213 protein-coding genes, 4 tRNA genes, 1 other RNA gene and 10 pseudogenes (1 of these 228 cut by a window edge) are annotated in these 230,686 nt (G+C 51.4%); 92 read left to right on the top strand and 136 right to left on the bottom strand.

The window, feature by feature from the left end; all coding sequences use genetic code 11:
* Together pyrD and pepN are read right to left on the bottom strand one after the other, a co-directional pair.
* A protein-coding gene (pyrD, locus tag ACLJRH_RS16090) for a quinone-dependent dihydroorotate dehydrogenase (RefSeq protein ID WP_000291723.1) crosses the window boundary here: on the bottom strand, window positions 1–719 show its 5' portion. The gene continues 292 nt to the left of window position 1, outside the view; only the first 719 of its 1,011 coding nucleotides appear in the window; the start codon lies at window positions 717–719; the stop codon falls past the left edge of the window.
* 207 nt (window positions 720–926) lie between these two features.
* A complete protein-coding gene (gene pepN / locus ACLJRH_RS16085) occupies window positions 927–3,539 on the bottom strand; it encodes an aminopeptidase N (RefSeq protein ID WP_023136396.1) in 2,613 nt (870 codons plus the stop codon).
* A 426-nt stretch (window positions 3,540–3,965) separates the two neighbouring features.
* Between pepN and ACLJRH_RS16080 the strand changes: the two genes are divergently transcribed.
* Both ACLJRH_RS16080 and ACLJRH_RS16075 read left to right on the top strand, forming a co-directional pair.
* Window positions 3,966–4,172, top strand: a complete 207-nt coding sequence (locus tag ACLJRH_RS16080) for a DinI-like family protein (RefSeq protein ID WP_000497440.1) — start codon at window positions 3,966–3,968, stop codon at window positions 4,170–4,172.
* Between the two features lie 475 nt (window positions 4,173–4,647).
* Complete coding sequence (locus tag ACLJRH_RS16075) at window positions 4,648–5,448, top strand: hypothetical protein (protein ID WP_001536069.1); 801 nt, start codon at window positions 4,648–4,650, stop codon at window positions 5,446–5,448.
* A gap of 28 nt (window positions 5,449–5,476) precedes the next feature.
* Here ACLJRH_RS16075 and ACLJRH_RS16070 read toward each other — a convergent pair.
* A pseudogene (locus tag ACLJRH_RS16070) lies at window positions 5,477–5,718 on the bottom strand (helix-turn-helix domain-containing protein); the annotation flags it as partial.
* 209 nt (window positions 5,719–5,927) lie between these two features.
* On the opposite strand from ACLJRH_RS16070, the gene sopE reads away from it, so the two are divergent.
* Complete coding sequence (sopE, locus tag ACLJRH_RS16065; RefSeq protein WP_000161704.1) at window positions 5,928–6,650, top strand: SPI-1 type III secretion system guanine nucleotide exchange factor SopE; 723 nt, start codon at window positions 5,928–5,930, stop codon at window positions 6,648–6,650.
* Between the two features lie 207 nt (window positions 6,651–6,857).
* Here the strand turns inward: sopE and ACLJRH_RS16060 are convergent, their stop codons facing one another.
* The 9 genes and pseudogenes from ACLJRH_RS16060 to ACLJRH_RS16020 form a co-directional block, all read right to left on the bottom strand.
* Window positions 6,858–7,433 (bottom strand): tail fiber assembly protein, encoded by a 576-nt coding sequence (locus tag ACLJRH_RS16060; protein ID WP_023223252.1) that lies wholly within the window; start codon window positions 7,431–7,433, stop codon window positions 6,858–6,860.
* Window positions 7,433–8,410 (bottom strand): annotated as a pseudogene (locus ACLJRH_RS16055) (phage tail protein); the annotation flags it as partial. The gene ACLJRH_RS16060 and the pseudogene ACLJRH_RS16055, both read right to left, overlap by 1 nt.
* Window positions 8,411–8,835: 425 nt before the next feature.
* Entirely contained in the window at window positions 8,836–9,516 is a 681-nt protein-coding gene (locus tag ACLJRH_RS16050) for a DUF2612 domain-containing protein (protein WP_023223254.1), read from the bottom strand.
* The gene (locus ACLJRH_RS16045; RefSeq protein ID WP_023223255.1) at window positions 9,513–10,712 is read right to left on the bottom strand and encodes a baseplate J/gp47 family protein; all 1,200 of its coding nucleotides are present in this window, start codon (window positions 10,710–10,712) and stop codon (window positions 9,513–9,515) included. The genes ACLJRH_RS16050 and ACLJRH_RS16045 overlap by 4 nt, the downstream gene beginning before the upstream one ends.
* Complete coding sequence (locus tag ACLJRH_RS16040; RefSeq protein WP_023223256.1) at window positions 10,713–11,066, bottom strand: hypothetical protein; 354 nt, start codon at window positions 11,064–11,066, stop codon at window positions 10,713–10,715. It lies immediately after the preceding gene.
* Window positions 11,066–11,821, bottom strand: coding sequence for a Gp138 family membrane-puncturing spike protein (locus ACLJRH_RS16035; protein WP_023223257.1), 756 nt, complete (start codon window positions 11,819–11,821; stop codon window positions 11,066–11,068). The genes ACLJRH_RS16040 and ACLJRH_RS16035 overlap by 1 nt, the downstream gene beginning before the upstream one ends.
* A 59-nt stretch (window positions 11,822–11,880) precedes the next feature.
* Window positions 11,881–12,054, bottom strand: a complete 174-nt coding sequence (locus ACLJRH_RS16030; RefSeq protein ID WP_023209959.1) for a hypothetical protein — start codon at window positions 12,052–12,054, stop codon at window positions 11,881–11,883.
* A gap of 539 nt (window positions 12,055–12,593) precedes the next feature.
* On the bottom strand, window positions 12,594–12,941 hold the full coding sequence (locus tag ACLJRH_RS16025) for a hypothetical protein (protein WP_023223259.1): 348 nt from the start codon (window positions 12,939–12,941) through the stop codon (window positions 12,594–12,596).
* Between the two features lie 2 nt (window positions 12,942–12,943).
* A pseudogene (locus tag ACLJRH_RS16020) lies at window positions 12,944–13,903 on the bottom strand (hypothetical protein); the annotation flags it as partial.
* On the opposite strand from ACLJRH_RS16020, the pseudogene ACLJRH_RS16015 reads away from it, so the two are divergent.
* The 9 genes and pseudogenes from ACLJRH_RS16015 to aspC form a co-directional block, all read left to right on the top strand.
* Window positions 13,887–14,636, top strand: a pseudogene (locus tag ACLJRH_RS16015) (PD-(D/E)XK nuclease-like domain-containing protein); the annotation flags it as partial. The pseudogenes ACLJRH_RS16020 and ACLJRH_RS16015 overlap by 17 nt on opposite strands.
* Window positions 14,599–15,756 (top strand): RecT family recombinase, encoded by a 1,158-nt coding sequence (locus tag ACLJRH_RS16010; protein WP_077911190.1) that lies wholly within the window; start codon window positions 14,599–14,601, stop codon window positions 15,754–15,756. The pseudogene ACLJRH_RS16015 and the gene ACLJRH_RS16010, both read left to right, overlap by 38 nt.
* A gap of 42 nt (window positions 15,757–15,798) precedes the next feature.
* A complete protein-coding gene (locus ACLJRH_RS16005) occupies window positions 15,799–16,038 on the top strand; it encodes a DUF4060 family protein (RefSeq protein WP_001237031.1) in 240 nt (79 codons plus the stop codon).
* 40 nt (window positions 16,039–16,078) lie between these two features.
* Window positions 16,079–16,327 (top strand): excisionase Xis, encoded by a 249-nt coding sequence (gene xis / locus ACLJRH_RS16000; protein WP_000065276.1) that lies wholly within the window; start codon window positions 16,079–16,081, stop codon window positions 16,325–16,327.
* Window positions 16,328–16,371: 44 nt separating this feature from the next.
* Window positions 16,372–17,664 carry a tyrosine-type recombinase/integrase gene (locus tag ACLJRH_RS15995; RefSeq protein ID WP_001262307.1) on the top strand — a complete coding sequence of 431 codons (1,293 nt, stop codon included), beginning with the start codon at window positions 16,372–16,374 and terminating at the stop codon, window positions 17,662–17,664.
* Between the two features lie 194 nt (window positions 17,665–17,858).
* The gene (gene pncB / locus ACLJRH_RS15990; RefSeq protein ID WP_000191405.1) at window positions 17,859–19,061 is read left to right on the top strand and encodes a nicotinate phosphoribosyltransferase; all 1,203 of its coding nucleotides are present in this window, start codon (window positions 17,859–17,861) and stop codon (window positions 19,059–19,061) included.
* A gap of 168 nt (window positions 19,062–19,229) precedes the next feature.
* A complete protein-coding gene (gene asnS, locus ACLJRH_RS15985) occupies window positions 19,230–20,630 on the top strand; it encodes an asparagine--tRNA ligase (RefSeq protein ID WP_000117870.1) in 1,401 nt (466 codons plus the stop codon).
* Window positions 20,631–21,236: 606 nt separating this feature from the next.
* Complete coding sequence (ompF, locus tag ACLJRH_RS15980) at window positions 21,237–22,334, top strand: porin OmpF (protein WP_001539614.1); 1,098 nt, start codon at window positions 21,237–21,239, stop codon at window positions 22,332–22,334.
* Between the two features lie 184 nt (window positions 22,335–22,518).
* The gene (gene aspC, locus ACLJRH_RS15975) at window positions 22,519–23,709 is read left to right on the top strand and encodes an aspartate transaminase (RefSeq protein WP_000462653.1); all 1,191 of its coding nucleotides are present in this window, start codon (window positions 22,519–22,521) and stop codon (window positions 23,707–23,709) included.
* 61 nt (window positions 23,710–23,770) lie between these two features.
* Here the strand turns inward: aspC and ACLJRH_RS15970 are convergent, their stop codons facing one another.
* From ACLJRH_RS15970 to cmoM, 7 genes are all read right to left on the bottom strand, one after another.
* Window positions 23,771–24,418 carry an MBL fold metallo-hydrolase gene (locus ACLJRH_RS15970; protein ID WP_001109471.1) on the bottom strand — a complete coding sequence of 216 codons (648 nt, stop codon included), beginning with the start codon at window positions 24,416–24,418 and terminating at the stop codon, window positions 23,771–23,773.
* 27 nt (window positions 24,419–24,445) lie between these two features.
* Window positions 24,446–24,994, bottom strand: coding sequence for a YcbK family protein (locus tag ACLJRH_RS15965; protein WP_000357052.1), 549 nt, complete (start codon window positions 24,992–24,994; stop codon window positions 24,446–24,448).
* Window positions 24,995–25,253: 259 nt separating this feature from the next.
* Window positions 25,254–27,101 carry a L,D-transpeptidase gene (ldtD, locus tag ACLJRH_RS15960; RefSeq protein ID WP_000925888.1) on the bottom strand — a complete coding sequence of 616 codons (1,848 nt, stop codon included), beginning with the start codon at window positions 27,099–27,101 and terminating at the stop codon, window positions 25,254–25,256.
* A 344-nt stretch (window positions 27,102–27,445) separates the two neighbouring features.
* On the bottom strand, window positions 27,446–31,912 hold the full coding sequence (gene mukB / locus ACLJRH_RS15955) for a chromosome partition protein MukB (protein ID WP_023136930.1): 4,467 nt from the start codon (window positions 31,910–31,912) through the stop codon (window positions 27,446–27,448).
* A complete protein-coding gene (gene mukE / locus ACLJRH_RS15950) occupies window positions 31,912–32,616 on the bottom strand; it encodes a chromosome partition protein MukE (RefSeq protein ID WP_000060027.1) in 705 nt (234 codons plus the stop codon). Before mukE ends, mukB begins: the two co-directional genes overlap by 1 nt.
* Window positions 32,597–33,919, bottom strand: coding sequence for a chromosome partition protein MukF (gene mukF, locus ACLJRH_RS15945; protein ID WP_001288828.1), 1,323 nt, complete (start codon window positions 33,917–33,919; stop codon window positions 32,597–32,599). Before mukF ends, mukE begins: the two co-directional genes overlap by 20 nt.
* Window positions 33,912–34,715 carry a tRNA uridine 5-oxyacetic acid(34) methyltransferase CmoM gene (gene cmoM / locus ACLJRH_RS15940; protein WP_001154025.1) on the bottom strand — a complete coding sequence of 268 codons (804 nt, stop codon included), beginning with the start codon at window positions 34,713–34,715 and terminating at the stop codon, window positions 33,912–33,914. The genes mukF and cmoM overlap by 8 nt, the downstream gene beginning before the upstream one ends.
* Before the next feature lie 135 nt (window positions 34,716–34,850).
* Here cmoM and elyC point away from each other — a divergent pair, with 135 nt between their 5' ends.
* Window positions 34,851–35,627, top strand: coding sequence for an envelope biogenesis factor ElyC (elyC, locus tag ACLJRH_RS15935; protein ID WP_000899550.1), 777 nt, complete (start codon window positions 34,851–34,853; stop codon window positions 35,625–35,627).
* On the opposite strand, the gene ACLJRH_RS15930 is transcribed toward elyC, so the two are convergent.
* From ACLJRH_RS15930 to ACLJRH_RS15865, 14 genes are all read right to left on the bottom strand, one after another.
* On the bottom strand, window positions 35,607–36,500 hold the full coding sequence (locus ACLJRH_RS15930; RefSeq protein ID WP_023136931.1) for a YcbJ family phosphotransferase: 894 nt from the start codon (window positions 36,498–36,500) through the stop codon (window positions 35,607–35,609). The two genes, elyC and ACLJRH_RS15930, sit on opposite strands and share 21 nt — an antisense overlap.
* 210 nt (window positions 36,501–36,710) lie before the next feature.
* Window positions 36,711–37,457, bottom strand: a complete 747-nt coding sequence (kdsB, locus tag ACLJRH_RS15925; RefSeq protein WP_000011576.1) for a 3-deoxy-manno-octulosonate cytidylyltransferase — start codon at window positions 37,455–37,457, stop codon at window positions 36,711–36,713.
* On the bottom strand, window positions 37,454–37,636 hold the full coding sequence (gene ycaR / locus ACLJRH_RS15920; RefSeq protein ID WP_000350056.1) for a protein YcaR: 183 nt from the start codon (window positions 37,634–37,636) through the stop codon (window positions 37,454–37,456). The genes kdsB and ycaR overlap by 4 nt, the downstream gene beginning before the upstream one ends.
* A 51-nt stretch (window positions 37,637–37,687) precedes the next feature.
* On the bottom strand, window positions 37,688–38,920 hold the full coding sequence (locus ACLJRH_RS15915) for a winged helix-turn-helix domain-containing protein (RefSeq protein ID WP_023136932.1): 1,233 nt from the start codon (window positions 38,918–38,920) through the stop codon (window positions 37,688–37,690).
* Window positions 38,921–38,963: 43 nt separating this feature from the next.
* On the bottom strand, window positions 38,964–39,941 hold the full coding sequence (gene lpxK, locus ACLJRH_RS15910) for a tetraacyldisaccharide 4'-kinase (protein ID WP_001528775.1): 978 nt from the start codon (window positions 39,939–39,941) through the stop codon (window positions 38,964–38,966).
* Window positions 39,938–41,686 carry a lipid A ABC transporter ATP-binding protein/permease MsbA gene (msbA, locus tag ACLJRH_RS15905; protein WP_000551246.1) on the bottom strand — a complete coding sequence of 583 codons (1,749 nt, stop codon included), beginning with the start codon at window positions 41,684–41,686 and terminating at the stop codon, window positions 39,938–39,940. Before msbA ends, lpxK begins: the two co-directional genes overlap by 4 nt.
* Window positions 41,687–41,722: 36 nt before the next feature.
* The gene (locus ACLJRH_RS15900) at window positions 41,723–43,987 is read right to left on the bottom strand and encodes a ComEC family protein (protein ID WP_023136933.1); all 2,265 of its coding nucleotides are present in this window, start codon (window positions 43,985–43,987) and stop codon (window positions 41,723–41,725) included.
* 229 nt (window positions 43,988–44,216) lie between these two features.
* Window positions 44,217–44,501, bottom strand: a complete 285-nt coding sequence (gene ihfB, locus ACLJRH_RS15895; RefSeq protein ID WP_000167332.1) for an integration host factor subunit beta — start codon at window positions 44,499–44,501, stop codon at window positions 44,217–44,219.
* A 155-nt stretch (window positions 44,502–44,656) separates the two neighbouring features.
* Window positions 44,657–46,330 (bottom strand): 30S ribosomal protein S1, encoded by a 1,674-nt coding sequence (gene rpsA, locus ACLJRH_RS15890; protein WP_000140324.1) that lies wholly within the window; start codon window positions 46,328–46,330, stop codon window positions 44,657–44,659.
* 113 nt (window positions 46,331–46,443) lie between these two features.
* A complete protein-coding gene (gene cmk / locus ACLJRH_RS15885) occupies window positions 46,444–47,127 on the bottom strand; it encodes a (d)CMP kinase (protein WP_000125007.1) in 684 nt (227 codons plus the stop codon).
* Window positions 47,128–47,299: 172 nt separating this feature from the next.
* Entirely contained in the window at window positions 47,300–48,061 is a 762-nt protein-coding gene (locus ACLJRH_RS15880) for a M48 family metallopeptidase (RefSeq protein ID WP_000792308.1), read from the bottom strand.
* 143 nt (window positions 48,062–48,204) lie between these two features.
* Window positions 48,205–49,488: a 3-phosphoshikimate 1-carboxyvinyltransferase gene (aroA, locus tag ACLJRH_RS15875; RefSeq protein WP_023136934.1), complete on the bottom strand. Its 1,284-nt coding sequence runs from the start codon at window positions 49,486–49,488 to the stop codon at window positions 48,205–48,207.
* Window positions 49,489–49,558: 70 nt separating this feature from the next.
* The gene (gene serC, locus ACLJRH_RS15870) at window positions 49,559–50,647 is read right to left on the bottom strand and encodes a 3-phosphoserine/phosphohydroxythreonine transaminase (protein WP_001604263.1); all 1,089 of its coding nucleotides are present in this window, start codon (window positions 50,645–50,647) and stop codon (window positions 49,559–49,561) included.
* A gap of 185 nt (window positions 50,648–50,832) precedes the next feature.
* On the bottom strand, window positions 50,833–51,525 hold the full coding sequence (locus ACLJRH_RS15865) for a DUF421 domain-containing protein (protein ID WP_000642868.1): 693 nt from the start codon (window positions 51,523–51,525) through the stop codon (window positions 50,833–50,835).
* A gap of 136 nt (window positions 51,526–51,661) precedes the next feature.
* On the opposite strand from ACLJRH_RS15865, the gene ycaO reads away from it, so the two are divergent.
* The 3 genes from ycaO to pflB all read left to right on the top strand — a co-directional run bounded on the left by ycaO (window position 51,662) and on the right by pflB (window position 57,026).
* A complete protein-coding gene (gene ycaO / locus ACLJRH_RS15860) occupies window positions 51,662–53,422 on the top strand; it encodes a 30S ribosomal protein S12 methylthiotransferase accessory factor YcaO (protein ID WP_023136935.1) in 1,761 nt (586 codons plus the stop codon).
* 404 nt (window positions 53,423–53,826) lie between these two features.
* Window positions 53,827–54,684 carry a formate transporter FocA gene (gene focA, locus ACLJRH_RS15855; RefSeq protein WP_000642539.1) on the top strand — a complete coding sequence of 286 codons (858 nt, stop codon included), beginning with the start codon at window positions 53,827–53,829 and terminating at the stop codon, window positions 54,682–54,684.
* A 59-nt stretch (window positions 54,685–54,743) separates the two neighbouring features.
* On the top strand, window positions 54,744–57,026 hold the full coding sequence (gene pflB, locus ACLJRH_RS15850) for a formate C-acetyltransferase (RefSeq protein ID WP_001292803.1): 2,283 nt from the start codon (window positions 54,744–54,746) through the stop codon (window positions 57,024–57,026).
* 71 nt (window positions 57,027–57,097) lie between these two features.
* Here pflB and sopD2 read toward each other — a convergent pair whose 3' ends face one another.
* A complete protein-coding gene (gene sopD2 / locus ACLJRH_RS15845; protein WP_001145572.1) occupies window positions 57,098–58,057 on the bottom strand; it encodes a type III secretion system effector SopD2 in 960 nt (319 codons plus the stop codon).
* 130 nt (window positions 58,058–58,187) lie between these two features.
* Here sopD2 and ACLJRH_RS15840 point away from each other — a divergent pair.
* Both ACLJRH_RS15840 and pflA read left to right on the top strand, forming a co-directional pair.
* Window positions 58,188–58,514, top strand: a pseudogene (locus tag ACLJRH_RS15840) (cytoplasmic protein).
* Between the two features lie 118 nt (window positions 58,515–58,632).
* Entirely contained in the window at window positions 58,633–59,430 is a 798-nt protein-coding gene (pflA, locus tag ACLJRH_RS15835; RefSeq protein ID WP_000067928.1) for a pyruvate formate lyase 1-activating protein, read from the top strand.
* A 291-nt stretch (window positions 59,431–59,721) separates the two neighbouring features.
* Here pflA and ACLJRH_RS15830 read toward each other — a convergent pair whose 3' ends face one another.
* The 10 genes from ACLJRH_RS15830 to lrp all read right to left on the bottom strand — a co-directional run bounded on the left by ACLJRH_RS15830 (window position 59,722) and on the right by lrp (window position 75,310).
* Window positions 59,722–61,143 (bottom strand): APC family permease, encoded by a 1,422-nt coding sequence (locus tag ACLJRH_RS15830; RefSeq protein WP_001134264.1) that lies wholly within the window; start codon window positions 61,141–61,143, stop codon window positions 59,722–59,724.
* A gap of 217 nt (window positions 61,144–61,360) precedes the next feature.
* Window positions 61,361–62,509: an MFS transporter gene (locus tag ACLJRH_RS15825; protein WP_000109271.1), complete on the bottom strand. Its 1,149-nt coding sequence runs from the start codon at window positions 62,507–62,509 to the stop codon at window positions 61,361–61,363.
* 349 nt (window positions 62,510–62,858) lie between these two features.
* Window positions 62,859–63,722 carry a dimethyl sulfoxide reductase anchor subunit family protein gene (locus ACLJRH_RS15820; RefSeq protein ID WP_000534679.1) on the bottom strand — a complete coding sequence of 288 codons (864 nt, stop codon included), beginning with the start codon at window positions 63,720–63,722 and terminating at the stop codon, window positions 62,859–62,861.
* Window position 63,723: 1 nt separating this feature from the next.
* Window positions 63,724–64,341, bottom strand: a complete 618-nt coding sequence (gene dmsB / locus ACLJRH_RS15815; RefSeq protein ID WP_000213069.1) for a dimethylsulfoxide reductase iron-sulfur subunit DmsB — start codon at window positions 64,339–64,341, stop codon at window positions 63,724–63,726.
* Window positions 64,342–64,351: 10 nt separating this feature from the next.
* Window positions 64,352–66,796 carry a dimethylsulfoxide reductase subunit A gene (dmsA, locus tag ACLJRH_RS15810; protein ID WP_000850250.1) on the bottom strand — a complete coding sequence of 815 codons (2,445 nt, stop codon included), beginning with the start codon at window positions 66,794–66,796 and terminating at the stop codon, window positions 64,352–64,354.
* A gap of 237 nt (window positions 66,797–67,033) precedes the next feature.
* Complete coding sequence (gene serS / locus ACLJRH_RS15805; RefSeq protein WP_000886699.1) at window positions 67,034–68,326, bottom strand: serine--tRNA ligase; 1,293 nt, start codon at window positions 68,324–68,326, stop codon at window positions 67,034–67,036.
* A gap of 258 nt (window positions 68,327–68,584) precedes the next feature.
* Window positions 68,585–69,928 carry a replication-associated recombination protein RarA gene (gene rarA / locus ACLJRH_RS15800; RefSeq protein WP_000067787.1) on the bottom strand — a complete coding sequence of 448 codons (1,344 nt, stop codon included), beginning with the start codon at window positions 69,926–69,928 and terminating at the stop codon, window positions 68,585–68,587.
* A 9-nt stretch (window positions 69,929–69,937) separates the two neighbouring features.
* A complete protein-coding gene (gene lolA, locus ACLJRH_RS15795) occupies window positions 69,938–70,549 on the bottom strand; it encodes an outer membrane lipoprotein chaperone LolA (RefSeq protein ID WP_001519746.1) in 612 nt (203 codons plus the stop codon).
* Window positions 70,550–70,691: 142 nt separating this feature from the next.
* Window positions 70,692–74,681 carry a DNA translocase FtsK gene (gene ftsK, locus ACLJRH_RS15790; RefSeq protein ID WP_023892274.1) on the bottom strand — a complete coding sequence of 1,330 codons (3,990 nt, stop codon included), beginning with the start codon at window positions 74,679–74,681 and terminating at the stop codon, window positions 70,692–70,694.
* Between the two features lie 134 nt (window positions 74,682–74,815).
* Complete coding sequence (gene lrp / locus ACLJRH_RS15785; RefSeq protein ID WP_000228469.1) at window positions 74,816–75,310, bottom strand: leucine-responsive transcriptional regulator Lrp; 495 nt, start codon at window positions 75,308–75,310, stop codon at window positions 74,816–74,818.
* A gap of 546 nt (window positions 75,311–75,856) precedes the next feature.
* Here lrp and trxB point away from each other — a divergent pair.
* The 5 genes from trxB to infA all read left to right on the top strand — a co-directional run bounded on the left by trxB (window position 75,857) and on the right by infA (window position 81,707).
* On the top strand, window positions 75,857–76,825 hold the full coding sequence (gene trxB / locus ACLJRH_RS15780; RefSeq protein WP_000537406.1) for a thioredoxin-disulfide reductase: 969 nt from the start codon (window positions 75,857–75,859) through the stop codon (window positions 76,823–76,825).
* Between the two features lie 114 nt (window positions 76,826–76,939).
* Entirely contained in the window at window positions 76,940–78,706 is a 1,767-nt protein-coding gene (gene cydD / locus ACLJRH_RS15775; RefSeq protein ID WP_001044531.1) for a heme ABC transporter permease/ATP-binding protein CydD, read from the top strand.
* Window positions 78,707–80,428 (top strand): heme ABC transporter ATP-binding protein/permease CydC, encoded by a 1,722-nt coding sequence (gene cydC / locus ACLJRH_RS15770; RefSeq protein ID WP_023136921.1) that lies wholly within the window; start codon window positions 78,707–78,709, stop codon window positions 80,426–80,428.
* A 44-nt stretch (window positions 80,429–80,472) separates the two neighbouring features.
* Complete coding sequence (aat, locus tag ACLJRH_RS15765; protein WP_001643604.1) at window positions 80,473–81,177, top strand: leucyl/phenylalanyl-tRNA--protein transferase; 705 nt, start codon at window positions 80,473–80,475, stop codon at window positions 81,175–81,177.
* Window positions 81,178–81,488: 311 nt separating this feature from the next.
* Entirely contained in the window at window positions 81,489–81,707 is a 219-nt protein-coding gene (infA, locus tag ACLJRH_RS15760; RefSeq protein ID WP_001040187.1) for a translation initiation factor IF-1, read from the top strand.
* Between the two features lie 90 nt (window positions 81,708–81,797).
* Here infA and ACLJRH_RS15755 read toward each other — a convergent pair whose 3' ends face one another.
* Window positions 81,798–82,709, bottom strand: a complete 912-nt coding sequence (locus ACLJRH_RS15755) for a LysR family transcriptional regulator (RefSeq protein WP_000597928.1) — start codon at window positions 82,707–82,709, stop codon at window positions 81,798–81,800.
* A gap of 108 nt (window positions 82,710–82,817) precedes the next feature.
* Between ACLJRH_RS15755 and ACLJRH_RS15750 the strand changes: the two genes are divergently transcribed.
* From ACLJRH_RS15750 to ACLJRH_RS15735, 4 genes are all read left to right on the top strand, one after another.
* Window positions 82,818–83,678 carry a pirin family protein gene (locus ACLJRH_RS15750; RefSeq protein ID WP_000809969.1) on the top strand — a complete coding sequence of 287 codons (861 nt, stop codon included), beginning with the start codon at window positions 82,818–82,820 and terminating at the stop codon, window positions 83,676–83,678.
* 19 nt (window positions 83,679–83,697) lie between these two features.
* Complete coding sequence (locus ACLJRH_RS15745) at window positions 83,698–84,375, top strand: hydrolase (RefSeq protein ID WP_000097893.1); 678 nt, start codon at window positions 83,698–83,700, stop codon at window positions 84,373–84,375.
* Window positions 84,376–84,523: 148 nt separating this feature from the next.
* Window positions 84,524–84,611 (top strand) — tRNA-Ser (locus ACLJRH_RS15740).
* 48 nt (window positions 84,612–84,659) lie between these two features.
* Window positions 84,660–84,795, top strand: a non-coding RNA gene (locus tag ACLJRH_RS15735) — RtT sRNA.
* A 189-nt stretch (window positions 84,796–84,984) separates the two neighbouring features.
* Here the strand turns inward: ACLJRH_RS15735 and clpA are convergent.
* From clpA to ACLJRH_RS15720, 3 genes are all read right to left on the bottom strand, one after another.
* A complete protein-coding gene (gene clpA / locus ACLJRH_RS15730; protein WP_000934064.1) occupies window positions 84,985–87,261 on the bottom strand; it encodes an ATP-dependent Clp protease ATP-binding subunit ClpA in 2,277 nt (758 codons plus the stop codon).
* A 30-nt stretch (window positions 87,262–87,291) separates the two neighbouring features.
* Window positions 87,292–87,612 (bottom strand): ATP-dependent Clp protease adapter ClpS, encoded by a 321-nt coding sequence (gene clpS, locus ACLJRH_RS15725; protein ID WP_000520789.1) that lies wholly within the window; start codon window positions 87,610–87,612, stop codon window positions 87,292–87,294.
* A 95-nt stretch (window positions 87,613–87,707) separates the two neighbouring features.
* Window positions 87,708–87,785: a hypothetical protein gene (locus ACLJRH_RS15720; protein WP_212742690.1), complete on the bottom strand. Its 78-nt coding sequence runs from the start codon at window positions 87,783–87,785 to the stop codon at window positions 87,708–87,710.
* Between the two features lie 150 nt (window positions 87,786–87,935).
* On the opposite strand from ACLJRH_RS15720, the gene cspD reads away from it, so the two are divergent.
* Complete coding sequence (cspD, locus tag ACLJRH_RS15715; protein WP_000447499.1) at window positions 87,936–88,157, top strand: cold shock-like protein CspD; 222 nt, start codon at window positions 87,936–87,938, stop codon at window positions 88,155–88,157.
* A 129-nt stretch (window positions 88,158–88,286) separates the two neighbouring features.
* Here cspD and macB read toward each other — a convergent pair whose 3' ends face one another.
* The gene (gene macB / locus ACLJRH_RS15710; RefSeq protein ID WP_000125898.1) at window positions 88,287–90,233 is read right to left on the bottom strand and encodes a macrolide ABC transporter ATP-binding protein/permease MacB; all 1,947 of its coding nucleotides are present in this window, start codon (window positions 90,231–90,233) and stop codon (window positions 88,287–88,289) included.
* The gene (gene macA / locus ACLJRH_RS15705; protein ID WP_023136812.1) at window positions 90,230–91,348 is read right to left on the bottom strand and encodes a macrolide transporter subunit MacA; all 1,119 of its coding nucleotides are present in this window, start codon (window positions 91,346–91,348) and stop codon (window positions 90,230–90,232) included. The genes macB and macA overlap by 4 nt, the downstream gene beginning before the upstream one ends.
* A gap of 145 nt (window positions 91,349–91,493) precedes the next feature.
* On the opposite strand from macA, the gene ACLJRH_RS15700 reads away from it, so the two are divergent.
* Window positions 91,494–92,444 (top strand): VirK/YbjX family protein, encoded by a 951-nt coding sequence (locus ACLJRH_RS15700; RefSeq protein WP_001542594.1) that lies wholly within the window; start codon window positions 91,494–91,496, stop codon window positions 92,442–92,444.
* Here the strand turns inward: ACLJRH_RS15700 and ACLJRH_RS15695 are convergent.
* The gene (locus ACLJRH_RS15695) at window positions 92,441–94,099 is read right to left on the bottom strand and encodes an ATP-dependent endonuclease (protein WP_000599770.1); all 1,659 of its coding nucleotides are present in this window, start codon (window positions 94,097–94,099) and stop codon (window positions 92,441–92,443) included. The two genes, ACLJRH_RS15700 and ACLJRH_RS15695, sit on opposite strands and share 4 nt — an antisense overlap.
* A gap of 200 nt (window positions 94,100–94,299) precedes the next feature.
* On the opposite strand from ACLJRH_RS15695, the gene ACLJRH_RS15690 reads away from it, so the two are divergent.
* The 7 genes from ACLJRH_RS15690 (at window position 94,300) to ACLJRH_RS15660 (ending at window position 103,444) form a co-directional block, all read left to right on the top strand.
* Window positions 94,300–95,199: a lysine exporter LysO family protein gene (locus ACLJRH_RS15690; RefSeq protein ID WP_000491118.1), complete on the top strand. Its 900-nt coding sequence runs from the start codon at window positions 94,300–94,302 to the stop codon at window positions 95,197–95,199.
* A 143-nt stretch (window positions 95,200–95,342) separates the two neighbouring features.
* Window positions 95,343–96,995 carry a hydroxylamine reductase gene (hcp, locus tag ACLJRH_RS15685; protein WP_000458780.1) on the top strand — a complete coding sequence of 551 codons (1,653 nt, stop codon included), beginning with the start codon at window positions 95,343–95,345 and terminating at the stop codon, window positions 96,993–96,995.
* A gap of 11 nt (window positions 96,996–97,006) precedes the next feature.
* Window positions 97,007–97,975: an NADH oxidoreductase gene (gene hcr, locus ACLJRH_RS15680; protein ID WP_000178698.1), complete on the top strand. Its 969-nt coding sequence runs from the start codon at window positions 97,007–97,009 to the stop codon at window positions 97,973–97,975.
* Between the two features lie 157 nt (window positions 97,976–98,132).
* A complete protein-coding gene (poxB, locus tag ACLJRH_RS15675) occupies window positions 98,133–99,851 on the top strand; it encodes a ubiquinone-dependent pyruvate dehydrogenase (RefSeq protein ID WP_023215071.1) in 1,719 nt (572 codons plus the stop codon).
* 38 nt (window positions 99,852–99,889) lie between these two features.
* A complete protein-coding gene (gene ltaE, locus ACLJRH_RS15670; RefSeq protein ID WP_000566346.1) occupies window positions 99,890–100,891 on the top strand; it encodes a low-specificity L-threonine aldolase in 1,002 nt (333 codons plus the stop codon).
* Window positions 100,892–100,901: 10 nt separating this feature from the next.
* Window positions 100,902–102,335, top strand: a complete 1,434-nt coding sequence (locus ACLJRH_RS15665; protein WP_023223109.1) for an SDR family oxidoreductase — start codon at window positions 100,902–100,904, stop codon at window positions 102,333–102,335.
* A 95-nt stretch (window positions 102,336–102,430) separates the two neighbouring features.
* Window positions 102,431–103,444 (top strand): NAD-dependent epimerase/dehydratase family protein, encoded by a 1,014-nt coding sequence (locus ACLJRH_RS15660; RefSeq protein WP_023136809.1) that lies wholly within the window; start codon window positions 102,431–102,433, stop codon window positions 103,442–103,444.
* Here ACLJRH_RS15660 and ACLJRH_RS15655 read toward each other — a convergent pair.
* Both ACLJRH_RS15655 and ACLJRH_RS15650 read right to left on the bottom strand, forming a co-directional pair.
* The gene (locus ACLJRH_RS15655) at window positions 103,441–104,271 is read right to left on the bottom strand and encodes an N-acetylmuramoyl-L-alanine amidase (RefSeq protein ID WP_023136808.1); all 831 of its coding nucleotides are present in this window, start codon (window positions 104,269–104,271) and stop codon (window positions 103,441–103,443) included. The genes ACLJRH_RS15660 and ACLJRH_RS15655 overlap by 4 nt on opposite strands.
* Window positions 104,268–104,591 (bottom strand): heavy metal-binding domain-containing protein, encoded by a 324-nt coding sequence (locus tag ACLJRH_RS15650; RefSeq protein ID WP_001160725.1) that lies wholly within the window; start codon window positions 104,589–104,591, stop codon window positions 104,268–104,270. Before ACLJRH_RS15650 ends, ACLJRH_RS15655 begins: the two co-directional genes overlap by 4 nt.
* A gap of 127 nt (window positions 104,592–104,718) precedes the next feature.
* On the opposite strand from ACLJRH_RS15650, the gene ACLJRH_RS15645 reads away from it, so the two are divergent.
* The 6 genes from ACLJRH_RS15645 to artJ all read left to right on the top strand — a co-directional run bounded on the left by ACLJRH_RS15645 (window position 104,719) and on the right by artJ (window position 109,299).
* Window positions 104,719–105,234 carry a lipoprotein gene (locus ACLJRH_RS15645; RefSeq protein ID WP_001270726.1) on the top strand — a complete coding sequence of 172 codons (516 nt, stop codon included), beginning with the start codon at window positions 104,719–104,721 and terminating at the stop codon, window positions 105,232–105,234.
* A gap of 228 nt (window positions 105,235–105,462) precedes the next feature.
* On the top strand, window positions 105,463–106,191 hold the full coding sequence (artP, locus tag ACLJRH_RS15640) for an arginine ABC transporter ATP-binding protein ArtP (protein ID WP_000027186.1): 729 nt from the start codon (window positions 105,463–105,465) through the stop codon (window positions 106,189–106,191).
* Window positions 106,192–106,208: 17 nt separating this feature from the next.
* Window positions 106,209–106,940: an arginine ABC transporter substrate-binding protein ArtI gene (artI, locus tag ACLJRH_RS15635; RefSeq protein ID WP_000756586.1), complete on the top strand. Its 732-nt coding sequence runs from the start codon at window positions 106,209–106,211 to the stop codon at window positions 106,938–106,940.
* A 6-nt stretch (window positions 106,941–106,946) separates the two neighbouring features.
* The gene (artQ, locus tag ACLJRH_RS15630; RefSeq protein ID WP_001001677.1) at window positions 106,947–107,663 is read left to right on the top strand and encodes an arginine ABC transporter permease ArtQ; all 717 of its coding nucleotides are present in this window, start codon (window positions 106,947–106,949) and stop codon (window positions 107,661–107,663) included.
* Complete coding sequence (artM, locus tag ACLJRH_RS15625; RefSeq protein ID WP_000895393.1) at window positions 107,663–108,331, top strand: arginine ABC transporter permease ArtM; 669 nt, start codon at window positions 107,663–107,665, stop codon at window positions 108,329–108,331. The genes artQ and artM overlap by 1 nt, the downstream gene beginning before the upstream one ends.
* 236 nt (window positions 108,332–108,567) lie before the next feature.
* A complete protein-coding gene (gene artJ / locus ACLJRH_RS15620; RefSeq protein WP_000737537.1) occupies window positions 108,568–109,299 on the top strand; it encodes an arginine ABC transporter substrate-binding protein ArtJ in 732 nt (243 codons plus the stop codon).
* Window positions 109,300–109,505: 206 nt separating this feature from the next.
* Here the strand turns inward: artJ and ACLJRH_RS15615 are convergent, their stop codons facing one another.
* The 4 genes and pseudogenes from ACLJRH_RS15615 to ACLJRH_RS15600 all read right to left on the bottom strand — a co-directional run.
* Window positions 109,506–110,993, bottom strand: a complete 1,488-nt coding sequence (locus ACLJRH_RS15615; protein WP_000644018.1) for a sulfatase — start codon at window positions 110,991–110,993, stop codon at window positions 109,506–109,508.
* 9 nt (window positions 110,994–111,002) lie between these two features.
* Window positions 111,003–111,323 (bottom strand): PTS sugar transporter subunit IIB, encoded by a 321-nt coding sequence (locus ACLJRH_RS15610; protein ID WP_000655399.1) that lies wholly within the window; start codon window positions 111,321–111,323, stop codon window positions 111,003–111,005.
* Window positions 111,324–111,352: 29 nt separating this feature from the next.
* The gene (locus ACLJRH_RS15605; RefSeq protein ID WP_000399318.1) at window positions 111,353–112,696 is read right to left on the bottom strand and encodes a PTS sugar transporter subunit IIC; all 1,344 of its coding nucleotides are present in this window, start codon (window positions 112,694–112,696) and stop codon (window positions 111,353–111,355) included.
* 294 nt (window positions 112,697–112,990) lie between these two features.
* Window positions 112,991–113,596, bottom strand: a pseudogene (locus ACLJRH_RS15600) (methyltransferase domain-containing protein); the annotation flags it as partial.
* 489 nt (window positions 113,597–114,085) lie between these two features.
* Between ACLJRH_RS15600 and ACLJRH_RS15595 the strand changes: the two are divergent.
* The 3 genes from ACLJRH_RS15595 to ACLJRH_RS15585 are packed head-to-tail and all read left to right on the top strand — an operon-like array spanning window position 114,086 to window position 115,183.
* A complete protein-coding gene (locus tag ACLJRH_RS15595; RefSeq protein ID WP_410958061.1) occupies window positions 114,086–114,340 on the top strand; it encodes a type II toxin-antitoxin system HicA family toxin in 255 nt (84 codons plus the stop codon).
* Complete coding sequence (locus ACLJRH_RS15590) at window positions 114,327–114,791, top strand: type II toxin-antitoxin system HicB family antitoxin (RefSeq protein WP_410958060.1); 465 nt, start codon at window positions 114,327–114,329, stop codon at window positions 114,789–114,791. The genes ACLJRH_RS15595 and ACLJRH_RS15590 overlap by 14 nt, the downstream gene beginning before the upstream one ends.
* A complete protein-coding gene (locus ACLJRH_RS15585) occupies window positions 114,791–115,183 on the top strand; it encodes a hypothetical protein (RefSeq protein ID WP_410958059.1) in 393 nt (130 codons plus the stop codon). Before ACLJRH_RS15590 ends, ACLJRH_RS15585 begins: the two co-directional genes overlap by 1 nt.
* A gap of 181 nt (window positions 115,184–115,364) precedes the next feature.
* Here the strand turns inward: ACLJRH_RS15585 and ACLJRH_RS15580 are convergent, their stop codons facing one another.
* From ACLJRH_RS15580 to ACLJRH_RS15525, 12 genes and pseudogenes are all read right to left on the bottom strand, one after another.
* Window positions 115,365–123,908: an LPD38 domain-containing protein gene (locus ACLJRH_RS15580; protein WP_410958058.1), complete on the bottom strand. Its 8,544-nt coding sequence runs from the start codon at window positions 123,906–123,908 to the stop codon at window positions 115,365–115,367.
* A 75-nt stretch (window positions 123,909–123,983) separates the two neighbouring features.
* Complete coding sequence (locus ACLJRH_RS15575; protein WP_249025116.1) at window positions 123,984–125,303, bottom strand: hypothetical protein; 1,320 nt, start codon at window positions 125,301–125,303, stop codon at window positions 123,984–123,986.
* Between the two features lie 10 nt (window positions 125,304–125,313).
* Window positions 125,314–125,586, bottom strand: coding sequence for a glycine zipper domain-containing protein (locus ACLJRH_RS15570; RefSeq protein WP_080858572.1), 273 nt, complete (start codon window positions 125,584–125,586; stop codon window positions 125,314–125,316).
* A 1-nt stretch (window position 125,587) separates the two neighbouring features.
* Complete coding sequence (locus ACLJRH_RS15565) at window positions 125,588–125,992, bottom strand: hypothetical protein (RefSeq protein ID WP_410958057.1); 405 nt, start codon at window positions 125,990–125,992, stop codon at window positions 125,588–125,590.
* Window positions 125,993–126,004: 12 nt separating this feature from the next.
* The gene (locus ACLJRH_RS15560; RefSeq protein WP_410958056.1) at window positions 126,005–126,658 is read right to left on the bottom strand and encodes a hypothetical protein; all 654 of its coding nucleotides are present in this window, start codon (window positions 126,656–126,658) and stop codon (window positions 126,005–126,007) included.
* A 64-nt stretch (window positions 126,659–126,722) separates the two neighbouring features.
* On the bottom strand, window positions 126,723–127,010 hold the full coding sequence (locus ACLJRH_RS15555; protein WP_410958055.1) for a hypothetical protein: 288 nt from the start codon (window positions 127,008–127,010) through the stop codon (window positions 126,723–126,725).
* On the bottom strand, window positions 126,997–127,524 hold the full coding sequence (locus ACLJRH_RS15550; protein WP_410958054.1) for a hypothetical protein: 528 nt from the start codon (window positions 127,522–127,524) through the stop codon (window positions 126,997–126,999). The genes ACLJRH_RS15555 and ACLJRH_RS15550 overlap by 14 nt, the downstream gene beginning before the upstream one ends.
* 41 nt (window positions 127,525–127,565) lie before the next feature.
* The gene (locus tag ACLJRH_RS15545; RefSeq protein ID WP_410958053.1) at window positions 127,566–127,937 is read right to left on the bottom strand and encodes a hypothetical protein; all 372 of its coding nucleotides are present in this window, start codon (window positions 127,935–127,937) and stop codon (window positions 127,566–127,568) included.
* Window positions 127,938–127,939: 2 nt separating this feature from the next.
* Window positions 127,940–128,368, bottom strand: coding sequence for a phage tail tip protein (locus tag ACLJRH_RS15540; protein WP_410958072.1), 429 nt, complete (start codon window positions 128,366–128,368; stop codon window positions 127,940–127,942).
* 36 nt (window positions 128,369–128,404) lie between these two features.
* Window positions 128,405–129,439 (bottom strand): annotated as a pseudogene (locus ACLJRH_RS15535) (DUF1983 domain-containing protein); the annotation flags it as partial.
* The gene (locus tag ACLJRH_RS15530) at window positions 129,436–131,040 is read right to left on the bottom strand and encodes a hypothetical protein (protein ID WP_410958071.1); all 1,605 of its coding nucleotides are present in this window, start codon (window positions 131,038–131,040) and stop codon (window positions 129,436–129,438) included. The gene ACLJRH_RS15530 and the pseudogene ACLJRH_RS15535, both read right to left, overlap by 4 nt.
* 1,461 nt (window positions 131,041–132,501) lie before the next feature.
* Window positions 132,502–133,107 carry a DUF4376 domain-containing protein gene (locus tag ACLJRH_RS15525; protein ID WP_410958052.1) on the bottom strand — a complete coding sequence of 202 codons (606 nt, stop codon included), beginning with the start codon at window positions 133,105–133,107 and terminating at the stop codon, window positions 132,502–132,504.
* Between the two features lie 454 nt (window positions 133,108–133,561).
* Here ACLJRH_RS15525 and ACLJRH_RS15520 point away from each other — a divergent pair, with 454 nt between their 5' ends.
* Window positions 133,562–133,711 carry a hypothetical protein gene (locus ACLJRH_RS15520; RefSeq protein WP_410958051.1) on the top strand — a complete coding sequence of 50 codons (150 nt, stop codon included), beginning with the start codon at window positions 133,562–133,564 and terminating at the stop codon, window positions 133,709–133,711.
* 892 nt (window positions 133,712–134,603) lie between these two features.
* Here ACLJRH_RS15520 and ACLJRH_RS15515 read toward each other — a convergent pair.
* From ACLJRH_RS15515 to ACLJRH_RS15455, 13 genes are all read right to left on the bottom strand, one after another.
* Window positions 134,604–135,698 carry a hypothetical protein gene (locus ACLJRH_RS15515; RefSeq protein ID WP_410958050.1) on the bottom strand — a complete coding sequence of 365 codons (1,095 nt, stop codon included), beginning with the start codon at window positions 135,696–135,698 and terminating at the stop codon, window positions 134,604–134,606.
* A 1-nt stretch (window position 135,699) separates the two neighbouring features.
* Window positions 135,700–135,954 carry a hypothetical protein gene (locus ACLJRH_RS15510; RefSeq protein ID WP_410958049.1) on the bottom strand — a complete coding sequence of 85 codons (255 nt, stop codon included), beginning with the start codon at window positions 135,952–135,954 and terminating at the stop codon, window positions 135,700–135,702.
* 10 nt (window positions 135,955–135,964) lie between these two features.
* Window positions 135,965–137,728, bottom strand: coding sequence for a carboxypeptidase regulatory-like domain-containing protein (locus tag ACLJRH_RS15505; protein ID WP_410958048.1), 1,764 nt, complete (start codon window positions 137,726–137,728; stop codon window positions 135,965–135,967).
* Window positions 137,725–138,378 (bottom strand): DUF6682 family protein, encoded by a 654-nt coding sequence (locus ACLJRH_RS15500; RefSeq protein ID WP_410958070.1) that lies wholly within the window; start codon window positions 138,376–138,378, stop codon window positions 137,725–137,727. Before ACLJRH_RS15500 ends, ACLJRH_RS15505 begins: the two co-directional genes overlap by 4 nt.
* On the bottom strand, window positions 138,375–138,938 hold the full coding sequence (locus tag ACLJRH_RS15495) for a hypothetical protein (protein ID WP_410958047.1): 564 nt from the start codon (window positions 138,936–138,938) through the stop codon (window positions 138,375–138,377). Before ACLJRH_RS15495 ends, ACLJRH_RS15500 begins: the two co-directional genes overlap by 4 nt.
* Complete coding sequence (locus ACLJRH_RS15490; RefSeq protein ID WP_088760053.1) at window positions 138,922–139,374, bottom strand: hypothetical protein; 453 nt, start codon at window positions 139,372–139,374, stop codon at window positions 138,922–138,924. The genes ACLJRH_RS15495 and ACLJRH_RS15490 overlap by 17 nt, the downstream gene beginning before the upstream one ends.
* 57 nt (window positions 139,375–139,431) lie before the next feature.
* Entirely contained in the window at window positions 139,432–139,845 is a 414-nt protein-coding gene (locus ACLJRH_RS15485; RefSeq protein ID WP_088760054.1) for a hypothetical protein, read from the bottom strand.
* Window positions 139,846–139,909: 64 nt separating this feature from the next.
* A complete protein-coding gene (locus tag ACLJRH_RS15480) occupies window positions 139,910–141,124 on the bottom strand; it encodes a N4-gp56 family major capsid protein (protein WP_085425577.1) in 1,215 nt (404 codons plus the stop codon).
* Window positions 141,125–141,177: 53 nt separating this feature from the next.
* Window positions 141,178–142,167 (bottom strand): hypothetical protein, encoded by a 990-nt coding sequence (locus tag ACLJRH_RS15475; RefSeq protein WP_410958046.1) that lies wholly within the window; start codon window positions 142,165–142,167, stop codon window positions 141,178–141,180.
* 153 nt (window positions 142,168–142,320) lie between these two features.
* Window positions 142,321–144,468 carry a portal protein gene (locus tag ACLJRH_RS15470; RefSeq protein ID WP_410958045.1) on the bottom strand — a complete coding sequence of 716 codons (2,148 nt, stop codon included), beginning with the start codon at window positions 144,466–144,468 and terminating at the stop codon, window positions 142,321–142,323.
* Window positions 144,468–146,180 (bottom strand): terminase, encoded by a 1,713-nt coding sequence (locus ACLJRH_RS15465; protein WP_410958044.1) that lies wholly within the window; start codon window positions 146,178–146,180, stop codon window positions 144,468–144,470. Before ACLJRH_RS15465 ends, ACLJRH_RS15470 begins: the two co-directional genes overlap by 1 nt.
* Window positions 146,161–146,988 (bottom strand): terminase, encoded by an 828-nt coding sequence (locus ACLJRH_RS15460; protein WP_410958043.1) that lies wholly within the window; start codon window positions 146,986–146,988, stop codon window positions 146,161–146,163. Before ACLJRH_RS15460 ends, ACLJRH_RS15465 begins: the two co-directional genes overlap by 20 nt.
* A 473-nt stretch (window positions 146,989–147,461) precedes the next feature.
* On the bottom strand, window positions 147,462–147,917 hold the full coding sequence (locus ACLJRH_RS15455; protein ID WP_410958068.1) for a lysis protein: 456 nt from the start codon (window positions 147,915–147,917) through the stop codon (window positions 147,462–147,464).
* A 100-nt stretch (window positions 147,918–148,017) separates the two neighbouring features.
* Between ACLJRH_RS15455 and ACLJRH_RS15450 the strand changes: the two genes are divergently transcribed.
* Window positions 148,018–148,176 carry a phage holin gene (locus ACLJRH_RS15450; RefSeq protein ID WP_410958042.1) on the top strand — a complete coding sequence of 53 codons (159 nt, stop codon included), beginning with the start codon at window positions 148,018–148,020 and terminating at the stop codon, window positions 148,174–148,176.
* Here ACLJRH_RS15450 and ACLJRH_RS15445 read toward each other — a convergent pair.
* The 18 genes from ACLJRH_RS15445 to ACLJRH_RS15360 form a co-directional block, all read right to left on the bottom strand.
* Window positions 148,118–148,306: a hypothetical protein gene (locus ACLJRH_RS15445; RefSeq protein WP_410958073.1), complete on the bottom strand. Its 189-nt coding sequence runs from the start codon at window positions 148,304–148,306 to the stop codon at window positions 148,118–148,120. The genes ACLJRH_RS15450 and ACLJRH_RS15445 overlap by 59 nt on opposite strands.
* On the bottom strand, window positions 148,303–148,842 hold the full coding sequence (locus tag ACLJRH_RS15440) for a lysozyme (protein ID WP_410958041.1): 540 nt from the start codon (window positions 148,840–148,842) through the stop codon (window positions 148,303–148,305). The genes ACLJRH_RS15445 and ACLJRH_RS15440 overlap by 4 nt, the downstream gene beginning before the upstream one ends.
* A complete protein-coding gene (locus tag ACLJRH_RS15435; protein WP_410958040.1) occupies window positions 148,820–149,044 on the bottom strand; it encodes a phage holin in 225 nt (74 codons plus the stop codon). The genes ACLJRH_RS15440 and ACLJRH_RS15435 overlap by 23 nt, the downstream gene beginning before the upstream one ends.
* Before the next feature lie 706 nt (window positions 149,045–149,750).
* Window positions 149,751–149,825 (bottom strand) — tRNA-Asn (locus ACLJRH_RS15430).
* Window positions 149,826–149,847: 22 nt separating this feature from the next.
* Window positions 149,848–149,922, bottom strand: a tRNA-Gly gene (locus ACLJRH_RS15425).
* Between the two features lie 4 nt (window positions 149,923–149,926).
* Window positions 149,927–150,000, bottom strand: a tRNA-Arg gene (locus ACLJRH_RS15420).
* A gap of 173 nt (window positions 150,001–150,173) precedes the next feature.
* Window positions 150,174–150,368, bottom strand: a complete 195-nt coding sequence (locus tag ACLJRH_RS15415; protein WP_410958039.1) for a hypothetical protein — start codon at window positions 150,366–150,368, stop codon at window positions 150,174–150,176.
* A 1,296-nt stretch (window positions 150,369–151,664) separates the two neighbouring features.
* On the bottom strand, window positions 151,665–151,982 hold the full coding sequence (locus tag ACLJRH_RS15410; protein ID WP_410958038.1) for a hypothetical protein: 318 nt from the start codon (window positions 151,980–151,982) through the stop codon (window positions 151,665–151,667).
* 141 nt (window positions 151,983–152,123) lie between these two features.
* Complete coding sequence (locus ACLJRH_RS15405; RefSeq protein WP_410958037.1) at window positions 152,124–153,482, bottom strand: YadA-like family protein; 1,359 nt, start codon at window positions 153,480–153,482, stop codon at window positions 152,124–152,126.
* A gap of 325 nt (window positions 153,483–153,807) precedes the next feature.
* Window positions 153,808–154,212 (bottom strand): antiterminator Q family protein, encoded by a 405-nt coding sequence (locus ACLJRH_RS15400; RefSeq protein ID WP_410958067.1) that lies wholly within the window; start codon window positions 154,210–154,212, stop codon window positions 153,808–153,810.
* A gap of 3 nt (window positions 154,213–154,215) precedes the next feature.
* Window positions 154,216–154,815, bottom strand: coding sequence for a DUF1367 family protein (locus tag ACLJRH_RS15395; protein ID WP_410958066.1), 600 nt, complete (start codon window positions 154,813–154,815; stop codon window positions 154,216–154,218).
* A complete protein-coding gene (locus ACLJRH_RS15390) occupies window positions 154,812–154,967 on the bottom strand; it encodes a hypothetical protein (protein WP_410958036.1) in 156 nt (51 codons plus the stop codon). Before ACLJRH_RS15390 ends, ACLJRH_RS15395 begins: the two co-directional genes overlap by 4 nt.
* On the bottom strand, window positions 154,964–155,332 hold the full coding sequence (locus ACLJRH_RS15385) for a RusA family crossover junction endodeoxyribonuclease (RefSeq protein WP_410958035.1): 369 nt from the start codon (window positions 155,330–155,332) through the stop codon (window positions 154,964–154,966). The genes ACLJRH_RS15390 and ACLJRH_RS15385 overlap by 4 nt, the downstream gene beginning before the upstream one ends.
* 31 nt (window positions 155,333–155,363) lie before the next feature.
* Window positions 155,364–157,238, bottom strand: a complete 1,875-nt coding sequence (locus tag ACLJRH_RS15380; protein ID WP_410958034.1) for a toprim domain-containing protein — start codon at window positions 157,236–157,238, stop codon at window positions 155,364–155,366.
* A gap of 100 nt (window positions 157,239–157,338) precedes the next feature.
* Window positions 157,339–158,451 (bottom strand): hypothetical protein, encoded by a 1,113-nt coding sequence (locus ACLJRH_RS15375; protein WP_410958033.1) that lies wholly within the window; start codon window positions 158,449–158,451, stop codon window positions 157,339–157,341.
* A gap of 6 nt (window positions 158,452–158,457) precedes the next feature.
* Window positions 158,458–158,718, bottom strand: a complete 261-nt coding sequence (locus ACLJRH_RS15370) for a hypothetical protein (RefSeq protein ID WP_410958032.1) — start codon at window positions 158,716–158,718, stop codon at window positions 158,458–158,460.
* 198 nt (window positions 158,719–158,916) lie between these two features.
* A complete protein-coding gene (locus ACLJRH_RS15365) occupies window positions 158,917–159,336 on the bottom strand; it encodes a hypothetical protein (RefSeq protein ID WP_410958031.1) in 420 nt (139 codons plus the stop codon).
* On the bottom strand, window positions 159,333–159,887 hold the full coding sequence (locus ACLJRH_RS15360; RefSeq protein WP_410958065.1) for a Rha family transcriptional regulator: 555 nt from the start codon (window positions 159,885–159,887) through the stop codon (window positions 159,333–159,335). The genes ACLJRH_RS15365 and ACLJRH_RS15360 overlap by 4 nt, the downstream gene beginning before the upstream one ends.
* Window positions 159,888–160,032: 145 nt before the next feature.
* Here ACLJRH_RS15360 and ACLJRH_RS15355 point away from each other — a divergent pair, with 145 nt between their 5' ends.
* Window positions 160,033–160,452 (top strand): hypothetical protein, encoded by a 420-nt coding sequence (locus tag ACLJRH_RS15355; protein WP_410958030.1) that lies wholly within the window; start codon window positions 160,033–160,035, stop codon window positions 160,450–160,452.
* Window positions 160,453–160,713: 261 nt separating this feature from the next.
* Here the strand turns inward: ACLJRH_RS15355 and ACLJRH_RS15350 are convergent, their stop codons facing one another.
* Entirely contained in the window at window positions 160,714–160,884 is a 171-nt protein-coding gene (locus ACLJRH_RS15350) for a hypothetical protein (RefSeq protein ID WP_410958029.1), read from the bottom strand.
* Window positions 160,885–160,897: 13 nt separating this feature from the next.
* Window positions 160,898–161,104 carry a Cro/CI family transcriptional regulator gene (locus ACLJRH_RS15345; RefSeq protein ID WP_410958028.1) on the bottom strand — a complete coding sequence of 69 codons (207 nt, stop codon included), beginning with the start codon at window positions 161,102–161,104 and terminating at the stop codon, window positions 160,898–160,900.
* An 85-nt stretch (window positions 161,105–161,189) separates the two neighbouring features.
* On the opposite strand from ACLJRH_RS15345, the gene ACLJRH_RS15340 reads away from it, so the two are divergent.
* The 18 genes from ACLJRH_RS15340 (at window position 161,190) to ACLJRH_RS15255 (ending at window position 169,389) form a co-directional block, all read left to right on the top strand.
* A complete protein-coding gene (locus ACLJRH_RS15340; protein ID WP_410958027.1) occupies window positions 161,190–161,633 on the top strand; it encodes a helix-turn-helix domain-containing protein in 444 nt (147 codons plus the stop codon).
* A 98-nt stretch (window positions 161,634–161,731) separates the two neighbouring features.
* The gene (locus ACLJRH_RS15335) at window positions 161,732–162,475 is read left to right on the top strand and encodes a helix-turn-helix domain-containing protein (protein ID WP_410958026.1); all 744 of its coding nucleotides are present in this window, start codon (window positions 161,732–161,734) and stop codon (window positions 162,473–162,475) included.
* Window positions 162,476–162,507: 32 nt separating this feature from the next.
* Window positions 162,508–162,735 carry a hypothetical protein gene (locus ACLJRH_RS15330; protein WP_410958025.1) on the top strand — a complete coding sequence of 76 codons (228 nt, stop codon included), beginning with the start codon at window positions 162,508–162,510 and terminating at the stop codon, window positions 162,733–162,735.
* Window positions 162,728–163,078, top strand: coding sequence for a hypothetical protein (locus tag ACLJRH_RS15325; protein WP_410958024.1), 351 nt, complete (start codon window positions 162,728–162,730; stop codon window positions 163,076–163,078). The genes ACLJRH_RS15330 and ACLJRH_RS15325 overlap by 8 nt, the downstream gene beginning before the upstream one ends.
* Window positions 163,079–163,114: 36 nt before the next feature.
* A complete protein-coding gene (locus ACLJRH_RS15320) occupies window positions 163,115–163,315 on the top strand; it encodes a hypothetical protein (RefSeq protein ID WP_410958023.1) in 201 nt (66 codons plus the stop codon).
* Entirely contained in the window at window positions 163,312–163,710 is a 399-nt protein-coding gene (locus ACLJRH_RS15315) for a hypothetical protein (RefSeq protein ID WP_410958022.1), read from the top strand. The genes ACLJRH_RS15320 and ACLJRH_RS15315 overlap by 4 nt, the downstream gene beginning before the upstream one ends.
* Before the next feature lie 77 nt (window positions 163,711–163,787).
* Window positions 163,788–164,141: a hypothetical protein gene (locus ACLJRH_RS15310; protein WP_410958021.1), complete on the top strand. Its 354-nt coding sequence runs from the start codon at window positions 163,788–163,790 to the stop codon at window positions 164,139–164,141.
* Entirely contained in the window at window positions 164,131–164,508 is a 378-nt protein-coding gene (locus ACLJRH_RS15305) for a hypothetical protein (protein ID WP_410958020.1), read from the top strand. The genes ACLJRH_RS15310 and ACLJRH_RS15305 overlap by 11 nt, the downstream gene beginning before the upstream one ends.
* Before the next feature lie 11 nt (window positions 164,509–164,519).
* Window positions 164,520–164,738 carry a hypothetical protein gene (locus ACLJRH_RS15300; RefSeq protein WP_410958019.1) on the top strand — a complete coding sequence of 73 codons (219 nt, stop codon included), beginning with the start codon at window positions 164,520–164,522 and terminating at the stop codon, window positions 164,736–164,738.
* A 1-nt stretch (window position 164,739) separates the two neighbouring features.
* Window positions 164,740–165,603: an ORF6N domain-containing protein gene (locus ACLJRH_RS15295; RefSeq protein ID WP_410958018.1), complete on the top strand. Its 864-nt coding sequence runs from the start codon at window positions 164,740–164,742 to the stop codon at window positions 165,601–165,603.
* The gene (locus ACLJRH_RS15290; RefSeq protein WP_410958017.1) at window positions 165,603–166,193 is read left to right on the top strand and encodes a hypothetical protein; all 591 of its coding nucleotides are present in this window, start codon (window positions 165,603–165,605) and stop codon (window positions 166,191–166,193) included. The genes ACLJRH_RS15295 and ACLJRH_RS15290 overlap by 1 nt, the downstream gene beginning before the upstream one ends.
* A gap of 105 nt (window positions 166,194–166,298) precedes the next feature.
* The gene (locus tag ACLJRH_RS15285; RefSeq protein ID WP_410958016.1) at window positions 166,299–166,523 is read left to right on the top strand and encodes a hypothetical protein; all 225 of its coding nucleotides are present in this window, start codon (window positions 166,299–166,301) and stop codon (window positions 166,521–166,523) included.
* A complete protein-coding gene (locus ACLJRH_RS15280) occupies window positions 166,520–166,762 on the top strand; it encodes a MarR family transcriptional regulator (RefSeq protein WP_410958015.1) in 243 nt (80 codons plus the stop codon). Before ACLJRH_RS15285 ends, ACLJRH_RS15280 begins: the two co-directional genes overlap by 4 nt.
* Before the next feature lie 2 nt (window positions 166,763–166,764).
* Window positions 166,765–166,998: a hypothetical protein gene (locus ACLJRH_RS15275; protein ID WP_410958014.1), complete on the top strand. Its 234-nt coding sequence runs from the start codon at window positions 166,765–166,767 to the stop codon at window positions 166,996–166,998.
* Window positions 166,995–167,576: a DUF551 domain-containing protein gene (locus ACLJRH_RS15270; RefSeq protein ID WP_410958013.1), complete on the top strand. Its 582-nt coding sequence runs from the start codon at window positions 166,995–166,997 to the stop codon at window positions 167,574–167,576. The genes ACLJRH_RS15275 and ACLJRH_RS15270 overlap by 4 nt, the downstream gene beginning before the upstream one ends.
* Complete coding sequence (locus ACLJRH_RS15265; protein ID WP_410958012.1) at window positions 167,569–167,796, top strand: hypothetical protein; 228 nt, start codon at window positions 167,569–167,571, stop codon at window positions 167,794–167,796. Before ACLJRH_RS15270 ends, ACLJRH_RS15265 begins: the two co-directional genes overlap by 8 nt.
* A gap of 7 nt (window positions 167,797–167,803) precedes the next feature.
* Window positions 167,804–168,049: an excisionase family protein gene (gene xisR / locus ACLJRH_RS15260; RefSeq protein WP_410958011.1), complete on the top strand. Its 246-nt coding sequence runs from the start codon at window positions 167,804–167,806 to the stop codon at window positions 168,047–168,049.
* Between the two features lie 47 nt (window positions 168,050–168,096).
* Window positions 168,097–169,389, top strand: a complete 1,293-nt coding sequence (locus tag ACLJRH_RS15255) for a tyrosine-type recombinase/integrase (RefSeq protein ID WP_410958010.1) — start codon at window positions 168,097–168,099, stop codon at window positions 169,387–169,389.
* A gap of 26 nt (window positions 169,390–169,415) precedes the next feature.
* On the opposite strand, the pseudogene rumB reads toward ACLJRH_RS15255, so the two are convergent.
* From rumB to ACLJRH_RS15205, 10 genes and pseudogenes are all read right to left on the bottom strand, one after another.
* Window positions 169,416–169,967: pseudogene (gene rumB, locus ACLJRH_RS15250) on the bottom strand (23S rRNA (uracil(747)-C(5))-methyltransferase); the annotation flags it as partial.
* 42 nt (window positions 169,968–170,009) lie between these two features.
* Window positions 170,010–170,483, bottom strand: coding sequence for a YbjO family protein (locus tag ACLJRH_RS15245; RefSeq protein WP_000505788.1), 474 nt, complete (start codon window positions 170,481–170,483; stop codon window positions 170,010–170,012).
* A 73-nt stretch (window positions 170,484–170,556) separates the two neighbouring features.
* Window positions 170,557–171,402, bottom strand: coding sequence for a putrescine ABC transporter permease PotI (gene potI, locus ACLJRH_RS15240; RefSeq protein WP_001061629.1), 846 nt, complete (start codon window positions 171,400–171,402; stop codon window positions 170,557–170,559).
* The gene (gene potH / locus ACLJRH_RS15235) at window positions 171,399–172,352 is read right to left on the bottom strand and encodes a putrescine ABC transporter permease PotH (RefSeq protein WP_000105453.1); all 954 of its coding nucleotides are present in this window, start codon (window positions 172,350–172,352) and stop codon (window positions 171,399–171,401) included. The genes potI and potH overlap by 4 nt, the downstream gene beginning before the upstream one ends.
* A 9-nt stretch (window positions 172,353–172,361) precedes the next feature.
* Window positions 172,362–173,495 (bottom strand): putrescine ABC transporter ATP-binding subunit PotG, encoded by a 1,134-nt coding sequence (potG, locus tag ACLJRH_RS15230; RefSeq protein ID WP_001000698.1) that lies wholly within the window; start codon window positions 173,493–173,495, stop codon window positions 172,362–172,364.
* 87 nt (window positions 173,496–173,582) lie between these two features.
* Window positions 173,583–174,695: a spermidine/putrescine ABC transporter substrate-binding protein PotF gene (gene potF / locus ACLJRH_RS15225; protein ID WP_000125769.1), complete on the bottom strand. Its 1,113-nt coding sequence runs from the start codon at window positions 174,693–174,695 to the stop codon at window positions 173,583–173,585.
* 348 nt (window positions 174,696–175,043) lie between these two features.
* Window positions 175,044–175,520 (bottom strand): YbjN domain-containing protein, encoded by a 477-nt coding sequence (locus ACLJRH_RS15220; protein WP_000624810.1) that lies wholly within the window; start codon window positions 175,518–175,520, stop codon window positions 175,044–175,046.
* Between the two features lie 95 nt (window positions 175,521–175,615).
* Window positions 175,616–176,518 carry a 30S ribosomal protein S6--L-glutamate ligase gene (gene rimK, locus ACLJRH_RS15215; protein ID WP_000684366.1) on the bottom strand — a complete coding sequence of 301 codons (903 nt, stop codon included), beginning with the start codon at window positions 176,516–176,518 and terminating at the stop codon, window positions 175,616–175,618.
* A 57-nt stretch (window positions 176,519–176,575) separates the two neighbouring features.
* A complete protein-coding gene (nfsA, locus tag ACLJRH_RS15210) occupies window positions 176,576–177,298 on the bottom strand; it encodes a nitroreductase NfsA (RefSeq protein ID WP_000075300.1) in 723 nt (240 codons plus the stop codon).
* Entirely contained in the window at window positions 177,282–177,572 is a 291-nt protein-coding gene (locus ACLJRH_RS15205; RefSeq protein WP_001259131.1) for a YbjC family protein, read from the bottom strand. Before ACLJRH_RS15205 ends, nfsA begins: the two co-directional genes overlap by 17 nt.
* 169 nt (window positions 177,573–177,741) lie before the next feature.
* Here ACLJRH_RS15205 and ACLJRH_RS15200 point away from each other — a divergent pair, with 169 nt between their 5' ends.
* Window positions 177,742–178,005 carry a GrxA family glutaredoxin gene (locus tag ACLJRH_RS15200; protein WP_000495513.1) on the top strand — a complete coding sequence of 88 codons (264 nt, stop codon included), beginning with the start codon at window positions 177,742–177,744 and terminating at the stop codon, window positions 178,003–178,005.
* Between the two features lie 31 nt (window positions 178,006–178,036).
* On the opposite strand, the gene ACLJRH_RS15195 is transcribed toward ACLJRH_RS15200, so the two are convergent.
* On the bottom strand, window positions 178,037–178,414 hold the full coding sequence (locus ACLJRH_RS15195) for an inner membrane protein YbjM (RefSeq protein WP_000680850.1): 378 nt from the start codon (window positions 178,412–178,414) through the stop codon (window positions 178,037–178,039).
* A gap of 270 nt (window positions 178,415–178,684) precedes the next feature.
* Between ACLJRH_RS15195 and ACLJRH_RS15190 the strand changes: the two genes are divergently transcribed.
* Window positions 178,685–180,370, top strand: a complete 1,686-nt coding sequence (locus ACLJRH_RS15190; RefSeq protein WP_001024853.1) for an aspartate:alanine antiporter — start codon at window positions 178,685–178,687, stop codon at window positions 180,368–180,370.
* A gap of 116 nt (window positions 180,371–180,486) precedes the next feature.
* Here the strand turns inward: ACLJRH_RS15190 and ACLJRH_RS15185 are convergent, their stop codons facing one another.
* On the bottom strand, window positions 180,487–181,107 hold the full coding sequence (locus ACLJRH_RS15185) for a TetR/AcrR family transcriptional regulator (RefSeq protein WP_000661873.1): 621 nt from the start codon (window positions 181,105–181,107) through the stop codon (window positions 180,487–180,489).
* A 167-nt stretch (window positions 181,108–181,274) separates the two neighbouring features.
* Between ACLJRH_RS15185 and ACLJRH_RS15180 the strand changes: the two genes are divergently transcribed.
* Together ACLJRH_RS15180 and ACLJRH_RS15175 are read left to right on the top strand one after the other, a co-directional pair.
* Complete coding sequence (locus ACLJRH_RS15180) at window positions 181,275–182,486, top strand: MFS transporter (protein WP_000217430.1); 1,212 nt, start codon at window positions 181,275–181,277, stop codon at window positions 182,484–182,486.
* A complete protein-coding gene (locus ACLJRH_RS15175) occupies window positions 182,483–183,298 on the top strand; it encodes a Cof-type HAD-IIB family hydrolase (protein WP_000023542.1) in 816 nt (271 codons plus the stop codon). Before ACLJRH_RS15180 ends, ACLJRH_RS15175 begins: the two co-directional genes overlap by 4 nt.
* A gap of 53 nt (window positions 183,299–183,351) precedes the next feature.
* Here the strand turns inward: ACLJRH_RS15175 and ACLJRH_RS15170 are convergent, their stop codons facing one another.
* On the bottom strand, window positions 183,352–184,584 hold the full coding sequence (locus ACLJRH_RS15170; RefSeq protein WP_001181284.1) for an MFS transporter: 1,233 nt from the start codon (window positions 184,582–184,584) through the stop codon (window positions 183,352–183,354).
* Between the two features lie 312 nt (window positions 184,585–184,896).
* On the opposite strand from ACLJRH_RS15170, the gene ybjG reads away from it, so the two are divergent.
* Both ybjG and deoR read left to right on the top strand, forming a co-directional pair.
* Window positions 184,897–185,505: an undecaprenyl-diphosphate phosphatase gene (ybjG, locus tag ACLJRH_RS15165; RefSeq protein WP_001528832.1), complete on the top strand. Its 609-nt coding sequence runs from the start codon at window positions 184,897–184,899 to the stop codon at window positions 185,503–185,505.
* Window positions 185,506–185,576: 71 nt separating this feature from the next.
* Window positions 185,577–186,335, top strand: coding sequence for a DNA-binding transcriptional repressor DeoR (gene deoR / locus ACLJRH_RS15160; RefSeq protein ID WP_000450106.1), 759 nt, complete (start codon window positions 185,577–185,579; stop codon window positions 186,333–186,335).
* 44 nt (window positions 186,336–186,379) lie between these two features.
* Here the strand turns inward: deoR and dacC are convergent, their stop codons facing one another.
* Complete coding sequence (gene dacC, locus ACLJRH_RS15155; protein WP_000195710.1) at window positions 186,380–187,582, bottom strand: serine-type D-Ala-D-Ala carboxypeptidase; 1,203 nt, start codon at window positions 187,580–187,582, stop codon at window positions 186,380–186,382.
* Between the two features lie 243 nt (window positions 187,583–187,825).
* Between dacC and ACLJRH_RS15150 the strand changes: the two genes are divergently transcribed.
* Window positions 187,826–188,452, top strand: a complete 627-nt coding sequence (locus tag ACLJRH_RS15150; protein ID WP_023137172.1) for a glutathione S-transferase family protein — start codon at window positions 187,826–187,828, stop codon at window positions 188,450–188,452.
* Here the strand turns inward: ACLJRH_RS15150 and ACLJRH_RS15145 are convergent.
* Window positions 188,449–188,982, bottom strand: a pseudogene (locus ACLJRH_RS15145) (PQQ-dependent sugar dehydrogenase); the annotation flags it as partial. The gene ACLJRH_RS15150 and the pseudogene ACLJRH_RS15145 overlap by 4 nt on opposite strands.
* 493 nt (window positions 188,983–189,475) lie before the next feature.
* On the opposite strand from ACLJRH_RS15145, the gene ACLJRH_RS15140 reads away from it, so the two are divergent.
* Window positions 189,476–189,901: a GntP family permease gene (locus tag ACLJRH_RS15140; protein ID WP_000287110.1), complete on the top strand. Its 426-nt coding sequence runs from the start codon at window positions 189,476–189,478 to the stop codon at window positions 189,899–189,901.
* Between the two features lie 264 nt (window positions 189,902–190,165).
* Entirely contained in the window at window positions 190,166–191,056 is an 891-nt protein-coding gene (locus ACLJRH_RS15135; RefSeq protein ID WP_000545335.1) for a LysR family transcriptional regulator, read from the top strand.
* A gap of 5 nt (window positions 191,057–191,061) precedes the next feature.
* On the opposite strand, the gene ACLJRH_RS15130 is transcribed toward ACLJRH_RS15135, so the two are convergent.
* From ACLJRH_RS15130 to bssR, 8 genes and pseudogenes are all read right to left on the bottom strand, one after another.
* Window positions 191,062–192,747 (bottom strand): electron transfer flavoprotein-ubiquinone oxidoreductase, encoded by a 1,686-nt coding sequence (locus ACLJRH_RS15130; protein WP_001000306.1) that lies wholly within the window; start codon window positions 192,745–192,747, stop codon window positions 191,062–191,064.
* A 448-nt stretch (window positions 192,748–193,195) separates the two neighbouring features.
* Window positions 193,196–194,359 (bottom strand): acyl-CoA dehydrogenase family protein, encoded by a 1,164-nt coding sequence (locus ACLJRH_RS15125; protein WP_410958009.1) that lies wholly within the window; start codon window positions 194,357–194,359, stop codon window positions 193,196–193,198.
* A complete protein-coding gene (locus tag ACLJRH_RS15120) occupies window positions 194,356–194,619 on the bottom strand; it encodes a hypothetical protein (RefSeq protein ID WP_001528824.1) in 264 nt (87 codons plus the stop codon). Before ACLJRH_RS15120 ends, ACLJRH_RS15125 begins: the two co-directional genes overlap by 4 nt.
* Before the next feature lie 32 nt (window positions 194,620–194,651).
* Entirely contained in the window at window positions 194,652–195,605 is a 954-nt protein-coding gene (locus ACLJRH_RS15115) for an electron transfer flavoprotein subunit alpha/FixB family protein (protein ID WP_000157772.1), read from the bottom strand.
* 10 nt (window positions 195,606–195,615) lie between these two features.
* Window positions 195,616–196,365: an electron transfer flavoprotein subunit beta/FixA family protein gene (locus ACLJRH_RS15110; protein WP_001523061.1), complete on the bottom strand. Its 750-nt coding sequence runs from the start codon at window positions 196,363–196,365 to the stop codon at window positions 195,616–195,618.
* A 22-nt stretch (window positions 196,366–196,387) separates the two neighbouring features.
* Window positions 196,388–196,903 (bottom strand): CoA ester lyase, encoded by a 516-nt coding sequence (locus ACLJRH_RS15105; protein ID WP_023137170.1) that lies wholly within the window; start codon window positions 196,901–196,903, stop codon window positions 196,388–196,390.
* A 325-nt stretch (window positions 196,904–197,228) separates the two neighbouring features.
* Window positions 197,229–197,514, bottom strand: a pseudogene (locus ACLJRH_RS15100) (IS4 family transposase); the annotation flags it as partial.
* A 102-nt stretch (window positions 197,515–197,616) separates the two neighbouring features.
* A complete protein-coding gene (gene bssR, locus ACLJRH_RS15095; protein ID WP_000259651.1) occupies window positions 197,617–198,000 on the bottom strand; it encodes a biofilm formation regulator BssR in 384 nt (127 codons plus the stop codon).
* A gap of 230 nt (window positions 198,001–198,230) precedes the next feature.
* On the opposite strand from bssR, the gene rimO reads away from it, so the two are divergent.
* Complete coding sequence (rimO, locus tag ACLJRH_RS15090; protein WP_000073314.1) at window positions 198,231–199,556, top strand: 30S ribosomal protein S12 methylthiotransferase RimO; 1,326 nt, start codon at window positions 198,231–198,233, stop codon at window positions 199,554–199,556.
* Window positions 199,557–199,646: 90 nt separating this feature from the next.
* On the opposite strand, the gene gsiD is transcribed toward rimO, so the two are convergent.
* Genes gsiD through iaaA form a run of 5 tightly spaced genes read right to left on the bottom strand, consistent with a single transcriptional unit; the run spans window position 199,647 to window position 205,936 of the window.
* Window positions 199,647–200,558, bottom strand: coding sequence for a glutathione ABC transporter permease GsiD (gene gsiD / locus ACLJRH_RS15085; protein ID WP_001236024.1), 912 nt, complete (start codon window positions 200,556–200,558; stop codon window positions 199,647–199,649).
* 2 nt (window positions 200,559–200,560) lie between these two features.
* A complete protein-coding gene (gene gsiC / locus ACLJRH_RS15080; protein ID WP_000936066.1) occupies window positions 200,561–201,481 on the bottom strand; it encodes a glutathione ABC transporter permease GsiC in 921 nt (306 codons plus the stop codon).
* Between the two features lie 60 nt (window positions 201,482–201,541).
* A complete protein-coding gene (gene gsiB / locus ACLJRH_RS15075) occupies window positions 201,542–203,080 on the bottom strand; it encodes a glutathione ABC transporter substrate-binding protein GsiB (RefSeq protein ID WP_000191439.1) in 1,539 nt (512 codons plus the stop codon).
* Window positions 203,081–203,112: 32 nt separating this feature from the next.
* On the bottom strand, window positions 203,113–204,984 hold the full coding sequence (gsiA, locus tag ACLJRH_RS15070) for a glutathione ABC transporter ATP-binding protein GsiA (RefSeq protein WP_001120598.1): 1,872 nt from the start codon (window positions 204,982–204,984) through the stop codon (window positions 203,113–203,115).
* A 10-nt stretch (window positions 204,985–204,994) separates the two neighbouring features.
* The gene (iaaA, locus tag ACLJRH_RS15065) at window positions 204,995–205,936 is read right to left on the bottom strand and encodes a beta-aspartyl-peptidase (protein WP_001030503.1); all 942 of its coding nucleotides are present in this window, start codon (window positions 205,934–205,936) and stop codon (window positions 204,995–204,997) included.
* 203 nt (window positions 205,937–206,139) lie between these two features.
* Between iaaA and moeA the strand changes: the two genes are divergently transcribed.
* From moeA to ACLJRH_RS15045, 4 genes are all read left to right on the top strand, one after another.
* Complete coding sequence (gene moeA, locus ACLJRH_RS15060; RefSeq protein WP_000395792.1) at window positions 206,140–207,375, top strand: molybdopterin molybdotransferase MoeA; 1,236 nt, start codon at window positions 206,140–206,142, stop codon at window positions 207,373–207,375.
* Entirely contained in the window at window positions 207,375–208,124 is a 750-nt protein-coding gene (gene moeB, locus ACLJRH_RS15055; protein ID WP_000829283.1) for a molybdopterin-synthase adenylyltransferase MoeB, read from the top strand. The genes moeA and moeB overlap by 1 nt, the downstream gene beginning before the upstream one ends.
* Before the next feature lie 277 nt (window positions 208,125–208,401).
* Entirely contained in the window at window positions 208,402–209,301 is a 900-nt protein-coding gene (locus ACLJRH_RS15050; protein ID WP_000576947.1) for a glycyl-radical enzyme activating protein, read from the top strand.
* Window positions 209,302–209,306: 5 nt separating this feature from the next.
* Window positions 209,307–211,739 (top strand): glycyl radical protein, encoded by a 2,433-nt coding sequence (locus tag ACLJRH_RS15045; protein WP_023137169.1) that lies wholly within the window; start codon window positions 209,307–209,309, stop codon window positions 211,737–211,739.
* A 77-nt stretch (window positions 211,740–211,816) separates the two neighbouring features.
* Here the strand turns inward: ACLJRH_RS15045 and ACLJRH_RS15040 are convergent, their stop codons facing one another.
* Window positions 211,817–212,626: a Cof-type HAD-IIB family hydrolase gene (locus ACLJRH_RS15040; protein ID WP_000217910.1), complete on the bottom strand. Its 810-nt coding sequence runs from the start codon at window positions 212,624–212,626 to the stop codon at window positions 211,817–211,819.
* Window positions 212,627–212,887: 261 nt separating this feature from the next.
* Between ACLJRH_RS15040 and ACLJRH_RS15035 the strand changes: the two genes are divergently transcribed.
* Window positions 212,888–214,153 (top strand): DUF1479 domain-containing protein, encoded by a 1,266-nt coding sequence (locus ACLJRH_RS15035; RefSeq protein WP_000210949.1) that lies wholly within the window; start codon window positions 212,888–212,890, stop codon window positions 214,151–214,153.
* A 121-nt stretch (window positions 214,154–214,274) separates the two neighbouring features.
* Here the strand turns inward: ACLJRH_RS15035 and ACLJRH_RS15030 are convergent, their stop codons facing one another.
* Entirely contained in the window at window positions 214,275–215,870 is a 1,596-nt protein-coding gene (locus ACLJRH_RS15030; protein ID WP_000961434.1) for an ABC-F family ATPase, read from the bottom strand.
* A 218-nt stretch (window positions 215,871–216,088) separates the two neighbouring features.
* Here ACLJRH_RS15030 and ldtB point away from each other — a divergent pair, with 218 nt between their 5' ends.
* A complete protein-coding gene (gene ldtB / locus ACLJRH_RS15025) occupies window positions 216,089–217,009 on the top strand; it encodes a L,D-transpeptidase (protein ID WP_001056401.1) in 921 nt (306 codons plus the stop codon).
* A gap of 43 nt (window positions 217,010–217,052) precedes the next feature.
* On the opposite strand, the gene ACLJRH_RS15020 is transcribed toward ldtB, so the two are convergent.
* Together ACLJRH_RS15020 and mntR are read right to left on the bottom strand one after the other, a co-directional pair.
* Window positions 217,053–218,165, bottom strand: a complete 1,113-nt coding sequence (locus ACLJRH_RS15020) for an anion transporter (protein WP_001046525.1) — start codon at window positions 218,163–218,165, stop codon at window positions 217,053–217,055.
* Complete coding sequence (gene mntR, locus ACLJRH_RS15015) at window positions 218,162–218,635, bottom strand: manganese-binding transcriptional regulator MntR (RefSeq protein ID WP_000533542.1); 474 nt, start codon at window positions 218,633–218,635, stop codon at window positions 218,162–218,164. Before mntR ends, ACLJRH_RS15020 begins: the two co-directional genes overlap by 4 nt.
* Window positions 218,636–218,820: 185 nt before the next feature.
* Here mntR and mntS point away from each other — a divergent pair, with 185 nt between their 5' ends.
* Both mntS and ACLJRH_RS15005 read left to right on the top strand, forming a co-directional pair.
* Complete coding sequence (gene mntS, locus ACLJRH_RS15010; protein WP_001001755.1) at window positions 218,821–218,949, top strand: manganase accumulation protein MntS; 129 nt, start codon at window positions 218,821–218,823, stop codon at window positions 218,947–218,949.
* Window positions 218,950–219,213: 264 nt separating this feature from the next.
* Window positions 219,214–220,794 (top strand): phosphoethanolamine transferase, encoded by a 1,581-nt coding sequence (locus tag ACLJRH_RS15005; protein WP_023137168.1) that lies wholly within the window; start codon window positions 219,214–219,216, stop codon window positions 220,792–220,794.
* A 62-nt stretch (window positions 220,795–220,856) separates the two neighbouring features.
* Here ACLJRH_RS15005 and ompX read toward each other — a convergent pair whose 3' ends face one another.
* Window positions 220,857–221,372 carry an outer membrane protein OmpX gene (gene ompX / locus ACLJRH_RS15000; protein WP_000716763.1) on the bottom strand — a complete coding sequence of 172 codons (516 nt, stop codon included), beginning with the start codon at window positions 221,370–221,372 and terminating at the stop codon, window positions 220,857–220,859.
* Window positions 221,373–221,725: 353 nt separating this feature from the next.
* On the opposite strand from ompX, the gene rhtA reads away from it, so the two are divergent.
* The 6 genes from rhtA (at window position 221,726) to ybiO (ending at window position 228,507) form a co-directional block, all read left to right on the top strand.
* Window positions 221,726–222,613, top strand: coding sequence for a threonine/homoserine exporter RhtA (rhtA, locus tag ACLJRH_RS14995; RefSeq protein WP_001119555.1), 888 nt, complete (start codon window positions 221,726–221,728; stop codon window positions 222,611–222,613).
* 302 nt (window positions 222,614–222,915) lie between these two features.
* On the top strand, window positions 222,916–223,419 hold the full coding sequence (gene dps / locus ACLJRH_RS14990; RefSeq protein WP_000100805.1) for a DNA starvation/stationary phase protection protein Dps: 504 nt from the start codon (window positions 222,916–222,918) through the stop codon (window positions 223,417–223,419).
* Between the two features lie 476 nt (window positions 223,420–223,895).
* The gene (gene glnH, locus ACLJRH_RS14985) at window positions 223,896–224,642 is read left to right on the top strand and encodes a glutamine ABC transporter substrate-binding protein GlnH (protein ID WP_000838671.1); all 747 of its coding nucleotides are present in this window, start codon (window positions 223,896–223,898) and stop codon (window positions 224,640–224,642) included.
* A gap of 145 nt (window positions 224,643–224,787) precedes the next feature.
* Window positions 224,788–225,447, top strand: coding sequence for a glutamine ABC transporter permease GlnP (gene glnP, locus ACLJRH_RS14980; protein WP_001159076.1), 660 nt, complete (start codon window positions 224,788–224,790; stop codon window positions 225,445–225,447).
* On the top strand, window positions 225,444–226,166 hold the full coding sequence (glnQ, locus tag ACLJRH_RS14975; protein WP_023137167.1) for a glutamine ABC transporter ATP-binding protein GlnQ: 723 nt from the start codon (window positions 225,444–225,446) through the stop codon (window positions 226,164–226,166). Before glnP ends, glnQ begins: the two co-directional genes overlap by 4 nt.
* Window positions 226,167–226,284: 118 nt before the next feature.
* Window positions 226,285–228,507 carry a mechanosensitive channel protein gene (gene ybiO / locus ACLJRH_RS14970; protein ID WP_023137166.1) on the top strand — a complete coding sequence of 741 codons (2,223 nt, stop codon included), beginning with the start codon at window positions 226,285–226,287 and terminating at the stop codon, window positions 228,505–228,507.
* Here ybiO and rlmF read toward each other — a convergent pair.
* A complete protein-coding gene (gene rlmF, locus ACLJRH_RS14965; RefSeq protein ID WP_023137165.1) occupies window positions 228,504–229,430 on the bottom strand; it encodes a 23S rRNA (adenine(1618)-N(6))-methyltransferase RlmF in 927 nt (308 codons plus the stop codon). The genes ybiO and rlmF overlap by 4 nt on opposite strands.
* A gap of 204 nt (window positions 229,431–229,634) precedes the next feature.
* On the opposite strand from rlmF, the gene ACLJRH_RS14960 reads away from it, so the two are divergent.
* Complete coding sequence (locus tag ACLJRH_RS14960) at window positions 229,635–229,901, top strand: DksA/TraR family C4-type zinc finger protein (RefSeq protein WP_000146332.1); 267 nt, start codon at window positions 229,635–229,637, stop codon at window positions 229,899–229,901.
* A gap of 284 nt (window positions 229,902–230,185) precedes the next feature.
* Window positions 230,186–230,446 carry a DUF1471 family protein YbiJ gene (gene ybiJ / locus ACLJRH_RS14955; protein ID WP_000849089.1) on the top strand — a complete coding sequence of 87 codons (261 nt, stop codon included), beginning with the start codon at window positions 230,186–230,188 and terminating at the stop codon, window positions 230,444–230,446.
* The last annotated feature ends 240 nt before the right edge of the window (window positions 230,447–230,686 follow it).

Genomic DNA, 230,686 nt, shown 5'->3' with positions numbered 1-230,686 from the left:
TCAATATTATGACGAAGCAGGCTATCGGCAACCTGGATCAATTCTTCTTCACAAAGATCCGGCGCGATCTTTACTGCCACCGGCACATATTTATGATGGATCGCCTGAAGATCGTTTTGCTTATTTTTAATGGCAGTTAACAGATCGTCCAGCGCATCGCCATACTGGAGCGTACGTAGCCCTGGCGTATTCGGCGAAGAAATATTAATGGCGATATAACCCGCATAAGCATAGACTTTTTCCATACAAATCAGGTAGTCATCTTTGCCATTTTCGACAGGCGTATCTTTATTTTTACCGATGTTAATTCCCAGAATACCATCAAAATGGGCTTTTTTAACATTCTCGACCAGGTTATCGACGCCCAGATTATTAAAGCCCATCCGATTGATCAGACCTTCAGCATCCACCAGACGAAAAAGACGCGGCTTATCGTTACCCGGCTGTGGGCGCGGCGTCACGGTGCCGATTTCCAGGGAGCCAAACCCCATCGCGCCTAACGCGTCGATGCACTCCCCGTCTTTATCCAGACCGGCAGCCAGCCCCAGTGGATTTTTAAAGGTAAGTCCCATGCAGGTAACCGGCTTTGTCGGTACTTTCTGGCGCACCAGCGCTTCCAGCGGCGTACCTGTAATGCGGCGTAATTGTTGAAATGTAAATTCATGAGCGCGCTCTGGATCGAGCTGGAAAAGGGCTTTACGAACGAAGGGATAGTACATGAACTCTCCTGGATTCCCGGTGTGCAAACCGGGGGCGTATTATGGGCGATAACAAAGCAAAAGGGAATTGACCTACGGCAATAAATAGCAATCGTTTTCCTTCATTCTCACTTCACGTTTCGCCAGCGAGCGTCATCGTCCGGCAAAAAAATGCCCGGCAGCGCTAACGCTTACCGGGCATGTCTTACCTCTTTATAGCGGATACTGTCAGGCTAACGCTTTAGTTATCTTCTCGTACAGATCGCCGGAAAGATTCTCCAGCCCTTTTAACTGCTCCAGCGCCGCGCGCATTTTCTCCTGACGCTTATCATCATAACGTTTCAGACGAATCAGCGGTTCAATGAGGCGAGATGCTACCTGCGGGTTACGGCTATTCAGATCGGTCAGCATCTCGACCAGGAACTGGTATCCGCTACCGTCTTGCGCATGGAACGCCGCCGGGTTGCTGCCAGCAAACGCGCCAATTAATGAACGGATGCGGTTCGGGTTGCTCATACTGAAAGAACGGTGTTTGAGCAGGCCGCGTACGGTTTCCAGTACATTTTCCGCCGGGCTTGTGGATTGCAGGATAAACCATTTATCCATCACCAGGCCGTCCTGATGCCACTTATCGTCATACTCCTGCATCAGCGTATCGCGGCACGGCAACTGCGCCGCCACCGCAGCAGACAGGGCCGCCAGCGCATCGGTCATATTATTGGCGTCGCGATACTGTTTGCTGACCAGCGTATTAGCCAGCTCCGTCTCGCCGAACGCCAGGAAGCGCAGGCAAGCATTGCGCAGCGTGCGCTTACCGATATCGCCGTGATCAACACGATACTCATCCAGATGATTGGCGTTATAGATAGCCAGGAACTCATCCGCCAGTTCTGCCGCCAGCGTACGCGTTAGCGCTTCACGAACTTGCGCAATGGCGATCGGGTCGATGACCTCAAACAGCTCTGCAATTTCATTGGCCGAAGGCAGCGTTAAAATTTCTGCGGCCAACGCCGGATCGATTTTCTCATCCAACAGTACTGCGCGGAACGCATCAGCGACATGCACCGGAAGCGATAGCGGTTGCCCCTGCTGATGACGCGCCACATTCAGTTTAATGTATGTGGCCAGCAGGCTTTGCGCCGCATCCCAACGGGAGAAATCATTGCGCGCATGGCGCATCAGGAACGTCAACTGCTGATCGCTCCATTTATATTCCAGTTTCACCGGCGCTGAAAACTCGCACAGCAAGGCCGGAACAGGCTGAAAGTAGACATTATCGAAGGTAAATGTCTGCTCCGCCTGCGTGACGTTCAGCACGGCATTGACCGGATGACCGCCTTTTTGCAACGGAATGACGTTGCCTTCGTTATCGTACAGTTCAATGGCGAATGGAATATGCAGCGGCTGCTTCTCCGCCTGATCCGCCGTCGCCGGAGTGCGCTGGCTGATGGTCAACGTGTACTGCTCGGTTTCCGGATTATAATCATCTTTTACCGTTACAATCGGCGTGCCGGACTGACTGTACCAGCGGCGGAAATGGGACAAATCGACATTAGAAGCATCTTCCATCGCCTGTACGAAGTCATCACACGTCGCGGCGCTGCCGTCATGGCGCTCAAAATAAAGCTGCATCCCCTTCTGGAAATTTTCCTCACCCAGCAACGTGTGGATCATGCGAATGACTTCCGCACCCTTTTCATAAACGGTGAGGGTGTAGAAGTTATTCATTTCGATTACTTTATCCGGGCGGATAGGATGCGCCATCGGGCTGGCGTCTTCCGCGAATTGTAAACCGCGCATGGTACGCACGTTACTGATGCGGTTCACCGCGCGTGACCCCAAATCAGAGCTAAACTCCTGATCGCGGAACACGGTTAGCCCCTCTTTCAGGCTCAACTGGAACCAGTCGCGGCAGGTGACGCGGTTGCCGGTCCAGTTGTGGAAATACTCATGGCCTATCACGCGCTCAATATCGAGATAATCTTTATCCGTCGCGGTATCGGTTCGCGCCAGCACGTATTTGGAGTTAAAGATATTGAGACCTTTATTTTCCATCGCGCCCATATTAAAGAAATCCACCGCGACAATCATATAGATGTCGAGGTCATATTCGAGCCCAAAACGCGTTTCATCCCATTTCATGGAATTTTTCAGCGAAATCATTGCCCACGGCGCGCGATCCAGATTGCCGCGGTCAACGTACAGTTCTAACGCGACTTCACGCCCGGAGCGGGTGGTAAAGGTATCGCGCAGCACGTCAAAATCACCGGCCACCAGCGCAAACAGATAACACGGTTTCGGGAACGGATCTTGCCACTGAACCCAGTGACGGCCATTCTCCAGTTCACCCTGCGCAACACGGTTGCCATTGGAAAGCAGGAACGGATATTTGCTTTTATCGGCAATAATTTTGGTGGTAAATCGCGCCAGTACGTCCGGGCGGTCAAGATACCAGGTAATATGGCGGAAGCCTTCCGCTTCACACTGGGTACAGAGCGCATCGCCGGACTGGTACAATCCTTCCAGCGCCGTATTCGCCGCCGGACTTATCTCGTTGACAATGCGTAACGTAAAACGCTCTGGCAGGTCGCTGATGATAAGCGCGCCCTCTTCTTCTTTATATGCTGTCCACGGCGCATCGTTGACGTGGATAGATACCAGCGTTAAATCTTCCCCATCAAGGCGAAGAGGCGCATCAGGCGCGCCATGACGAACAGCCTGGCTTATTGCGGTGACCACGGTTTTTTCGGCATCGAGGTCAAAGGTCAAGTCAATATCAGTAATCTGGTAATCCGGCGCGCGATAGTCATAGCGGTATTTGGCTTGTGGCTGTTGTGTCATAAAAAACCTTTCGCATCTTTGTGTAGAGTGTCGACTCCAGTCTATTCCTGTTGCGCAAATCGCGCTACGCAGAATGTTCATCTTTTCAGGCACAAACGGCCTCTTTGCTACATTTTTATAATATGTACTCATAGTTTTTAAAATCGATAAAGATCGTCCAGGAGCGCTTTAAACAAGGGATGAGCGAGATCGAGATGAAGCTTGATTAACGAACTTTAACGAACTTCACAGACCACTTTTGCCCCATCCATGCCCCACACATAATTTTAGTCAACGCCAGACCCCATCAGCCCTGCAGGGAAAATCGATAACAAACACGCCCGCAGTATGTTCCCCAAAATTTAAAAACAAGTGGTTCATGCCTTGACAGACAAAACCGCCAAAGCAAAAATACTGTATATACAAACAGTTATTAGCGAAACACGTATGTTCGTAGAACTAGTTTATGACAAGCGTAATGTTGAAGGACTCGAAGGGGCCAGCGAGATCATTCTGGCCGAACTGACGAAGCAGGTGCACCAGATTTTCCCTGATGCCGAAGTGAGGGTGAAGCCGATGCAGGCAAACTGCTTGAATAGTGATGCCAACAAAAGCGATCACGAAAAGTTGAACAGATGCCTGGTTTCAGATTAAACACATTGATTAGCCATTCTTAACCAGTAGAATCCGCCGCGACTGGCAACCATTCAATATTCGCACTATCGAACGATCGCCAGTTTGCCGCAGGCCGTTCCTGCATACGACGTGGCTGCGGCACCGATCATACCGGGCAGTCGTCAAACCTCCAGGATCGCGCATCGTCAACGATGCAGGTGATCGTGAACAAGATATAGTTTTCCACAGTTCGTACAGGATAGGCCTCCTTATTGCTGCCTTCGCAGTGACAGTAACTGTCCCTGTGTTTTCACATCCTAACCTACCATGTCCCCGATAAGTTAAGTATATGAGCGTAGAGGAGCTTTTCGACCATGGGCACAACCTCTAAATCTGAAGGGAGTTCATCAATAGATACAATAATGAACGTTTCTTTAAAGATCTTTGTAGTCAGTCCCTGTTAGGTTGTCGTGACATAAGAATATCGCTTAATTTTGAATACAGGGAAATGTAATTGATTATAAATGTTGGACATGTAGCTACAGAAAAATTCGACACAACTGGAGTGAGCGCCTGTAACAACCAACAGAGTACTTCAGTTGATTTATCCTCCTGTATTATTAATGCTGCTTCAGAATGTACCGTTTTTGTCAGAACAATAATAAAGAAATCGGACAGTTATGATGCTATGCAAATTGACAGGCTTAAAATTGATACGCAGGAAAAATACGACGCTCTTAATTTACAAAGAGAACATCACAAGAAATTTCTGCAAACTATAAAAGCAAACTCTTTTGACAGAGCTATGGCTGAAAGACCAGAAAACCCAATATCTCTGAGTCTAATATATTCTTCCATTGATTCAATAAAATATAACACAGGGAACTGTGCTGATATGTCGCTAATTTTAGGTGCGATTATTGCAAAATATATACCACAAAGACTAACCGGAATAGGATTTTCGAAAAATAATGTATTTGATGCCAGAATAAGCACATCCCTTATGTATAATAGCGCGTCAGGAGGGAATCATGTGGTCGTTTTTTTGACTTTTACTGATTCAAAAGGAATATCGGAATATATACTTGACCCTTGGCTGGATGCGCGCATTTTCAAAAAGGAAGAGTCATATGAAATTTATAAAAACAATAGCAGTGAATATATCAATGAAAATCATTGCTTCGAAGCATACGATAAATACACTGCTATAATGAATAGCGCAGAATATATAGACGCCATAACAAAGACAATAAATCTTTTATATAGAGTTAATCTTGATGAAATTCAATTAACAAATCCATTTAAGTTTATATAATTAACTCTTATGGCTGATTAAAGGAGTGTTATTTTCCCATGAATGGCATCAAAGGCATGTTACTCGCCGGAAATTTTCTGTACAACGTCGAAACGCCAACATCATAAATAATCGCTACCTGCTGTCACGGTACTCCGGCCCTAATGAGGCGCCCGGCTGCGCCCATTGTTCCGTTGTTAGTTTCGGTCGTCGGCCACCAATTTGCCCCTGCTCCCTTGCCGCTGCCAGCCCGGCGCTGGTACGCTCAACGATCAGCTCACGCTCCATTTCAATGCCAGAACAGCAAGGCTCCTCCTGAGCGAAAAGGACATTTTTTGAAAGTTTCTGGAAAATAAAAATAGTACTATTTGAGCATTAATCAAATCAGCCGATTTTTTCTAATTCATCAATCAGATGGACATAGCATTTGCTATAAAAAATAAAAGTATTCCTGCTATCTATATATAAATGAGTTATGTACATATAAAAGGAGCATTACCGTGACAAAAATAACTTTATTTCCCCATAACTTTAGAATCCAAAAACAGGAAACCACACCACTAAAAGAAAAATCAACCGAGAAAAATTCTTTAGCAAAAAGTATTCTCGCAGTAAAAAATCACTTCATCAAATTAAATTCAAAATTATCGGAACGTTTTATTTCGCATAAGAACACTGAATCTTCTGCAACACACTTTCACCGAGGAAGCGCATCTGAGGGCCGGGCAGTGTTGACAAATAAAGTCGTTAAAAACTTTATGCTTCAAACGCTCCATGATATAGATATTAGAGGTAGCGCGAGTAAAGACCCCGCATACGCCAGCCAGACCCGTGAAGCTATACTATCGGCAGTTTACAGCAAGTATAAAGATCAGTATTGTAACTTGCTCATCAGCAAAGGAATCGACATAGCGCCTTTTCTTAAGGAAATTGGCGAGGCTGCGCAAAATGCAGGTCTGCCCGGAGCAACCAAGAATGACGTTTTTACGCCAAGCGGCGCAGGAGCCAATCCTTTTATAACTCCGTTGATTACATCAGCATACAGTAAGTATCCACATATGTTTACCAGTCAACATCAGAAGGCATCCTTTAACATCTATGCGGAGAAGATCATTATGACAGAAGTTGTACCGCTGTTTAATGAGTGTGCTATGCCGACTCCACAGCAATTCCAACAAATACTAGAAAACATTGCTAATAAATATATCCAAAACACTCCCTGAACACAGAAACACCAAAAAATATGCGAGCCTCTTCCTGATTAATATGAACCAATAGTATCCATAATTTTTCCCAGGAACTAACTCTGGAGCTAACTCTGGAGCTAAACCGTCATTTACCAGTGCTAAAATTATACACTCAACCATCAAAATAATAGCCATTGCTGCTATATAACATATAGCAGCAATCTCTACTACATAGCTATATTTTTATAACTGAGATGGTTTCTCCGGCCAGTCAGGATTTAAGGTATCCACCCGGTTTACCAGCACCCTGTATTTTTTCCATTCGTCGAGCTGCGCTTTCTCATCATCTGTTGCGAGTCCAAGATCAACCGCATCCTGAAGCGGCGCGATTTTTTCAGATGCCATTTGCAGGAGCCTGCTTTTGGTTTCTTCCGCCTGACGAAGCTGCGCTGCTTTTTCAGCCGCTTCATCCTTCACCCACGCCTTACCATCCCATTTCCGGTATTCACCTCCTGGTGAAACTGATGTGACATTTTCAGGCAGTGGGCCGGGAGCGGAGATATAAACCTGATTGCAGGTTGTTGTGTCGTAAACCGTCTCGCCGCGGTGATCCTCCTGCAGACTCCATGTTTGGGTTTCAGCGTCAAATACAGCAATATGACTGAAGGGAATATCAGGAGGGGCGATATCAGTACAGTTTGCCGGTAATCCAGTGTGCGGCGGGATATATGCATCACCTGCGCCAATAAATTCGTTTGTATCTGAACGAAGATTAAAAATTTTAATTGTCTGCGCCTGTTCGCTCATTTTAAAAGTCATTATGCCAGCCTCACTATGTAGTTAAATGCAATATTTTTAACCGTGGTTTCCGCATTACCGTCTGCGTCCACAATAACGACGTGTCCGTGTGGACCGATATACATGGTGTGCTCATGTCCTCCGATATAAACTGTATGTGCATGGTCGCCAGCGGCCTGTGTCCATGCACCACCTCCAGGCTGAAATGAGGTGTGATTGGAATCTCCCCAGTATGAATTGATATAACCGCCGAACTGGTGAGTATGATTGCCCGTGGTATTGGTCGATTTCGTGCCGTAATCAAAGGATGAGGTAGATTTTGTCCCTAAGTCAGTATCCTGCGCCCGCGCGGTGTGCGAGTGCGATTTATTGCCGTCCATTTCTTGCGACAATACGGCACGTCCACTGATGGGCTTACCCTTTATTGTCCAGCCTCTCATGTCAGGGATAACGCCGGACGGATACGCTATAGCCAGTAACGGGTAAGCAGATTTATCGAAGGACTGCCCATACATAAAAGCATAACCACCATCCGGGAGCATATCAGACGGCCATGCAATCGCCGCCCCTACTGGATACGAATCCGGTGGCGGATTTAGTGAGGTGTAGAACATCGCCCATTCTGACCACTCAGCGTCGGCGGTATCTCGATGGCTGCGAATATATGCGGGCGCAGGAGCACCATTAACCCCACTCCATCCGATTAATATCTCTCCATCACCGGTTCCGGTCAGACGCAAAATATTCCCGTATTGCGTTGGATAACCGTTATTGTAAACCTCGCCCATTATCAGGCCGCTATCGCTGCCCCTTGTCGTACCAGTCAGTGCCGGAAGCGCGCCGCGTGATGCCAGTCTGTTCGCTGCAACAGCCGTACCGTTGGCAGGAAGCGCTCCGATATTTTGTACAAACAGCGGCTTTTCCGGAATATCGCCACCGTTCTGGTCTTTTTGCATGGCACCAGCAGCTTGCTTTGCTGTTTCTCCCAAACCGAGGTATGTGAGAATATCCGCAATGCTGGCTTTTCCGATGATGTCGCGCCCAACAGAAGTAAGATCTGTCTGTCCGGCTGTATCATTCCCCGTAAAATACGGAAGTTTATCTGCACCAGTAGCCAGACCAGCGAGCGCCGTCAGCGTGGCATCAAGAGTCTGAAAATCCTTACCGAACGCAGCGTACATTTTGGCGATAAAGCCGCTCAGGTCACCATCATCGAGTACATCCTGCCCGCTCTTGCTGGCTGTGTACTGTGCCAGTGCTGCAGCGATGAAGCTCGCCTGACGCAGCGCTTTATTTACCTGTGCACTTGATGCCTTGCCCGCAGTAAAACCAGACAGGAGCGCCGGCAGCGCCTCCCAGTCAGGCTGCGATGTAACATTAGCACCCTTGCCCGTCGCAAACGGTTTAAAATCATTTTTAGCCATCAGAGTAATGTCCCCCATGAACCGGCATCAAACCCGCTGATATATTCGTTATCCATATCAAACCCAAAAAACCTGTTTCCTTCAGAAGGCGTTTCCACCGAAGGAATTTCAATACTTCCGCCCCATACACCAGCGGCCTTTACCGTCAGATACCCTTGTCGTATCGCAGCAATAAGTTCGAGAGAGACCGATGAAATATCTGTTTCAGGAAAAACCCAGATACCTATGGTCATATCCTGGTTATCGACGATCTGCATCTTCAGACCGGACCCGTCCAGTGCAGCGTCAAGAATGGGAGGCAGAGAGTCGTTTCTTCCGTCCCAGTTGTTAATTGCTATCTTTGTTTTTAGAACGATGCGATAGGTTTCATCGCTCAGCGAGGTATAACCCGAATCCGGATCATATGGCCCCTGCCAGACGCCCTGGTCATATCCGAGTCCGTCAGTGTCCCAGCTGAAATAGACACCGCTTATTGGCTGGCTTACAACCCGGCTTAACCCTATCCACTGGCCGAGAATATCGAGTTGTATTCCTGTCGCATGATCAATATCAAAAGCGTTTATTAGCCCATTTATTGCGGCTGAGGTTTCAGATAACGGCCTGGTCACTAAATCGATGTGTTCAACGAATTTAGGTTTTGTCGCATGATAGTTAGTAATTAAGTCCGTATATTTGCTCATGCTGCCACCGTAATAATAATATTTTCCGGCTTACAGGAGGCAGATTCGTCGTAAGCAATATTAATATTCGCCGCAGCAACAGCTTCCGGAGATTTGCCGATCAGTAGCTCCTGAATATCGTAATAGCGTGCATTTCCACCACTGACGACCCCAAGGTTAGCAGGAGAATAAATCCGGCTCAGCAGTACCTGATCACCAATCATCAGTCTGTTAATGTAATCCGCAACAGCCTGCTGAATCTGCACACCTATCTGAGAGGTGTACCCGGCAAAAACTGTTAAGGTGATTTTTCCGTAAACAGGGACATCAGTTGGTCGCGAAAAACTGATTATGTGAGGATTGCCATATTTATCCGGTACGGTTACGGATGTTTTTCCCCAGGTCCGGACCCCCTGCCCTTTATTTCCCCGGATGGTCCTGGCTATTTCGGTCACATCGCCACCATCAACAATGGCCGAGATGGAATGCGGAGGAAGCCCGTTACCGTCAGTCTTTCCTGTATCATTTTCATAGAGCTTGTGGCGCGTCACACCAGCAATATTAGCGATCGCCCCGTCCACACCTTCAAATGGTGTGATGGATGGTATCGCGACACTCTGCCCCTGCCTGATGCGCAGTTCTGCGTCCGTTTCTGCAGGTGCGCCAACGGTGGCCGCTGCCGGGTTGGTTACCGACGTCCAGCCACGGGTCGGTGTATTGATAGTGGTAATCGTCCCGGCAGGAGCTGCAACCGCTCCGCTTTTGGAACAGATTGCAGTTGCCGTCACGGTGCCATCAACACCAATCACCACTGAATCCGGAAAACGCCAGATCACGTTATTGGTGTCTTTCACGGTGCCGTTCGTAATGGTTGTTCCTGCGGTGCCAGTGAGCAGTAAATCCACGGTAGAGTTCGTTGCACCTTTGCGCGCGATACCGTTAATTTTTACGTTACTGGTCAGCGCTGCGCCGTAACCCGTAGCAGGTGAGAAGCAGTTATAGACGGAAATGGCTGTGTTATTGGCATCGTGAATAGCAAGCGCCACCAGCGCCACCATCTGGCCGTCTTTGCTGTCCGGCTCCAGATAAGCGTCACTACCATAAATCTGCTGGAAATAGCTCGTCAGGGTATCGAGTATCGTCTGGTAATCAGGCGCACTGATCCCCTCAGCGGTTACCGTTGCCGATAAGCCGAGTGTGTCCAAATTGAGGGCCATTTATGCCTCGCTGGTTACTGTCGTTGTTCCGTAGATAGTGTCGATTTCAGCGAAGAACTGGACGCGGCGCGTCGTCGTGTTCACTGTGGTATTGAAAGAGAGGATGGATTTCACGCCCCGCGTTTCGAGGATGCGCTTGCGGATCGCCAGATTGTAGGTTTCCGGCTTTTGCTTACCGAGCACAGACTGAATCCACGGTGTTCCCTCTGTCTTATCGAGGAACCACTGCCCGTACCACAATGCAAATCGTGTTTTTACCGCCTGCGCGACAGCTTCTGGCGAGTTAATCAGCCAGGTATCATCGCCACCACCAAAAGTGTAATCACCTTCGCCGTCTTCACGTCTGTACCGCATTAGTTAGGCGCTCCTGTATTACCACCGCCAGTCTGTACCCCGCCGTGGGTATGCGTCATCAGGCTCTTACCGCCAGCCGTTACATCGTTTGTCACCGTGACAGGACCGAGCATCGTTGCGCTACCGCCGCCCTCCCCCATCCCCTGCGACAGATTGCCGTTAATGGTTACGTCACCGTTTAGCGTAATGGTGGGTGATGTGATCGTGGTTCCGCCTTCTGCAGTAGCCGTCAGCGCGCCGGGGGTTTTTACAGTAACGTTATGGCCTGCGGCCACTTCCACAAAAGCAGCTCCATCATCGGTACGCAACTGCGCGGCGCTGGTGCTGATACCGCTTATTTTTTGCGCCTGCGACTGCGGCCCGACGATACAGAACGCATCCGATAAATCATGCCCCCGATCGTCGACAGGCTCCTGTACCCCGCCGTTCTGCCACCAGAAATCGATGCAGCGATCGGCAAAAATCACCAGGCATTCATCACCAGCTTTCACCGGGAAGGTTAGCGTGCAGCCTCCGCCGCGCGGAAATACCACCGGCACATCCACCAGCAGCGGGTAAGGATTTGTCATCCGGTTGCCGTCGTTATCGGTCTCAACCGAACGGATAGCAGGCTGCACAACCGCCGTAACCGCGTCAGGGTCGAAGGACTGAATAATGCCAGGTAACGCGACACGGATCTGGTTTTTAGTGGTTTCCCGCTCAGATTTGAATGTTTCGGCAAGGTCGCCGCTGCGAGTCTGGTCAGATACTGCCATTTGTTAGGCTCCAGAAAGCAAAAAACCCGCCGGGTGGCGGGTTTGTAGATTAGGTTTTACTACCGTTCTTTCTTTGGAAAGATATTCGGATTGCGATGAAAACTTTCTGTCATAACTTCCAGGTCCCCAAAAGGAACTCTCGCTATGATGTCTTGCTCATAGTTATTAAGGAAAGCTTCTTCAGCCTCTTGTGGTTTCGGTTGATGCTCATTTTCGTCTTCTGGATAGGACATTTTCAAACCTTATTTATCAACATGCACGTTACGGAAATAATAAAAAAAACAAACGACATTGCCATCCATCGAAACAACTCATTAACAAATGCTGATTTTTCTTTATGGATTTTCTCGATACTATCAATAGCCCTACGATACATTATCAAGTGAAATCTAACTGTATTATCACGATTCCCCTTCAGAAGAAAGTCATGTTGTTCAGCTGTACGATACACTGGCATTTTAGGAATATTTCTAAGCTCCCAAGATTTCCATAGATAATAAAAACAAACCACTAAACATACAAAGCATGAACACAAACACAATAGAGACAATCTTGCTGATAGGCTAGTCTTTAACTTTTGCCCCAACTCAAAGGACCCAAAAACGGCTAATAATGCAGAAATCTCAACACCGAGCACAGCAAGAAGAAAATTAGCTTTATCCTCCAACCGTCTGTACGTTGCCTTAACTTCTTCATACCTCTCTTTTGAGTACGACAAAATTGTATCTATTTCAAGGCCAACTGCTTCATTCCGTTGATTACACATACTTTACTAATCATCAACCTTCTTGCACGGGAATGAACCGATAATTCTCGGCGCGTCCATACTGTTCTGTAGCAGCTGGACGTTCAGGAATCGCGTTTCGGTACCCGGACGATGGATATACTCGAACCCATAATTATTGCCATCTTTGGCAGGCATCAGCCCCATTTTTATCTGCATGCCCGTACCGTCTTTACCCAACATTTTTACTTTTTGAGACGTCACTGTTTCGCCATTGATTTTAAACAATGAGTCCGGGATAGCATCCATACGGAAGCTGCCACATTGCATCGTTATGGTGTTTGCACTTGCGCCAAAAGACGCTAACGCCAGCAATGAAAATATCCATCGTTTCATTTCTATAACCCTCTCTGCAAAGCAGTGCTGGATGGCATATCCGCCGCGCCACGCGCTTCGCACATCATATCCATGTACCACGGCTGGCCCCTTGTGTCACCAGTATACATAATGCCTTTCACAACATAAACGCCATCCGTTGCAATGCTGGCCGTCATTTGTTTGGACACGGGCAGGGTAACGTTAGAGTTGCCATCTATTGTTTCGTCAAAGTAACGTCCCGCTGCTTTAGCGATATCGTCATTCGGTAAAGCTGTTTTATAGATAGAAGCCTGATCCAGTTGAATTAGCCCGTTAACCCGGATGTTCGGGTTAATCAGCGCGCGGACGTTAACGCCATTACCGATGGTCTGCTGAGGCATGCCGATCAGCCCGGTGGCGCTGTTGAGCACAATCGCGTCGTGCATGTATTCACCTTCGGGCAGCATATTAAGCTGACCATCCACGAACTGCCAGGTGGTGCCGCACTGAGCAGCAACGTTATCCATAAGATGCCGTGTCATGCCAAACAACACACGTCCCCGCGGGAAAACAGTCGGGGGGAATACCGGAGTGCGACCAACGGTCGCGCCTTTGGCTTCGAAGTCCTTCATCAACAGCCTGAACATATCTTCTGTCGTGTAACCCGCTGCCAGCGTCTGATTGGTAATGCTGGTGGCAAATGCCAGATCCGTATCGGCGGCCTGAATCAGGACGTAGGAGTCAATGGGACTGTCTTTTCCTGTGACCGAGTAACGAATCTCTCCGCTAAAAATCAGTCCGTAGTTACGCCCGTCGCTCTGGCCCACCGTGTCGGCGTCAACTTCCCGCACGGTCCCGACGTCACTAGCCGATACCTCCGGCGCGATACCGTCGTAACCGGCAATCAGCCGCACTTTCGAAAACTCCTGCCCGGTGATGCAGTTCACCGTATCTGCCGAGAGGTTGTAGATTTTGAATGTTCCCACCCGTGACGCGCTGCTGGAGCAACTGGCAATAATCAACCCTGACCTGGTCGCTCAGGAAGCGCAAAAATCGTCGCCGTTGAAAGTCTCTGGCACGAAGGCCGATCTGATTCAGGCCGTGAAATCAGTCAACCCGGCAGCGGTATTCGCCGACGAATTGCTGGATGCGTGGCGGGAGAACACCGAAGGGAAAGTGCTGGTCACCCGCCAACAGCTCAGCACCGCGCTGAACATTCAGAAAGCCCTGCTGGAGCACCCGACCGCCGGCAAATTGCTGACTCACCCAAGCCGCGCTGTCGAGGTTAGCTATTTTGGGATTGATGAGGAAACCGGGTTGGAAGTTCGGGTACGCCCTGACCTTGAGCTCGATATGGGCGGCCTGCGCATTGGCGCCGACCTGAAAACTATCAGCATGTGGAACATCAAGCAGGAAGGCCTGCGTGCGAAGTTGCACCGGGAAATCATCGATCGGGACTATCACCTGAGCGCGGCCATGTACTGCGAAACTGCGGCGCTGGACCAGTTTTTCTGGATTTTCGTCAACAAAGACGAGAACTACCACTGGGTCGCCATCATTGAGGCGTCTACCGAGTTGCTGGAACTTGGCATGCTGGAATACCGCAAAACAATGCGAGAGATAGCAAACGGCTTCGACACTGGTGAATGGTCAGCGCCTATCACAGAAGACTACACCGACGAACTGAACGATTTTGATGTGCGCCGCCTTGAAGCGTTGCGCGTACAGGCATAAGGGGAAAATCATGGAAAACACAAATATTGTTACCACTGAGCAGCAGGCACCAAACACCATTTCTGCCAGTAACGCAATTTTTAACGTTCAGGCACTGGGTCAGTTAACAGCTTTCGCTAACCTGATGGCAGACTCACAGGTGACGGTACCGGCACACCTTGCAGGGAAACCAGCCGACTGTATGGCTATCGTCATGCAGGCTATGCAATGGGGCATGAACCCTTACGCTGTGGCGCAGAAAACACACCTGGTTAACGGTGTTCTTGGTTACGAGGCACAACTGGTCAACGCAGTAATCGCAAGCTCCAGTGCCATTCATGGCCGTTTTCATTACCGCTATGGGGGTGACTGGGAGCGCTGCACCAGGACACAGGAAATCACACGCGATAAAAACGGTAAAAATGGGAAGTACACCGTCACTGAGCGCGTTCGTGGCTGGACAGATGAGGACGAGATCGGCCTGTTCGTTCAGGTTGGTGCCATTCTGCGAGGTGAATCTGAAATCACCTGGGGAGAACCTCTTTACCTCTCCGGCGTTGTTACCCGCAATTCTCCGCTATGGGTTTCAAACCCTAAACAGCAAATTGCCTATCTGGGCGTTAAATATTGGGCTCGCCTGTACTGCCCGGAAGTGATCCTCGGCGTGTACAGCCCTGATGAGGTTGAGCAACGAGAAGAACGCGAGATTAACCCTGCTCCAGTCCAGCGCATGAGCGTACAGGAAATCACCAGCGAGGTTAGCACCAGGACCAGCGCGCAGGAGTCGGCAGCTAACGTTGATGCTGTTGCCGACGATCTTCGCGAACGCATTGATACAGCAAGTTCCGTTGATCAGGCAAAAGCAATCCGTGCGGATATCGAATCACAGAAAGCGTTGCTGGGTACTGCGCTGTTCACCGAATTAAAAAACAAAGCAGTGAAGCGCTATTACCAGGTCGATGCACAGAACAAAATCGAGGCAGTGATCAACTCAATTCCAAACCCTGGCGAACCGGAAGCCGCAGAGATGTTTGCTAAAGCTGAAAGCACGCTTGGCGCTGCTAAACGTCATCTTGGCGACGAACTGCACGATAAGTACCGCGTCACCCTGGACGATATGAAACCGGAATACATCGGCTAATTGCATCGGGAGGGGTTACGCCCTCCCGCCTGAGGAGGTTTTATGCGCCTTATAAATCGCAGTAAGCAATCGCCATTGGGCCGTCGCGCATGTGATGTTGCACTGGCAGCGCATCATGAGAAGTTCGGCGATTACGGCAGACAAAAGCACGTTACCAATTACACCGTTGTAGTGGATGGCGTAAAGGTTCCTGTCGAAGTAGTTAACCGGGCCACCAGCTACGTAGCCACCGCAATGATCGGCGTCCGGAAACTTAGAAATCTGCCAGCACAGGCAAACTGAATATTAGCGATGGCCCGCTGCGGGGCCACTGGAGAAAACGATGAGCAACATTATCCAACTGACGCCAAACAAGTGGGTTAGCGAAAAAGTTCTGATTGCGGTTACCGGGCTTAAGCCCGGAACCATTACCCGCGCCAGAAAAGAATCCTGGATGCTGGGCCGCGAGTACCTGCACATTTCACCAGACGGAAATCCGAAGCCTTCGAGCGAATGCATATACAACAGAGAAGCCGTTGATCAGTGGATCGAGGCGCAGAAAAAAAATCAACCAGGTGCGAAGACAACATGAAAAGCAGTACACTCGTCAATGCTCCTGGACGTCAGGAGGGATTAATGGCTAATGCATCATACCCGACAGGCGTCGAAAACCACGGCGGTTCGCTCCGCATCTGGTTTCTGTATAAAGGTAAACGTGTCAGGGAAAACCTTGGTATCCCTGACACTGCAAAAAATCGCAAGATAGCTGGCGAACTGCGTTCTTCGGTTTGTTTTGCGATAAGGATGGGGAATTTTAACTATGTGGAAAAATTCCCAAACTCACCGAACCTTGCCCGGTTCGGTCAGGATAGAAAGGAAATTACTGTGCTGGAGCTTACCGAAAGATGGTCCGAGCTGAAGAGAATGGAGATCAGCTCTAATACCATGAGTAGGTACGAATCTATCATAAAAAACATGCTTCCACTCATCGGCGAAAACAAAATGGTTTCTGCGGTGACTACTGAGGATTTGCTGTATGTCAGGAAGGAGTTGCTGACGGGCTTTCAGGTAATGAAGAAGGATCACCGGACTCAGGTTAAAGGCCGGAAATCGTCCACAGTGAATAATTACATGATGCTGATGGCCGAGATCTTCCAGTTTGGAACAGATAACGGCTATGCAAAGGAAAACCCGTTTAGCGGAATTAACCGTCTCAAGAAAGCGAAAGGGGAACCAGATCCACTCACGACAGACGAGTTCATCAGGTTTATCCAGGCATGCGGACACCAGCAGATGAGAAATCTCTGGTCACTGGCAGTCTATACCGGAATGAGGCATGGGGAGTTGTGCGGTCTGGCCTGGGAAGATATCGATCTGCATGCCGGGACGATCATTGTGAAGCGCAACCTTACCCAGACGGATGAGTTCACCCTGCCAAAAACCGACGCAGGTACTGACAGGGTGATATATCTCATTCAACCAGCTATTGATGCCCTGAGGAATCAGGCCCAGTTGACACGCCTTGGCCGGCAGTTTGAGGTTGAAGTGAAGTTGCGGGAATATGGACAATCTGTCATTCAGCCCTGCACGTTCGTATTCAGCCCTCAATGCGTCAAACGTGGACCTCGCACAGGATATCACTACGCGGTTAATTCCATTAATAAAATTTGGGCCCCGATAATCAAGCGTGCCGGCATTCGTTACCGTAACGCGTATCAGTCACGACATACCTATGCATGCTGGTCATTATCAGCTGGTGCTAACCCAAACTTTATAGCAACGCAGATGGGGCATACCGATGCACAGATGGTTTACAAGGTGTATGGAAAGTGGATGTCAGAGAAGAGCGCAGAACAGGTTTCTCTGCTCAACCAGGCACTTTCCCGCTATGCCCCATCACTGCCCCAAAGCATGGTAGCAGCGCAGTAGAAATCCTTAAATTCAAGGGGTTAGCAGTCGCATCGCTACATTTTTATAACATGGGGCACGAAATGCGCTCGACCCTAAAGACAGCTTATGGTGTGATCGGGGTTCAATAAATCGCTAAACAAGGTATACTCCAGCGGTTTTCTTAGTTGTTTATTGTACTAAACGCTCCCGTGAGAGGACGCTACAGCGCACCTATGACACAATTCGCTTCTCCTGTTCTGCACTCGTTGCTGGATACAGATGCTTATAAGTTGCATATGCAGCAAGCCGTTTTTCACCACTACTATGATGTGCAGGTAGCGGCTGAGTTTCGTTGCCGTGGCGACGACCTGCTGGGTATTTATGCCGATGCTATTCGCGAGCAGGTGGACGCGATGCAGCACCTGCGCCTCCAGGAGGACGAGTTCCAGTGGCTCTCCGGCCTGCCCTTTTTTAAACCGGATTATCTGAACTGGTTACGCGAGTTTCGCTATAACCCAGCTCAAGTCTGTGTCACCAACGATAACGGCAAGCTGAATATTCGCTTAACCGGCCCGTGGCGTGAAGTCATTATGTGGGAAGTGCCGCTGCTGGCCGTGATCAGTGAACTGGTTCATCACTACCGCTCGCCAAACGCGGGCGTTGATCAGGCGCTCGACGCGCTGGAAAGTAAGCTGGTTGATTTCACTGCGTTAACCGCCAATCTCGATATGTCCCGCTTCCACCTGATGGACTTCGGCACCCGCCGCCGTTTCTCTCGTGAAGTGCAGCAGGCGATAGTTAAACGTCTCCAGCAGGAGTCATGGTTCGTCGGCACCAGCAACTATGATCTCGCGCGTCGCCTGGCGCTGACGCCGATGGGCACTCAGGCGCACGAATGGTTCCAGGCGCATCAACAAATCAGTCCGGACCTGGCGACCAGCCAGCGTGCCGCGTTGGCCGCCTGGCTTAACGAATATCCGGACCAGCTTGGTATCGCCTTGACAGATTGCATTACAATGGATGCGTTTTTACGCGATTTCGGCATTGAATTCGCCAGCCGTTATCAGGGGTTACGCCACGACTCAGGAGACCCTGTCGCATGGGGCGAAAAGGCGATTGCCCATTATGAAAAGCTGGGGATTGATCCGCTGACAAAAACGCTGGTCTTTTCAGATAACCTTGATCTGCAAAAGGCGGTCGAGCTCTATCGCCATTTCGCCTCTCGCGTGCAGTTAAGCTTCGGCATCGGTACCCGCCTGACCTGCGATATCCCTCAGGTAAAACCGCTCAATATCGTGATCAAGCTTGTGGAGTGTAACGGAAAGCCAGTGGCTAAACTTTCCGACAGCCCCGGTAAAACGATCTGTCATGATAAAGCGTTTGTGCGCGCGCTGCGTAAAGCCTTTGATCTCCCGCAGATCCGCAAAGCTAGTTAATTCTTTCCAGGGAGCCTGCCTGGGCTCCTTTTTCAGGTTTATTTCCGAAATCTTTCACTTCAGCTGCGATTTCTACTTGTCTGATTGCAGATGCCAGGTAACATAGGAATACCCCCATTTCGGGTGGACAAGTGTTTATTTTTTCCGACTATTAACAGAGAGAATATTATGAGCGTTGTGCCTGTAGCCGACGTACTCCAGGGCCGTGTAGCCGTTGACCAAGAAGTCACCGTGCGCGGATGGGTGCGTACCCGCCGAGATTCAAAAGCTGGCATCTCCTTCCTCGCCGTTTATGACGGCTCCTGCTTTGATCCTGTACAGGCTGTCATTAATAATTCTCTGCCCAATTATAATGAAGAAGTATTACACCTGACGACAGGCTGCTCCGTGGTAGTAACAGGTAAGGTTGTCGCGTCGCCGGGACAGGGGCAAAGTTTCGAAATCCAGGCTACAAAAGTAGAGGTCGCAGGCTGGGTGGAAGATCCGGATACCTACCCGATGGCGGCAAAACGCCATAGCATTGAGTATCTGCGTGAGGTCGCGCATCTGCGCCCGCGCACTAACCTGATTGGCGCGGTAGCGCGCGTCCGCCATACTCTGGCGCAGGCGCTGCATCGCTTCTTCGATGAGCAGGGTTTCTTTTGGGTCTCTACCCCGCTGATTACCGCTTCCGATACCGAAGGCGCTGGCGAAATGTTCCGCGTCTCAACGCTGGATCTGGAAAACCTGCCGCGTAACGACCAGGGCAGAGTAGATTTTGACAAAGACTTTTTTGGCAAAGAATCATTCCTGACCGTCTCCGGCCAGCTCAACGGTGAAACGTATGCCTGTGCGCTGTCCAAAATCTATACTTTTGGGCCGACCTTCCGCGCGGAAAATTCCAACACCAGCCGCCACCTGGCGGAGTTCTGGATGCTGGAGCCGGAAGTGGCGTTCGCCGATCTGGAAGACAACGCCCGTCTGGCGGAAGCCATGCTGAAATATGTCTTCAACGCGGTTCTGGAAGAGCGTGCGGATGACATGAAGTTCTTTGCCGAACGCGTGGATAAAGACGCTATCGCTCGTCTGGAGCGTTTTGTCTCCACCGACTTCGCTCAGGTGGATTACACCGATGCGGTCGCCATTCTGGAACGCTGTGGTAAGACATTTGAAAACCCGGTGTTCTGGGGCGTCGACCTCTCTTCCGAACACGAACGTTATCTGGCGGAAGAGCATTTCAAAGCGCCGGTAGTGGTGAAAAACTATCCGAAGGAAATTAAAGCGTTTTACATGCGCCTTAACGAAGATGGCAAAACCGTGGCGGCCATGGATGTGCTGGCGCCGGGAATCGGCGAAATCATCGGTGGTTCCCAGCGTGAAGAGCGTCTGGATGTGCTGGATGCCCGTATGGCCGAAATGGGGCTGAATAAAGAAGATTACTGGTGGTATCGCGACTTGCGTCGCTACGGTACTGTACCGCATTCCGGCTTTGGCCTGGGCTTTGAACGCCTTATCGCTTACGTCACGGGTGTGCAAAACGTGCGCGATGTTATTCCGTTCCCACGGACCCCACGCAACGCCAGCTTCTGATTTTTACGTCACACTCAAGGCCAGCTATGCTGGCCTTTTTTTTCGCCTGAATGTCAGCCTTATTATCAATAAGTAAATAAATTTAATTACAACCCTCTGAATTACCACATCTTGTTACTGTATATTTCACGAAAATATTTACACATAAAAATTAATCCTTAATTTTATTGCGGATTAGATTTTTCTGCTCTAATAGCACAATTTTTCACCATAATTTCAGACATCAAGACTTCTAAATGGCTATTTTTATGAAATGGCTCGTCTGCTGCTTTTTCAGGTACAACGGTTCTACAAGCCAATAATTACAATAAAATCATAGTGATAAAAGAAAAACGATCAAATCAAAGCGAGAACTCAGGGGAAGTTTGACGTTGTTCACAAAGTTCCGCGAAAATAACATTTGTTTACATATTTTTTCCTTTTGAAACTAAATCTTTATATTTGTAGCACTTTCACGGTAGCGAAACGTTAGTTTGAATGGAAAGATGCCTGTCAGACACATAAAGACACCAAACTCTCATCAATATTTCTGTAAAGTTTTATTGACGGAATTTATTGACGGCAGTGGCAGGTGTCATATAAAAAAACCAATGAGGGTAATAAATAATGATGAAGCGCAAAATCCTGGCAGCGGTGATCCCTGCCCTGCTGGCTGCTGCAACCGCAAACGCAAACGCAGCAGAAATTTATAATAAAGATGGTAATAAGCTGGATCTGTACGGTAAAGCCGTGGGTCGTCACGTATGGACAACGACCGGCGATAGCAAAAATGCCGACCAGACTTATGCCCAGATTGGTTTTAAAGGGGAAACGCAGATTAACACCGATCTGACCGGTTTCGGTCAGTGGGAATACCGTACTAAAGCAGACCGCGCTGAAGGCGAACAGCAGAACTCGAATCTGGTCCGTCTGGCTTTCGCGGGTTTGAAATACGCGGAAGTGGGTTCAATCGATTATGGTCGTAACTACGGTATCGTTTACGATGTTGAATCCTATACCGATATGGCCCCCTACTTCTCCGGCGAAACCTGGGGCGGCGCCTATACCGATAACTACATGACCAGCCGTGCTGGCGGTTTGTTGACCTATCGTAACTCTGACTTCTTTGGTCTGGTGGACGGTCTCTCTTTCGGTATCCAGTATCAGGGTAAAAATCAGGACAACCACAGCATTAACTCTCAGAATGGCGATGGCGTAGGTTACACCATGGCATATGAGTTCGACGGCTTTGGCGTCACCGCAGCGTACAGCAACAGCAAGCGTACTAACGATCAGCAGGATCGCGATGGTAATGGCGATCGCGCAGAGTCATGGGCCGTTGGCGCGAAATATGATGCAAACAACGTCTACCTGGCTGCCGTATATGCTGAAACCCGCAATATGAGCATTGTTGAAAATACGGTTACCGATACCGTGGAAATGGCAAACAAAACGCAGAACCTGGAAGTGGTCGCTCAGTACCAGTTTGACTTCGGCCTGCGTCCGGCAATCTCGTATGTGCAGAGTAAAGGTAAGCAGTTGAACGGCGCCGACGGCTCGGCCGATCTGGCGAAATATATTCAGGCGGGCGCGACTTACTACTTCAACAAAAACATGAACGTATGGGTTGACTACCGTTTCAACCTGCTGGACGAAAACGACTACAGCTCCAGCTACGTTGGCACCGACGATCAGGCGGCTGTCGGTATTACTTACCAGTTCTGATCAGCAGACCCCTTTGTTTTATGCCTCAAAAACAGGACTTCGGTCCTGTTTTTTTATCTCTCTTAGAGAAAATGTGCGTCTTTCAAAAACAGGCGGGCTTTTTAGCGCTAACGGTTGGCATTTTGTAAATCTGCCGTTAACCTGATAGCGGATTTCCCTTCTGTAACTATAATGGAACCTCGTCATGTTTGAGAACATAACCGCCGCTCCTGCCGACCCGATTTTGGGCCTGGCCGATCTGTTTCGCGCCGATGACCGTCCAGGGAAAATTAACCTTGGCATTGGCGTATATAAAGATGAAACCGGCAAAACACCGGTGCTCACCAGCGTTAAAAAAGCCGAGCAGTATTTACTGGAAAATGAAACGACGAAAAACTATCTCGGCATTGACGGGATTCCGGAATTTGCTCGCTGCACTCAGGAACTGCTATTCGGCAAAGGCAGCGCGCTGATTAACGATAAGCGCGCACGCACGGCGCAAACGCCGGGCGGTACCGGCGCGTTACGCATTGCCGCCGACTTTTTGGCAAAAAATACTCCGGTAAAACGGGTGTGGGTGAGCAACCCCAGCTGGCCGAACCACAAAAGCGTGTTTAACGCTGCCGGCCTGGAAGTTCGGGAGTACGCTTACTACGATGCGGAAAATCACACGCTGGATTTTGAAGCGTTACAAGCCAGCCTGAGCGAAGCACAGGCCGGCGATGTGGTTCTGTTCCACGGTTGCTGTCATAACCCAACCGGCATTGACCCTACTCTGGAACAGTGGCAGGTTCTGGCTGAGCTTTCCGTTGAAAAAGGGTGGCTGCCGCTATTCGATTTCGCTTACCAGGGCTTTGCCCGCGGCCTGGAAGAAGATGCGGAAGGTCTGCGCGCCTTTGCCGCGCTGCATAAAGAGCTCATTGTCGCCAGCTCCTACTCCAAAAACTTCGGCTTATATAATGAGCGCGTCGGCGCCTGCACCCTCGTTGCCGCCGATGCGGAAACCGTGGATCGCGCTTTTAGCCAGATGAAATCCGCCATTCGCGCTAACTACTCCAACCCGCCAGCGCACGGCGCGTCCATCGTCGCGACTATCCTGAGTAATGACGCCCTGCGCGCGATCTGGGAACAGGAACTGACGGATATGCGCCAGCGTATTCAGCGTATGCGTCAACTGTTCGTGAATACCTTGCAGGAAAAAGGCGCGAACCGTGACTTCAGCTTTATTATCAAGCAGAACGGGATGTTCTCATTCAGCGGTCTGACCAAAGATCAGGTGCTGCGTCTGCGTGAAGAGTTCGGCGTTTATGCCGTGGCTTCTGGTCGCGTGAACGTGGCGGGCATGACCCCGGATAATATGGCGCCGCTGTGCGAAGCCATTGTCGCGGTACTGTAAAAAGCTGCCGACTGGCGTGACCGATAAAAAAGCCTGCACATTGCAGGCTTTTTCATTCTGCTTACCAGACCGGCATCTCATCTTGCAGGAAGGGATTATGCAGACGCTCGTACCCGAGCGTAGAGAGCGGGCCGTGGCCAGGAATAAAGGTCACATCATCGCCAAGCGGCAACAATTTACGCTTAATGGCGTCAATCAACTGGGTATGATCGCCGCGAGGAAAATCGCTGCGCCCGACGCCACCTTTGAAAATCACATCGCCGGAGATCAGCAGTTGCGACTGTTCATCAAAGAAAACCACGTGTCCCGGCGTGTGTCCCGGACAATGTAACACCTGTAACGTCACATTCCCTACGCTGACGCGATCGCCGTCGTTCAACCAGCGATCAGGCGTCAGCGGCTGACACTCATCCAGACCAAACATGCGGCTTTGCGCCGGCAGTCCTTGCAGCCAGAACTCATCTTCTTTTTCCGGACCGATAACAGGAACGCCGTAATGCTGCGCCAGTTCACTCGCCGCGCCGACATGATCGAGATGCCCATGCGTGAGTAAAATTTGCATCAACGTCACGCCGCTGGCGTCCACTTCCTGTTTAATTTTTTCCGCGTCGCCGCCCGGATCGACCAGCGCCGCCAGCCGGGTTTGTTCGCACCAGATTAATGAACAGTTCTGGGAGAACGCGGTGACCGGAATAATACGATAGTTCATACTGCTCCTTTGATTAAGCCTCGCTGATTACCAGTGCCGCGCCGGCCCGGTATCAATATGCACAAAGTTACTACGTGGGTAATATCCTACACCACCTGCGCGCATAGATAACGCCGCTTTGCGAATATTGCTCAGCGCCACGCCCTCAATATGAAAATCCATCGCCTGCCCTTTTGTATGGTAGCTTTTTTTCGCTACGCCGCTGCTACGGGCGCGTAATTCATTATTGGTATCAAGAGAACGGTAGCCCGAGATGAGCTGCACAGGTTTACGCGTCCCTAACAGCCCCTGAAGTCGGTAAAGTTGGTCAAACAGGCGGGGATCGATTGATCGGACTTTATTCGCGCGATAGTCACGGAAAAAATGGTTTAACTTTGCTAATTCATCCTGAATGTAGGCTCTTCCATCGAAAAACTCCGCCTTGATTGACTCTCCGGTATGGAGATTGTTTAACGTCAAAATGCGCGGGCGTGGGGTCGAGAGTGTGGCAAACGCTGGCGCGGGCAGGATGGCGGCGCCGAGAGCGACACCACCAAGCGCCAGCAGCTTGCGGCGATTAGCGTCAAATTTGTCCATGATAATCAGGTCTACAGGTCAATGTTATCGTTAATACACTTCTACCTTTAAGCAGACATGATACCGGCTGGCACAGACTTCTGAACGGCCCGGTCGACTTAAAGGTTGTTGTATATGCACTTCTGGCGCACGAAAGGCACCTTAACTGCCGATAAAGCCCGCGTCAAGATGGCCCTCTCCCAGCCACAACGGGGGTCTACAGCGAAACGCCCCGTTGAAGCCAAACATTAGGACAACATATTTACCAGAACTTCTTCATTTACCTGATTAATTGTTCAACCTTTGGCACAATTTGTGCGCTGGATCGCGCTGTGAGATCGTAATTGTAAATATCTGTACGATATTGCATACGTCCATCTGCGCCGACAAACGCGGTCAGATAGTAAAGATTTACTGGAATGTTCTGCCGGATATTGACATACCGCGTGTCGCCTTGCTTCAGGGCGCCTGAGATCCGCGCATCGTTCCAGCCAGCATCCTGCAAGAGCATATTCGCCAGTTCAGAGGCCTTATTGACCCGCACGCAGCCGGAACTTAACGCCCTGGCGTCACGCTGAAAGAGAGTATGGTTGGGCGTATCGTGCAGATAGATCGCATCTGAACTCGGCATATTAAATTTATAACGCCCCAGCGAATTGTGCGCGCCTGGCGCCTGCTGGAAACGGAACGGAAGATTCGATGGCGTAATGGTGGCCCAGTCAACCTGCCACGGATCGATCGCTTCTTTGCTGTTCCAGCCGCGCATCACGGTGTAGCCATGGCGCTCCAGATAGCCTGGGTCATTCCACACCTTCGGTAAAATGTCTTTACGCGCAAGCGTAGGCGGAACGTTCCACGGCGGGTTCACCACCACATTATTCAGCGCGCTGCTCATCATCGGCGTTTTACGATCGGGACGCCCGACGATCACCCTCGAAGCCAGCACCTGGTTGCCATTCTGATAGTAGACCAGCGAATAAGCGGGAATGTTTACCATAATACCGGTAGAGAGTTCCGCCGGCAGCAGGCGTAAACGTTGGATATTCAGTGCCAGTACGCCTGCGCGTTGCGCGGGAGTCATATTAAGCCAGTTACGCGTCGCCGGACCAATAACGCCATCCGCCCCCAGCCCTTGCCATGCCTGAAAACGCTTTACCGCCTCGACCAGTTCACGATCGTAGGCGCGTGCCGCCGGAGCCGACTTACTACGGCGGGCCGTTTGTTCGTCGACCGGCTGCGCCACCGATGTTTCGACTACCGCGGCGGAGGGGCTGACGACGGCGCTATCAGCAGTGTTATCGCCGGGTAAAGCCATCTTTGGACCGTCATCCAGCATCCCCGTACGCTGTAATATTTCGCGCAGCGCAGGCACATCGTTACTCCATTGCCCCGGACGCAGCGTCGCGGTATTGGTCAACTGCGGCCACGGGCGAGAGTCCGCCACCAGCTTCAGCAGCGCGTCATGCATGGGCGCATACTGTGGATGCTGCGGCGCCAGGCTGGCGACAAACATCGGCAACTGCCCCTCTTCCAGCGCGATTTGCCACTGGTTAATCACCGAGACTGGCGGCGTCGCCAATGCGTAAGGTTTGTTGCTATATAACCAGCGCTGGCCTTTGACGGGGATATTCGCAATGAAATGGAGATAGCCCATCATGGCGTCTGACAACACAACATCGCGCGCCATACCGTTTACGGCGGGATCGGTCAACAATGCCACCCAGGCGGTAAACTGCGGCTGGAATCCGGCAATCGCCACCTCCGCCAACTGTTGCTGGAAGGCTTTCACCGCATCGCGATTATCCCACATGGGCTTCATGTCGCGCGCGGCATACAGCAATGTCAGCTGGCTCATATAGACCGGCGTATAGCCGGAAGGAAGCTGCGACTGTAAATCAGCCCGGACTTTCTCGGCTGAAACGCCCTCCGGCAGCGGCTGAATCCCGGCCATAATCGCCGTCGCGGCGGATTGCTTCTGCGGCCCAGCCTGATCCGTCGCGGCAACGGCGCTATCGCCAGGTATCATTTCAGGCTCATCGGCCTGCGCATTGAACAGTGGAGCGAATGTTACGGCCAGGCATAAACTGATTGCCGACAGACAACGACCACACATCTTATTAAGCAACATCCCTTGCCCCCTGTTTTCATTATCATACTCCGCATGATTGTGCTGCCCGCAGCGCGGGTCAACCGCAACCAATGCTTTTGTTTAGTATGACGAGTCAGCCTGCTCACTCGTCAGGCTTAACTCCAGTATATAAAGTTCGTTACGTTTTTGCCTAACCTAATGTAAAGAAGTTTAAAGAAAATGCACTACCCGGAGAGATTTTTCAGATAAAGAAAAAGGCGGCTTTCGCCGCCCCAGGGTAATGATAAAGCAGAACTTGTTGTGCCGGATGGCGGCGTAACCGACTTATCCGGCCTTGCCTGATAAGCGAAGCGCCATCGGGCACTTCATTATTTCTGCCGTATTTAACTCGCTTCTGAAGGCGTATCTTCCGTCTGCGTACCGGGAAGCGTTTCCGGAAGCTGCGGCGCAAAGCCACGCAGCCCGACAACATGAACATGCTCAGTATTCTGAAACACTTTACGCACCAGCTTATAGGTCGTGCCCTTCTCCGGACTGATGTTTTCCGGCGCGGCGATGATGAGCTGCATTTGCAAACGTTCGCATAGTTCAAACAGCGTGGCGATAGAGCGCGCATCCAGACGCGCCGCTTCATCGAGGAACAGCAGGCGACATGGCGAAATATCTTTCCCGCGCAGTCTGCGCGCTTCGTCTTCCCAGCTTTGCACCACCATCACCAGAATTGACATCCCGGTCCCGATAGCTTCACCCGTGGATAGCGCGCCGGATTCCGCACGCAGCCAGCCGTCGGACCCACGGTTAACTTCAACTTCCATTTCCAGATAGTTACGGTAATCCAGCAGCTCCTCGCCGATGGTCTGCGGCGTGCGTTGCCCCATATCGATCTGCGGATTCAGGCGCTGGTACAGTTTCGCCAACGCTTCAGAGAAGGTCAGACGATTGCTGTTAAACAGATCCTGGTGCTGCTCCTGCTGTTCTGAAAGCACATCCAGCAAGGTGGCATGCGTTTCACGCACGTTGACGTTTAACCGCACGCTATTCACCTGGCCAAACGAGACGCTTTGCAAACCCTGGTTCAGCATACGAATACGGTTCTGCTCACGCTGGATAGTCTTGCGGATGATGTTTGCCACGCTGCGGGAACTGATCGCCAGCTTTTGCTCACGCGATGTCAGCTCTTCCGTCAGACGGCTCAGCTCAATCTCCATTTGTTCAATGGCTTCAACCGGATCGTCGGTACGAATAATATCCTGACGAATACGTTCGCGCAGATGCTGGTAAACGGCCACAAAGAACTGGATTTTACGTTCCGGGCGTTTCGGATCTTCCGACAGGCGCAATACGTCGCGCAGATGTTCGTTATCCGCGACGGCCAGTCGCAGCGCGCCCAACGCCTTATCCGACATGGAGCGCAGTTCATCCGCCGACAGATAAGCCAGCTCACGACGGTGCAGACGGCGTTCCACGCCATTGTCTTTCACCATCCGCATGACTGCGCACCAGCCGGCTTTCGCGGTCACGACCTGCTCGCGCATTTCATGATAATCACGCTCCAGCTTGCGCAGCTTACGGGTCAGGTTCTCCATCTCCGCTTCGCAGAAGGTGAGCGCTTTCTCAAGCTGATTGCGACGCGAACGGTTATTGCTCAACTGGGCGTGCAGTTCATCGCGACGCTGGCGGGCGCGTTCTTCCGCCCCGCTGTCGGCGCGAACGCCAATATCCTGTAATTCACGCTGCAAATCGTTAAGCAGCTCTTTTTTCGTGTCGTAAGAGCTTTTTAGCGAGGCCAGGACCTGGCTGTACTGACTTAACTGCGCGGCATGGCTGCGCAGCGCTTCGCGGGCGCGGGTACGCTCGGCTTCCGCCTGCTCCAGCCGCTGGCGCAGCTTTTCGTTGAGATCGCTGTTGCCGCTCAACATTTCCGCCGAGTCGGAATAGCTGAAATGCGCCCGACGTTCGACGACTTCAGCCAGCGCAAAAGCCTGCTGGCGCGCGTCGCGCTGCATTTGCTGCGACCATGCATAGTCTTCTTTTAACTGCTCAAACTGTTCCGGATCGCTTTGCAGAACGGAAACCACCGGCTCCAGTTTGGCTAACTGGTTGCCATATTGCTGCACAAATCGCGCCGCTTCCTGCGCCTCATCCAACCGTTCCTGAATTTCATCGACCCGATCGGCCAGCGTTTCATCGGCCAATAAATTCAGCCGCGGCAGCAAACGGTTAAGCGCGGAAACGCCCTCTTTCGCCTGCTCAAACTGAATACGCTGCTGCTGGTTGTCGCTTTCATGCGTCGCCAGCGCGCGCTCCAGCTCGACGCGACGCCCGTTCAGTCGGCGAATTTCCGCTTCCGGATCGTCCTCAAAAGCAACGGAAAGGTGGCTGCCGATAAAACGGCTGAACGCCTGGTGCAAACGCTGGGTTTTCTGAACGTCAAACGAGAGCGTGGCAAAGCGCTCGGAAAGCACTTCCCGTTCCGCATGGAGACTTTCAATACGGTTCTCGCGCGCCGCACGGCCAAAAATAGGCAGCGACGGGAAACGCGAATAACGCCACTGACGGTCGGCAATTTTCACGACCACCGCCTTTTCCAGCTCGTCAACGCTGAATACGCTGTCATCAAAAGACTGCGGATCGCCTTCGATCAGGTACAGATCTTCCGGGCAGTCGGTCAGACCTTCAAGCTGTTCGGCTATTTGCGATAAATCCGGTACGACGATCGCATGGCGCGACGGGCCATACAGTGCGGAAAAGTACGGCGCATCTTCAAGGCTGACATCATCGTAGATTTCCGACAGCAGTACCCCGCCAAAACGCTCCGCCAGCGCATTCAAACGCTGGTCTTCCGCGCCGCCCGGCTGGCTTAAACGTTCGATCTCTTCATCAACCGCATTTTTACGCGCGCCCACTTCGTCGCGTTCGACAATGGCTTCGCGCTCACGCTCCAGTAGCTGTTGCAGGTATTCGGTCACTTCCTGGCTGGACGTAAACTCCTCGCCACACTGTTCGCTAAGCTGGTTAAGGCTGTTTTGCGCCGCCAGCCAGACAGGAGCGCGTTGCATCAGATGCTGGATACGGGATTGCAGCTGCTCCTGCTCCTGACGCAAGGCCATACGCTGTTCGCTGGCTGTCGATACGCTATCAGACAAGGACGCGATGCGGGCTTCCAGCTCCTGATGCAGCGCTTCCAGTTCGTCAATATCAAAATTTTTGCCCTGTCGCTTACAGAACTCAGCCAGCAGACGTTCCGCCTCTTGCTGCTCGCGCAGCCGCTGTTCCAGTTCGCTCAGGCGCATCCGCAGCGGCTGTACCTGTTCCGCCAGATGACGCTGGTTCACGCCGTCCCGTAACAGCTCGCGCGCCACGTCCCAGGCTTCGCTACGTGCCAGCGGGCCGTTGATCGCCGCCACCAGCTGGTAAGCCTGCTCAAACTGACTGTGCGCGGTTTGCGCCACGCTCATTTTTTGTTCCAACGACAGCAGTTTTTCCGTAGCTTCCTGCTCTTTTGCCTGGAAAGTATCCAGCCATTCGGCGGCGCTTTCCGGCGTTAGATCCGGCAGATGGCAAAGTTCTTTAGCGCGGGCGAGCGCTGATATCGCCTGGTTATACTGAATCGCGCGCGTTTGCTGTACATCCAGCGCCTGCTGGTAATCCGCAAGCTGGCTTTTGAGTTCATCGACTTCCAGCTCGGCGGCTTCGGCACGCGCTTCATTTTCGTCCTGCATTTCGGCGGCTTCCGCCACCACTTCATTTTGCTCTTCGAGTCGAATCTGCAGCTCTTCAAGATCCGCTTCGTAGCGTTCAATTTTTTCCTGCTGGCGCAGCGCGGTTTGCACCAGATTCAGGTGATCGCTCGCCGCCTGGTAATCCGCCTCAAGAGAACCTTCGGCGCCGTTATGTTCGCCCAACTCACGGGCCATATCGACGTGCTTATACTGCTCTGCCGCCAGTTGCTTGCGCGATGTGTACAGTTCGCGTCGAAACGCCAACGCCTGATCAAGGTGAACCCGACGCTCATTGGCGTGGCGCATATAATCCGCCGCCACATAATCGGTGGCTTCGCTGATCAAATGCTTAAACAGATCGCGATCGGATTGGGTAACACGAATCGCTTCCAGCGTGAGTCGGTTCTCGCGCAGCGCCGCTTCCATATCCTGGAACGCCTTGCGCACGCCGCTGTTTTCCGGCAATAAATAATCGCGTAGCGATCGGGTAATGGCGCTGGAGATCCCGCCGTACAGCGAGGCCTCTATCAAACGATAGAATTTACTACGATCGGAAGCGGAGCGCAGACGACGGGCGATAATCCCTAAGTCAAACATCAGCGAATGATAATCGGTGATGGAGTTAAACTGCTTAAACTGCACGCCTTCCATCTCGTCAAGCTTGTCTTTCAACTCAGCAAGCGACAGTACGCGCGCCTGACGTTCGTTTAATGTCTCCGTCACCAGTTGTGTCGGCTGTACCGACATCGGCAGCCCCTGGATAGCGAACGGTTTGATGTCCACTTTGCGATCGCGCCCAGCGACCTGCTGCAGACGCACGCCGACCACCACCCGCTGATGGCGGGAATTAATGGTGTCGAGCATGGAGTAACAGACGCCCGCCTTCAGCTTACCGTGCAGACCTTTATCGCGCGAACCGCTGGTGGCGCCGGCTTCCGTGGTGTTACGAAAGTGCAGTAATGTAAGATCCGGGATCAGCGCCGTGACGAACGCCGCCATCGTCGTGGATTTCCCGGCGCCGTTGCCTCCGGATAACGTCGTGACCAGTTCATCCAGGTCAAAAGTGCGGGCAAAAAAACCGTTCCAGTTAATCAGCGTTAGCGAGCGAAATTTACCGCGTTCAATCATTATTCTTCCTCTCCACTGTCCGGCTGACTCTCTTCGGTCTCATCATTAAGTTGCAGATGGTTTTCAATGGGCATCGCTTCCCCGTCGCGGATGAGACGACGCTGCGCCTCGCGAGGATCGTCGCCGGTGCGGACATCCGCGCCAAAGCGGAAGACCGATTCGGTAATGCGGAATTTGCTGCTATCGTGGCCCATAAACCATACCATGCCCAAACGACGCAGGCGGTTTAAAGAAGAACGCACCTTTTCCTGCAGTTTCTGACGATCAACGTCAGATCCCGTCGAGCGGTTATTCACCAGCTTTAGCAGTTTGGCTTCGTCCGCAAGGGTAAGCAGCTCGTCGTACAACTCCTGCTGAGTAAAGATCCCTTCGTTGGCCAGACGCTCCGGGCTAAGATAGAGGTAGCAGAGAATTTTACCGACCATCATATCCAGTTCGGATAACACCGAGCGCGGGATAAGCGTGGTAGAACGCGGACGCAGGTAGAAGAACCCCTCCGGCGCGCGAATCAGTTCCACGTTATAACGCGCGTAAAACTCTTCCAGGTATTCCTGAAAATCCATCAGAAAGGCATGATTATCCAGTTCGTCCAGCCCGATGTGGCGGCCCGAACGTAATGCGCTATCCAGCGCCGGAAATAACGGATTCGCCAGCGCCTGCGCCAGCTTAACCGGCATCACTTGTTCAATATTTGTCAATGACATGCGCCTGTACCTTGGCTCCGTAATCATTAATCGGCTGCCATTTGGCTGGCAGTCCGGTGAAATCTGCTTGCGCTACGCCAAGACGTACCGCTTGATCGATAACAATACGCGCCACGTCGAAATGACGCGCGCGCGGGTATTGCGCCAGATACTCGCGCACCACCAGCCCAAGATCCAGTGGCGTTTGTCTGGTTTTGTAGATAGCCAGCTGTTCTTCAATGATGGCCGCTAACTGCTCGCGGATCTCGTTAAACTCTTCATATTCCAGATCCGGCGGCAACTCCCCGGTGACTTCATCGTCACGCAACGCCATCTCTTCATCGCGCATATCCAGCAGACGATCGGCATTCGCGTAGGTTAGCGCCCACGGATCGTCAAAATAAGTCTGTACGGACTGGCGCAACCGCTGGGCGAAGACACGGTTTTTATCCATATCGATCGCGGTACGGATAAATTTATGCACGTGACGATCGTAGCCGATCCATAAATCAATAGACTGCTGACCCCAACTGATAATGCGGTCAAGTTTACTTTGTAAGTCAAACACCAGCCTGTCGACAAAATGCAGATCATCGTGCGTCATCGTGGCATCCTGAATGCGCAGCAGGTTAGCCTGCAGCTTATCGCCCGCCGCCTCCAGCGTATCCTGCAACTCGCGCAGCGTACCAGACGTTTCGGAAAGCAGCAGTTCACAGCTGGAAATCGCCGCCCGCCAGTCTTTATTCAGCAGTTGTGCGATATCGTCTTTCACCTGCTGCTGCTGTTCATCCATGATGCGCTGGGTCAGATCGATACTGTCGAAAATCTCCGCCACCGAATATTTCAATGGCGCGTAAACGTTGCGATGCCAGTGGAACTCATCGCCACCCTCCGCTGCCGCATCCGCCGCGCGCTTCAATTCGCCGGCCACAATCGACAACTGCATAGAAAGACGCAGCGTAGAGAATTCGCGTTGACGAATGTAGTAATCGGTGATGCCAATCCCGAGCGGGGTTAATCGGTAAATCGCATTGCCTTCCGCCTGCTCGCTGGTAAAGCGGTTCAGCAGACGTTGACGCACCATATCGTTAATCGCGTTATTAGCGCGCACGCCGATGGTTTCGCTGGTTTGCTCAAACGCATCACTCACATGGCGGAATGCATCCACCAGCTCACCTTCACTCATCTCGCCGTCAAGGCGTTCGCCGTTCAACGTGGCGACCGCCAGCAGAAAGGAAAGTCTGTCTACCGGCAGCGAGATGGAAAAGTCGTTTTTTCTGGCCCAGGCAACCAGTTCGGGGACTGTCTGGGAAAATTCACTCATAGGTTATCCTTGCATCTGCGGCTAGCGCCGGGCTTTTAATCGCGGTGACATGAATGTAGCGCCCAAGGCTAATATACGGCTCCTGGCGGCAATAACGCGTTTCCAGTTCGACCAGGGTCTCATAACAGTCACGCTGCTGGTGTTTTTCACGCAGATAATCATGAAACACACGCACGCCGGTTTTACCGGTAATCTGCCAGCCAATCGCCTCCAGCCACTGGTACACCTGCGCGGGATCGCGCGGGTAGTCAGGCGACAGCGTGCGCTTCTTGCGTTTAGGCATCCCCGCCTGCACGTAGTCAAAATTACCCGCCACCATATTGTGCATCAGCAAACCGTTAGCGTTATAGAACATCAACGACAGTGCGCCGCCAGGGCGCAATACTGACCAGAGCGTTTCTAATACGCCGACAGGATCGGCTACCCACTCCAGCACAGCATGAAACAATATCAGATCAACCGGGCTTTCCAAATGCGAAGCGACGTCCTGAGCCGGGCATTGTATAAAATGCATGTCTTTGCTCACACCTTTTGCCTCGGCCGCCTGCCGCGCGCGGGCGATCATTTCGCCAGACAGATCGCATAACGTCACCTGATGGCCGCGTTCCGCCATCTTAATCGCCGTTTGCCCTTCGCCGCCGCCGGCATCCAGTACCCGCAGTTTTCGCCCGCCAATCTCCTCCAGCACGCGATCCAGGTCTTGCCACAGAATGGCTTGCCGTAGTTGTCCTTTGGTCGTGCCGTAAATGTTACGGGAAAACTTTTCAGCAATGTCATCAAAATTGCGATCCTGCATCGGACTCTCCACAGGCTGGCTTAGGCGTTATCTGATAAAACCGCTATTTTGTCACAGCCGCGGCGAGAATGAACCTGTCTGGTGTAATATCACCGTTAATCCTCCGCTATATGGTTAAAAAAGGAACCAAAAAGGATGCTTTTTACGCTAAAGAAAGTGATTGGCGGTATGTTATTGCCGCTTCCGCTGATGTTGCTGATCATTGGCGTCGGCCTGGCGCTGCTCTGGTTTAGCCGCTTTCAGAAAACCGGAAAAGTATTTATCAGCGTAGGTTGGCTGGCGCTATTGCTATTAAGCCTGCAACCCGTTTCTGACCATCTGCTGCGTCCGATAGAAAACCGCTACCCTACCTGGCAGGGTCCGCAAAAGGTGGAATATATTGTGGTTCTCGGCGGCGGCTATACCTGGAACCCGCAGTGGGCGCCGAGCTCCAATTTAATTAACAATAGCTTACCGCGGCTGGCGGAAGGCATTCGGCTGTGGCGTGCGAATCCGGGAGCAAAGCTGATTTTTACCGGCGGCGTAGCAAAAACCAATACGGTAAGCACGGCGGAAGTCGGTGCGCGGGTGGCGCAGTCGCTGGGCGTACCGCGTAACGATATTATTACGCTGGATAAGCCAAAAGATACGGAAGAAGAAGCCGCCGCCGTTAAGCAGGCCATCGGCGACGCCCCTTTCCTGTTGGTAACCTCCGCCTCGCATTTGCCGCGTGCGATGATTTTCTTTCAGCATGCCGGGCTGAATCCGCTTCCCGCACCGGCGAATCAGTTGGCGATCGATTCGCCGCTCAATCCCTGGGAGCGGGCAATTCCGTCCCCGGTCTGGCTGATGCACAGCGATCGCGCTGGGTATGAAACATTAGGGCGACTTTGGCAGTGGCTGAAAGGCATATCAGGCAAGCCAGGGGAGTAATGATTTCGCCGCCAGATCAAAATTGGTACGGTTAAAACTTCCGGTATTGACCAATTGCGCAACCTCGTCCCACAGCACATAGAGCCAACGCCGCCAGATGAAGGACTCCGCCACTGGCGCGCGTTGCAGATAATGCCAAAGCAATCCCTCCGCCAATGGATTATCCATCAGGCGAAACAGTTCGAACTCTCTCGGCGCCCACAGCATCAGCCCGGGGCCGACCATCGCCAGAAGCTGATCGCTACGGGCGTCTTTAAGCATACTGCGCAGGCAGAAGTTGCCATGCACCAGTACGCAGTTGTCGTTAAACCCTTCAAATAACGAAGGAAGACATTCTCTGGTACGAAACAGAATGCGTTTGTCCTGCATCGTCAGGCCGGTATTGCTGAACTGATTTAGCGTCGTCCACAGCACCTCCACACGCTGACGATACCAGGAAGGCCAGATATTCTCCTGAGTATGGTCTACGGCGCCCACGCAACCGCGGCTATCCTGCCGATGCCAGGCTAACAGCCCTTCGACAATCTGATCTTTTAGCTGTTCCCAGCGTTCCGGAGTGCGCGCCGGCGCCTCGACCGGCACACCGCGCAGTCGTTCCAGTAGCAGCACATCCGGACCAGGATGCTCTTCATGCGTCAATACGCCATAGATTACCGGCATCCTCACCGTACCGCTACGCGCCAGCATTGAGGTTTTCCATGCCAGTTGCTGCGCAACGCCGGGAGTAGTAAAGCTTCGCGCCATCAGCGGCATCGGATTTCCCTGGCTGTCATATAATGACCACAATGCGGAATCCGCTTTCTCATTCACGCACTCTATACGGCTAAGTTTTTCACCCAACAAATGACTGAGTTCGGCCCGCAACTGTTCCATTCCAGATTACCCCCATTAGTGCTACTGCTTTAATAATGAGCGTCGTATGGACAGATGTCACCCGTATCAGATCAAGGGAAGAAAAGAAAAATGAGGAAAATCGTAACGGTACGAGAAAACCGCCACTGATGAGCAAACGTGAGTATTCATCTTTGCGCTATCATACCGCGCTGTTCATGACCGTCTAAGACGATCATGAACAGGATCATGTTAACGCATTTCAGCGCGCACGCGCTCCAGGTCGTCGGCGGTGTCTACGCCCGTGCCGGGCACCGCTTTGGCGACGGCGACATGAATTTTTTCGCCGTACCACAGCACACGGAGTTGCTCCAGCATTTCAATATGTTCCAGCGGGCTGGGTTGCCAGCTCACGTAACGGCGGATAAATCCCGCGCGATAGCCATAAATGCCCAGGTGACGAAGGCAAGTATCCCCTACCGTTTCCAGACTTTTTGCAAAGCGATCGCGATCCCAGGGAATCGTCGCCCGGGAAAAGTAAAGCGCATAGCCTTCAGCATCCAGCACGACTTTTACCGCATTCGGGTTAAACGCTTCTTCGGCGCTGTGAATCGGCACCGCCAGCGTCGCCATGCCAACCTGGCGCTGCGCCAGATTTTCCGCGACCTGGCGAATAATAACCGCCGGGATCATCGGCTCATCGCCCTGAACGTTCACAATAACAGTATCGTCGCTGAACCCGCACTTCTCTACCACTTCCGCCAATCGTTCGGTGCCGGACTGGTGATCGGCGCGCGTCATGCACACTTCGCCGCCAGCCGCTTCTACCGCACGAGCCACGTCTTCATGATCGGTGGCGACAATAATGCGTTCCGCGCCAGATTCGCGCGCCCGCTCCAGGACATGAACAATCATGGGCTTACCATTAATATCCACTAATGGTTTGCCTGGCAGTCGGGTAGATGAAAAACGGGCCGGAATGATGACGACGAAACTCATGATTTACTCTCATCAGATGTCAGGGAGCGAGCTTCATTTTCCAGCAATACAGGAATGCCGTCGCGTAACGGGAAAGCGAGATTATCCAGTTTGCAAATTAATTCTTGCTTTTCCTGGTTATACCAGAGTTTGCCGTTACATACCGGGCAGGCGATGATTTCAAGCAGACGATGATCCATAGTTCCTCCAGATGGACCGGATTGTGAATCCTTCAATATTAACATAATCGGTTATGGTGCAGGGTCTATTTCCCAGCCATGACGCATGGCGCTAAACAGGCCTGGCGGACATTGTCCCAGCGTCACGCGCGATGCCCGTTGCCAGGCAGCAAACGCGCTAATCGCCTGCCAGATTCCTTTTTGCAGATTAACGCCAGGACGAATATCGTCCTCCAGATACAGCGAGATAACCTCAAGTCCCCCCGTTTTACGGTGCATTTTGGCGTCCATTCGCCCGACTAAACGGCCCTGGTATAATAGCGGCAGCACAAAATAACCGTACTGGCGCTTCGCCGCAGGCGTATAACATTCCAGCCGATAGTTAAATCCGAAGAGCTGCGCTGCCCGCTTGCGATCCCATACCACAGGATCGAAAGGCGACAGTACTGCGCTATGGGTCGCTTTTAAGGCGTTATTTAGCGCCGGTTCAAGCTGCGAAAGAAGATCGGCATGAAGCCACATCCGCCCCAACGTTTCCACCTCGACCGGAATAATCTGCTGCTGTTCCGCCCGGCTCTCCCGCCATCCCTTCAGGTCAGGACGTTTCAGGCGGTAGTAATCCGCCAGCCACTGTTCACGGAAAATCCCCAGACTGCGCGCGCTATTATCCAGCATCAGGCTTTCCGCCTGCGACTGTGACAGTCCATCGCGTCCATCATCCCAGTGCGGCATCACACGGGGCGTTAAATCATATACACGTTGAAAATTACGCCGCTCAACAACCATGACTTTTCCGGCGGTAAATAAACCCTCAAGGTGGCGTTTATGTGGTTTCCATTCCCACCAGCCGCTGACGCCTTTCCGCGCATGTTCAAAATCGGCAGAACGCACCGGACCGTGCTCCTGAATATGCCGCACTAGCTGTTCTATTTCTTCCGCGTGCTCATGCATCCATGCCGCGCGATATTTCCAGCCCATCTTTTCCGGCGACAGCATACGATGGCGGATAAGTTTAAAGTCGCGGCGTGGTAAGAAACAGGCCTCATGCGCCCAGTATTCGATTAACTCGCCGCGTCGCAGCGCCTCATCCAGCCAGGCCTGCGGGTACGAACCGAGACGGCTAAACAGCACCAGATAGGGGCTACGTGCGACAACATTGATGGTATCAATTTGCAACAACGCCATGCGTGAGATGGCGGCAAGAACATCGCCAGGCATCGCGTTACGGCGCGGCTTTTTCAATAGCCCCTGCGCAGCAAGGTGAAGACACCGGGCCTGGGAAAGAGAAAGGTACGGCAATGACATTCATGGCTCCATAAATTCATCACTGCCGCTGCATTGGGGTACGCTAGCGAACCAGCGAGGTGATATGTTGAAGCAACTTATCAGGCTGCTCACCGGACAAACGCGCATCAACCGGTAAGAACCACCAGTTATCTTCGGCAAAAGCACGGCATTTCACCGCGTCTTTTTCCGTCATTACCAGGGTCTGCCCTTCACCGACCAACGCCTGAACGTCAGCAGGGGCGAGCGTTTGATGATCGGCCAGCGGGACACACTTTTGCGGATGCGCGCCACAGGCTTCCAGCGTCGCGAAAAATCGCGGCGGATGACCGATGCCCGCCATCGCCACAATATTGCTCAGTTGCGCCACATCGCAACGCGCTCCCGTACGTAAGTTCACCGCCAGTCCAGGCGTTAGCTGCATGGGGATTTCGCCCGCCCGGGCGACGCCGCCATTCACGATAGCGGCATCCACGGTTTTCAGGCGACTGGCGCGTTCGCGCATAGGACCGGCAGGAAGCCACCAGCCGTTGCCAAAACGGCGCACGCCGTCAATCACCACAATTTCAATATCTCGCGCTAGTCGGTAATGCTGCAACCCATCGTCGGTGATAATAATCTGCACATTATGCGCCGCCAGAATCGCTTTCACCGCCGCGGCGCGTTCAGGCGCCACCGCGACAGGCGCGCCGGTCCGTTGATAAATCAATACCGGTTCATCTCCCGCTTCTGCGGTTGTCGTCTCCGGCGTCAGGAGCAGCGGATAAGCGGCAGCTTTGCCGCCGTAGCCGCGGGAAACGACCCCCACGCGCACGCCACGCTGTTGCAGCTTTTCCACCAGCCAAATGACTACGGGTGTTTTACCGTTACCGCCAGCCGTAAGATTCCCTACCACAACCACCGGTACCGGCGCTCGCCAGGCGCGTTTAAAACCAAGCTTATAGCTCAGACGAATCGCCCCGCTCACCAGGCCATACAGCCAGGAGAGCGGCAGCAGTAACCGCCATAGCGGGGATTCACCAGACCAGATACGCGCTATCATTGGCCAAATTGCATCTTATGTAGCTGGGCGTAAACGCCGTGTTGTGCCAGCAGCTCGCTATGAGTGCCGCGCTCAACGATAATGCCGTCTTCGACCACAACGATCTCATCCGCCTGTTCGATGGTGGAGAGACGATGCGCAATCACCAGAGAGGTACGGTTTTTCTGCAGCTCATCCAACGCTGCCTGAATCGCACGTTCAGATTCGGTATCCAGCGCGGACGTAGCTTCATCAAGGATCAAAATCGGGCTGTCGCGCAGTAAGGCGCGGGCAATCGCGATACGCTGGCGTTGACCGCCGGAAAGCAGTACGCCGTTTTCGCCGATGATGGTATCCAGGCCATTATCCATCTTGTTGATAAAGTCCATGGCATAGGCCATGCGCGCCGCCTCTTCAATCTGCTCGCGGCTATATTCTTCCGTCCGGGCATAAGCAATGTTATTGGCGACCGTATCGTTAAACAGATGCACGTTTTGCGAAACCAGCGCCACCTGATTACGTAGAGAGGCCAGAGTGTATTCGCGTAGATCGTGACCATCCATCAGGATGTGTCCTTCATCAATATCGTAGAAACGGGTGATCAGACTGGCGATAGTTGATTTACCCGATCCGGAACGCCCCACCAGCGCCACGGTTTTCCCGGCAGGAATTTTCAAATTGATGTTACGCAATGCCGGCACTTCACGGCCCGGGTAAGTAAACGTCACATTGCGGAATTCGAGATCGCCGGTCGCGCGGTCAATGACACGTTTACCTTCATCTTTCTCCTGTTCGCTGTCCAGAATCGCAAACAACGTCTGACAAGCTGCCATCCCACGCTGGAACTGCGCGTTAACGTTTGTCAGCGATTTTAATGGACGCATCAGCGCGATCATGGAGGAGAACACCACGGTGATGGTCCCAGCCGTCAGGCTATCCATTACACTTGGGAAGCTCGCAGCATAGAGAACAAACGCCAGCGCCAGCGAGGCAATGAGCTGAATGATAGGATCGGAAATTGACGAGGCAGAGACCATTTTCATGCCTTGCAGTCGCATCTTATTGCTGACTTTATCAAAGCGTTTAGTTTCGACTTCCTGACCGCCGAAAATCAGTACCTCTTTGTGTCCTTTCAGCATTTGTTCAGCGCTGGTAGTCACTTGTCCCATCGTGTTCTGCATATTTTTACTGATGCTGCGGAACCGCTTTGAGACAACGCGAATCGCAATCGACACAATCGGCGCTAAAACAACCAAGATGATCGACAGCTGCCAGCTGTAATAGAACATCATGATAAACAATCCGATGATCGATGCCCCTTCACGCACCACGGTAATCAGCGCGCCAGATGAAGAAGAGGCAACCTGTTCTGAATCGTATGTAATACGCGACAGCAGCGTACCGGTAGACTGTTTATCAAAGAAGGCGACGGGCATTCCCATCATATGGCCAAACAGGCGACGGCGCATGGTCATTACCACCTTGCCTGACACCCATGAAATACAGTAGCTGGAGATATAGCTAGTGATGCCTCGTAATATCATCAGCCCAATAACCACCAGCGGCATCCACAGCAACACTGAGCGATCCGTTTTACCGAAACCATCATCCAGTAATGGCTTGAGGAGCGATAGCATGAAGGTATCGCTGGCTGCGTTGAGAATTAACGCTATGCCCGCCACGATCAGACCTGCTTTAAAAGGCGCTATGGTTGGCCACAGTCGGCGGAAGGTCTGCCACGTAGAGAGATCTTTATCGTTATGCATTCAAAAAACCAGCATTTGTTGAAATAGCCGCATATTCTACCCGTTATCCTCGGACACGCCAAACCACTGATGATACCAGCGAGGTAAAATTTGATCCCGCAAGCCTTGTATGCGCCAGCCCTGCGGAGAAAACCGCAGCGAAATTTGCCCCTGGTGGGGTGTATCAAACCACAGATACGCCTGTTGTCGGTAGCGCTGTTTTACCTTGCGGGACGGCAGCCGCCATGCGTTATAGCGCGATGCGGACGCCAGCGCCGCTTCACCATGTACGCGCTGAATAAATGGTAGCGACGACGACGTATTACTACCATGATGCGGCACCTGGATAAACGTCGCCGCAAGATGTCGCCAGTAACGACTTAGCATTTTTTGTTCAGCGCCCGCTTCAATATCGCCCGTAAGCAGGATGCTATGTACGCCGTCATCCACTTTGACCACACAGGAGCGGTTATTTCCTCGATCGGCACTTTCGCGTAACGGCCAGTGCGCCTGAAACGTTAGCCCCTGCCATTGCCACTGCTCGCCGCGAAAACAGGGCAAATGTCCCTGCCAGCCTAACGGGCTGCGAATCCACATTGACGGCCAGATCCGCTGTAGCGAACGCAGCCCACCCCGATGATCCAGATGCTCATGACTCAAAATAACGCCCTCCGGCGTCAGATTATGCCAGCGCAACCAGGGAATAATAACCTGTTGCCCGCTGTCGCCCTCCGGCCATGCCCGACCGGTATCGTAGAGTATTACTTTATCGCCCCTGACGATCGCTATCGCCAGCCCCTGACCGACATCCAGCATATGCACCTGCCATCCGCTGGCGTTTATTGGCCGCCAGAGTGGCCAGCTCATCAACAATAACCCGCATAAACAGACCGCCGGCCAGGTACGCCAGACGTTTAATCGCCACGCGATAAGTGTTAGCCAGGGCAAAAACGTCAGCCACTGCCAACGGTTATCAATATTCACCCAGCCCTGCGGTAAAGCATTCAACAGGTAAAATAGCGCGGCTAACGCGCGATCGGTCAGGTACCATACCCACTCTTCAAGAAAAAATGGCCCGGTTAAATGCAGAATCATTCCCGCCAGGATGAGCGGAACCGTCACAAATGTGACCCAGGGTACGGCAAAAAGATTCGCCAGCATTGCGGTAACGCTTATGCCATGAAAAAGCGCCACCTGGAGAGGCAAAAGCAGAAGTGTAATGCCTGCCTGTAGGTGAAGCAGGTTAAGCAACCAGCGTAAGCCTCGTGGAAAATTTCCGTTTGGCACAGGAAACCACTGATACCAGAATAACAGGCCGGCAACCGCAAATGCTGACAGCCAAAGACTTTGTGATATAACCGCCACAGGATCGGCGAAAATAATCGCGGCCAGACAGCAACACCAGACTTGCCAGCCGCTCCACTGTCGTCCGCTTAATTTTAATCCTCCCCAGACGCTCAGTGCCGCCACCGTGCGCAGCGCAGGCGGTTGTAAGCCGGTAAGCCAGGCATAACATATCGCGCAAAGAATGCCGCCCAGCAATGGCGTCTGCCAACGAATCCATCTGACCGGCAAAAAGAATTGTCCGCCACGGATTAATCCGGCAGCCAATAACGCGGCAAAAGCGATATGCAGGCCGGAAATCGCCATCAAATGGGCAGTCCCCGTATCGCGCATAACGGCCTTCACCTCCTGCGACACCTCTCCCCGCTCCCCCATTCCCAACGCCAGAATAACCTGTTGCCACGGATAAGGCGCAAGCGTAGCGCGAAGCGAAGCAAGATAGCGCCCACGCAAGCTACACTCAGGGTTAATCGCTTTAGCCTGTAGAAAACGCCCGGTCAATGGTTGGTGCTGCGCCAGCGCGTAACGTTGGCTATCAAAACCGCCTTCGTTAAGCTGTCCGTGTACCGCTCTGACCTTCAGCGTCATCGCCCACTGTTGCCCGGCACACACTTCCGTGGGTAAGTACTGGCCATGCAGGACAATCCCTACAGCAGGAAAGAGCGGCTTTCCGCGCAAATGGGTGATTCGCCCATAATGAGTGGTCATATGATCGGTGGCAGTAATGACGACTGTCGCCTCCTGCGTCGCGGCGGGCAGGACGTTTCCCGCCCAGATGGCCTGCCTGGCGGCAAATATCCCCCACATGAAAAAGAGCAAGGTTAATGCCGCGTAGCGCGCATAGTGATGGGGTATGAGGCAAAGCAAACATGCCAGACAAAACAGCACCGCGAGAATCCACGTGTCAGGTAATACTGGCAATATCATGAGCGGAAGTATGCCGCATACTACGCATACGCTGACCGTCGTTATCTTCATAGACACCTCCCTGTGCGGGAAAGTGTGCAGGTTCAGGACGCCATTGTCCGGGGGAGATTTTGTGCTATACGGCGCGGATTCCAGGTTTTTTACCTGATAAATGTAAGACGCAGCAAAAAATGCGAAACGTTTTCCAGTTTTCGGTCGAATAGCGTTTGCGCCTGACGGCGTATAAATGAAAAAAGCACCCTGGAGGTGCTTTTTTCGGGTTCAAGTTTTGCGTTAAAACTTAACCGTAAATATTGGCGCGATCGCGCAGTTCTTTACCCGGTTTAAAGTGAGGAACGTATTTTCCTTCCAGTTCCACTTTATCGCCGGTCTTGGGGTTACGTCCGGTACGAGGCGCGCGGTAATGCAAAGAAAAACTGCCGAAACCGCGGATTTCAATACGCTCGCCCTGCGCAAGAGTCGAGGCCATATGCTCCAGCATCTCTTTTACCGCATCTTCAACCGCCTTAGCGGGAATGTGAGATTGCTGGGTTGCAAGTCTTTCAATCAATTCTGACTTGGTCATGATTCCTCCGGTTCCTTAAAGGCAAATTGGCTGCAGCCGTGAGATTGATTAAGGGCGGCCGTAGCCGCCCTTAGTGCTTGATTACAGGCCGAAACCTGCAATCTGTCAAGTAATCTCGTTATACTTCGGACTAAAAGGCCCGAAGTTTCAGAGGATTACTCGCCTTTAGCTGCTTTGAATGCTTCAGCCATTGCGTTGTTAGAGAAGTTTGCATCTTCCTGTTTGTTAACAGTTGCGATGGCATCTTTCTCGTCAGCTTCGTCTTTCGCACGAACAGACAGGCTGATTGCGCGGTTTTTACGATCAACGCCGGTGAATTTAGCTTCAACGTCGTCGCCAACGCTCAGAACCAGAGTCGCATCTTCAACGCGGTCACGGGATGCTTCAGAAGCACGCAGGTAACCTTCAACGCCGTCAGCCAGTTCTACGGTTGCGCCTTTCGCGTCAACTGCAGTGACTTTACCGGTTACGATAGCGCCTTTCTTGTTCAGAGCAACCCAGTTGTTGAACGGATCTTCTGCGAGCTGTTTAACGCCCAGGGAGATACGTTCACGTTCTGCGTCAACCTGCAGAACAACTGCAGCGATTTCGTCGCCTTTTTTGTATTCACGAACTGCTTCTTCGCCTGCAACGTTCCAGGAGATGTCAGACAGGTGAACCAGGCCGTCGATGCCGCCGTCCAGGCCGATGAAGATACCGAAGTCAGTGATAGACTTGATTTTACCTTCAACGCGGTCGCCCTTGTTGTGGGTTTCTGCGAACTGCTGCCACGGGTTAGATTTGCACTGCTTCAGACCCAAGGAGATACGACGACGTTCTTCGTCGATATCCAGAACCATCACTTCCACTACGTCGCCAACGTTAACCACTTTGGACGGGTGGATGTTTTTGTTGGTCCAGTCCATTTCGGAAACGTGAACCAGGCCTTCAACGCCTTCTTCGATTTCAACGAAGCAGCCGTAGTCGGTCAGGTTGGTCACGCGACCGGTCAGTTTGGTACCTTCCGGATAACGTTTAGCGATAGCAACCCACGGATCTTCGCCCAGCTGTTTCAGGCCCAGGGATACACGGGTACGCTCGCGGTCGAATTTCAGCACTTTCACGTTGATTTCGTCGCCAACGTTCACGATTTCGCTCGGATGCTTAACGCGTTTCCAGGCCATATCAGTGATGTGCAGCAGGCCGTCAACGCCGCCCAGATCAACGAATGCACCGTAGTCAGTGAGGTTCTTAACGATACCTTTAACTTCCATGCCTTCCTGCAGGTTTTCCAGCAGCTGATCGCGTTCTGCGCTGTTTTCGGATTCGATAACGGCACGACGAGAAACCACAACGTTGTTACGTTTCTGGTCCAGCTTGATTACTTTGAATTCAAGCTCTTTGCCTTCCAGGTGCAGAGTGTCACGCACCGGACGAACGTCTACCAGAGAACCTGGCAGGAACGCGCGAATACCGTTCAGCTCAACAGTGAAGCCACCCTTAACTTTGCCGTTGATAACACCGGTAACAGTTTCAGCATCTTCGTAAGCTTTTTCCAGCGTGATCCATGCTTCGTGACGTTTAGCTTTCTCACGAGAGAGCAGAGTTTCACCGAAGCCGTCTTCTACTGCATCCAGAGCAACGTCAACTTCGTCACCAACCTGGATTTCCAGTTCGCCCTGGGCGTTTTTGAACTGCTCAGCCGGAATGGCAGACTCAGATTTCAGACCGGCGTCAACCAGTACTACGTCTTTGTCGATAGCAACAACAACACCACGAACGATGGAACCCGGGCGGGTTTCGATTTCTTTTAAGGATTCTTCAAAGAGTTGAGCAAAAGATTCAGTCATGTTTAATCTTCAGGTTTCATATTTAACGTCCACCTGGCTCCGTGCCGGATGGGGTTGTTTAACATACCCGCTGTCAATCCTTTGCAACGGGGGTACTACAAATTCGGTCGCATTTAAGCGAGAGCCAATTTTTGGCGCGCATATTGTAACGCTTTTTCAATCACTTGCTCAATGCTTAATCGGGTAGAATCCAAAACTAATGCATCAGCAGCAGGAACTAACGGCGCTACAGCGCGATTACGATCGCGATCGTCGCGTTCCTTGATCTCGGCCAAAAGGCGTTCAAAGTTAACACTAAAGCCATTCTCCTGCAACTGTAGCATACGTCGATGCGCACGTTCCTCCGAGGAGGCGTCAAGGAAAATTTTTACCGGCGCATCCGGGAAGACCACGGTCCCCATATCGCGTCCATCGGCGATTAAACCAGGCGCTTCGCGGAATGCACGTTGGCGGCGAAGAAGCGCTTCACGCACGCGTGGGAATGCCGCCACCTGGGATGCCGCGTTCGCGACTTCCTGCGTACGGATTTCGCCGCTAACGTCCTCGCCTTCCAGGATAACTTCCAGGTTGCCGTCCGTTGAGACGAAACGCACGTCCAGATGGGACGCCAGCGGCACCAGCGCATCTTCAGAGGCGAGATCGACATGGTGATGCAATGCCGCCAGCGCCAGTACGCGGTATATCGCGCCGGAATCCAGCAGATGCCATTGCAATGCTTCCGCCATTGCTTTGCACAAGGTGCCTTTACCTGCACCGCTTGGGCCATCAATGGTTATTACCGGGGCAATTGCCGTCATCTTTATCTCCTTAAACAGGCGTACCGTTAACGTAAACGCCGCGCATTATACGCGCCAACGCTCGCGACCGTTAACGTTGCGTGCAAAAACCAGTTTTGTCTGTAATCAGATGCGGAATAATTGCGCAATTATAGCGGGCCGGCGAGAAACCAGCCCGAAAGATGACAATGATTTACTTTTTATCTTCGGCAATTCTGTCGCGCATATGCTGCGCGCGATCGGCTGAAGCCGGGTGGGAGTCCATCAATGATTTTGCATGACCTGCGTCCATTGTGGCGAATTTTTCGAATGCCGTGACTAAGCCCTGGGTGTTAATCCCACGTTTTTTCAGCAGATCGTAAGAGAAGTCATCCGCATCCGACTCCTGACTGCGAGAAAACGCCGAATTGATGACGCCTTCCGCCAGATCGCCCAATTGAGACTGGGAAAGCTGCGCTGCGACACCGCTGGTGGCGGAAATCGCATCGCGAGCCGCCAGCGTGGCATAGGCGGTCTGCATTGCCTTGCGGGAGTGCCCTAAAGAGACATGGCCCAGTTCATGGCCCAGTACGCCTTCAATTTCATTATCGGTCATCAGATCCATCAGGCCGGAGTATACGCGAACGCAACCGTTCGCCATCGCCCATGCGTTGATATCGCTGGTCATATAGACTTTATAGCTAACCGGCGTACCGTCAATGTTGTTACCCAGCGCTTTGGCGATTTTGCTCAGACGTTTGGTGTATTTGCTTTTCGTACCTGCCAGTTGATTCTCGCTGTCCATTTGTTTACAGGCATTATTAGATAATGCCTTAACATCCGCATCGGACAGTGTGGCGGCTTTGTAGGCTGACATGCCGGAACTGGCGATTAAATTGCCATTCACGCCATTTTTACATCCTGCCAGTAGCGTAGCGGAAATCGCCACCGCCAGTAATAATGATTTATTTTTCATACTAATCTTCCGTTGATAACTATTATAAAAAACACATAAATCAATGTGTTAAATCATCAACAAATTAGCATTAGTCATAATTGTAAAAATAGTGCGAATGCGGACCTCGATGCGCCAGCCTGTCGACTGGCACAACAGAAGGATTAGGCAGGCGTACTCATCCGCGCCAGTTGTTCAAAATAATCAGGGAACGTTTTTGCGGTACATTTCGGGTCCAGGATCGTGACTGGCGTATCGGACAGTGCGACCAGTGAGAAGCACATCGCCATACGGTGGTCGTTGTACGTGCCAATATCCGCGTGATGGAGCTTCGCCGGCGGCGTGATACGAATATAGTCGTGCCCTTCTTCGACTTCAGCGCCCACTTTACGTAGCTCGGTCGCCATCGCGAACAGGCGATCGGTTTCTTTCACTCGCCAGTTATAAATATTGCGCAACGTCGTGGTTCCTTTCGCAAACAGCGCCGTGGTGGCAATCGTCATCGCCGCATCCGGAATATGGTTCATATCCATATCTATGGCGTGCAATTCGCCGCGCGTGCAGGCAATAAAATCATCGCCCCAGGTAATGGTCGCGCCCATTTTCTCCAGCACATCGGCAAAACGAATATCGCCCTGCATACTTTTGCGGCCAATCCCGGTCACTTTTACCGTGCCGCCTTTTATCGCCCCGGCGGCGAGAAAATAGGACGCTGACGAGGCATCGCCCTCGACCAGATAGCGACCCGGAGAGTGATACTGTTGACCGCCCTTCACGACAAATTGTTGGTAGTGATGGTTCGCTATCTCCACGCCAAAGGTTTTCATTAAATTTAGCGTGATATCGATGTAAGGTTTTGATACCAGTTCGCCTTTAACGCGAATAGTTGTGTCTTCAGGCGCCAGCGGCGCCGTCATCAGCAGAGCGGTCAGGAACTGGCTGGAAACGCTACCATCAACCTCAATGTCGCCGCCGGTAAAACCGCCGCGCAGACGCAGGGGCGGATAGTTTTCCTGCTCCAGGTAATCAATATTCGCCCCACCCTGACGCAGCGAATCGACCAGATGGCCTATCGGACGCTCTTTCATACGCGGTTCGCCGGTTAACACTATCTCATTTTGCCCCAGACATAGCGCTGCCGCTAACGGACGCATCGCGGTTCCGGCATTACCGAGAAACAGTTCCAGAGCGCCTGACGCGCGTAATGGGCCGCCATTACCCGTGATATCACAGCGGGTGCGATCGGCAGAAAGGGTGTAATTGATCCCCAACGCGCTCAGGGCATTGAGCATATGGCGGACGTCATCGCTATCCAGCAGATTCGTCAGAACGGTTTTACCACAAGCTAAAGCCGCCAGGAGCAAAGCACGGTTTGAAACACTTTTGGAGCCAGGTAAATTAATGGCGCCATCGACCCGCGCGATAGGTTGTAACGTCAGGGATTCCATGAAACTCAACTCTCAAAAAACAGAAATAAAAACCCCACAGACTGGCCGTGGGGATGAAAAAAGAAACGTATTAGCCGTGGCGACGCTCAAAATCGATCATGAAATCGGTCAGCGCTTTCACCCCTTCAATCGGCATGGCGTTATAGATAGAGGCGCGCATACCGCCAACAACACGGTGCCCTTTTAAGGCGTGCAGACCGGCGGCGAAAGACTCTTCCAGAAAGACCTTGTCCAGCGCATTGTCCGCTAACTGGAACGGAACGTTCATCCGCGAACGGTTGGCCTGTGCGACATCGTTACGGTAGAAATCGCTGTTATCAATCACACCGTACAGCAACTCCGCTTTTTGCTGATTGATTTTGTGCATCGCCGCCACGCCGCCCTGCGCTTTCAACCATTTGAACACCAGGCCGGAAAGATACCAGGCGAAAGTCGGCGGCGTATTAAACATCGAGTCGTTATCATTCAGGACGGTGTAGTCGAGAATGGACGGGCAGCTCTCATGCGCCTTGCCTAACAGATCTTCCCGGACGATAACCAGCGTCAGTCCTGCCGGACCGATATTCTTCTGCGCGCCAGCATAAATTACGCCATAGCGAGAGACATCCAGCGGCGCAGACAGGATGGTAGAAGAAAAGTCCGCCGTGACGACCACCTCCGGGCCAAAATCCGGCATTTCATCGATGGCGATGCCGTCAATGGTCTCATTCGGGCAATAGTGTAAATAAGCGGCGTTATCGGAAAGCTGCCACTCGCGCATCGGTTTTACGGCACGTTTGCCGTCAACGGTGATTTTGGCGTCGATAATCTGCGGCGCACAGTATTTTTTGGCTTCTTTGATGGCGCTCGCCGCCCAGTAACCAGCATCGACATAATCCGCCGTGGTTTTATCGCCCAGCAGATTGAGCGGCACGCCAGCAAACTGCCCGCGACCGCCGCCGTGACAAAATAAGACTTTATAGTTGGAGGGGATATTAAGGAGATCGCGAAAATCCTGCTCCGCCTCTTCAGCGACCTGGATAAACTCTTTGCCTCGATGGCTAATTTCCATTACCGACGTACCAAGACCGTGCCAGTCACGCAGTTCCTGTTGCGCCAGTTTAAGTACTTCCGCCGGTAGCATCGCCGGACCTGAACTAAAATTAAAGACCTGAGCCATTTCCCCTCACCACGCTGCATTGTTTCCTGCCTGACAGACATCAGGCAAACGTTATTCATGTGAATATCGGTTTTATCATTCAGTGACACGCGCCGCAATGGGTAAAACAATGCGAGGAGAAAATGCGGCATGCGTCACGCAACAGAATCTTCCGGATTAACCGTATAAATCCGATATTTTCGCTGTTAAACAACGCGTTTAGCCCGGCTTGCCTTCGTCCATTCTGGATTTGCGCAGCGCGGACATAATTGCTTTTCCCCGACGTTCATGCGTATCACTTCACTGCAACGTACGCAGGCATAGTCGCCAGCCTCCGGCGCCACGATAAAGCGTGGCGTACAGTGCTCAGGAAGAATGCTTAACCCCGGCTTAACGTCTTTATTTTCAAAGAAATAGACGCTGATTTGTCCGTTTGTCTCCAGGATGGCCAGTCTGACCTGCCCCAGTTGCTCAACGCCATTCAAGCGAAGCTCCATAAAAAACTCAAACTCCGTCATGTTTGAGCGCTGCAGTTTTTCCCACGCCAGTTCGCCGTCTTCAACAATGACCACCGACTTGCCTTCCAGCAGATCTTCCAACTTTTCACTATGCGCCATCAGCCACATGACCAGGCGATAGAGCAGCGCCAGGGTGATGAATACCACCAGAACAGGGAGCATCGGAACGTCATCATAAAACGCGACGTCGCCTGCCGCCGACCCCAATGTCAAAATGATCAGCACTTCAAAAAGCGACATTTGCCGTACGCCGCGTCGTCCTGTCACCTTTAAGAAAAGAAACACCAGAACAAAGGTGTAAAAGCTACGCAGCGCCACTTCCCCCAAAAACGCTACCGGCACGTTATCCAGCGCCATTCGTTGCAAATCAAATGCTTTCATTTTTTATGCTCTTCCTGTGAATTCCAGTGTAAAAGCATAGCCAATACTTTTATTTCCGCCGACGTCCCGGCGAGATAGCGCCCGTCACATAAAACCCGTATCATTGCGCGCTTTCCGTACGACAAAAGTGATTTTCATGACGCAAACATTTATTCCCGGCAAAGACGCCGCGCTGGAAGACTCCATCGCCCGCTTCCAGCAAAAGTTACTCGACCTCGGCTTTCACATCGAAGAGGCCTCCTGGCTGAACCCGGTGCCAAACGTCTGGTCAGTGCATATTCGCGATAAAGAGTGCGCGTTATGCTTTACCAACGGAAAAGGCGCGACCAAAAAAGCGGCGCTGGCCTCGGCGCTGGGCGAATACTTCGAGCGTCTGTCAACCAACTACTTTTTTGCTGATTTCTGGCTGGGTGAAACCATCGCCAACAGCCCGTTCGTGCATTATCCGAACGAAAAATGGTTCCCGCTGACGGAAGACGACGACGTACCGGAAGGCTTGCTTGATGCCCGTCTGCGCGCGTTTTACGATCCGGAAAATGAACTCACCGGAAGCCAGTTAATTGATCTTCAGTCCGGCAATGAAGCACGCGGCGTCTGCGGCCTGCCATTTACCCGCCAGTCCGATAACCAGACCGTGTATATTCCGATGAATATCATTGGCAACCTGTACGTCTCTAACGGAATGTCCGCCGGCAATACGCGTAATGAAGCCCGCGTTCAGGGACTGTCGGAAGTCTTCGAGCGTTATGTGAAAAATCGCATCATTGCGGAAAGTATTAGTCTGCCGGAGATTCCCGCAGAGGTGATGGCGCGTTATCCGGCGGTAATGGAGTCAATCGCCACGCTGGAAGCCGAGGGTTTCCCGATTTTCGCCTATGACGGCTCGCTGGGCGGTAAGTATCCGGTTATCTGCGTCGTGCTGTTCAACCCGGCTAACGGTACCTGCTTTGCTTCTTTTGGCGCCCATCCTGACTTTGGCGTTGCGTTGGAACGTACAGTGACCGAACTACTCCAGGGACGCGGTCTGAAAGATCTTGATGTCTTCACCCCGCCAACGTTCGATGATGAAGAAGTCGCGGAGCATACTAATCTGGAGACCCACTTCATCGACTCCAGCGGCCTGATTTCCTGGGATCTGTTCAAACAGGACGCCGATTACCCGTTCACGGACTGGAGTTTCTCCGGCACTACCGAAGAAGAATTCGCCACGCTGATGGCCATCTTTGCTGCTGAAGATAAAGAAGTTTACATTGCCGATTACGAGCATCTCGGCGTATACGCCTGTCGTATTATCGTACCGGGAATGTCTGATATTTATCCTGCCGAAGATCTGTGGCTGGCCAACAACAATATGGGTAGGCATCTTCGTGAGACTCTGCTTTCGCTGCCCGGTAGCGCCTGGAATAAAGAAGACTATCTCAATCTGATTGAACAATTGGATGAAGAAGGTTTTGACGATTTCACCCGCGTGCGTGAACTGTTGGGTCTGGCGACCGGAGCGGACAATGGTTGGTATACACTGCGCGTCGGCGAATTAAAAGCAATGCTAGCGTTAGCGGGCGGCGATTTGGAGCAGGCGCTAATCTGGACAGAATGGACGATGGAGTTCAATTCGTCGGTCTTTAGTCCGGCACGCGCAAACTATTACCGTTGCCTGCAAACGCTGCTGCTCCTGTCGCAAGAAGATGCGCGTCAGCCGCTGCAATATCTCAATGCTTTTATAAAAATGTATGGCGCAGAGGCTGTAGAAGCCGCCAGCGCCGCGCTTAGCGGTGAAGCGGCTTTTTATGGACTACCGGCTGTCGACCACGATCTACAAGCGTTCCCGGCGCATCAGTCCTTGCTAAAAGCGTATGATAAATTACAGCGCGCGAAAGCGGCATACTGGTCAAAATAAGGCCATATGAGTGACTTAGGGTAGGTTTACCCTCTCGGCTGCGTTATATTACGGGGCGCCTTTGCGGCCCCGTTTTATTTATTTTCACTAAACGGCGAAAAATGTAATAACAAGGTTAAATATTGGTTGTTGATATTAAATTAATTGACATAGTGATGTTACTTTATTTGTTGATTACTCCATATTAATTAACCGTGCAGCAGGAGGAGTCAGGAAAAAATTCAACTCTATTTATAATTTTTAAAATTTATTTTTATTAGGATAATCAAAAAGTTACACCGTGATTGCATAAAAGCCATGCGACTTACGGGCCTATAAGCCAGGCGAGATATGATCTATATCAAATTCTCATCTATAATGCTTTGTTAGTATCTCGTCGCCGACTTAATAAAGAGAGAGTTAGTGTGAAAGCTGACAACCCTTTTGACCTTTTACTCCCTGCAGCAATGGCCAAAGTGGCTGAAGAAGCAGGCGTCTATAAAGCAACGAAACATCCGCTTAAGACTTTCTATCTGGCGATTACCGCCGGCGTATTCATTTCAATTGCCTTTGTTTTTTATATTACTGCGACAACCGGTACTGGCGCGATGCCTTATGGCATGGCGAAACTTATCGGGGGTATCTGTTTCTCTTTGGGACTGATTCTCTGTGTTATTTGCGGCGCTGATCTTTTCACCTCTACTGTTCTGATCGTTGTAGCTAAAGCTAGCGGTCGCATCACCTGGGGGCAACTGGCTAAAAACTGGTTAAACGTCTATTTTGGTAACCTGATTGGCGCTCTGCTTTTCGTGTTACTGATGTGGCTTTCCGGCGAGTATATGACTGCCAACGGTCAATGGGGACTTAACGTCCTGCAAACCGCCGACCACAAAATGCACCACACTTTTATTGAAGCTGTCTGCCTCGGTATTCTGGCGAACCTGATGGTTTGTCTGGCCGTGTGGATGAGCTATTCAGGTCGTAGCCTGATGGACAAAGCGTTCATCATGGTACTGCCCGTCGCCATGTTTGTCGCCAGCGGTTTTGAGCACAGTATCGCAAACATGTTTATGATTCCTATGGGTATTGTAATACGCGATTTCGCTACACCGGAGTTTTGGACCGCAGTCGGTTCGTCTCCGGAAAGTTTTTCTCACCTGACCGTGATGAGCTTCATCACTGATAACCTGATTCCGGTCACGATCGGTAATATTATCGGCGGCGGTTTGTTGGTCGGGTTGACATACTGGGTCATTTACCTGCGTGGTAACGAGCATCATTAATCTGTTGATGCCCATTACACGCAGTAAATAAAAAATCCACTTAAGAAGGTAGGTGTTACATGTCCGAGCTTAATGAAAAGTTAGCCACAGCCTGGGAAGGTTTTACCAAAGGTGACTGGCAGAATGAAGTAAACGTCCGTGACTTCATTCAGAAAAACTACACTCCGTATGAGGGTGACGAGTCCTTCCTGGCTGGCGCTACTGACGCGACCACCAAGCTGTGGGACAGCGTAATGGAAGGCGTTAAACAGGAAAACCGCACTCACGCGCCTGTTGACTTTGACACCTCCGTTGCTTCCACCATCACTTCTCACGACGCTGGCTACATCAACAAAGCGCTTGAGAAAATTGTTGGTCTGCAGACTGAAGCTCCGCTGAAGCGTGCGATTATCCCGTTCGGCGGCATCAAAATGGTTGAAGGTTCCTGCAAAGCGTACAATCGCGAGCTGGACCCAATGCTCAAAAAAATCTTCACCGAATACCGTAAGACCCACAACCAGGGCGTATTCGACGTTTATACTCCGGACATCCTGCGTTGCCGTAAATCTGGCGTTCTGACCGGTCTGCCGGATGCGTATGGCCGTGGCCGTATCATCGGTGACTATCGTCGCGTAGCGCTGTACGGTATCGACTACCTGATGAAAGACAAATTCGCGCAGTTTACGTCTCTGCAATCCGATCTGGAAAACGGCGTAAATCTGGAAGCGACTATCCGTCTGCGTGAAGAAATCGCTGAACAGCACCGCGCTCTGGGTCAGATCAAAGAAATGGCGGCTAAATACGGCTGCGATATCTCTGGCCCGGCGACTAACGCTCAGGAAGCAATCCAGTGGACTTACTTCGGTTACCTGGCTGCGGTTAAATCTCAGAACGGCGCAGCAATGTCCTTCGGTCGTGTATCCACCTTCCTGGATGCGTACATCGAACGTGACCTGAAAGCAGGCAAAATCACCGAGCAAGACGCACAGGAAATGATTGACCACCTGGTCATGAAACTGCGTATGGTTCGCTTCCTGCGTACTCCTGAATATGATGAACTGTTCTCCGGCGACCCGATTTGGGCAACTGAATCTATCGGTGGTATGGGCGTTGATGGCCGTACTCTGGTTACCAAAAACAGCTTCCGCTTCCTGAACACCCTGTACACCATGGGGCCGTCTCCGGAACCGAACATCACCGTTCTGTGGTCTGAAAAACTGCCGCTGAACTTCAAGAAATTCGCCGCTAAAGTCTCCATCGACACCTCTTCTCTGCAGTACGAGAACGATGACCTGATGCGTCCGGACTTCAACAACGATGACTACGCTATCGCATGCTGCGTAAGCCCGATGATCGTTGGTAAACAAATGCAGTTCTTCGGTGCGCGTGCAAACCTGGCGAAAACCATGCTGTACGCAATCAACGGCGGCGTTGATGAAAAACTGAAAATGCAGGTTGGTCCGAAATCCGAACCGATCAAAGGCGATGTTCTGAACTTCGACGAAGTGATGGATCGCATGGATCACTTCATGGACTGGCTGGCTAAACAGTATGTCACCGCGCTGAACGTTATCCACTACATGCACGACAAGTACAGCTACGAAGCCTCTCTGATGGCGTTGCACGACCGTGACGTTATCCGCACCATGGCGTGTGGTATCGCAGGTCTGTCCGTTGCGGCTGACTCCCTGTCTGCCATCAAATATGCGAAAGTTAAACCGATTCGTGACGAAGATGGTCTGGCTATCGACTTCGAAATCGAAGGCGAATACCCGCAGTTTGGTAACAACGACGCTCGTGTAGATGACATGGCGGTTGACCTGGTAGAACGTTTCATGAAGAAAATTCAGAAACTGACCACCTACCGTGGCGCTATCCCGACGCAGTCTGTTCTGACCATCACTTCTAACGTTGTGTATGGTAAGAAAACTGGTAACACCCCGGATGGTCGTCGTGCTGGCGCGCCGTTCGGACCAGGTGCTAACCCGATGCACGGTCGTGACCAGAAAGGCGCTGTCGCTTCTCTGACCTCCGTTGCTAAACTGCCGTTTGCTTACGCGAAAGATGGTATTTCTTATACCTTCTCTATCGTTCCGAACGCACTGGGTAAAGACGACGAAGTTCGTAAGACTAACCTGGCAGGTCTGATGGATGGTTACTTCCACCACGAAGCGTCCATCGAAGGCGGTCAGCACCTGAACGTCAACGTCATGAACCGTGAAATGCTGCTGGACGCGATGGAACATCCGGAAAAATATCCGCAGCTGACCATCCGTGTATCTGGTTACGCAGTACGTTTTAACTCCCTGACGAAAGAACAGCAGCAGGACGTTATTACTCGTACCTTCACGCAGACCATGTAATGGGTTTGACTGAAATTACGCTATAAAAAGCGTACAAAAAAGGCTCCATGTCAGTGGGGCCTTTTTAATTTTTATAAAAGCATATTTCGACAACCAGAATTTTTACTTATAAATAAAGTGTTATTATGTGATCTATATATTCTTCTCAGAATAGCATCAATTTCTCTTTTATTATTTTGATAATCATCATAATCCTTATTTAATACATCAGAAAACAGCATGGTGTTAGCTTCTGTAAAATCACATGACAATGACGGCATATATCCATGTAGCAGATAGATAAGTGTTGGATGAAACATATCAAACAGGACTTCTCCCTCTAATTCCCAGTAACCTATTTTACAAAATTGGGTAGAAATCTCAAAAGACCCCATTTGAAGACAGCGTAGTTTATCCATCTCATCCTCAGTAAGCGTACCATTCCATTCAACACATGCCATTTTTCGATCTTCTCCAGATCGCATAAGCTTATAAACTTCATCCTTAATTTCATCATCTTCATTAACTTCCTGCCTAAGTTTAAAAGCAAAGTTTTCTAATAATTCTGGATAGCAAGCAATTTTTTCTCCATACTTAATACATACTTTAAAAAACAACTCTTCTTCATCTTCTTCCATCACTTTAAAAATACAGTTTTCTGAAACATTGAGGATACGATGCAAATTACATTTATCAATAACCTTGCCATCAATCTCAAATGAAACTTGTGTCTGACTCACATCAAAACGCATAACAAAGCGGTCTTGTTGAGATGGATTAGCATATTGTTTTAATTGTGCAAAGGCATATATCTTCTCCATACCGACTGTATCAACATTAAGGTCAGCTTGATTTTCACGTTCACATCCATGGATGAGTGTATATAATACCTCCAGTACCTCTCTTTTTTTGTGTGTTCTGAAGCAGTCCTTAAATCTATCCCATACCCCCATGTATAGCGCTTCTTCTTTGTCAGAACTCATCAAACGGACTAGCCGTGAAGCATTAACTTCATAGTTATGACGATTACCAAAACTTAACGTAACTGGCATAATAACTCCTTTGATTATTTACCGCGAAAGCAAAATTCAATCCGTTGCTCTCATTTTTTGATTAAAGCCACACTCTATTTAAGAGATTGAATCAGTCCGGCTTTAGAAATAACATCAGATTTAGACCTGATTGCATGTTGAATGCGGCGCCAGGCGCTGGACAGCGCATAACGTTCTTTGGACACATCTGAATTATGTTGAGAATTATTTTCGTTCTGACCACAACAAAACGGCGCCAACCATTTGAAAAAAGAGGCGGATCATAAACAGCAAAACCAGGGCGCTATGGATGATACACTTGCAGTATGTATTGCGGTTCGGGCGTTACGAGCTGATGAATGAGCCAGAATTTCTGGTGGTGCAAGTTATACAGCATAGATTTGCCGTATATTTTATACTGAATAGAGGTAAAATAGCTCCATTGCAGCACATTCTGGAACAGCCACACATTCTGTAGTCCAAAATTTACGCTCGCAGTACCGCTTTTTTACAGGATGCAACCCCCTTACCAGGGTGCCCAACATGCCCGGAATGTGTCCATAAACCCCATGTTATTTAGAGCTAGCCGAAGCGATATGAGTAACTTAACCGATTGTATTACAAATGAAAGTGTTGCAGTAACTGCTGATAAAAAGCCGGTTATTGGTCGCATTCACTCCTTTGAATCCTGTGGCACCGTTGATGGCCCAGGCATCCGCTTTATTACCTTTTTCCAGGGCTGCCTGATGCGCTGCCTGTATTGCCATAACCGCGACACATGGGATACGCATGGCGGTAAAGAAATCACCGTTGAAGACTTAATGAAAGAGGTGGTGACCTATCGGCATTTTATGAATGCTTCTGGCGGCGGCGTGACGGCATCCGGCGGCGAGGCCATTTTGCAGGCAGAATTTGTACGCGACTGGTTTCGCGCCTGTAAAAAAGAAGGTATCCACACCTGTCTCGACACCAACGGCTTTGTGCGCCGTTATGACCCAGTGATTGATGAACTGCTGGACGTTACCGATCTGGTGATGCTCGATCTCAAGCAGATGAATGATGAGATCCACCAGAATCTGGTCGGTGTCTCTAATCACCGGACGCTGGAATTCGCTCAGTATTTATCAAAGAAAAATGTGAAGGTCTGGATCCGTTACGTTGTCGTTCCCGGCTGGTCTGACGACGATGATTCCGCGCATCGCCTGGGTGAGTTTACCCGCGATATGGGGAATGTCGAAAAAATCGAACTGCTGCCCTATCATGAGCTGGGCAAACATAAATGGGTGGCAATGGGCGAAGAATATAAACTGGATGGCGTGAAGCCGCCTAAAAAAGAGACCATGGAGCGTGTGAAGGGCATTCTTGAGCAGTATGGTCATAAAGTGATGTATTAATCGCCTGCTATCTTATCCGCTTTTAAACGGCTACCCGTGACGGTAGCCGTTTTGCTGTCTGGATAACGCTCTTACCGCTAAAATACCCGACTCCGCCGTCAGACAGGCCTGGTTAACAATATTGCGCTTACCAGGTATTAAATACAGAGTCGCTTATCTGCTGCTGGGTTGAAGGTCTGACAACTATTGCTGACCCGGTGCCTGTTAATACCATGGTCTCCGCCTGGAACCCAGGCACCTGTGACCTTAAAAGGCGCTCGCCTGACAGGAGCGCCGTGGAAAAGAGCGTCGTTATGTGTTTCTACGCGCCAGCAGTGGGAAAATTAATCCCAACCCGACCAGGACAAAAGGCGTCACGATGTTCAACGTCAGCTGGAATGTCCACTCCGGTGTGAACGCCTCCATTTTGGGGAAAATACCGGTAAGGCAGGCAAACGCGGTGAAGGCAAAACACCATATTCCCACAGTTAACGCCAACGCCCGGTTGCGAATAAACACATATTCGGGTTTGTACTTTTGCGCCAGTCGAATGACAGCAATAAAGGCGACAAATACCCACAGATAGCGCAGCGGCATAACAACTGAGTTGAGATTAAGCAGCCATTTGTACAGGTTGTTCATATCGCCGATGCCAAGCGTTGGCAACATAATCAAGATAGCGACCAACACCAATGTCAGCAAATAACCGTTAACTGGCGTACCTGAAGCGTTAGTACGACATAAGCGCTGCGGGATATATTTACTGTCTGCATCACCCAGCAATACTTTTAGTGGCGCATCAATAGAAAACACCAGCGCGGCGATTTGCCCCAGAGTATTGGCAATGGCATAAATCACCATTAATGAATTACCCATATGGTAATACTCACCCAATTTCTGGAATGCATAATATTGCCCATTGGTCATTAAATCGTCAGGTATATGCCGGGAATCAAACATCATTCCCATCGCCAACGAACCGAGGATAGCGCAGACCGCAACCATGACGGCTAAAAAGAGCATCCCCTTCGGAAATTCTTTTCCTGGATTCCGCGTCTGGTTAACGTAAGGCGAGATCTTCTCTGCCCCACCAACCGCAAAGACCAACATAGAGATGGTGGTGATATAGGTAAAATCGATATGAGGAATAAATGACTGCCAGGTGATGTTAGTGGTCGCAATTTCAACGTTTGTAATTGCTGGCGCGGTCACTGCCATCACAACATATAAAATTGACATGATAAACATGGCAATTCCGGCCACAGATCCAACAACCTTTAGCGATTTCATCCCCCGGGAAGCAACCCACATAAAGAAAACAAACAATGCCAGCGTCAGCCCCTGCAAGGCAACGACGGTATATTCTTTTATCAACGAGCCGTCGCCTTTTAAAGCCCATCCCAATGCAATGAGTATCGCCTGCGGCTTTTGCGCCAGGTAGGGAATATGTACGACCCAATAAGTCCATGCCGCAAGGTAAGCCAACCCCGGCCCCATCGTATGCTTAATCCAGGTACTGACGCCCCCTTTTCCCTCTTTGAAGGTTGAGCCCAGTTGCCCCACGATTAAGGCATAAGGAATAAAATAGAGCGCAAAAATAAACACCCAGGAGAAGACAACCACTAGCCCCTGGTTAGCATAGTTATTGACAACATTGCCGAATCCCCAAACGGTAATAAACGACATCAGGGCGATGTTGTACCATCGCAACTGTTTTTCCTGCACATTCGGCATAACGTGATCCTTCGTGAACACAATGCTATTACTATAAATGAAGCGGGGAATTATGCGCGGTAAAGACGAAGAGAGAAAATAGAGGAGCGCAAAATTATAACCTTCGGCACATTTTATTTTTCAGTAAAGCAAGAAAATTATGCAGGTCAATTATTTTACGTAAAACATAAACAAAGAGTATGCAAGACTCACGTCCTGCATACGATTCAGAGAACAGTTAGATGTGGGCGACAGGATTAGGCGTCTGGCCGGCGTTACGTAACAGCATCAGCAGATAAATAAACGATACGCTGGCGATCATAATAAACAGCAGATTATCTGAATAATTCTGCATTAACATCGCAGCAAAAGACGGCCCCAACAGGCTCCCTACCGTATAACTTAACAACAGTGCCTGGTTCATTGCCACAAGCTGGTGGTGTTCGACTTTTTCACAGGCCCAGGCCATTGCAACAGGATAAAGCGTAAAACCCGCCGCCCCCAGAATAAACAGAGCTGGCGCCATCGCCGCCTGGGTTAACATGGCAATACTGCCGAGTATGACAACGAATACCTGTACGCGTAATACCAGCAAGCGACCAAATTTGTCCGCCAGACGTCCCATTGGCCATTGCCCCAAAATACCGGCGCTCACCAGTACCGCCATCCAGAAACCGATGCTGGCGTTAGCCATCCCCTGATGCTTCAGATATAACGGCATCAGACCATATAATGAACCAAGAACAATGCCGGAAATAATACAACCATTCACGCCAAGACGCGCCTGGCGTAGCTTCAACATGGCGCTAATAGAAGAGGAATGACGTGCCTGCGTTTGCTGATTTACAATCCGGGTAAAGAGTAGCGGCAGAATTCCCGCCAGAATCATTCCGGTCACCCAGGGAAGGACGTGCAGCAATTCACCAGACACTTTACTGACCAATAATTGTCCAAGGAAGGTCCCCATGTAATAGACCATCATATAGGCAGCAAGCAGGCGCCCGCGATTATGCGAGGTTCCGCTGCACATCAACGCGCTTTCGACAACAACCCAAATCATGGCGCAGCCGATACCGGCAATAAAACGCCAGCTCATCCAGCTCCAGAACCCCACCATCACGCCCAACCCGACACAACCCGCGGCGAAGATCAGCGAGGCAAGATAATAGCTACGGTTAAACCCAATGCGTTTAATTAAATACCCGGTAAATAACGTCCCGACCAGATTGCCGGTAAAATAAGACGAGCTGACCATCCCCACCTGCCAGGTCGGAAGGTTTGCCTGAGCAAGCCACAGCGGCACAAGCGTATTCAGTACCGCAATGGCCAGGGTCAACAAAAGTAGCCCGCACAGCAAAAGCATGACGGGACGGGTATAGGTGGACATGAATAAAAACCGTGAGGAAGTTCAAATTTCATGCGCATCATGCCATCGCCAAAAACATTGTCAATCGGCTCCGCATGGGCGATCCGCAAGTTTTGAGACTATCGATTTGATTTACTTATTCTGCACGTGAATATATTAAAAGGCTAAAAATTCATCCCCTTGTTTTTATTGATCTAACCCGCAAAATCGGCGTTTTGTTCAGTCGAAAAATTTCATGGTTCCTTTAGCTTCGTTTTCTTCTCTATGGATTTATATGCACCTTCTCCGCCCCGGTTATATCCCTTAAATTGATGGCGGCTAAAGGCGTATTCGGCCTGCACGTTCTGCAGGCCGAATACGCGTCAACGCGTTAGCTGGCTACCGCCATGCCCACGGTCATATGCAGCCCATAGAATACGCCGCGGCCAATCAATTCCCCCGCCAGCATCAGAATGAAGGCGACAGAGAGCAACGGTACCGCAGGTTGATACCCTTTTAACTGTGGCACAATCCAGCAGCACAACGCCGCCGCAAGCAGCACCATACGCCAGGCCATCAGCGAGCCATAATCCGGCACCAGAGCAGACGCCTGCTGAATGGAACTGTGAATCGTCGCCAGTTCCGCGCCCTGCATGGCCGCCATAATGGCGATAACCACCAGCGCCAGCACCGACACCGCAGGCAACAGACGCATCGCCCAACCGTTCACGCCCGCGATGCGCAGCAGCAGATAACCCAGTAGCGGCCCCCCCATAAAGAGCGTCAGGAAGAAGCCCAGCGGCGTCCAGACGCTATACCAGGTCGGTACTGTATCGATGCTGTTATAGACGCGTACCATCATCCAGACGAAGACGACGCCCAGTACCATCGTGATAATCAGCCAGAGTGTGCGCAGTGCCGGCGGCAGCTTTTTCAGTACCGCCAACAGCCAGCCAATCCCGCCGACCGCAAAAAACACCGAGCCGCTGGCAATTTCATTGCTCAGTGCGGAAGCACCTACGCGGTTAAGCGAGTTAAACGCGCGCATCGGCGAGCCCAGATGCAGCATCGAGGCGATAAAGCCAATCCCCATCAGCACCCACAGACCAAACATACAGGCGATCACCCGCTGCTGCGTTTCCGCGCGCAGGTCGCCCTTCATCAGCGCCAAAGCCAGAACAATAAAACCACCGGCCACGCACTGACCAAAGACCGTGAAGATCATCAACGGCCATTCATGCCATCCACTTCCCATCTTATACCTCCTTCGGATTGGCCAGATAACCGGTAGTGTCCCCGGTCGGGCGGCTGTTGGCGTTGGGTTTAATCACAATATTCGGCTTCGTGAAATGCGCGCGCGGCAGCGGCGCGACGGCAGCCAGCTCACCGTGTTTTTTGCGCAGTTCGTCTATCGGACCAAAGTCCAGCGCCCGCAGCGGGCAGGATTCGACGCAGATAGGCTTTTTGCCTTCCGCCACCCGGTCATAACAGCCGTCGCACTTGGTCATATGACCTTTGGCGGCGTTGTACTGCGGCGCGCCGTACGGGCAGGCCATGTGGCAGTAGCGGCAGCCGATACAGACCTCTTCATTCACCACCACAAAACCGTCATCGCGCTTGTGCATCGCGCCGCTCGGGCAGACTTTGGTACAGGCCGGGTCTTCGCAGTGGTTACAGGAGATGGAGAGATAGTAGGCAAAGACGTTCTGGTGCCAGACGCCGTTATCTTCCTGCCAGTCGCCACCCGCATACTCATAAATGCGGCGGAAGCTGACATCCGGGGTCAAATCTTTGTAGTCCTTGCAGGCCAGTTCGCAGGTTTTGCAACCGGTGCAACGGCTGGAATCAATAAAAAATCCATACTGGGTTGTCATGGGTTACTCCTTACGCCTTTTCAACCTGAACGAGGTTCGTATGTGACGGGTTCCCCTTCGCCAGCGGAGAAGGACGTTGGGTCGTCAGTACGTTAATACATCCGCCCTGATCCACGCGTTTTGCATCCGGGTCATACCATGCGCCTTCTCCCAGGGCGACCACGCCCGGCATCATGCGCGGCGTCACTTTAGCCTCGATATGTACTTCGCCGCGATCGTTGAAGATGCGGACTTTATCGCCATTGTTGATACCGCGTTTCTGCGCATCCATTGGGTTAATCCACATTTCCTGGCGACAGGCGGCTTTCAGTACGTCTACGTTGCCATAAGTGGAATGTACACGCGCTTTATAGTGGAAACCCGTCAACTGCAGCGGGAATTTATCCGTTAGCGGATCGTTATAGTTTTCAAAACCTGGCGTGTAGATCGGTAATGGATCGATCACGTCGCCTTCCGGCAGCTCCCAGGTGGCGGCGATATCCGCCAACGCCTGTGAATAGATTTCAATCTTGCCCGATGGCGTTGTAAGTGGATTCGCTTGCGGATCTTCGCGGAAGTCTTTATAGGCGACATGGTGGCCTTCGGGGTCACGCTGTTTGAAGATGCCTTGCTTACGGAACTCCTCAAAGGTGGGCAGATTCGGAATGGATTTACGCGACTGTTCGTACAGATGACGCATCCACTCTTCTTGCGTCCGTCCTTCGGTAAACTGTTGTTCCACGCCAAGACGTTTCGCCAGTTCGCTGGTCATCTCATAAATCGTCTTACACTCGAAGCGCGGTTTAATCGCCTGGTCAGTGAAGATAACGTAAGACATGTTCCCGCAGGAGGCATCCAGCGCAAAGTCCATCTGCTCAGAAGCAGTGCAATCAGGCAACAGAATATCGGCGTATTTTGCCGACGATGTCATATGACAGTCGATAACGACGATCATTTCGCATTTCTTGTCATCCTGCAGGATTTCGTGGGTGCGGTTAATCTCAGAGTGCTGGTTAATCAAACAGTTGCCAGCATAGTTCCAGATCATTTTGATCGGCACGTCCAGCTTATCTTTCCCCCGCACGCCATCACGCAGCGCCGTCATTTCCGGGCCGCGTTCAATGGCATCGGTCCACATAAACATGGAGATGCTGGTTTCAACCGGGTTTTCTAACGTGGGCATACGTTCAAATGGCAGGGCATAAGACCCTTCGCGCGCGCCGCTGTTACCGCCGTTAATCCCAACATTACCCGTCAGGATCGCCAGCATCGAGATGGCGCGCGTGGCGATTTCTCCATTAGCATGACGCTGTGGTCCCCACCCCTGGCAAATATAGGCGGGTTTAGCGCTACCGATTTCTCGCGCCAGCTTAATAATGCGATCCGCCGGGATACCGGTAATTTGCGCCGCCCACTCCGGCGTCTTCGCGATACCGTCTTTACCCTGGCCCAGAATATAGGCTTTGTAGTGACCGTTTTTCGGCGCGCTGGCAGGCAAGGTTTTTTCGTCATAACCGACGCAATATTTGTCCAGGAACGGCTGATCGACCATGTTCTCGGTGATTAAGACATATGCCAGACCATTGACCAGCGCCGCATCGGTACCTGGACGAATCGGAATCCACTCATCTTCGCGACCGGCACCGGTGTCGGTGTAACGAGGATCGATAATGATCATCCGCGCGTTTGATTTCTGCCGCGCCTGTTCAAGATAATACGTTACACCGCCCCCGCTCATGCGGGTTTCGCCAGGGTTATTGCCAAACAATACCACCAGCTTACTGTTTTCAATGTCGGATGGACTATTGCCATCCGCCCAGCCGCCATAGGTGTAATTCAGACCCGCTGCGATTTGCGCGGAAGAGTAATCACCGTAGTGATTCAGATAACCGCCGCAGCAGTTCATCAGACGGGCGACCAGCGTTTTTCCCGGCGGCCATGAACGTGTCAAAGTGCCGCCCAGCGTACCCGTGCCATAGTTCAGATAAATGGACTCGTTGCCATACTCTTTGATAAGACGCTGCATATTGGTAGCAATGATATCGTAGGCTTCGTCCCAGCTAATACGCTCAAATTTACCTTCGCCGCGCGCGCCGACGCGCTTCATCGGATACTTGAGCCGATCCGGGTTATAGACGCGACGACGCATAGAACGACCGCGCAGGCAGGCGCGAACCTGGTGCAGGCCATCGTAATCATCGTTTCCGGTATTATCCGTTTCTACATATTTGATTTCGCCATCCACAACATGCATACGTAGCGGACAACGGCTGCCGCAGTTTACCGTACAGGCGCTCCAGACGACTTTCTCGCCGGTTTTCGCCGGGCTTATCGCCTCTGCGGCGTTAGCGATGCGGGTAAATGGCAGGGTAAATGCGCTACTGGCCATCGCCAGGCCGCCTATCGCGGTGGTTTTGACTAAACCACGACGGCTCACCTCGGCTGCCAGCACGGCATCAGGGATCTTAGTTTTCATAAGGGCTCACTCTGCTGCTCACAATAAAAAAAACAATAAAACGATGTATAGAATTTTATATAGCGATAACGTCGCTATAAAGTCTGATATATATCGAAAAAATAGAAAAATAGCGTTAAAAACTGACCTTCATTCGAAATCAGTATTACCCCTAATAGGGTAGGGATTATTGTCCGGTATCAAACTGGCATAAAAAAAGCGCCCGAAGGCGCTTTTTAGAAGAAGAGAAAGCGAGGATTAGCCGATATATTCCAGTCCGTTCATGTACGGACGTAATACTTCCGGCACTTCAATGCGACCATCAGCCTGCTGATAGTTTTCCATCACGGCCACCAGGGTACGACCTACCGCCAGACCAGAACCATTCAGGGTATGGACCAGACGGGTCTTTTTGTCGGACTTACTGCGACAGCGTGCCTGCATACGACGCGCCTGGAAGTCCCAGACGTTAGAGCAGGAAGAGATCTCGCGGTAGGTATTCTGCGCCGGAACCCAGACTTCGAGGTCATAGGTTTTGCAGGCGCCGAAGCCCATATCGCCAGTGCACAGAATGATTTTACGGTACGGCAGTCCCAGTAGCTGGAGCACTTTTTCCGCGTGGCCGGTCATCTCTTCCAACGCAGCCATAGAATCTTCCGGGCGAACGATCTGCACCATCTCAACTTTGTCAAACTGATGCATACGAATCAGGCCACGGGTATCACGACCATAAGAACCTGCTTCAGAACGGAAACAAGGCGTATGCGCCGTCATTTTAATTGGCAGCTGATCTTCGTCGATGATTTCATCGCGTACCAGGTTGGTCAGCGGAACCTCCGCCGTCGGGATCAAAGCATAGTTGCTGCTGTCTGCTTCTTCTTCCAGCGGACGGGTATGGAACAAATCGCCTGCGAATTTCGGCAGTTGACCGGTGCCATACAGCGTGTCGTGGTTAACCAGATACGGCACGTAGTTTTCGCTATAGCCGTGCTGTTCCGTATGCAGATCCAACATGAACTGCGACAATGCGCGATGCATACGCGCAATCTGTCCTTTCATCACTACAAAACGGGAGCCGGTCAGCTTAACCGCGGCGGCAAAGTCGAGGCCGGAGTGCATTTCCCCTAAGGTGACGTGATCGCGGATTTCAAAATCAAACTCACGCGGGGTACCCCAGCGGCTGACTTCAACGTTGTCGTTTTCATCTTTACCTACCGGCACTTCATCCGCAGGCAGGTTTGGGATGGTCAGCGCGATATTGCGGATCTCCGCCAGCAAGGTATCCAGCTCGGCTTTCGCCGCATCCAGCTCTTCGCCCAGTTTATTCACTTCCAGGCGTAAAGGCTCGATATCTTCCCCGCGCGCTTTCGCCTGGCCGATGGATTTCGATCGAGAATTACGCTCCGCCTGCAGGTTTTCCGTGTTGACCTGCAAAACTTTACGACGCTCTTCAAGAGCGCGCAGCTTATCTACATCCAGCTTAAAGCCCCGGCGTGCCAGTTTTTCAGCGACTGCGTCTGGCTCATTACGCAGCAGATTGGGATCGAGCATGCTTATCCTGTGCTTATCGAATAATAAAAGGAAACGCGATCAATTGATGATCGCCTCTGATTGTATTGATGAACGTAAACCACGTTTACGTAATAGCGACGTTTTCGCCTTACCTGACCGACGACAGCAACAACGCATCCATTGCGCTATACCCGCGGACCTCATAAGCAACGTGCTATCAGGCATAACGAGGTTCATCATCAACGCCATGATACCTGGAGCATCATATTTAGAGATAACCTTACCGCAACGTTTACACTAGCGGTAGCGTTTTGTGGGGCTATTTTGATCCTGTTCAGCCAGCCAGGCGAGCTTTTCGCCAATCTTGCCTTCCAGACCACGATTTGTCGGATGATAATAGCGCGTTTGCGCGATTTCCGGCGGGAAGTACACTTCACCCGCAGCATAGGCATTGGGCTCATCGTGGGCATAGCGGTACTCCTGGCCATAGCCCATCTCTTTCATCAGTTTGGTTGGCGCATTACGCAGATGGACAGGAACGTCATAATCAGGACGTTCGCGCGCGTCGGCCAGCGCAGCCTTAAAGGCGGTATAGACGGCGTTGCTCTTCGGCGCGCAGGCGAGATAAACGATAGCCTGCGCGATCGCCCTTTCGCCTTCAGCCGGACCAACGCGGGTGAAACAATCCCACGCGGCAATGGCGACCTGCATCGCGCGCGGATCGGCATTACCCACATCTTCCGAGGCAATCGCCAGGCAGCGACGCGCCACGTACAGCGGATCGCCTCCCGCGGTAATGATACGGGCATACCAATAGAGGGCGGCATCCGGCGCGCTGCCGCGCACTGATTTATGTAAGGCGGAAATAAGATCGTAGAAGCGATCGCCTTTGTTATCAAAACGCGCGCTGCGTTCGCCGGCGATCTCGGTCAACAAGGCGGGCCATAAAACGCGTTTGCCGCTGTCATCCGCCTCCGCCATATCAGCCATCATTTCCAGCGTATTTAAGGCGCGCCGCGCGTCGCCATTGACCAGCTCAGCAATCGCTCGCCGTGTCTCATCCGGTAACACGATATCCTGATCGCCGTAACCACGCGTTTTGTCCTGCATCGCCTGGTCCAGTACTTGCTCGATATCGTCAGTGGTCAACGATTTCAGCAAATAGACCCGCGCTCGCGACAATAGCGCCGAGTTCAGCTCAAAAGAGGGATTTTCCGTGGTCGCGCCGATAAAGGTGATAGTGCCATCTTCGATATGCGGTAAAAAGGCGTCCTGCTGGCTTTTGTTAAAGCGATGCACTTCATCGACAAACAGGATGGTACGGCGACCGGCATTACGATTCTGGCGGGCGCGCTCGATAGCTTCGCGAATCTCTTTTACCCCAGAAGTGACGGCGGAAATACGCTCGACATCGGCGCTGGCGTAGCGGGCGATCACTTCAGCGAGCGTGGTTTTCCCCGTCCCTGGCGGCCCCCATAAAATCATGGAGTGCAGATGCCCGGCCTCAATAGCGCGAGGCAACGGCTTACCTGCGGCCAGCAAATGCTGCTGGCCGATATACTGCGCTAAATTTTCCGGCCGCATTCGCGCGGCCAGCGGTTGAAACGTATTATCAGAAAAATCGAGCGACAGATTGCTCACTCATCGCCTCTACTTACGTTGGTCGTCTATCGTTACCCCTTGCGGCGGAGTAAACGTAAATTTTGACGGATCAACAGCGCCGTTTTGCTGGGATTTTAGCTGATAGGCGCTACGCTGATCGTCTTGTTCTACGGCGCTAAACTGGTGGATAGTCCCGTCGCGTCCCACATTGATGGTGAACTGTTTCAGATTGCCGTTGCTGGCTTTCGGCGTCAGCACAAAATTATCGCCATCCTGCTTAATATTATACTGCTGCCAGTCGCTGGCCTGGTTGCGGGCAATCAGCATAAACGGTGTATTTCCGGTGGCATCTTTCAACCACGTGGCGGTAGCCTGTTCTACAAACGGGTTATAGAACCATAACGTTTTGCCGTCAGAAACCAGAATACTCTCGTCAGGTTGCGTCATATGCCAGTTGAATAGATTTGGCCGCTTAACCCATAAATCACCCTGTCCCTCCTGCACCGCGGCACCGCTGCCATCGGTGACTTTTTGAGTAAAGGTGGCATGAAAGCTGCTCACTTTATCCAGACGGCTTTTCAGAGAGCTGGCGGCGTCAGCCCATACGCTGCTGGCTACAACGCTTGAAAGTAATGCACAGGCGATTGCCATTTTTTTCATCATTATTCCTCAGGTTTCGACACTCCCGACCAGGAGCTCCTTTTGCTTTCTATTCCAGGCCAAAAATCAGCATGAGGAAAGAAGAAAATACTGAATTTTGTTGCCGGATGGCAGCCTGCACAGCGCCATCCGGCTTACAGGTTTACTCAAAAGGCGGCGGAGCCAGCACTTCACGATTACCGTTATGCCCCTGAGCGCTGACAATACCCTGCGCTTCCATCTGTTCGATAATACGCGCCGCACGGTTATAGCCGATGCGGAACTGACGCTGAACGCCGGAAATGGACGCTTTACGCTTCTGGGTGACGAAATTAACGGCCTGATCGAATAGCGCATCTAATTCTTCGCCGCCGTCAAAACCGCCACCACCACCTTCGCTTTCGCTGTCGGAGGTAATGCCATCCACATATTGCGGACGACCGCGCGCTTTCCAGTCCTGCACCACCGCATGGACTTCCTGGTCACGCACAAACGCCCCATGGACACGTACCGGCATGGTGGAGTTTGGTCCGGAATAGAGCATGTCCCCCATTCCCAATAGCGACTCAGCGCCACCCTGATCAAGAATGGTGCGGGAGTCGATCTTACTGGATACGGTAAAAGCGATACGGGTTGGAATGTTGGCTTTAATTAAACCAGTAATCACATCGACCGACGGACGCTGCGTCGCCAGTACCAGGTGAATCCCCGCGGCGCGCGCTTTCTGCGCCAGACGCGCGATCAGCTCTTCAACTTTTTTACCGACGGTCATCATCAGGTCGGCAAATTCATCAACCAGTACCACGATATACGGCAGTTTTTCCAGAACCGGATGCTGAACATCCATACTGTCGCCCGGCTTCCAGTACGGGTCCGGAATCGGACGCCCCATGCGGGCCGCTTCGGCGATTTTCTCGTTATACCCAGCCAGATTACGCACGCCGAGCGCGGACATCAGCTTATAGCGACGCTCCATCTCATTGACGCTCCAGCGTAACGCGTTAGCCGCGTCTTTCATGTCGGTAACAACTTCTGTCAGCAGATGCGGTATACCCTCATAGACCGAGAGTTCTAACATTTTCGGGTCGATCATGATAAAGCGAACGTCTTCCGGCTGCGCTTTATACAGCATACTGAGGATCATGGCGTTAACTCCGACCGACTTACCGGAACCGGTCGTACCGGCCACCAGCAGGTGAGGCATTTTCGCCAGATCCGCCACTACCGGATCGCCCGCGATATCCTTACCTAACACCACGGTAAGCGGCGACGGATTCTCGCGGAATTTGGCGTTATCCAACACTTCGCGCAGATAAACGGTTTGCCGTTTCTTGTTCGGCAATTCCAACCCTACGTAAGGTTTGCCTGGAATGACCTCCACAACGCGTACGGCTACCGTTGACAATGAGCGCGCCAGATCCCGGGAAAGGTTGGAGATACGCGCCGCTTTAACGCCCGGGGCCAGATTCAGTTCAAAGCGAGTAATGACCGGGCCTGGCGAATAGTTCACCACATCAGCTTTAATGCGGAAATCCGCCAGACGCGCTTCAACCAGACGCGCCATTTGCTCCAGCGCAAAGGTATCTACCGGTTCAACTTCGCTCGGCGGCGGCGTCAGAAGATCTAACGAAGGCAGCGGCGTCGTCGGACGCTGTAATGGACGACTGTCGCCGTTACGCATCAACAGCGGGTGAATCAGGCTGTCTTGCGGCGCTGTCGGCTGTTGCGGCTGCTGATACTGCGGTTGCGGCGCTACCGGCTGTTGCGGCTGCTGATACTGCGGCTGCGGCGCTGTCGGTTGCTGCGGCTGCTGATACTGTGGCTGCGGCGCTACCGGCTGCTGCGGCTGCTGATACTGCGGCTGCGGCGCTACCGGCTGTTGCGGCTGCTGATACTGCGGTTGCGGCGCTACCGGCTGCTGATACTGCGGCTGCGGCGCTACCGGTTGCTGAACAGGCGTTGATTCGGGCATGACACCCGGCGTGAACAGCGGTTCGTGCGGGCCTTCATCAACCAATACTTTCATTGGCGAGAAATCCAGATCGTCCAGTGAGAACGGCTGCGCGCCAGCGGGTTGCTCGCCGGAATATCGCTGCTGTTGCGAAGCGGCAAACTGGCGGGCTAATTCAGCTTCCGCAGCGGTATCGTCATCTTCTGCCTGTTGAGTATCATGCTGATACGTCTCACCATAACGATGCTGCTGCGACTGCGCAAACTGACGGGCTAACTCGTCCTGATGCATTGCATCTATTTCTTCATCGGTTAGCTGCGCGCCCGTCTCGTACTGATTGCGCTCCGCCTCGCGGGCTTTTTCTTCTGCAATCCTCTGTGACGGCAGCTTAATACCGTACGACGCCAGTTCCCGTCGGGTCGGCACGCGAACGCGGTTCGGACGCGGCAGTTGCGGACCAATCCCCTCTTTCACCTGCGGACGCGGCGCGCCGCCGGTAGCCAGACCAAATGCAGGCGCAGCGGCCGCGGCGCCTGCTGCCAGAGCGCCACTCTTAATACCTGCGTCAAGCGACGCGGCGGCGGCTACCGCTTCCACTGGCGGTATGGATGGCGCGACAGATACCGTAGGTTTGACCGGCACGTTCTCTTTTACCGGCTCCGGAATCGGTTGATACCATGCCGCCAGTTGTTCGCGCTCACGGGCGCGTTTCTCTTCCACCTCTTCAAAATAGTAAAGCGGAGGACGGGCGGGTCTGGTCTCTTCTATGACAGGTTCAGGCTCGGTGGCAACCGGCTGTTCGATAACCGGCGGCGGCATGTGGGAAGGTTCAGCCGCTATCGGCTCCGGCTGATAAACCGGCGTCGGCTGATGGGTCGGCTCCGGCTGCCAGTGTTGTTCGGCATCCGGCGCCTGCCATTGCGGCTGTGTTTCCTGCGGCGCAAGAGAGTCATACTCTGCTGCGGTCGCTGGCGTCGCGGCGTATTGCGGCGCGGAAGCGACAGGCACAGGTTGCTGCCACGGCGCACTTTGCGCCTCCTGCGGTTGAGCATATTGCGGATGCGGCTGATACCCCTCCGGCGCAGGCGCGATAACCGGCTCGCCGGTTTGCGGCCCCGGTACGGGCTGCCACTCCACGGTCGGTTGCGCGACAACCGGCTCAGCCACCGGCATGGGCGGCGTTTGCATTATGGGATCGGCGGACGCTGCCCACGTCTGGGTGACGGCAGTTGCGGCCGCAGCGGCGGCAACCGGTTCGGTAACAGAATGGCCGTTTAACAGCGGATCATATTCATCATATTCCGGCTGCGTCGCACGGTTGCCCGAAAACAGAACGTCGTCGGGATCGGCAGCGACGCCGCGCGCGCTATACTGAATGTCCTCGTCATCATCCATCCGTTTGCCGGAAAAGAGCGCGGCATCGGTCTGACGGCCCCGTGGATTGCTGAATTTTTCAGCCAGTCGCTTACGACGCGCCAACGCGCCGCGCAAAATACGCGCCCGGCGAGATTCACGCTGAACGCCGTCGGTTTCTTCATCGTATTCGTCATCATACTCTTCGTCGTCAACCCACGTATCATCACGCCGGGTACGGTTGCTGGCGAAGGTCAGTATATTAAGCAACCAGCCGCCTAATTTTTCGGCGATACTAACCCAGGACCAACCGGTAAAGAGCGTCAGCCCGGCAGCCCAAATACAGAGAAGCATTATCGTTCCGCCGCTACTATGCAACAACGGCTGCAGCGTGGTGCTTAACAGGCTGCCAATTACGCCGCCGGAGGCGAAATACCAGATATCGTCGGCATTAATGGCCGCCAGACCGCAGGAAGTGAGAATCAGCGCCAGCACGCCGATAAGGCGTAGCGACACAGCAAAATAGTCGATGTAATCATCCGTAGACTGATGACGCCACGCAAACCAACACCCGCCGACAATAATGACAGGGATGGTGTAGGCCATTACGCCAAAAATAAAGAACAGTGTATCGGCCAGCCACGCGCCCGGCGCGCCGCCTAAATTATGGATGGGTTCATGCCAGGCGGTTTGCGACCAACTGGGGTCCGAAGGGTTAAAGCTCAACAAGGCCGCCATCAGCCAGACGGCAAAAAGGGCAATAAGTATCAACAACGCTTCCAGAAGTCGGCGCCCGCTGCTTAACTTCGTCAATGTGACGTCTTTGTCTTCAGTATATTCCTGGCTCAAAAAAGGCTCTCCAGGTTCCAGGCTTTTCCCGCCCGATGCTAAAACGGACAACAGCACCGGGTTACCCCGGCACTGTTGCTGTATGGATTAACAGGAGTGTAATCAAACTACGGCGATTTTGCACCTGTTCCGTGTTAGCGTGTCTTAATAACCAGACGATTACTCTGTTTTACCTCTTCCATCACTACGTAAGTTCGGGTGTCGTTCACACCTGGCAAGCGCAGCAACGTCTCTCCCAATAGTTTTCGATACGCTGACATATCCGGTACACGGGTTTTCAACAGGTAGTCGAAATCGCCGGAAACCAAATGACACTCCTGAATCTCTTCAAGCTTTTGCACGGCAGCATTAAACTGTTCAAACACATCCGGCGCGCCGCGATTTAAGGTAATCTCAACGAATACCAGAAGTGACGCATCCAGATAATGCGGGTTCAACAGCGCCGTATAGCCCTGGATAAACCCCTGTCGCTCCAGCCGACGCACACGCTCAAGGCAAGGTGTCGGCGAAAGCCCTACTCGTTTAGAAAGCTCGACGTTGGAAATACGCCCATCCTTTTGCAGTTCATTAAGAATGTTACGATCGATACGGTCGAGATCTTTGCCAGGGCGCTTCTTGCTATCTACCATTATTATTGTCTCTCTGTATTCCTTCCCTACTCCTGCCTGACTCTACTCACATCACTGTTCAGAGTCGCTGCCCATCACAATAGACCGAAACCCAGAGGGATTAACGGCGCGCAATGCCTGGTCTATGGTGAGAAGACCGTTGCCTCGCGGCAGCTATCGACATCACGAATGGCGTCTGTCCACGCCATGCGTAGATTTCACTAGCCCGGTAAACATGGTATTTACATGCATGATTATGCAGCACATACATAACACAGTTTTTTTCTTCCTCGAATGTTTTCGCAAAACAGCAGGTGATTGTCAAAGCAAAACATCGATTTTTAGTACAACATGCCAGTTATTCATTAGAGAGGGCGGTAAACTGTCATTTCGTCACCTTATAAGTTACCGATTTCAAGTAAAATTTGTGATGATAACGTCGCTGTCCCGGTCGTTCATCGGTTCATGCTATTACACATATTGTTAACAAAATCGTTATGCTCTTTTTTTACGTCTGTAAATTCCCTACAATTCTGCTCATTGTCTGCCAACAACTATGGGGATCTCATGGGCACGACCAAACACAGTAAGCTGCTTATTCTGGGCTCAGGACCGGCGGGATATACCGCGGCGGTGTATGCCGCGCGCGCAAATTTACAGCCAGTACTTATTACCGGTATGGAAAAAGGCGGTCAACTGACTACCACGACGGAAGTGGAAAACTGGCCCGGCGATCCAAACGATTTGACCGGCCCGCTGCTGATGGAACGCATGCATGAACATGCGGCAAAATTTGAAACCGAGATAATTTTTGATCACATCAACAAAGTGGATCTGCAAAATCGTCCGTTCCGTCTGACAGGTGACAGCGCAGAGTACACTTGCGATGCGTTGATCATTGCGACCGGCGCTTCCGCGCGCTATCTGGGGCTGCCATCGGAAGAAGCCTTTAAAGGGCGCGGCGTTTCCGCCTGCGCAACCTGCGACGGTTTCTTCTACCGCAACCAGAAAGTGGCGGTGATCGGCGGCGGCAACACCGCGGTTGAAGAAGCGCTTTATCTGTCCAACATCGCTTCGGAAGTGCATCTTATCCATCGCCGTGACGGTTTCCGCGCTGAAAAAATCCTTATTAAGCGCCTGATGGATAAAGTCGAAAATGGCAATATCATCCTGCACACCAACCGGACGCTGGAAGAAGTGACCGGCGATCAGATGGGCGTCACCGGTCTGCGTCTTCGCGACACGCAGCAGAGCGATAATATCGAGACGCTGGATATCGCCGGACTTTTCGTAGCCATCGGTCATAGCCCAAACACGGCGCTCTTCGAAGGCCAGCTTGAGCTGGAAAATGGTTATATCAAAGTTCAGTCCGGCACCCATGGCAACGCCACACAAACCAGCATCCCTGGCGTATTCGCGGCGGGTGACGTTATGGATCATATTTACCGTCAGGCGATCACCTCTGCAGGTACGGGCTGTATGGCGGCGCTGGATGCTGAACGCTATCTCGATGGTCTGGCCGACGCGAGCAAATAGTTTTTACAAATCAGTAACAAAAGTAAAAAAGGCGACTATAAGTCGCCTTTATTTTTGCGTCGTTGTAACATTGCCCCTGCCTGAAATTCTAATAACTCACCTGCTAAGCGTGCAATGAATAAAACCCGTCAAAAAGAGCTGACCCGCTGGTTAAAACAGCAAAGCGTAATCTCCCAACGGTGGTTGAATATTTCCCGCCTGTTGGGATTCATGAGTGGCGTATTAATTGTCGCTCAGGCCTGGATCATGGCGCGTATCCTGCAACATATGATCATGGAGAACATTCCACGGGAAGCGCTGTTGCTCCCTTTTATCCTGCTGATACTGGTCTTTGTCCTTCGCGCCTGGGTGGTGTGGTTGCGCGAGCGCGTCGGTTTTCATGCCGGACAACATATTCGCTTTGAGATCCGCCGTCAGGTGTTGGATCGTCTGCAGCAAGCCGGCCCTGCCTGGATTCAGGGCAAGCCCGCCGGTAGCTGGGCGACGCTGGTGTTGGAACAGATTGACGATATGCATGACTATTATGCGCGCTATCTGCCGCAAATGGCGCTTGCCGTTTGCGTACCGCTCTTAATCGTGGCGGCGATTTTCCCGTCAAATTGGGCGGCGGCGCTGATTCTGCTGGGCACTGCCCCGCTCATTCCCCTATTTATGGCGATGGTGGGAATGGGCGCGGCTGACGCCAACCGCCGCAATTTCCTGGCGCTTGCCCGGCTAAGCGGCCATTTTCTTGACCGTCTGCGCGGGATGGAAACGCTGCGAATTTTCGGTCGTGGAGAAGCGGAAACCGAGAACATTCGCGCAGCATCGCAGGATTTTCGTCAACGCACGATGGAAGTACTGCGCCTCGCCTTTTTATCTTCCGGCGTGCTGGAGTTTTTCACCTCGCTTTCTATTGCGCTGGTCGCCGTTTATTTTGGCTTCTCTTACCTGGGCGAGCTGAACTTTGGTCATTACGGTACTGGTGTGACGCTCGCCGCCGGGTTCCTCGCTTTGATCCTCGCGCCGGAGTTTTTCCAGCCGTTACGCGACCTCGGCACGTTTTATCATGCTAAGGCGCAGGCGGTTGGCGCGGCGGATAGTCTGAAGACATTTCTGGAAACACCCCTCGCCCACCCGGCGCGCGGCGAAGTTGAGCTGGCGGAAAACGAACCTGTAACCATTGACGCAGTCAATCTTATTATCACCTCGCCAGAAGGCAAAACGCTTGCCGGGCCGCTGAATTTCTCATTAGCGGCAGGAGAACGCGCCGTCCTGGTAGGACGCAGCGGTTCCGGTAAAAGCTCTCTGTTGAATGTATTATCCGGTTTTCTCTCCTATCAGGGATCTTTGCGTATTAACGGTGTCGAGCTTCGCGATCTCTCGCCGGAATCCTGGCGCCAGCATCTCTCCTGGGTCGGACAAAACCCGCAATTACCTGCGGCGACGCTACGCGAAAATGTATTACTGGCGCGCCCGGACGCCAGCGAGCAGGAACTTTATGCCGCGCTTGACGCCGCATGGGTAAGCGAGTTTTTACCGCTGCTGCCGCAGGGAGTAGACACCCCGCTCGGCAATCATGCCAGCAGACTTTCCGTCGGCCAGGCACAGCGTGTAGCGGTCGCCCGTGCGCTACTTAATCCCTGTCAACTGCTACTGCTGGATGAACCGGCGGCAAGCCTGGACGCTCACAGCGAGCAACGCGTCATGCAGGCGTTAAAAGCGGCGTCAAAACGCCAGACCACATTAATGGTGACGCATCAGTTGGAAGATCTCGCCGACTGGGACGCTATCTGGGTTATGCAAGATGGCGCGATTGTCGAACAAGGCAGTTATGCCGAACTCAGCGCCGCCAACGGCGCTTTTGCGACGTTATTGGCTCACCGTCAGGAGGATATTTAAATGCGCGCGCTACTCCCTTATCTGACGCTTTATAAACGCCACAAATGGATGCTAACGCTGGGAATTGCGCTGGCAATCCTGACCCTGCTTGCCAGTATCGGGCTGCTGACGCTTTCCGGCTGGTTCCTGTCCGCGTCCGCTATCGCAGGCTTCGCGGGAATTTACAGTTTTAACTATATGCTCCCGGCAGCCGGAGTGCGCGGCGCGGCCATTACCCGTACCGCCGGTCGTTATTTTGAACGTCTGGTAAGTCATGACGCCACGTTCCGCGTGCTGCAACATCTGCGTATTTACACCTTCAGCAAACTTCTACCGCTCTCCCCCGCGGGTCTGGCGCGATATCAGCAAGGTGAACTGCTGAATCGCATCGTTGCCGACGTCGACACGCTGGATCATCTCTATTTGCGCGTCATCTCCCCGCTGGTCGGCGCTTTTGTAGTGATTATGATTGTCACCCTGGGGCTTAGCGTTCTCGACGTGACGCTGGCGATCACGCTGGGCGGCATTATGCTGTTGACGCTGTTTATTATGCCGCCGGTGTTTTATCGCGCCGGCAAAAATACCGGCCAAAATCTGACGCATCTACGAGGTCAGTATCGCCAACAGCTCACGTCATGGTTACAGGGCCAGGCGGAACTCACCATTTTTGGCGCCAGCAAACGCTATCGGGCGCAAATGGAAGCCACCGAATTACAATGGCATGAGGCCCAACGCCGACAGTCTGAACTAACCGCCTTATCGCAGGCGTTAATGCTGCTGATTGGCGCGCTGGCGGTGATGTTAATGTTGTGGATGGCCTCCGGCGGCGTTGGCGGCAATACGCAGCCCGGCGCGCTCATCGCGCTGTTTGTCTTCTGCGCGCTGGCGGCTTTCGAGGCGCTTGCGCCCGTTACCGGCGCATTCCAGCATCTGGGGCAGGTTATCGCCTCTGCGCTTCGTATCACTGAATTAACGGAGCAAAAACCGGAGGTGACCTTTCCGCAGGCAGAAACTCCCGCGCCGGAAAAGGTCACACTCACCCTGCGGGACGTTTCGTTTCGTTATCCCGACCAGCCGATTAATGCGCTCAATGCCCTCTCATTACAGGCTAATCCTGGCGAGCATGTCGCTATTCTGGGGCGTACCGGCTGCGGAAAATCAACGCTGTTGCAGCTACTCACCCGCGCCTGGGACCCGCAACAAGGCGAAATTCTGCTCAACGATCTTCCGCTATCCTCGCTGAGCGAATCCGCCTTACGCCGGACTATCAGCATGGTGCCGCAGCGTGTCCACCTGTTCAGCGCCACGCTGCGTGATAATTTATTACTGGCGGCGCCCAATGCCAGCGACGAAGCCCTTTCCGACATGCTGCGTCGCGTCGGCCTCGAAAATCTGCTCGAAGATAGTGGGCTTAATAGCTGGCTTGGCGAAGGCGGTCGTCTGCTGTCCGGCGGCGAACTTCGTCGCCTGGCCATCGCCCGCGCGCTGTTGCACGATGCCCCGTTAATGCTGTTGGATGAGCCCACTGAGGGGCTGGATGCGACCACCGAGAGCGAAATGCTGGAATTACTTGCCGATGTGATGCGCGAGAAAACCGTCCTGATGGTGACTCACCGTTTGCGCGGCCTGGCCCGTTTTGATCAAATCATCGTAATGGACGACGGGCGCATCATTGAGCGAGGCACTCATGCAGAATTGTTAGCCGGACAAGGGCGCTATTATCAGTTTAAACAACGTCTGTAAGCTATTATTGAACGATCCGACTTGCGTACTGGAGTTTCGCCGTCATGCGTCTGGTTCAGCTTTCCCGACATTCTATCGCCTTCCCTTCGCCGGAAGGCGCTTTACGCGAGCCTAACGGTTTACTGGCGCTGGGCGGCGATCTCAGCCCTGCCCGGTTGTTAATGGCCTACCAGCACGGGATTTTCCCGTGGTTTTCGCCGGGCGACCCGATTCTGTGGTGGTCGCCCGATCCGCGCGCCGTGCTGTGGCCTGAAAAGTTTCACCTCAGTCGCAGCATGAAGCGCTTTCACAACGCATCCCCTTACCGCGTGACGCTCAATTACGCTTTCGATCGGGTCATTGATGGATGCGCCAATCACCGTGACGAAGGCACCTGGATAACGCGTGGTATTGAGGAAGCCTATCGCCGATTACATGAATTGGGCCACGCGCACTCCATTGAAGTGTGGCGCGATCAAGAACTGGTCGGCGGGATGTATGGCGTCTCGCAGGGGGCGCTGTTTTGCGGCGAATCGATGTTTAGCCGCCAGGAGAATGCCTCTAAAACCGCACTGCTGGTTTTTTGCGCTGAATTTATCTGTCACGGCGGTAAACTTATTGATTGTCAGGTACTTAATAGTCATACCGCCTCGCTCGGCGCCATTGAAATTCCACGTCGTGACTACCTCGATCACCTCGCGGCCTTACGCCAACAGCCGCTGGCCTCCCGTTTTTGGGTGCCGCGGACATTATTTTTGCCCCGGAAGTGAATGTTTTCGGCACATTTTTTATTGGGGTGTTATAATTGCTTCCGCAGAATTGGTTTAGCATATTATCCCGCAGCCCGTTGTCAGGTAACGCCCATCGTTTATTTCACCGTTCCCTTATATGTTGCGCTTATGTCGATACATCAGGCGGTAGTATCAGGGAAAAGGTGTATAACGCGGCGTTGTCGTGTGTCGCGGAATCATGTGCTAAACCTGGTTTGCTGTGTTTTAAACGCACAAATCTTTACTTATCAAAAGAAGTTCGGCATTATCTTGCCGGTTCAAATTATGGTAGTGATACCCCAGAGGATTAGATGGCCAAAGAAGACAATATTGAAATGCAAGGTACCGTTCTCGAAACGTTACCTAATACCATGTTCCGCGTAGAGTTAGAAAACGGTCACGTGGTTACTGCACACATCTCCGGTAAAATGCGTAAGAACTACATCCGCATCCTGACGGGCGACAAAGTGACCGTTGAGCTGACCCCGTACGACCTGAGCAAAGGCCGCATTGTCTTCCGTAGTCGCTAATTGTCTCCTCACGCCCTGAAGGGCGGCTGGATAAAAGGTCGGTTTAACCGGCCTTTTTTGCGTCCATTAAGTCGATGAATGACGAGCAGGTTACTCTTCCACCATGCGCGCATACTCTTCCGTCAAAAAATCGACCAACGCGCGTACGGAAGGTAATAATCCTCGCCGGGATGGGAACACAGCATGAATAACCTCCCGCCGGGGCTCCCACTCTTCCAGCACCGCGACCAGTTCACCGGCGGCCAGTTGTTCTTTCACCATTAAGACAGGTAACTGCACAAGCCCCACGCCCGCCATCGCCGCCTCGCGTAGCGCCAACATGTCTGTAGTAATCATACGCGGGGTAAAATGGACTTCCGCACGCGCGCCCTGCGGGCCGTAAAGTTCCCAGCGGTGGATATGCTTGCCGGATGCAAGACTTAGCCCTGGCCAATGACTCAACTCCGCCGGCGCGGAAGGGATTCCCATCCGTGCGATAAGATCCGGGCTGGCAAACAGGCGATGCCCTCTGTCAGCCAGGACGCGCATCACCAAGTCGCTATCTTCAAACGGGCGCGGCCTGACGCGAATCGCCACATCCACCCCCTCCCCTACGACGTCCACCCGACGATTGGTCGCTTCAAGCTGTAGCGAAACATCAGGATAACGCGCCATAAATTTCGCCAGCATTGGGCCGATGTGTACATGCAGCAGCGTCACCGGGCAGGTCAGCTTCACGATACCGCGAGGCTCTACCTGCAATGCGGCAATGGCATCCTGCGCCGCCTGAGCTTCCACCAGCATCGCTTTACAGTGCTCATAGAATGTTTGTCCCACTTCGGTAACGTTAAACTGCCGGGTAGTTCGCTGAATCAATCGCACGCCCAGCCGTTCCTCCAGTTGCGCAATACGCCGGCTCAGTTTTGATTTTGGTTCATCAAGCGCACGCCCCGCCGCGGCAAACCCACCCTCTTCGACCACATGCACAAACCACGCAAAATCATTGAGATCCGTTTTTATCATTACATTGTCCTATTAATGGAACGGTATGAGCCATTTTAGCCACTACCGAACCTTTTGTCATGAATATAAGCTTATTCACATCAAGACAACGCCACTGAGGAGAACACCATGAAACAGATTACAGGCGTCTATACCGCACCTCGCCCGCACTGGGTTGGCGATGGATTTCCGGTTCGTTCACTCTTTTCTTATCAGTCACATGCGCAGCAGTTGAGTCCCTTCCTGCTGCTGGATTATGCCGGGCCGCACACATTTACGCCGGGTAATGAAAAACGCGGCGTTGGGGAGCATCCACACCGCGGTTTCGAGACCGTGACGATTGTTTATAGTGGCGAAGTCGAGCATCGGGACTCTACCGGTCGCGGCGGCGTTATCGGCCCGGGCGACGTTCAGTGGATGACCGCAGGCGCAGGCATTTTGCATGAAGAGTTCCATTCCGACGCGTTTACCCGTCGGGGCGGCGAACTGGAAATGGTGCAGTTGTGGGTTAACCTTCCCATGAAGGACAAAATGACCACCCCGGGTTATCAAAGCATTACCCACGATGTTATCCCGACCGTTACGTTGCCGGATGACGCCGGAGTCGTGCGGGTCATCGCAGGGCGTTATGAAGAGACAAAAGGCCCAGCGCACACTTTCTCGCCGCTCAATGTCTGGGATATGCGCCTGCAACGCAATCGCCAGCTTACATTGGCACAGCCGGAAGGATGGAGCACCGCGCTGGTGGTACTGAAAGGCAATATCACGGTGAACGGCACGACGCCGGTCAACGAAGCGCAACTGGTGGTATTGAGCCAGCAAGGGAAAACGCTGCACCTTGAGGCCAGCAGCGACGCCAGCGTATTGCTGTTATCAGGCGAGCCGCTGAATGAACCGATTGTGGGTTACGGCCCATTTGTTATGAACACGAAACAAGAGATCGCAGAAGCAGTCCGCGATTTCAACTCCGGCCGTTTTGGCCAAATCTGAAAACATGAAGGAGAACACGATGTCAAGTCCTGCTAATTTTAATGGTTTGCGCCCGGTAATTGATGTTAACGATTCCGTAATGCTTTTAATCGATCATCAAAGCGGTCTTTTCCAGACCGTAGGCGATATGCCAATGCCGGAATTACGCGCTCGCGCCGCGGCGTTGGCGAAGATGGCGACGTTAGCGAAAATGCCGGTCATTACCACGGCATCCGTACCGCAAGGTCCGAACGGCCCGCTGATCCCGGAGATCCACGCTAATGCGCCACATGCGCAGTACATTGCGCGCAAAGGTGAAATTAACGCCTGGGATAACGAAGATTTCGTTAAGGCGGTAAAAGCGACGGGTCGTAAGACGCTGATCATTGCCGGGACGATTACCAGCGTGTGCATGGCATTCCCGGCCATTAGCGCGGTAGCGGAAGGTTATAAGGTATTTGCCGTGATCGACGCATCCGGTACCTACAGTAAGATGGCGCAGGAGATCACCCTGGCGCGTATCGTACAGGCTGGCGTCGTACCGATGGATACTGCCGCGGTCGCCTCTGAGCTGCAAGGCACCTGGAACCGTGAAGACGCCGCCGCGTGGGCCGACGTTTATACTCAGGTATTCCCGGCCTATCAACTGCTGATCGAAAGCTACAGCAAAGCGCAGGATGTGGTGAAAAACAACGAAATGTTGGATTCACAGCGCTAATTTGCCCCCCCGCGCCAGTTTGGGCGGGGATTATGTCTATTGCATGAGCAAACGACAGTGAATATGTAAATTCTGCTTGACCGTTTTAGCGCAACTCCCTATAGTAGCGCCCCGTTGCCCCCCAAGCGGTCAGGCAGCAATACAATATGGTGAGGTGTCCGAGTGGCTGAAGGAGCACGCCTGGAAAGTGTGTATACGGCAACGTATCGGGGGTTCGAATCCCCCCCTCACCGCCATATTTAAGTTGAGAGCCTGTACAGAAGTACGGGCTTTTTGCTTATATGTATCCCCCAAACCAAGGGGGGATGAGAACCACCGACCGGGGTTCGACAACTGGCGCAGCCAGTTGGACAGACGACGAGCCTGCGAGGAGACTGCCCGAAGGGCGAGCGCAGCGAGTCAATCCCCCCCTCACCGCCATATTCAAGAAAGAGCTCGTATGAAAGTACGGGCTTTTTTTCGCATTAAACCCCCGTCGATTACCGGATGATGACGCAATTTACAAGCGCCTTGTCCGCCTACCGCGAGCACAACGCCATCAGGCTAACTATTAGCCGGCGTAAAAAAACCGGGCGCTAAGGCCCGGTTTGTACGGCAGTGAAACGAAGATTAATGCGCGGCTTCCGGCTTGTGCTTTTGCGCACTCTGGAAGCCATACGTCAACGCATTTTTCTCTTTATCCAGCGCGACGGTGACCTGTCCGCCGTCAACCAGCGATCCAAACAGCAACTCATTGGCCAGCGGTTTTTTCAGGTTATCCTGAATCACACGCGCCATCGGTCGTGCGCCCATCGCCCGGTCATAGCCCTTTTCCGCCAGCCAGTCGCGCGCTTCCTGACTGACTTCCAGGGAGACGCCTTTCTGATCCAACTGGGCCTGCAACTCGACGATAAACTTATCGACAACCTGATGAATCACCTCGCCAGACAGATGATCGAACCAAATAATGTTGTCGAGACGGTTACGGAACTCCGGCGTAAACACTTTCTTGATCTCGCCCATCGCATCGGTACTGTTGTCCTGATGAATAAGACCAATAGATTTACGTTCGGTTTCTCGCACGCCGGCGTTGGTGGTCATCACCAGCACCACGTTGCGGAAATCCGCCTTACGGCCGTTGTTATCGGTCAGCGTACCGTTATCCATCACCTGCAGCAGCAGGTTAAAGACATCCGGGTGCGCTTTTTCGATCTCATCCAGCAACAGCACCGCATGAGGATGCTTAATCACCGCATCCGTCAGCAGCCCACCCTGGTCGAAACCGACGTATCCCGGAGGCGCGCCGATCAAACGGCTCACCGTATGACGCTCCATATATTCGGACATATCGAAGCGCAACAGCTCAATACCCAACGCTTTTGAAAGCTGTACCGTAACTTCAGTTTTCCCTACGCCAGTTGGCCCGGCGAACAAGAATGAGCCGACAGGTTTATGCTCATGGCCCAGACCCGCACGACTCATCTTAATAGCTTCGGTCAGCGCCTCAATCGCGTTATCCTGGCCGAAGACCAGCATTTTCAGACGATCGCCCAGGTTCTTCAGCGTATCGCGATCGCTCTGCGAGACGCTCTTTTCAGGAATTCGCGCAATTCGCGCCACTACGGACTCAATATCCGCCACGTTGACCGTTTTCTTACGTTTGCTCACCGGCATCAGACGCGCCCGCGCGCCCGCTTCGTCAATCACGTCAATGGCTTTATCCGGCAGATGGCGGTCATTGATATATTTTACCGCCAGCTCGACCGCCGCACGCACCGCTTTCGCGGTATAACGCACGTCGTGGTGCGCTTCGTACTTAGGTTTCAAGCCGTTGATAATTTGCACCGTCTCTTCTACCGAAGGCTCGGTAATATCAATTTTCTGGAAACGGCGCGCTAATGCGCGGTCTTTCTCAAAAATATTGCTGAACTCCTGATAGGTCGTTGAGCCGATCACCCGGATCTTGCCGCTGGAAAGCAGCGGTTTAATCAGATTTGCCGCATCCACCTGTCCGCCCGACGCCGCGCCAGCGCCGATAATGGTATGGATTTCATCGATAAACAGGATGCTGTTGGTATCCTGCTCAAGCTGTTTCAGCAACGCCTTAAACCGTTTTTCAAAATCGCCGCGGTATTTGGTGCCCGCCAGCAGCGAACCGATATCCAGCGAGTAAATGGTGCAATCGGCCATCACTTCCGGCACATCGCCCTGCACGATACGCCAGGCCAGCCCTTCGGCAATCGCCGTTTTGCCAACGCCGGATTCCCCCACCAGCAGCGGGTTATTTTTACGGCGACGACACAAGACCTGGATCGCGCGTTCCAATTCTTTTTCACGACCAATCAGCGGATCGATGCCGCCCACACGAGCAAGTTGGTTAAGATTCGTCGTGAAGTTTTCCATACGTTCCTCCCCACCAGCTTGTTCGTCGCCAGTTGGCTGATTGCCGAGATCGGAAGATTGGCTCGGTTCGTCTTTTCGCGTCCCGTGAGAAATAAAGTTCACGATATCCAGACGGCTCACTTCATGCTTGCGCAGCAGATAAGCCGCCTGTGATTCCTGTTCGCTAAAGATAGCCACCAGCACATTCGCGCCAGTCACTTCACTACGCCCGGAAGACTGAACGTGGAAGACGGCACGTTGCAGGACACGCTGGAAACTTAACGTCGGCTGCGTATCACGCTCTTCTTCACTGGCAGGCAGTACGGGTGTGGTTTGTTCAATGAAGGCTTCGAGTTCCTGACGGAGCGCCACCAGATCCACGGAGCATGCTTCCAGCGCTTCGCGAGCCGATGGGTTGCTGAGCAGCGCCAGCAACAGATGCTCGACGGTCATAAACTCATGACGGTGCTCGCGCGCTCTGGCGAAAGCCATGTTTAAACTGAGTTCCAGTTCTTGATTGAGCATAGGCACCTCCCCCAATTTTTATACCTGCATTCAGGCTTTTTCCAGCGTACACAGCAACGGATGCTCGTTCTCCCTTGCATACTTGTTCACCATCGCCACTTTGGTTTCCGCCACCTCGGCGGTGAACACGCCGCAGATGGCTTTGCCTTGATAGTGAACCGCAAGCATCAATTGCGTTGCACGTTCTACATCATAAGAAAAGAATTTTTGTAACACGTCAATAACAAACTCCATCGGAGTGTAATCATCATTGACTAATATCACTTTATACATAGATGGCGGTTTTAGCGCGTCGCGCACGCTATCTTCCACCAGCTGGTCAAAATCCAGCCAATCGTTCGTCTTACCCATCGTCAGTCGTCATTATCGGTTACGGTTGTCGGCAGGAAAATCTGCCGCTGACCAGAGTCTATGCACACAATCAATCTACCTCAATTGATAGATAACTAACATCTATCAGTACCATCCGCGACATCTGTCACATTCCCGGCAATAGCGTTAACTGCTTCAAATTTTTGATTCATTTTTACCCGATCCCCCCTGCCTGATGCTTGACGCCTCGCCTGATTTCTCTAAATTGTAATGTCGAGAGTTGGTGAGGTTTTGAACAGCCCCCACTCCGTCACCGGTTCATTCCATCTTACTTATATAAGATTTACGAAGGATGTCGAAGCATGGAAACGGGTACTGTAAAGTGGTTCAATAATGCCAAAGGGTTTGGTTTCATCTGCCCTGAAGGCGGCGGCGAGGATATTTTCGCCCATTATTCCACCATTCAAATGGATGGTTACAGAACGCTTAAAGCCGGACAGTCTGTCCGGTTTGATGTACACCAGGGGCCAAAAGGCAATCACGCCAGCGTCATCGTGCCCATCGAAGCAGAGGCCGTTGCATAGCTCCTCTGTCTCATTGTGTACATCCAGGAGGCAAAATGCCAGCCCGATCGGCTGGCATTTTTATTTAACGCCAGTTCCTGATAGCGACACTGTTACATCTTATCAGGCCGACAAATGACGTCAGCAAGATTACTCCCTTGCCAGCGCATCCACCGGGTCCAGTCGCGCCGCGTTTCTCGCCGGTAGCCAACCAAACAGTATCCCAGTAAACGTCGAACATAAAAACGCGCTCGCCAGCGCAGTCAGTGAAAAACCGATCTCCCAGCCGGGCAGGAAAAGCTGTAGCATAAATGCGATGAACATCGACAAGCTAATCCCCAGCGCTCCTCCAACCAGGCAAACCAGCACCGCTTCAATAAGAAACTGCTGTAGCACATCGCTGGCGCGCGCGCCTACCGCCATACGGATGCCGATTTCACGCGTTCGCTCGGTGACGGAAACCAGCATAATATTCATAACGCCGATGCCGCCGACAACCAGCGAAATGACGGCCACCAGCGTCAGAAATAACTGAAGAGTATAGGTGGTTTTTTCAGCCGTTTTCAGGACGCTGTCCATATTCCAGGTGAAGAAGTCTTTTTTACCGTGGCGTAAGGTGAGCAGGCGGGTAAGCTGCTGTTCAGCCTGATCGCTATCAACGCCATCTTTCACACGAACGGTGATCGAGTTAAGCCATGACTGACCCATTATGCGATCTGACATCGTGCTATAGGGCAACCAAACTTGCAACAGATTGCTATTGCCGTACATGGACGGTTTCTCTTCCGCCACGCCAATAACAATAACCGGCATATTACCCACCAGCACCACTTCCCCTACGACATTCGCTTTATTTGGAAATAGCTGGCGTCGCGTGTTGGCATCCAGCACCACCACCTGCGCGCGATCCTGTTGCTGTACAGCATTGAAGGTGTTCCCCTCCCTAAAAGACATGCCGTAAACGTTAAAATAATCGCCACTGACGCCATTAGCATTTACGGCAATATCAATATTGCCATAGCGAAGACGTAGGCTCTTTGAAACGCTGGGCGTCGCAGAGTTAACCCACGGCTGTTTCTGAATAGCCACCAGATCGTCATATTTCAGCGCCTGTCGATACTGCGGGTTGTCGTCGCCAAAATCTTTGCCTGGATGAATATCAATCGTGTTAGTGCCCATAGCGCGGATATCCGCCAGTACCATCTGTTTTGCGGCGTCGCCGACCACCACAATCGACACCACCGACGCAATACCGATAATAATTCCCAGCATGGTCAGTAAAGTACGCATTTTGTTAGCGGCCATCGCTAACCACGCCATCGACAGCGCTTCGCGAAAGCTGCTGGCAAATTGCCGCCAGCCGGGAACCGTATTAACTACGGCAGCGTCAACGCCCTGTTCGCGTTTCTTTTCCTGCGCGGGCGGATTATGGACAATCTTGCCATCGTGAATTTCAATAATCCGCTCCGCCTGGGCGGCAATCAGCGGATCGTGCGTCACAATGATCACCGTATGTCCGCGATCGCGCAGTTGGCGCAAAATCGCCATCACCTCTTCGCCGGAATGACTATCCAGCGCGCCGGTCGGCTCATCCGCCAGAATCACCTGTCCGCCGTTCATCAGCGCGCGGGCAATGCTGACACGCTGCTGCTGTCCGCCAGAAAGCTGTGAAGGTGGGTAATCGACGCGATCGCTTAATCCCAGCCGCAAAAGCAACTCTCTGGCGCGCGCCTGGCGTTTTTTGCGTTCAATGCCGGCGTAGACGGCGGGGATTTCAACATTTTGCGCTGCCGTTAAATGCGACAACAGATGGTAGCGCTGAAAGATAAAGCCAAAATGCTCACGCCGCAGCTGCGCCAGCGCGTCCGGGTCCAGCGTCGAGACGTCCCGCCCCGCCACCCGATAAGTGCCGCTGGTCGGTTTATCCAGGCACCCGAGGATATTCATCAGCGTTGATTTTCCAGAACCGGAAACGCCGACGATCGCCACCATCTCCCCGGCGTGGATTTGCAGGGAGATATCTTTTAACACCGCCACCTGCTCTTCTCCGGAGGGGTAGCTGCGACTCACATTGCGCAGTTCAAGCAATGCCGTCATGGCGTCGCTCCTGGCCTGCTCTCGCCGATGATCACCTCATCGCCCGCTTCCAGACCTTTAACCACTTCCACGTCTGTATCGTTACGCTCGCCAATGACCACTTCGCGCTCACGTTTTTCGCCGTTACGCAACAGCGCCACTTTATAACGATTGCCGCCCACCGGTTCGCCAAGCGCGGCGAGAGGAATAATCAGCACATTTTTGACATCCATGAGTTGAATATAAACCTGTGCGGTCATATCAAGACGCAAGATTCTTTTGGGATTCGGCACTTCAAACCGGGCGTAATAAAAAATAGCGTCGTTGACCTTTTCCGGCGTCGGCAGAATATCTTTTAAAACGCCTTCATAGCGCGTTTGCGGATCGCCTGCAATGGTGAACCATGCTTTCTGCCCCGCCCGAAGATGGATCACGTCCGCTTCCGAGACCTGCGCTTTTACCAGCATGGTGCTCATATCCGCCAGCGTCAGAATATTGGGCGCCTGCTGAGCTGCAATCACCGTTTGTCCTTGCAGGGTAGTGATTTGCGTCACTTCCCCCGCCATGGGGGCAACAATACGGGTATATTCCAGGTTGGTTTTCGCGGTGTCCAACGAGGCCCGATTACGTTTGATCTGGGCATCTATGGTGCCAATACGCGCCTGTTTAACCGCCATCTCCGTCGCCGCGGTATCCAGATCCTGTTGCGATACCGCCTGAGTCTTAGCTAACTGCTGCTGGCGCGCCAGCGTAACCCGCGCCAGCTTTAACTCAGCGGCTGCCTGCTGACGCTCCGCGTTCAGCTCCATCAGGGTGGCCTCGACCTCTTTTATCTGGTTCTCCGCCTGATCTGGGTCAATCACGCCGAGTAGCTGATCTTTTTTAACGTTATCTCCAATGGAGACCAGCAGCGTTTTCAACTGGCCGCTCACCTGCGCGCCGACATCCACTTTACGCAACGCGTCCAGTTTTCCAGTCGCCAGTACACTCTGTTCAAGATCGCCTGGCCGCACGATTAATGTCTGATAAGTTGGCAGCGGCGCATTTAGCATTCGCCAGCCAGCCATCCCCCCCACTAAAAGAATTAAAATAATGGCCAGATAACGCTTTTTAAATTTCTTTCCCTTAGCACGCATAGAAACCCTGACGGCAAAATTTCAACCAGAAAGTAAACCGTATCTAAACAAACCTGACACAATAAAGATAGCGTCGGCTGTATTGACGATTGGTTAATGTTTCCTGTGGTTCAATCTCGACAATCTTATGTCGCGGATTACGATCATGACACAGCTTACAGATAATACCTGGTACACTTCAGATCACATCTCTCCTTTACAATTATTTATTCGTCTGACGCGCGGGCAATTACAGCCAGGAAAATTCTGGCGTAAAGCCAGCTTTCGTCGCAAGTTTTTAATCCGCTCATTAGTCATGCCGCGTGCGACCAGCCAATTACTGACCAATCTCACCCAATGGCCGGAGTTAAATACGTTACTTGCTCGTCAGCCGCGTTTGCCTATTCGGCTACATCGTCCTTATATGGCTGTAAATATTAAACGCGATTTCGCCTTAGACGCTCTGTGTTTTCATTATCAACAGATGCGCCAACTTTTATCGCGGGAACAACAAGTTAGCTATTTAAGTCAGTATGGCCTGAATCTTGCTAAATTTGAAACTAAAACCGGCGAGTTGTTTCAACTTGATTTAGTCAGTCTGGTCTCACTGGATAAAGAAGGTGAAAGCACTATTGTTGTTCGCGACGCACAGTTACGTATTCTGGCAGAGATCACATTTACCCTGTGTCGCTTTAACCAACAACGCACACTATTTATCGGCGGATTACAGGGCGCGGCAAACGACGTCCCTCACGAAATTATCCAGCAGGCGACCAAAGCCTGCCATGGTCTTTTTCCCAAACGCATCGTGATGGAGGCTCTCTGTCAGTTTGCGCAAGTCTTTCAGGCGGAGCAGATTATAGCCGTGAGTAACGATGCGCACGTTTACCGTAGCTGGCGATACATGGATAAAAAGACGCAAATGCATGCCGACTATGACGCGTTTTGGGAATCGTTAGGCGGTGAAAGAATTAAAGGGAATTACTATGCGCTACCGCTGGCGATCGCCCGAAAAAGCGAAGCGGAGATCGCCAGTAAAAAACGGGCCGAGTATCGCCGCCGCTATGCGTTACTCGATAGCGTCGTCGAACAGGTTCCGGCCACATTCAAACGCTAATCCGCCCGGCCCCGCGCCAGCCAAACCACGCGCGAGAACATCTTTCTGAACAGCGGCGGCACGGCGTCAATTCCCCGCCGCCCGGCTTCCATCGCGACTTCAATCGCCAAATCCGGCTTTGACGAGCGGTGGATAGCTTTAGTGATAATTTTCCGGGTATTCATCGGCACATTAGGCGGAAGCTGCGCAACCCGGTGAAAAACATCGGCAAAGCCCTGACGATACATAAAATGTTCCATATCCAGCGCAGGCAGCGCCGTGAGATGTTCGCGTTCTTCTTCCCGATCGTTATTAAGCAGGCTGCGGACCGTCGCGGCATATTTTTTCCCCGCTTCGTCGCCATCCACCAGGACATGCCACTCGATTCCCATACGGCGGGCGAACTTCACCAGCGGTTTCAGACCGGACTGAGCAAACTCAATGACTTTAATGCCCTCCGCATCAAAATGATGTCCACACTGACGCGCCAGCTCATTAATAACCCAGGTTTCCGTCTCGCCTTCCACCAGTAGCCAGCAACGCGCAAACAGCGACGACGCGCGATTAAAGCGGATATGAAAGGCGATGCGCCGTCCATCTTCCGCGCTTAACCCGCCCGGGCCCAAACGCCAGGCGGCGACGCGGGAAGATTCGCGCACCAGCCGTACGACATGCTCCACCGGCGTTAGCGAGAGCAATTCGCCTGAGTTAGTCGTCGCTATCCGCTGTAGCGGCAACAGATTGAGCAATTGCCAGGCGACTGAAAGCATAATGGGATGTAAACGGGTTTCCGGATCTTCCACCAGAAGTAATGGTCGCGCGTCTTTATGTAACCGCAGCGTCCCTTTCGCCTGTAACAGCGTGGAGAAAAGCCCCAGCAGGATCACCCGATGCGACCGGCTGCCCGGTTTGTCGATCATCCGATTAATAATATCCAGATAGCGCCAGCTACGCTGCTCATTTTGCGAACGTCGGCGCATGAGTCGGTGACGCGCCTGTCCTGCGCCCTGCTCTGAGAAATAGTGTTCAAGCAGTTGCACCATCGCGGACAGTCCCTGACGAATCTGCCCGTCGGTTAAATTTTGCGGCCGGGTCGCCAGCTCACGCGCCAGAAAATCCAGCTGTCGGGCCGTGACTTCAACATCCGGCACATTGGGCACCGTACCGTTGCGAATACGTCGCATAAAGCGCGCATCGCGCAAACGTAGCACTGGCATCAGACGAACCAGGTGGCGCACCTGATCGTTAATATTTTCCACCGGCAATGGCTGCCCATCGCTATTGAGAAAACTGCGCAGCGTCATCACGCTACCATCGGCGCCGCATTCGCCCTCTAGCCGATAAAAAATACGGTGAAAATCATCCTCGCAAGGCGACCAGCATGCTTCCAGCGCTCGATAACGACGTACCCGATGCCGCCCTGGCTGCGTTTCGCGAAAAGTCAGAATAATATGCAGGTGATGCTCGCGTCCTTTTATGTCGCCAGGCGGAAACCAGAAATCCTCACGGACAAAATGGTAGAGATCGAGTTCCGGCGACAATAACAGAGTCAGCGCATCCAGCAGGCTGGATTTGCCCCAGGCGTTTTCCCCAATCAGCACGTTGTTTTGCTCCAGCATCAACGACAGTCGGTTGATACCGCGAAATCCCACTATTTCAACGCGTTCGAGAATCATGCTTCCTCCAGAAAAGCGTCACCACTCCATTAAACTCACCGCAGTATAACGGCAAATGCTTCCGCCTGGCGTGATATTCCCCCCTTTGCCTGAGGCAACTGTATGATAAATGTACGGCTGACGGTGTCGCTTTACTGATAGTCTGGAATTCGGTAGTGTCATGTACGCTATTCAAACAATAAAAAAGGGCCCGGCTGTTCATGTTTTCAGGACTTTTAATCATTCTGGTTCCACTGATTGTGGGCTATCTCATTCCACTGCGACATAAAGCCGCATTACAACTTATTAACCGGCTACTGAGCTGGATCGTGTATCTTATTCTCTTTTTTATGGGAATAAGCCTGGCGTTTTTGGATAACCTCGCCAGTAATCTGGTGGCGATTTTTCATTATTCCGCCGTCAGTATTACGATTATTTTATTGTGTAATATCGCTGCCTTATTGTGGCTGGAACGTATCCTCCCGTGGCGTCACCATCATCAGCAGGAAAAACTGCCTTCGCGTATTGCCATGGCGCTGGAGTCGCTGCAACTGTGCGGCGTAGTGGTATTGGGGTTTGTTATCGGCCTGAGCGGACTCTCTGTTTTACAGCACGCCACCGAAGCCAGTGAATATACGCTGATCTTTTTATTGTTCCTGGTGGGGATTCAGCTACGAAATAGCGGCATGACCTTAAAGCAAATTGTGCTTAACCGCCGGGGAATGATGGTCGCGGTCGTTGTCGTGGCAAGCTCATTACTGGGCGGCGTGATTAATGCGTTTATCCTGGACTTACCGCTAAAAACCGCCCTGGCGATGGCGTCAGGTTTCGGCTGGTACTCTCTTTCCGGTATTTTGCTGACGGAGTCGTTTGGACCGGTTATCGGCAGCGCGGCATTTTTTAACGATCTGGCCCGCGAACTCTTAGCCATTATGCTTATTCCCGGCCTGGTTCGCCGCAGCCGTTCAACGGCGTTGGGCCTGTGCGGAGCGACCTCAATGGACTTTACGTTGCCGGTATTACAGCGCTCCGGCGGCGTAGAGATTGTTCCGGCGGCTATCGTACATGGCTTTATCCTCAGCCTGCTGGTCCCCCTCTTAATGGCGTTCTTCTCGGCCTGATACCTCTTTGGCGGTAGGCATCTGCCGCCAAAATTGCGCTAAATCAATCTCCTTGTACATTATGGCAGAAATCCCTTTTATCCCTTTGTTCACAGGCATAACCTTAAACATGTATATTAAATATAACTTTAAAAGGTGTGACCATGTTTTGTGTGCAATGTGAACAAACCATCCGTACACCAGCCGGAAACGGCTGCTCCTACGCGCAGGGAATGTGCGGTAAAACAGCTGAAACGTCCGATCTGCAGGATCTGCTGATTGCGGCTTTGCAAGGTTTGTCTGCCTGGGCGGTGAAGGCCCGTGAATATGGCATCATTAATCACGACGTTGATAACTTTGCGCCGCGCGCGTTTTTCTCCACGCTGACCAACGTTAACTTCGACTCTCCGCGTATCGTCGGCTACGCCCGTGAAGCGATTGCCTTGCGTGAAGCGTTGAAAGCGCAGTGCCTGAGCGTGGATGCCAATGCGCATTGCGACAATCCGATGGCCGATCTGCAACTGGTTAGCGACGATCTGGGCGAACTGCAACGTCAGGCGGCGGAATTTACCCCGAATAAAGACAAAGCCGCCATTGGCGAGAATATCCTCGGCCTGCGTCTGCTGTGCCTGTACGGTCTGAAAGGCGCGGCGGCGTATATGGAGCACGCGCACGTTCTCGGTCAATACGACAACGACATTTACGCGCAGTACCACAAAATCATGGCCTGGCTGGGCACCTGGCCTGCTGACATGAACGCGCTGCTGGAGTGCGCAATGGAAATCGGCCAGATGAACTTCAAAGTGATGAGCATTCTGGATGCCGGTGAAACCACCAAATACGGTCACCCAACGCCGACTCAGGTCAACGTCAAAGCGACTGAAGGCAAGTGCATTCTGATCTCCGGTCACGATCTGAAAGATCTCTACAACCTGCTGGAGCAGACCGAAGGCACCGGCGTTAACGTCTACACTCACGGTGAAATGCTGCCCGCACACGGCTATCCGGAACTGCGTAAATTCAAGCATCTGGTCGGTAACTACGGCAGCGGCTGGCAGAATCAGCAGGTCGAATTCGCCCGCTTCCCTGGCCCAATCGTGATGACCTCTAACTGCATTATCGACCCGACCGTGGGCAGCTATGACGACCGTATCTGGACCCGTAGCATCGTCGGCTGGCCGGGCGTTAGCCATCTTGAAGGCGATGACTTCGGGCCGATCATTGCCCAGGCGCAGCAGATGGCGGGCTTCCCGTATAGCGAAATTCCGCATCTCATCACCGTCGGTTTTGGCCGTCAGACCCTGCTCGGCGCTGCCGATACGCTCATCGATCTGGTCAGTCGTGAAAAACTGCGCCACATCTTCCTGGTCGGCGGCTGTGACGGCGCGCGCGGCGAGCGTAACTACTTTACCGATTTCGCCACCAGCGTACCGGATGACTGCCTGATCCTGACTCTGGCGTGCGGTAAATACCGTTTCAACAAACTGGAGTTCGGCGACATCGAAGGGCTGCCGCGTCTGGTCGATGCCGGTCAGTGTAACGATGCTTACTCCGCGATTATCCTGGCGGTGACGCTGGCGGAAAAACTGGGCTGCGGCGTCAACGATCTGCCGCTATCGCTGGTGCTCTCCTGGTTTGAGCAGAAAGCGATCGTGATTCTGCTGACGCTGCTGTCATTAGGCGTAAAAAATATTGTCACCGGGCCGACCGCGCCGGGCTTCTTCACGCCGGATCTGCTGGCTATCCTCAACGAGAAGTTCGGTCTGCGCTCCGTGACCACCGTTGAAGAAGACATGAAGCAATTGCTGAGCGCGTAAGGAGGCCAATGATGACGATGCCAACCTCACAATGTCCCTGGCGAATGCAGGTGCATCACATCCGTCAGGAGACGCCGGATGTATGGACAATTGCGCTATTATGCCATGACTACTACCCTTACCGCGCCGGGCAGTATGCGCTGGTGAGCGTGCGTAATTCAGCGGAAACGCTGCGCGCCTACACCCTTTCGTCTACGCCGGGCGTCAGTGAATATATCACGCTGACCGTTCGTCGGATTGAAGATGGCACGGGTTCACAGTGGTTGACCCATGACATCAAGCGCGGCGATTACATCTGGCTGTCTGATGCAATGGGCGATTTTACCTGTGACGATAAAACAGAAGATAAGTTTCTGCTGCTCGCCGCCGGTTGTGGCGTAACGCCAATCATGTCGATGCGTCGCTGGCTGGCGAAATACCGCCCGCAGGCCGATGTGCAGGTCATCTTTAACGTCCGTTCGCCGGATGATGTGATTTTTGCCGACGAGTGGCGACAGTATCCGGTCACGCTAGTGGCGGAAAATCATGCCACGGAAGGTTTTGTCGCGGGCCGTCTGACCACGGAATTATTACAGCGCGTACCGGATTTGGCATCGCGCACCATCATGACCTGCGGCCCGGCGCCCTATATGGATTTCGTCGAACAGGGCGTGAAAGCGCTTGGCGTAACGCGCTTCTTTAAAGAGAAGTTCTTCACGCCGGTGGCGGAAACGGCAACCAGCGGCCTGAAATTCACCAAACTACAGCCAGCGCAGGAATTTTATGCCCCGATCGGTACGACGCTGCTGGAGGCGCTGGAGAGTAATAAAGTACCGGTTGCCGCTGCCTGTCGGGCAGGTGTTTGCGGCTGCTGTAAAACCAAAGTCGTTTCCGGCGACTATACGGTGAGCAGCACCATGACGCTGAGCGAGGCGGAGATTGCCGAAGGTTACGTACTGGCCTGCTCCTGCCATCCGCAGGGCGATCTTGTTCTCGCATAATCGGTAAACGTTCCATCGTAGGCCCGGTAAGCGTTAGCGCTACCGGGCGATTTACCACTCGCTTCATCCTTTCGCCCCTCTCTTCGCCAAAGAAAAACGTCATCGTCATCTTCAACTAAACTTGTAACCGTTATCACATTTAAGGAGATGGAGAACCATGAAACAAACCGTTGCTGCTTTCATCGCCAAAACGCTGGAACAGGCTGGCGTAAAACGAATCTGGGGCGTCACTGGCGATTCCCTGAACGGCCTGAGCGATAGTCTTAATCGTATGGGAACCATTGAATGGATGCCAACCCGCCACGAAGAGGTTGCCGCTTTCGCCGCCGGCGCACAAGCGCAGCTTACCGGCGAGCTGGCAGTGTGCGCCGGTTCATGCGGACCGGGCAACCTGCACCTGATCAATGGCCTGTTTGATTGCCACCGTAACCACGTCCCTGTTCTGGCGATCGCCGCCCATATTCCGTCCAGTGAAATCGGCAGCGGTTATTTCCAGGAGACCCACCCGCAGGAGTTGTTCCGTGAATGCAGCCACTATTGCGAGTTGGTTTCCAGCCCGGAGCAGATCCCGCAGGTGCTCGCCATCGCCATGCGCAAAGCGGTGCTAAACCGCGGCGTCTCCGTGGTCGTACTGCCGGGTGACGTGGCGCTGAAACCCGCGCCTGAAAACGCCGTCACTCATTGGTACCATGCCCCGCACCCCGTCGTCACGCCGGCGGAGGAAGAGCTGAAAAAACTGGCGCAACTGCTGCGCTACTCCAGCAATATCGCATTGATGTGCGGTAGCGGCTGCGCGGGCGCGCATGAGGAGTTGGTCGCGTTGGCGGCAAAACTAAAAGCGCCAATCGTTCATGCCCTGCGCGGCAAAGAGCACGTTGAGTACGATAACCCTTATGATGTGGGAATGACCGGCCTGATTGGCTTTTCTTCTGGCTTCCACACCATGATGAACGCCGATACGCTGATCCTGCTCGGCACCCAGTTCCCCTACCGCGCCTTTTATCCGAGCGATGCCAAAATCATTCAGATTGACATCAACCCGGGCAGTATTGGCGCGCACAGCAAAGTCGACATGGCGCTGGTGGGCGATATTAAAGCCACGCTTCGCGCCCTGCTGCCGCTGGTGGAAGAAAAAAGCAATCGTAAATTCCTCGATAAAGCTCTGGAGCACTATCAGGACGCCCGTAAGGGACTTGATGACTTAGCCAAACTCAGCGATAAAGCCATCCATCCACAATATCTGGCGCAACAAATTAGCCATTTCGCCGCTGACGACGCTATTTTTACCTGCGATGTCGGCACGCCGACCGTCTGGGCGGCCCGCTATCTAAAAATGAACGGCAAGCGCCGCCTGCTGGGCTCGTTTAACCACGGGTCAATGGCCAACGCCATGCCACAGGCGCTCGGCGCTCAGGCCACCGCGCCGGGTCGGCAGGTTATCGCGATGTGCGGTGATGGCGGCTTCAGTATGCTGATGGGCGATTTTCTCTCGGTGGTACAGATGAAGCTGCCGATAAAAATCGTCGTCTTTAATAACAGCGTGCTGGGCTTTGTGGCGATGGAAATGAAAGCCGGCGGCTACCTTACCGACGGTACCGAACTGCACGACACCAATTTCGCGCGTATCGCCGAAGCCTGCGGCATTACCGGTATTCGCGTGGAAAAAGCCGCAGACGTGGACGGTGCGCTACAGCGCGCGTTTTCCATTGACGGCCCGGTACTGGTTGACGTGGTCGTGGCAAAAGAAGAGCTGGCGATCCCGCCGCAGATCAAACTGGAACAAGCGAAAGGCTTTAGCCTGTACATGCTACGCGCCATTATTAGCGGCCGCGGCGATGAAGTGATCGAACTGGCGAAAACGAACTGGCTAAGGTAAAACAGTGCACATCACCTTTTAAAATCCAGGGATGTGCCATGATTGATTTACGCAGTGATACCGTTACCCGACCGGGCCGCGCCATGCTCGAGGCGATGATGACCGCCCCGGTCGGGGACGACGTATACGGCGATGACCCTACTGTTAACGCCCTTCAGCGCTACGCCGCCGACCTTTCCGGTAAAGAAGCGGCGCTTTTTTTACCCACCGGCACCCAGGCCAATCTGGTCGCGCTGCTTAGCCATTGTGAACGCGGCGAAGAGTATATCGTCGGTCAGGGCGCGCATAATTATCTCTATGAAGCTGGCGGTGCGGCGGTGCTCGGCAGCATTCAGCCGCAGCCCATCGACGCCGCCGCGGACGGTACGCTGCCGCTGGAGAACGTGGCGGCGAAGATTAAAGCGGATGACATCCACTTCGCGCGTACGCGCTTGCTCAGTCTGGAAAATACGCATAACGGGAAAGTGCTGCCGCGCGCGTATCTGAAAGACGCCTGGACGTTTACCCGCGAACGTGGGCTGGCGCTGCACGTTGACGGCGCCCGAATTTTTAACGCGGTGGTTGCCTACGGCTGTGAGTTAAAAGAGATTACGCAGTATTGCGACTCTTTTACCATCTGCCTGTCAAAAGGTCTCGGAACGCCGGTCGGTTCGCTGCTGGTCGGCAACCGCGATTACATTAAACGCGCGACGCGCTGGCGTAAAATGGTCGGCGGCGGAATGCGTCAGGCCGGGATTCTGGCAGCGGCCGGACTGTATGCGCTGAAGCATAACGTGGCGCGTCTGCAAGAGGACCATGATAACGCCGCCTGGCTGGCGCAGCAGCTTCGGGAAGCGGGCGCAGAGGTCATGCGCCACGAAACGAATATGCTGTTTGTTCGCGTTGGCGAAGCACAGGCCGCCGCGCTTGGCGACTATTTACGGGAACGGAATATCCTGATTAACGCCGCGCCGATTGTGCGTCTGGTGACGCATCTGGATGTCTCTCGCGAACAGCTTGCCGACGTCGTCGCCCACTGGCGCGCCTTTTTAGCCCGCTAAGGAGAGCAACGTGGCGCAACGCATTCTGGTTCTCGGCGCCAGCGGCTATATCGGCCAGCACCTGGTCTGTGCGCTAAGTCAGCAAGGGCATCAGGTGCGGGCGGCGGCGCGGCGCGTCGAACGTCTGGAAAAACAGCGCCTCGCCAACGTCAGTTGTCATAAGGTCGATCTGCACTGGCCGGAAAATTTACCCGCGCTGCTTCGCGACATTGATACCGTTTACTATCTGGTACACGGCATGGGCGAAGGCGGCGATTTTATCGCCCATGAGCGTCAGGCGGCGCTCAACGTGCGCGACGCGCTGCGCCAGACGCCGGTTAAGCAACTTATTTTCCTCAGTTCATTGCAGGCGCCGGCGCATGAGCAATCCGATCACCTGCGCGCCCGCCAGCTTACGGCTGACACGCTGCGCGACGCAGGCGTACCGGTGACGGAATTACGCGCCGGGATCATCGTCGGCGCAGGCTCCGCCGCCTTCGAAGTCATGCGTGACATGATTTACAACCTGCCAATACTCACGCCGCCGCGCTGGGTGCGTTCGCGCACCACGCCCATCGCTCTGGAAAATTTACTCTACTACCTGGTCGGCTTGCTGGACCACCCTGCGCACGAGCATCGTATTCTGGAAGCCGCCGGGCCGCAGGTATTAAGCTATCAGCAGCAGTTTGAACGTTTTATGGCCGTCAGCGGTAAACGGCGTCCGCTGATCCCGGTTCCTTTTCCGACCCGCTGGATTTCGGTCTGGTTTTTAAACGTCATTACCTCTGTGCCGCCGACTACCGCAAAAGCCTTAATCCAGGGGTTAAGGCACGATTTGCTGGCCGATGACGCCGCGTTAAAAAAGTTGATCCCCCAAACGCTTATCACCTTTGATGACGCCGTTCGCCGCACGCTAAAAGAAGAAGAAAAACTGGTGAACTCTAGCGACTGGGGCTACGACGCGCTGGCCTTCGCCCGCTGGCGTCCCGAATACGGCTATTTTCCAAAGCAGGCGGGCTTTACCGCGCAGACCCCGGCCAGCCTATCGGCGCTCTGGCAGGTCGTAAATCGGCTGGGTGGCAAAGAGGGCTATTTTTTCGGCAATATTTTGTGGCAGACGCGCGCCGCGATGGACCGTCTGGTGGGGCATAAACTGGCGAAAGGCCGCCCGTCGCATGCCTTGCTCAAGCCAGGCGATACGGTAGATAGCTGGAAAGTGATCATTGTCGAACCAGAAAAACAGCTCACGCTCTTGTTTGGCATGAAAGCGCCGGGCCTGGGGCGGCTTAGCTTCACGCTGCACGATAAAGGTCGCTACCGCGAAATTGACGTGCGCGCCTGGTGGCATCCACACGGAATGCCGGGCCTGATTTACTGGCTACTGATGATCCCGGCGCACCTGTTTATTTTCCGGGGAATGGCAAGGCGTATTGCCCGACTTGCAGAACAAATCACAGAAAAATGAGAAAAAGTTGCTGTATTCTTTCGTGTTTCCCATTGCATACCGACGTAATTCACGGAAGAATGCGCACGACGGTTTATTAAACACAGTGGATTGATATGAAGGTACTGGTTACCGGCGCCACCAGCGGCTTAGGTCGAAACGCGGTTGAATTTTTGCGCAATAAAGGCATCAGCGTCAGAGCGACGGGTCGCAATGAAGCGATGGGCAAGCTGCTTGAAAAAATGGGCGCGGAATTCGTCCATGCGGATTTAACCGAACTGGTCTCCTCGCAGGCTAAAGTGATGCTCGCCGGGATCGACACGTTGTGGCACTGCTCCAGCTTTACCTCGCCCTGGGGAACCCAACAAGCTTTCGATCTGGCGAATGTTCGCGCCACCCGCCGTCTGGGAGAATGGGCGGTCGCCTGGGGCGTGCGCAATTTTATTCATATCTCCTCTCCCTCACTCTATTTTGATTACCACCACCACCGTGATATCAAAGAGGATTTCCGTCCGCATCGGTTTGCCAATGAGTTCGCCCGCAGTAAAGCCGCCGGCGAAGAGGTGATTAATCTGCTGGCGCAGGCCAATCCGCAAACACGTTTTACGGTGTTGCGTCCGCAAAGCCTGTTTGGCCCGCACGATAAAGTATTTATCCCACGTCTGGCGCATATGATGCACCATTACGGTAGCATCTTATTACCGCACGGGGGCAGCGCGCTGGTCGATATGACCTACTATGAAAATGCGATCCACGCCATGTGGCTGGCCAGCCAGCCGGGCTGCGATCATCTGCCTTCTGGCCGCGCTTATAACATCACTAACGGCGAAAACCGCACCTTACGCAGCATCGTACAAAAGTTAATTGATGAACTGACTATCGACTGCCGCATTCGCTCTGTGCCTTACCCGATGCTGGATATGATCGCCCGCAGTATGGAGCGCTTCGGCAAAAAATCCGCCAAAGAGCCCCCGCTAACGCATTACGGCGTGTCAAAACTGAATTTTGATTTTACGCTCGATACGACTCGCGCGCAGGAAGAGCTGGGCTACCAGCCCATCGTCACGCTGGACGAAGGCATTGAACGCACCGCCGCCTGGCTACGCGATCACGGAAATTTACCGCGTTAATCCTGGCCGTACTTCTCCAGTAATGCTTCGGCAATCGCCTGCGTTTCGGCATCTGCGATACCGTTCCATTGCGCCGGACGGAAGTGCATCTGGAACGCCATAATCACCCGCTGCTGCTCGCGTGTCGTCATATCGGCTTTGACTTCATAACCATAGCGCGAGAGTAACGCAAGCACCGTTGCGGTATCGACTGGCGTATACGGCGCGCGTCCAGCCAGATAAAACGCTACACGCTGGGCGTCAGGCCAGGCGCCAATCCCCTGCGCCGCCAGCTCGCGCCACGGGAAGCGCGGGCCGGGATCGTCTTTACGCTGCGGCGCGATATCCGCATGGGCCACCACATTCTGCGGTTTGATGTCATAGCGCGCGATAATGTCCTTCGCTAACGGAATCAATGTCTGAATTTGCGCGGATTCAAACGGCGCGAAAGATTTCACCCCGCCGGACATTCGCCAGCCGCGATTTTCCAGCTCAATGCCAATAGACGTATCATTGAGACGCGTGGCGCCTCGCCAGAAACTGACGCCCGCATGCCAGGCCTGATCCTGTTCCGGCACCAGTTGCCAGATGCGCGGTTTACCGCCATATAATGGAGGGGTTGCGGGAATCAGGTAATGCGAACTGACGTTGCGACCCGTTAACGTCGCCAGCGAAACGTCAAAGTTTTCCGCCGTATAGTGAATCACCAGAACTTTAATGCGCGGATAGGCCGCCTGCGCCCGATGTCGGGTATCAAGCTGATATCCCTCTTTATCGATAATTCCTTTTTCGCTCGCGCAGCCTGTTAACAGCAACGCGAGACCCACCAGCCACAGTAGCGCTCTCATCGGCGCGTTTTCACCGCCGTTCCGCTGACGCTGACCATCAGCATACTGCCATCCTTGCCGACAGTTTCGTAATCAATATCGATGCCTACCACCGCATCGGCGCCCAACGCTTTAGCCTGCTCGCCAAGTTCCTGGAAAGCGATTTCACGCGCTTTACGCAGCTCTTTCTCATACGCGCCGGAACGTCCGCCGACGATATCCCGAATGCCGGCGAAAAAATCGCGGAAAATATTGGCACCTAAAATGGCTTCGCCCGTTACCACACCGCAATACTCCACGATGCTTTGTCCTTCCAGCGTTGGGGTTGTTGAAAACTGCATAGTGAATCTCCCAGGTTAGCTAAGCACACGATCTCAAACGCATTATCAAGCTGATACGCTATCATTGAAAGGATATAATTGATTATCGTAGATCGGTTTTTGCTCGATCGCCTATAAGGAAATCATCATGCGCTATTCTAAACTCTCTTTGCTCATCCCGTGCGCGCTTCTGCTTAGCGCCTGTACGACCGTCACTCCCGCCTACAAAGATAATGGCCCGCGTATCGGCGCGTGTGTGGAAGGCGGCCCGGACAGCGTGGCTCAACAATTTTACGACTACCGTATTCAACACCACAGCAATGATATCGCCGCGCTTCGCCCCTACTTGAGTGATAACCTGGCGAAATTGTTGACCGACGCCAGCCGCGATACGGAGCACCGTCAGTTGATGAGCGGCGATCTGTTCTCCAGCCGCGCTACGCTGCCGGATAGCGCCAGCGTCGCCAGCGCATCAACCATTCCGAACCGAGATGCGCGCAATATTCCTCTGCGGGTGGCGTTAAAACAGGGCGATCAAAGCTGGCAGGATGAGGTCCTTATGATTCACGAAGGCTCATGCTGGGTGATTGACGACGTTCGCTATCTGGGCGGAGATGTCCATGCCCCTGCCGGTACGCTGCGCCAGTCGATAGAAAATCGTTAACAGCCAGTATTCCCCGCTTTTGCACCCATAACCCCGTAAATTGTCTGGCATTCTGCCCGGGATGCCGACAATTCTTCTTACCTACTATTCCTCCTGCTATTTTGTGCTATGTTTAGGGAAGAATGTGGGATATATTTAACTTTTAACGCATAAATATTGCATAACTATTCTGCGAAAGGTACTATCTGCGGCTTCAATAGCTATCAGACTGCCTGTATACGAGTGTCAATGAGTATTCAATTAAACGGCATTAATTGCTTTTACGGCGCGCATCAGGCGCTGTTCGATATCACGCTGGATTGCCCCGAAGGCGAAACGCTGGTGTTGCTTGGCCCAAGCGGGGCGGGTAAAAGTTCGCTGCTGCGTGTACTCAATCTGCTTGAGATGCCGCGCTCCGGCACTCTGACTATCGCCGGGAACCATTTTGATTTTACGAAAACGCCGTCCGATAAGGCGATTCGTGAGCTACGTCAAAATGTCGGAATGGTCTTTCAGCAATATAATCTTTGGCCGCATCTCACCGTTGTGCAGAATCTGATTGAAGCGCCCTGCCGCGTACTGGGTCTGACAAAAGATCAGGCGCTGGCGCGCGCAGAAAAGCTGCTGGAGCGTTTACGTCTGAAGCCCTATAGCGATCGTTATCCGTTGCATCTTTCCGGCGGTCAGCAGCAGCGCGTCGCGATTGCCCGCGCGCTGATGATGGAGCCGCAGGTGCTGCTGTTTGATGAACCGACCGCCGCGCTGGACCCGGAAATTACCGCTCAAATCGTCAGCATTATTCATGAGCTGGCGGAAACGAACATTACTCAGGTGATCGTTACGCATGAAGTCGAAGTGGCGCGTAAGACCGCCAGTCGTGTGATTTATATGGAAAATGGTCACATCGTCGAGCACGGTGATGCGGGTTGCTTTGCCCACCCTCAGACCGAAGCGTTCAAAAACTATCTCTCTCACTAAGATTCGGGACAATGACAATGAAAAAAGTTCTGATTGCCGCGCTAATTGCAGGCTTTAGCCTTTCCGCTACAGCAGCCCAGACCATTCGTTTTGCGACCGAAGCGTCCTATCCGCCGTTCGAATCGATGGATGCTAATAACAAGATTGTCGGCTTTGACGTCGACCTGGCCAACGCGCTATGTAAAGAGATCGACGCCTCCTGTACCTTTACCAATCAGGCGTTCGACAGCCTGATCCCCAGCCTGAAATTCCGCCGCTTCGACGCTGTAATGGCGGGAATGGATATCACGCCGGAACGTGAAAAGCAGGTGCTGTTTACCACGCCATATTACGACAACTCCGCGCTGTTCGTGGGTCAGCAGGGCAAATACACCAGCGTCGATCAACTGAAAGGTAAGAAAGTCGGCGTACAGAACGGTACGACGCACCAGAAATTCATCATGGATAAGCATCCGGAAATCACCACCGTACCGTATGACAGCTATCAGAACGCGAAGCTGGATCTACAAAATGGCCGTATCGACGCTGTTTTCGGCGACACGGCGGTCGTGACCGAATGGCTGAAAGCCAATCCTAAGCTGGCACCGGTCGGCGATAAAGTCACCGATAAAGATTATTTCGGCACCGGTCTGGGTATCGCGGTACGTCAGGGCAACACCGAGCTGCAGCAGAAATTCAATACTGCGCTGGAAAAAGTGAAGAAAGATGGGACTTACGAGACCATCTATAACAAATGGTTCCAGAAGTAATCTTTGATGAACGAATTTTTTCCTTTAGCAAGCGCCGCCGGGATGACCGTCGGCCTTGCCGTCTGCGCGCTGATCATTGGCCTCGCGTTAGCCATGTTCTTTGCCGTCTGGGAGTCCGTAAAATGGCGCCCGATTGCCTGGATAGGCTCCGCGCTGGTCACTATTTTGCGCGGCCTGCCGGAAATTCTGGTGGTGCTGTTTATCTATTTCGGCTCCTCGCAACTCCTGCTTACGCTGTCTGACGGGTTTACCCTCCATCTCGGCTTTACACAGATCCCGGTGCAAATGGAGATTGAGAACTTTGACGTCAGTCCGTTCCTGTGCGGCGTGATTGCGTTGTCCCTGCTGTATGCGGCCTATGCGTCGCAGACGCTACGCGGCGCGCTGAAAGCCGTTCCGTCTGGTCAGTGGGAGTCGGGTCAGGCACTGGGATTATCAAAGACGGCGATTTTTTTCCGTCTGGTGATGCCGCAGATGTGGCGTCACGCCCTGCCAGGGCTGGGTAATCAGTGGCTGGTGTTGCTAAAAGATACGGCTCTGGTCAGCCTTATCAGCGTTAACGATCTGATGTTACAGACCAAAAGTATTGCCACACGCACCCAGGAACCGTTTAACTGGTACATTATTGCGGCGGCTATTTACCTGGTCATTACGCTGATCAGTCAGTACATTCTCAAACGCATAGACCTGCGCGCGACACGTTTTGAGCGGAGGCCGGACTAATGCTTGAGTACTTACCTGAACTGCTAAAAGGGCTACACACCAGCCTGACGCTGACCGTGGCTTCTATTGCCGTCGCTTTGGTGCTGGCGTTAGTTTTTACCATTATCCTGACACTAAAAACGCCGTTCGTGGTGTGGCTGGTGCGCGGCTATATCACGTTGTTTACCGGTACGCCGTTGTTGGTGCAAATTTTCCTGATCTACTACGGACCCGGTCAATTCCCGACACTGCAAGAGTATCCGCTACTCTGGCATCTACTGTCTGAACCGTGGCTGTGCGCACTGATCGCGTTGTCGCTAAACAGCGCCGCTTACACCACGCAGCTATTTTATGGCGCGATTCGCGCGATTCCGGAAGGTCAGTGGCAGTCCTGCGGCGCGCTGGGGATGAGTAAGAAAGATACGCTGGCGATTTTGTTGCCCTATGCGTTTAAACGCGCCCTCTCCTCCTATTCTAATGAGGTGGTACTGGTCTTCAAAAGTACCTCGCTGGCCTATACCATCACCTTGATGGAAGTCATGGGGTACAGTCAGTTGCTCTATGGTCGTACCTACGATGTGATGGTATTTGGCGCGGCAGGCGTAATTTATCTGGTCGTCAACGGTCTATTGACGCTGATGATGCGTTTGATTGAGCGTAAAGCCCTGGCGTTTGAGCGGCGCAATTAACCAGGCAGGATAAGGCATTCTCGCCGCCGTTCGACAATGGTCAGATGGCGCTGCGCTTATCAAGCCTACGATGCATAATTTTGAATAAACCCGACGGACAAGTGGTTAACTTGTCCGTCTTTTTTTATCCATTTTAAAATATTTAATCATTTTTATTGCATACAAATTCAATTAATGGCATTGTAAATCTATGCCGCAGACACGGCGCATAATCATAAGATTACGGGAGTGACATCATGAAAAAGTTAGTTCTGGCCGCATTACTCGCCTCTTTCGCCACTGGCAGCATCGCCGCTGAAAAAATCAATTTCGGGGTTTCCGCCACCTATCCCCCGTTTGAATCCCTGGATGCGAGTAATAAAATTGTGGGCTTCGATATCGATCTGGCAACCGCATTATGCAAGCAAATGCAGGCAGAATGTACTTTTACCAATCATGCTTTCGATAGTCTTATCCCGGCGCTGAAATTCAGAAAATATGATGCCGTCATTTCCGGAATGGACATTACCCCGGAGCGCAGTAAGCAGGTCGCCTTTAGCAATCCCTATTATGCGAACTCCGCGCTGGTGATTGCCAAAAAAGACACCTATAAAACCTTTACCGATCTAAAAGGTAAGCGTATCGGTATGGAAAATGGCACCACGCATCAAAAATATCTCCAGGATAAACATCCGGAGGTCAAAACCGTGGCCTACGACAGCTACCAGAATGCGATTATCGACCTGAAAAATGGCCGTATTGACGGTGTCTTTGGCGATACCGCAGTGGTCAATGAGTGGCTGAAAACGAATCCGCAACTGGGTCCGGCAACAGAGAAAGTGACCGATCCGCAATACTTCGGTACCGGACTTGGCATCGCGGTGCGCCCGGACAATAAGGCGTTGCTGGAAAAACTGAATGATGCGCTGGCCGCCATTAAAGCGGACGGCACTTATCAGAAAATCAGCGATCAGTGGTTCCCGCAGTAAGACGTATGTGATTAGCCCACCGTGTTGCGAAATGGCAGTATAAATACCTTATTCAGACCACGAAATCATCCAGGCCTGATAAGCGCAGCGCCATTGAGCATTCTACAGTTTGTCATCAGTCTCAAACGCCTGCATCAACAGGCGATTCGGACTAATACTTGCCGGGTGACGCTGACGCGTACCCGGCTTACAACATTGTTACGTTTTTAGATAACATCCAGACCCAGACGGCGATACTGCTCCGCCGGAGCATCATTTTCTTTCATCAAACGGATAAGTAAGTTGATCATCCTTGCTTCGATGGCCTCATCATGAATAGGATGTTGCTGCTGCGGATCGTCTCTGAGATCAAACAAGAGATGACCAAAGCTATTCACACCTTTATATTTTTCCCTGGCCGGAATACGTAATACCTGAAGCCCTTTAGTGAATTTAAACGGAGGCGCCAGAGATAATTTTCCCAGTTCATCCACGTCATAACGCGCATTCATCTTGATCGGCATTAACGTGTAGTTCGCAATGTCATGCTCACGCCCCGGCTGCGCGGCCCGCATATAAACATAGCGTCCGTCGGTAACATTAACATGTCCGCTAAACACGCCAAACAGCGCGCCTTCCCTGACGGGTTCATCACTGGCAATGACTTTCGCCAGCGGTTGGCCCTGCATATCTGCGGGAATAGGTTGCTGAAAATAATCCAGTAGCGTTGGCGCCCAGTCAATCATCTGCACCAGCGACTGCCGCCGCGCTCCGCATACCGCGCTGCGCGGGTCCCAGATAAACAGCGGGTTATTCGCCACCTCGTTATAATAGGGCATTTGATTTTTAGCCCACCAACCGTGCTCCCCCAGCAAGAAGCCGTGATCGGTACCGACAATCAGCATCGTATCGCGCCAGAGATCGTGTTCATCCATCAGATCAAGGATACGTCCAAGATTGCGGTCGCACATGGAAACCAGGGCCCGATAACGACAGCGAATATGCGCTATCGCCTCCTCGCTTTCACTGACTTTGCCGCGCGGCCAGTCATAATGCGGGCCTTGCCACTCATCGTCATAGAGCGATAAATATTCCTCGGTGGTATAAAACGGCTCATGCGGATCGAACGTCTCAACCTGCAATAACCAGTTATCTTCGGCATGATTTTTATGGATAAAATCGCACCCGGCGTCAAAAACTTTCGTCTGGGGAAAATCGGCTTCCTGCTGGATGTATTCGCGGTTCGCCCAGTCGTGACGCCATAGCCCGGAAACGCCGCCTCCGGTTTGTTTTTGTGGAACGCGCAATACTTCCGGAATGGGCGGCTCGCCAACGCTCGCCTTCCAGTGATCGCCCTCCTGACCGCGTACTACGTCCCAGGAGCTATAGCGGTTATGGTAGTTACCGCCGCCGTCTTCCCAGTAATGCAAATGATCGCTGATAAGATGGGTGTAGATCCCCGCTTTTTTCAATAATTCCGGCATGGAATCATCAAAGGGTTCCAGCGGCCCCCACTCACGATGCAGGAAATTATAGCGCCCGGTGTGCAGTTCCCGACGGGCTGGCATACAGGGCATACTGCCGACATAACTATTGTCAAAGGTGGCGGCATGTGCCGCCAGGCGTTGAAAGTTAGGCGCTTTCGTTAGCAAATCGCCATAGGGCGGCAAATAGTTTTTATTCAGACTGTCAAACAGCAGAATAATCGCTTTCATGACTCACCCTCATTTGTTGAGCAGGTGCGGAAAATTTTTCTCTACCACATCGTAAATCTGTTTACCTATTGATTCGCCATCCATGATATTTTCAATGGGAATGAGATATTGTCCGTGTTTAGGATCGAGGCTAACGACATCAAGCAATTTTTTTGAAATCGCATAAATATCTGCCCAGTCGGTAAATCCACCGACCTCTCCCGCTGCCGTATGCTCCATATCAAAAGAGAAGTCATATTTTGCTAACGCTTTTTTAACCACAGTCTGTAACATTACGCTACTGCCTACACCATAACCGCATACGAATAAAATATTTACAGAATCTTTCATAATAAAATCCTTTATATAAACCGAATCAATTAAATGGAATAAGGACCAAGATGGAACGTTGAAGCAATAAATTTCAGTAATTCACAAATCGCAGGCCACAGAGTCGCCCAGTCAAATATTCCCGTCCAGCCCACACCTTCTTTTGCCAGCCCGGTTAAAGGAATGGCCCATACCGTACCGAAAGTCTGAATAATCCCTAACAGGAAAGTACAAATAATAACGGAACGATATCCCCCCATTCGGTTGGCTAATACGCCGATGGGACCGCCGGAAAAGAAGAGCGGAACAAAACCAGGCAATACCATAATAGGGCTATGGATGAGCAGCAGAATGCCCATGGAAAAAATCGTGCCGAAGGTACAAAAGACGAATCCCAGCGTGGCCGCGTTCGGCGAAAAAGGTAATAAAGCAGCAACATCCACAGCCGGTATAGCATTAGGAATAAAGCGATCCTGCCATCCTTTAAACGAACCGTTAATTTCGCCTACCATCATCCGCACGCCCTGCAGCAAGATGACCATATACATAGAGAATTGCAGGCCCAGATTGATGATATAGATATACCAGGGTTTGCCTTTCGCCATTAACTGTACGTTATCGATCCCTGTCGCCAATAAAAAACCGCCAACGAAGAGCGTCATCACAATGGCGATTGCCGTCACGTTGTGGTTAAAAATGGCTAACCAACCGGGAAGTTTCAGGTTTTCGGCGTCATGCTTTTCCGGATCGCCGAATTTATGCGCGAATTTCGAGAAAAACCACAGTCCCAACATCTGGTTATGCGCGATGGTAAAACCGGCGTTATTGGTCACTTTGGCAATGGGTTTAACAATAAGCGTGGTTGAAAACGCCCAAAAAACCCCGGTCAATACCCCGGCAATCACAATGGATTGTACCCAACCGAACCCCAGCCAGAAGACAATTAACCACAGTACCGCCTGTGAATGTGAGACCCCGGTATTACCGGTAAGAAATATACCTTTTGCGCCGGTATAACGGCCAAATAAAACTAATATCAGGTTAGTAAAAAATGCCAGTACAAAAACGTATCCTACATAGCCGAAATTATCGCCCAGCGCTATTTGCGTCGCGGCTTTCATGGCATATGAATCCATTAAGTATCCATGCACGCCATAAGCCTTGCTGACTGCCTCTGCAACCGGTTTAAAAGTGGCTGAAAATTGAAAGCCGCCAAATAACACCATCATCAAACCGACCATCGCGCTGATCATACCGGTGATAATTTTTATAGGCGTCTTTTTATCCAGCGCATAGCCAACACCGACTAATATCCCAATTAATATTGCCGGTTCAGTTAAAAACGTTTGAATAACATCTATAAATTTGGCAAACATCGTCTGAACGCCCTCCATAAGCGTGCCTATTCGTTGTCATGATTGACCCCTTTACTGACGTTACGTATTGCTTCGCTGATGCTATTGAAATTTACCCGATAAACCACCTTGTCTAATTTTGCCTTACACGCACTGTAATAATCAAAATTAGTCATTAAAAGATTTAAAGTGATTATTTGTGATTTGATTTGCAAAAATAGGATAATATATAACCATGATCGATCGGAGTTTTTTATCGATCGATCATGGTTATTATTATTTATGGATAATTAGACAGTTAATATAGATATTTTGTATGTCTGGCTTTTGGCGCTACAGCCTGCAAAGCAATGTTAACACTTCATAATGCGCGGTATGCGGGAACATATCGAAAAGCTGAACACGTTGAATACGGTAGTTCGGCAGATGGCGAATATCCTGCGCCATCGTCTGCGCGTTACAGCTTGAATAAATAATAAAACGCGGCGCCATTTGTGCAAGGTAATCGCACAACGGCTTGCCAATGCCACGGCGGGGAGGATTCACCAACACCAGGTCGGGCGTTTCGCCTTGTGCGGTGGCGAATTGGGTGGAATCCAACGCCTGGAAATGAAGGCGGGTCAATCCCAGCTCGGCAGCGGATTGCTTCGCGCAGGCAATCGCCTCCGGCGCGATCTCAATACCGGTTAATTGCATCTGCGGCGTCGCGCAGTGCAGGCCGAATCCGCCCACTCCGCAAAAAAGATCCCACATATGGCGTACCGGCAGTTGCCCTACCCAATCGCGCGCCGTTGCATATAATCGGCTGGCGACCGTAGGGTTGGTCTGAAAGAAACTTTGCGGACGAATCCACAGCGGCACATCGTTAAAACGTTCCGCCAGCGCCTGCTGATCCGTCAGATAGATTTCCGTCTCCCCTTCCATAATCGCCATATGGATTTATTTTAAGAAAAATCGACAAATATCGTCCAGGAGCGCCGTTTTTCACGGTTGGACGGAACTATAGATAATCAAAATCGACGAACTTAGACGAACTTCACCGACTAAAAGTGTCCCATCCATGCCCCATAGATGTCCCAAGATTTTACCCCTGATTCTACCTAAATTTTGCGCTCGCCCGTTCTGGCGTGCTCAAATCTTAACCAGTTTTCCCCAAAGCGGGGGAAAACCTCCGCCGAAAGTTACGGGTTAAAAGGAACGCTTCTGGCTGTACCGTGTAACAGGGAATGATAAGAGGGTATGCACAGCAGAATCCTCGCCCCGCAAGGTTTCCGCGCCTGTTGTCCAGACTATGACCTTTACAACCAAAATCTTGACGGCGAGGATCTGCTTGATGCAGGTTTTAGTCCAACGTTAATAAAGTGGCTATCCCCATCAAAGTGCAACTGGAATTCAGTTGCACCAGTTTAATCAGGAGGTGTATCCTTTGTGAGCAGAAAGGAAAAGTTAAAAGCGAGGCTTGATACCTTACCTAAAGACTTTACCTGGGACGAGCTTGTATCGCTGATGAATCAGTACGGTTTCTGCATCATTAATGCAAGCCGTGGATCTGGTCGTAAGTTTTACAATAAAGAGAGGGATAAACTTGCTATCTTTCATGAGCCACATCCAGAAAAAACGCTAAAAAAATACGTTCTTAATGATGTTAAAACTTTGTTGGATGAGATTGATGAAAATGAATAACCTGTTTAAATATAAAGGTTACTTTGGCAGTATAAATGCCTCCATAGATGATGACATTCTCTATGGTAAACTTGAATGTATCAACGATCTTGTCACCTATGAAGCCAAAACCATTAAGGCTCTTCACAAAGCCTTTGAGGAGGCGGTTGAGGACTACATTGAAACCTGCAAAGAACTAGGGAGAACTCCAGAAAAAACGATGAGTGGTACATTCAATGTTCGCATAGGATCATCCCTGCATAAAGAAGCATATCTGGCAGCCATGTCGTTAAAAATGTCTTTGAATGACTATGTAAAAAAAGCAATTGAAAATGAAGTTTCAGATAAAAAAGAATTTCATATTCATATAGATAGTCATTATGAAATGAAAAGTTTTACGTTTGATGAGGTCAATAAGCATACTGAAAAATCAGAATGGAAAGGTGTGATTGAGCGGAGGGCCTGGCACTAATGGACTTATCTAAAATTCACTTTCGTGGATTTGAGGTTAATAGTTCCTCATTACAGATTCATAGCGATAAAAAAGGCGGTGCATACAGAATAAAATTTGATGACTTCTCAATTACTCACGACAATGATGGAGATGGTAACTGGCTTCACGTTGATATCAAGCAAGTGGTAGAAGGAACCACATCTGATAATGGAAAAGTTGTACCCGCTTTCAAGGTGACTGTATCACTAACCCTGTTTTTTGTATGCGATTTCGCCGAAAATAAATCGGAAGAGTTTTATCGAAGTAACTTTTGGTTTTTTGAGAACTTTGCTCTTATAGCCACAAAAATTAGTGTCGATAGTATTTTAAAAAATACCGCGCTCGAAGCAATTAATCTCCCCTGGTCCTAAAAAACGTAAAGGTGGTTCTATGCAGAAAACCTACGATTTTGAAAAAATATTCAAGTTACTGAATCAGAGGGAGCAATGTGTTAATGAAGCTGCCCGTCCGTGCAGAACCCTGGATGATGATTTAAGTAGATACAAACACGCCGCATAGTCCATAACCCGGCTTCCATGCCGGGTTTACGCCTTACTCCCCTACTTTTTCCCTGTACTCCCTGTTAAACCTGTCCACAACCTTCTTCATGTTCTGTTCAATCATCAGCACCCTGTCAGCCTGTTGTCTGGCTGTCAGCGTCGGATCTGAGTAAACCTCGTCCCGTTGCTTTCGCAGATTTTTAAGCTGCATCTGAGACTGGTGAGTGATGCCGTTCATCGACAACTGACCACGGTATTTATCCCTGAATGCCGCACGGTCAGCACCGCTTAACGCTTTCAGTTCGACGTTATACTGGCGCAGTTCGTCGATATGGTCGTACATCTTCTGCTGGTCGGCATACGGCATAACCTTCCCTGACAGTTTACCCAGGAACGGGATTTGCTGAGGCGGAATATCAATACCGTTATAAGTTTTAGCAGCAGCATCGATTGTTTTACCCGTGAACCGTCCCATGCCACCGGAAACATAATCAATCCAGTACTTCATTTTATCCGGGTTGATATCGACCGCACCGGAACGGTACTGACTGCCGCCTGTTGCCGTATTAAGCCAGTTCGCAAACGCCTTATAAGCCTCCGGCGTTGAGCGTCGGCCCAGCGTGCTTTCTGGTTTCGGCGTACCACCGGGGAAGTTCTCCTGGTAGATCTGCGTTCCCATGAAGTTCTCATTCACCCACAAATCAGCAACCGGCCTGAAAATGGTCGGCGCAGCGTTTTTGAACAACGTACCCGCCAGTGTTTTTGAGTCCTCACTGCCCAGCGGGTTAAACGCCCCCAGGATACCGCCAGCAATATTACCCGCTGCTTTTGAGGTGGTCATATTGCCACGTGTCACACCCTCCGTAGTGCTTCCCAGCAGGTAGAACATGTTGTAGCCATAGGGCAACGGAATACTCCAGTACTCCCCGGCTTTTCCGCCAAACAGCGATTTCATGATGACAACGTTGTGCTCCTTCACGTAATCCGGCACTTTGTCGTACCAGTTCACGCCGTCATCATCCTGTCCGGCTCCGGCACGGTTCAGGGAACCCAGCAGGTATCCGGCCCCCACCGCCGTCAGCGCCATTTTTTGCGCCATATTGAGATTACCCCAGCGTAACCGCTCCAGTAACGGGCCACTGCCGTTAAGGTGCGCCAGCGACCGCATCATGTTCGCTGTACCCTGAATACTGGCATTGGCGAACATATACAGCGAGTTCAGCAGCACACCCTGCTCACCGCGACGGTTGAAGTTCACCGTCATATTTTTGGCGAGTGATGCAGCCTGAGAACGGGATAATCCCGCATCCCTGGCATGTTTGTAGGCAGAAAGTCTCAGCGAGTTTTCCACCGCACTGTTGGCATCTTCAACCAGTCTTGTGAATGAATGCCAGGACTGAATACCCTGACCTTTCCAGCCACCTTTTGCCAGCGACACCAGCCGGTCCATCTCTTTAGACTTCCCTTCAAGATCATCCATGCGGAACCAGCCCGTTTTGGCCCCATCCTCAACAAACTCTTTCCATGTTTTTTGCCAGTCTGCGCCACTGCCGCTGAGCGTCTTGTCACGCAGGCTGGCGTACACGGCTTTCATCGCAATACCGCTGTCCCTGACGGTCTTCATCGCGATATCACGGCCATTGAGTTTACCGTCATCACGTCCCTGTTCTGCTTTCAGATTCATCACCGCCGTCTGCATATCACGGACGAAGTTACTGACCAGGAATTCAGGGTTAAGGCTGGTGTTCATTGCCGACATAAAGCGGTTTACCCGGGCGAGCGTCTGTATTATCACGTTACCCGTTTCCGGCCCCATGTTCTTCATGGCACGCATCAGGCGCTCATCATGGAGTTTGATGTAGTAGGTTTTACCGTCCTTTTTGGTGGCAAAATACTTGTCTGACATCAGCGCCATTGATACCGGCATTTCTTCAACCTGACGAATGGTATCACCCGTTACCGGGTCTTTTTTCTCCACAATCCTGCGCGTGGTATCCGGCCTTTGGTCGGTGAACACCTGCCAGTAGTCCTTATCCGGGTTATCCTGCACCAGTTTCAGGAGGGTATTGCCCACTTCATTTTTACGACTGCGGATAAGGGATTCGGTTAAATCCTGCATGGCCTGCGTCGAGGGTGACTGAGCTTTGGATTTACGCCCCATAGCACTCTTACTTTCCCTGCCGCTGGTAACGAATCCTCTTCCGGTACGCGGTAATACGCCGTCCGAATCCTGCCCCTTGAGCGGTACGTAGTGCTTATAGGTATCCTGCCAGGCGTCTACGGTCGCGTCTTTTTCAAGGCCGGCTTCACGGATTAACTCACGGCGACGCGCCAGCATATCATCAACAATCCCGGCCAGACGGTCATACTGCGCCTGCTTACCGCTGCGGCGCACGCTATCCATAATCCCTGCCGCTTCCGCGTTCGTCATACCCGAACCGCCGTCCGGCATTTTGGGATTAATTTTCGCGATGTGCAGGTTACGCTCAGGCGCGTGGCGGGCATACAGATATTCATCGAGGGCAGACTGCGGAATGTCATAATCTGCAAGCAGCTTCGCCAGCGGCTTAACATAACGCTCTTTCATTGCGTTCAGGTCATTCTCGGCCTTACCGTGGAACAGCTCTTCCGCCAGATACGCGTTATTACTGTCATCGAGTTTGCCGCCTGAATCGCGAATTTTATCCTGAACAGCCTTCAGCACCTGGAATTTATCCTGTACGTGGCGTACAAAGCGGGCTGCCATCGTCTCTTCCGGGGAAAGTGCGCTTCTGGAACGGGAATAATACGGCCCCTTGCGAATGTCGTCGGGAGAGAGTACATTACTTTCAGAGTCGTGATAAGAATGCTCCCCTTTGGGCAATTGGAGCCCACTGTGCAGAGGGTTATCACGGCTTGATTTTTCCTTCCGATATAGTGCCAACCCGTCTCTTTCCATGCTGTGAATTTTTTTACCGTTTTCCGTACCGTAAACTGAAGCAACACGATTGATTTCTAAACGAGATCTAACCGCCTTCATATGAACAGCGGTAATTACTGGGTCATTATTTTTATCAACCGCATCAAGTAATATTACGACTGCATCTTTCTCAGTAGCTGACTGGTAAACAGCCTTAGGGTCATGCATCAGTTCAGGAAGTTGTTCTATTACATCCATCGGTACATCGTGCTTCACACCATTAGTGGCTTTGCGAATGACATCGCGGGATATCACAAGCGGTAAATCAGGCGCACCAATATGACGTAATACTGGTGGTGTACGCCCAATATCTACCGTCATATCGGTAGAACGCAATGATTTCATCATCTTCGCAAGGTCGTTACGATACCGCTTACCCTCGCCTTCCGGCACTTTGAACGGATCAGGCTTACCCGTACGCGAATAAGATACGCTGCCATTTTCAGACGGTTTGTATCCCTCGCTTACGCGTTGGCCTAACGTCCGGATGGTGTCACGAATGTAGCCGATATCATTCAGGTCAGACGGCTGTAACAGTCCGGTACGGCGCAGCACAGCCTTCACCAGCGAGACGATGCGGTCCCATGCCGCGCCCAGCTTACCCGGCGTGTGCTTCTCCGCCATATGTGCCAGAAACTCGCCCGCCTGCACCTGCGGCGATTCTTCAGCGTACGATGCGTCAACCTTACGCCAGATATCCTTAATCGTGGCGTTATTGCTGTTGCGGGTTCTCAGCACATTATCAACGATGGTTTTATACTCAGCAGGCGTGACAACGCTTTCCATCGCATGGTGGATAATCTCATGACGTAATTTTTCACGTACAGCGCGACCATCGGGCAGATTGTCAGCAACCAGCACAATTTCACGCTCATCAGGACGATAGAAGGCATGGACCTTGCCGTGTTTATCCAGCGATTCACCGGCCAGTTCTGCCGCTTCAGCCTGCGTTTTTACCACGCGAACATCCAGATCGACATCCTTAATGCGGTCCATCACGGTACGGGCCACGGTTTTCACTTTGCGTACGCTGCTGCCCTGAGCCTGAGCATCAGCACTGTGGCCGGTCTGTGAAATCACATTACCTTCCGGCGTACGCTCCAGCCCCTTACGGGAATAAAACGCCACGCCTTTGTCTGTCTCGCGGGTTTTCAGGGTGTTGAACAGTTTATCGAATGCCTGACGGATACCGCCGTCCAGTTCTGCGTTAGTCGGGTAGGCGTAAGTATCCGGTGTGCCGTGGTCATCAGCCTTACGGATATTCACCAGATAATCGTTCTCAACGCCAGCGGCTTTGGCCTTATCCTGTACGTAACGCTCAAAGGCACGCGCAGACATTTCAACATAGGTAGACCAGTACGGTTTGCTGCGAACATCATCGAGGAGGAGACTACGACGACGCATACCGCTATTGTTAACAGCCTTCACGACGCCCATAAATGCGTCATACACCTCCTCCCGCACAGGGTATGCTTCAGGCTGATACAGACTCCCCCGGGTATCACGTGCGGTCATGAACCTGTCGCCGGAAGCAACATCACTATCCCTGGCGACGTCATGCTGCCCGAAGTAGTTGTCCAGCGCGTGGAACCACTCATGCGCAAGAGAACCGGCCCCGTTACCTTTGGTGAGGTTAATCGCCACCTGCCCTGGTTCATAGTGGGCAGCGGCGGCATTTTTGCCACCCTTACCCCGCGCACCAAATGCCAGGCCAAGACGACCATTCAGGGAAAGTGCCTTAGCCGGAACTTTCAGCACGTCCGACATATCCATCAGCGAATCATATGCCCGGTTGAGGTCAGACTGACGACGCGGTCCCTCCACGTAGTTACCGAACTGCACGCCACGGAAACCAAACGCATCACTGAACTTCTCCGGCGTAACGTCACCTTCACGACGATCGGGACCTGAGCGGTCACGGTTGGAAGCATTACGCTGTTCCTCGCGGGACTGTTCACGCAGCGCATTCAGTTTTTCCAGCAACCCGGCGCGGTGAGTTTTCGTGTATTCGCGGGCTTCGGCTGGCGTTTTAAAACCACGCTGAAGCACGGTTTTATTTTTACCGTATGCAATGAACACTTCCCCCGAGCGCTTATGCTGGTAGATATCCAGTTTCGTTTTATCATCAGCAGACTTCGGGGAGCCGGACTGCTGGTCAAAATACGCCTTCGCTTTTTTATGCAGGTCATTCAGGTCTTCCGAGTCCAGAACACTACGGCCTTTATCGTTTTCCAGGGAGTGGATCACCTTCGGCGGGCTGTACTCCTTACCCCCGAACATGCTGTAGGCGTGGGTTTTGACGCGGTAGCCTGACGCCTGCTCAATCTGTGCAGGTGACAGTCGATGTAACATCTCCCAGGTGTTCACTATCTCGCGATAATGCGAACCTTTTTCCTGGCTGATACGGTCAATGAATTTATCGGCGGGCAGACTGCCATCCAGCAACTGTCCGGCGGTATCACGGACTTCCTCAACCTGTTTTGCCCAGCGATTCAGGCGATGGGATGCACGGGGCTTCGCGGGTATCATGTTGCGTAACAGCGCCAGCATTGCCAGTGTTTTATTATCCGTTCCTTCCGCAGCCATTTTTTCATAGTCCGGCTTCGGAAACAGTTTGCTGAACGGCTGAGTTCTGTAGTCTTCTGCCGTTTTATCCGTATTCAGATCATCAGCCAGTACCGCGCGGCGATGTTTGGCTGCGCCGTGGATCACCTCACCGAAATCATCAATTTTTTCGCCGGATTTTTCGGCCGCAGCTCGAGGGGATTCTGTCTTTTCCGGCTCCTGAACTTCGGGTTGCGATGGATTATTTTCACCCTCATCAGCCTTTGCCGCCATTTCGTGCTTTTCGATAAGATGATCAGCATAGTCCATCGCCGTTTTGCCGATATCCTTCTCAAACAGGAAACGACCATCAGGATGTTCCAGTCGGCGCGTACCGTCTTTCTCTCTTATGCGCCAGCCATCCGCCACACGATTTTCCACCAGTTCACGTACTGACGTAATTTTGCCATCGCTTTTTATGCTGCTGGTCAGGTAATTACGTGCGCGTTTACGGTGCATTTCCCCGTCTTTGGTTGCCAGAAATGACGCCAGCGCTTCATCGTGCTTCTTCTCGCGTTCTGCTGCAGCCTTTTCATGCTTCTGCTGCGCCTGCACCATCCGGTCAGCCTCTTCCAGGCGGGCGCGACGGTCTTCCATCTCCTGCTCATGTTCAGTTTTACCACCCTCCCGACCTTCCGGCGCGGGCAACTCACGATAAGACTGTTCACCCCGGAATGTTTCACCCTGGCGAGGTACACCTTCAGGTGAGACGGACTGACGGCCTTTCTCGTAGCTTTGCCCCTGTACCTCACCAGTCGTGGTGTAACGTCCGCCACGACCAGCGGGAGGTTCGTCAGGCATATGGCGCACGTCTCCCGGCATCGGATAACCCTGACCCGGATGGATATCACCAGGTGAAGGCAGACGCGGACGCTCAGCCAGTTCATTATCAGTAGGTCCTGAGTCCCCTTTAGCCATCTGCTCATGCACCAGTTCTTCTGGTGTCGGCGCATTACGACGGGTCAGGTGCTGCTGAACTTCCGTCGGCTCGTCAGTAAAATCGCGGAAGCGCGGATCACGCATAAAGGCGGGAATTTCCATCGGATCAGTGGTTTTTGGCTTATCCGGTATGCGCTCACCCATCGCCAGGGTGTTAATCACTCCCCTTGCGCGGTCTTCGGATACCTGCGGGTTATCCATTTCAACCGCATACTGACGATCACCTTTTTTAACGATTTCCGGCTTTAACCCGGTCTGCTCAGCGTTACGGAAAACATCACTGTTTTTTGCGCTGCGTGCGTCGGAAAAATAATTGTTATCGGAACGAACCTTCTCAATACGCTCAGGTGGGCGCGGAGACCCCTGTGTGATCTCGATATGAGGTATGTCATCACCGAAACGTACTGTAGGTACAGAAATACTCTGCTTCTGTGGCGCTTCTGCCTGTTGTGGTTGTTCAGTCGCTTTCGGCTGCGGTTTCAGTACCTGACGTGCGGCTTCCCAGCGTATTTGTTCAGTCTCATTGCGCTTCTCTTTCTCGTTGAGGTCACGATATTCCGCCAGTACCTCATTACGCGGCTTACCCTGCATCTCACCAACGATACCCTTCAACTGGTCAGTACGCTCCATCTCTTTGAGAAGACTATTAGACGCATGTTTACGATATACCGCATCAACATCATTTTCGGGCGCAAGGTCGGCATCAGTATAATGCTGTAACAGTTCGTCGCGACTCAGACCGGAAAACTGCTGGCGGTAACTTTCAACGGGGTCGGCGGGTTTCGTATGCGGGGAATCCTGCGCCATTTCGCGGGCGCGTTGCGCTTTAGCATCAAATGCCTCACGCGCGGCATCGGTTCGTTGCATATCAGGCTTACTGTTACGACCGCGAACACCAGAAACAATACCGGCACCACCGCCGAGAATACCGCCCAGCAGCGTACCTTCTCCTGTTGCATGTGCCACACCCTGCATGTGATCGGTAGCAATACCCGCATCTTCATCACGCGCCACATTCTGCGCATACTGTGAGTAGCCGGACTGGAGACCGTTCAGCGTACCTTCCCTTAATGCACCTTTGGTAAATCCCCCAACAATGCTTTTTGATACGCCGTTCAGTACCATATCCGCCACGGCCTTATCGCCCATCATGGTACTGCCGATATTGACGGCGAGAAGTTTAGGGTCGGTTGCGACAGACATACCAACCCTGTTCGCCAGTTGTTCTTTCGCCACCTGAACCCTATCAGCGTCGCTGAGATGGGCGTATTGTGGGTCACTCTGAACTGACTGATACAGATTCACAAAGGTCGGGGAAGAAGCCAGTTCCTGCGGCGAGGCATTCAGCACCCCCTGCGCTGCTGACGCTGCGGTATTACCCTGAGCATCAGCCGTACCACTCGCGATAAAGCCATATTTGCTGGCGGTTTTGCCTGCCTGTGTTGCTGCCGTCTTTCTGGCTGCGATTTCCATCGCATCATCAGCAACCTTTTCTGCGGCTTCTTTAGTCAATCCCTTTCTGACAAGCCCGGATACGGCTTCCCGCCTCAGTAATGCTGATGTAACCCCTTTTGCCGCAATGCCTTCCAGTCCCCCGGTTAGCGCCATTGAGCCTAAATCACCAAACACATTAGCCAGATTCAGCGTCAGTCCGGCTATGCTACCTGTAGCTCCCTGCTCAAGGGCATTTTTCGCCTGTTCGGAATAACCGGACTCCAGATCCTGTTTCCAGTCGCTTACCCCCTCCTGGAGAGCCTGTCCGCCTTTATGAAGAAATCCGCCAATATCAGACAAAGCAGACTTTGCCACAAAATGGTCGGGCGATAATTCACCCGCTTTTTTCTCCAGCCATTGACCGCCAAAATTCGCCATCGCACCCACACCTTCAGGCAAATTAGCAGCACCAGATGTGACCGCAATACCATAATCCTTCATATTCGCGCCGGTACGGTAATCCTTGACGTTTCCGGGAGTCAGGGTGTCAAGGTAAGCATGATAGTCAAAAGGCTGCTCGTCAGGTTGCTCGATATTCAGATCGGTACGGTTAGGGTTTATTTTTTGCGCTTCGGGACGTACATCAGGAATTAAAGGCATTATTTATGCTCCTTAAAAACAGAAAAGCCTGCATAAGCAGGCTCAGGAATTATCAATAAAACATGTGTATCAGGACTAAACAGGGGGCAGACGTTGTTTACCGTAATTCTCTTTTATCAACCTGTGTGTTTCGTCGTTACTGGCTTTCTCCATGGCCTTTTTCGCTTTTTTTCTTTCATCCTCAGCTTTGCTTGCGGCTTTTAAAACCTCATCCTTTTTCAGCATGCCCAGATTTCCCGTCTGCACATAATAATTGACCGCATCAACCGCATCGGAATTACCTGCAATTTCGGGATCTTCCAGTAATTTTTTTGACGCACCATCTATCTGCGACTGCTGAACCCTCGCCTTCGCGCCAGGAAGCCCAAGCCTCGCCTCGAACTGGTCGACCGCTACCTGTCCATCTGTTCCACCTCTTGCCGCGCTCGCATAAATCTTAGCCTCTTCTTTCTGGATATCAGCCTTTGAAAGTCCCTGCGGTTGCTGCAAATACTGAAGGTAATTGTGGCTGGCTTCGACACGCGATGATGCTGTATCCAGTAATCCGTGAATACTGACGCGTTTCACATTATCCCGTAAATCAGAACTCCGGTTCTCCGTAATGGGTTTAATCGCCTCCTTTCCATCTGCATATTTCACTTTGACAAAGACGGCGACATCATCAGCGGAATGATGGTTATGGTCACTCTTATCCGGTACAGGGGCAATATGGTGTACCTGTGCAGATACTATTTTTTGCCCGGTTTTCGGATCAACCTGACCAACGGAACGATTGGCTTCTGTCTGGAAAAGAGGTGCAATATCACCCATGTTTTCGTTAATGCTGTGCAGGGTTGCCATCGGGTCTTTATGCGCTTCCGGCGACGACATGATGCTGTAGAGTTTTTGCCCGGCTGACACCGTTGACTGTGCGTACTTTGGATCTTTCAGTATGCGAACAATCGGAATGCGATCATCAGCATCAGCAGCCATGTCTTGTGCTGCACTCCAATCTCCCGCCTGAATAGCATTCGTTATCCCTCTCGTTATAGGTTCATTCTGCTGCATCATCTGCTGATACTTCGCATTGTTCATCCTGAAATCATATTCCTCCTTTTGCATCCCCAGACGCTGCCGCTCCATTCCTATACGGGCACCTGACTCAGACTGTTTTAAGCCAAACTCCTTTCCCCAGTGCTCATCACCCACTTTTTCCCTGCTCAGCGTGTGCTGATAATCACGATCGCCTGTCTCTTTTTCGTAGCTAAATCTGTCCTGCGCCATCTGATAGTTACGATCGGCGTTCTTCTGTTCCTGAGCCAGTGCAGCCTCACGCAGCCCCAGCGCCTTACGCTGCTGCATCGCATTATCAACGGTACTGAACCCCGCCAGTAAACCCTCAGCAAATCCGTCCATATATCACCTCTCAGAATAGTGAGCCGAAAAGACCGCCTGCGACAGCACCTATCCCGGCACCTATTGCTGTTCCAATACCAGGCACAACAGAACCAATCATCGCTCCTGTGGTCGCACCAGTCGCCAGTCCAGTACCAATATTCTGCTTATGCTGCATTTTGGCCTGTTCTTTCATCTGCTTGTTCATCATTTCGCGCTGTTCATTCAACTGGTCAGCCTCACCCAGCCCCTGCATTGCCTCTTTGCGCGTCTGATTTGCCGCGTCAAGTAATCCGTATCCCATCTTATGTTCCCGCGTTATTGTTACTGCCGCCGCCGATATTAAGCTGCTGGCGTACAGGTGCTGCCCCGCCAGTCAGAATGTTCATCTGGCGGTCCTGTTGCGCCTCGCGAATCCCGTTCTTCGCACCGGCTATTGCCAGCGCCGAGCGTAACCCCAGGGTGTTATCCTGCGGATTCTGCGGCCTGATAGTCCCGTAACGTGCCATCTGGTTATTCAGCCCGAGCTGTGCAGACCGCAAACTTTGTGCCGCTATACCGCCTGTTCTGTCCAGTTGAGCATTCATTAGCTGGTTGTCAGTACCCAGATTCATCAGGGTTTCAAGCTTCGGGTAGTATCGGTTCACCCAGTCGTAATACTGATCGCGTGTGAGCTGCGCGAATGTGTCGGAGGCATAATGATCACTCATACATTTTCTCCCTTAGAAATTAAACCCGCTGGCATAATTCTGAATGGCGTTAGCGCCAGTACCGGGACCCGCGCCAGAACCGCCACCGCTCTTGTTACCCAATATATTCACGGCATAACCACCCAGCGCCCCCAGACCTGCGCCAACCAGTGAGGAGTTACCCTGACGCCGCATATACGCCGCCTGAGCGTCAACGCCCGCCTTACGAAGACTGTTTTCTGCCAGATTGTTGTACCCCTGCAACGCATCGGCTTTCTGTCCTGAACCGAGAGCAACCACATCCTGCAACCCTGCGATATACTTATCAGCCTGAGAAGACTGTACGCGGTTGGTTGCATCAGTCTGACCAGTTGCCTGTTCACCGGAAATGTCGTTCAGCGCCCCCTGGAATTTACCGCTCCCCGGATCAACACCAGCGGCTGCAAGCTGGTTAGCAGCCTGATTTCTGACTTCACCAAACTGTTTCTGATAACCGAGATTCGTCACTCCGGCGAGGTTCTGGTATTTGCTCTCGTCGTTCAGTTTGTCCACGTCAGCCATGAAGATGTTCTCCATTGGCTTCAGTCTTTGGTTGTATAAGTCCCACTGTTTACGGGCGATTTCTGCCTGCGCTTTCTGCTGCGAGGTCTCCTTGATTTCCCCGCTGCCTCCGCCACCTTTACCCATTTTCTGGCTCCTTATATGAAAAAACCCTGCCGGAGCAGGGTTGTGTTGTATTCGTATTCAGTCTTTATGGCGATCTGTCTATTTCTTTATGTGTGCCGATCTTGCGCATAATGGCGACATCACCCTCTATCTCAAAGCTGATTTTATGGCTGTGATTTCGGGTTGCGTGAATGGTAAAAATTGAGGGATTCATGTAAGTTCTTAATTTTTCGAAGTTGATACTTTTTGGCATCGTTTTTTGGCGAAGATCGTTTATCGCTTTTGCTGCCTGTCTTTTTATATCATCAGACAACTGATTAAATCGCCTCATAAACGCCGGATATACATCAAATCTTACTTCATTTATTTTCATTGCTTACCCCCAGAAAACGGTAAATCTCCTCTTCCGTTCTCAGTGGGGTTCCTTCATATCTGGGGCCGCAATCAATGTTATGTTCTTCAATCAACCATCTCATTTTTTCCAGCATATCAAACAATGCCTTAGCCATACCTGTAGTATCGGTATAGGCTTCCATTAGCTTGTCGTCATGGTAATGATTGCATATTGCAGTAAAGTCAGCCTTTTGACGGGTCAGCATATCGTAGAAACTCTTCAGATTACCCTGCTCAATCTCAAACAGATTTAATACATCATCAGAAACGATATCGTTCGACGCCTCTACTTCACTCAGTAATGCGCTACCTGACTCCATCCTTACCAGAAATATCTGCATCGCGGTGATAAGCTTTTCACGCAAATTTGACAGTTTCTCCGTGGGCTGGCGACTTATATACCAGTCCCCCTCAAGGTTCTGGCTAAGCCCTGAAGTATAAACTCTCAATTTTCCTTCTATGCCAGCTTTTTGCTGTAAGGATTGCGCTAACATGACCTTCTCCACTCATCATCATCTACAGACTAAATTATATACTACACCCGGATACGAAACACCATGAACCCGTCTTCATCATCCGGCATCCGTTCAAATCCAAGCCGCTTTCCCAGACGGATAAAACCTTTACGCGTCGTATGAAACTCCGCCCAGCGACCACCGGACATGCGGGTTAATTTCTTTACCTCCGGCAGATACCGCGCCACGCCGTCATAACCATCGCAGATCCCCAGCCAGACCAGTACATACGGAACGCCGTCTTTCACCATCGGTTTAAGGACCAGTTGGCAATCCGGCGCACCAAAACAAAACGCCTGCTTTTTACGGCAGGCGTCCTGTATTTCAGTCAGCAGATTCGGGTTGCCGGTATCATCCATTACCCGCTGCATATATCGTTCGAGTTTTGTCATGATCAAGCCTTTGACATCCATATTACATGCGGAGGGAGTGGCATGACGCCGCCGTGATAACTGTACGTTCCGGAGATTGTGGCCGCAGTGCCTGCGCCCAGTCGGTAGACTTTGATATACATATAATCATATGATGGTACATGGCTTCCACCGCCATGCCCCGGACTTCCACCCTGCCAGGAGCTTCCCGTCTGCCATCTGGCTATCTGAACAGAAAGTACCGGCCACTGCTCAGCGTCATTCAACCGGATATTGAAATCCCCCATCATACAGACCAGATTCATATCAAACATCTGCGGGGGAATATATACGCTGTTCCCGTTGACAACATATGTCTTCGCAATATCACCTTCAATCTGGTTTGCCCTGACGGTGCCATCAACCTGACAGTTGTTCAGTATATGCACATCATTCAGCGTCCCCTTGTTCACACTGAGGTTATACGCATTCAAATCGTAAAAGTTTCCCCCGCGCGAGGTTACGTTATTCAGGGTTGCGTTAACGGCATTCATGTTACCGTTGGAGTCAACCGTAAAATTACCGTTGCTGATAGTGGCGCTTCTGATATAGGGGGCCGTCAGCGTTGCTCCAACCTTAACTTCATCTGCCACAATTTGCTGGGCTGCCAGCGTTTGAACCACCGCGTCATAAATCACTGCTTCCTGAATCACAACTTTTCCGCCGGACACCGCAAAAGGATACGCCGTATTGCCGGGGTTATTCGGGTCAAAAACAAACAACTGAGATGAAGCTATTGCCACCTGACTTACCGGATTACCTGCCGCGTCTTTTCCGGCAACAATACCAATACCTGCTGTTATTCCTGCGGCACTCGCTTTTTGTCCCCACATAGCCTGAAACGCCTGGCCGCCATCTTCACTGATTTTCTCTATATGCTCATTCGTGGCTTTTGCTGAATCACTGATTTCCTTTTTCAGTTCCTCAACAATCGGGGATTTAGCCGCTTCATCATGTATCTGGTCAATCACAGCCTGCACATCAATCTGCGTTTCTGCCGTGGTTCCGTCTGGCGAGTTATACGGACCAGACACGCCTGCCGAGTTAACAAACCGTATCCAGTAAAACCCTTTCCAACCCGGATCAACCGGATCGCTGTAGACCTGCCCCGGAGTTGTACCCACGAGGACTGCATCAGAAAGGTTATCTTCGGTTCCCCGCCAGATTTCAGTCATGGAATGCCCGTTATATTTCGGCATCACCCACTCAAGCAGCACATAGCCAAAACCACCTGTCACCTGAAAACCTTCCGGCTTTGTGGGACGTTCAGGCGGCAATGGCTCAGGAAATATACCCGGCCCCAGACCAGGCGTCAGTCCAACCCTGCCTCCCCCACTGGCATTTATTTTCGCCAGTTTCAGTTCTGCCAGTTGACGCTGTGTGACAAACGCATCTTTCCCGTCTCCACGCTGGCCAGTGCCAATCTCCATATTCTCAACAACGGCGGCTAAATCCTTACCCGCACGCCACGGTTTTTTACTCATGCCGGCATCTCCGCCATCGATGTACTGAGGGTGATTCGCTCAACCTGCCCAAAACCTGACACTTTGAGATACCATTCACGGCCTGTTACTGGCGGCAGTTTCAGCACTGAACCTGACAACACGCCTGGTGGTAACTGGATCACCAGCTTGTCGTCGGCAAATACAGAAATCCCAATCCGTTCAGGGTATGGAGCTTTTATTCTCAGGCATGAGAAACTGGTATTTTCCTGAGCAATAAACGTTTTTGAGCGCCATACAAAAGGCAATGGCGTGGTTGCGCCCTGTGACATAAACAACTCCCGCCCTTTTACCAGGTACAACGTATCGGTTGCCGTATCGTTATACGCCGTGTCGAACATCGTGCTCATCTGCCGGATATCCATATCCTGCGGACTGAAGATGAAGGCGGCCTGACTGCCATCTTTTTTCGTATAGCGGGCCACATACTCACCGCGATACTGGTATGCTTTGACGGATGGCGGGTTAAACATGTCACGCCACTGCTCCGGCGAGAGAATTTTTTCCGTAGCAATAAGCGCGTTACCATCACCACTCACCGAAACAAGCCCGTTCGTGCCCGCATAGAGTACAAAACCGTCCATCACAACCATGCTTTGTCTGCTGACACACGCCTGCGTTAACGGCAGCTTTGCCCCTGAAATATTTGACGGTGAAACACCGCTGAATAAATAAGGCTGTCCCTTCGTCGCAATAACCAGCGCCGTTCCGACCGGAGCGATGGCGACAATATCATCCTCTGTAGTCTGCCTGTACGAATCAGGCCATGCATAAGGCAGGAACGCTTCAGAAAACATCACCTCGTTTCCGGCAAATCCGGCAGCAATACCGTTTGCCATCATACAAAGGCCTGTCATATTGTCCGGCGGCATAACATAGTGCCAGGTTTCCAGTGCGGGGCCGAGTTGCTCAGCCAGCAAATCATCGTGAAATGACAGTACGCCTGCATCCAGTTCAGTCACCAGCAGGAAATCAGCATTACCGCCACCAGAAACAGAACGGTAAATGCGCCTGCGGGTAATATTCGAATTCTGTAGCGGGGGTGGCTGCATGGTTAAATCAACGGAACCACCTTTTTTCACCGTCACTTCCAGCGACTGTGGACCAGGTGGACCCTCTTCACCATAAGCGGTGACAAAGGTCTGGGTATAAAAACGGGTTTCGTCGTCCTTAGCGTCGTCCTGCTCCTGTGGCGAATAATTATTATCACCTGCTCCTGTTGCTTTATGTGCAATGTCGGTAGCAATATCAATGATTGTTTTCGCCACGGGCCCGCTGGTTTTATCAGGCGAAGGAATGGAAGCCTCTGGAGTATCGCTGGTGACACTGGCTGTAACCGGCGCAGTCACAACACACGTTATGACACTGTCCGGAGCTGGTACACCAAGCCGGTAGCTGTTGGCCGGATACGGACCGCTACCCGATGTCGCAATCTGTGCGCTGGTCACTTTCGGATACTGCCCGTCGGTATAATACACACGTCCGTAAGGGTCCTGCGCGACAGGGCTACGAAACACATCGACAATTCCGCTCCAGGTAAACCATTTATTCAGGCTGTACAGGAAAAGCGTTTCCGGATTCATGTCGAGTATTACGTCGCTTTTTTGGTCATCATTCACTGACGTAATCACGCCAAACCGGAAATGACAGTTCTGTGCCAATGCGGCATAACCATCCGGCAACATATGAGGAAGTACGCGCGGCATCTCGCCGTGCATGGAAACAATATCAATAGCAGGCACGCTGGATACTCCTGGTTACAGGTTGATTTTTTATGGCTGTTTATGAAAGAAATAGTATGTCCGATATCAGAAGGTGTCTGATGGTACAGGCGTGTTTATGGAGCGCTGACCGCTAACAATAACGGGAGTACTGCTTATGAAAACGGCCATACGCATACTTGTTCTTACTATGGCAATGATTGTATTCGCTTTCCGGCGTGCAGATGTCGCCAGCAGACCTGATTATGTTGAAGAAGATTCTGTTTTTTAAAAAGTCAGAATGCTGGAATGAAAGCCTTCTGTTCCTGGTTTTCAGAAGTGTAATGATTGCGATGCAGATCATCTGTGTTGTGTTTGTTCTGGTTGGTACGTTTGACATCATACTCCACAATGTCGGAGAACTACAGAAAGGATCGCCAGGCACTATCATCAGAAGCGAATGATTCGTATTGATGTCCACCATCTACAGGTTCTGAAAATAATGTTTTGTATTCATTGAGTATATTATTTTCACCTGGCCCGCGAGTTATTTTTGTTATATTTCAACTATAAATAATTCCATTACATTCATGAATATTTCAGATATGTCAATCTGAACTTGATTTATATCAAATTAATATGTTTGTTATTTATGGCATAAACGAGTTGCCATTGATACGTGGCACACGGCAGTCCGCTATAGCATAATAACAATGTTTCAGACGACTACCTTTAGGGCGCTCATGGGGCGCCCTTTTTTTTTATTGACTTTTCACGCCCAAAACATAATTAATAATCTGTGACGTCTGGGGTATACACGACGCAACAGTAGACAGCCAAGACGGCCTGCGCTCCGGACGTCACACCTTCATAGCCAGATGGTCAGGATAAACAGAATGATCGACTCACACGGATGGTATTACGTACTCCTTATGGTAATTTTCGCGTTAATTGTGATCCTGATTGAGCGATATTTCTGACTGATAATTCCCCCCACCAAACCACCGTACGGACAGGCCTATCAAAATCCGCTTCCACTTTGACACTCCAGGTGCTATCGAATATCAGATCCGCCTCTTTACTTCGTGCGTAGTGCGTACATCCAGTAGTGTATTATCGTCGCTGTTTTCGTCACTGACGTTGAAGATGAATGACTCTTGTACGCACCATAAATAATGGTCCAGCATTTCGAAAATTGCCAGATTTGTGAGCTGTCTCACGGTAATTGCAATTCTGCCTGTATGATAAAGGAATTGTTTTAGAAAGCGTTGTCTACCATCAGTATTCTTTGAATTACTTGACTATCGTATTTCTGGGTGCTTCGTTGTGCTGCACCCGTTTTTTTTAACTCCCTTCCGGCCAGCCAACCACATAATTCTGAATCGCCTTATAGTCCGTTAATTTGTCCACTTCTTCTTTCATCTGGCGCTGGCGTTCGTGGATTTTAAACCCCTGAATTACCATGTTCTGCTGCATGGCGGTTTCCAGCGCGGTGAGTTCGTCAGCGGTCATCGGCACATCGATGTTGTCGGCGTCTGTCCAGAAAAAGCCAGACGGAAGCTCGCCGGATTTAGCCACGGAAACGACTGGCGCAAGGCGTGTTTGTGACGCTTTACCACAATCCCAGCGGTGTCCGTTGAGAATGAACAGATAGTTGCCATTTTCCAGCATGTCACGCCAGCCATTGATTTCAGCGTGTTTAGCATCTTTTGCTGACTGAAGCATTTCTGGCGTGGCGGTGAAGGGAACAATATGTCCGTATTTACCGGACACAAGATCATTGTAAAGCTGTACGCCATAAGGTTCAGGGTCGTTTTTTGTGGCGATATACGGCAGATACAACGGCGTTCCATCTGCGGCTGTTAAATCATCGAAACGAACATCGGCCATTATCGTGCCATTTTCACCGTACCTTCCGTTCTTCGCATCGGTAATCACTGTCGTGGTCATCTTTTTGTACCTAAATACCTTATATTTTCTGTTGACATTTACTGCCTGCGTACACCAAAAAAGACACGAAGTACCTGTTTTCTACGAGAGCACCATCAGGTGCCGTACATTTAGCTATCCCTGTAGGGGGCCCCGCAAGCAGCCCCCTCTTTTTTTGATTGACATTTATCCGCTGCATACGCGAAAAAATGCCTTAAGCATTAGATTTACCAACGCAGGGAGTACCTACAGGTGCCAAACGCCTCTCCATATTGCAATCGGGGCCTTGCGAATGGCCCCGTCTTTTTTTGCCCGGTGAATTATTCAGAAGTGTTAATTATGAAAGTTGTTGCACACATAATCCTTCTCATTTCTGCCATGATCGTGTTCAGTTTCAAGCGTGCAGATGTCGCCAACAGACCTGATTATGCTGAAGAAAATTCTGTTTTTTAAAAAGTCAGGATATCGGACTGAAATGCTGCCATTTCTGATTTTCTACTGGTTAATAATTGTCGCGCAGATTATCTGTATTGCGGTATTACTGATTGGTACGTTCGATATTATTCTCAACAATGTCGGGGAGCCTGTAGAAGGGTCGCTCGGCACAATTACCAGAAGTGAGTGATAACGGTTGACTTCCACTGACTTCCTGCGTAGAAGAGACATAACAAAGAGCACCATAAGGTGCCTTACACATTCCTCTTTGACGTGGGGCATTCAGATGCCCCCTTTTTTTGATTGTTACTCTACGGATGGTTTGAGTGATTTCTTCATACGGATTGTGTTGTATTGCTATTTTATTGCTCGTTGCCGTAATTATTATCCTGACAGATCGATATTCTTGAAATCAGTCAAAAATCAGCGATTTTTTTGCTGTTCCTCATCAATTCTGTCATAAGTGAATGGTGACGCCCGAATACACGACGCAACGTGTTCTAGGATTTAACTCACGCTATCGGGCGTCACACCTTCTCCAAAACCCGGAAAAGACAAGGTAACCACTCTCCCTACAACATAGCGCTCATCACTCTTTTAAGGAGGCAGGCATGAGCATGAATATGATTTTTCTTTCAGGGATTGCCATCATGATTGCACTGATTGGTGTAATGCTTTTGATCATTCATCAATTTTTGCATGGGCACGACAGTTAAATATTAGCTCCGATTTCCGCCGGGATATGTACAGCAGAACCAGATGGTAACCCTCTCACCCGGCAGAAATATTCAGCATTGTGACACTGCCCACAGATACACTGAGCCTGTGCATGAAATAAGGGTAGCCTTATAAAAAGATATTTATCCAGCTATTCTGTTTTGATTATCAACAAGGGGCGCTCTCAGCCCCTCTTTTTTTGTTGATGGCAGAACATATCTTTGTCTTATCAGTCACGAAAAAATACTTCTATGGTCTTGATTTATTATATCTGGTGATGAAATAAGTAACCGACCCGCCCCAAAGCAGGCGGGATATTTTATCTATGCAAGCATTCGGGGTGCTCATGGGCGCCCCATTTTTTCCTACTCCGCGCCCTTATTAACCATATCCAGCTTAAACTTCAGGTTCTCCGCGCTCCAGTTCCCACCGTTCGCTGGCGTGGTCAGTATCCTGCTGAATGTGGTGTAACCTGCGGTATCAGCATTTCTTTCGGTTATCGTTTCTGCCGGAAGCTGCGTTGTGCCTTCCGTTATCTGGTAGTTAAGGCGGTTATTAGGCGCGATGGAATCTTTATAGACAATATTCAGGGATGCGCCCAGTATCGACTTTCCGGCAATATCCGGAGCGTTAAACGTAACGCTCGCGGGCTGTTCAACAGGTTTAATTGCCAGTGCGCCCATATCGTTATTCGGGTCCAGGGTGTTTAACACCGTCACGATGTCCTGATTTTTCGTGTTGCTGTGTTTGTCCCCGGTATAGCTGGCAACGGTGAACGGTTCCAGGGTGAGATTACCCAGCAGTTGCGGCGTTACCGTTCCGTCGCTGTTGTAGTCCAGTTCGGCAATGTAGATATCATCGAACATAAAGGTAAAGCCATCATCAGACGCTACCGTGAAACTGTCGGTATTCACCCCGATGCGGATAATAAGCGGAATATTAACACTGGTGCTTATGGAGTACTGAGAAGCCCACACCTGTTTTTTGTTTACATACGCATACGCCTTATCTTTACTTACCACAAATTCATAATAAGCGCTGCTGTCCTCCGCAAGAGTGGTTGCTACAGGAGTACTGGATATAGTGCCATTTCCACTAACGACATTCATCATTTCAACGCCACGCCAGTTAACAGGCACTGCACTCTGGGTTAGCCGTACTCCTGCCTGGATTGCTTTGTTATTTAGCTGGCTTGAGTCTTTCTGAATCACTACATTAACATAGCTGACGCGCTGGCTTTTTGGCGTCTTACCCACAAGGCCATGAAAGGTGTTCCCCAGTACGGTCATTTTCCCGATGCTGAACGCCGTGGGATTATTTGAAATACCATTGACTGCATTGATACCACAGTTATTTAACGCCAGTACCGGATAAACACCCAGCGCACCCTGCGTAATTTGTTTAAATCCGACAAGCTCTCTGATATTCAGCGCTGCCAGGGGATTTGTTGATTCAGCCATTTCAGGCCTCCGTCACTAATAAATAACCGTATACGCTTTTTACCGGAACGCTGAGTACGTTACCGGCGTTGATGGTGGTGCCGTTGATGGTCTTTACCGGAATGCTGAGCGTATTACCACCACTGACCACACTGCCGAAAGCACTTTTTACCGGGACAGACTGACCGCTACTGTTCAGTGTGGTGCCGTACACCTGTCTCACGTTAATGAATGTCTCCGGGTTATACCGGTTGCCGTTCAACAACAACATAAACATGCCTGCCTCCTTACACGGTCAGCGCCGTAGTGCCGGTCAGCGTTTCGCCATCCCACAGAATGCTGATAACGGTGCGGGTATCGGCCAGTTTCGGGATCTCATTCTGCGACCACACCAGATTATCCGGCCAGGTTATCGCGCCGCCCTTACCGTGGAACACCAGCGCAATCACTGTCGCCCTTCCTGCCGGAAGGTTCGTGAACGTCACCGTGTTGTCCTGTGTTCCGTCGAGGGTAAAAAGCTGATGTGCTGTAGAGTTCACTTCACCCGTTGATGCAGCCACGCCAACATCAAACGCGCCCTTCTGCACCCATGCGCCGTCCTGCCTGACATAACAGACACCGTCAGACGGTGCCTCATGTACATCAACGCTGGCAGCGGCAGCTTCTGCGGCGGTTCGTGCTGTTTCCGCACGCAGTGCATCTTTCGTCGCCGATACGGCTCTGTCACTGGCAGTAGCCTCACTGGTTGCGGCATTGTCCCCGGACGTTTTTGCGGCGTTCTGGCTGGTCAGGGCGGCTGCAGCGCTGGCGGCAGCGTTTTTTTCTGAGGTGGACGCAAGGTCCGCTTTCGCGTCCGCCCGGTTTGCGGCATCAAGTGCATTTTTTTCACTCAGTTGCGTCTGTCCGGCTGAAACAGCCGCTTTTGAAGCATTATCGGCAGCGGAAGACTCCGATGATTTTGCAGCCTCTGCGCTGGCCGCCGCAATCCCTGCCTGCGTTTGCGCATCAGTTGCATGATCTGCGGCTTCCGTTGCGGATTTCCCAGCGTTTAATGCCGAATCAGCGGCCTTTGTTGCGCTCAACGCCGCATCTGATGCGCTTTGCCCTGCATTTGTTTCGTGGGTTGCGCTGGCCTGTTCGTGCAGCGCTGCGGCTTTCTCACTGGCATCGGCTTTTGTGGCGGAGTTCGCCGCGCTGGTTTCACTCCCCTTTGCAGCCAGTGCTGAACCTGCTGCGCCTTTTTCTGACAGGGCAGCATCACTGGCGGCTTTTTCGGCGGCGTCTCCTGAACCTGCGGCGCTCAGGGCTGACTGGCTGGCACTGTCCGCATACTCCGCTACTTTCGCCCGAATCAGTTCCGCTGCAGCAGGAGCGACTTTTTCAGCGGCCTCTGCTGCTGCATGGTTTGCTGCTTCCTGAGCAGCTTTCGCCTGATTTTCAGCTTCAAGCGCTGAGTTTTTCGCCGCTGCGGCCTCTTTTCCTGCTTCTGTGGCACTTAACGCTGCATCGGATGCCGAATTCCCTGCGTTGGTGACTGCATCCTGTAAATTCTGAGCAAACTGTTCCGCGCTCTTCTCACTGTCTGCCGCACTGGCCTCAGAACGCGCCGCCGCTCCAGCACTGACCTTTGCGTCTGCGGCTGATTTGGCTGCATTATCCGCACTGACCGATGCACTGAGTTCAAGCTGTCGCATGGTTTCAAGATCATCAGCAACGCTATTCTGTATCTGCCGAAAATCCACCAGAAGTTCATCAGAAATACTGACTTCAACCAGGTTACGGCGCAGTACCATATTGAGCGTCACCGTGGTTTCGGTGCCATCAAGGCGAAAGCTGCCATAGACCTGACTTTTCCCGTTCACGGCAACCGTCAGTGAATACGCACCGGGTAAAACGTTCATACCGTAATAACCGGTATCGCTGGTGACCGCCGAAGCGCTGACGCCAGCCAGTAAATCAGGTGAGGTGGTCAGTGCGGTCAGTGTGATTTGTGCCCCGGCAATGATATTGCCTGTGGGTGATTTGAGAGTACCTGCAACCAGAATGCTCACGCTGTACCTCCGTCAAACTGAGCCTGCTTCATCTGCGCTATAAACCTGTCCGTGTTCTGTTTGATCCCCATCTGATCTGCAAAAGCCTGATAATGCTGCATGGCCTGTCCTGTATTTGCCCCGCCAGCCGCATCCTTGCTGAAAGCCCGGAACAACATCCAGTCAACCAGCGGGTTAACATATACTTCATCAATACAGTTTTCGGTTTTGTCCTCCATGCTGCTTATCGTTATGACATCAGGGATACGACAGACAACAGCATCAATGCTGACACTTTCATCCGGCGCCGGGAAAAGGTAAAAAATACGGGGAGTAATTTCGCTGTAGACATAACGTTCAGGCACACCACCCAGGGAATGCCAGTCCGGATAATCATGATCGAGAACATCACGCGGAACGGGTAAAAGCGAGTTACCGTCCGTCAGGCGAATAACATCAATGAGCCTCAGTGCCCCGGAGGGTAACGCCTGTCGTGAGCCGGGAACACATTTCAGCGTCTCAACCGAGGCTCCGGCATCAGGGCGGGCCAGTATGACGGCGCGAACAGCATCATTGTAGTGGTCGCACAACTCCGCCAGCGGCCAGCGAAGCATTAGCGTGTCCAGGAGCTGCGTATTCACGCGCCCGATAATTTCTGCAACTGTCATCAGAAGAACCTTTGCCTGCGAACCGGATTACGGAAGGGAGAAACCGGGCTGATATCCAGTGCATCACGATATGCCCGGCGATAACCATCGGTGAATTTTTCGCGAAAATATTCTGACCGCTGCGGGTCCTGCCAGGGTTTACCTGCCTGCATGAATAAAAGGGAAGCCGCCCCGTCGGCAATCACCTCCGGATAATCCAGTAAATCATCCGGTACGGTCTTCGAATCTGCCCGGGGTGCCACGGCAAGCAGCACGTCCACCGTGTTATAAGAACGGAAAAACGTCAGGGATTTATCCGTGGAAATATCAACGTCGCTGTCCGCAAATAACTCCCGTTCCGGTGTGGCAATGCGAATAATCCGTGTACAGGAAACCGGGGCATCGTCACTCACCAGTGGATAGATCACCCCGGCTTCCGGATTCAGGGTGACGGTACGGCGGCAGTACAGCGACTCACGACAGAAAGTAATGGCTGCCTGCAACACTGCATCGGCCATCATAATATTCAGCGGCCCGCTGATACTCCGCCTGACATATGGCAGAAAGTCATTCGGCGAAGCCATCCTGAACACCCCTTACTTTCAGCGCATCACGAACGCGAACACGGAAGTCATCGGTGCTCTCTTTAGCCCCTTTTTTCAGGCCGAGTTCTTCTGATTCACTCAGCGTCATCAGATGTGCCGAGGTGTATTTACTGATATCCAGCTCATCACTCTGAACATTGACGACGAAACTGTTTTCCGCTGCCAGACGGGCTTCGTCCTCAAGCTGTCGAGCCAGTTCCTCTTCCTTAAGCCGCTTTTCTTCTTCCTGCTGTTTCAGCGTTTCCTCCATCTGCTCATGGCGAACCCAGACGTCCTTAAACTCCAGCAACTGGTACGCCACTTCACTGTCCACATGAACGGGCTGAAGACGCGGGAACACGGCGCGACTTCCGGTAATGGTGTCGCGTTTCACATTTTTTTCACCGATATAAACGATGGCAATTTTTTCGCTCATTTCTCTTCCTCAGAAAAAAGTAAGCCCGCGCAATGGCGGGCGGGTTATCAGTCAGTATCAGTAGCCAACCACGGAATAACGAACCAGCACGTTCAGTTTCCCGGTTGCCGCTGCACCACCAGTAACGACGGTCAGCACTTCGCCATCGGTTTGCGTGGAATAGGGTTCAACCACAAAATGATGTGCCACTTTTGCGTGTACATCATCGGCATGTACCAGTTCATGGTCACCGCTTTTCACCGTAACAGTGACGCCTGCGCCCAGGTCTCCGGTAACAATCTGTACCGAATTGATACGCATCCCGATCGGAAGACGCAGCAAACGCACTTCTGTATTTGCAGCGACGGCATTCAGGTCGGCAAAACCCTCCACAACGGACTCGTTACCGTGCGCCCCCTGATAGACGTTCTCCTTATAAGACGGTGCGAAAATCACACCCGCTTCTGGTTTATCTGCCACAGGTCCGGCCATAATGATTACTCCTTAAAAAATTGCCGGGTTTAAATACCCGGCTGAATAAGAGGTGAGATAAAAATCAGATGCGTACTGCGGTATCGACGGCGATGACGCCGTGGTCCTGCATCCGTCCGGTTTTATCCTCGAAACGGATTTTTTTCAGGCCGTTGATCCAGTTAATAGCGATCTCGGTACGGTTATCCATATCCGTTTTTTTCTGAACCAGATTGAAATGTCCACCATCTTTCTGACCATAAGCGTTGGCCAGCGCCTGGGCGCCGAGCAACATTGCACGGTCGATATTGGTTTTCACTTCAATCTGTTGCGTGGTAGCGGCAAGGTTATTGTTCGAAATCGATACATGGGAGCCGGTATAGAAGCGAATCGGCATTCCGGCATATTTCCGTACCAGAATGTTACGCCACATCGCACATTCACCTTTGAACAATGGATGGTTGAATCCTTTGGAGCGGTTGACTGCACGAACCATCATCTGGTTCCAGTCCTTGCCGGATGTACTGGTGTACCAGTCATTCCACTGGCGCGGCGTGACATACAGTACGTAATACGGGTCTTCACCGTACAGTTCATCCCCCTTCAGGCGAACAGGCTGTAACGGATGCGCCATTTCATCAATGAACAGCGCCATGTTGTCAACCAGGCTCAGGGAGAACACGTCGGAAGAATCCACCGCTTCAAGAGAGGTGGCATCGCCACCGAAGAAATGGCGGTTATGGGTTGGCGGCATGACATCATTAATCATGATCTCTTTAAAATCACGATGTGAAGCCAGCGGTACGATAACATCGTCAGCCATGAAATCACCGCGAGCCCCCGCCAGATGAACTACAGCACACTGGTCCTGCAAATCGTTGAAGTAGGTTCCCAGAAGGGTACGGGCTGAACTGGCAAGATTGAATTTGGTACGCTGCTGTGACATACGTCCACCCGCATCCACCAGATGACGCCCCTGATCGATACGAAGAGAGAAGTCTGCTCGGCTCAAATCTTCCCCGCGTCCTTCAATGCGCTGGTCCCCCATCGTCGGCAGTTTGGAAAGTTTGTGCATAATGCTGAAACTGACCTCATCGCCACGCTCTTTCTTCAAATCGGTGATACGAACGACCGGCGCACCCGCGCTGGTTTGTTTCGTGCTTTTTTTGTCCGGCGAAACGGCTTTAGGGGCTTCCTGTTGTTCAGTAAGGATATTCACCATCGAACGATTACGGTTAGCGGCGGTGAACAGTGCCACCTGGTACAGCTTATTCGCCTGGGCAGTAGTTACTGTTGACATAATTTACTCCATTAAAAGAAAAACCCGCCTTTCAGCGGGTCGGATTCGGTGTGTTACCCCAGCTTCTCAAGGATCGCGTCGATATCCGCGTCGCTCATGCCGCTCATTACGGCCTCTGCATCTGCATAAGAAGCACCAAGTAACTGCTCAAATTTATCCTGCGGTACTGCTGCCGAGTTCCCCAGATCTGACGGTGAATCAGGCACCACCGTTGCCGCAGCATCGGCTTTAGCGACTTTCTCTGCGGCAACAGCAAGAACCTCATGGTTGTCCTGCTCCACGACAGGATGGGAAGGCGTTTCACCGTAAGCAGCTCGCGTACGTCGTGCCACTTCGGCAAAGCGTTCCGTCAGCGGTTTATCTTTCCATGCGGGGTCATTCTGTAACTTCTCATCAAGGTGAACTGCGATGGCAAACTTGTCAGGGTCGGACCGTTGCCATTCAGCCAGGTCAGGCGTGGCGTTCAAAGCAGCAACGGCAGCGGAGTTATCCTGTTCTTCCACCTGCCGTTGCGGTTGCTCCTTCTGGATCTGTGCCTGTAAATAATCGTATTTACGGGCCATCAGGGTGAGCGCGTCCGCCATTTCGGGGTAATCCTCCCTGATTTTGGCTATCTGCTCGTCAGAAATACGCGCATCTTCCGGGAGAGGATCTGGCGTCATACCAGCCTGTTTGATTTGTGACGTCAGCAAATCAATTTTGCGCTGCTCTTCAGCCAGTTGTTGCTCATAACGCTGAGTCAGACGTTGCTTTTCAGCACGCTCGGCTTCAAGAACGTCATAGGGAATAACATGTTTCCCGTCCCTAGTGAGAATCCCCTTCACATCCTCCTGCGGTTGCCCCTCTTCATCAGTACCGGCCCCCGGCGTCGGTGCCTTTTTATCGCCCGTGTCAGTTTGTACTGTTTCAGAAGTCTCGCTGTCAGAATGTTCCGCACGCTCTTCCTGCTCCTCGATGTCACCCTCAACCTCGATATCACCCATTTTTGCCATGAGTTCTTCGAGCTGTTCCTGGGTTTCTTCACCTGTAATTTCAAAGTCCATAATTCCCCGCATGTCTGTTTGTCGGACAGATCCGATGTTGATAAATAAAAGGCGTATCGCTGCCCCTGCGAATAAGCACACTGTTGCCAGCGGGCTTAGCAGCAGAAACAAAAAAGCCAGCGCGAGGCTGGCTGTGTACTGGTGAACTGGAGGTTAAAGCGGCATCGCTTCTATCCGCTGCTGTAATGTCTGTAATATCTGTTGTTGCAAAAGTGCTGATTCCTGCTCCGAGTTCTGTATCCCTGTGAGAATATCGGCAGCATTCGCCTGGTTCAGTGCATCCACATAACGTTGTCCCTGCGCTTTCGCTGTATCAAGCTGCGCGGCTGCGGCGTCCTTCTGCGCGGCAGCCTGTGCTTTTGCGGCATCCGCCTCCAGTTTTGCCACCTTCCCGGCCATTTCGCGCATCTGAAGTTCCATCTGTTGCTGCTGTATCTCCTGCTGCTGTTGTGCCTGCTGCAGCTCTTCCGGCGTCATTTCATCCGGTGATTTCGGTGTTCCCAGCGCGGTACGTATACGTTCAACGAACTCCTGTTTGTCCGGTACATCCAGGAGGTTCACCCACAAATCAAGCACCGCAGCCTGTACTTCCGGCGGTAAGCCCTGGATAACCTCAGACATACGCTGTGCCAGTTGCGCCTTAAACGCGGGCGTCTGCTGTACCGGCGCGAGGGCAATATAGGTATTAAGGCGGGAAATATCGTTGGTCATCTCACCATCATCACCTTCTTCGTTAAGCGTCACTGTCTGACGTTTGCGCTTGTCGTTCCGGTTAATGACCACCGCATAATTCCGGCGTTTTTTCAGGTCTTCCAGCAAATAACTCAACAACAACCGTCCCACCTGCTGGCAGGCGAACTGGTAGTTGTCGTTAATTTCAGCCAGCGTGGTACCGCCCTGCTCCACCAGGTTACTGATAGCAACGCCTGATGATGCATTGGAGTTCTGCCCCAGGAATGCCGCATAAACACCCATTGTGTCCTGGATGAGTTTTTCCGACTCCTGCATCACCGTAAACTGCTGGTTAGAAATCTGAGAGTCCTGTTGAACGCTGAAAACATCAGCTATGGAGGTTTTGTTTTTCCGGTCCGCATTCAGGCGAATAACGCCATCAGGACGTTCGACCTGTTCCATTACCTCAGAATTGGACATATCGGTGGCATCGTTGTCCATCACAACCCGTTTGGCCTGTAACTGCCAGGTCAGTTTCAGACGACGGAAGTTCACTTCATCCTGTGCGGGAATTGCGCGTGACACCAGCCCGTAAGGTTCGCCCGTTTTATCCTTGCGATAGCCCCAGAACGGCACCAGCGGAAACATCCCCTGCGGTGCAGTACACGGTCTGTCGGTAATAAAGTGTGGTCCGACAAACCAGGCCTCGCGGATACGGCTTACCCGTCCGATGGTGACCTGAACGCGTCCGGTCGCGACTGCCACGGCCTGCATCAGGTTATTTTTATCGAAGGCTACGACACGACCATTATTCAGTTCAATAACGGGCATCCGCTGGTAAACGCGGTAATAGACCACCTGAAGCAGTACACGCCTGCGGTCGCTCTGGAGCCATTCGCTTTGCTCACGGCTCCAGCTCTGGTATTCCTCCCATGCGCTCATTAACTGGCTGTCCTGTCCTTCAGCCAGCGTGGTATCAACAAATCCCCGCCATTCATGGACAGCGTAATCGATGATCTGCGACATCCCCGGAAACGACACTTTCGCCTCGTCCGTGTCCATCCAGCGACGGCGCATCAGCCAGCGGCAGTCACTCAGGTCAGCTTCCCGACTCAGCCAGTCCCAGTACACTTCATTCCGGTTTACCGTTGAGACTTTAAATTTCGGGCCAAACGGATCGCTGTTACGACGGACTTCAACCCAGCTCAGCCCGGCTTTAATTTGTTCCGCGTAAGCATCTGAACGTGCTTTATTCAGGTTACTCAGGCGGCACGCATCGGCAAACTCCGCATTGATGGCATCAGCCAGTTTTTCAGCTTCTTCATCCGGATCATCGGACACCACCATCAAATCAGTGCGGGTCTTGGCTTCCATACCGAGCACACCATCAATCGTTGGTGCTATCAGATTATGAATGGTCTTCGGCTGGCCTCGTTCTTCCAGTACGGTAATGACTTCAGGATCGAGCTGATCACCATCATAATAAGCGCAAGCCTTGTTTGCACCGTCACGCCATCTGGGTTGCTGGTCAATATCGGAGCTGACAGCCAGTAATTTTTGCTGTGAAAAACGCGGGGCTTCTGCGCCTGGTGAACCCGCTGCGCTGGTCTGTATCTGTTCTGTGTTCATCAGTGAGTCATCCAGTGTTTTTTGGTGCGTTCAGTTGGTTGCGACTTAATGCGTACAGGCATACGCGCCCGCATTTCCTGTGCGATGCAGTAGCTCATCACCTGGTCATCGAAGCAGCCTTCCTGTGCATTCATTGAACCTTTCGCGTTGTAGACGTAGGTGTTCATCTCGCTCAGCGTGCCTGTCCAGCGGATACCGGAAATCCCGTTATTCAGCAGGGTCTTCATTCCCTCAGTCAGGATCGGCTTGCTCTGGCGCGTGGTTAACCAGCCCAGACGCGGCGTATCATCGTCGTTGTCCTGGTCAATATGCTGCTCGTTGTAGATAAAACGGGGCGGATAAATCTCACGCAGTTTGAGAATGACCGCATGGCCGTGGTTATTGCGCTCAGGTCCGATAAAGGCGGTGTTATACAGTTTCCCCACATGCGCCAGCAGGTGAGCAAATAACTCAGCGTCCAGATGTCCGAACCAGTGCGCGACCTGTTCGCCGGTACTTTGTTTGACCACATCCAGTGACGAGCGGTCGCCGTGCTCCAGCCCTTCGGCCGGGTCAGCACCGATGGCATACTGCTCGTCCGGATCGGGCAGTTCCCAGACCAGAAGATAATTCATCAGCGTACGACTGAGTTCATCCTTTTTACCGCTACGTAAAGCCTGTGCCTTTGTTCTGGTGCCCGTTACAGGCTCAATGTCATACACAATCAGTGGAGGAATACACCCGGCTTCGGCCTGCAATGTACTTTCGGCATTAAACACTCTCCGGCCTGACGTAAGGAAAGCTTCCTGCGGCGTGGAAGGAAACTCCTGCTTCATTTCCTCGCGCTGTTCTGTCTCCTTGTTGACATACCATTGCTTCTGTCCATCGGTGAGCGTGATATTCATGGCTTTTTCAACAGCCGAAAAATACTCCGCTTTTTCGCGCGTCAGTCTCAGACCGGAGGCCGGCACTTTCGCACTGTATTTGGGGTCCTGCCACCACGCATAAAAGTGGAACTTATAATCCTGTGGTGACAAATCCAGACCGGAAGTCGTTATCTCCTGTGCCCGGTTGCTCATGTCGTAGAAATCGCCGCCAACGCCTTCTGCGGTGGACTCGTCGAAAATAATGCATTCATCCGCGACAGCATTCAGCGTCCCCGTACGCAGCTCTTTGGCCTTAGCCGGATATTTCGCACAAATCTTGCCGTGCTCGGAGATATGAAGACGCTGAACCGTACCGGAACGAAACGAGGTCGCCACCTGAATACTGGAGCCATGACCAAACAGGATATAACCGCCGCTGGCACCGCTTCTTCGTTCCGCAACAGTGAATGAAGCCCGCAACCACGGGGGAAGATTGTCAAACGGCACTGCAATTTTGGTACGAAAAATCTCACTGGCTGCCTGTTTATCCTGTGCCACAATCCCGCACTTGAGGTGTGCCGTGAACAGCGCCTGGTCCAGCAGATAGATATCAATTGCCGTCGAGAACCCCAGTTGTCGCGCTTTAAGAATGATATTTTTGTTATGCATACTCCGGAAAAGCTGGCGCTGAGCCGGACGCATTCTGAAAGTAACCAGTTCCCCTTTTTCATTCTGGACTTTGTAGAGATGATTCAGACGCCACCAGGGATTGCTCAGTTTTGTCAGAATAAAAAGGCGCTGTTCTGGCTCACTCATCCCGGATAAATCAGGTTCACTGTATTGCGGTTCACTCTTCAGGGATACCATCTAACCTCCCGGAGTGGCTCATATCATGCAGCGTCGACACAATTTCAGTCATCGGGGTTGTCACCCCCTGTTTCTGGCTGGTCAGGATATCGGCCTCAGCTTTAACTTTTTCTCTGGCTGCTGCCCGGTACTCGGTATCGGCAATAATTTTTGCGGGAGTGACCGCGATAATGTCCAGCGTCCCCAGGGTACGTTCTATCGATTCAATGCGGGCAATATTGCGATCGAGGGCCGTCTCAGCCTGCAAAATTTTTCCGTACAATGCTGTACGCGCCAGAATATCTTCCGTTTTATCCAGTTCGGTAAACATACGTTTCAGGGTGGCTGTTACCGAAAGCGCCCTTGCGCGGGTAAATACCAGTTCGTCAATGAGTGCCATTTCTGCCGCATCATCCATCAGATGGTCGGCTTCGAGATATTTTGCGTATCCACGGTGTTTTACTGCGGCAGTGTTGCGCTCGACGAACCGGCAAACGGGATGAGGATTTCCACCCCGTTTTTTTCGTTTCGTCTCTGCCGAATTTGCGCAATTTTCGTCATCACTGTCTGCCAGATTTTCTTCTTCGCAATCCTCGTCGTCACTGGTTTTTTCTTCTGAAGATGCGTCAGAATTTTGCGCAGTTTTTTGTTCCTTTTTTTGCGCACTTTTCTGCGCAGACTCCTGCTCATTTTTGCGCAGTTTTATATACCGTCGGGCTGTGTCATAGCTGATGCCATTCTGCTTACACCAGTCCTGAAACTTGATACCTGTTCTGGCATGAGCACGCTGAAATTTTTGCTCCAGCTTTTTCCAGTCGGTCTTTGCCATAACATCTTCCTGTTGTCACGCTCTCCATACGTAAAATCTGGTGAAACCAATCGCCCCGCGAAATCTCAGATTTCACGTAGCGCCATCATGTTTGGTTGTTATTTAACCAAATCAATCCACGCAGGCATGTTGTCAAGTTACCTGCGGTATTACTCGTGTTTAACTGATGGACGAGGCCGGATGCTGTGTGGATAATCCTGCTGCCGATATAACTACACCTATAGCCCCTCTATGAGATTGACCCGCAAAAGACACTGTGCCTGCGCGGGCTTTTTTTACCCTCGCAATACCCATTCACATAGTGTGTCTTTTTTTATCGTCTGGTTACGTTTTGGTGGTGTACTGGAATGTCATATACAGGCAGGATGGCTACTGGTGCTGTTGTGTACCAATCAGAGTATATTTCCACTATTACCTGTAGTGTATCATTGCAGTATTTCCCGCAGGTTTACTCATTGCCCTGCGGGAATTTTTTATTTGCACTGCGTTCGGATGTACTCCTGCAAATACTTCAGTTTTTCCTGATCACTGATGATTCCGGCGCGGATATCGAGAACGTTTTGTCCAGCACCTGGAGAGAGTTCGACGGTGGCAGCATTGCCCACGCGGCTGGCGCTGGCGGTTTCGGTGCTGGCTGGCACTGTACAGCGTCCTTTGACGCGCACCCGGCCACCAGCAGCAAGGCGGCGCTGCAAATCAGCATTTTTAGCATGTTCATCGGCGAGTGCCTTCGTGTATTTTGCATCGAGGGCGGCAACGTCACGCTGGCGCGTCTGCACGTTGGTAATTGTCGCGTTCGCCAGCTTCAGGTTGTGAGTGGCGGTGTCGCGCTGCGATTTATATTTCACGGCATTACCGTGGTAGCGTTCTGTAGTCCATGCCAGCGCAACGGCCACAATCAGCAGAACAACAATCGCGCTGGCTAAAATTCGGTTCACTGAGCATATCTCCAGTATTTTTAATGTCAGATCAAAAGTGCAATATACCGATTACGATTGCTTCCCCTGGAAACTCACCGGAACCCTGACTATGGGTGCTTTTAAGTCTTTTCTGGACATGTTCACACACGAACAATGGACTATCATCGGATTGTCATGTGCTATCTTTTTACGTCTTCTTACCTGGCTTTCTAAGTGGTATTTCCGGAAGAAACGTGATGAGTTGGGGAAAAAAGACGATAAAGGTTGAATACTGCCTCCAGAAAGCACAGCAGGCAAAATATGGCGCTGGTAATCCACCAGTACTCCGTTGGTATTAATCCACTCAGCGCCAGTAGCAGAACGAAACACTCCAGACTGAAACAGATATTTCCCGTCATTTATCTATCCCCCAGCACGCCAGCGCCGATTCCTGGTCGCGTCGTATTACCTGACCGTAACACTTATTTTTCCGGTTGTGGCAGTCTTTCCCGCCGTCATATACCCAACGGCGGATTTCCGCACATGCCCCTTTCCGGTCTCCGGCGTTCAGCTTCCGGTAAAACGTGGACGGGAAGCATTTACCGGGACCGATGTTGTACGGGCAGAATGACGCAATACCGGCTTTCTGCGGTTCGGTCAGCGGTATATGAACATGTTTATTTACCCAGTCCAGCGCTTTATCGCGTTCGATGGCGTTTACCTGGTCACATTTCGCCTGGGTCAACTTCATGCCCTTCGCTACAGGCTTACCATCAACCATTGTGGCACCGCGGCAAATGGTCCAGATTCCCCCGCCATCACGGTACGCTATCAGGCTATTGCCTTCTTTCTCATCGAGAAACTGGTCGAGTAGCTGCGGTGCGCTGGCATCGGCGGCAATCAGCGCCAGCATGGCGGCGGAAAGACCGTATTTAACTTTCGTCCTTAGCGCCATCAGCCCCCTCCCGCTCCATCAGTTTTAACCGGCGGTATTGAAAATAGATGTTGGCAATCCATGTCAGCGCACCAAATATCAGTCCGCCGAGGATACCAATTGCCGCCCATTCATCGTGGGTAAAAGAATCGAGGACTGAATACAGCGTTGTGGCAAAAGACACGCCGTATGACGCTCCCGTGGTCATTTTGTCCATTGTCATAACTCCCCCTGTCCGGGAGACTGTCTACCCGGGTATCGGGTGAGTGAGATAAAGAAAAGGCCGCGCATTAGCGCAGCCTGTTGACCTGTTCAAACTGAAATGCTTACTCTTTCTGTGCCTTAACCCTATGAGGCAACCAATGAAAGACATTTTTGACTCTTTTTTCGTCATTCCCGCCCGGTTTCCCAGATCGGGCTTTTTTTCGCCCAAAGAAAAGGCTACCGAAGTAGCCTTTGAGTGATAATAAAGCTATGAGTTTTGACGTGGCTTGAGCAAACCACGCTTCAACCCTAGCGTTGGCAGCCAGAATCTACAAACACTCTTTTGTCAGTTACTGAAAAGTTTTTCCCACAACTGCATCGTATGTACAGAAAAGGCTACCGGAGTAGCCTTTGTATCGTGCGATAGGGTGTTGCGGTGCCGGTCGCTACCCGGTGGAATACTCCGCGAAAAGGATTCAGTACATATTGGCATAATGAATGAAATTACCCACGCCCCGCGCTAACAGGATTCACCGCAACATAAAAAATCTACAATCAACAGGTAATCGATAACAATAACATTTTGTGCCCTGTAACGATGGGCCACCGCCGCCGCGTGACCAGCGGAGCTACACAGGGGGATATGGTGCTGGTTAACGGATTTGAACCGCTACCCATTCGCTTACAAGGCGACTGCTCTACCGTTGGAGCTAAACCAGTATATTTGGCGGGACAGCGTGGACTCGAACCACGATAAGAAGGTTAACAGCCTTCCGTAATGACCTTTATACGACTGACCCAAAATTGTTTAGAGCGATAATCTGGAGCGGTCAGCGGGAATCGAACCCGCATCATCAGCTTGGAAGGCTGAGGTAATAGCCATTATACGATGACCGCATAGTCCGCCACCGGGGAATCGAACCTCGTACCTACAGCTTAGAAGGCTGCTGCTCTGTCCGGATGAGCTAGTGGCGGTTGGTTGTTGCGGTGCCGGGTGCCTCCCGGTGAATCGTTAGCCAGTTGTTCGCTATGATTCGCGACCTGTGTGTTAAACTACCAAGTATACCTACAACCATTTACGCCCCTCCGCATAGGGGGATTCACCGCAACACAAAAAACCTACAATCAACAGGTCACTTATGGCAAGTTCAAAGAACTGATTTTTTCCTGATAAATATCAAAATTTCTCTTATCTTATCAGCCTGTTCACCATGCAACGCATGACTTTTCCTTTCCAGAAGATCAACGATATTACCTGTCGTGACCCGTTTACCATTCTCGATTAGCTGGATGACTGTCTCACCAATCTCTGCGGCCATGAAGTGGTTTTGTACGATGCTCAAGAAGTTGCCCTTTTTATGGTTATTGGTGATACCGTTGTACATCAGACAGCATGTTAAGAGCAAAATAAAAGGCACCGACTGATCCCCTGTTTCCGCCCGGAAGTCTCACAAGTCCCATAAGGGTACACGCTTAAACCGTCTTTTCCGGTCACTGATTCTGCCACAATTCGGGCATCTGTCAGAAGGATATACCCTTGCTGTATCGCAGTAACACCAGATAAGGGCTTTCTTTGGTGCTTTGGCTGAGATTCTGTTTGCGTGACACATGGTGTACTCCAGGAACGACGAAGCCCCGCTGACAGGCGGGGCTTCGATGATAAGATTTTGTCGAATTAATCACTCTTAACAGGGTAAACAACTTTTTGGAATTCCACAACAATTTTTCTCTTATAAGTTTATGAGGGTGTGCTTATCATCGACCCGGCTGGATACAAAAGTAGCCCTGTACACATTTAACCTCCTCCCGGGTCTATTTTTACAGTTTTTGTTCTGTTACTGACTGATACAAAACGTGCGCATATACGAGGGGAAAACTTCGTGCATATCAGTGTCACATCACATTTTACCCCGCAGGCATCCATTACGTTATAACGAGTGGTAATAAGTACAAAACAGGGGGATTTATGAAATATCCTGTGGCGTGGGTATGGTACGCCAAATGGACTGTTATTTATCTGGTTATCCTTCCTCTCCTGATCTGGAGATTCGAGAACATTCAGTTATTCCACTCACATATAGCGTTTCTTGTGGTGACAGGTTTCGCTATGGGGCTTGCCGTCAGACTCATAGACAAATTGTTTTACTTTCTCATACAACACGCCGGGAAAAAATACTGACCTGAGCGGTATGTGAAGTATGCCAGCGTTAAGCAAATCTCAGAAAGAAGTCCTTGAACGGAAAATAGCCCGGTGGGTCTGGCTGGAACAACGCCCTGTTACCGCAGCCGAAATCGCCAGAAGGTTTTCTGTCGGTATACACCAGGCAAGATGTCTGATTCAGCGGATCATACGCCGGGCTGATGGTATTCGTTGCAGACTGGAAACCGCACCAGGAACAAACAGCTCCGGGCATACCGGGATAGTAAAATACTTTTCAGTACAACACCTCCCTGAAAGCTATCAGCCATTCAGGAAAGAAAAAAAATGACGGAGTGATGTTCCTCAGTGTTGCAATACGCTTCCCGATATTCTCACCTGCACAAATTATACACTACCAGATTTGCTCTGATGGACAACATGTAACCATTATGACGACAACCTGATTTTAATTCAGATAGCCGGGATATCTGCGTCGCATTCAGTCCTGAGATAACTGCATCCCTAACCAAAAAACCTCCTGACAGGGATTGTGAAAGTTCTTTTTCATCGGCCTGATACTCATTCCACAAGCGTCAACCACTTCCCATAAAATCCAGCACTCCGGGCAAAGATGATAAGTATCAGGTAACAATTCATCTTCTCTGATACAGCGAATTATCACGCCATTCGCATGCTGCCAAAGTGATGCCGTTCTTTCCACCTCCGCCGAAATATCTTTCTTACGTTCCTGCAACAGACAAACAACTGAATTACCATTTTTAATGGCATTGATATAAAAGGCTAAATGGGTCATCATTATGCTTTAATTTTAGTCCTGTTACCATGTTTTTCCGCCACTCTGTACAGGTATCGCCTCCGGCAAAAAGCCCGGTACAAAAGGAGCCCCCCTTTATTCCACCAGCGAGAGTGGCGCTTATATTGCCACTACCCCTGCCAGTTACCAGCCTCCGGCAACTCCTACCCCCGTGGCATTATTACCCGCTGAATCCCATGAAATATTCAGGCGAACATTTGTCGATGGTGAAACGCGGAACTGTACACCAGCGGCTACAGCATTACCATTCTGATAAGTGCCCGCGCCAATACCGTATGAGAATTTATTCCCCTCCACATACGGAATTGAAGATAAAGCAGTTACACCAGCGATCCCGGCATTGAGGCGTTTTTCCGTGTGCTCCAGACTTTTACGCAACTCGCCAAAACGATTATCGGTATAAGCATTTGAACGTGTCACCGCGTTATTTTCTGCCTGAGTGGAACTTCTGTCTGTATAACTGTTTGCACTGCTTAATGTCTGTCTGGCTGAATTATCCGTGTAGATATTGGCCTCTTTAATTGCTTCACCCTTAACAGTGTCTGCATAACCCTTAGCCGTTTTTTCGGCTGCTGACTGCGCGGAACTGGCGTAACCCTGTGCTTTGGTGTCCAGCGAACCAATTTCGGTGGCTGTGTTCTTGTTGGCCGCCTTCAGCGCGTCGCTGGCATACTTCTGCGATTTGGTGTCCAGCGTACCAATCTCAGTATCGGTGTAACCTTTGGCGTCACTGGCAACCTGCTTGAGTTGCCCCAAGTTCACAGCCTCATCATCGTGAACGCCAGCAGCAAGACCGCTTAGAGTACGGGTTTCTGTTTGGGTATTTGTGGAAAAATCCCAAATACCAATATTCACTTCATTTTTATGACTGGCTCTTGAGCTCTCGCCAAGCGCCACGCTGTTATCTCCGGTAGCCTGTGCCCGTCCCCCTGTAGCAGTGCTGAGATAACCGGTAGCCTGTGTCTGCCACCCTGTAGCAGTGCTGTTCGAACCGGTAGCCTGTGTATGCCACCCTGTAGCAGTGCTGTGCGAACCGGTAGCCTGTGCCAGCCCCCCTGTTGCAGTGCTGTTATAACCGGTAGCCTGTGCACTGTCCCCTGTAGCAGTGCTGAGATAACCGGTAGCCTGAGTCTTCGCCCCTGTAGCAGTACTGCCATTATCGGTAGCCTGCGCTCCCTCCCCTGTAGCTGTGCTGTAATCACCACTAGCATTAGCTGTCTCTCCTGTAGCAGTGCTGTTCGAACCGGTAGCCTGTGCCGCCATCCCTGTAGCAGTACTGCCATAATCAGTAGCCTTTGCCACCAATCCTGTAGCAGTGCTGCTTTCTCCAGTAGCCGTAGCCATCCACCCTGTAGCAGTGCTGTTATAACCGGTAGCCTGAGCTTCCGCCCCTGTGGCAGTACTGTAACCACCGGTAGCCTGAGCATTCTCCCCTATGGCCGTGCTTTCCGTTCCGGTAGCCCGCGCCCCACTGCCATACACGGCATTAGCCGCATATGCAGCATTTGAAGTCAGAAACAGAGCGAGAATGAGGGAAGAGAGAGTAAAACGTGTTGACTTTAAAGGATTAGCCTTGCAGCCTTGCAGCCTTGCAGCCTTGCAGCCTTGCAGCCTTGCAGCCTTGCAGCCTTGCAGCCTTGCAGGGTATGTGAACCTAAATTATCTGAATTTTCCAAAATATTTTCCTCCTGATATAAATTTTTCAAGGAAAACCTAATGTTTGCAGGAACAACAATTCAATATTCACCAGTGAAATGAATTTAACCAGATTGCACTGCCCGGTGAATAACCCTGATATCGTGCAGGGTCAAACGCTCATTTTTACGCTCACTGGCTCACGCTGTACATAACGATCCATCTCCAGAGTTACCCCCAGTGCGGCGAGACATCCGTCGATGAAGCCTTCAGCATTCTGGAGTCGTTTTAATACCAGCGTGTGTGATATGTTAAGTTTGCTACCAATTCCCCTTACTGGAATGGCGTATACATAGTGCCACTCCAGCAGCGTATACAGGTATGAGTCCTTCTTTTTCAGCACGCTCATCGCCGAACTGATTATCAGCCCGTCATCGTCACTACATGAGCTCCGGCATCTTCGCCTGTCAGGAAGCAGCCCCTTAAAGCCTGCCGCGACGGGCTGATAATAGACATTACCGCCTTCATTCGCCGCCCATGAGCCCCATCTCTCCAGTACTAACTGAATATCGCGCATCATTTACCCCGCATACTCCATCAGTTGCATTGCCACGTTCTCAGCTTCCCTGTAACTTTTGAAGGCTGTCGACAGTATCCAGCGCCACAGCACATCAAACACCGCTTTGTACAATCCCTGAAATTCTGTTTCGTCCATTTTCGCAAATGAGATACTTTTTGCCTCCTTTCGGATACTGCTGTCCGGCAGCTCCACGACATCAAAATATCCGGCCTCGACCGTCACCCATGCGCGGTAGGCGTCAAAGGATTTACATACGCTGATACTGGCTGCCCGTTTGTCTGCCACGCGGGTAAGATACTCTTCCGCCGAACTCATCAGCGCCTGCTGATTTCCGCCGTAATGCGCGAGAAATTTCGCATAGCCGGTGACCAGCCGCCGTTCACTGTCAGTGATGGCTCCACCTGTCGGCGTCCAGTATTCAAAACCCAGATTCAGCAGCGAGAAAAATTTCCGGTGAAAAAGTGGATTTCTTACCTGCCGGAAATCAGCCTCAAGCACCGCGCCCATGCGGACTTTTGAACACAAAATTTCCGTTGTCTGCGGCGTGGCGGGCAGCAGAATACCGGAAGTGTGCCTGACCAGTTGCAACTGCACGATCAGTCCACCGAAACTTTAATGCTGCACATAATCAGCACCGCCACGAACAGGAACCAGCCCCAGCCGGATTTGCCTTCAAGCGCCAGTATTCCGGCAAAGATGGCGCAGATAATCGGTGTGGAAAAACCCAGCGCCAGCATCACTATCGTTTTCATCGCGCCACCTCTCCCGATGTTGTGATGATAATCTGCCCGGTTTCTCCCCAGACTTTGGTTGTGTGGCCGTCCCAGATACCGCAATCCTCACTGAACAACGCATCGAGCAGTGCTTTTTCCAGATTGTCGCGATCGGGTCGTTGCTGGTGTGGTTTTCCGTCCATCTGAGCGCGTTTCTTACCGCTCCATGACTTCGGCATAGGCAGAACAAAGGTAACGTGCCAGCCAGCGTCCGGCAGCGTTATACGTGCCGCCCTGACGTCATCGCAGAATGCACGGTAGCGCATGACAGCCGGACGTTTCTGCCAGCGGTCTCTTTGGGTTTGCCTGGGCTTTGGTACGGGCGTTATGTTAAAAATCTGCATCGGTAATCACCTTTTCAGTAAAACGGCACTGTCAGGCAGATGCCCGGCGCATTTCAGAAATAACTTTGGATTGTGGTAATCCATGCGCATAGTTAAATGGCGTGCTTTTGTTGTCGGTGAGAAACTGATTGCTCAACGGGTTAAACACGAGCGGGAGCTTTCCCTGCCATCCCTCGCCGTTACGCTGCTTATCCAGCAATAACAGGGTGCCCGGTGCTTCCAGTAATTTTTGTTCTTTTTCTGAAAGTATTTCTCTGCCAAGTCTTATCTGCTTATCCATTGCAGCTTCACGGGCCTTGTTGCGCCAGATGGTAATCAGGTTATCAGTCAGATCGGTGATCGCCCCTGTCCCCTTAACGTCCATCTTGCCTACGGGTTTTTCCTCGTTTTCAGTTTTTCTTGGATGCGTAACCAGAAGCACATGTACAGGGTAAGTTGACCTGAACTCACATAATGACTCCATGAAGGCTTTTTGTGCGTTGTAGTCATCCTCATTGAGTCCGCACATCATCAACGAATCGACCACAAATAATTTCACCCCATAGCGTTTGTGAGCATATTTGAAGACGGCAAGAATACGCTCTCCCTTCGCTTTTCCTGTCACGTTGAACAACCACAGTCTTTCGTTGAGAATGTCCATCATCAGATCCACATCCTGCGGATCAGCATCGTTTTTACATACACCCTGGCGAACAATACGTTTCAGCAGTATGGCCGGACGCAATTCCATTGAGGCGATACAGGCAGGTATGCCCTGGTGAGTCGCAGCCAGCGCGAGATGCCCAACAAACTGTGATTTCCCGTGTCCGTTAACACCGTTAACCAGTGTTATTTCGTACTCCCTGAATCTGAAATTATGCTCCAGCGTCGTCCACGGGCTGATAAACATTCCTGGAGCGGGCGAGAAAAAAGCGTCATGTACCTCCTGCCGAAATTCACCAGCGCGTTTCAGTTCTGCCGGGTCAAGCGTTTCCGCCTCAATAATGCACTGGCGAAATTGTTCAACCGTCACGCCCTGTAACAGGCACTCGTTAGCATCCTTGAACGGCAGTTTTACAAAGCTGCACCGATGCGAACCAAGACGTGTCGCGATTTCACGCGCGGCAGACTGCCCTGCTTCGTCCATGTCCATACACAGGAATATCTCCTGGAACCGGGATAAGTTTTCGTATTCGGTATCGATCCACTGCTGTTTCGCTCCTGCACCGCCGCCAAACGGCACTGAAAGCGCCGGGAATCCATACTGGTGGATAGTCATGGCGTCAATTTCACCTTCACAAATCACTACCAGATTGCGTTCTGTGGGGTTCATCGCCTGCCAGCCAAACAGACACGGTTCACAGTCCGCCTCCGCCATGATGATTTTTTTTCCGTTGTGGCGCTCCGTACCCAGGCGCTTAACCTGTTTCAGATCGCCGTCCCGCAGGTACGGAAACGCGATCGCCGGTATTTCAGCCTTGCTGTCATGGTCAAATATCACCGCGTCGGTAACTTTGAATATTTTCGCCGTCTCATGCGATATCCCTCTCGACGCCAGGTACGAAAAACATTCCCTCGTCGGTTTGACGCCCTTGCGCTCAGGTTTTTTATAAATTTTTTCAGGCTTTGGCAGAAAATCACCGGACTCGGTTTTCACGCCAAGAAACTCCCGCGCTTCCTGCATCGCCTGGTGAAGCTGGATATTTCTTACCGCTACCCACAGATTCAACAAATCACCACCCTGACCGCCGTTAAACTCACACCAGACGCGCTTCCCGGTAAGATTAATTTTCAGCGACTGCCCCTTGTTGCCGTCCAGATCACCGACAACCCATTCGCCGTTGATGCGGCGGCCATTGGGCAACAGGTGAGCAACAACCTGTTCGACCTGTTGCCACAGCAAATTCGATAATTCCTGAATCGTCATACACACCTCAGCCTGAACACATTAAAACCCGCAGATACAACAACTTTCGGGATAATTCCGTGGCAATAACCACCAATCAGAACCCGTTTCAGCCACGCCCTCATCGCCCCTCCAGAAGCTCATACATCGCCAGTTCCTGCCGCTGCTCCTCGGACAAGTGCGATACGTCCCGCACCTGACCACCCCCGCCAGCAGCCGACGCCGACGCAGCCGGAAGTTCGTCGTTCCAGCGTTCCTGGTTCAGGTACGTGGACGGATGTAATTTATCCGCGCCAAACACCCCGACGCTCAGTCGTCGCCGGATATCGTCCGCCAGCATCGAGGCGAACTCAGGCGGGGAACCGTGGGTTGATTTTTTCCAGTCCCGATATTTCGACCGGAACGCTGAGCAGGCCTTGACCTTGCCGACCTTGCACAATCCGGCCCTCCAGAAAATTTCTTCGAACGCCTGGTTAACCGGGTCAGGTTCGCCAGGTTTATCGCGGTCATCGGTTTTGTCTGGTGGGTCAGATTCGCCTGCATGCTCAGCCACCTGACCAGTGTCTGGTTCTGGTTCGATCCTGGTATCCCGGCTTACCGATTGCTCCGGTTCAGGGTTTTCGGGTGCAGGTGGTTTTTTTGGCGAAGCCGGTTTGACTTCATCGGTCCGATTCGAACCGAAATCGGACAAAGTGTTTTTATCTTTTACTTCTTCTTCTGAATCTGTATCTGAATCTGGTGCGTTACCTTGCGTTTCACCTGCGTTACACGTAGTTTCTTGTGCGCTTCTTTTGGCCCCCTTTTCAGCCCGCTTTTTCTCCCTGTAAGCCTTTACCCGTGCGGTTGAAGAGTCTTCGCGTTTTGGTTGTCTCTTCGCCCAGCCAATAACAAGATCTCCATCCAGAACCTTTCCCTGCATCGCTGCGATTATCTGCTCAACCTGTTCGGTATCGAGGTCTAATGAGCTGGCGATATCGTCGGCACACAGATTTTTGATTCTTCCACGTTTCGTCGCGTTTCCATTAGCGTTACCTTGCGTTTCACCTGCGTTACCTGTCGTTTCATCGCTATCAAGTGCGTTATCTTCCGTGTCGGTAACACTGGAAACGTTAACAAGAACGTGCAAATACACAGAAATCACGTCACCGATGCGTTGATTTGATTTCCTGGCTATCGTTCGCCACTTCGGATCGTTTGGCATGTCGTGCCACAATCGCAGCCATGAATTAGCCATATTGCGTTACTCCGATGCGCTTTTTGTAACGCTCGCAGCGTTACAGTTTGCGTTACCATCTATAGCGTTTTCTGATGTGCTAAAAATACTCACGCCATTAATCATCAACAGAAGCCCTTTATCATTAGCGTCGACAACTGACTCAAAAGTTGCCTTCCCGTGAACGCTATCTGCATTAACACCAAACCAAAGAAGCAACGCTGCCTTCTCAGCGCTATTTTCTGCGTCAATGCACAACGAAGCATTGTCATCAAAATAAGCTTTCATGTATTATTCCTCCTGAAGTACTGCGGGAATGACAGGTTGCCCACTTGCAACCGCCGATAAATTTCTGCTATGTTTCGCCATGAAATCTTTCCTCATCAGATTGGTTTCAAACTGGTATTGAATAGCGAAGTCAGAACAAGCCGGGTGGGGACACTTCTCTTCCCGGCTTTTTCTTTGCCCATTGAGACGATGTTCTGACTAATGAAAGATTCGTGGTTCATAGTCTTCACACACCTCCGCGTTATCGGGAATTATCAGTTTCCCCTGCTCCTGGCGGGCATTAGTGTTTACCATCCCGTCAGCAAATCCCTTTACTGCCAGATTCATAAACCGGATACCTCGCGCGTTCAGTTCAGGCACACGCCCCATACAGAACATCTGATCCGAACAATCCCGTTCCGGCGCGAACAAACGCTGATACATGCGAAATCGTTTTTCCGGGGAAAAGCGTTCTGCCAGATGGGTTTCAATCAATCCGGTAAGGAAACGGCGGTTAAGACCAATATCCCCGCACTCGTGGCGGTATATCGGGCGGCGATGTATTGATATTGCGTGATAGATGTAAGCCTCGCTAAGGAAATCACACAGCGCATAAGCACACTCTTCAGCAGCACTCACGACTCCACCTCCTCATCTTCTGGAAAATCACCCATATCGCAGATCCGGAACTGAGTAAGCTCTCTCACAAGTTGTTCAGCTTTTTTGATAACCTTGATTTCTTTCTTGCGGGTGTTCAGCTTTTTAGATCCGTCACTCGCCTCCGCTTTAGAATGCTTCTCAGCCCTGGCGATGCGATCCTGCATTTCACGGGTAGTCATTTCTAACAGCCCTGAGAAGTCGAGCGGATTGACGTCCTTTTTACCCTCAAGCTCGCTCATGCGGTCGAATACCTGAGCCTGCAAATCCCAGCTATAGCTCATTGCCATCAGGCAGGCTTCACGCTTAGGGAAGTTGTAGATCTCCTGTATCTGCTCAACACCTTTTCCACTAACATAGGTATTGGTTCCTAACAGGCTAGGAGCCAAATCACCCAGCACTTTTGGTACTTTTTTCATGAAGTTATCGTGGCGCAGTGTCCGATACTTCTTGCATGGAAAGGTCATCCCCTCCGCTTCCGCTTTTGCCTTACGTTCGGCGTTGATGTAGTCAACCATCTCCAGGCTGCTCATAGTTGGTACTGGCTTACCGACAGTTACCGCCGTGTTTTCTAGTGGTAATTCATGCTTCACGTTCATATTTCCCCCAACTGGTGTCGAACCTCCTGACGGTGTTAGCCTGCAAGCTCTAACCCAAACAGAACCGAGGAGGTTCGACATGATTCAAGAAACCAGCGGTCTTTCCGCTGCTGCTTATGGCGCTTTAGGCGCAATGTTTGGTGCTGGTGTATCCGCCGTAGTCGTCGCATTTAACGGCTGGAGACAAAGGAAACTCGATAAAGAACTCGCGGAAAAACGAAACCGCATTCAGATCAGGGAAAAGATTCGGGAAACAGCACTCACTATCGCTCTCAAAGAATGGGAATCTCATCTCAATTTTGCGAAAACAAAGGGTTGTACCGTTAGTTCTCCCGATGTTTATATATTTCGTTACCATCAAATGCTCACTCTTATGGAAGAAGGAAAGCTCACCAAAGAAACCATCGCTCAGGTGCAATACGACTCGTTTTCCGTATCTAATGCAGTACAGGTAGCCAATGAAAAATACCGAAAAGACAAAGGACTACCGATGCCGTGACTTTCTCCCCAGGTCGAGTTCCAGCAACTCCCTTCTGGCTACCCGATAATCCAGCCACGAGAGAATCATTGTCGGCAGGGCTACGGATAGCCCACCGAAAAGTGATGAAAAAAAACCAACCAAGAATGATTGAAGTTCAACGCTCATACTTCCTCCTGTTTGGGGCATGTCATGCCTCGTTTTGTGGCCTACGCTTATACGCCTGTCTTTTAACCACATCAGGCTCGGTGGATTCGGTCATTCCCCAACAACACGAAAAACTCACGCTTCAGGAAGATAAAGACTAACGAATGCTTTTCTTACCCTGAGAGCCAGCATCTGTGCTGGCTCTTCCTGATTATTATCAAGAAGCAGATCCTTGAGCGTTTCCGCTGCGATGTTCTGTATGTTTTCTGGTAGTTCTTTAAACTCCACGCTTGCCTCTTGTTTCATCTCACACCTCTCTTTATGGTCTACGCTTGTTTCTGCGTGGACGGTTTTTGTATACGGACAGGTCGCACTTAAGCGCCCCGTTGGTGATTTTCTCCAGCTCAAGGGCTGCGCCTTTGGGGATGAGTTCGGGCCATACGGAAACAGCCTGATCACTAATGCCAAGCGCTCTCGCGACTAGTCTTTGCCTGCCAAAAAATTTAATCGCACTTGATTTTTTCATTGTGAAGACTCTTGGTTCAAAGTAAAATCATAAAACGCATCATATTATAATTAAACTTAATTTATCAAGTATTGTGAAGGTTTATATGATTGAACGCAATGACACAATGGGACACAGAATTCGATGGAAGCGGCGGTCTTTGAGATTAAGTCAATCTGACGTAGCTGAAAAAGTAGGCGTTTCAATGGCCGCTGTATCTCTATGGGAAACTGGAAAAACAAACATTAGTAGCGACAAGTTACTTGCTTTGGCTGAAGTTCTAGAATGTGATGTTGAGTGGCTTCTTGATGGCGTACAAACTCAACACATTGATATAGAAGACAATAATAAAATCATCGAAAAGAAAAGCGAAGATGGACAAGAGCTTGAGACAGAGTTGCAAATGCTTGCCACCATATATGAAACCCTCCCCGATCATTTACGGACTCGCGTTTTAGCGTATGCTATACAGGCACTTGCTGAATACAGGGATCACCTAAATCTAATGACAGAAAACTTAGATAAGCTTATCCACAATAAAAACAAATAGTTAACAAACAAATATTAAGTTAACTCAAAAATAGCTTGAAAATCAACTTTTGTTAACTATGATTACTCTCATGTTCAATCCAAGGCATGAGAGTAATCATGAATGTACTACTGAGCCCCATCAGCGACACGGATTTAAGAGATACCCTACGCAAGGCTGGTTTATTCCTTGATTGTGGATTAATTTCTCTCTCCGAGAACCCTTCTCTTCAAAATCTTTCCATAGAGTCTTTCCTGCAAGCTCAAAGGTTTGTAGGTATCGCTTCATCATTGGTAAACAAAGCAACCACCCAAAACCAACCCGCCCTCCCCTCAGAACCGGCAGTTAACAGCACCACAACTCAACAGGCTACTGAGGCTGACCCCGCAACTCAGAGGTTCGCCATCGGCACGCGCATCCAGATCGCTCGCGAGAACCTCGGCATGAGCAAGGCCGCACTTGCAAACAAGCTCGACCTGACGCCGGAATGCATCGCCGACTGGGAAGAAGAAACATGCCCGGTTGAGGCGACGTACATCATCCCACTAGCCACCGCCCTCAAATGCGATCCGATCTGGCTGTTAACCGGAAATCCCGTTGACGTTAAGCCTGCACGACCAGCACCCGTTAACGTTATGAAAGGTGCAGATCTGGCTAACATCGGTGTACGCATCGAGAGTCGCCGTAATTATATAGAGATGAGCCTTAATAAGCTGGCAGAAGAAATTGATACATCGGGCGCAATGATTCGGGAGTGGGAAACGGGCAAGGCTATCCCTCACTCAGACTACATCGACAAGCTCGCTAAGGCGCTGAATACCACCGTGACATGGTTGATGACGGGAAAGCACATTACTGCGTAGCTCTTTAAGAAGAAAATACGGGAATCCTGATTATGAATACCTTCAAAGGCCTTACTCTTGAACCTGAAGCCGCCTTTCGTCAGATCGCGGCGATAATAGAAGCTGGGATGATTATTTCGGTTATCGATAATGAAGAATCCCCAGACCTGAGTGACTGTATATTTTGTATAGCTAAAAAATATGCAGAAGCCGCGCATCAGGCGCAGATGGAGGATAGAAAAAATAAAAACGCCCATTCTGTGGAGGTTCTCCATGAATAAGTTTGAAGGCGTAACCTTGCTCCATATTGAAAGTTCAGATCACACAGGCGGGACGCTCAGCCCTGCCGTTGAAAAAGAAATCGATACTGCCGACATAGTGATTGATGGAGGCAGCGTTGTAAAAAATCGCCTGAATAATACACAGACAGGTAATAAAACAATGTGCGTACATAAAAGAAAGCAAATCGAAAATGCTCAAAGATTAAATGCAGTGATTAACGCCTTTCGATTCTCATGGGTAGAACTGAGCGGCGACGAGATTGAAGCGATACTGGATATCGCGGCAGAACATACCTGCTCAATAGAATCTTACCTGACAGAAATGGCAGAAGGTGAAAAATAACCTGACGATATATATACAGCATATGCAGGGGGATTTATGACTTTAAACGAAGCAAAAGATTTTGATGGATTGCCGCTTGATGCAGAAAATGCAATAAATTTCATCGAAACACTTATAAGTGCAGCAAGGGTGTTAGAAAATGCAGACAAAGGAGTAATGTTAAGCGCTCAGATTAATGAATACGTTCATGATTATGTATCTGCCGTAAAAACCAACATAAGGGAGACAAAGAAATGAGCATTCATGAAACCAACATTGCCATTGAGCGGGCTACGTCTCTCGTTAACATTCTTATAGAGCGTAACGATAAGACCAAAGAAAGTGATATTGATAACACGCTCTTTGATATTAATCGCAATTTATGTGATGCCTCAAAGTATCTTAATGAGCCTGTGGAAAAACAGGAATATCATACTTACGCCATTACAGAAGCGAACATCGATGTTGCTGAGGCAGTAGATGCCGCAATGTTGAACATAAACAAAATTTGCATTGTCGGTAGTCGATACTCAGAGGCTGTGTTTTCTGATGATGACGAAAGTGAAGATTGTCTCACGCTCAGAATATTGATTGATTTTGCGTATGAAGCCCGTCGTCGACTTAAAACAGTAAAAGCCCAATTACTTAAATAACCAACCGTATTTATTTAATTAACACCTTAAATGGTGGGGATATCCATACACTAATTTTAAGAATACGGAATGTAACCATGAAATCATTACTTGAAAAACGTCGCGACCGTGTTATTCACGCAAAACTCGATTCACTGGCGCGTCACGTAGGTAAACACATTCAACTGGCTAATTTACCAGATGGTTCACGCGTACCTGTTGAATTATCGCCGGAGATATTAGAGAAGGCGCTGATTAAAATATTTGAATCTGGACTTTACGAAATAAAAAGCCATGAACGCGCTGAGAAAATCATCACTGACCATTACTCGGACTGCATGAGTAAAGCATACAGCAAACTGACACCGCACGGCATGACGTTTATGAATGCAGTGATAGATGAACTGGCAGAACGGGCGTTTGAAAAGCAGGAGATGAAAAATGGAAATTAAACAAACCGCAATCGACAAAGCTTTCCAGAAATTCGATACGCCAGTGGGTCCGGTTTATTTCGTTGAGCGTCGCGGCTGGAAGCGGAGAACACTTACCCGCAAAACAGCACTCAATAGCCTGGCGTATTTCATGGTCGTGGATGTTTTTCTCATGTTCGGATGGCCGCTGCGTTATCCGGATATTCCGCTCGGTCCTGGACGGGTACAGCGAGGCGATCTGACTGTGGAATGTTGCAAAGCTCACGAACGTTGTGTTCGTCGGCTGCGTCGCATCCTTGCCCGTAAGAGCGAAATCCAGAAATGGAATGAGAAATACGATGCATGGGCTGTCCGGTGGGACGATCTGATGAAGCAGAAACCGTATTGAGGGAAGTGGAGATGGCAAAGAAACGCAGCAGTAAAACCCGGCAAGGTTTATGCGGCCTCACGCTGGCACAAGGTCACCGACTGACACTGGACCCTGTTAATGAAAATGCCCAGTGTGAGCAATTTGTAGCTCAGTTCAGCACCGGTGACGGCAACGTGCGGATGCCGCTCAACCGCAGTATGCGCCGTTATGCAAAACACATCGGTATTGAACTGAAAGAGGCTAAATAACGTGAATATGAAAACTGAATTAGCAACGGTAGCCGCTCGCGACCTGCAAATCATCGAATATCGCGGCCAACGCGTAGTCACTACTGAGCAACTGGCTGCGGGTTATGGTGCGACTGAGAAAATGCTCGCCAATAACTTCGCACGTAACGAATCCCGATTCGTTGAAGGTAAGCACTTCTTCAAGGTGGAAGGTGCTGAATTACAAGAGATTAAGAACAGACCCTCTTTAAGAGGGTTAGTTGGTAAGAATGCCCGCTCGCTTATTTTGTGGACCGAACGCGGTGCCGCCAACCACGCAAAGATGCTGGAAACCGATCAGGCGTGGAGTTATCACGAAGACCTGGTGGAATTCTACTTCACTCAGCGTGATGCGATTGCCGCGCCAGTAAACCAGGCAACCATTAGCCGTAAGGAACTGGCATTGATGGTTATTGAGGCAGAAGAGCGTGCAGAAGCTGTCACACTGGAAAATAAAGCCCTCAGCGCCACGGTTGAAAGCCTGGAGAAACACTTCACCAAAGGCATGACCATCCCGGCATTCTGTAAGGGGTTAAACGGAGTCAACGTAAGCAAAATGTCATGGTGGGCTTTTCAGCGCAAGTGGCTCTACAACGAACAGCGCGATCCGGAGAAAAATCCAAAGTGGCGTGTTGCTTCCTATGCCCGCGATAAGTACCTGACGGAAGACGAAACACAAATCACTCCGCATGGAAAGGATGAATTTACGAAGTTCACTCCCGTACTGCTGGAGCAAGGTTGCCATCGTCTGTACCAGTTATACATGAAAGGCGAATTACCAATGAAAAAGACCTGGAACGGCGAATACAGCCACGACAAAGCCATTTACACGCCGGAGGGAAAATAATGTTTATCCATACTGACCTGCTGCGTGCGGCTCTTTGCTGCGTGGCCGATGAAACCGAAGCACGTAGTTATCTGCGGGGAGTACGTATTACGCCAACTCATATCCAGGCAACCAACGGTAAGGCTGCCGTTTCTATGGAGCATGGCGCTGATACAGATATCGACGAGGTATTCATCGTTCACGGCGATATTCCCGATGACGCTGACGGGACGGAGATTGGAACCTTTGACGGCGCATGGTTTGCCGTTCACTACCAGTCCGTAGGTGACAACGAAGAAGAACGGGTTGGCTGTAGCCGCCTTGAACTCGTCGAGTGCAGATACCCGGATTTCGACAAGCTGTTACCCGCTGAACCGGAACCCTGCGACGAACCACCAATGTTCGCGTCACATTTTCTCGCATTGCCTTACCGGATGTTTGGAGAACAAGTACCAGTGAGACTAAAGCCTTACGGTAGAACCGCCCCCTGCAAAGTCATCATTGACCCGATGACCGCCAGGCTTTACGGCAATCCGCTCCTGATAATTATGCCGATGTACGAAAACGTCTTTGAAATGTGCGAAGAGGTGATGAATGAAAAAGGTATTTGAACTGGTCATGTTCACCCTCTTCTTCTCCAGCCTTGCAGGGTTTGGATTTACGTCTGGGGTTTTGTGTTATTTCGGGGTGGCACAACTGCTTTCGGAAACGCTGTTATGAAAATCGAATTTAAGGACTACGGCAATGAAGCCAGCGTGATTATCACCAGTACCGTGTTTGAGTTTCGTAAACATAACCGGGCTGTTAACAAAGTGATGGCACTGGTGCCAAAAGCATTCCGCACGGAAAGCAGCGCTTTCATTCTGAAAGCTGATATCTACGGCAACGCTGCGGATCTGTATCAGGCGTACCTCTTTGTGCAAAAGGAGATGGGACGATGACTATCACCGAATGTGTAAGACTCCACCCCGGCTCGACACTTGCCGAAATTATAAAACTGACCGGGAGGGAAAAATCCAGTGTTTGTGGCTCACTCTCCCTGCTTTATAGCCAGGGGATACTGACGCGCGAGACGAACGAAAGCGGTAACTATGTATACAGCATCAACGATATGCCCTACGGCTGTAATAACAGGCTGACCCTGATGTTTAACCAGCTTCTGCGCGAGGCAAGGAGATAGTTATGAGCATGAAACAAAGAATCATTGTGGCTGTCGGCCTACATCCTCTTGCGCCCAGGTGGGTAAAAATCCTGTGCCTTTACGTGTGTTTCAGTGAGATCGAAAAGGGGTTTAAGTCTACTTTCGCCAAAATTGACAAGGCAGACTTTTCAAAAATTACCCCTGAGAAAAGAGCGGAGCTAAACGCGCTGGTTACGAAAATGAACCTCAAACTCAAGAAAAGGATGGACGCATGAAACGATTAACAGACGAACGTATCGCAGAGCTGATTGATATGGTTTCCCTTGAGTTACATGAACGGCGTAAAACTGATAGCGTCATACCGGTTGGTTACGTGTCAGAATCTGCAATTTTTTGTCTTAGTACTGGTCAGCATGACGTTATTACCGGAAAACCAGAAAAAAACGCGGATGATAAGCGCTATTGGGATGTTATACCTCTCTACACCGCCCCGCCAGTGCCGGATGAAATGACCGTTGAGGCAGCCTATCCAGAAGTCCAGACCGGCTGGAATGACGCAAAAAATTACGTTGCCGGCTGGAACGCCTGTAGAGCAGCCATGCTCAATCAGACACCCGTCAAGCAGCCAGCAAGCAATCCGCAGTGGATTAAGTGTAGCGAGCGGCTTCCTCCTGAAGAATATGAACCAGACGGCGGCGCGGTTTTCTATCTGGCCTGGCATAAAAACGAGCCTGAGTGCGGTTCGCAATACAGCCTTACTAACGTCGTATTTTTACGCAGGCATTGGGAAAACTGGTATAGCCACTGGATGCCACTACCACCAGCACCAGAAGCGGAGAACGCCAATGACTGACGCGTGCGCTACTGATGATGGTCTGAAACTGGCAAAACTGGTCGCCTACGTTGATGACGGCAGGGATTATACCGCCCGTATCGTCTGGTACATGAACCGCAGGCGATACCTGCATGAAAAACGCATTATCCCCATGCCACCAGCGCCAAAAGTGGCAGCGGGAAGCGTTGAAGTTAAGAAGCCAAAGGTGAAGCGCCAGCGGCGGAAGGTAGTGGAGTGAGGTGGGTATGAAAACGCAGACTATTATCTATCAGATAGCCCCCAGCGAATGGGTTGCAAAAAGTGTACTTATCGCCGCTACCGGCATAAAGGACGGCACTATTGAGCGGGCGCGTAAAAAGTCATGGCTTGTCGGTCGGGAGTATCGGCACTACTCGCCTGAAGGAGAGCCACATTCAGGCAGCGAATGCCTGTACAACATCGAAGCCATTATGCGCTGGATCAAAAGCCAGAAACAGCCAGGTGCACAATAAGCATGAAAAGGGTAATCTGTTTTCGCTCCTGGACGTCAGGAGGATAAATGAGTAAAGAATCATACCCAACTGGCGTTGAGAACCACGGCGGATCACTCCGCATATGGTTTAAGTACAAAGGTAAGCGTGTCAGAGAAAACCTCGGAGTTCCTGACACTGCTAAAAATCGCAAGATTGCCGGGGAGCTACGCTCCTCGGTTTGCTTCGCGATAAGAATGGGAAACTTTGACTACGCGGCTCAGTTTCCTGACTCCCCTCACCTCAAGCGGTTTGGTCTGGGGAAAAAGGATATCACTGTAAAAGCACTTGCGAAGAAATGGCTGGATTTAAAAGAGATGGAAATCAGCAACAACACCATGACGCGCTACCAGTCAGTGATAAAAAACATGTTGCCACTGATTGGAGAAAACAAACAGGTATCTTTGATAACACAGGAAAACATCTTGCTTATCAGAAAAGAGTTACTGACTGGATATCAAACCCCAAAGAAGAGACAGAAAAAAGCCGTTAAAGGACGAAGCGTACCAACAGTGAACTATTATATGGCGATCATATCAGAGATGTTCAAGTTTGCTGCTGATAACGGGTACATAGATGTAACCCCACTCAATGGTATTACTCCTTTGAAAAAGTCACGGACAGAACCTGACCCACTGACGAGAAACGAGTTTGATCGGCTGATTGAAGCGTGTCATCACCAGCAGCTTAAAAATTTATGGACGCTGGCAGTATACACAGGGATGCGGCATGGTGAATTGTGCGCCCTGGCATGGGAGGATATAGACCTGAAGGCCGGTACGTTGATGGTGCGAAGAAACTACACGAGAGTAAAGGAGTTCACCCTGCCAAAAACCGATTCCGGAACTGACAGAGTGATCTACCTTACAGATCCTGCACTGGCTGTACTGAAAAACCAGGCGACGCTAACACGCCTGGGCAAACAGTATCAAGTGGAGGTGAAGTTAAGGGAGTATGGCCGCACAACCATTCATCCCTGTACCTTCGTATTTAACCCACAAACCGTCCGACAGAGTAAAAGCTTCGGGTATCACTACGTTGTACAGTCCGTCAGCTCAGCCTGGGAAGCAGCAATAAAACGCGCAGGCTTAAGATACCGCAAAGCATACCAGTCGCGCCACACTTATGCGTGCTGGTCGTTAACCGCCGGGGCTAATCCCAGCTTTATTGCTACACAGATGGGCCACGCCAGCGCTCAGATGTTGTACAGTGTGTACGGGAAATGGATGCCGGAAAGTAGTGGTGAGCAGGTTGCACTCCTGAACCACAAACTATCATCCCGTGTCCCATCCATGCCCCAAGTGAGGAATGGGAGCAAATAATATATTTATATATCAGTGTGTTAATATGTATATTGTTCCATAATCGCCATATGTACCGGCTGAATATTTGCGGTGATCACCCTGAGCTGCGGCAGTTGCGCACGCAGCCACGGTAACGCTGCGCGAAGTTGCGTAAGTTTGGTTTCTGAACGCAACACGAAGCGTAGCATCATGCCGCCATCGAACTGACTTTCCGTCAGCAACAGGTATTTCAGTTCGCCACGTTTTCGCGCCACGTTATAAGGCGTGAGTCCGGCACGGGCAATAAAAGGTTTTAGCGCGCTGAATACGGGGGCAAAGGAGGCGGGATACAGCGGGCAGCCGCAAAGATCGACTGGCGTACCGTCGCGATGCAGCATCCCGAAGAGCGGTTTTTCTACACTACCGCTCACGACCATTTTCGCTTTGTTGCGGAAATGCTGTTCCGGGCCGCCAATCGGCGCGCACCACTGTTCAACAGGCAGCCCGGCCAGCAAACGATGTAAATCGGCTGTTTTTGCGGAAAGTTGTTCGTTAACCGACTGCGTAATCCATTGACAGGAACGGCAGCGACCCGCGTCATAGAGTGCGCACTGCATACCAAAAAACCTTCATATTATCCGGGGCGACGATTATACACATTATTGCAGCCGGAAGAACCGACGGCTGGGAGCGGGAATAAACAGCAGAAACAGAATTAAAAGATCGGGGAGTTTTTGCATGACCAGGGAATGCAGGATATCACGCTTCGATTCTCCCGCGATGCTAAACAACTCCGGATACCCGTAGCCTAACGACGCCGCCCACAGATATCCGCTCACAATAATTTGTGTCGCCAGGTACACCCAGCGCGCCCAGCTACGGCCTTTCACCAGCGAAAACGCACAATAAATTTCAACAAAGACCAGCACTAAGCTTGCCAGAAAGACAAGGGTTAAGCTCCACGTCTGTACACTGCGATGAATAAACTCGCCCATCCCGCGTATGCCGAGGGTATTCATAATCATCAGCACATCGAGACCGCGAATCAAAATAATCGCCATAGCCGCAACCTGCACCAGCGTAGGCACATTTAAACGGGCATGTGATGAGGTTGATTGCTTTATAAATCCCAATGAATGTCTTCCCTGAAAATGATGCCGCGACCCGCGCGGCAACGCATTGCCATAGTGGAAGATTTTAGTGGCTTCAGCCGCGTCTTGCACGCTGGATATCGCGAATCCGCTGTTTTTCCGCTCGCGCCATCAGGTACCAGGCAATAAATCCGACGATTCCTACCACGCCGAGGATTAACGTCGCCAGCGCGTTGATTTCCGGGTTCACGCCCATGCGCACGCTGGAGAAAACTAGCATCGGTAGCGTGGTGGCGCCGGGACCGGAAACGAAGCTGGCAATCACCAGATCGTCAAGGGAAAGCGTAAAGGCCAACAGCCAGCCCGAGATCACCGCTGGCATGATCATCGGTAACGTAATGACAAAAAAGACCTTCAACGGCGCCGCGCCAAGATCCATCGCCGCCTCTTCAATCGAACGATCCAGTTCGCGTAATCGCGAAGCGATCACCACTGCCACATAGGCGGTACAGAAAGTGACGTGCGCCAACCAGATGGTCAGCATCCCGCGATCGGAGGGCCAGCCGATAGCATGACCGAGCGCGACAAACAGCAGCAGCAGCGACAGCCCGGTAATCACATCCGGCATCACCAGCGGCGCGGTGATCATAAACGCAAAGCCGTTTGCGCCGCGAAACCGTCCAAATCGCACCATCACCACCGCGGCAATGGTACCGAGCACCACCGCCATCGTCGCCGCGCAGGCGGCAATTGTCAGGCTTAGGCCCACTGCGCTCATCATGGCGGTATCCCGAAAGAGCTCGCCATACCAGCGCGTCGACCATCCCGCCCACACCGTCACCAGCTTCGAACTGTTAAACGAGTAAATCACCAACATTAACATCGGCGCATAGAGAAAAGTAAACCCCAGCACCAGAATCAGAATGCGCCAGGGCGAGCGAACGACCGGTAAGTTATTCATCCGTGCTCCCCCACACTTTTTTGCTGATGTTTATGGAACCACATGATCGGTACTATCAGCAGCAGCAACATAATAATGGCGACCGCAGAAGCCACCGGCCAGTCGCGGTTATTGAAAAACTCCTGCCACAGGACGCGACCAATCATGATACTGTCCGGCCCGCCAAGCAGTTCCGGGATCACGAACTCGCCCACCGCCGGGATAAAAACCAGCATCGAGCCGGCGATGATTCCGCCTTTGGTGAGCGGTACAATGATGCTAAAAAACGTTTTCAGCGGTCGGGCGCCGAGATCCAGCGACGCTTCCACCAGCGAATAATCAATGCGCGTCAATGCGGTATAAATGGGCAGAACCATAAACGGCAGATAAGCATAAACAATGCCGATATAGACGGCCAGGTTAGTATGCAGGATCGTCAGCGGCTGATCGATAACCCCTAGCCACAGCAACACATTGTTCAGCACACCGTTGTTTTTCAAAATGCCCATCCAGGCATAGACGCGTATTAAAAAAGACGTCCACGAGGGCAGAATCACCAACAGCAGCAGGATATTGCGCGTGGAGGGCTTGCTGTGCGCCACCGCCCACGCCAGCGGGTAGCCCAGCAGCAGGCAGCAGATCGTGGAAATACCGGCAATTTGTAACGATTGCAGATAGGCTTCGAAATAGAGCGGATCGTCGGTCAGTTGCAAAAAATTGCCGAGGTTGAGCGTAATCGACAACTGACCGTCAGCCCATTCCAGCAGATCGGTATACGGCGGGATCGCTCGCGCCATTTCCGCCAGGCTTATCTTAAAGACGATAAGAAACGGCAGTAAAAACAGTAGAATGAGCCAGATATAAGGCAAAGCAATAACCAGCTTACGCCCATGTTTCATTTGCATTCGCGCCAACCATAGCGCCGCGCCGCCAGGTTTACTGATGCGTGCCGGAGGTTCAAGTGTGCTCATGTTTCCCCCTTATACCGTCAGGACCACGCAGCTATCCGCTTCCCAGCACAAACGCACTTCATCGCCCCAGGTCGGTAACCCTTTCCGGTAACGGTGCGCATTCTGCAGTTGAGCGCTGATCATCTGCCCGCTTTTTAGCCGCACATGATAAATAGACAGATCGCCGAGATACGCAATATGCGCCACTTCGCCGACGGCGAAATTATAGCCATCGGCAGGCGGCGACTCACACAGCATGATTTTTTCCGGACGTAGCGCCACATATACCGGCACATTATCAACGACAGAGGCATCTGCATCGACTTTTAACGGATGAACCAAACCGGGCGCGTCAATGACCAGACCGTCCTCTTCACGCGCTTTCAGTAAGCCCTCAAAAACATTTACCGATCCGATAAATTCGGCGCTGTAGCGGGTCGTCGGATGCTCGTAAATCTCCTCCGGTTCGCCAATTTGCACAAATTTTCCACGGTTCATGATGGCAATGCGCCCCGCCATCGTCATCGCTTCTTCCTGATCGTGCGTCACCATGACGCAGGTCACGCCGACGCGCTCAAGGATATCCACCACTTCAAGCTGCATCCGGTCGCGTAATTTTTTATCCAGCGCGCCCATCGGTTCATCCAACAAGAGCAGCTTAGGACGTTTCGCCAGGCTGCGAGCCAGGGCCACGCGCTGACGCTGACCGCCGGAAAGCTGATGCGGCTTACGTTTCGCAAACTCCTGCATGTGCACCAGACCCAGCATCTCATTGACGCGGCTGGTAATCTCCGCCTTCGGCAGTTTGTCCTGCTTCAGACCAAAAGCGATGTTCTGCTCTACCGTCATATGCGGAAACAACGCATAGGACTGAAACATCATATTAATTGGACGCTGATACGGCGGAACATGCGCCAGATCGACGCCGTCGAGCATAATTTGCCCGCTGCTCGGCGGTTCAAAACCTGCCAGCATCCGTAGCAGAGTCGATTTTCCACAACCTGACGCGCCCAGCAGGGCAAAAATCTCGCCTTTATAGATAGTCAGACTGACATCATCGACAGCATGTTGCCCGTCGAATGACTTCGTCAGGTTGCGAATTTCCAGAAGCGGCGTCAGCGCTTTACGGGTTTTCACCTGCGGGCGGTGGGGGACATCATTCACAAGGCGCTCTCCGGCATAACACAATCAAACGATACAAACGGTGGAATGCCCGATAGCGCACGCTTATCAGGCCATACCGTTAATCAATTACTTACCACTTTTCACCTTCGTCCATGCGCGGGTGCGGACGCGATCAATCTTCGGCTCCTGCACTTTCAGGGTAAACAACTTGGCCCGCACATCCGCCGGCGGATAAATTCCCGGGTTATCGCGCACCTGCTGGCTGACCAGCGCCGTCGCCTCTTTATTCGCATTGGCGTAGAAAACGTGATCGGAAATATGGGCAATCACATCAGGGCGCAACAGATAATTAAGGAACTGGTAGGCCTCGTCTTTATTTTTGGCGTCAGCCGGCATGGCAAACACATCAAAAAATGCCATTGCCCCCTCTTTGGGGATCGAGAAAGAGATATTGACGCCATTTTTCGCCTCTTTCGCCCGGTTAGCGGCCTGCCAGACATCGCCCGCCCAGCCGATGGCCACACAGGTATCGCCATTAGCCAGATCGTTAATGTATTGCGAGGAGTGGAAATAGCGAATGTTTGGCCGTAGCTTCAACAACAGATCGGTTGCCGGGCCGGTGTAGTCATCCGCTTTGCTGCTATTCGGATCTTTACCCAGATAGTTCAGCACGGTGGCAAAAATTTCTTCAGGCGCATCAAGGAAAGAGACGCCGCAGCTTTTTAGCTTCTCCAGATTTTCTGGCTTGAGGACTAAATCCCAGCTATTCACTGGCGCATCATCCCCCAGCACCGCTTTCACTTTATCAACGTTATAGCCAATGCCCGTCGTGGCCCACATGTAGGGCATGGCGTATTTGTTGTCAGGATCGTGCTTCGCTACCAGTTTCAGCAGTTCAGGATCGAGGTTTTTCCAGCCGGGAAGTTTGCTTTTATCCAGCGGCTGAAAAACGCCCGCGGTGAGCTGGCGCTCAAGAAAACTGGCCGATGGCACCACCAGATCGAACCCGGTGCTGCCTGCCATTAACTTGCCTTCCAGCACTTCGTTAGAGTCAAAGACATCATAGATAACGTTAATCCCGGTCTCTTTTTCAAAGTTCGCCACCGTGTCCGGCGCGATATAATCTGACCAGTTATAAATGTGCAGCGTTTTTTGTTCGGCAGCGAGCGTGCCGACAGAGACGACCATCAAAGCACCCGCAACCAGACCCGATAGCCATTTTTTCTTTAAGGCGGTCATCATCGCTTTCCTTCTGAAATCCGTTAACAAATGAACCCATTAGGCGTGGTTTAAAACATGCCTGAAATGTGCATACCTTTTCATTTGATACAAATAAAGAAGAGAGGTCGCCCTCCCTGCCATCAAGCTCGCTATAGAAGCTTCGCAAGAATAACTTTAGCTAAGGTTTGAGGCTATAGCCCAGATTAAAAAACGCCTTTTATCAATTTTTTATGCAGGTTTTGTCTATGTGATAAAGCGAAATGGTCAGAAATGAGGTGAATAATTCTTTAAATAAAGGTTAACTGCAGCATAAAAAAACGTAAACAGCAGCCGCGCTGGCAGCGACTGCCTGATTATCGGGAGGGATCAGTGAAGAAAATGGTCAACCGCGCTGGTTTTTTGCGCGTCTTCTTCCGCGTTAAACAGAAGCTGATGCGCCCCGGCCTCAAGGATCACCATAGAAATCTGCTCTTCACTTTGGCGAACAAACCATTCGAACTGTTCGTAGGTGACGCCTTGCATAACGGATAAAGACTGGCACACAACCAGTTTTGGCAGATTATCATCCTGCATATCGAGAAAGGCTTTTACTGTCAACGAACTGGCGTTGATAGCAGAGAGATCGGCCGCCAGCGGCAGCAACGCGGAAGGCCTGACCTCCGCCATCGCGGAAAAAAGAATGGTGTTGTCCACCAAATCGATTTTAGCATCGTAGACGCCGTCAAAATTCTGCATATGCGGCAAATGCAGCGCCTGGCAGGTATCACATTCGAAGAAATTCATGCCCAGGTCGTCGAGCCATTGACGCAACGTATCCAGAGTGGGAACGACCAGTGATATCATAATAATGTGCTACCTCTTACGATGACGATGAAAAATTACCGGCACAGCTTACGCAAAAAGCGTGCTTCGTACTACGGCGGAATCCACGATTGCGATTAGCCGCCGATTTTAAGGCAAAATTCAGGCGTAGCGTGACGTTCTATCCACTGAATCATTCGCCCCGCGATATCCACGCCCGTAGTCTTTTCGATACCTTCCAGTCCCGGCGAGGCATTCACCTCCATCACCAGCGGCCCGCGCGCGGCGCGTAAAATATCGACACCCGCCACATCCAGCCCCAGCGTCTGTGCGGCTTTGATGGCGATATCCCGTTCACGGGGCGTGATCGTCGCGATGCTGGCCACCCCGCCGCGATGAAGATTGGAGCGAAAATCACCGGCTTTCGCGCACCGCTCAATCGCCGCCACAACCTCATTGCCGACGACCAGACAACGAATATCGCATCCTTTAGCTTCGGCAATGTATTCCTGAACCAAAATATGGGCATTCAGCCCCCGAAACGCATCAATAACGCTTTCAGCAGCCTGACGCGTCTCCGCCAATACCACGCCGATCCCTTGCGTGCCTTCTACCAGCTTCACGACCAGCGGCGCCCCGCCAACCATCTTAATAAGATCGCTGGTGTCATCCGGAGAATGGGCGATCCCGGTAATGGGAAGATCGATCCCCTGGCGCGCCAGAAGTTGTAGCGATCGCAGCTTATCGCGCGCGCGGGTAATGGCGACGGATTCATTCAGCGGATAGCTACCCAGTAGCTCAAACTGACGTAGCGCAGCGGTACCATAAAAGGTAATGGCCGAACCAATACGGGGAATAACGGCGTCATAATGGGGCAGACGACGCCCCTTGTAATGGATCGACGACGCAGCCGGATTAATATTCATATAGCAGGAAAGAGGATCGAGTATCTCGACCAGATGGCCGCGCCGCATCGCCGCTTCGCGCAGACGTTTGCAAGAATAGAGCGTTCCATCCCTGGACAATATGGCAATTTTCACCCTGCACCTCGCTGAAAACCCTGAAAAGCCCGCGTATCATACACTGGCCCGCAGGTTTTAGCGCGTCGCCCAGCCCTGTTTATGCAAATATTCAAGGATAAATGGGCGATTTTCTTTAATCAGGGTGCGACGGATATGATCGCTCCAGGTATCGCGTCGCGTATTACTGCCTCGGGTCAGATAATACTCAGCCAACTGCTCGTCATAGCGCGCCAGCAGCTTTTCATCAAGCGGTTGATACTGGTTCTCATGAACCACAAGCTCTGCAGGCAGGCGCGGTTTCAGATCCGGATTATCCGCAGGCCATCCCAAACACAGGCCAAAGAGCGGCAATACATGCTTCGGCAATTTTAACAGTTCGGTAACAGATTCAATATTGTTACGAATGCCGCCGATATACACGCCGCCTAACCCCAGTGATTCCGCCGCCGTCAGCGCATTTTGCCCCATCATCGCCGTATCGACGACACCGAGCAGCAGTTGTTCGGCAAGCCCCAACTGCGCGTCAGGGCAGATCTGCAAATGACGATTAAAATCGGCGCAAAATACCCAGAACTCAGCGGCCTGCGCCACATGCTTTTGCCCGCCCGTCAGGGGCACTAACGCCTCGCGCAGCGCCCGATCGGTAATACGGATAATAGAGCTGCACTGTAAAAAACTGGAACTGGACGTGCTGCGCGCGGCGGCAATAATGGCCTCTCGCTGCGCGTCAGTCACGGGTTCATCGGTGAAATGGCGAATAGAACGATGGCCACAAAGAAGTTCAATGGTCGGACTCATTATGCTTTTCTCTATCTGAACGGGAAGAAATGTCGGGTGGACGTTTCATCAACTGCGGCGCCAGTAACTGCGCAATACGCCACATCATCGCCACCGCGGCGGGGAGGATCAACACGACGCCAAGGAAAACCATCAATACGCCAGCCAGCGGCGTATTGAACGGCGCGGGCAGCGTAAGGTAATGATTAAGCGATAGCAGAGCAAGCGCCAGCAAAATCATACCGAGGCATTCCAGTATCAGTACGCTTTTGGGTAACACGCCAATCGTGCGCATATCAAGCCTCCCGGTAAACTGACGCACAGTGTAGAACGTTCTGGTCCGGCGTGCTTAACAGATATAGCCCTGGGTTATCAAAGGAACAGGCGTAACCTGCTTTTCATCTGCCGTAAATCGCGGCATGATAACACCTGTTCGCCGTCTGGCTTTATGTTCGAGGAGAGATATGTTTACTGTTATTTTTGGCCGCCCAGGGTGCCCTTATTGCGTGCGTGCAAAAGAGTTGGCGGAAAAACTGAGCAAAGAACGCGACGATTTCAACTACCGCTATATTGATATCCATGCCGAAGGCATTACTAAAGCGGATTTGGAAAAAACCGTAGGTAAACCTGTAGAAACCGTACCGCAGATTTTTGTCGATCAAAAACATATCGGCGGCTGTACGGATTTTGAAGCATGGGCAAAAGAAAATCTGAATCTTTTCGCCTGATTGCTCTGGCAACGCCCTCTACCGGAGGGCGCTATCGGCGTTTTTTTCGCCGGTGGCTAAACAGGCTGCTAATAAACAAATAGCAGAGCGCGCCTAACGCACACCAGAATACGGCGCTAAATAACCACGCCAGTTCTTGCCAAAACGATCGGGTAGGCATAAATACCACGCGCATTAACACCAGGCAAAACGGTGCCGCCAGCATCGCCCCGATCAGCGGTCGGATCACCTCGCGTCGGTGAGAACAAAAACTGGCCACCGCGCCAGGTAACGTAAAAAATAACAGTCCAATCTCAGGATGCCCTGCCGCGCGAAAAGCGCCTTGTACATGCATAGTTAATGAAAGACACACCACAATAAAGAGTACAAAGCAGCAGACAACGCTTGCCCACCCGTGTTTATGTTTCAATCGTTCCTCCTGACACTCTCTATCGAACACGCTTTCCGCCGTGAGGCATCCAGTCAGATAAAGTCATGTGGCATTCCATGCCAAAAACACACCTGCACGATTCTTATAGCCGTTAGTACGCAATAAGATTAAACTAGCAGGATATATTGTTGTGTTGTTTTTATTTGGATGCTGTATGCAATACGATTGCACCCTTAATTCATGATAAAAACAGTAGCGTAAATTACCATTTCTTTCAACAGCTTACTCGTAAACAAGAAGTTAGTCTCCGTGAATATAAACGTCGCAGATTTGTTAAATGGGAATTACATCCTGTTATTATTTGTGGTCCTGGCTCTTGGCCTGTGTCTTGGCAAGTTACGTCTGGGTTCAGTCCAACTTGGTAATTCCATTGGCGTTTTAGTGGTCTCTCTATTATTAGGGCAGCAACACTTCAGTATTAACACCGACGCGCTAAATCTGGGATTTATGCTGTTTATTTTTTGTGTCGGCGTCGAGGCTGGCCCCAACTTTTTTTCGATTTTTTTTCGCGACGGTAAAAACTATCTGATGCTTGCCCTGGTCATGGTCGGTAGCGCTCTGCTAATCGCCTTAGGCCTTGGTAAGCTATTCGGCTGGGATATCGGCCTGACGGCCGGTATGCTGGCCGGCTCAATGACATCCACGCCCGTGCTGGTTGGCGCAGGCGATACCCTGCGACATTCCGGCATCGCCAGCACCCAACTCTCCTCCGCTCTTGATAATCTGAGCCTGGGTTATGCCCTGACCTATCTGATTGGGTTGGTCAGTCTGATCGTGGGCGCGCGTTACTTGCCTAAACTACAGCATCAGGATTTGCAAACCAGCGCCCAGCAAATTGCTCGCGAGCGCGGTCTGGATACCGATGCTAATCGCAAGGTTTATTTGCCGGTTATCCGCGCCTATCGGGTTGGCCCGGAGCTGGTGGCCTGGACTGACGGCAAAAACCTGCGCGAGCTGGGTATTTACCGTCAGACAGGCTGCTATATCGAACGTATTCGCCGTAACGGTATTCTGGCGAACCCGGATGGCGATGCGGTGCTGCAAATGGGCGATGAGATTGCGCTGGTCGGCTATCCGGACGCGCACGCCAGGCTCGATCCCAGCTTCCGTAATGGTAAGGAAGTGTTTGATCGCGATCTGCTTGATATGCGCATCGTAACGGAAGAAATTGTGGTGAAAAACCACAATGCGGTCGGTCGCCGCCTCGCTCAGCTCAAGCTGACCGATCATGGCTGCTTCCTTAACCGCGTCATCCGCAGCCAGATCGAAATGCCTATCGACGATAACGTCGTGCTGAATAAAGGCGACGTGTTACAGGTGAGCGGCGACGCCAGACGCGTAAAAACCATCGCCGATCGCATTGGTTTTATTTCGATCCATAGCCAGGTGACGGACCTGCTCGCCTTCTGCGCTTTTTTTATCATCGGGTTAATGATCGGGATGATTACCTTCCAGTTCAGCAATTTTAGTTTCGGCATCGGCAACGCGGCCGGATTGCTGTTCGCCGGGATCATGCTCGGTTTCCTGCGCGCTAACCATCCTACCTTTGGTTATATTCCGCAGGGCGCGCTTAACATGGTGAAAGAATTCGGCTTGATGGTATTTATGGCAGGCGTTGGTTTAAGCGCCGGCAGCGGTATCAGCAACGGTCTGGGCGCGGTCGGCGGACAAATGCTGATCGCCGGGCTTGTCGTCAGCCTGGTACCGGTGGTGATCTGCTTCTTGTTTGGCGCTTATGTGCTGCGCATGAACCGGGCGCTGCTGTTTGGCGCCATGATGGGCGCGCGTACCTGCGCCCCGGCGATGGAAATCATTAGCGATACGGCGCGCAGCAATATTCCAGCGCTGGGTTATGCGGGGACTTACGCCATCGCCAACGTTCTGCTAACGCTGGCGGGGACGCTTATTGTCATCATCTGGCCGGGGTTAGGATAAAACTGAAGTTTGCCTTTAAGTGAAAAAATTTTGCCAATAGGTCGAACTTTTCGTTAAAGCATCAGTCATACCTATTGCCACTGCTTTTCTTTGATGTCCCCATTTTGTGGAGCCCATCAACCCCGCCATTTCGGTTCAAGGTTGGTGGGTTTTTTGTTGCCCGACGCAGAGTGGCACGACATTGACTCTCCGGCGATTCGCTTTACCATCTGTAAAATCGCTTCACGCGCCAGCGGCGTTCGATCCGTTACAAAATGCAGCGTCATCCCCTCGATAAACGCATCCAGTGCGCGGGCGGTCTGCGCGTCAAACCACTGCGCCAGCGTATTCTGGCTACGCTGCATCCAGTTTTGCATGACTATTTTTAACGCTGGCTTATCGCTGGCATAGGCATATAACTGATACATTAACGCCATATTATCCGGCGTCGTAACCTGCGAGCCGTAAATCATTTCCGTTATCGCCTGGCACGCCCCCTCCGCATCCGTCACCTGCGCAAAAAAATCCTGGTATTGACGCGACATGTTCTCGGTGAAAAGTGTAAAAGCTTCACTCAATAACGCATCCATACCGGCAAAATAGTAGGTCATCGAGCCAAGCGGCACCTGAGCGATAGCGGCGATTTTCCGGTGCGTCACGGCATGAACGCCATAGGTCTTTACCGCTTCCAGTGTGGCCTGAATTATTTTTTCCCGTCGCTTAGGATCATTGGCGCGTCTTACGGCATTTTCTTTCATGATGAGTTCCACATCTCATTCAGGATGCAGGCTATAGTAGCCTGCCGCTTACGCTGAAAAAATAGACAGTAAAAACTGTCTGCACAACGAAGTATGACGACGATATGTACAAATGTACACAAGCTTGCTAATGTTTACCTCTCGCTTCTATTTTCTGGCCTGACGCTATGACCGTCCTCTCCTCACGTAACGCCTTAAAACGCCGTACCTGGGCGCTGTTTATGTTCTTCTTTTTACCCGGACTGCTGATGGCCTCCTGGGCAACCCGAACGCCTGCTATTCGGGATATTCTTTCCGTCTCTACCGCGGAAATGGGGGCGGTCTTATTCGGGCTTTCTATCGGTTCAATGAGCGGTATTCTTTGTTCCGCCTGGCTGGTGAAACGATTTGGCACCCGAAAGGTTATTCGCACGACGATGACCTGCGCAGTAACCGGGATGGTTATTCTTAGCGTCGCGCTGTGGTGCGCCTCGCCGCTGATTTTTGCCCTTGGATTAGCCGTTTTCGGCGCCAGTTTTGGCGCCGCCGAAGTGGCGATTAATGTCGAAGGCGCGGCGGTCGAACGCGAGCTGAATAAAACCGTTCTGCCGATGATGCATGGTTTCTACAGTTTCGGCACGCTGGCGGGCGCTGGTGTCGGCATGGCGTTAACCGCATTAAGCGTCCCGGCTAACATCCATATCATCCTCGCGGCTGCCGTGGCGATCGCGCCCATTTTTATCGCCATTCGGGCGATCCCTGACGGTACGGGTAAAAACGCATCGGAAGATGCTCACCTTCAGGAAAAAGGATTACCTTTTTATCGGGACATCCAGCTTTTGCTTATTGGCGTGGTGGTGCTGGCAATGGCATTCGCCGAAGGCTCTGCGAATGACTGGCTGCCGCTACTGATGGTAGACGGACACGGTTTTAGCCCAACCTCCGGCTCTCTGATCTACGCCGGTTTCACGCTAGGTATGACCGTTGGCCGCTTTACCGGCGGCTGGTTTATTGACCGCTATAGCCGGGTGACGGTTGTTCGCGCCAGCGCGTTGATGGGAGCGCTGGGCATTGGTCTGATTATTTTTGTCGATAGCGACTGGGTTGCCGGCGTCTCGGTCATTCTTTGGGGCTTAGGCGCTTCGCTCGGCTTCCCGCTGACCATTTCCGCCGCCAGCGATACCGGTCCCGACGCGCCGACGCGCGTGAGCGTTGTCGCCACGACCGGCTATCTGGCGTTTTTGGTCGGGCCGCCGCTGTTGGGCTATCTGGGAGAGCACTATGGATTACGCAGCGCCATGATGGTTGTGCTGGCGCTGGTTATTCTGGCGGCGCTGGTGGCGAAGGCCGTCGCCAAACCTGTATCGACTCCGCAACCGGTGATGGAGCATAACGCATGAGTATCAAATTAATCGCCGTCGACATGGACGGCACTTTTCTGAGCGATCAAAAAACCTATAACCGTGACCGGTTTATGGCGCAGTACCAACACATGAAGCGGCAAGGCATTCGCTTTGTCGTGGCCAGCGGCAACCAGTATTACCAGTTAATCTCCTTCTTTCCGGAAATTGCGCACGAAATCGCTTTTGTCGCGGAAAACGGCGGCTGGGTGGTCAGCGAAGGAGAGGATATTTTTAACGGCGAGCTGACAAAAGCCGACTTCCAGACGGTTGTCGAACACCTGCTCACACGCGCCGATGTGGAGATTATCGCCTGTGGAAAAAACAGCGCCTACACGCTGAAACGGTATAACGATGCGTTAAAAGCCGTTGCGGCAATGTATTATCATCGTCTGGAGTTTGTGGATAATTTTAATAATATCAACGATGTCTTTTTCAAATTCGGCCTTAATATTACCGATGAACGGATACCGGAAGTACAGGCGGCGCTGCACGACGCCATTGGCGATATCATGGTCCCTGTTCATACCGGCTATGGCAGTATTGATTTAATAATTCCCGGCGTGCATAAAGCCAACGGCCTGCGTCTGTTACAGCAGCGCTGGGGCATTCATGATAGTGAAGTGGTGGTCTTCGGCGACGGCGGCAACGATATTGAGATGCTGCGTCAGGCCGGGTTTAGTTTTGCCATGTCGCACGCCAGCGAAGCGGTCGCGGCGGCGGCGAAATACCGCGCCGGATCGAACAACCAGGAAGGCGTGCTGGATATTATCGACAGCGTATTAAACAACGAGCCGCCGTTCAACGTCTAGCGGATACCTCTCTATGCCTGATAACAGAAAGCTTATCAGGCGTAGCCGCTCTCTCAGACTGTTTGCAAATTCCCCGTCCGCTTATCTTTTAAGAAGACCAGCATCAGCAGTAGCCAAAGAATACCGTTTGCCAGATTAAACAGGCTAAATAGCCCATTGCCGCCGCTTAACCAGGCGTGTTTACTTACTTCAATGCCAACGGTAAAAATCAGCATTTGTAGCATTCCCATCGCCGCCGAGACCGTTCCTTTACTCATATCGCTGGAGAAGAGCGTCAGACGCACCAGTCCGGCATTCGCCAGCCCAATGCCAAAAGCGTATACGCTTAATCCCGCCGTCATCCATAAATAAGCATGGGATGAAACCACCGTCGCCGCCGCGGCGATGATCAGCCCCGCGACGATAGGCCAGCCGCCCATCACGATCAGCGAGCGAACCGTACGTCGGGAGGTTAAACGCGCCAACACCAGATTACCGGCAATGAGCGCGCCAAAAACGGGCACCTGTAGCAGACCATATTCATAGCTGCTGAGCTGTTCGCCGCTAATGATGATAATCGGCGACTGCGCAATCCAGGCCAACAGCGGCAGGCTGACAAATCCCAGCGCTAACGCCCCTGCGACGAACCGCCGGTTTTTTATCACCAGCCGATAATCCCGGCCCAGCGCCTTAAATGACAACGTTTCGCCCCGCCGCGTGGCGGTCTCCGGCATTGCGCGCTGTAGCCCGAAAAAGGCGATAGCGGCCAGTGCGGCAAATAAAATAAACATCCCCTCCCACGGCAGAACATGCACCCATGCCGCCCCAACCAGTGGTCCCAGTAGCGGCGCGATTAACGCCACGTTCGCCATCAGCGCGGTAATTTTTATACACACCGCCTCCTCAAAGGATTCCTGAATCGCGGCATACCCTACAGCGCCGATAAAACACAGGCTAATCCCTTGCAAAAAACGCAGGAAGGTAAATTGTTCGATGTTTTTCGCCAGTAACGTCGCCAGGCAGGTGACAATAAACCACACAACGCCCGCCAGCATCACGGGACGACGGCCAATCCGGTCAGACAACGGGCCAAGCAGCCACTGTAAGAACATACCGCCCGCCAGATAAGCGGTCATGGACGTCGGAACCCAGTCCAGGCCCGCCTGATACTGCTCAACCACCGCCAGCATACCCGGCTGGATCATGTCGTTGCCAATATAAGTAGAAAATTCGTACAGCACCAGACAGAGAGGAAAAAGCAACGCCTGACGTCCCAGCCTGCCGCCTGATTGTAAACGATTCTGCATACCATCTCTTCGCCAATAAAAACCGCGCAGAGTGTAATGAAAGTCGGGGAACTGAGATAGCGAATTATGAGGCTGCAAGGGAAATAGCGCACATTTTTACAGAAAGCCACTTAGCGCTTGCGTACTTTAAGGTTAATTTAAGTTTGCGCCGTTATCATCGACATTATTTTATGCCATTGTCTTAAATCTCTTCATGTTACCGCCAAATAAGACAATACTGCTTTTCCTCCCTGTTACGCTGCATTTATGCTCAGTTTGCACGGGGATGAGCTGGCTATCCCTTTTGATTTCATTGCTCCGAGCCTGGATGTTATGCTGGAAAACCTTAACAACTCGCTGTTTTATTTTATTAACGCCACGCCTGATTCCGCGCAGTGGACAATTTCGCTCGCTATCTTTATCGCCAAAGATCTTATCAACATCGTCCCGCTCTTAGCCGTTGTACTCTGGCTGTGGGGTCCCCGCGATCGGGTCTGCGCCCAGCGTCAGCTGATCGTTAAAATTGGCATCGCGCTGATTATCAGTCTGGCGGTCTCCTGGACAATGGGACACCTTTTCCCGCACGACCGTCCATTTGTCGATCATATCGGCTATAACTTCCTGCATCATGCCGCCGATGACTCGTTCCCCAGCGATCACGGTACGGTGATTTTTACCTTTGCGCTGGCGTTTTTGTTCTGGCACCGCCTCTGGTCAGGCATCGTGATGATGGCGATAGCCATTACCATCGCCTGGTCGCGCGTCTATCTCGGCGTACACTGGCCGTTAGATATGATTGGCGCGCTGCTGGTAGCGATGCTTGGCTGCCTGAGCGCACAGCTGATCTGGCAATGGTACGGCGCGCCGCTCTACCAGGCGCTGCAACGTTGTTACCGTTTCTGTTTCGCGTTGCCCATTCGAAAAGGCTGGGTACGTGACTAAACAGCGAAAAAAAGAGTAATATTAAGCGCTCTGTATGGTGCGGAGCGCTTATTTAACTCTCCAGGGGAACTATGGAAACGCGACGCGACGAGCGTATTGGTCAATTGCTGCAGGCCTTAAAACGCAGCGATAAACTTCACCTTAAAGAAGCCGCGACCCTGTTGGGCGTCTCTGAAATGACCATTCGTCGCGACCTGAACCATAAAAGCGCGCCTGTCGTGTTGCTGGGCGGCTATATCGTACTGGAGCCCCGCAGCGCCAGTCATTATCTGTTAAGCGATCAAAAATCTCGTCTGGTGGAAGAAAAACGCCGAGCCGCTCAGTTGGCTGCGGGCCTGGTACAAGCGCATCAGACGGTATTTATTGACTGTGGCACCACCACGCCGTGGATCATTGAAGCCATTGATAATGACCTTCCCTTTACGGCGGTGTGCTATTCACTTAATACCTTCCTGGCGCTGCAGGACAAACCCCATTGCCGCGCCATCCTCAGCGGCGGGGAGTTTCACGCCAGCAACGCCATTTTCAAACCGCTTGATTTCCATGAAACGTTAAACAATATTTGTCCGGATATCGCGTTTTATTCCGCCGCCGGCGTTCATACCAGTAAAGGCGCAACCTGCTTTAATCTGGAAGAGCTGCCGGTAAAACATTGGGCCATGACAATGGCCCAGAGCCATGTACTGGTGGTGGATCACAGTAAATTCGGCAAGGTACGTCCGGCGCGGATGGGGGAACTATCACGCTTTGATACGATTATCAGCGACCGCCGTCCCGATGAGGCCTTTGTGGCCTACGCTAAAGCGCAACAAATTACTCTGATGTATTAACCGCCCGTTGCCGGATGCGACGCGCACCCGGCAACGGGGTTATTTTACGAGAACCAACTGCCAAACCACTGATGGAGTTTCATCAGCACAAAATCCCACATCCGGCTGAAAAATCCCCCCTCCTCGACGTTTTCCATCACCATTAACGGGCGTTGCTCAATGGATTTTCCGTTAAGCTGGAAATCGATGGTGCCGACAACCTGCCCTTTCTTCAACGGCGCCGTGAGCTGTGGTTCGTTCAACGTAAAGCTGGCCTTCAGGTTTTTAAGCTGCCCACGCGGAATCGTCACAGACCCCGCATCGCCCGCCCCCAAATTGACCTCAGGCTTATCGCCAAACCAGACCCGTTGCGTCACGAATGTCGCGTCAGGTTTAATCGGCGTGACCGTTTCAAAGAAGCGGAAACCCCAGGTCAACAGTTTTTCTGACTCATTAAAACGAATACGGTCCGTTTTCGCCCCCAGCACGACAGAGATCAGGCGCATATCGCCCTGGGTGGCGGAGGCGACAAGGTTATACCCAGCCCCTGCCGTTGTCCCCGTTTTCATGCCGTCGACATGCAGATTGGTGCTCCACAACAGGCGGTTGCGGTTCGGTTGACGAATATTATTAAAAGTAAATTCTTTCTCTTTATGAATGGCGTATTCGTCAGGCACATCGTGAATCAAGGCCTTGCCGAGCAACGCCATATCGCGAGCGGTACTGAACTGCCCTGGCGCATCAAGACCGTGTACCGTCTGGAAGGTTGTATTCGTTAACCCCAGTCGTTTCGCATAGGCGTTCATCAGGCCGATAAAGGACTCCTGGCTTCCGGCGACGTAGTCGGCAAGCGCGATACAGGCATCATTACCTGACTGAATGATGATGCCTTTATTAAGATCCGCAACCGACACCTGATCGCCTGGCTTCAGAAACATCACCGACGACCCACGTAGCGCCGGGTTCCCCGTCGCCCAGGCATCTTTGCCCACCGTCACCATATCGGTCAGCTTGATTTTCCCTGCCTTCAGCGCCTGGCCCACCACGTAGCTGGTCATAATTTTTGTCAAACTGGCAGGGTCAAGTTTCTCATCGGCGTTGCCTTCCGCCAGTACTTTACCGCTGGCGTAATCCATTAAGATCCAGGCTCGCGCATCAACGCCCGGCGGCGCGATCGTTTGTTCCTCTGCCTTTACAGGCGAAGCGAAAAGGAATAAGAGAACCGAACCTGCCGCGAGGCTACGAAGGGAAGAAGCGTATTGCGTCATAGTACCACCCGAGTATCCATTCCAAAAACACACGTCACACCACCGTGTAATAAGTGCGGTGAGTAATAACGCACTCACGACGTTAAAGAAACCGTAACTTGGTAAAGTTTTTAAAGTTTATGCAATAACATCCCGTTACGCTTCCTTCATAACGATTTTTTTACAGACCATTGTGTAAATGTTAGGTTTATCTCACGGTAGGCCGATTACTGTCATCATCCTGATAAAACAGAAGGGGTTAATATGATTACGCTGTGGGGCCGGAACAACTCGACTAATGTTAAAAAAGTGTTGTGGACGCTTGAAGAGCTGGAACTGCCATACGATCAAATTCTGGCAGGCGGAAAATACGGCGTTAACCAGGATGCCGACTATCTGGCGATGAATCCTAATGGGCTGGTGCCGCTGCTTAAAGATGATGAAACCGACCTGTTATTATGGGAATCCAATGCCATTGTCCGCTATCTGGCGGCGCAATACGGCCAGAACCGGCTATGGGTTGATAATCCGGCGCGGCGTGCGGAGGGCGAAAAATGGATGGACTGGGCGAATCAAACGTTAAGCCCGGCGCACCGCGTGATCCTGATGGGACTGGTCAGAACCCCGCCGGAAAAACGCGACCAGGCGGCAATTGAAGCCGGTATCGAAAAGTGTGATGGCCTGTTTGCGCTTCTTGATGATGCGCTGGCCCACCAGCCGTGGTTCTCCGGGGATAACTTTGGCACCGGCGATATCGCTATTGCGCCTTTCGTCTATAACCTGCTGAACGTGGGTCTGAAATGGACGCCGCGCCCGAATCTGGAACGCTGGTATCAACAGCTTACCGAGCGCCCTGCTTTTCGCAAAGTGGTGATGATCCCGGTGACCTAACGCGTGGCTGCAGGACTTACCTTGAGTAACTGCCCGTCGGACTCATCGGTTAACACATATAAGTAGCCGTCAGGTCCGACACGCACATCCCGAATACGCTGCTTTCTGTCACCCAGAATACGGCCTTCTTCCGTCACCGTATTGCCATCGACGCGCATCACAATGACCTCTTTATCTTTTAGCGCGCCGATAAACAGTTTGTGCCGCCACGGCGCAAAAACGTCGCTGGCATAAAAAGCCATCCCGCTGATCGCCGGAGAATCTTTCCAGTAATAAACCGGCTGCTCCGCCCCCGCGACAATTTTACCTTTGGCTTCCGACACTTTCAGACCGCTATAGTTAGCGCCCCATGTAGCCAGCGGCCAGCCATAATTTTTGCCTTTTTTCGGTATGTTAATTTCATCGCCACCGCGCAGACCGTGTTCATGCAGCCATAGCGCGCCGCTCCAGGGATTGACTGCCAGTCCCTGCGGATTACGAATACCGGCATTGTACATGGCAAGATCAACAACCTGCTCTTTCATGCCGGGCTGACAGGCGCGGTATTCATAGTCGACCTGAAAGCTGCGGCAACATGCCTGACAGCGGTAATGCTGGTACCCTGCACTCCCCGGACCATACTTTTTAACGGATGCCGTTTGCGCGCAAAACGGGCATTTCACATCGACTTTAACCATCATAAATCCTGCGATAAAAGTCGGTATTCGAAACGATAATCACCGATTGAATACATGATCGTTTTCTGGGGATTTCACTGCATGTCATGATGGTTTACTCCTGCGATGAATAAGAGAACGGCGTTTAACCGTAAAATCAACATGCAGCGGGTCGAGAATAAAGATTATTAACGGAGTGATACCGACTTGAATCCGCCGAGTACTTTTTAGAGTATGTTCCATTCTTCGCGCCGGAATCCCTGAGTAATAGCCTGTCTGATCTAAAATGGAGATCAGAAAAATATGACACAAGCTGTTGCATAACATGGATAAAATGGGTAGTCATGCAAGCGAGATAAGACAATGAATGTATTCATTACTGATGCTGGTCGCTTATCGTGGTTACAGTGTGATCCTTTTTGCTCCGCTGGTAGCACTTGGCGCAGTTCTGTTCACCCGTCCAGTGACGGTCGCCCCGGTTTTCAGTGATATATTTATGGATAAGTTGATCGGTTTTGTAAAACTTTATTTTCCTGTCTTTCTGCTGGGTGCAGTATTTGGCAAGCTGATTGAATTTGCTGGTTTTTACTACTCAATTGTCAGTGCTGTGACCTGTATGGTGGGCCAGAACAAAGCCATGCCGATGATTATTCTTGTATGCGCTTTATTGACCTATGGAGGCGTATCATTGTTTGTGGTGGCGTTTGCCAATCTGTTCTTTACTTGGCTGATTCCACATATTTACGGTGATCAGTTTATGATAAATCTGCCGGGGCTGAAAAAACCGCTGTAAACGGGTTAACCTGATGACCACGGGGAGCAGGTATTAGCATCTACGTTACAACGGTTCCGACAATATGTCTGACCTGACCCCCTGTCAGCGGTCACCAGCGTCCTACCAGATCCGCCCCGGATCATGGTAGGGCGGTGACACCGTCAGCCTACATTTTGTAGTTATCTCGACGTGACAGGAATTCGGATAGGCCGAAATACTCAGTCTGACTGAGTCTATAAAAAAGCAGCACACTGTATTATACGTTAATTATGAGCCACAACGATGCACTTTGATATAAAAGATTTAAAATTATTCCTTGCTATCAGTGAAGAAGGGAGCTTAACACGTGGAGCGGAAAAAACTTACATGTCTGCCGCATCTGGTAGCGTGCGTATACGTAATCTTGAACAGAGTATCAATCTGAGATTGCTGTATCGTAGTAGCAAGGGGATAACGTTATCCTCTGCTGGTGAAACATTTAAACACCACGCCAGCCTTATTGTGAATCAGATGGAAATGTTACGTAGCGATATGCAGGAGCATGTTAAAGGCATCAAAGGACATGTCAGAATATTTTCCAGTATAACTGCTATTGCAGAGTATCTCCCCCCATTGTTGAGCCATTTCCTTACACTATATAACGATGTGAATATTGATCTCAGGGAGTATCCAAGTCCGGAAATTGTACGTTCTGTTATTGAGGGGAAAACTGATCTCGGAATTGTTGCTGGTAATATTACAACAGATAATCTTGAAATACTGCCGTTCCGTACTGATAGGCTAGTGCTTATCACCGCGACAGACCATCCCTTTGCTGACAGAAAAAGCGTGACCTTTCATGAATTAATTCAATATGAACAAATCAGCCTGCCTGAAGGGACAGGAATGTTTGAATTTATCCGAAAAAAGGCAGAACTAGTACCATCTAAACTGAAAATTAGAATACAGGTCGGCAACTTTGAAACATTTTGCCGTATGGTTGAAGCAAAAGTGGGCATTGGTATAATGCCTCACTCTGCTGCATCCCGTTTGCGTCAGTTGCATGAATTTTCGATTATTGATCTTGATGAATTTTGGTCATTAAGAAAATTACAAATCTGCGCCAGAAGCTTTGACAAATTACCCGGCTTCACACAAAAACTGGTTACTATGCTCACAGCTCAGACTGAGTGATAGCGTTACATCCCTGTATAATTTGGTCCGTTGCCACCTTCAGGCGTAGTCCAGGTTATATTTTGTTTAGGATCTTTAATGTCACAAACTTTACAGTGAATACAGTTCTGTGAATTTATTTGCAGACGCATATTTTGTGTTTCACTATCCTGTAAAAATTCATATACTCCGGCAGGGCAATATCGTTCTTCGGGGCCACCATAAATATCCAGATTAATTGATATAGGGATATTCTGATCACTGATTTTCAAATGTACTGGCTGGTCGTCATCATGCCAGGTGTTACTGAGATAGACGGATGACAAAATATCAAACGTCAGTTTACCGTCAGGTTTGTCGTACAGTTTTTTCTGGCTTTTGTTGGCCGGTTGCAGAGTGATATTGTCCGGTCGGTTATTTTTTACACGCCAGGGGATTTTTTTTATACCCATTCGGGGAAGCAGCCAATGCTCAATGCCAGTCATGATAAAACCTATCACACGCCCTTTTTTAAACCAGGGTTTGAAATTACTACCATTTTCCAGTTCCTGCCAAAGCCAGCTCTGTCGCAGTAATGTTTGATATTCTGTCAGTATGTCGTTTTTCCTGTTGTCCAGCAAAGCATTAAATATAGCGTCAGCCGCTATCATGCCACTTTTGATAGCTGTATGGATGCCCTTGATTCTACTTGCATTGAGCGTACCGGCATTACAACCAATCAGCAGACCACCAGGTAAACAGGGATCAGGCATAGACGCAATCCCGCCGTTATTGATTGCTCTTGCGCCATAACCAATACGCTTACCCCGGTCAATGTATTTGCGTATAGAAGGGTGTGTTTTCAGGCGCTGCATTTCCTGAAAAGGGCTTAACCAGGGATTTGAATAATCAAGTCCCACAACCAAACCTAGTGCAATTTTATTATCATTAAGATGATAGAGAAACCCACCCCCAAACGACTCTTTATCCAGAGGCCAACCTGTGGTGTGAATTACAAGCCCCGGGTGGGACTGGTCTGATGGAACCTCCCACAACTCTTTTATGCCTATGCTAAAACTCTGGGGTGCTTTGCCTGTATCAAGATGAAATTTTTTGATCAGTTCTTTAGCCAGACTACCGCGGGCCCCTTCGGCAAAAATTGTATATTTTGCCAGAATTTCTATTCCACTCTGGAACCCCTCTTTCTTGCTGCCATCCCGATGACGTCCCATATCACCAGTTACTACACCGATAATGTTAGTATCCTGATCATACAGTATCTCAGTTGCCGAAAAGCCTGCATAAATATCCACGCCTGACGTTTCTGCCTGACCGGCGAGCCATTTAATGAGATTACCGAGGCTTACGATAAAGTTTCCATGGTTGCGAAAATTATCAGGAATCAATGCATCCGGCAAATTAATACATTTTTCATTCGTCAGTAACAGTAATTTATCCTGAGTAACAGGCTGTTTAATGGGTGCGCCTCTTTCCTGCCAATCAGGAATTAGTTCATTCAGCGCTCGGGGATCCATGACTGCCCCACTGAGAATATGAGAACCAGGCTCAGCTCCTTTATCAAGGACGATAATGGACAGTTCTTTTCCTGCGTCATTTGCCTGTAATTTAAGTTTAAGAGCTGCAGATAATCCGGCGGGTCCTGCTCCCACAATAAGAACATCACATTCTATTGTCTCACGTGATTGCTGGGTATTAGAAAGTGTATCGTTCATTATTAACTCCTTAATTTTTCAGCACCGTAGGAACAGCTATATTATGTAAATAAAATTGCATTCATATTGTAACCAATGAAATAAATATCATAGTGATAAAACAGATGAAATGGTATAGGAATGTTCAACCTTAGAAAAAGGTGCCTATAAGACTATATAGCCAGTTATCAACTATTAAAAAAATGTCGGTGATGATGAAGCATTCCATAACATTTATATTTAGCTTTCTCCCTCAGATGAAAAATAATATACACAAATCATTTTTAAGCCGTTCATCATAATTGCAGGAAAAGTCCCTATTTTCTTGGCATTCTATTATAGTTACCCGCGAGAAATAATCAGCCAACTGTCGGGTACAGAAGGGAGCGGCAATGACATGTTCAATCGAGACTATAATGACTCCGGACAGAGGTAACTGTTTCATAATATTTTTCCAATTGATTTGACATCAGAATGAACGTGGCATCTCCAGCACATGCTCAGCGATATAGCTCAGGATCAGGTTGGTAGATATGGGAGCAACCTGATATAAACGTGTTTCTCTAAACTTTCGTTCGATATCATACTCACAGGCAAAACCATATCCACCATGAAATTGCAGGCAGGCATTGGCTGCTTCCCAGCTGGCTTTCGCAGCAAGGTATTTCGCCATATTAGCCTGTGCTCCACAATCAAGATGCTGATCAAAAAGCTCGCACGCTTTAAAACGCATCAGATTAGCCGCTTCCACTGCAATAAATGCTTCTGCAATAGGAAACTGCACCCCCTGGTTCTGACCAATGGGACGACCAAAAACCTCACGCTCGCAGGTATAGCGGGTAACACGATCCATAAACCAATATCCATCGCCTATACATTCTGCCGCAATCAAGGTACGCTCTGCATTTAAACCATCAAGTATGCAATGAAAACCCATACCCTCTTCACCAATAAGATTTTCTTCGGGAATTTCCAGGTTGTCAAAAAAGAGCTCGTTGGTTTCATGATTGACCATATTGGGAATAGGTCGTACTGTCATTCCATTTTTCATAGCTTCTTTAATATCAACCATGAAAATAGACATCCCTTCGGATTTACGTTTTACATTTGCAAGCGGAGTAGTTCGAACCAGAAGAATCATCCAGTCTGAATGTTGAACACGTGAAATCCAGACTTTTTGTCCGTTTATCACATACCGGTCTTCTCTTTTTACAGCTGTAGTTTTAATTCTGGTGGTATCTGTACCTGCTGTGGGTTCTGTGACGCCCATCGACTGCAGGCGCCATTCACCAGTAGCTATCCGTGGCAGCCAGAATTCTTTCTGTTTATCGGATCCATGACGTAACAACGTATTCATGTTATACATCTGACCATGGCAGGCTCCAGAGTTTCCACCCGATCTATTGATCTCTTCCATGATAATAGATGCTTCAGTTAAACCAAGCCCTGACCCTCCAAATTCCTCCGGGATGAGCGCAGCCAGCCAACCAGCTTTGGTTAGTTTATTAACAAACTCTTCAGGATAGGCTTTTGCTTCATCTATCTTACGGTGATATTTATCATCAAATTCACTACATAATGAACGAACCGCATCACGAATATCCTGATATTTATCCTTTTCAATACTTTTCATAATTTTTTCCTCAATAAACCAGCGCCAACAGGGGGTAGAAAATGACCTTTTATCGGATGACCATCAGCAGATAGATCTGACTGGCGGTCGACAGGAAGAAAATAGAGCCAGTGCCATAATTCTGGCAGAACGCCCCCCTCTTTAAAGATTTTGATGTCTTTATCCAGAGTGGCGGCCAGCAGCTTAGCGGGACCGGGGTTAAGATAATCGGTGTTGCGCAGAATGCCAGGCTGCCAAATTTGAATATCAGTATATTGCATAAAAGTTACCTTTAAGGAGGAAAAAATATGATTTATAATTTATCGATAAGTTCAGGTACAGCTTTGAAAATATCAGCTACCAAACCATAATCCGCAATAGAAAAGATAGGAGCGTCAGGATCCTTATTAATAGCGACAATGACGCCTGACTCTTTCATCCCGGCAAGATGTTGTATGGCGCCAGAAATTCCCAGAGCAATATAAAGTTGAGGCGCAACGATTTTTCCGGTCTGGCCAATCTGATAATCATTTGGTGCATAACCAGCATCTACAGCAGCCCGGCTTGCCCCCACGGCAGCGCCTAATTTATCTGCCAGGTTATCAACAAGTTCTTTGAATGCCTGTGCACTTCCTACTCCTCGTCCACCTGATACTACAACTCTGGCGGATTGTAAGTCTGGACGGTTACTTTTATTAACATGTTGGCTAATAAATTTTACCTGATCTGAACCAAGAACAACCTCTGTAAATTCAATGGGGGCTTTTCCCTCATCTTCCGCAACCGCAGCCGCAGCCGCAAATGAGGTAGGACGAACAGTTATCACTTTATATTCATCATCACTGTGTACTGTGGCAATAGCGTTACCCGCATAGATTGGACGTTCAAAGGTATGTTGATCAATGACACGCGTAATATCACTAATCTGAGATACATCAAGTTTTGCTGCTAAGCGTGGCGCACAGTTTTTTCCAAAAGAGCTTGCAGGAAAAAGAATGGACTGATAATGATTTTTCCCACTATTCAAAAAATAGCTGATCTGTTTTTCCACATTCTCTGCCAGAAGGTGTTCGAATAGTGGGCTGTCAGCAACAAATACAGTGGATATCCCCTGAATATGACTGGCTTTAACTGCAATACTTTCTATACCATATCCTAACATAAGTATATCTATATCACTATTAATGGCTTTTGCCGCAGTGATAGTACTGAGTGTTGAAGGTAAAAGAGTATTGCCGTTATGTTCAGCAATAACTAAAGAAGCCATATTTTTCTCCTTAAATTACTTTTTCTTCGTTTTTTAATTTATCTAGCAGCGTGTTAATATCTGGAACGATTATGCCTGCTTTCCTTCTTGCTGGCTCATCAACTTTAATAATAGTCAATCTGGATGACGGGTTAATACCAAGTGAATCGAAATCTATCTCCTTAACAGGTTTCTTTTTGGCTTTAATAACATTCGGCAAGCTGATATTCCTCGGTGTATTCAGACGTAGATCTGTAGTGAGTACTGCAGGCAGGGATAAATTTAACGTTTCTAATCCTCCATCAACCTCACGAACAGCAGTTAATGAATTATCAGAAATAGTAATTTCACTAACATTAGTGGCTTGGGGAAGATCGAGTAATGCTGCCAGCATTTGGCCTACCTGATTACAATCATCGTCAATAGCTTGCTTGCCTAATAATATAATATCGGGTTTTTCATTCCGGGTAATAGCGGTGATAGTTTTGGCCACAATTAGTGGTGTAAGAGAGTTTTTTGTTAATATGTGTATTGCCCTGTCTGCCCCTGCTGCCAGTGCTGTACGCAATACATCCCCTACACCTGTGTTTCCTATAGACACTACAACAACCTCACTGATTAATCCCCGTTCTTTTAAACGTACTGCTTCTTCAACTGCAATTTCATCAAATGGATTGATACTGAGTTTTGAATCAGAAATATCAACATCAGAATGATCTTGCTTTATTCTAATTCTAACGTTATGATCGACAACTTGTTTTACACAAACTAAAGCTTTCATTGGTGACTCCTTCATATATTTACTAAATGCTATGAGCCAAAATCCTTTTTGCTTTTTCCAGTAACGGTTTATCCACCATTTGCCTTTCATGACTGAACGCTCCATGGGGATATTGAGCCAGTCGCATAATCTGGGGAACCCACTCGATTTCTTGTTTTAAATAGCTGAATGCTCTGTTTACATGTGAAATTTGTGGAGGGTGAATACATACCTTGCCACTGAACCCCATTTTACAGGAGTGAATAGCATTTTGTATTGTCAACTCGTTTTTCATAAATTCAGTTGTGATACCGTCAACAGAAGGATATGATCCAGCCAGGCGTGAAGTTATTACAATTTTTGCACGTACAGCAATCAGTACTTTTTCATCATTACTCATGAAATTCAGAGCATTTTCTCTGGCAATTATTTTTTTCTCAGATGACACCGCATTTTCTAAATCAAGGATTACGCTATCAGCACAACTGCTATTTGCTTTTTCAAATCGTTCAGGTTGGTCCCCCGTAACGAAAAGAAAAAACCGTTCTAACGTTTGCATTCTCGTCTCTCATTTGAATGGAGCATCTGATAATTCAATATATCTTAAAAAAATAATTTTCTGAATTAGCTTTTATCTAACCCCCCATTAAAATTGGTTCAGGTTCGCTGATAACAGAAAGAAACATGTAATTTATTATTACAATAACAAAGATAAAAATAAAATTTAATTATTTGATATAAATAACGTTTCAGAATAGTAAACGGCCGACATTCCGTACCTGTTTCAGGAGTGAATTCGACTATACCGTTCCCTAAGAACATCAACGATTGTCTGGTGAACCGAATTTAGTCACCTTTGGTGGAGAACAGGCTGGCATATAGGAGAGCATGACAACCCGGGTCATTCCCTCCGTGATTTTTTAGTAACACGCTGAAAAAGTATCTGAAACTTCATTCTGCAAGTGAGACTTTCCCCGAAGTCGATCGATACGTTTTATCTTGTGCCTGACCGATGCTACTCCTGACAAATCACGCCCAATACTGAATAAGTGTAAGAGATGCACCGTTAATCACTACACTGGTAGCCTCAATCAGAGATTGACGGCGGTAAAGGTGCAAAGGCTCCAGTATATTTTTAAAGGATTTTTGGCATAATGAACGAGCAGGCATAGTGATGATTTCCTTGAAAGTGTTAGCGCAATCAATTAGATCACATAACACTATGCCTGTCCTGGTTTGCTGGGGATTCCTCAGGAGTCGCCTCCCCCTTATTCAGACCTGTGTAAGCGGTGAATGTGCTTTCAGACTCTGAATACTCAGCGTCAAAGTTGTCAGACAGTTTTCAAGTTTATCTGCGTTGACGGCAATAAAGGTCGGACAATCATGGTGTCCGCTCATTAAACAAACGGCGGCGGCTGCAAGCGCGCCTTCGGCACGGCGCAGCGCGTTCCACTCTTCCTGATCGAGATGCAGTCCCTGCCGTAAAGCGTGATCGTGGAGCTCGCGATTCAGTTCAAAAAAATTGTCACGCAGAGTGTCACTTTCGCTGACTGACATATACCCCTTCGCTTTTCGCAATTGCAGATAAGCGGCAAGATCGATACGCGCGTTTATCAGCTTATTGAGAAGATCGGTTCTCAGTCTGTCAACGACCATACCTTTTTTCCTCCTCTTTTCTACCAGGGTTCAACTTAATAGTATGGTCGTTTTTTAGACAAAGGGGTGTCAGAGATCAAGAATTTTCTTAGAATTGCCCTTTTTCACCTTTTGCTGACAACCACAACGGTTGATGCCGCCACTCCTGATGAGATTGCGATACAATTTTTGTTCGGATATCTGTAGAATCCCTGCCCTGACCATTCCAATAAATGAACACTTTTTAAGCTATGAGTAATGTAACCCACCAGCCAAAGATCGGCTTCGTTTCCCTGGGCTGTCCGAAAAACCTCGTTGATTCGGAACGCATCCTGACTGAGCTGCGTACCGAAGGCTATGACGTTGTGCCACGCTATGACGATGCGGATATGGTTATCGTTAATACCTGTGGCTTTATTGACAGCGCGGTACAAGAGTCGCTGGAAGCCATTGGCGAAGCGCTGAACGAAAACGGTAAGGTAATCGTCACCGGCTGCCTGGGCGCAAAAGAAGATCAGATCCGCGAAGTGCATCCGAAAGTACTGGAAATCACCGGGCCGCATAGCTATGAGCAAGTTCTGCAGCACGTACATCATTACGTACCGAAGCCGAAGCACAATCCATTTTTAAGCCTCGTACCGGAACAGGGTGTAAAACTGACGCCGCGCCATTATGCGTATCTGAAAATTTCTGAAGGCTGTAATCACCGCTGCACGTTCTGCATCATCCCGTCGATGCGCGGGGATCTGGTCAGCCGTCCGATTGGCGACGTATTAAGCGAAGCGAAACGTCTGGTTGATGCCGGGGTCAAAGAGATTCTGGTGATTTCGCAAGATACCTCCGCCTACGGCGTAGATGTGAAGCACCGCACCGGATTCCATAATGGCGAACCGGTGAAAACCAGTATGGTGAGCCTGTGCGAACAGTTATCAAAACTGGGCGTCTGGACACGTCTGCACTACGTCTACCCCTACCCACACGTTGATGATGTGATTCCGCTAATGGCGGAAGGCAAAATCCTGCCCTATCTGGACATTCCGCTGCAACATGCCAGCCCGCGGATTCTTAAACTGATGAAACGTCCCGGTTCCGTTGACCGCCAACTGGCGCGCATTAAGCAGTGGCGCGAAATCTGCCCGGAACTGACCCTACGCTCCACCTTTATTGTCGGCTTCCCCGGCGAAACGGAAGAAGACTTCCAAATGCTGCTCGACTTCCTGAAAGAGGCGCGCCTCGATCGTGTAGGCTGCTTCAAGTACAGCCCGGTGGAAGGCGCAGGCGCGAATGACCTGCCGGATCAGGTGCCGGAAGAGGTGAAAGAAGAGCGCTGGAACCGCTTTATGCAACTGCAACAGCAAATCTCCGCTGAGCGCTTGCAGGAAAAAGTGGGCCGCGAAATTCTGGTGATCGTCGATGAGGTTGACGAAGAAGGCGCTATCGGGCGTAGCATGGCGGATGCGCCGGAAATTGACGGCGCGGTCTATTTGAACGGCGAAACCAACGTCAAGCCGGGCGATATCGTGCGCGTGAAAGTGGAAAACGCCGACGAATATGATTTGTGGGGCAGTCGGGTTTAACGCCACCTCCCCCGGCGCGGGTGTCGGATGTGTTACCCCACCTGGCGAGCCCGTTCCAGGCCCGCCAGGCGTCAACGCCACCGGGCTGGCTTACCCCTTAATCTTCGGGTCCAGCGCATCGCGCAACCCGTCGCCTAACAGGTTAAACGCCAGCACAGTCAGGAAAATCGCCACCGCCGGGAAGAGCGCTACGTGCGGCGCGATGACCATATCCGCCCGCGCTTCATTGAGCATCGCTCCCCACTCCGGCGTTGGCGGCTGCGCGCCTAATCCGAGAAATGACAGGCTTGCCGCGGAAATAATTGACGTACCGATACGCATCGTAAAGAAAACCACAATTGACGAGACCGTTCCCGGCAAGATATGGCTAAACAAAATCGTCGTGTCGCTGGCGCCGATACTGCGGGCAGACTCAATAAACGTCTGCTGTTTTAAGACCAGGGTATTTCCGCGCACCAAACGTGCAAACGCCGGAATAGAGAAAATCGCCACCGCAACGATCACATTAGCAATACCGCTGCCTAACACCGCCACAACGGCAATCGCCAGCAAAATGCCGGGGAAGGCGAACAGCACATCGCAAATGCGCATAATGAAACGATCCCACCAGCCTTCATAATATCCCGCCAGCAATCCCAACACCGTGCCGATTATCGCGCCGATAAATACCGCGAACACGCCCGCCGCCAGTGAGATCTGCGCCCCAACGAGAACCCGGCTAAAGATGTCTCTTCCCAGCGAGTCAACGCCAAACCAGTGCTGCAAAGAGGGGCCATTGTTCAGGCTATCGTAGTCAAAATAGTTTTCCGCATCGTAGGGCGTCAGCCAGCGGGCAAAAATCGCCACCAGAATTAACGCCAGTACGAATCCCCCGGCGACCAACGCGACATGCTGGCGGCGAAAACGACGCCAGAACTCCCGCCACGGCGTGCGTATCTGGTCAGGTTTTACCACCGGCATAGCATGTAAAATCGCCTGACGGCGCCAGTTAAATAATCGCATCCTTACTTATACCTGATAGCCGGATTAATGGCGGCATAGAGCACATCCACCACTAAGTTGATAAGAATAAATTCCAGAGAAAACAGCAGCACTTCCGCCTGAATCACGGGGTAGTCGCGCATGTCGACGGAGTCGACCAGTAATCGCCCAAGCCCCGGCCAGTTAAACACTTTTTCGACGACGATCGAGCCGCCAAGCAAAAAGCCAAATTGCAGTCCCATCATGGTGACGACCGGGATCATCGCATTGCGCAGGCCATGTTTTAACACCACCCACGTTTCACTGACGCCTTTCGCCCGCGCGGTCCTCATGTAATCCTCGCTCAGGACATCGACAAACGAGGAGCGCGTAAAACGCGCCATGACGGAGGCCACCGCCGCGCCAAGCGTCAGGGAGGGTAAAATATAATGTTGCCAGCTATCCGCCCCCACGGTCGGTAGCCAGCCCAGATCCACGGAAAAAATCTGCATTAACAACATTCCCAGCGCAAAAGCCGGGAAAGAAATGCCGGTCACGGCAAGCGTCATTCCTACCCGGTCAGGCCAGCGATTACGCCACACGGCGGCGGCGATGCCGATCGCCATGCCAAACAGAACCGCCCATATCATACTGGTTATCGTCAGCCACAGCGTCGGCAAAAAGCGGCTGGCGATCTCCTCAGAAACCGGGCGGCGGGAAACCATTGACGTACCGAAATCGCCTTGTAAAACATGAGTGATGTAATGCCAAAACTGGACATGAAGCGGCTGATCAAGCCCCAGCTGCTGACGAACCAGCGCGATCACCTGCGCGTCGGCTTCCGGTCCGGCTATCAGCCGCGCCGGGTCGCCGGGCAACAAATGAACAAATAAAAACACCAGCACTGCCACAATCAACAGCGTAGGAATTAATCCCAGCAGGCGCTTGAGAACATAGTTAAGCATCACACGAACCTTTTACCGGATGGCGGACAACGCGCGCGCCATCCAGCCCCATCGCATTACTTACTTCAAATCCGCATCGTCAAAGCTGAAACCGGTATCCGGCATAATCCAGAAACCGGTCAAATTTTTACTGTGCGCAGAAACCAATTTCTCCACCACCAACGGTATCCAGGGCGACTCTTTCCAGATAATATCCTGCGCCTCTTTGTACAATCGTGTTTTCTCCTGCGGATCGTTGGTCTTTAAGGCCGCCGCCAAATCGCTGTCGACCTGCTTGTTGCTGTAAAAAGCGGTATTAAACTGCGTCGGCGGCCAGTTTTGTGATGCGAAGAGCGGCGATAACGCCCAGTCAGCTTCGCCCGTCGACGCTGACCAGCCGGTATAGAACATTCGCACGCCGCTCTCTTTTTGCCCTTTGCCCTCAACTTCCGCGGCGCGCTGGCCGGCGTCCATCGCGGTTATCCGGGCTTTAATGCCAATCTGCGCCAGTTGCTGTTGGGTAAACTGCAACACTTTTTGCGCGGTGCTATGGTTATGCGATGACCACAGCGTGGTACTGAAACCGTCTGGATACCCCGCCTCTTTCAACAGTTCGCGCGCTTTAGCCGGATCATAGGGCCACGGCTGATAGCTTTGCGCATAGGCTATCGACGGCGGCACCACGCCCGTCGCCGGCGTGGCGTATCCGGCAAACGCCACTTTAACCAGCGCCTGACGATTGATAGCGTAATTCAACGCCTCACGCACTTTAGGATTATCAAACGGCTTCTGCGTCACATTCATACTGATGTAACGCTGCATAATGGACGGGCTGGCGACCAGTTCGAGGTTTTTATTTTTCGCCAGTAACGCGGCCTGCTCATAAGGGATAGGAAAAGCAAATTGCGCTTCGCCGGTTTGCAGCATCGCCGCGCGGGTATTGTTGTCAGTAACCGGACGCCAGGTAATAGAATCCAGCTTGGGTAAGCCCTGCTGCCAGTAACCGGCGAACTTTTTCACTTTGACAAAGTCGGTCTGATTCCAGGTTTCAAGCTGGTATGGACCGGTACCGACTGGATGAAAACCAATATCCTTGCCATATTTTTCCAGCGCTTGCGGCGAGATCATCGCCGTCGCCGGGTGCGCCAGAATATTAATGAAAGCGGAGAACGGCTGTTTCAGGGTAATTTTTACCGTTGCCGGGTCGACAACCTCCGTTTTTGCGATATTTTTATACAGGTTATAACGCTTGAGGTGGTTATCCGGATTGCTGGCGCGATCGAGATTCGCTTTCACCGCCGCCGCATCAAAATCCGCGCCGTCCTGAAATTTCACCCCCTGCCGTAGGGTAATGGTGTAGGTCAGACCGTCATCAGAAACGGTATAGCCTTTCGCCAGGACGTTTTTTACCTTCATGTCTTTATCCAGGCCAAACAGCCCCTGATAAAATGACTTCGCCACCGCCTGCGAGAGCGTATCGTTGGCGTCATACGGATCGAGCGTGGTGAAATTAGACCCTACCGCCACCACCACATCTTTGGCCGCCAGGGCCGGAAAAGCCGCAATGGATGAGGCCAGTCCCAGCGCCGCCAGCCATTTATGCGTAATAAATTGCGTCATGTTGTTCTCCTGAAACCCTGCCTGTCTAAATGTTATAAGCGCGAGAGCGCATTATCCTGCAGCGGCCGCGCAACATAATGTCCCGGCCCGACCAACTGTAATGAAACGGCGGGCGTCTCTTCGCCACGTTTATGAATATTGCTGGGTATATCATCTGATAGCAGAACGCGCCGCGGCCGGTGTCTGGAGGGATCGGCAACCGGCACCGCCGCCATCAATTTACGCGTATAAGGATGCTGCGGATTTTCAAAAACGGCGCGCCGCGGCCCCATCTCAACAATTTGACCAAGATACATCACCGCCACGCGATGGCTAATTCGCTCCACGACCGCCATATCATGCGAAATAAACAGGTAGGCGATCCCCATTTCCCGTTGTAAATCGAGCAATAAATTAATGATCTGCCCGCGAACGGAAACATCCAGCGCGGAGACAGCCTCATCAGCAATAATCACTTTAGGATTCAATGCCAGCGCGCGAGCAATGCAGATGCGCTGACGTTGACCACCGGAAAACTCATGCGGATAACGCCAGGCATGTTCAGGACGTAATCCGACACGCTCAAGCAACCAGGCCACGCGCTTTGCCGCAGCGTCCCCCTGCCCCAGGCCATGAATCCGTAAAGGTTCCATAATGGAATACCCCACGGTCTGGCGCGGGTCGAGCGAGGCGTAAGGGTCCTGGAAAATACATTGAATATCGCGGCGCAACGGCTGGAGTTTACCCGCAGACAGCGTGTCAATGCGCTGGCCGTTAAAGATAATCTCCCCCTGCCGGGATTCAACCAACCGCAGCAGCGCGCGTCCGGTCGTCGATTTTCCGCTACCGGACTCGCCCACCAGCGATAGCGTTTCGCCAGGCCAGAGATCGAAACTGATATTCTCAACGGCATGAACTTCACGCGTAACGCGGTTAAAGAGACCGCTACGCAGCGGGAATCGCGTCACCAGCCCCCGAACCTGGAGAATAGGCTCGCCTTCCACCACCGTGTCTTGCTCAATCTGCGATTCATAAAGGGCCGGTTCGTCAGCGGAAATCAACGGGAAACGGCGTGGCAGCGAGTGGCCTCGCATCGCGCCAAGCTGAGGGACGGCGGCCAGTAACGTTTGAGTATAAGGATGCGTCGGCGCATGGAAAATCTGCTCTACGCTGCCGGTTTCCACGGCCTCGCCTTGATACATCACCAGCACGCGATCGGCAATATCCGCCACGACGCCCATGTCGTGGGTGATAAAAATCACGCCCATCGACATCTCTTGCTGCAACACTTTGATAAGTTGCAGAATTTGCGCCTGGATAGTGACATCCAGCGCCGTGGTGGGTTCATCGGCAATCAATACCGCCGGACGGCAGGATAGCGCCATCGCGATCATGACTCGCTGGCGCATCCCGCCGGAAAGCTGATGCGGATAACGCGATAAAATCGCCTGCGACTCCGGGATCCGTACCTGATCGAGCATACGTTTCGCTTCCGCCAGCGCCTCTTCGTGGCTGGCGCCCTGATGCAAACGAATAGATTCGGCAATTTGCTCGCCAACGGTAAATACCGGGTTGAGCGAGGTCATTGGCTCCTGGAAAATCATGGCGATATCCGCGCCGCGCACACGCCGCATCTGCGCGTCACTCTGCTCAGACAACTCAATCACCTGGCGATTACGCCGACGCAACAGCATTTCGCCGCAGCGCACGTTCGCGCCCGACTGCTCAATCAGCCGCATTAACGCCAGCGCCGTCACCGATTTTCCCGATCCCGACTCGCCGACAATCGCCAGAGTCTCTCCACGCTTCAGGCGTAATGACACATTACGCACGGCGTCTACCTGTTGCCCTTCGTGGTGAAACGCGATATTCAGGCCACTGACGGACAGAACATCGCGGCTATCCAGTTCATCGCTGTGCGGCACCTGCGGCTCCTTATTCCCGGTAAATTCCTGTGGTAGGGGTATCCCCGGCATATCCCCAGGCGCGATACATCCCTTCGCTGTTAAACGGCAACGCGACATTACCTTCGTGATCAACGGCGATTAATCCACCGCTGCCGCCCAGCGCCGGTAATTTTTCCATCACCACGCGCTCGCAGGCGTCGGCAAGGCTGAGTCCGCCATATTCCATCAATGCGGCGATATCGTAAGCCGCGAGCGTGCGAATAAAGACCTCTCCCGTTCCGGTACAGGAAACGGCGACGCTGGCGTTGTTGGCATAACACCCTGCGCCGACCAGCGGGCTGTCGCCGACGCGCCCGGGCAATTTATTGGTCATCCCACCGGTAGACGTTGCCGCCGCCAGATTGCCGAATTTATCCCGCGCCACCGCGCCGACTGTACCCATTTTTTTCGTTTCGTCCAGCGGCGCGCCGCTGTGATCGAGCGCCATTTCGCCCGCCGCACGCGCCGCCAGCAATTGCTCGTAACGCGCCGGGGTGGAAAAGATATCCGGCGAAACGCGCGCCATCCCCTGTGAAAAGGCAAAGTTTTCCGCCCCTTCCCCCACCATGAGTACATGCGGGCTGCGCTCCATCACCAGTCTGGCGGCGAGCACAGGATGGCGAACATGACTCACGCCCGCGACGGCTCCGGCTTTCAGGGTATTGCCGTCCATCACGCAGGCATCCAGTTCATGAGTTCCGTCTCGGGTATAGACCGCGCCGATACCCGCATTGAAGAGCGGACACGCTTCCAGCAGGCGCACCGCTTCCGTCACTACATCAAGCGCGCTGTCACCTGCTTCCAGCATCTTTTGCCCGCTTTCGACAATCTCTGACAGCGCCTGGATATAGCGTAGCTCCTGCTCATGGCTCATTTGCGCGCGAGCAATCGCGCCTGCGCCGCCGTGAATCGCAATCACTGCTTTATTCATTTTTAGGGTCCATTAACGGTGGCACACAACTTTTACTATAACTATCAGAATTGTTGTGAGTTATTCATTCGATTTTTGAATATAGAAAGATGCGTAAGGTATGTAAAGGCGCAAGGCCGTCTCTAAGACCGAGGTAGCATACTGCCCGCCACTGTTTTCTGACATAATAGCCGGATTCGATTTTGCCTCGCAGGAGTATGTTCATGGAATTTTCCGCCGGATTGATGCCGCTTGAAACGGCGCTGACCCAGATGCTTTCACGTATTACCCCGCTCACCGCCGTAGAAACGTTGCCGCTGGTGAACTGCTTTGGCCGCATCCTGGCGACCGATATCGTATCTCCCCTTGATGTCCCCGGCTTTGATAATTCAGCTATGGATGGTTATGCGGTACGCGTGGCGGATTTGTCCGCCGATAAGCCGCTGCCCGTCGCCGGCAAAGCATTTGCCGGTCAGCCTTACCAGGGAGAGTGGCCTGCGGGAACCTGCATTCGCATTATGACCGGCGCCCCGGTACCGGCAGGTTGCGAGGCGGTAGTCATGCAAGAGCAGACGGAACAAACCGATGATGGCGTGCGTTTTACCGCCGATGTTCGTTGCGGACAAAACATCCGCCGCCGCGGCGAGGATATTCGCCAGGATGCGGTGGTCTTTCCGGCCGGTACGCGCCTGACTACTGCCGAACTGCCGGTGCTGGCGTCGCTGGGAATTGCCGATGCGCAGGTTGTACGTAAAGTGCGCGTAGCGCTGTTCTCGACCGGCGACGAGCTCCAGCTTCCGGGCCAGCCGCTAGAGGCGGGACAAATTTATGACACTAACCGTCTAACTATACATTTGATGCTGCAACAGCTTGGCTGCGAAGTGATCAATTTAGGCATTATTCCTGACGATCCCGGTAAGCTTCGCGCCGCGTTTATCGACGCCGACAGCCAGGCCGATGTAGTGATAAGCTCCGGCGGCGTCTCGGTTGGTGAAGCGGACTATACCAAAACCATCCTTGAGGAGTTGGGCGAAATCGCCTTCTGGAAGCTGGCTATCAAGCCAGGCAAACCGTTTGCCTTCGGCAAACTCAGTAATAGCTGGTTCTGTGGCCTGCCGGGGAATCCAGTCTCTGCGGCGCTCACTTTTTATCAACTGGTTCAGCCTTTACTGGCGAAGCTTGGCGGCAACACGGCAAGCGCTGTACCGCCGCGCCAGCGTGTACGCACAACATCTCGCCTGAAGAAAACGCCGGGGCGTCTCGATTTCCAGCGCGGCATCCTGCAACGTAGCGCCAACGGCGAACTGGAGGTCACGACCACCGGGCACCAGGGTTCACATATTTTCAGCTCGTTTAGTCTGGGCAACTGCTTTATTGTGCTGGAGCGTGAACGCGGCAATGTTGAGCCGGGAGAATGGGTGGAAGTCGAGCCGTTTAATGCTCTGTTCGGAGGCCTGTAATGGCGGAACTTAGCGACCAGGAGATGCTGCGCTATAACCGACAAATTATTCTGCGCGGCTTCGATTTTGAAGGGCAGGAAGCGTTAAAAGATTCGCGGGTATTAGTGGTCGGGCTGGGCGGACTCGGCTGCGCGGCAACGCAGTATCTGGCCGGCGCTGGCGTCGGGCAACTGACGCTACTCGATTTTGATACCGTTTCCGTTTCCAATCTCCAGCGTCAAACCTTGCACAGCGACGCCACGGTCGGGCAGCCAAAGGTAGAGTCCGCCCGCGACGCGCTGGCGCGAATCAACCCGCATATTACCATTACGCCCGTTAACGCGCGGCTGGACGACGACGCCATGACCAGCCTGATTGCCGGGCATTCGCTGGTACTGGACTGTACCGATAACGTTAGCGTACGTAATCAACTTAACGCCGGGTGCTATACCGCGAAAGTGCCGCTAATCTCCGGCGCGGCCATTCGTATGGAAGGACAAGTTACCGTCTTTACATATCAGGAAAACGAACCCTGTTACCGCTGCCTGAGCCGTCTGTTTGGCGAAAACGCTCTGACCTGCGTAGAGGCAGGGGTGATGGCGCCGCTGATTGGCGTGATCGGTTCGCTACAGGCAATGGAGGCCATTAAGCTGCTGGCGCATTACGGTCAGCCCGCTAGCGGAAAAATCGTCATGTACGATGCGATGACCTGTCAGTTCCGCGAAATGAAGTTGATGCGCAACCCCGGCTGTGAGGTCTGCGGGCAGTAGTCACTTTACAGATAAACATACCGAAGCACGGTTTATGGCCGTGCTGTATCAACAGATAATTACTGTCATCAGACGCAAAGCCAGCTTACCCAAGCTCCGACTGACGATCGGCTCAAGCAGCGCGGCATCATCTTAAACGCCATACCACAACCTCAAACCGTGATGTTGTACCTCATTTAACGCCTCTTTGTCAGAACCTCTCCATTCGTTGACGCACATCAAGATAACTTTCATTCGAAAGTAATTTAATCTTTATATGAAATAAGAGAGGCCGTTTATGATCTTCAATATTCAGCGCTATTCTACCCACGATGGCCCCGGTATCCGTACCGTAGTATTTCTCAAAGGCTGTTCGTTGGGCTGTCGCTGGTGCCAGAACCCGGAAAGCCGCGCCCGCGCTCAGGATCTGTTATACGACGCGCGGCTGTGTCTCGAAGGATGCGACCTGTGCGCGCAAGCCGCGCCGGACGTCATTGAGCGCGCGCTAAACGGCCTGCTCATCCATCGCGAGAAACTGACCGACGCCCATTTTTCCATCCTGGCGCATTGCTGCCCCACACAGGCGTTAACCGTGTGCGGCGAAATAAAAAGCGTGGATGAGATCATGGCGACGGTACTGCGCGATAAACCTTTTTACGATCGCAGCGGCGGCGGTCTTACGCTTTCCGGCGGCGAACCGTTTATGCAGCCGGAACTGGCGGCAGAGCTGTTTAAAGCCAGCCATGACGCCGGTATTCATACTGCGGTTGAGACCTGTCTGCATGTTCCATGGAAATACATTGCGCCCTCACTGCCTTATATCGATCTGTTTCTGGCTGATTTGAAGCATGTCGCCGACGGGCCGTTTAAGCAGTGGACCGATGGCAGCGCCTCGCGGGTGCTGGAAAATCTCAGGAAACTCGCCGCCGCGGGCAAAAAAATGGTGATTCGCGTCCCGCTGATTCAGGGATTTAATGCCGATGAGGAGGCCATTAAAGCCATTACCGACTTTGCCGCCGACGAACTGCACGTCGGGGAAATTCATTTTCTGCCCTACCACACGCTGGGCATCAATAAATACCACTTACTCAGTCAGCCCTATCATGCCCCGGATAAACCACTGGATGCGCCGGCGTTACTTGATTTTGCCCAGAAGTACGCCTGCCAAAAAGGTTTAACCGCGACCCTACGAGGATAATTATCATGACCCAACTGAAACTGGACACGCTCAGCGACCGCATTAAGGCGCACAAAACCGCGCTGGTACATATCGTGAAACCGCCGGTCTGTACCGAACGCGCACAGCATTATACCGAAATGTACCAGCAGCATCTGGATAAACCGATTCCGGTACGCCGCGCGCTGGCGCTGGCCCATCACCTGGCGGAACGCACTATCTGGATAAAACACGATGAACTGATCGTCGGCAACCAGGCAAGTGAAGTCCGCGCCGCGCCGATTTTCCCGGAATATACCGTCTCGTGGATTGAAAAAGAGATCGACGACCTGGCGGACCGGCCCGGCGCAGGTTTTTCCGTAAGTGAAGAAAACAAACGTATTCTGCACGACATCTGTCCGTGGTGGCGCGGTCAAACCGTCCAGGATCGCTGCTACGGCATGTTTACCGATGAACAAAAAGGGCTTCTGGCGACTGGCATTATCAAAGCCGAAGGCAATATGACTTCCGGTGACGCGCACCTGGCGGTGAACTTCCCGCTGCTGCTGGAAAAAGGGCTTGATGGCCTGCGCGATAAAGTCGCCGAGCGCCGCTCACGCATCAACCTGACCGTGCTGGAAGATCTGCATGGCGAGCAGTTCCTGAAGGCGATTGATATAGTGCTGGACGCGGTAAGCCAGCACATCACGCGCTTTGCCGCGCTGGCGCGCCAGATGGCAGGCGAAGAGTCCCGTGAAAGCCGTCGTAAAGAGCTACTTACCATCGCGGAAAACTGCGAGGTGATCGCCCACCAACCGCCGCAGACCTTCTGGCAAGCACTGCAATTGTGCTACTTCATTCAACTGATTCTACAAATTGAGTCTAACGGTCACTCGGTGTCATTTGGTCGTATGGACCAGTATCTTTACCCCTATTATCGTCGCGATGTCGAACTAAACCAGACGCTGGATCGTGAGCACGCCATTGAACTGCTGCACAGCTGCTGGCTGAAACTGCTGGAAGTAAACAAGATCCGTTCCGGTTCGCACTCTAAAGCTTCCGCGGGCAGCCCGCTGTATCAAAACGTCACCATTGGCGGTCAGAATCTCATCAACGGTCAGCCAATGGACGCAGTGAATCCGCTGTCTTACGCCATTCTGGAGTCCTGCGGACGTCTGCGTTCTACCCAGCCCAACCTCAGTGTGCGTTATCACGCCGGAATGAGTAACGATTTCCTTGACGCCTGCGTCCAGGTCATCCGCTGCGGCTTTGGGATGCCGGCGTTTAACAATGATGAAATCGTCATCCCGGAATTTATCAAGTTGGGGATCGAACCGCAGGACGCTTACGATTACGCGGCGATCGGCTGTATCGAAACCGCCGTCGGCGGGAAATGGGGTTATCGCTGCACCGGCATGAGCTTTATTAACTTCGCCCGCGTCATGCTGGCGGCGCTGGAAGGCGGTCGCGACGCCACCAGCGGCAAAGTATTTCTGCCGCAGGAAAAGGCGCTCTCCGCAGGCAACTTTAACAATTTTGACGAAGTGATGGCCGCCTGGGATACCCAAATTCGCTACTACACGCGCAAATCGATCGAAATTGAGTATGTGGTCGACACCATGCTGGAAGAGAATGTCCACGATATTCTCTGCTCAGCGCTGGTAGATGACTGTATTGAGCGAGCGAAAAGTATCAAGCAAGGCGGCGCGAAATATGACTGGGTATCCGGTCTCCAGGTCGGTATCGCCAACCTGGGCAACAGCCTCGCCGCCGTGAAAAAACTGGTCTTCGAACAGGGCGTTATCGGTCAACAGCAGCTTGCCGCCGCGCTGGCCGATGACTTTGACGGCCTGACCCATGAGCAGTTGCGCCAGCGTCTGATTAACGGCGCGCCGAAGTACGGCAACGACGATGACAGTGTCGATACCCTGCTGGCGCGCGCTTATCAGACCTATATTGATGAGCTGAAGCAATATCATAACCCGCGCTATGGTCGTGGCCCTGTCGGCGGCAACTATTACGCCGGTACGTCCTCTATCTCAGCAAACGTGCCATTTGGCGCCGCAACCATGGCTACCCCGGACGGTCGCAAAGCGCATACACCGCTGGCGGAAGGCGCAAGCCCTGCATCAGGTACGGATCATCTCGGCCCGACGGCGGTGATTGGTTCCGTAGGCAAATTACCTACCGGTTCCATTCTCGGCGGCGTGCTGCTCAACCAGAAACTGAACCCAACGACGCTGGAAAACGAATCCGACAAACAGAAACTGATGGTTCTGCTACGGACGTTCTTTGAGGTGCATAAAGGCTGGCATATTCAGTACAACATCGTGTCACGCGAAACGCTGCTGGATGCGAAAAAACATCCGGACCAGTACCGCGATCTGGTCGTGCGTGTGGCAGGCTACTCCGCCTTCTTCACCGCGCTGTCGCCGGATGCGCAGGACGATATCATCGCCCGTACCGAACATATGCTGTAATTTGCCCTGGCGCCATCGGCAATATGTCCGAATTGCCTGATGGCGCTACGCTTAACAGGCCTGCGCAGGCCTGTTAATCAGAAGGGATCGGTGCCGTCAAGCACGGCCTGAATGACGTTGAGCGCGCCTTGATGGTTATTATCATCAGTGTGATAGCGTGAAAGCGCTTTGATATTGTCTGCAGCATTGCCCATGGCAAAAGAGTAATGCGCCATTTTCAACATTTCCGCATCATTACCGCTGTCGCCAATGGCGACGACATTCTGTGGCGACCTGTTCCAGCGCTTTAACAGACGACTGATGCCATTCGCTTTATGCAGTCCCGGGATAATCAGGTCGATAAAACCGAAGCCGCTGGTGACGGGCTTCATGATGCCATCCAGAGATACGTGCAGTTTGTCGATAACCAGCGGAATTTGTTCATCAGGCAAATTCAGGGAGAACTTAAACAGGATATCGTCAATGTCGTGATAATCGTTTACCGGCTGCAGGCGGTGATAATGTTTGGCCATCAGCGCCACGAAAGTCTCGGGAGCGTTTTTGCTGACATAAGCGCTTTTCAGACCGCAGGCGACAAAATTAAGCTGCTTATCCTTCAGCAGTTCGCCAATCACAATACGCGATTCATGCCGGGTTAGCTCCCCGTGAAACAACTGTTTGCCATGTTCATACACCAGCGCGCCATTTTCTGCGACGAAGGAAATTTCGTCTTTCAGCTCGGGGAAGAAGGAGATCAACTGGTAGTACTGATTACCGCTAGCGACCACAAATTCGATATTACGTTTTTTCAGTTCCTGGTATTGCGCCATGAAGCGTACACGATCGTACTGCTTGGCATCGTCGAGAAAAGTGCCGTCCATATCGGTAACGACAACGTTAACGGTCATACTTAAGCTCCTGGCTGTAACTGCGACCAGAAACATTTTAATAACAATGTGAGCAGAACCACAAATTTATTTCGAATGAAAAGTGGCTGAACGAAAGGAATAGCCGCATAAGACATTAAGGCGTCCTGGCCACCTTACGTTTTCCTCTCGCTTCCCTCTTTGTGTTCCCCTGCAATATTTTAAACTTGCATTAACCTTATTTTAACTTAAAGTATCACATGTAACTAATTTTACTTTCGAACGAAAGACGATGAGGTTGATATGACGACTCCTTTTACCCACGAAACGCTGCCCGCCGACCCAAAAGCGGCCATTCGTCAGATGAAGCAGGCGCTACGCGCGCAAATCGGCGACGTACAGGCGGTGTTCGACCGTTTGAGCGCCACCATAGCAGCCCGGGTGGCGGAAATTAACGATCTGAAGGCGCAGGGACAGCCGGTATGGCCAATTATCCCTTTTAGCGAACTGGCGATGGGCAACATTAGCGATGCCACCCGCGCCGAGGTTAAGCGCCGCGGGTGCGCGGTGATTAAAGGTCATTTTCCACGCGAACAGGCGCTGGCGTGGGACCAGTCGATGCTCGACTATCTGGACAAGAACCATTTTGACGAGGTGTATAAAGGACCGGGGGATAATTTTTTCGGTACGCTGAGCGCCTCCCGGCCTGAAATCTATCCTGTCTACTGGTCGCAGGCGCAAATGCAGGCCCGCCAAAGTGAAGAGATGGCGCTGGCGCAGTCGTTCCTCAACCGTCTGTGGCAGGTAGAGCACGACGGCAAGCGATGGTTTAATCCGGATATCAGCATCATTTATCCGGATCGCATCCGTCGCCGCCCGCCGGGCACCACATCCAAAGGACTGGGAGCGCATACCGACTCCGGCGCGCTGGAACGCTGGCTGCTGCCAGCCTATCAGCAGGTATTCGCCAGTGTGTTTAACGGCAACATCGAACAGTACGATCCGTGGAATGCGGCACACCGTACCGAAGTTGAAGAGTATACGGTGGATAACACCACAAAATGCTCGGTATTTCGCACCTTCCAGGGCTGGACCGCGCTCTCCGATATGCTGCCCGGTCAGGGGTTGCTTCATGTCGTCCCTATCCCGGAGGCGATGGCGTATATTCTGTTGCGCCCGCTGCTGGATGATGTCCCGGAAGATGAATTATGCGGCGTCGCGCCGGGCCGGGTGCTGCCGATTTCTGAACAGTGGCATCCTTTACTGATGGCGGCGTTAACCAGCATTCCGCCACTGGAAGCCGGGGATTCCGTGTGGTGGCATTGCGATGTCATCCACTCCGTCGCCCCCGTAGAAAATCAGCAGGGCTGGGGCAATGTGATGTACATTCCTGCCGCGCCAATGTGTGAGAAAAATCTGGCCTATGCGCGTAAGGTGAAAGCGGCGCTGGAGACAGGCGCATCACCGGGCGATTTCCCGCGCGAGGACTATGAAACCACCTGGGAAGGGCGCTTCACGCTGCGCGATCTGAATATTCACGGTAAACGGGCATTAGGTATGGACGTTTGATGGTCGTACAGCCCTGCCCGCTTAACTGCGGTGCGCCCTTTGTCTGGGCGCACCCGTCTTACCGGACCTACGCGCCAGGATACGTAGGCCCGGTAAGCACAACGCCACCGGGCGTCAGTGTTTAGCTTTCAATCCCTTTACTACGCAAATAATCGTCGTAGTTGCCGCTGAAGTCCACCACGCGCTCCGGCGTAATTTCAATGACGCGGGTTGCCAGCGAGCTGACGAACTCACGGTCGTGCGAAACAAAGATCAGCGTGCCCTGATACAGCTCCAGCGCCATATTCAGCGATTCGATCGACTCCATATCCAGGTGGTTAGTCGGTTCGTCCATAATCAGGATATTCGGCTTTTGCATCATCAGTTTGCCGAAAAGCATACGGCCCTTCTCGCCACCGGAAAGGACTTTCGCAGGCTTTTTGATATCATCCTGGCTAAATAGTAGGCGGCCCAGAATACTGCGCACTGCCTGCTCGTCGTCGCCTTCCTGCTTCCACTGACTCATCCATTCAAACACCGTCAGGTCATTTTCGAATTCATATTCGTGGTCCTGCGCGTAGTAACCAATACGCGCGTTTTCCGACCATTTAACGGTGCCATGATCGGCGTCCAGATCGCCAACCAGCGTCTTCAGCAGCGTAGATTTACCCACGCCATTGGTGCCGAGTACCGCCAGCTTCTCGCCGACTTCGAGCAGCAAATTGACATTTTTAAACAGCGGACCGTTATCAAAACCTTTCGTCAGCGCCTCCACTTCCAGAGCGTTACGGAACAGTTTTTTATCCTGCTCAAAACGGATGAACGGGTTCTGACGGCTGGAGGCTTTCACCTCTTCCAGCTTGATTTTATCAATCTGCCGCGCGCGCGACGTTGCCTGACGCGATTTAGAGGCATTGGCGCTAAAACGGCTAACAAAAGATTGCAGCTCGGCAATTTGCGCTTTTTTCTTCGCATTATCGGCCAACAGACGTTCACGCGCCTGGGTCGCCGCCGTCATATACTCATCATAGTTACCCGGATAGACGCGCAAGTCGCCGTAATCCAGATCCGCCATATGCGTACAAACCATGTTCAGGAAGTGACGGTCGTGCGAAATGATGATCATCGTGCTATCGCGCTCGTTCAGCACCTGCTCCAGCCAACGGATAGTATCAATATCCAGGTTGTTGGTCGGTTCGTCGAGCAACAGGATGTCCGGATTAGAGAATAACGCCTGCGCCAGCAGCACACGCAATTTCCAGCCTGGCGCGACTTCACTCATCAGACCGTAATGCTGCTCCAGCGGGATGCCCACCCCCAACAGCAGTTCGCCCGCGCGCGCCTCAGCGGAATAACCGTCCATCTCGCCGTATTTTACTTCCAGATCGGCGACTTTATAGCCGTCTTCTTCGCTCATTTCCGGCAAGGCATAGATACGGTCGCGCTCCTGCTTGACTTCCCACAGTTCGCCATGCCCCATAATGACAGTATCAAGTACGGTGAATGCTTCAAAAGCGAACTGGTCCTGACGCAGCTTACCGATCCGCTCATTCGGATCGAGGGAAACATTGCCCAGCGTCGGCTCCAGGTCGCCGCCGAGGATTTTCATAAAAGTGGACTTTCCGCTACCGTTGGCGCCGATCAGGCCGTAACGGTTGCCGCCGCCAAATTTGACGGAAATGTTTTCGAACAGCGGCTTACTGCCGAACTGCATGGTAACGTTGCTGGAAACTAACACAGGCTTATCCTGAAAAAAGATGTGACAAACCGCTTATTATGCCACAAGTCTGAAATAAGATCGCGCCCTGTACAAAGGGCTACACTGAACCGTAAGGGAAAAAAACGTGATTTCGTACACATCTGAATTCCCTGTTTACTGGAATGCACCTATAATGCGCTCCCAACATGACAGAATTCTCAACCTACTAGCCTGCTTGGCACAGAATCTCGCATAACATGAATATGAAATTAACAACGCTTTTCGCGGCGGCTTTCGCTGTAGTTGGTTTTTGTAAAACAGCCTCAGCAGTCACTTACCCGCTGCCTACCGATGGTAGCCGTTTAATTGGGCAAAATCAGGTCATCACCGTTCCGGAGGGCAATACCCAGCCGCTGGAGTATTTTGCCGCGGAGTATCAGATGGGGCTCTCCAACATGCTGGAAGCCAACCCTGGCGTGGATACCTTCCTGCCGAAGGGCGGTACCGTGCTGAATATTCCGCAGCAGCTGATCCTGCCGGATACCGTACACGAAGGCATTATCATTAATAGCGCGGAAATGCGCCTCTATTACTACCCGAAAGGCACAAACACCGTTATCGTCCTGCCGATTGGGATCGGTCAGTTAGGTAAAGACACGCCTATCAACTGGACGACCAAAGTTGAACGTAAAAAAGCCGGTCCGACCTGGACGCCTACGGCAAAAATGCACGCTGAATATCGCGCCGCCGGCGAGCCGCTGCCTGCCGTCGTGCCTGCGGGCCCGGATAACCCGATGGGCCTGTACGCGCTGTACATTGGTCGCCTGTATGCTATTCACGGCACCAACGCCAACTTCGGCATCGGGCTTCGCGTGAGCCACGGCTGCGTGCGTCTGCGCAACGACGATATCAAATTCCTGTTTGAAAATGTGCCGGTCGGCACCCGCGTGCAGTTTATCGATGAACCGGTAAAAGCCACCACCGAGCCGGACGGTAGCCGTTACATTGAGGTGCATAACCCGCTGTCAACGACGGAAGCGCAGTTTGAAGGTAAGGAAGCGGTGCCGATCACGCTTAATAAGAGTATCCTGGCCGTCACCAACGAGCCTGACGTTGATCAGGCCGTCGTACAACAGGCGGTTCAGGATCGTTCCGGGATGCCGGTTCGTCTGAACTGACAGACTCTGCCTGCGAAGCCCGATAGACACTATCGGGCTTCTCTTACGGCATCAGTTGCAATAATCCATATCCCACCAGCGCCGCCCATGCCAGCATCGGCAGCGAATAGAAATGAAATCGCCACCAGATTCGGCGATCGTTCGCCATCCGTAAAGCAATAAGATTTGCCAGCGACCCCGGCAGCAGACCAAACCCGCCGATATTCACCGCCCACGCCAGCAGCGTCGAGGCCGGTACATAGTTCAGCAGGAGAATGGTACTGGGCACATTACTGATAACCTGAGACAAGCCGATAGCGGTTAGCCAAAGTCCCAGGTGAGACAGTGCGCCAACCTGGTTGAAAACGCCCTGCAACGCCGGCAATTGCGTTAGCAGATGGACATCAATAAACATCGCCATAAATACCAGCAGCAGCGTCCAGTCCACGCTGACTATCACCCTGCGCGCCAGCACAATAAACCCAGCCGCCACCAACACCAGTCCCCATAACTCTTGCCTGAGCTCCAGCGCGGTAAGAAAAACGACATATAATCCCAGGCAACTCCACACCAGACGGGGCTGCCACTGCGGCGAACGCGTACCGGTATGATACTGTAACGCCCTACCCGGAAAACAAAACCAGCACAGGAGCAGTAACGTCAGCATCATCATGACGGCAAGCGGCGCCATTTGCCCGCTAAATTCAGCAAAGGTTAAGCCGGAGCGTCCCCACAATAGAATATTTTGCGGATTACCGACAGGCGTCAGCAGCGAACCGGCGTTCACCGCCAACGCCTCAAAAATAATCAATCGGTTGACCGGAATCGCACACAGTTTTTTCAACGTTATCGTCAGCGGCACAACGATAAACAGCGCGACATCGTTTGTCAGAAAGGTCGACAGCACCGCCGCAGCCAGCACCAGGAACATCGCCAGTTGCCGCTCGGTATGAAATCGGCGCGTCATCTTGCGTCCCAGCACATCGAAATAGCCGCTCAGCTCAACGCCTTTAGTGAGCAACATTAACCCACTGAGGGTAATAATGGTGTGCCAGTCAATCGCGCCAGGCCAGGCGCGAGGCGCAAAAGGAACAAACAGGCTTAACGCCATCCCCACAATGATCAACAACTGAAAAAAACGGTCACGCCGCAGCGCCCGTAAAAAAGCCAGATTCATTCTGCAGATGTTCCATGCTGTTGCGTGAAGGCCAAAAAGGCATCCAATGTCTCCTGGCTGACATGGTGTTCCATCCCTTCCGCATCACGACGCGCGATCTCCGGACTTACGCCTAACACCAGTAAAAAATTTTCGACAATTTGGTGCCGCTCGCGGCTTTCCTGCGCCAGCTTCTCCCCTTCCGGCGTCAGAAAAACGCCGCGCCAGGGGATCATTTGAATAAATCCTAACGATGCCAGGCGCTTAAGCATTTTGGCCACAGTTGGCTGGGAGACGCCGAGCCGAGCCGCCATATCCACCTGACGCGCTTCCCCTACCTCAATAATTAAATCGGAAATCAGCTCAACGTAATCGTCTATCAACTCACGGCGATGCGCCTCTCTGACCTGACGAAATCCTTCAACGTGTTCTTCTACGTTCACCAATTGCGTCACTTTTTTTGTTGTTGGCGTACCTGCGCGACGACCCATTTTGCTTCCTCGTTTCTGTGACGCGTTAACGCGTCAGCTGACAGAGCGCTCATTGTAAACCAGAGTTGTCCGGGCACAAAAAATTAACGTTTTAGCAATAGCTATAAAACATAGCCTGTGCTATATCTGTATGTAATGCAGACATCCCTCACGGATCGATGGGATAGAAACATCAGGAGGTTTATATGAACGAATTTAAGAGGTGTATACGCGTGTTCAGTCACTCTCCCTTTAAAGTCCGGTTAATGCTGCTCTCTATGTTGTGCGATATGATCAACGGCAAACCGGAACAGGATAACCCTTCCACGAAATAACGCGGCGGTGCGGTACGCCGCTTTATTTTGCATCCTCAACGGAAATGGCGCCCATTTCCCCTGTTTTTTTGTGGTTTTGCTATTCTCTTCGCAAAACATTTTCTTTCCGGCGGTTGACCTTCTTACCCGCACGCTCTATCTTCTGGCAGCCCTGAATATTTTGCGACTCGCCGTTGCGAACCCAATACCTTTTTTACGCATAATCAGGCAGGTAATGACCCTTCGCGCCAGGGTTAGCACATGGCGTTTTTGCAATAGTGGCATATGAATTCAACCCTTATCGATTCACTTCTCGCCCGTCGTCGGGCTGTAAGCCCGTGGGCGGGCCTCTACTTTTTACAGTCGCTGCTGATTAACCTCGCGCTCGGCTACCCCTTTAGCCTGCTTTATACCGCGGCGTTTACCTGCCTGTTGCTGCTGCTCTGGCGCTACCTGCCCCGCGGACAAAAAGCGCTGCTCGGCATTTGTTCGCTGGTAGCCGCTTGCTATTTTCCCTTTGGCCAGGCTTACGGCGCCCCGAACTTTAATACGCTGCTGGCGCTGCACTCCACCAATATGGAAGAGTCGAGCGAAATCCTGACCATCTTCCCGTGGTATAGCTACCTGACCGGACTTTTTATTTTTGCGCTGGGTATTATTGCGCTTCGCCGCCGAAAAGAAGAGGTCAGGCCGCGCTGGAATAGCCTCGACAGCCTGTGCCTGCTGATTAGCGTCGCGGCATTTTTCGTCGCGCCGGTACAAAATCTGGCATGGGGCGGCGTTTTTAAGGTTATTGATACCGGCTATCCGGTTTTTCGCTTCGCTAAAGACGTTATCGTCAATAACAACGAAGTCATTGAAGAGCAGCACCGTATGGCGCAGCTATCCGGCATAAAAGATAGCTGGACGGTTACTACGGTGAAACCCAGATATCACATCTATGTCGTGGTGATAGGTGAAAGCGCGCGACGGGATGCCATGGGCGCTTTCGGCGGCCACTGGGATAATACCCCCTTCGCCAGCCATGTGAATGGCGACTTCTTTATGGATTACATCGCCGCCAGCGGCTCAACGCAAAAATCGCTCGGTTTAACGCTCAATCGCGTGGTGGATAACAAACCGCAGTATCAGGATAACTTCGTCACGCTGGCTAACCGCGCCGGTTTTCAGACATGGTGGTTTTCCAATCAGGGGCAAATCGGTGAATACGACACGGCCATCGCCAGTATCGCCAAACGCGCCGATGAAGCGCATTTCCTGAAAAACGGCGATTTTGAAGCGGATAAAAATACTCGCGACGACGCGCTGTTAACCATGACGGCGCAGGTATTGGCGACAGAACGCACGCAACCGCAGTTGATTGTGTTGCATTTAATGGGATCGCATCCCCAGGCCTGTGACCGTACTCAGGGAAAATACGCGACGTTTGTCCAGTCGAAAGAGACGTCTTGTTATTTATACACCATGACGCAAACCGACGATTTGCTCCGTCAGCTCTATACTCAGCTTCGTCATAGCGGCGACAGTTTTTCGCTCGTGTATTTCTCCGATCACGGGCTGGCGTTTAAAGAGCGCGGCAAAGCGGTACAGTACCTGGCGCATGACGACAAATTCCAGCAAAACTTCCAGGTGCCGTTTATGGTGCTATCCAGCGACAGTAAAGCGCATCGGATCATTAAAGCTCGCCGTTCCGCGAACGATTTCCTGAGTTTTTTCTCGCAATGGACAGGAATTAGCGCTAAAGAGATCAAAAATCGCTATCGATTTATTTCGGAACAGAAAGCCGGGCCCGTTTATATCACCAATTTCAAATTACAGAAAGTGGACTATAACCATCTGGGCAGCGATATTTTTTCACTAAAATAATGCATGTTTCAGGCAAAAAAAATCCGCCCCGAAAGGCGGATTTTTCATTTTCACCGACGTGATTAGAAGCGGTAACCCACGCCAGCAATCCAGGTGCCAACGTCAACGCTACGAATACGGCTCTGCTCGTAAGAGAAGTCCAGAGCAACATTTTCCATCGGGTTGAATTGCAGACCAGCGCCATAGGAGAAGCCATAATCGCTGGTGTCATGCTTGTAGGTTGGGTAATCGGTCGTCTGGAATTTACCGTAACCCACACCGACTACACCGTAGATGCTCGCCCAATCGTTCAGACGGTAAGCCGGGCCGGCAGTGATGCCGTAGTACTGACCTTTGTTGTAATCGCCCGCACCGTTAGTACGATCTTTTTCGGTGTAGGTGAAGGAACCGATTACGCCCAGCGGGTTGTCGTCCTGCTCGTAACGATACTTCAGGTTGAAACCGCTCATTTTATTCGCTACGCCCTGCGCGTCGCTCTGAGCGTAACCACCGGTAACGGTAGAAGTAGCAGCTACTGCAGTACCTGCGGAAAAAGCCAGAACAGCGGCCAGTGCTGAAAGACATGCAATTTTTTTCATAACCACCTCAAATGTGCTTCAAGTAAGTCCTAAGTTTTAAATATATCAAAAATTAATGGGAAACTCTTTGCGATTCACGGTGTCTAAGGGCGCCTTTCATGTAACAGAACGTTTCCATATCGCGCTATCTTATTCAATTAACATCACTTTTCCGGCTGATTGCACCAATAATGCGCGTGCGACGCGATACATTCATCCAGATTATTCCTAAACTAACAGTCTATTTATCCATCAATTTAAGTTCATTTTATGGAATCCTGGAAATTTTTTTTCAACGAATCCTCAACCGCCACGGGGAATTTCCATTACACTGCCACCTTTACTCGTACTGACATTTTTTGACAGGAGAAAGGATGCCGGGGTCAACACGTAAACTACCAGTCTGGTTGCCCATTTTGGTTTTGCTCATTGCCATGTCCTCTATTCAGAGTGGCGCTTCACTGGCGAAATCGTTATTTCCTCTTGTCGGCGCGCCGGGCGTAACGGCGCTTCGTCTGGCGTTGGGAACGCTTATCCTTATCGCCTTTTTCAAACCCTGGCGTTTGCGTTTTGCCAAAGAGCAGCGACTGCCTTTGCTGTTTTATGGTCTGTCGCTGGGCGGGATGAACTATCTATTCTATCTGTCGATTCAGACGGTGCCGTTGGGTATTGCGGTCGCGCTGGAATTTACCGGTCCTCTGGCGGTCGCGCTGTTTTCATCCCGGCGGCCGGTAGATTTTATTTGGGTCGTACTGGCTGTGCTTGGACTCTGGTTCCTGCTGCCATTAGGGCAAGATATGTCTCACGTCGATCTTACCGGGGCCGCGTTGGCGCTCGGCGCTGGCGCCTGTTGGGCTGTCTATATTCTTACCGGCCAGCGAGCAGGCGCGGAACATGGTCCGGCCACGGTGGCGGTAGGCTCGCTGATTGCCGCCATCATTTTCGTGCCGATTGGCGCAGTTCAGGCTGGCGACGCGCTATGGCACTGGTCGATTCTTCCCTTAGGGTTAGCGGTCGCTGTGCTTTCTACGGCACTGCCTTATTCACTGGAAATGATTGCGCTGACGCGTCTACCAACCCGCACCTTCGGTACGCTGATGAGCATGGAACCCGCGCTGGCCGCCGTTTCCGGGATGATTTTTCTGGGCGAAACGCTTACGGGCATACAAATCATGGCCCTGTGCGCCATCATTGCCGCCTCAATGGGATCTACCCTAACGATTCGCCGCGAACCGCAAATTAAACAAGTTGACGTAAAATAGTTTCTTATTCTGCATGATGTGCATAATCATGCAGAATATCACCTCGTTATTCACCTTTTATTATCGCGCTATTACTTCGTCATTTTTTGTCATATTTTTTCTCATTTTTTACATTAAAATGAGAATTATTACCCAACAAACAACAAGCTCGCCTAACTAATTGATTTACAATCAAAATAAATATTAAATCTTGTCTGTACTATTAAAGTGATAGGTAAATTCAAAAAAGCAAAGTTAAAAACCGGTGCTATACTTATTTTCGTTAATTACCTGGGACACAAACATCAAGAGGATATGAGATTATGAGTACCGCTAAACTGGTAAAAACAAAAGCGTCTAATCTGCTTTATACCCGTAACGATGTATCAGAGAGCGATAAAAAAGCGACGGTTGAGTTGCTTAATCGTCAGGTGATCCAGTTCATTGACCTGTCGCTGATCACGAAACAGGCCCACTGGAACATGCGCGGTGCTAACTTTATTGCCGTTCATGAGATGCTGGATGGCTTCCGTACCGCACTGACCGATCATCTGGATACTATGGCCGAGCGCGCCGTACAGCTTGGCGGTGTGGCGTTAGGCACCACGCAAGTTATCAACAGCAAAACTCCGCTGAAAAGCTATCCGCTGGACATCCATAACGTGCAGGATCACTTAAAAGAACTGGCCGATCGCTACGCTGTTGTCGCTAATGATGTTCGCAAAGCTATCGGTGAAGCCAAAGATGAAGACACTGCCGATATCTTTACCGCCGCATCACGCGACCTCGATAAATTCCTGTGGTTTATCGAATCCAACATCGAATAAATCTATCTCTACCCTGAATACTTCGAGTTGCAGGAAGGTACAAACGCAGCGAATCCGCAGGAGCCTGACTTCCGTCGGTCACTGAAGCGAACGCACCTGCAACTTGATGTACACAGGTATATAAGTCATCCCTATACCCCTGCCTGGCACAGGGGTTTTGCACTTAAATAGTGCACACGTCTTGTACTCCCCCTCAATAAAAGTGAATTATTTGTAATAATTACATCACACAATCGTTAATTAAAGATTGTTTTAACAACAATTTTTACGCTAAATAGACCCTGTATCTCTACTTTGTTATTCATGCACTAAATCAGTGCCCCAAAACGGTGCGGCATACTGGTTTTGCCCGACTTATTGTGCACAGGAATGATTCACGCTTCTGTTAAAACAATGAGTTACATAATTGGCATGATTTTTTCATTATGCTACATGTTCTCGCAGGGGATCGCCCCGTGGATAGAAAAGGAAATGCTATGAAGTCTCTATTAAAAGTTTCACTGGCTGCACTTACCCTGGCTTTTGCGGTGTCTTCGCACGCCGCGGATAAGAAACTCGTTGTGGCAACCGATACGGCGTTCGTTCCGTTTGAATTTAAACAGGGCGACAAATACGTCGGTTTTGATGTTGATCTGTGGGACGCTATCGCGAAAGAACTGAAGCTGGACTACACCCTGAAACCGATGGATTTCAGCGGCATTATTCCGGCATTACAAACCAAAAATATCGATCTGGCGCTGGCGGGTATTACGATTACAGACGAGCGTAAAAAAGCGATCGATTTTTCCGATGGCTATTACAAAAGCGGTCTGCTCGTGATGGTGAAAGCCAACAATAACGACATTAAAAGCGTTAAAGACCTCGATGGCAAAGTCGTTGCCGTGAAGAGCGGAACCGGGTCGGTGGATTACGCGAAAGCGAATATCAAAACCAAAGACCTGCGTCAGTTCCCGAACATTGATAACGCGTACATGGAATTAGGCACCAACCGCGCAGACGCCGTTCTGCACGATACGCCGAACATCCTGTACTTTATCAAAACCGCAGGCAACGGCCAGTTCAAGGCGGTAGGCGAATCGCTGGAAGCACAGCAATACGGAGTTGCCTTCCCGAAAGGCAGCGATGAACTGCGCGAGAAAGTCAACGGCGCGCTGAAAACGCTGCGTGAGAATGGCACCTATAACGAAATCTACAAAAAATGGTTCGGTACAGAACCTAAATAAAACGACCTGATGTTGGCTTGTGGCCCGGTAGTGAGGACGCTCACCGGGCCTACAGCTCTTTTTCGTGACGGATAAGACACTTTCACGCCATTTCCGCGCCGGATAGAGCATTTGACTATTTACACCACGGTAACAGGAACGACATATGCAGTTTGACTGGAGCGCCATCTGGCCCGCCATTCCGCTTTTGCTTGAGGGCGCTAAAATGACCCTGTGGATCTCGGTCCTCGGTCTGGCTGGCGGCCTGGTTATTGGACTGGCGGCAGGTTTTGCCCGTACGTTTGGCGGCTGGTTCGCCAACCACATCGCCCTGGTTTTCATTGAAATTATTCGCGGCACGCCCATCGTTGTCCAGGTCATGTTTATCTACTTTGCCCTGCCGATGGCATTTAATGATTTGCGTATTGATCCGTTCAGCGCAGCGGTCGTGACAATTATGATTAACTCCGGCGCTTATATCGCGGAAATTACTCGCGGCGCAGTACTATCCATTCACAAAGGTTTTCGCGAAGCGGGTCTGGCGCTGGGCCTTTCTCGCCGGGAAACCATCCGCCATGTTATTTTACCGCTTGCTCTGCGCCGTATGCTGCCGCCGCTGGGCAACCAGTGGATCATTAGCATCAAAGACACCTCGTTGTTTATTGTTATCGGCGTAGCCGAGCTGACCCGTCAGGGCCAGGAAATTATTGCCGGTAACTTTCGCGCCCTGGAAATCTGGAGCGCCGTGGCCGTCTTCTATTTGATCATTACGCTGGTGCTGAGCTTTATTTTGCGTCGTCTTGAAAGAAGGATGAAAATCCTGTGATTGAATTTAAAAACGTCTCCAAGCACTTTGGCCCCACCCAGGTGCTGCATAACATTGATTTAAACATCCGTCAGGGCGAAGTGGTTGTGATTATCGGCCCTTCCGGTTCGGGTAAATCCACGTTATTACGCTGTATCAATAAACTGGAAGAGATCACCTCCGGCGATCTGATTGTCGATGGTCTGAAAGTCAACGATCCTAAAGTAGACGAACGGCTGATTCGCCAGGAAGCCGGCATGGTGTTTCAACAGTTTTATCTGTTCCCGCATCTGACCGCGCTCGAAAACGTGATGTTCGGTCCTCTGCGCGTGCGCGGCGTAAAGAAAGAAGAAGCGGAAAAACAGGCGAAAACACTATTAGCGAAAGTTGGACTGGCGGAACGGGCGCACCACTACCCCTCCGAGCTTTCCGGCGGTCAACAACAGCGCGTCGCCATTGCCCGAGCGCTGGCAGTGAAGCCGAAAATGATGCTCTTTGACGAGCCAACCTCCGCTCTGGACCCTGAACTGCGCCATGAAGTGCTGAAAGTCATGCAGGATCTGGCGGAAGAAGGCATGACCATGGTCATTGTCACTCACGAAATAGGCTTTGCCGAAAAAGTCGCCTCACGGCTGATTTTCATCGATAAAGGCCGTATTGCCGAAGATGGCAGTCCGCAGGCGTTGATCGAAAACCCGCCAAGCCCACGTTTACAGGAATTTTTACAGCACGTCTCCTGAGATATCGCCCTTCCTGCCCTGCGGCAGGAAGGGCATCATGGAATAGTCCCATTTCATTTTCCCTCCCCTGCGCCATCTATACTTAGTGTTTTGCGTCTCTTTTCTCACTGGAGGAGTCATGCGGTGGACCCTGTTCATCCTTTTTTGTCTACTGGGCGCGCCTGCCCATGCGGTCGCCATACCCGGCGTGACCACGGGGACATCAACCAGCCAGCAAGCAGCGCCAGAGCCCAGTCCTGAACAAAAAAAAGCGGCCTATGCGGCCCTGGCTGACGTACTGGAGAACGAGGCTTCACGTAACGAATTAATAGCGCAACTCCGCGAAGCCTCAACCACGCCGCCGACCGAGCCGTCGCCAGCGCTTGCGCCGCCTGCGGCCAAAGATGAGAAAACGGTACTGGAGAACGTCACCACCGTTACCCGTCAGTACGGCGATGCTTTCGCTACCCGTTTCGCCCAGCTTTATCGCAACATCACCGATGCGCCGCACAAGCCGTTTAACTCGCAAACCTTCACCAACGCGTTAACCCACTTTTTATTTCTGGCCGTCGCGGTATTTGGTTTTTATAGCGTGATACGGCTTTGCGCCCTGCCGTTATATCGAAAAATGGGCCTGTGGGCGCGCAAGAAAAACCGTGAACGCAGCAACTGGTTACAGCTCCCGGCGATGATCGTCGGCGCGTTTATTATCGACCTGCTGCTACTGGCGCTCACCTTATTTATCGGTCAGATGCTCAGTGATAATTTCCATGCGGGAAGTCGAACTATCGCTTTTCAGCAAAGCCTGTTCCTGAATGCCTTCGCGCTGATAGAGTTCTTTAAAGCGATTCTGCGGCTTATTTTTTGCCCTAATGTACCGGAATTACGCCCATTCGCGATTCAGGATGCGACAGCGCGTTACTGGAATCGCCGTATGAGTTCCCTTAGCAGTTTGATTGGCTACGGGCTGATTGTTGCCGTTCCGATTATTTCCAACCAGGTGAATGTTCAGGTTGGCGCGATGGCTAATGTGGCGATCATGCTCTGCATCACCATCTGGGCGCTGTACCTGATCTTTAAAAACAAAGCGGAGATTACGCAACATTTATTAAGTCTGGCGGAACGATCATTAGCCTTTTTTAGCCTGTTTATCCGCGCCTTTGCGCTGGTGTGGCACTGGCTGGCCAGCGCCTACTTTATCGTGCTGTTTTTCTTCTCGTTATTCGACCCAGGCAATAGTCTGAAGTTTATGATGGGCGCGACCGTGCGCAGTCTGGCGATTATTGGCATCGCGGCGTTTATCTCCGGTATGTTTACCCGCTGGATAGCGAAAACCATCACCCTGTCGCCCCACACGCAGCGCAATTACCCGGAATTACAAAAGCGGCTTAACGGCTGGCTCTCCTCGGCGCTAAAAGTCGCACGCTTTTTGACCGTCTGCGTCGCCGTTATGCTGTTGCTCAACGCCTGGGGATTATTCGATTTCTGGCACTGGCTACATTATGGCGCGGGGGAAAAGATGGTCGATATCCTCATCCGTATCGCGTTAATCTTATTCTTCTCCGCCGTGGGATGGACGATTCTCGCCAGTCTGATTGAGAATCGCCTGGCCTCCGATATTCATGGCCGCCCGCTACCCAGCGCCCGCACGCGCACGCTGCTGACGCTGTTCCGCAATGCGCTGGCAGTGATTATCAGTACCATAACCATCATGATCGTGTTATCGGAAATCGGCGTCAATATCGCGCCATTGCTGGCTGGCGCGGGGGCGTTAGGTCTGGCTATCTCTTTCGGTTCGCAAACCCTGGTGAAAGATATTATTACCGGCGTCTTTATTCAGTTTGAAAACGGGATGAATACCGGCGACTTAGTCACCATAGGCCCGCTGACGGGGACGGTCGAAAGAATGTCGATTCGTTCCGTCGGCGTGCGGCAGGATACCGGGGCATACCATATTATCCCGTGGTCCTCGATCACCACTTTCGCCAACTTTGTGCGCGGTATCGGCTCAGTTGTCGCCAACTATGACGTGGATCGCCATGAGGATGCGGATAAAGCGAATCAGGCGCTGAAAGACGCGGTAACGGCGCTGATGGAGACGGAGGATATTCGCGGGCTGATTATCGGTGAACCCACGTTCGCCGGTATTGTCGGTTTAACGAACACGGCGTTTACTTTACGCGTATCGTTCACCACCCTACCGCTCAAGCAGTGGACGGTGCGTTTTGCCCTTGATAGCCAGGTGAAAAAGCATTTTGATCTGGCCAATGTGCGCGCGCCGGTGCAAACGTATCAGGTTCTGCCCTCCCCCGCCGGCGGCCCGTCGCCTGATTCACTGCCGCCGCGCGAACCGACGATTTAGCGTTTACGGGTGATAAAACGGCGACGCTGGTCGTCATCCATAAAGGTCCAGGCGATAAAGCGGCTTTGCTTTTGCCCCTGGGCCATCTCTTTTTTCACCACTTTCACCGCGCCAGCCTCCGTCAACGCCCGGTAAAGCGGCGGTAAATTCTCGCCGCGCGACACCAACGTCGTAAACCACAACACCTGACGGCGGAAGGTTTGGCTTTCAGCAATCATTTTTTTAATAAAGGCGACTTCGCCGCCTTCGCACCATAGCTCCTGCTGTTGACCGCCAAAGTTCAGCGCATCATCTTTATTCTGCCCCAAATTGCGGCGCTTACGCTCGCTGCCCGCGCGAGCTGCGGCGGCGGAGTCGTGAAAAGGCGGGTTACAAAGCGTTGCGTCATAAAATTCATTTTTATGAATGATACCGGTAAAAATGGCCGCCGGATCTTTTTGCCGACGCAGACGAATGGCGCGGCTTAACCCCGTATTAGCCTGAATGATAGCCTGCGCGCTGGACATCGCTGCGTCGCTGACTTCACTACCGGTAAATCGCCAGCCATATTCATGAACGCCGATAAGCGGATAAATACAATTGGCGCCCACGCCCACGTCCAGAATAGTTGCCTGCGCCGGAATACTCCCTGTCGTTTCGCCAAGCAGATCCGCCAGATGATGGATATAATCCGCACGGCCAGGCACTGGCGGACATAAAAACCCTGGCGGAATGTCCCAGTGTGTGACGGCATAAAAATGCGCCAGCAACGCCTTATTGAGCGCTTTTACCGCTTGCGGATTAGCAAAATCAACGCTTTGTTCACCGGCGGGCGTGCGGATAAGAAAGGACGTCAATTCCGGCGTGGTCTGACACAGTGCGGCGAGATCATAACGGTGTTGATGGCGGTTGCGCGGGTGTAACCCCGATTTCTGGGCGGACATGGCATTCTCCTTTTAGCAGCGGCGTAAGATACCCGTATAACGCCACGGGGTAAATATACCACCGCGAATTCCCTGCCTCGCTCGTTTGATCGGATATCTGAATGACATTGGTTCTGCTCATGGTCTGAAAAGATCGCGCGATGCGATTTTTTCGCCTGACGGCGCTACACTTAACCTCAGGTACCCTAAAATCAGGAGAGCGTGATGGCATCCGGCTGGGCAAATGACGACGCAGTGAATGAACAAATCAACAATACCATTGAAGATGCCGTTGCCCGCGCTCGCGGCGAACTTCCCCACGGCGAAAGTCGCGATGAATGCGAATCTTGCGGCGATCCTATCCCTGAAGCGCGGCGTAAAGCCGTACCGGGCGTTCGGTTATGCATATCCTGCCAGCAGGAGAAAGATTTACATAACGCAACATTTTCAGGATATAATCGCAGAGGTTCAAAAGACAGCCAGTTACGCTGACTTTTCTTTACCGAAACCGCCAGTATCATCCATTCCTTTACGCTCATGCTTTTTAGCATTCTGCGTCGCAGAATGTGCCGTTAACCTCGACTCTGTAAAGCCAGTTGACAAGAACGGTAAATTCCACCGTTGAATTAATTAATAATCAATAGGTTATTTGTCATTCAAAAATTTTGAGCAAGGCCGTCAATTCTATTCGATTTTATCTTTCGCAAAAAACCGTGATACTCATCACATCGACGGAACATCGTCCCATAAACAGAATAACCTGCGAGAGATTAATCATGAAAACCATTAAATATGCTGTTGCAGCCATCGCGCTTTCCACCCTTTCTTTTGGCGCTTTTGCCGCAGAACCGGTTAGCGCGTCTCAGACGCAAAACCTGCATAAAATCGGCGTAGTGTCTGCCGATGGCGCCACCACGCTAGATGGCCTGGAAGCTAAACTGGCTGAAAAAGCCGCCGCTGCTGGCGCAAGCGCTTATAACATCACCTCCGCCGTAGGTAATGACAAAATGAGCGGCACTGCGGTGATTTATAAATAATTTACCTGCCCGCCAGATTTCAGGCTGTAACATCGCTGTTGTTTGAATTCTGACGGGTATTACCCTCGTCTGTTTGCCAACAGACCCACTGCTCCAACCCTCATTAACCCTGTTTGTTACCCTTATTTGCCCGTCCGCCACTGGACGGGCTTTTTTTATTCGCTTGACCCGTCCTGAATAGCGTTGACACGTTCCAGACTTAAATCCGGAGAACGTGATGATGACTGAGTTCAAACGCAC

The organism is Salmonella sp. SAL04162 (genome assembly GCF_046551535.1).
In the GTDB taxonomy this organism is placed as follows: domain Bacteria; phylum Pseudomonadota; class Gammaproteobacteria; order Enterobacterales; family Enterobacteriaceae; genus Salmonella; species Salmonella enterica.
Note: the sequence above shows the minus strand (reverse complement) of the source record. Positions and strands in the feature narration are given on the sequence as shown.

Excerpts from the sequence above, each read along its gene's own strand:
- ACLJRH_RS15180 (WP_000217430.1), top strand. The coding sequence starts at position 181,275 with ATGACCGTCCTCTCCTCACGTAACGCCTTAAAACGCCGTACCTGGGCG.
- ACLJRH_RS15270 (WP_410958013.1), top strand. The coding sequence starts at position 166,995 with ATGAAACGATTAACAGACGAACGTATCGCAGAGCTGATTGATATGGTT.
- ACLJRH_RS15385 (WP_410958035.1), bottom strand. The coding sequence starts at position 155,332 with ATGCAGATTTTTAACATAACGCCCGTACCAAAGCCCAGGCAAACCCAA.
- macB (WP_000125898.1), bottom strand. The coding sequence starts at position 90,233 with ATGACGGCATTGCTTGAACTGCGCAATGTGAGTCGCAGCTACCCCTCC.
- serC (WP_001604263.1), bottom strand. The coding sequence starts at position 50,647 with ATGGCTCAGGTCTTTAATTTTAGTTCAGGTCCGGCGATGCTACCGGCG.
- ACLJRH_RS15330 (WP_410958025.1), top strand. The coding sequence starts at position 162,508 with ATGAATACCTTCAAAGGCCTTACTCTTGAACCTGAAGCCGCCTTTCGT.
- xis (WP_000065276.1), top strand. The coding sequence starts at position 16,079 with ATGAGCAACATTATCCAACTGACGCCAAACAAGTGGGTTAGCGAAAAA.
- pncB (WP_000191405.1), top strand. The coding sequence starts at position 17,859 with ATGACACAATTCGCTTCTCCTGTTCTGCACTCGTTGCTGGATACAGAT.
- ACLJRH_RS15045 (WP_023137169.1), top strand. The coding sequence starts at position 209,307 with ATGACCCAACTGAAACTGGACACGCTCAGCGACCGCATTAAGGCGCAC.
- ACLJRH_RS15350 (WP_410958029.1), bottom strand. The coding sequence starts at position 160,884 with ATGAAACAAGAGGCAAGCGTGGAGTTTAAAGAACTACCAGAAAACATA.
- ACLJRH_RS15005 (WP_023137168.1), top strand. The coding sequence starts at position 219,214 with ATGAATTCAACCCTTATCGATTCACTTCTCGCCCGTCGTCGGGCTGTA.
- ACLJRH_RS15135 (WP_000545335.1), top strand. The coding sequence starts at position 190,166 with ATGCACTTTGATATAAAAGATTTAAAATTATTCCTTGCTATCAGTGAA.
- ACLJRH_RS15125 (WP_410958009.1), bottom strand. The coding sequence starts at position 194,359 with ATGAAAAGTATTGAAAAGGATAAATATCAGGATATTCGTGATGCGGTT.
- ompF (WP_001539614.1), top strand. The coding sequence starts at position 21,237 with ATGATGAAGCGCAAAATCCTGGCAGCGGTGATCCCTGCCCTGCTGGCT.
- ACLJRH_RS15355 (WP_410958030.1), top strand. The coding sequence starts at position 160,033 with ATGATTCAAGAAACCAGCGGTCTTTCCGCTGCTGCTTATGGCGCTTTA.
- ACLJRH_RS15120 (WP_001528824.1), bottom strand. The coding sequence starts at position 194,619 with ATGCAATATACTGATATTCAAATTTGGCAGCCTGGCATTCTGCGCAAC.
- artI (WP_000756586.1), top strand. The coding sequence starts at position 106,209 with ATGAAAAAAGTTCTGATTGCCGCGCTAATTGCAGGCTTTAGCCTTTCC.
- pepN (WP_023136396.1), bottom strand. The coding sequence starts at position 3,539 with ATGACACAACAGCCACAAGCCAAATACCGCTATGACTATCGCGCGCCG.
- ACLJRH_RS15305 (WP_410958020.1), top strand. The coding sequence starts at position 164,131 with ATGGAAATTAAACAAACCGCAATCGACAAAGCTTTCCAGAAATTCGAT.
- lpxK (WP_001528775.1), bottom strand. The coding sequence starts at position 39,941 with ATGATAGCGCGTATCTGGTCTGGTGAATCCCCGCTATGGCGGTTACTG.
- ACLJRH_RS15445 (WP_410958073.1), bottom strand. The coding sequence starts at position 148,306 with ATGACGGGAAATATCTGTTTCAGTCTGGAGTGTTTCGTTCTGCTACTG.
- ACLJRH_RS15865 (WP_000642868.1), bottom strand. The coding sequence starts at position 51,525 with ATGAAAGCATTTGATTTGCAACGAATGGCGCTGGATAACGTGCCGGTA.
- ihfB (WP_000167332.1), bottom strand. The coding sequence starts at position 44,501 with ATGACCAAGTCAGAATTGATTGAAAGACTTGCAACCCAGCAATCTCAC.
- ACLJRH_RS15695 (WP_000599770.1), bottom strand. The coding sequence starts at position 94,099 with ATGATTCTCGAACGCGTTGAAATAGTGGGATTTCGCGGTATCAACCGA.
- pflB (WP_001292803.1), top strand. The coding sequence starts at position 54,744 with ATGTCCGAGCTTAATGAAAAGTTAGCCACAGCCTGGGAAGGTTTTACC.
- potF (WP_000125769.1), bottom strand. The coding sequence starts at position 174,695 with ATGACCGCCTTAAAGAAAAAATGGCTATCGGGTCTGGTTGCGGGTGCT.
- ybjG (WP_001528832.1), top strand. The coding sequence starts at position 184,897 with ATGCTGGAAAACCTTAACAACTCGCTGTTTTATTTTATTAACGCCACG.
- ACLJRH_RS15510 (WP_410958049.1), bottom strand. The coding sequence starts at position 135,954 with ATGTTTATGTTGTTGTTGAACGGCAACCGGTATAACCCGGAGACATTC.
- iaaA (WP_001030503.1), bottom strand. The coding sequence starts at position 205,936 with ATGAATAAAGCAGTGATTGCGATTCACGGCGGCGCAGGCGCGATTGCT.
- ACLJRH_RS15470 (WP_410958045.1), bottom strand. The coding sequence starts at position 144,468 with ATGAACACAGAACAGATACAGACCAGCGCAGCGGGTTCACCAGGCGCA.
- ACLJRH_RS15605 (WP_000399318.1), bottom strand. The coding sequence starts at position 112,696 with ATGGAGGGCGTTCAGACGATGTTTGCCAAATTTATAGATGTTATTCAA.
- gsiC (WP_000936066.1), bottom strand. The coding sequence starts at position 201,481 with ATGCTTAACTATGTTCTCAAGCGCCTGCTGGGATTAATTCCTACGCTG.
- ACLJRH_RS15660 (WP_023136809.1), top strand. The coding sequence starts at position 102,431 with ATGAAGGTACTGGTTACCGGCGCCACCAGCGGCTTAGGTCGAAACGCG.
- ACLJRH_RS15315 (WP_410958022.1), top strand. The coding sequence starts at position 163,312 with ATGAGCATTCATGAAACCAACATTGCCATTGAGCGGGCTACGTCTCTC.
- ACLJRH_RS15400 (WP_410958067.1), bottom strand. The coding sequence starts at position 154,212 with ATGCGCGATATTCAGTTAGTACTGGAGAGATGGGGCTCATGGGCGGCG.
- ACLJRH_RS16080 (WP_000497440.1), top strand. The coding sequence starts at position 3,966 with ATGTTCGTAGAACTAGTTTATGACAAGCGTAATGTTGAAGGACTCGAA.
- potI (WP_001061629.1), bottom strand. The coding sequence starts at position 171,402 with ATGAATAACTTACCGGTCGTTCGCTCGCCCTGGCGCATTCTGATTCTG.
- ACLJRH_RS15370 (WP_410958032.1), bottom strand. The coding sequence starts at position 158,718 with ATGAAAGCTTATTTTGATGACAATGCTTCGTTGTGCATTGACGCAGAA.
- dmsB (WP_000213069.1), bottom strand. The coding sequence starts at position 64,341 with ATGACAACCCAGTATGGATTTTTTATTGATTCCAGCCGTTGCACCGGT.
- ACLJRH_RS15130 (WP_001000306.1), bottom strand. The coding sequence starts at position 192,747 with ATGAACGATACACTTTCTAATACCCAGCAATCACGTGAGACAATAGAA.
- ACLJRH_RS15610 (WP_000655399.1), bottom strand. The coding sequence starts at position 111,323 with ATGAAAGATTCTGTAAATATTTTATTCGTATGCGGTTATGGTGTAGGC.
- glnH (WP_000838671.1), top strand. The coding sequence starts at position 223,896 with ATGAAGTCTCTATTAAAAGTTTCACTGGCTGCACTTACCCTGGCTTTT.
- macA (WP_023136812.1), bottom strand. The coding sequence starts at position 91,348 with ATGCGTGCTAAGGGAAAGAAATTTAAAAAGCGTTATCTGGCCATTATT.
- ACLJRH_RS15490 (WP_088760053.1), bottom strand. The coding sequence starts at position 139,374 with ATGAGCGAAAAAATTGCCATCGTTTATATCGGTGAAAAAAATGTGAAA.
- ACLJRH_RS16035 (WP_023223257.1), bottom strand. The coding sequence starts at position 11,821 with ATGGCAGTATCTGACCAGACTCGCAGCGGCGACCTTGCCGAAACATTC.
- ACLJRH_RS15450 (WP_410958042.1), top strand. The coding sequence starts at position 148,018 with ATGGGTGCTTTTAAGTCTTTTCTGGACATGTTCACACACGAACAATGG.
- ACLJRH_RS15930 (WP_023136931.1), bottom strand. The coding sequence starts at position 36,500 with ATGGAACAGTTGCGGGCCGAACTCAGTCATTTGTTGGGTGAAAAACTT.
- ACLJRH_RS15655 (WP_023136808.1), bottom strand. The coding sequence starts at position 104,271 with ATGAGAGCGCTACTGTGGCTGGTGGGTCTCGCGTTGCTGTTAACAGGC.
- ldtD (WP_000925888.1), bottom strand. The coding sequence starts at position 27,101 with ATGTTGCTTAATAAGATGTGTGGTCGTTGTCTGTCGGCAATCAGTTTA.
- ACLJRH_RS15485 (WP_088760054.1), bottom strand. The coding sequence starts at position 139,845 with ATGGCCGGACCTGTGGCAGATAAACCAGAAGCGGGTGTGATTTTCGCA.
- mntR (WP_000533542.1), bottom strand. The coding sequence starts at position 218,635 with ATGGGTCGTCGCGCAGGTACGCCAACAACAAAAAAAGTGACGCAATTG.
- ldtB (WP_001056401.1), top strand. The coding sequence starts at position 216,089 with ATGAATATGAAATTAACAACGCTTTTCGCGGCGGCTTTCGCTGTAGTT.
- gsiD (WP_001236024.1), bottom strand. The coding sequence starts at position 200,558 with ATGCGATTATTTAACTGGCGCCGTCAGGCGATTTTACATGCTATGCCG.
- ACLJRH_RS15105 (WP_023137170.1), bottom strand. The coding sequence starts at position 196,903 with ATGCAAACGTTAGAACGGTTTTTTCTTTTCGTTACGGGGGACCAACCT.
- ybiJ (WP_000849089.1), top strand. The coding sequence starts at position 230,186 with ATGAAAACCATTAAATATGCTGTTGCAGCCATCGCGCTTTCCACCCTT.
- rpsA (WP_000140324.1), bottom strand. The coding sequence starts at position 46,330 with ATGACTGAATCTTTTGCTCAACTCTTTGAAGAATCCTTAAAAGAAATC.
- artP (WP_000027186.1), top strand. The coding sequence starts at position 105,463 with ATGAGTATTCAATTAAACGGCATTAATTGCTTTTACGGCGCGCATCAG.
- cydD (WP_001044531.1), top strand. The coding sequence starts at position 76,940 with ATGAATAAAACCCGTCAAAAAGAGCTGACCCGCTGGTTAAAACAGCAA.
- ACLJRH_RS15375 (WP_410958033.1), bottom strand. The coding sequence starts at position 158,451 with ATGGCTAATTCATGGCTGCGATTGTGGCACGACATGCCAAACGATCCG.
- ACLJRH_RS15220 (WP_000624810.1), bottom strand. The coding sequence starts at position 175,520 with ATGATATCACTGGTCGTTCCCACTCTGGATACGTTGCGTCAATGGCTC.
- pflA (WP_000067928.1), top strand. The coding sequence starts at position 58,633 with ATGAGTAACTTAACCGATTGTATTACAAATGAAAGTGTTGCAGTAACT.
- artQ (WP_001001677.1), top strand. The coding sequence starts at position 106,947 with ATGAACGAATTTTTTCCTTTAGCAAGCGCCGCCGGGATGACCGTCGGC.
- mukE (WP_000060027.1), bottom strand. The coding sequence starts at position 32,616 with ATGTCATTGACAAATATTGAACAAGTGATGCCGGTTAAGCTGGCGCAG.
- ACLJRH_RS15560 (WP_410958056.1), bottom strand. The coding sequence starts at position 126,658 with ATGGGTAAAGGTGGCGGAGGCAGCGGGGAAATCAAGGAGACCTCGCAG.
- cspD (WP_000447499.1), top strand. The coding sequence starts at position 87,936 with ATGGAAACGGGTACTGTAAAGTGGTTCAATAATGCCAAAGGGTTTGGT.
- ACLJRH_RS16060 (WP_023223252.1), bottom strand. The coding sequence starts at position 7,433 with ATGACTTTTAAAATGAGCGAACAGGCGCAGACAATTAAAATTTTTAAT.
- ACLJRH_RS15690 (WP_000491118.1), top strand. The coding sequence starts at position 94,300 with ATGTTTTCAGGACTTTTAATCATTCTGGTTCCACTGATTGTGGGCTAT.
- ACLJRH_RS16050 (WP_023223254.1), bottom strand. The coding sequence starts at position 9,516 with ATGAGCAAATATACGGACTTAATTACTAACTATCATGCGACAAAACCT.
- ACLJRH_RS16030 (WP_023209959.1), bottom strand. The coding sequence starts at position 12,054 with ATGTCCTATCCAGAAGACGAAAATGAGCATCAACCGAAACCACAAGAG.
- artJ (WP_000737537.1), top strand. The coding sequence starts at position 108,568 with ATGAAAAAGTTAGTTCTGGCCGCATTACTCGCCTCTTTCGCCACTGGC.
- moeB (WP_000829283.1), top strand. The coding sequence starts at position 207,375 with ATGGCGGAACTTAGCGACCAGGAGATGCTGCGCTATAACCGACAAATT.
- rimO (WP_000073314.1), top strand. The coding sequence starts at position 198,231 with ATGAGTAATGTAACCCACCAGCCAAAGATCGGCTTCGTTTCCCTGGGC.
- ACLJRH_RS15995 (WP_001262307.1), top strand. The coding sequence starts at position 16,372 with ATGGCTAATGCATCATACCCGACAGGCGTCGAAAACCACGGCGGTTCG.
- ACLJRH_RS15050 (WP_000576947.1), top strand. The coding sequence starts at position 208,402 with ATGATCTTCAATATTCAGCGCTATTCTACCCACGATGGCCCCGGTATC.
- ACLJRH_RS15555 (WP_410958055.1), bottom strand. The coding sequence starts at position 127,010 with ATGAAAATAAATGAAGTAAGATTTGATGTATATCCGGCGTTTATGAGG.
- clpA (WP_000934064.1), bottom strand. The coding sequence starts at position 87,261 with ATGCTCAATCAAGAACTGGAACTCAGTTTAAACATGGCTTTCGCCAGA.
- potH (WP_000105453.1), bottom strand. The coding sequence starts at position 172,352 with ATGAGCACACTTGAACCTCCGGCACGCATCAGTAAACCTGGCGGCGCG.
- poxB (WP_023215071.1), top strand. The coding sequence starts at position 98,133 with ATGAAACAAACCGTTGCTGCTTTCATCGCCAAAACGCTGGAACAGGCT.
- hcp (WP_000458780.1), top strand. The coding sequence starts at position 95,343 with ATGTTTTGTGTGCAATGTGAACAAACCATCCGTACACCAGCCGGAAAC.
- ACLJRH_RS15590 (WP_410958060.1), top strand. The coding sequence starts at position 114,327 with ATGAAAATGAATAACCTGTTTAAATATAAAGGTTACTTTGGCAGTATA.
- ACLJRH_RS15525 (WP_410958052.1), bottom strand. The coding sequence starts at position 133,107 with ATGACCACGACAGTGATTACCGATGCGAAGAACGGAAGGTACGGTGAA.
- ACLJRH_RS15615 (WP_000644018.1), bottom strand. The coding sequence starts at position 110,993 with ATGAAAGCGATTATTCTGCTGTTTGACAGTCTGAATAAAAACTATTTG.
- moeA (WP_000395792.1), top strand. The coding sequence starts at position 206,140 with ATGGAATTTTCCGCCGGATTGATGCCGCTTGAAACGGCGCTGACCCAG.
- dps (WP_000100805.1), top strand. The coding sequence starts at position 222,916 with ATGAGTACCGCTAAACTGGTAAAAACAAAAGCGTCTAATCTGCTTTAT.
- ACLJRH_RS15645 (WP_001270726.1), top strand. The coding sequence starts at position 104,719 with ATGCGCTATTCTAAACTCTCTTTGCTCATCCCGTGCGCGCTTCTGCTT.
- mntS (WP_001001755.1), top strand. The coding sequence starts at position 218,821 with ATGAACGAATTTAAGAGGTGTATACGCGTGTTCAGTCACTCTCCCTTT.
- ACLJRH_RS15310 (WP_410958021.1), top strand. The coding sequence starts at position 163,788 with ATGAAATCATTACTTGAAAAACGTCGCGACCGTGTTATTCACGCAAAA.
- glnP (WP_001159076.1), top strand. The coding sequence starts at position 224,788 with ATGCAGTTTGACTGGAGCGCCATCTGGCCCGCCATTCCGCTTTTGCTT.
- ACLJRH_RS15650 (WP_001160725.1), bottom strand. The coding sequence starts at position 104,591 with ATGCAGTTTTCAACAACCCCAACGCTGGAAGGACAAAGCATCGTGGAG.
- ACLJRH_RS15110 (WP_001523061.1), bottom strand. The coding sequence starts at position 196,365 with ATGAAAGCTTTAGTTTGTGTAAAACAAGTTGTCGATCATAACGTTAGA.
- ycaO (WP_023136935.1), top strand. The coding sequence starts at position 51,662 with ATGACGCAAACATTTATTCCCGGCAAAGACGCCGCGCTGGAAGACTCC.
- ACLJRH_RS15460 (WP_410958043.1), bottom strand. The coding sequence starts at position 146,988 with ATGGCAAAGACCGACTGGAAAAAGCTGGAGCAAAAATTTCAGCGTGCT.
- lrp (WP_000228469.1), bottom strand. The coding sequence starts at position 75,310 with ATGGTAGATAGCAAGAAGCGCCCTGGCAAAGATCTCGACCGTATCGAT.
- ACLJRH_RS15200 (WP_000495513.1), top strand. The coding sequence starts at position 177,742 with ATGTTTACTGTTATTTTTGGCCGCCCAGGGTGCCCTTATTGCGTGCGT.
- ACLJRH_RS15750 (WP_000809969.1), top strand. The coding sequence starts at position 82,818 with ATGAAACAGATTACAGGCGTCTATACCGCACCTCGCCCGCACTGGGTT.
- ACLJRH_RS15255 (WP_410958010.1), top strand. The coding sequence starts at position 168,097 with ATGAGTAAAGAATCATACCCAACTGGCGTTGAGAACCACGGCGGATCA.
- ACLJRH_RS15205 (WP_001259131.1), bottom strand. The coding sequence starts at position 177,572 with ATGCGCACGATTGGCGTGTTACCCAAAAGCGTACTGATACTGGAATGC.
- sopD2 (WP_001145572.1), bottom strand. The coding sequence starts at position 58,057 with ATGCCAGTTACGTTAAGTTTTGGTAATCGTCATAACTATGAAGTTAAT.
- ybiO (WP_023137166.1), top strand. The coding sequence starts at position 226,285 with ATGCGGTGGACCCTGTTCATCCTTTTTTGTCTACTGGGCGCGCCTGCC.
- rlmF (WP_023137165.1), bottom strand. The coding sequence starts at position 229,430 with ATGTCCGCCCAGAAATCGGGGTTACACCCGCGCAACCGCCATCAACAC.
- ACLJRH_RS16025 (WP_023223259.1), bottom strand. The coding sequence starts at position 12,941 with ATGAAACGATGGATATTTTCATTGCTGGCGTTAGCGTCTTTTGGCGCA.
- ACLJRH_RS15825 (WP_000109271.1), bottom strand. The coding sequence starts at position 62,509 with ATGTCCACCTATACCCGTCCCGTCATGCTTTTGCTGTGCGGGCTACTT.
- nfsA (WP_000075300.1), bottom strand. The coding sequence starts at position 177,298 with ATGAGTCCGACCATTGAACTTCTTTGTGGCCATCGTTCTATTCGCCAT.
- ACLJRH_RS15340 (WP_410958027.1), top strand. The coding sequence starts at position 161,190 with ATGATTGAACGCAATGACACAATGGGACACAGAATTCGATGGAAGCGG.
- dacC (WP_000195710.1), bottom strand. The coding sequence starts at position 187,582 with ATGACGCAATACGCTTCTTCCCTTCGTAGCCTCGCGGCAGGTTCGGTT.
- ACLJRH_RS15970 (WP_001109471.1), bottom strand. The coding sequence starts at position 24,418 with ATGAACTATCGTATTATTCCGGTCACCGCGTTCTCCCAGAACTGTTCA.
- ACLJRH_RS15150 (WP_023137172.1), top strand. The coding sequence starts at position 187,826 with ATGATTACGCTGTGGGGCCGGAACAACTCGACTAATGTTAAAAAAGTG.
- ACLJRH_RS15575 (WP_249025116.1), bottom strand. The coding sequence starts at position 125,303 with ATGGACGGATTTGCTGAGGGTTTACTGGCGGGGTTCAGTACCGTTGAT.
- trxB (WP_000537406.1), top strand. The coding sequence starts at position 75,857 with ATGGGCACGACCAAACACAGTAAGCTGCTTATTCTGGGCTCAGGACCG.
- ACLJRH_RS15580 (WP_410958058.1), bottom strand. The coding sequence starts at position 123,908 with ATGCCTTTAATTCCTGATGTACGTCCCGAAGCGCAAAAAATAAACCCT.
- ACLJRH_RS15515 (WP_410958050.1), bottom strand. The coding sequence starts at position 135,698 with ATGGCTGAATCAACAAATCCCCTGGCAGCGCTGAATATCAGAGAGCTT.
- ACLJRH_RS15265 (WP_410958012.1), top strand. The coding sequence starts at position 167,569 with ATGACTGACGCGTGCGCTACTGATGATGGTCTGAAACTGGCAAAACTG.
- hcr (WP_000178698.1), top strand. The coding sequence starts at position 97,007 with ATGACGATGCCAACCTCACAATGTCCCTGGCGAATGCAGGTGCATCAC.
- ACLJRH_RS15755 (WP_000597928.1), bottom strand. The coding sequence starts at position 82,709 with ATGATAAAAACGGATCTCAATGATTTTGCGTGGTTTGTGCATGTGGTC.
- deoR (WP_000450106.1), top strand. The coding sequence starts at position 185,577 with ATGGAAACGCGACGCGACGAGCGTATTGGTCAATTGCTGCAGGCCTTA.
- infA (WP_001040187.1), top strand. The coding sequence starts at position 81,489 with ATGGCCAAAGAAGACAATATTGAAATGCAAGGTACCGTTCTCGAAACG.
- ACLJRH_RS15475 (WP_410958046.1), bottom strand. The coding sequence starts at position 142,167 with ATGGACTTTGAAATTACAGGTGAAGAAACCCAGGAACAGCTCGAAGAA.
- ACLJRH_RS15830 (WP_001134264.1), bottom strand. The coding sequence starts at position 61,143 with ATGCCGAATGTGCAGGAAAAACAGTTGCGATGGTACAACATCGCCCTG.
- aspC (WP_000462653.1), top strand. The coding sequence starts at position 22,519 with ATGTTTGAGAACATAACCGCCGCTCCTGCCGACCCGATTTTGGGCCTG.
- ACLJRH_RS15915 (WP_023136932.1), bottom strand. The coding sequence starts at position 38,920 with ATGTCATTGCCGTACCTTTCTCTTTCCCAGGCCCGGTGTCTTCACCTT.
- ACLJRH_RS15480 (WP_085425577.1), bottom strand. The coding sequence starts at position 141,124 with ATGTCAACAGTAACTACTGCCCAGGCGAATAAGCTGTACCAGGTGGCA.
- ACLJRH_RS15320 (WP_410958023.1), top strand. The coding sequence starts at position 163,115 with ATGACTTTAAACGAAGCAAAAGATTTTGATGGATTGCCGCTTGATGCA.
- ACLJRH_RS15300 (WP_410958019.1), top strand. The coding sequence starts at position 164,520 with ATGGCAAAGAAACGCAGCAGTAAAACCCGGCAAGGTTTATGCGGCCTC.
- ACLJRH_RS16045 (WP_023223255.1), bottom strand. The coding sequence starts at position 10,712 with ATGGCCCTCAATTTGGACACACTCGGCTTATCGGCAACGGTAACCGCT.
- ACLJRH_RS15545 (WP_410958053.1), bottom strand. The coding sequence starts at position 127,937 with ATGACAAAACTCGAACGATATATGCAGCGGGTAATGGATGATACCGGC.
- ACLJRH_RS15020 (WP_001046525.1), bottom strand. The coding sequence starts at position 218,165 with ATGAATCTGGCTTTTTTACGGGCGCTGCGGCGTGACCGTTTTTTTCAG.
- dmsA (WP_000850250.1), bottom strand. The coding sequence starts at position 66,796 with ATGAAAACTAAGATCCCTGATGCCGTGCTGGCAGCCGAGGTGAGCCGT.
- ACLJRH_RS15185 (WP_000661873.1), bottom strand. The coding sequence starts at position 181,107 with ATGAAAGAAAATGCCGTAAGACGCGCCAATGATCCTAAGCGACGGGAA.
- serS (WP_000886699.1), bottom strand. The coding sequence starts at position 68,326 with ATGCTCGATCCCAATCTGCTGCGTAATGAGCCAGACGCAGTCGCTGAA.
- ACLJRH_RS16040 (WP_023223256.1), bottom strand. The coding sequence starts at position 11,066 with ATGCGGTACAGACGTGAAGACGGCGAAGGTGATTACACTTTTGGTGGT.
- ompX (WP_000716763.1), bottom strand. The coding sequence starts at position 221,372 with ATGAAAAAAATTGCATGTCTTTCAGCACTGGCCGCTGTTCTGGCTTTT.
- ACLJRH_RS15285 (WP_410958016.1), top strand. The coding sequence starts at position 166,299 with ATGAAAATCGAATTTAAGGACTACGGCAATGAAGCCAGCGTGATTATC.
- cmk (WP_000125007.1), bottom strand. The coding sequence starts at position 47,127 with ATGACGGCAATTGCCCCGGTAATAACCATTGATGGCCCAAGCGGTGCA.
- xisR (WP_410958011.1), top strand. The coding sequence starts at position 167,804 with ATGAAAACGCAGACTATTATCTATCAGATAGCCCCCAGCGAATGGGTT.
- elyC (WP_000899550.1), top strand. The coding sequence starts at position 34,851 with ATGCTTTTTACGCTAAAGAAAGTGATTGGCGGTATGTTATTGCCGCTT.
- mukF (WP_001288828.1), bottom strand. The coding sequence starts at position 33,919 with ATGAGTGAATTTTCCCAGACAGTCCCCGAACTGGTTGCCTGGGCCAGA.
- ACLJRH_RS15570 (WP_080858572.1), bottom strand. The coding sequence starts at position 125,586 with ATGGGATACGGATTACTTGACGCGGCAAATCAGACGCGCAAAGAGGCA.
- cydC (WP_023136921.1), top strand. The coding sequence starts at position 78,707 with ATGCGCGCGCTACTCCCTTATCTGACGCTTTATAAACGCCACAAATGG.
- ACLJRH_RS15550 (WP_410958054.1), bottom strand. The coding sequence starts at position 127,524 with ATGTTAGCGCAATCCTTACAGCAAAAAGCTGGCATAGAAGGAAAATTG.
- ACLJRH_RS15390 (WP_410958036.1), bottom strand. The coding sequence starts at position 154,967 with ATGAAAACGATAGTGATGCTGGCGCTGGGTTTTTCCACACCGATTATC.
- ACLJRH_RS14960 (WP_000146332.1), top strand. The coding sequence starts at position 229,635 with ATGGCATCCGGCTGGGCAAATGACGACGCAGTGAATGAACAAATCAAC.
- ACLJRH_RS15495 (WP_410958047.1), bottom strand. The coding sequence starts at position 138,938 with ATGGCTTCGCCGAATGACTTTCTGCCATATGTCAGGCGGAGTATCAGC.
- clpS (WP_000520789.1), bottom strand. The coding sequence starts at position 87,612 with ATGGGTAAGACGAACGATTGGCTGGATTTTGACCAGCTGGTGGAAGAT.
- ACLJRH_RS15465 (WP_410958044.1), bottom strand. The coding sequence starts at position 146,180 with ATGGTATCCCTGAAGAGTGAACCGCAATACAGTGAACCTGATTTATCC.
- ACLJRH_RS15035 (WP_000210949.1), top strand. The coding sequence starts at position 212,888 with ATGACGACTCCTTTTACCCACGAAACGCTGCCCGCCGACCCAAAAGCG.
- ACLJRH_RS15325 (WP_410958024.1), top strand. The coding sequence starts at position 162,728 with ATGAATAAGTTTGAAGGCGTAACCTTGCTCCATATTGAAAGTTCAGAT.
- ACLJRH_RS15720 (WP_212742690.1), bottom strand. The coding sequence starts at position 87,785 with ATGAATCAAAAATTTGAAGCAGTTAACGCTATTGCCGGGAATGTGACA.
- ACLJRH_RS15345 (WP_410958028.1), bottom strand. The coding sequence starts at position 161,104 with ATGAAAAAATCAAGTGCGATTAAATTTTTTGGCAGGCAAAGACTAGTC.
- rhtA (WP_001119555.1), top strand. The coding sequence starts at position 221,726 with ATGCCGGGGTCAACACGTAAACTACCAGTCTGGTTGCCCATTTTGGTT.
- ACLJRH_RS15440 (WP_410958041.1), bottom strand. The coding sequence starts at position 148,842 with ATGGCGCTAAGGACGAAAGTTAAATACGGTCTTTCCGCCGCCATGCTG.
- cmoM (WP_001154025.1), bottom strand. The coding sequence starts at position 34,715 with ATGCAGGATCGCAATTTTGATGACATTGCTGAAAAGTTTTCCCGTAAC.
- ACLJRH_RS15290 (WP_410958017.1), top strand. The coding sequence starts at position 165,603 with ATGTTTATCCATACTGACCTGCTGCGTGCGGCTCTTTGCTGCGTGGCC.
- lolA (WP_001519746.1), bottom strand. The coding sequence starts at position 70,549 with ATGAAAAAAATGGCAATCGCCTGTGCATTACTTTCAAGCGTTGTAGCC.
- ACLJRH_RS15280 (WP_410958015.1), top strand. The coding sequence starts at position 166,520 with ATGACTATCACCGAATGTGTAAGACTCCACCCCGGCTCGACACTTGCC.
- artM (WP_000895393.1), top strand. The coding sequence starts at position 107,663 with ATGCTTGAGTACTTACCTGAACTGCTAAAAGGGCTACACACCAGCCTG.
- ACLJRH_RS15880 (WP_000792308.1), bottom strand. The coding sequence starts at position 48,061 with ATGAAAAATAAATCATTATTACTGGCGGTGGCGATTTCCGCTACGCTA.
- ACLJRH_RS15745 (WP_000097893.1), top strand. The coding sequence starts at position 83,698 with ATGTCAAGTCCTGCTAATTTTAATGGTTTGCGCCCGGTAATTGATGTT.
- ACLJRH_RS16010 (WP_077911190.1), top strand. The coding sequence starts at position 14,599 with ATGTGCGCCGCCTTGAAGCGTTGCGCGTACAGGCATAAGGGGAAAATC.
- ACLJRH_RS15140 (WP_000287110.1), top strand. The coding sequence starts at position 189,476 with ATGTATTCATTACTGATGCTGGTCGCTTATCGTGGTTACAGTGTGATC.
- msbA (WP_000551246.1), bottom strand. The coding sequence starts at position 41,686 with ATGCATAACGATAAAGATCTCTCTACGTGGCAGACCTTCCGCCGACTG.
- ACLJRH_RS15820 (WP_000534679.1), bottom strand. The coding sequence starts at position 63,722 with ATGGGAAGTGGATGGCATGAATGGCCGTTGATGATCTTCACGGTCTTT.
- ACLJRH_RS16005 (WP_001237031.1), top strand. The coding sequence starts at position 15,799 with ATGCGCCTTATAAATCGCAGTAAGCAATCGCCATTGGGCCGTCGCGCA.
- ACLJRH_RS15335 (WP_410958026.1), top strand. The coding sequence starts at position 161,732 with ATGAATGTACTACTGAGCCCCATCAGCGACACGGATTTAAGAGATACC.
- ACLJRH_RS15360 (WP_410958065.1), bottom strand. The coding sequence starts at position 159,887 with ATGAGCAGCCTGGAGATGGTTGACTACATCAACGCCGAACGTAAGGCA.
- ltaE (WP_000566346.1), top strand. The coding sequence starts at position 99,890 with ATGATTGATTTACGCAGTGATACCGTTACCCGACCGGGCCGCGCCATG.
- ACLJRH_RS15900 (WP_023136933.1), bottom strand. The coding sequence starts at position 43,987 with ATGAAGATAACGACGGTCAGCGTATGCGTAGTATGCGGCATACTTCCG.
- ACLJRH_RS15410 (WP_410958038.1), bottom strand. The coding sequence starts at position 151,982 with ATGATGACCCATTTAGCCTTTTATATCAATGCCATTAAAAATGGTAAT.
- gsiB (WP_000191439.1), bottom strand. The coding sequence starts at position 203,080 with ATGACGCAATTTATTACGCATAAATGGCTGGCGGCGCTGGGACTGGCC.
- ACLJRH_RS15565 (WP_410958057.1), bottom strand. The coding sequence starts at position 125,992 with ATGAGTGATCATTATGCCTCCGACACATTCGCGCAGCTCACACGCGAT.
- ACLJRH_RS15965 (WP_000357052.1), bottom strand. The coding sequence starts at position 24,994 with ATGGACAAATTTGACGCTAATCGCCGCAAGCTGCTGGCGCTTGGTGGT.
- kdsB (WP_000011576.1), bottom strand. The coding sequence starts at position 37,457 with ATGAGTTTCGTCGTCATCATTCCGGCCCGTTTTTCATCTACCCGACTG.
- ACLJRH_RS15520 (WP_410958051.1), top strand. The coding sequence starts at position 133,562 with ATGCTGCCATTTCTGATTTTCTACTGGTTAATAATTGTCGCGCAGATT.
- aat (WP_001643604.1), top strand. The coding sequence starts at position 80,473 with ATGCGTCTGGTTCAGCTTTCCCGACATTCTATCGCCTTCCCTTCGCCG.
- ACLJRH_RS15585 (WP_410958059.1), top strand. The coding sequence starts at position 114,791 with ATGGACTTATCTAAAATTCACTTTCGTGGATTTGAGGTTAATAGTTCC.
- ACLJRH_RS15115 (WP_000157772.1), bottom strand. The coding sequence starts at position 195,605 with ATGGCTTCTTTAGTTATTGCTGAACATAACGGCAATACTCTTTTACCT.
- ACLJRH_RS15040 (WP_000217910.1), bottom strand. The coding sequence starts at position 212,626 with ATGACCGTTAACGTTGTCGTTACCGATATGGACGGCACTTTTCTCGAC.
- ACLJRH_RS15530 (WP_410958071.1), bottom strand. The coding sequence starts at position 131,040 with ATGAATCCGGAAACGCTTTTCCTGTACAGCCTGAATAAATGGTTTACC.
- aroA (WP_023136934.1), bottom strand. The coding sequence starts at position 49,488 with ATGGAATCCCTGACGTTACAACCTATCGCGCGGGTCGATGGCGCCATT.
- ACLJRH_RS15435 (WP_410958040.1), bottom strand. The coding sequence starts at position 149,044 with ATGACAATGGACAAAATGACCACGGGAGCGTCATACGGCGTGTCTTTT.
- ACLJRH_RS15380 (WP_410958034.1), bottom strand. The coding sequence starts at position 157,238 with ATGACGATTCAGGAATTATCGAATTTGCTGTGGCAACAGGTCGAACAG.
- ACLJRH_RS15700 (WP_001542594.1), top strand. The coding sequence starts at position 91,494 with ATGACACAGCTTACAGATAATACCTGGTACACTTCAGATCACATCTCT.
- ACLJRH_RS15175 (WP_000023542.1), top strand. The coding sequence starts at position 182,483 with ATGAGTATCAAATTAATCGCCGTCGACATGGACGGCACTTTTCTGAGC.
- bssR (WP_000259651.1), bottom strand. The coding sequence starts at position 198,000 with ATGGTCGTTGACAGACTGAGAACCGATCTTCTCAATAAGCTGATAAAC.
- ycaR (WP_000350056.1), bottom strand. The coding sequence starts at position 37,636 with ATGGATCATCGTCTGCTTGAAATCATCGCCTGCCCGGTATGTAACGGC.
- mukB (WP_023136930.1), bottom strand. The coding sequence starts at position 31,912 with ATGATTGAACGCGGTAAATTTCGCTCGCTAACGCTGATTAACTGGAAC.
- ACLJRH_RS15170 (WP_001181284.1), bottom strand. The coding sequence starts at position 184,584 with ATGCAGAATCGTTTACAATCAGGCGGCAGGCTGGGACGTCAGGCGTTG.
- asnS (WP_000117870.1), top strand. The coding sequence starts at position 19,230 with ATGAGCGTTGTGCCTGTAGCCGACGTACTCCAGGGCCGTGTAGCCGTT.
- ACLJRH_RS15275 (WP_410958014.1), top strand. The coding sequence starts at position 166,765 with ATGAGCATGAAACAAAGAATCATTGTGGCTGTCGGCCTACATCCTCTT.